The organism is Aeromonas sp. sif2433 (assembly GCF_019218705.1).
Taxonomy (GTDB): Bacteria; Pseudomonadota; Gammaproteobacteria; order Enterobacterales; family Aeromonadaceae; genus Aeromonas; species Aeromonas encheleia.
Genome location: NZ_JAHUXD010000007.1, coordinates 56,253 through 281,341 on the forward strand (window position 1 = coordinate 56,253; position 225,089 = coordinate 281,341).

Consider the following 225,089-nt stretch of genomic DNA (forward strand, 5'->3'; position numbering starts at 1 on the left):
TCAAGCAAGTGGTGGAGGGATCCGTGGTGGTGCTGCGGGAGCTGCAGGAGGCCTCCGAACTGGTGGAGCACCACAGCCAGACCCTGGACACTCATATCCAGGCCTTCAAGCTGGCCTGATGTCGCGATTTGAGTAAACTGGAAGGCCCCGCGAGGGGCCTTTCTTATTCATGTCACGGCAAGGAGCCAGGATGCAGACAGCACAACACTCTTCCCAACTGGAGATCAGCGACGACAAGGGGCGGCTCGACGTGTCGCTGATCCACCAGTTCCTGTCCGAGGAGGCCTACTGGTGCCTCGGCATTCCACGCTCGACCCTGCAGCGCGCCATCAACCACTCCCTCTGCTTCGGCGGTTATCTGGCGGGTCAGCAGGTGGCCTTCGCCCGGGTCATCACCGACAGGGCCACCTTCGGCTACCTGGCGGATGTGTTCGTGCTGCCCGAGCATCGTGGCCAGGGCCACAGCAAGGCGCTGATCGCCGCCATCCTGGCTCACCCCGAGCTGCAGGGGCTGCGCCGCCTGAGCCTGGCCACCTCGGATGCCCAGGGCCTCTATGCCGGCTTTGGCTTCAAGCCACCGCGCACCCCGGCCAGCCTGATGGAAATCTACGATCCCGAGATCTATCGGCGCCCCTGAGCCCCTGCCGCGCCGGCAGCCCATTTTTCCCTGCGGGATCATGCTTCTCACCCCCGGCCTGTGACGGGCCGGCGTGGCAATGGTAGATTGGCTGCCGGCGTTTTCATTCCCTCTGCAGATCCGTTAACCACAAGGACGGCAACCGTGGCCCAGCATTCACCTTCTCTCCCCTCTGCTCTGCCCCCTATTTTGCAAGATCAGGCCCTGCGCCAGTGGCAACGGCTGCTCGATCTGGCCCCCGTTTATGGCGATCTTCCCGCGGTGGAGCAGCAGACCCTGCTGACCCTGCTCGGCCTCTCCGACTTTGTCTCCGACAGCCTCATCAAGCAGCCGGAGCTGCTGGCACAGACCCTCGCCTCCGGAGATCTGGCGTGCGGCGAGCGCTGGCCCGCCTACCAGCCCGAGTTGGCGGTGCTGCTGGCCGAAGTCCATGACGAGGAGGCCCTCAAGCGCGTGCTGCGCCAGTTCAGACGCAGCCGAATGCTGGTGATCGCCTGGCGCGAGCTGCTGGGGCAGGCCGAGGTGGAGGAGAGCTTTATTCATCTGACTAAATTGGCGGATGCCCTCATCTGCGGCGCCCGTGACTGGCTCTACGCCAGACAGTGCGTTGAGCTCGGCACCCCCATGGATGGCAACGGCGATCCCCAGCCGCTGCTGATCCTCGGCATGGGCAAGCTGGGGGGCGGCGAGCTGAACTTCAGCTCAGACATCGACCTCATCTTCACCTTCCCGGAGAACGGCTACACGGTCGGCGGGCGGCGCGAGCTGGCCAATCAGCAGTTCTTCATCAAGCTTGGCCAGCGGCTGATCAACGCCCTGCACCAGCCCACCCAGGATGGTCAGGTGTTCAGGGTCGACATGCGACTGCGCCCGTTCGGCGAGGCGGGGCCGCTGGCCATCTCCTTCGCCGCCATGGAGGATTACTACCAGCACCACGGCCGCAACTGGGAACGCTACGCCATGGTCAAGGCGCGGGTACTCGGCGCCCAGTGTGAGCAGGCCCAGGCCCTCACCGAGCTGCTGCGCCCCTTCGTGTTTCGCCGCTACATCGATTTTGGCGTCATCGACGGCCTGCGCCAGATGAAGGCGATGATCGCCGCCGAGGTGCGCCGCAAGGGGCTGGAGGGCAACATCAAGCTCGGCTCCGGCGGCATCCGCGAGGTGGAGTTCATCGCCCAGGCGCTGCAGCTCATCCGCGGTGGCCGCGAACCCGCCCTGCGGGTACGCCACCTGCCCGAGGCGCTGGCCGCCATCGCCCAGAGCGGGGCACTCGAGGAGACGCGCTGTCAGCGGCTGCTGGAGGCTTACCGCTTCCTGCGCCGGGTCGAGAACATACTGCAGGAGATAGGCGATCAGCAGACCCAGACCCTGCCCACCGAGCAGCGGGATCGGCTGCGGCTGATCACGGCCATGGGCCTTGATGACTGGCAAGCCTTCATGGCCCGGCTGGACGAGGAGATGGCCGCTGTCCACCAGGAGTTCGTCGCCGTGGTGGGGGAAGAGAAGGAGGCCCCGGCCCACCTGGAGCAGCTCTGGCTCGATCTGTGGCGCACCGAGCTCGATGCCGGTGAGCTGGAGCAACTGCTGACCGCCCAGGGGGTCGAGGATCCGGCCCCGCTCTGCGCCGCCCTGCTGCGTTTCAAGGAGGAGTACAGGCGCCGCCAGGTCGGTCCCCAGGGGCGGATCGCCCTGGACTGGCTGATGCCGGAGCTGCTGCGACTGGTGGTGGCGAGCCAGGCGCCGGCCCGGCTGTTCGAGCGGGTCTGCACCCTGCTGACCCGCATCTTCACCCGCAGCGCCTACCTGCAACTGCTGGCGGAGAACCCCGCCGCCCTGCGCCAGCTGGTGCGGCTGTGTGACGCCAGCCACCTGGTGAGCGAGCAGCTCGCCCGCTACCCCATCTTGCTGGACGAGCTGCTCGATCCCCAGCATCTCTACCACCCGACCCCGCTGGATCAGTACAAGCCCCAGCTGCGCCAGTTCCTGCTGCGCATCCCCGAGGAGGACGTGGAGCAGCAGATGGAGGCGCTGCGCCAGTTCAAGCAGGTGCAGCTGCTGCGCATCGTCGCCGCCGACATCGCCGGCGCCCTGCCGTTGATGAAGGTGAGCGATCACCTCACCTGGCTGGCGGAGGCGATCACCGAAGAGGTGGTCAATCAGGCCTGGCTGCAGATGAGCGAACGCTACGGCGTGCCGCCCGAGGTGACGGCGAGCGGCCAGCGCGGCTTCGCGGTGGTGGCCTACGGCAAGCTCGGCGGCATCGAGCTCGGCTACGGCTCGGATCTGGATCTGGTGTTCCTGCACGGCGGCGATCCCAACCGCTACACCGATGGGCCCAAGTCCATCGACAGCCGCCAGTTCTACCTGCGCCTGGCCCAGCGCATCCTGCACCTGTTCAGCACCCGCACCCCGTCCGGCATCCTGTACGATATCGATATGCGGCTGCGTCCCTCCGGCGACGCCGGCCTGCTGGTCTCGTCCCTGGCCGCCTACGAGCAGTACCAGCTGAACGACGCCTGGACCTGGGAGCACCAGGCGCTGGTGCGGGCCCGCCCCATCTACGGCGACGACGCCATCCAGGCCGAGTTTGGCCGGGTGCGCCGCGCCGTGCTCGCCAAGGAGCGAGATCTCCCTACCCTGGCCAGGGAGGTGCGCGAGATGCGCCACAAGATGCGGGATCACCTGCTCAAGGCCGGCGAGGGGGAGTTCGATCTCAAACAGTCCCCGGGCGGCATGGTGGACATAGAGTTTATCGCCCAGTACCTGGTGCTGGCCCATGCCAACGGCGAGCCGGACGCGTTGACCCGCTGGTCCGATAACGTGCGCATCTTCGATGAGTGCGTGCTGGCGGGGGTGCTCAGCCTGGAGCAGGCCGAGGGGTTGAAGCAGGCCTACCTGGAGATCCGCAACCTCGGCCATCGCCTCAACCTGTCGGAGATCTCCCGCAAGGTGGGGGACGACCAGTTACTGACCGAGCGCGGCCATGTGCTGGCCGTCTGGCAACAGCTGCTGGGGGAATGAGTAGCCAGGGAAGTAATGAGAAGGGGCGCCGCGGCGCCCCTTCTGCTTGCATGGCCTGCCCCTATCGTCCACCGGCCAGATCGATGATGGTGCCGGTGGCATAGGAGGCCTCGTCCGACAACAGCCAGGCGATGGCGGCGGCCACCTCGGCCGGCTGGCCACCCCGCTGCAGCGGGATCTGGTTCTTCACCCGCTCCACCCGACCGGGCTCGCCCCCATCGGCATGCATCTCGGTATGGATGAAGCCGGGCCGCACCCCGTTGACCCGGATCCCCTGCGCCGCCACCTCCAGCGACAGGCCTTTGGTCAACACGTCGATGGCCCCCTTGGAGGCGGCATAGTCGACATATTCCCCCGCGGCGCCGAGGCGGGCGGCGGCCGAGGAGACATTGACGATGGCGCTACCCCTGGCCATGCGGCGCACCGCCTCGCGGCAGCAGAGGAAACAGCTGGTCACATTGGTGGTCAGGGTCTTGTTGATGCGCTCGGCACTCATCTCCAGCACCTTCATCTGTGGCTGCAAGATGCCGGCGTTGTTCACCAGATGGGTGATGATACCCAGTCTCGCGTCCATCTCATCGAACAGCCGCACCACCTCGGCCTCGACGCTGACGTCCGCCTGCACGGCGATGCAGGCCACCCCGTGGCGGGCCTGGAGCTCGGCCACCAGCGCCTCGGCCGCCGCCCGCTGCTGCCGGTAGTTGATGCAGAGCCGGTAGCCCTGCCCCGCCAGATGATGGGCCGTCGCCGCCCCTATGCCCCTGCTGCCACCGGTGATCAATGCGTTCCTGTTCATCGCGCCTCCTTGCCCATCGCTGTTGCTGGCCCCCGATACTACCCCATGGCCGGACAACTGCAACGGCCTCCCGGGCCCGGTCGCGCGCCGCTCAAAAAAGACGCCTTTCCCATGAATGGAAAAGCCCGTGGCGCCGGTCTTGTTGAATACGCGTCGTCAATGCCGTCCGGGATGATCCGGTTGCCCAACCGGATCGTAAACAGGATCCGTGAGTCACAGCCTCCGTGAGCGCAATGTCGGAGGTCCGCTCCTCACCAAGATGACGTCACACGGACACTCGACCAAGACTGGCCGGGTGCCGGAATGTCCAAGGAGTAGAAGATGCATGCAACCGGTAACACCATCAGCCGTCTGGCTGGCGCCGCCCTGGCAATGGCGGCCGTTCTCCTGTCTGGCGCGGCGATGGCCGCCAACACGGGGCAACATGGCGAAGATCAGGTCCAGTGTTCGATGGCAAGCAGCTGCAAGGGTCAGAGTGCCTGCGAAGACCAGAGCGTTCGCAGCATGACCCGGGAAGAGTGCAACTCCAAGGGGGGCAAGGTCCGTTAAGCGGATGACGCCGTTCTTGTCATGGCCGGCACCCGCGCAGGGTGCCGGCCTGTTTTTTTATGGCCATTTCCCCCGGGAGCCTGGGCCGCGTTCTCCCTGGTCGGATGAGGGCCGGCCAAACAAAACGGGCCCGATGGGCCCGTTTTCATGAGGATCACCGAGACGGTGAACTTACTTGAACAGCCCCTTGAGCAGCTGATCCGCCACCCCCTTGATCTGCTCATCGTCGGCCTTGTCCCCCAGCAGCTTCTTGAGACCGCGTTCGGCCTCCTTGCGCGCCTTGTCCTCCAGCACCTTGTTGCTGCTGAGCAGCTCCTTCACGTCCAACCGGTAGCTGGGTGCCCGCCAGTGGCCGCCGATGCGCACCGGTATGGTGACGTCGTTGAGCTCATCCACCGCCTTGCCGCCCTGGCCCTTGCTGCTCTCGACGATAGAGGTGAGGAACAGGAAATCGAGGCTCTCGGGCACCAGCGCGCTCTGTCCCTGGCCCTTCACCCGCAGGGCGGGGGCGGAGAGCTGGATGTCATCGCTGCTGGCCACGCCGTTCGCTATCTGGAAGCTGGCGCTGAGGTCGCTGAAGTCGGTCTTGCGCACCTCCTTCACCTGCTCGGCCCGCTGTCCCTTCAGGGTCGCCCTCGCCTCGCGGATCATCTCAGCCAGGTTGATGCCGTGCAGGGCGCCGTCGCTCATCTTGAGGCTGATCTTGCCCTGCATCTGGTTGCGCAACGCCAGTTGCGACAGCCCGGTGCCCTGCACCTGCACGTCGAGATCGCCCTTGCCTTCCAGCAGATCGCTCTGGGCCAGGGTCTGCAGCAGCGGGCGCACATTCACCCCCAGCACCCGCTTGTGGGCCTGATAGCTGACGGGCTGCTGACGGGCATCGATCACCCCGTTGGCGCTCACCCGGCCACCGGCCACCCCGGCGTTGAACTGCTTGAGGTCGAGCCGACCGCCCGCCAGCACCAGCTGCAGGTCGACGGCGCTGAGATCCAGCCCCCGCACCCGCAGGTTGCCCAGTTGCAGCCGGCCGGCCAGATCGATCTGCCTGAGGGCGCTCAGGTCCGGCTCCACCGCCGAGAGCGCCTGATCCACCTTGGCGGGGGCTGCCTTGTCGGCCGCGACCGGGGCAGCCGGAGCCGTCGTTGCAGGAGCAGATGCCGTCTTGGCCGGGGTCGCTTTGCCAAGCCAGGCGTCGAGATCCAGCTTGTCACCCTTGAGATCGAACTCGATCTTCGGCAGGGCCCCGAGCTGCACCACGGACTCGCCGCTCAGCAGTGCCTCATCGGCGCTCACCACCAGCTTGCTCAGGGTGATCCTCTGCTTGTCCAGCTCGGCGCGGGCGAAGCCCGCCAGCTTGAGGTTCATCTGCGGGCGTGGCAGGGCGTCGCCCTTGAGATTGGCCGAGAGCACCGCATCCGACAGCTCTACCAGCTTGAGATTCTTGTCGAGCCGCGCCTTAAGGGTTCCCTCCAGCGCACCGGTCAGGGTCGGTTTGTCCCCTTCCCCCTGGCCGCCGTTCAGGCTCACACTGAGGCTGCTCCACTCCCCCAGCGCCAGTCGATCGGCCTTGAGGGTGAAGCTATCCAGTCGCCGGCCCGGCTCGCTGAGGCTGCCGCTCAGGGTCAGATCCTTGAGCGCGCTGGCCAGCGTATCCCGGGCCGGCTTGAGCTCCCCCTGCCCCTTGAGATCGAAGGCGAGTTGGCCCTGACTCCCCTTGGCGGCCAGGGTCACCGGTACCCACTGCCCCAGGGTCAGCTTGCCCAGGCTGAGATCGAGGCGATCGAGGCGGGAGACGGTGCCCTTGCGATCGTCCCGCACCAGGGCGCTGGCCTGCTCCAGCACCACCCCCTGCAGATCGATCTGCCAGGGCTGGCCGTCACTCGCGGGGGCCGGGCTCTCGCCGCCCTGAGCGGCAGCCTTGTCAGACGGCGCCGCGGCATCCTTGATCAGGCCGCTCAGGTTGGAGCTGCCATCGGCCCTGGTCTGGATGAACAGATGGGCGCCATTCAGGGTCACGGCCCCTATCTCCAGCCGGTGGGAGAGCAGCGGCAGCAAGGCGACCGAGGCGTCCCCCTGCTCGAAGCGGATGAGATCCGGCTCGGCAAAGCCCGCCGGGTTGCGCAGCGCCACCTTCTCGAGGGAGAGGCCGAGGCTGGGCCAGAAACGCCAGCCGATGTCCCCCTCCATCACCAGCTCGCGGCCGGTGTTCTTCCTGACCTGCTCCGCCAGCTGGGGCTTGAACTGGTTGGGGTCAACCAGCGAGATCAGGGCGGCGATGGCCACCACGGCGGCCAGTGCCAACCCCAACAGTATGTAGATGATCTTCTTCACGACGAACTCCTCAATGCAGATCCTGTGGCTGACTATACCATCGGCGGCGCGGTGCAGGCTGTACCGGCCCCAAAACGGGAAACCGGCGAGACAGGGATGGTCGCGCCCGCCAGCCTCCATCATAAAAAAAGGGCCCCGCGGGGCCCAGTATCAGGGGCTGACCGGCAACTGCCGGTAGTCCATCTCACATTGGTCATGGTTGGCGAGGCAACTGCCGGTAGCCCATCTCATAGAGAGTGAAGGCGTAGAGATCCGCACTCTGCTCGATCAACTTGGTCACCGGGGTGCCCGCGCCGTGGCCGGCGTTGGTCTCGATGCGGATGAGCTGGGGATGGAGCCCGCCGTTGTCGGCCTGCAGGGTGGCGGCAAACTTGAAGGAGTGGGCCGGCACCACCCGATCGTCGTGATCCGCCGTGGTCACCAGGGTCGAGGGGTAGCTCACCCCCTCGCGCAGGTTGTGCAGCGGCGAATAGCCCTTCAGGTAGTCGAACATCGCCTCGCTGTCGGCGCTGGTGCCGTAGTCATAGGCCCAGCCCGCCCCGGCGGTGAAGCTGTGGTAGCGCAACATGTCGAGCACCCCCACCGCCGGCAGGGCGACCCGCACCAGATCCGGGCGCTGGGTCATGACGGCGCCCACCAGCAGGCCGCCGTTGGAGCCGCCCCGGATGGCCAGCCTGTCGGTGCTGGTGTAGCCCTCGGCCTTCAAATACTCTGCCGCCGCGATGAAGTCGTCGAACACGTTCTGCTTGTTCTGCCGGGTGCCTGCCAGATGCCAGGCCTGGCCATACTCGCCGCCGCCGCGCAGGTTGGCCACCGCGTAGACGCCCCCCAGATCCAGCCAGTTCGCCACCGAGACGCTGAAGCTCGGGGTCAGGCTCACATCGAAACCACCGTAGCCATAGAGGATGGTGGGGTTGCCGCCATCGAGCCTGAGCCCCTTGCGGTAGCTGATGATGAGCGGCACCCGGGTGCCGTCCTTGCTCTGGTAGAAGCGCTGCTCGGAGACATAGTCCTCCGGCTTGAAGGGCGCCGCCGAGGCGCGATGCAGGCTGATGGCCCCGCTCCCGGGCTCGAACTGGTAGAGGGTCGGCGGCTGGGCGTAGTTCTCGAAGCCGAAGTAGAGCTCGGGATCGCCCCGCTTGCCGTTGAAGCCGCTGACGCTGCCGAGCCCAGGCAACGCTATCTCCCGTACCCGCTTGCCGTCATAGTCGAACTGCTCGACCCGGGCGGTGGCGTCCCGCATGTACTCCGCAAACAGGTAGCCGGCGCCGCTGTGCACCCTCAGCACCTGCGGGCGCTCGGGGATGAGGTCACGCCAGTGGGTCGGGCCGGGCTGGCTGGCATCCACCGTCACCAGCCGGCCGTTGGGTGCCCCCCGGTTGGTCAGCAGGTAGAGCGTGCTGCCCCTGTTATCCACCAGGTTCACATCCGCCTCCAGATCCCCCTGCACCGTCAGCAGCGGGGCGCCGTCCTGGGTCAGATCCTTCACATAGAGCCGGTTGCCTGAGGTGGAGTCCGCCGCCGAGATGAGCAGGTAGCGATCGTCCTCGGTCACCCGTGCCCCCACGTAGCGGTGCTGCTGGGCCGGGATGGCGCCGAACACCAGCCGATCCTCTTCCTGCGCCGTGCCGAGGCGATGGAAGTAGAGCTTGTGCCGATCCGTCCGGGCCGACAGCTCGCTGCCATCGGGCTTGTCATAGCTCGAATAGAAGAAGCCCTCGTCGCCGAGCCAGCTGATGCCGCTGAACTTCACATCCTTAAGGGGCGTCTCCAGCGGCTGCTTGCTCTCCACGTCCATCAGGTGGATCTCGCGCCAGTCGCTGCCGGCCAGCGACAGGGAATAGGCCAGGGTCTTGCCATCCCGGGAGAAGCTCAGCTTATCCAGCGCCGTGGTGCCATCGGGGCTGAGCAGGTTGGGATCGAGGAACACCTCGGCGGGCTTGCCCGCCTGCTGGCGCCACAGCACGTTCTGATTCTGCAGGCCGTCGTTCTTGAAGAAGTAGTGATAGCGCCCCTCGCGAAACGGCGCCCCCTCCTTGGCGTAGTTCCAGGAGGCCGCCAGCTTGGCCTTGATCGCCTCCCGGAACGGAATGCGGGCGAGATAATCCTGAGTCACGGCGTTCTGGGCCCTGACCCAGGCCTCGGTCTCGGGGCTGCGATCGTCCTCCAGCCAGCGATAGGGATCGGCCACGGCCTGACCGAAGTAGTGATCCACTTGCTCGCCCTGGCGGGTGACGGGGTACTGAAGGCGTTCTTTCCCTGACATGACATCCTCTCGGGTTGGGTCCGACTGGCCGCTGCAGGCACTCAGCAGTGACAGGGCCAGCAGGCTGACAATGGATCGCATCGATGCTACTTCCTGCGGTTCGGGTGAGGCGGGCAGGTTAACAAAGAGTGCCGGATGGCCCAACCCCCCAGCGGGTGCTCGGCCCGCCACCATGCCAAAGCCCCTCGTTTCGAGCGGAGTCATATGAATTTTTTCGCTTAGGTTAGCCGCTTTATTTTGTTCGTTATCCGGCACTTGGGTCACAGGATGGCATCACCGACCGACCACAGCGACCCGCTCAGGATAACCCATGCCATACAGCTATCTGTCACATCTGCGCTGCAGCAAGACCGGCGAGATCTTTGATGCCGACCAGCCCCAGCAACTGAGCCGGGTGGGGGCACCGCTGCTGGCCAGCTACGATCTCGAGGCCCTGAAGAAGGCCTGGCATCCGGCCGCCCTGCTGGGGCGCCCCGCCAGCCTGTGGCGCTATCACGAGCTGCTGCCGGTGCGCGACCCCGCCCAGGTGGTGACCCTGGGGGAAGGGCTCACCCCGCTGCTGCCGCTGCCCACCCTGGGCAAGCAGATCGGCATCCCGGATCTCTGGATGAAGGATGAGAGCATCATCCCCACCGGCTCCTTCAAGGCCCGCGGCGCCGCGGTCGGCGTCTCCCGCGCCCGCGAGCTCGGCGTCACCCATTTCGCCATGCCCACCAACGGCAATGCCGGCGCGGCCTGGGCGCTCTACGGCGCCCGTGCCGGCCTGCGCAGCACCATCGTCATGCCCCAGGCGGCCCCCGCCATCACCCGGCTGGAGACGTCGCTGGCCGGGGCCCGCCTCTACCTGGTGGACGGCCTCATCAGCGATGCCGGCCGTCAGGTGGCCCAGGCGGTGGCGGAGCAGTCCCTGTTCGACGCCTCCACCCTGAAGGAGCCCTACCGCATCGAGGGCAAGAAGACCATGGGGCTGGAGATCGCCGAGCAGCTCGGCTGGACGCTGCCGGACGTGATCCTCTACCCCACCGGCGGCGGGGTCGGCCTCATCGGCATCTACAAGGCGCTGCGGGAATTGCAGGAGCTGGGCTGGGTCAAGGGTGACCTGCCCAGGTTGGTGGCGGTGCAGGCGAGCGGCTGCGCCCCCATAGTCCAGGCCTGGCAGCAGGGGGCCAGCGAGTCGAGCTTCTGGCCCGACTCCCAGACCCTGGCCTTCGGCATCAATGTGCCCAAGGCGCTGGGGGATTTTCTGGTGCTCGACGCCCTCTATCGCACCCAGGGCTGCGCCATCGCCGTGGACGACAGAGCCATCCAGGCGGAGATCCGCCAGCTCGCCTCCCAGGAGGGCAGCTTCGTCTGCCCGGAAGGGGCGGCCGCCTTCGCCGCCGCCCGCCAGTTGCGCGAGGCGGGCTGGATCCAGGGGGGCGAGCGGGTGGTGGTGCTCAACACCGGCGCCGGCATCAAGTACCCGGACGCCATCACTGTACTGCCCCAGCGGCTGCGCTCCGACGGGAGGATTCCCGCATGACCTTCGACTGGGCCTTCATCCTCGGCACCCTGCCGGCCTTCGGCAAATCGGTCTGGGTCACCCTGCAGCTCGGCGCCCTCGTCATCCTCACCTCGCTCACGGTGGCCCTGCTCAACCTGACGCTGCTCAGCCTGAACAGGCCGCAGCTCAACGCGGCGATCCGCGCTTATGTGGAACTGGCCCGCAACACCCCGCTGTTGATCCAGCTGTTCTTCCTCTACTTCGGGCTGCCGGCGCTCGGCCTGTCGCTGTCCGGTTTCGCCACCGCGGTGATCGCCATGACCTTCCTCGGCGGCGGCTACCTGACCGAGGCGCTGCGGGCCGGGGTGCAGGCGGTGCCTCAGGGCCAGCTGGAAGCAGGCCAGGCCATCGGCCTCTCCCGCTGGCAGCTGCTGCGCCACGTGCAACTGCCCCAGGCCTGGCTCGCCAGCCTGCCGGCGCTGTTTGCAAACTTCATCTTCCTGCTGAAAGAGACGACCGTGGCCTCCGCGGTGGCGGTGCCGGAGCTGCTCTACACCACCAAGAACTACATCGCCCTCTACTACAAGACCTACGAGATGCTGGCGGTGCTGACCCTGATGTGCGTGCTGATCTTCCTGCCACTGTCCCTCGCCCTGCGTGTGTTGGAGAGGAGGCTGCAACATGGTCAGTTCGGTTACTGAGTCGCTGATGCAGGCGCGGATCCCGATATGGACACTGATCTTTCTGCCGTTGCCATCGTCCACCCTGCACGCATGGGAAAGGAGGGTTCAATATGGTCAGTTCGGTCACTGAGTCGCTGATGCAGGCGCGGATCCCGATGTGGGCACGGATCTTTCTGCCGCTGCCGTCACCGCATGTATTGGAAAGGAGGGATCATGATGGCCACTCCGGTTTCTGAGTTGCTGGGCCAGGCCTTGCCCCTGATGGCGGTGGGCGCGGGCCAGACCCTCGCCATCTCGCTGCTCGCCATCCTGTTTGCCACCCTCGGCGGCCTGGGTTACGGCGTGCTGGCGCAGCAAGGGGACAAACTGACCCAGGGTGTATTGCGGCTGTATCTCGAGCTGTTTCGGGTGGTGCCGGTGCTGGTGTGGCTCTATCTCTTCTTCTTCGGGCTGCCCATCGTCTTCGGCCTCGACATCCCGGCCTTCTGGTGCGCCGTGCTGGTGCTCTCCCTCTGGGGCGCCAGCGAGGTGGGGGAAGTGGTGCGCGGCGGCCTGGGATCCTTGGCCCGTGGTCAGCAGGAGGCCGGGCTGGCGCTCGGGCTCTCCCGCTGGCAGCTCTATCGCCATGTGCTGCTGCCCCAGGCGCTGCAGCGGCTGACGCCGCCGACCATCAACATCCATACCCGCATCATCAAGACCAGCTCGCTGGCGGTGCTGATCGGGGTGGTGGAGGTGATCAAGGTGGGCCAGCAGATCATCGAGCGCACCTACGCCTCGCTGCTCATCTACGGCCTGCTGTTTCTGTTCTTCTTATCGGTCTGCTATCCGCTCTCGCTGGCCTCCCGCCGGCTGGAACAAAAATGGGGTAATGCGGTATGACGCCTCTGCTTGAACTGAGTTCTGTCAGCAAACAATTTGGCCAGCGGCTCGTGCTGGACAGGGTCAGCCTCAGGGTGGCCGCCGGGGAGGTGATCGTCATCCTGGGGCCGAGCGGCTGCGGCAAGAGCACCCTGCTGCGCACCCTCAACGGGCTCGAGCCCATCCAGGGTGGCGAGATCCGCTTCGACGGCCAGCGGCTGGACGCAAGCACCGACTGGCAGCGAGTGCGCCAGCGCATCGGCATGGTGTTCCAGAGCTATCACCTGTTCCCCAACCTGACGGTGCTGGAGAACGTGCTGCTCGGCCCCGTTCGGGTGCAGCAACGGGAGCGGGGGGAGGCCCTGCTGCAGGCGGAGCAGCTGTTGACCCGCATCGGCCTGTGGCAGCGGCGCCACGCCTATCCGCGCGAGCTCTCCGGCGGTCAGCAGCAGCGCATCGCCATAGTTCGGGCCCTGTGCATGAACCCCCAGGTGATGCTGTTTGACGAGGTCACCGCCGCCCTCGATCCCGAGATGGTGCAGGAGGTGCTGGAGGTGATCCGGGATCTCGCCGGCAGCGGCATGACCCTGCTCATCGTCACCCACGAGCTGGCCTTCGCCCGGGCGGTGGCGGATCGCATCCTCTTCATGGAGGAGGGCCAGATCCTGGAGCAGGCCCCTCCCCGCCAGTTCTTCGACAACCCCAGGAGCCCGCGTGCGCGCCAGTTCCTCGCCAAGTTTTCTTATACCGATGTCATCAAACGAAAGGAGTCAGCATGAAAAAAATCACCTCGGTGCTAATGAGCGCCCTGATCGGGCTGGGTATCGCCAGCGGCGCCGCCCAGGCGGCGGACGGTTCCCTCGACAAGATCAAGGCGCGGGACAAGCTGATCGTCGGCGTCTTCACCGACAAGCCGCCCTTCGGCTACGTGGATGAGCAGGGGCGCTACGTGGGCTTCGACACCGATCTCGGCCGCCGTTTCGCCAAGGATCTGCTGGGGGACGAGAACAAGATCGAGTTTGTGGCGGTCGAGCCCGCCAGCCGCATCCCCTTCCTGCAGAGCGACAAGGTGGATCTGATCCTCGCCAACATGACGGTGACCCCGGAGCGGCGCGAGGTGGTGGACTTCACCAACCCGAACCTGCGGGTGGCGGTGCAGGTGCTGGTACCTGAAGGGAGCCCGGCCAAGGGGCTGGACGATCTGGCGAGCAAGACCCTGATCGTCACCACCGGCACCACCGCCGACATCTGGCTGACCCGCAATCACCCGGACTGGAAGCTGCTCAAGTTCGAGAAGAACAGCGAATCCCTGCAAGCCCTGGCCCAGGGCCGGGGCGATGCCTACGCCCAGGACAATCTGGTCTTGTTCAGCTGGGCCAAGGAAAACCCCGGCTACCGGGTGCTGCCCCAGAAGCTGGGCTCGGAAGACCCCATAGCACCGGCGGTGAAGAAGGGCAATGTCGAGCTGCGTGACTGGGTCAACGAGCGCCTCGCCAAGCTGGGGGAAGAGAAGTACCTGCTCAAACTCTACGACCAGTATGTGCGCGACAAGTTGAGCGCCGACACAAATCCCAACGACGTGATAGTGGAAGGAGGCAAGTGGCAGGGCTAAGCCTGCCATGAGGAAGTGCTGAGTGTGAAGTGTGTGGAGTCCAGGTTCCGTTGGTCCGCAAACCGCAAGGTTTGGTTTTCAGGCGTCCCCCTCGGGTGGCGCCTTTTTTTGCCTGTGGGAAAGCGGCGACCCGCGCGCCCGCTCTGTGAGCCGGCTCCCCCTGCACCGGCGTGGCCTGTGCCATCCTGACATGGACAGCAATGAGAGGAGAGCAGCATGTGGATCGAGGCCGAACCCGTCTACGGCGCCCTGGTGTCACTGGCCATCGGCCTCATCATCGGGCTGGAGCGTGGCTGGCAGGTGCGCCAGCTGGGGGACAACCAGCGCATCGCCGGGATGCGAACCTACGGCCTCATCGGCCTGCTCGGCGGTGTCTGCGCCCTGCTGCTGCCGGGCCTCGGCCCCTGGCTGCCGCTGCTCGGCCTGCTGGCGGTGGTGGCAGGCTGCGGCCTCTCGGTCTGGCTGGCCCAGCGCTGGCAGGGGGAGTTTGGCCTCACCAGCTCGGTGGCCATGGTGCTCACCTACCTGCTGGGGCTGATGTCGGTGCTGCTCAGCCCGCGCGAGGCGGTGGCCTGCGCCGTGCTGGCGGCGCTGCTGATGGGGCTCAAGGGCAAGATCCAGCAGGGCATGCTGTTCCTGAGCGAGGCCGAGTTCCACGCCACCCTGCGCTTCCTGCTCATCTCCCTGGTGCTGCTGCCGGTGCTGCCCGACGCCGAGATGGGCCCCCTCAACGCCTTCAACCCCTTCAAGATCTGGCTGATGGTGGTGGTGATCGCCGGCATCTCCTTCTCGGGCCACTTCGCGGTGCGCCTGCTCGGCACCCGCGCCGGGCTGGTGCTCACCAGCATGCTGGCGGGGCTCGCCTCCTCCACCGCCCTCACCCTGCAGTTTGCCCGCCTCAACAAGGCGCAGCCCGGGCTGGAGCGGCTGCTGGCCACCGGCATACTGCTGGCCGGTGCCACCATGTGGCTGCGCTTGCTGGTGCTGGTGCTGCTGATCCACAACGAGCTGGCGCTGCGCCTCGCCCTCCCCCTGCTGCTGCTGGCCGCCACCGTCTACGCCTTCGCCTTCTGGTTCTGGCGCCAGCGCGAGGAGATGAGCGACAGCCCGGTGCAGCCGGAAACCAGCAATCCGCTGGATCTCGCGACCGCCATCAAGTTCGGCCTGCTGCTGGCGCTGATCGGCTTCATGGCCACCCTGCTGCAGAGCAGGGTGGGCGACTCCGGAGTCTATTTGCTCGCGCTGGTCTCCGGCATCACCGACGTAGACGCCATCACGCTCTCCCTCTCCCAGCTCGCCCACAAGGATCTGGCGCTGGAGGTGGCGGCTAGAGGCATCCTGCTGGCCGGCCTGGTCAACTCCCTGGTGAAGGGGCTGCTGGCCCTGGTGATAGGAGGGCGCCGGCTGGGGATGCGGGTCATGCTGCCCTACCTGGTCTCGGCGCTGCTGATCCTGCCCCTGCTCTGAGCGGCCAAACCTGGCCAAGGGCTCCTGACGGCCCCCGCCAACAGGGGTATACTGGCGCCTCTTGGCACAGGAGGAGAGACGAGCATGGCAAGCGATTGGGACAAGGTACTGGCGGGCGGCGCCCTGGACAGCCAGAGCGAGGAGATAGCGAACGACCGCATTCGCGGCCAGGCCCTGCTGGCCAGCCTCAACGCCACCCCGGCGGGGGATCATGAGACGCGCCAGCGCCTGTGCGGCGAGCTGTTCGGCCAGTGCCCTAGCTCCTGCTGGATAAGCTCTCCCTTCATCTGCGAATTCGGCCGCAACATCCATCTGGGCGAGAAGACCTTCTTCAACTTCAACGTCACCATACTGGACGTCGGCGAGGTGCACATCGGCAACAACGTGCTGCTGGCCCCGAACGTGCAGATTTACACCGCCACCCACAGCATGAACCACCTGGAACGCCGCAACTGGACCGCCTACAACAAGCCGGTCCACATCGGCGATGACTGCTGGATCGGGGGCGGCGCCATCATCTGCCCCGGCGTCACCATAGGGCCACGCTCCATCATAGGGGCCGGCGCCGTGGTGACTCGCGACATCCCCGCCGACTCATTGGCCGTGGGCAACCCGGCCAGGGTCATCCGCACCCTGAGCCAGGACGAGCCAAGGGATCCGGAGGCCATTCAATGAACCGACCGAGCGACATCCCCCCACCCGGCTCCCTGGCAGTGGGTAACCCGGCCAAGGTCATCCGCACCCTCAACCCGGATGAGAGCCGGGATCCGGCGCTGCTGTCATGATGCTGCTGGCCCTGCTGCCTCTGATCGGTACCGCCTGGCTCGGCATCCAGGACGCCAACTGGTGGCCGCTGGCCCTGGTCACCACCATGAGCCTGCTCACCGCGCTCGCCTACGCCCACGACAAGCGCCAGGCCATCCGTGGCGGCTGGCGCATCCCGGAATCCCGCCTACACCTGCTGGAGCTGCTCGGCGGCTGGCCCGGCGCCCTGGTCGCCCGTCACTGGCTGCGCCACAAGACCCAGAAGGGCAGCTACCGGCTGGTGTTCTGGTTTATCGTGCTGCTGCACCTCACCCTGTGGGGGCTCTGGGTCGGCCGGCCGCTCTGGCAGGGGATCTGAGCGGGCAACCCCCTGGCAATGCCCGCGCGGGCATTGCCGCCAAGGGATCGCTATGAGACAACAAGACCAGCGGGTTATCCCGCTCAAAGCAAGGAGGCACTTATGACCCTGTGGACAGGCATAGTCCTGATCGTCTTTATCAGCGTGCTGTTCGGCTACCTCGGCAAACGCGCCCGCTACCAGCTGGGGGATGCCCGCATCACGGATCGCCTCGGCAAGCAGGATCTCGTTATCAAGCAGCTACAGGAGCGGGTCGCCAACCTGGAGGCCATCGTGTTGGAGCAGGAGAAGCTCAAGCCATTCAGGGAGCTTTGAGCCGGGCACCCAGTCTCCGTTATCCAGAGAGAAAACAATGAAAATTCGACGATTCAACATCGGGGATGAAGCCGCGTTATTTAAGGTTTTTTTATCGGCAGTGCATGAAGTTGCATCGGCAGACTACACAGCGGAGCAAATTCAGGCATGGGCGCCCGAGGATATTTCCCCGACGCTGTGGGCTGACCATATCAGGACATTACGCCCCTTTGTCGCTGAAATTGATGGTGACATCGCCGGGTATGCTGACGTTCAGCCCAATGGCTATATCGACCACTTTTTCGTGTCTGGCTCTCATGCACGACAAGGGGTCGGCACCCGCTTGATGATGTGCCTTCATGAAGAGGCCAGGTTATTGGGTATTGGCGAACTGACGGCTGATGTGAGCAAGACGGCGGAACCCTTCTTCGCACTACATGGCTTTCATGTGGAGGAGAAAAGGTATCCAGTCCGCCGCAGCGTCGTGATCCCCAATGCATTGATGCGCAAGAAATTGTAGTCCAGGCAGCCAGCCCCATAGCTGGTCGCGGAATGGAAGCTATGGCGCCAGCCACCTGGCAAATGATGCTCTGAACGGACACACCATCAACAACGGCAACCCATGGGTTGCCGTTTTACTATCTCTCCACATAGTGGAATTTATCGCTATCGCGGCAAGAGTGGTGACTGTTGCATCGCCGCTGCCAGCGCCGTCTGGCCCTTGGCCTGCAAAGCATCGACGGCCCCCAGCCGGTCCCCCTCCTCCTTGTTCTGACTCAGCTTGAACTTGCCCACCAGCTGGCTGACCTCGATCTCTATGCCCACCACGGCCTGCACCATGGCCTCGATATAGTCTCTCGGTGCATCCGCCATCTTCCAGGGCGCGGGCTCGGCGGCCTCATGGACCCGGGTCAGGCTCGCCAGCAGGCGGCGCACGAAGCGGGCATCGTCGCGCACCCGGATACGGCCGTGGGCATGGACTACGGCATAGTTCCAGGTCGGCACCTGCTGGTGATGTGCCTGCTTGCTCGGATACCAGCTGGGGGAGACATAGCCGTCGACCGCCTTGAAGATCACCAGCACCTCGTCCCCCTCCTTCACCTCCTGCCAGAGCGGGTTGTTGCGCGCCACATGGGCGCGCAAGATGCCATGTTCCCCCTCCCCGGCATCGAACTCGAACGGCAGGTGATTGGCATCCAGCCCCTGCTCGCCATGGGTGACCAGGGCCCCCAACGGATGGGCTCGAACAAGCTGATGCAGCGCCTCGGGATCGGCGGCGGCGAAGTGGGATGGCAGATACATGCAGGCTCCTTGTGCTGTGGTGGTGCGTCCGTGCAAGGGCACCAGGCTGGATGCCCATTCTCACCCGTTCGAAGGCGACGCGCGATAGCCCAACGAGGAATAAAAAAAGAGGGCCTGGGCCCTCTCTTTCTCATCCAGGTCAGCCGTCAGCTACGCTTGGCCAGCCACTGTTCGGCGGCACCGAGGGCCGCATCCACCAGCTCGCGGGCGACGCCGCCCTTGGCGACCCGCTTGGCCAGGGTCGCCTCCAGCTCCAGATTCGGATAGACATCCTCGCCAACCACCGGGCTGAAGCGCTGGAACTCGGCCAGCGTCAGCTCCTCCAGCGGCTTCTTCACCGCGATGGCGTGGACCACCACCTCACCGACGATATGGTGCGCCTCGCGGAAAGGGATCCCCTTGACCACCAGATAGTCCGCCAGCTCGGTGGCGTTGGCGTAGCCGCCCTGCGCTGCCGCCTTGGTGCGCTCGACGTTCACCTTGAGATCGATCAGCACCAGCGCCGCCATGTCGAGGCAGTCGTGCCAGGTGTCGAGGGCATCGAACAGCCCTTCCTTGTCTTCCTGCATGTCCTTGTTGTAGGCCAGCGGCAGCGCCTTGAGGCTCATCAGCATGCCCATCTGGGCGCCCACCACCCGACCGGTCTTGCCACGGATCAGCTCAAGCGCGTCCGGGTTCTTCTTCTGGGGCATCAGGGAGGAGCCGGAGGTGACCGCATCGGACAGCTCGACGAAGCCCGCCTCGCCGGTGTTGTAGAAGATGAGATCCTCGGCAAAGCGCGACAGGTGAGTCATGGAGAGGGACGCCACATGCATCAGCTCCACCACGTGATCCCGATCCGAGACCGAATCCAGGCTGTTGCGGGTCGCCCCGGCAAAGCCCATGTCCAGCGCCAGCACCTCCCGGTCGATGGCGTAGGCGGTGCCGGCCAGGGCGCCACAGCCGAGCGGGCTGGTGTCGAGCCGTTTCAGTGCATCCTGCAGACGGGAGTGATCCCGCTCCAGCATCTCCACATAGGCCAGCGCCCAGTGGGCGAAGGTGACCGGCTGGGCCCGCTGCAGGTGGGTGTAACCGGGCAGCACCGCGGCCTGATTGGCACGCGCTGAGGCCACCAGCCCCTGTTGCAGGGCGGTGATGGAGCCGAGCAGCAGCTCACCCTGCGCCTTGCACCAGAGCTTGAGATCGGTGGCGACCTGATCGTTGCGCGAGCGGCCGGTGTGCAACTTCTTGCCCAGGGTGCCGACGGCATCGATGAGCTTGCCCTCGACCCAGGAGTGGATGTCTTCGGCATCCGAGCTCAAGATCTGCTGGGGATCCTGCTGCACCGAGGCGAGCAGCACCTCCATCGCCTGCTGCAACTGCGCCTGCTCATCGGCGGTCAAGACGCCCACTTTCACCAGCGCCTTGGCCCAGGCCATGGAGCCCTGGATATCCTGCTCCGCCAGCCGGTAATCGAACCGCAGCGAATCGTTGAACTGCTTGAACCTGCTATCGGCTCCCTGACTGAAGCGTCCACCCCAAAGTGCCATACTGCTCTCCTTGAATGCGTTGCCGGCGGCGCCAGTGCGCCTGCCGAACTTGAAATCTGGCCTTGTTTATCTGCGAGCCTGTTATCTCACAGACGCGGCCGAGGCGCTGCCGCTGTCATCACAACCCGCTGCTTACCCGCCTGTTATAAGTGAGGGGGCCAAGCCCCCTCACCGGTATCAGCGGGTCAAGCCAGGGCTCAACCGTGGGTGTGATCACCACCGATCGCCTGCTGTTGCTCCTTCATGGCGCGGATACGGCTGGCCAGGGTGTAGAGACGGATAAACCCTTCGGCGTGGCTCTGGTCGTACACCTCGTCGGCGCCGAAGGTGGCGAAGTCTTCGGAGTAGAGGCTGTTCGGCGACTTCTTCTGCACCGCGCTGACCTGACCCTTGTACATCTTCAGCACCACTTCACCGTCGAGATCCTCGGCGATGGCGTTGGCGGAGGCGACAATGGCCTTGCACAGCGGGGTGAACCAGCGACCGTCATAGACCAGGTGGGAGAACTCGGCACCCAGCTTCTCGCGCCAGGCGCGGGTCGGTCTGTCCAGCACCAGCTCTTCCACGGCGCGCAGTGCGGCGACCATGACGGTGCCACCCGGGGTCTCGTAGCAGCCACGGGACTTCATGCCCACCATGCGGTTCTCGGTGATGTCGATGCGGCCCACGCCGTGCTTGCCGGCACGCTCGTTCAGGGTGGTCAGGATCTGGTGCGGGGTCAGCGGCTGGTCGTCAACGGCAACCACTTCGCCCTGAGCCACGGTCAGCTTGACGTACTCCGGCTCGTTCGGTGCCTGCTCGGCCGGCACAGTCCACTGCCAGACCGCTTCGGACGGCTCGTTCCAGGTGCTCTCCAGCTCGCCACCCTCGGTGGAGATGTGCCAGGCGTTGGCATCACGGCTGTAGATCTTCTTCAGGGTCGCCTTGCAGGGGATGTCGCGGGCTTCCAGATAGGCCAGCAGATCTTCCCGGGAGCGCATGTCCCACAGACGCCAGGGGGCGATCACCTTCAGCTGCGGGGCCAGGGCCGCCACGGCGCCTTCGAAACGCACCTGATCGTTGCCCTTGCCGGTACAGCCGTGGGAGATGGCGTCGGCGCCTTCCGCCAGGGCCGCTTCCACCATGGCCTTGGCGATGATGGGACGGGCCATGGAGGTGCCCAGCAGGTAGGTACCTTCGTAGACGGCGCCGGTCTTCAGGGTCGGATAGACGTACTCTTTGACGAACTCTTCACGCAAGTCTTTGACGATGCACTTGGTGGCACCGGAGGCGATGGCCTTCTGCTCGATCCCGTCCAGATCGTCACGCTCCTGACCGACGTCGGCGACGAAGGCGATGATCTCCGCATCGTAGTTCTCTTTCAGCCAGGGAATGATGGCCGAGGTATCCAGTCCGCCCGAGTAAGCCAGTACGATCTTGTTGATTCCGCTCATTTACTTCTCTCCATGATGATTCGATAAGGTGTTTGATTCAGGGTCGGTCGCCGGCTTACTTGTGACCCAGCAGGGTCAGCAGCACGGCATTCTGGATATGCATACGGTTTTCTGCCTCATCCATGATGAGGGAGGCTGGTCCGTCCATGACCTCCGAGGTGATCTCCAGCTCCCGGTGCGCCGGCTGGCAATGCAGCACATGCTGGATGCCGGTGCGGTCGAGCAGGGCCTGGTTGATCTGATAAGGCATGAAGATATCTTTTACCTGCTCCATTGGTGTGCTGTCACCCATGGAGACCCAGGTATCGGTGTAAACCACGTCAAAACCTTCGATGGCGCCCACGTCATCGCTGATGTGGATGTGCGAACCGGACTGGGCCGCCAGCGCCTGGGCCTGCAGGAAGATCTGGGTATCAGGGCCGTGGCCCTTGGGGCAGACCAGGGTCACGTCGGTGCCCAGGGTGGCCCCCAGCAGCAGCAGGGAGTGGCTGACGTTGTTGCCATCGCCGAGGTAGGCGAGCTTCACCTTCGAGAGATCCGCATACTGCTCGCTGATGGTCATGAAGTCCGCCAGCCCCTGGCAGGGGTGGTAGAGGTTGCACAGGCTGTTCACCACCGGCACGGAGCCATGTTCGGCCAGTTCGACCAGGGTCTGGTGATCGAACACCCGGGCGACGATGGCATCACACCAGCGCGACAGGTTGGCGGCGAAATCCTTCACCGACTCCCGTTTGCCGAGCGCGCCGTTCTGTTGATCCAGGTAGACGCTGTGGCCACCGAGGCGGGCGATGCCGATGTCGAAGGTGACCCGGGTGCGCAGGGAGGGTTTCTCGAACAGGGTGACCACGCTCTTGCCCGCCAGCGCCTGGCCGTACTTTTTCGGATCCGCCTTGACCGCCTTGCCCAGCGCGATCAGTGCCAGGATCTGGGATTTGTTCAGATCGCTATCTTTCAGAAGATGTTGCATCGGATGTTCCTTTTTCCGGCCAGGGTTAGAGGGTGACTTGGGTGCCGACCGCACCGCCAGCCAGCAGCTTGAGCAGTTGATCCTGGTAGCGCCAGCTGGCGACGCAGACCGGCTTGCCCAGGGTCTCGGCGGCGTGCAGCGCGGCCTTCACCTTGACCGCCATGCCGTCGCTGATCACCCCCTTCTCCATCAGATCCAGCGCGGTCGCCTTGTTCAGCTGCGGCACCAGCTTGCCCTTGCCATCCAGGATGCCGCTCACGTCGGACAACATCACCAGATCGGCGCCGAGCGCCTCGGCAATCGCCGTGGCCGCCTGATCCGCGTTGACGTTCATCAGCTGGCCGGCGGCGGTGATGCCGATGGAGCTCACCACCGGCAGGAAGCCCTGACCGAGGATGCCCTGCACCAGCGCCGGGTTGCCCGGCTGGCAATCACCCACGGCGCCGAGATCCGGGTCGAGCTGGGTCACCTGGCACAGGCCGCCATCGGCCAGACAGAGCCCCACCGCCGGGATGCCGGTGGCAATGGCCTTGGCCATCATCATCTTGTTGGCGGTCCCCGCCAGGGCGCCGGCGATGAAGGGGATCTGCTCGAAGGGGGTGACCCGCAGGCCGTTCTTCTTGGTGGAAGTCAGCCCCAGTCCCTTGAGCAGGTCGTCCACCAGGCAGCCGCCGCCGTGCACCAGCACCAGGGGCCTATGCTGCTCATCCAAGAAGCTTTTGAGGGTGGCGAACAGGGCGGTCAGCGCCTCGTCATTCTCGATCAGCGCCCCACCTAACTTGATTACCAGCGTCTGCTTGTCCATCTTCTCTATCCTTCCTTAAAGCGTTAAATCAGGCCGGTGGCCGGTTCAAAACCAAACTTGATATTTATGCACTGGATGGCCTGGGAGGCGGCGCCCTTGAGCAGGTTGTCGATGGCGCAGACCACCACCAGCATGTTGCCCTGCTGCTGCCAGGCGATGTCGCAATAGGGGGTGCTCGCCACGCCGCGGATGGAGGGCATCTGGCCGGTGAGACGCACCAGCGGCTTGCCCTCATAGGCCTTGAGGAAGGCCTGATCCACCTGGGTCGCCGTCACGCCGTCCGCCAGTTGCACATAGATGGTGGCCAGGATGCCGCGCACATAGTTGCCGAGGTGGGGCTGGAACAGCACCTCCTTGCCCAGGTGGTGGCTGATCTCCGGCTGGTGTCTGTGATTGAAGGTGCCGTAAGGATTCAGGCTCACCTCGCAGAAGCTGGTGTTGATGGCGGCCTTGCGACCGGCCCCGGAGACCCCGGAGACCGCATTGATGATGGGCTGCCACCCCTTGGCAATGAGGCCAGCCTGCTGCAGCGGCTTGAGGGCGCACAGGGAGGCGGTCGGGTAGCAACCGGGCACCGCAATCAGCTGGGCGGCTTTGATGGCATCGGCATTCCACTCAGCCAGACCGTAGGCGGCCTGATCCAGCCACTGCTCGCTCTGGTGGGTGAAGCCGTAGAAGGAGGCGTAGAACTGCTGATCCCTGACCCGGAACGCGCCGGAGAGATCGAACACCGGCAGCCCCTTGGCCAGGAACTTGGGCGCCAGCTCGGCGCTCACCTCGTGGGCGGTGGCCAGCAGCACCAGGTCGGCCTGGGTCAGGATCCGGGTCATGCCGTCATCGTCCAGCGGCAGCAGCGGCTGATCCAGCGCACCGACCCACTGGGGATGGAGGGAAGAGAAACGCTTGTGCGCATCCTGGCTGCCGGCCGACACATAGAGGCCGAACAGCTTGAGTTGTGGATGGTTCTGGACCAGTGCGGCCAGTTCGGCTCCCGCGTAGCCACTGGCACCGACGATAACGGTGTTAAGCATTGTTGAATATTCCAAGTCTGAGTTCGAAGTTCACAGCATGGTGCTGCGGTGCAAGGGGTGAGCTATCGCCCCTTTGATGCAACGAGTGCGGAGGGGCAAATCAGGCGGGTGTGTGTCGTCGGTTATAGATCAGGTGACAGAACATTAACTTTCCCTTACAACTAGAAGCCTTGTCGATGAGTACTCGAAAAGAATATTCATGCACTCACTTTGCATTTGTATTTTCTAACAGAAACATTCCGGGGACGCAAGGAGCAGCTGATGGCCAATCTGGATTTTTTTTCACTTTATAAGAATATTATTGCGATTCCCTCTATCAGCAGCACGGATCCCCGCTGGGATCAGAGCAACGAGGCGGTGATCCGGCTGCTGGCCGACTGGTTCGGCCAGCTCGGCTTCCACTGCGAGGTGACCGCGCTGCCGGAGCTGCCCGGCAAGTTCAACCTGGTGGCCAGCATCGGCCAGGGAGAAGGGGGTCTGCTGCTGGCGGGCCACACCGATACGGTGCCCTTCGATGAGGGGGGCTGGAGCAAGGATCCCTTCAAGGTGACCGAGGAGGGCAACCGCCTGTATGGGCTCGGCACCATCGACATGAAGGGCTTCTTCGCCTTCATCGTCGAGGCGCTGAAAGAGATCGACCTGACCACCCTCAGCAAGCCGCTGCGCATCCTGGCCACCGCCGACGAGGAGACCACCATGGCGGGCGCCCGCGCCATCGCCGCGGCGGCCGAGCTCAAGCCGGACTACGCGGTGATCGGCGAGCCGACCGGGCTGGTGCCCGTGGTGGCCCACAAGGGCCACATGTCCGAGGCGATCCGCATCACAGGCCGGAGCGGCCACAGCTCGGATCCCGCCAACGGGGTCAACGCGCTGGAGATCATGCACCAGGCCATGGGCCAGGTGCTCAGGCTGCAGCAGAGCCTGAAGGAGAAGTACGCCGACCACAGATTCGCGGTGCCGCAGCCCACCCTCAATCTGGGCTACATCCAGGGGGGCGACAGCCCTAACCGCATCTGTGGCTGTTGCGAGCTGCACATCGACATGAGGCCCACCCCGCAGGTGGGGCCGGACGAACTGATGGGCATGCTCAAGGAGGCGCTCGCCCCCATCGAAGTTCATCAGCCGGGCTGCCTGCACCTGCAACACCTGCACGAGCCGATCCCCGCCTACGCCTGCGCCGATGATTCCGTGCTGGTGCGCGAGGCCGAGAAGGCGAGCGGCCACGCCGCCGAATCCGTGAACTATTGCACCGAGGCCCCCTTTATCCAGCAATTGGGATGCCAGACAATAGTGATGGGACCCGGTCATATCGCCCAGGCGCACCAACCGGACGAGTATCTGGATCTGTCGTTCGTCAAGCCGACCACGGCGGTGCTGCAGCACCTGATCCGGCGTTTCTGCCTCTGAATCGAGGGGAATGTAAGTAAGTTACATGACATGGCGCCCAGGGACAGGTGAGGGAAATACATGTTCTGTATCGGCCTGTTATTTGACCTTGCGCAGACAATCCGAGTAGATTGTCCCCCTAAGATGACGGAGCATATGTTGTAATCACACAACAATAAGTGAGGCTGCCTCTCACCCCGGAAGGTAAGGAGGCACCAACAAAATAAGGATGTGGAATGAACGAAAAGTACGCCGCGCTACGCGCCAACGTAGGCATGCTGGGCCAACTGCTGGGCAAGTCCATCAAGGATCATCAGGGACAGGCCTTCCTCGACAAGATCGAGACCATTCGTCAGCTGGCCAAGTCCTCCCGCAAGGGCAACGAGGCAGACCGTGAGTCGCTGCTCGAGACCCTGCGCACCCTCTCCGATGACGAGCTGCTGCCGGTGGCCCGTGCCTTCAGCCAGTTCCTCAACCTGGCCAACGTGGCAGAGCAGTTCCACACCATCTCCCGCCGCAGCGAAGAGCAGGAAAGCACCCCGGATCCGCTGGAGCAGATGTTCGCCAAGCTGAAAGCGTCCAACCTGTCCCAGGAGGCCATCATCCAGGCCGTGCGCGAGCTGGATATCGATCTGGTGCTGACCGCCCACCCGACCGAGGTGACCCGTCGCACCCTGATCCACAAGCACGTGCAGCTCAACGACTGCCTGGAAGCGCTGGAACTGTCCGATCTGCTGCCCCGCGAGCGGGACAAGATCCTCAATCGCATCGAACAGCTGGTCAATCAGGCCTGGCACACCAACGAGATCCGCGAACAGCGCCCGACCCCGGTAGACGAGGCCAAGTGGGGCTTCGCCGTGGTGGAAAACAGCCTCTGGCCCGCCATTCCCGAATTCATGCGCACCCTGGACGAGCGTCTGCAGCAGCACCTTGGCGTGCGCCTGCCGCTGGATGCCGCACCGGTCAAGTTCACCTCCTGGATGGGCGGTGACCGTGACGGCAACCCCTTCGTCACCGCCAAGGTGACCGCCGAGGTGCTGGAGCTGGGCCGCTGGATGGCGGTGAACCTGTTCTACAAAGACATCAAGGAGCTCACCTCCGAGCTCTCCATGTCCGACTGCACCGACGCCCTGCGCGAGCAAGTGGGCGATCACCCCGAGCCCTACCGCGCCCTGGTGCGCGAGCTGCGCGAACAGCTGCGCGAGACCCAGGAATTCCTCACCGCCAAGGTGCAGGGTCAGGTCAGCGAGAGCCGGGATCTGGTCAAGACCACGGCCCAGCTGCGCGAGCCGCTGGAGCTCTGCTACCACTCCCTGCATGCCTGCGGCATGGGCAACATCGCCGACGGCATGCTGCTGGACGTGCTGCGCAAGCTGGCCTGCTTCGGCATCCATCTGGTCAAGCTCGACATCCGTCAGGACGGCGAGCGCCACGGCCAGGTCTTCTCCGAGCTGACCCGTTACCTCGGCATGGGCGACTACGCCGAGTGGAGCGAAGACGACAAGCAGGCCTTCCTGCTCAATGAACTGAACTCCCGCCGCCCGCTGATCCCGACCGACTGGGAGCCGAGCGCCGAGACCCGCGAGACCATAGACACCTGTCGGGTCATCGCCGAGCACGACCCCGATGCGTTCGGCATCTACATCATCTCCATGGCCGGCGCCCCCTCCGACGTGCTGGCGGTGCAACTGCTGCTGAAGGAAGCCGGTTGCAAGTTCCGCATGCCGGTGGCGCCGCTGTTCGAGACCCAGGAAGATCTGATGGCGGGCACCGCCGTGATGGAGCGCCTGCTGTCGGTGGACTGGTATCGCGGCTACATCCAGGGTCGTCAGTACGTGATGATCGGCTACTCGGATTCCGCCAAGGATGCGGGCATGATGGCCGCCGGCTGGGCCCAGTACGCCGCCATGGAATCCCTGGTGGCACTGGCCGAGGCCAACAACCTGCGCCTCACCCTGTTCCACGGCCGTGGTGGCACCGTCGGTCGTGGCGGCGCCCCCGCCCATCAGGCGATCCTGTCCCAACCGCCGGGATCCCTGCGCGGTGGCCTGCGCGTGACCGAACAGGGCGAAATGATCCGCTTCAAGTTCGGCCTGCCCAAGGTCGCCATCCACAGCCTGAATCTCTATACCAGCGCGGTGCTGGAAGGAAACCTGCTGCCGCCGCCCAAGCCGAAAGAGAGCTGGCGCGCCGTGATCGAACAGGTGGCCGAAGCCTCCTGCGAACACTACCGCTCCATAGTGCGCGGCCATCCTGACTTCGTGCCCTACTTCCGCGCCGCCACCCCGGAGATGGAGCTCGGCAAGCTGCCGCTCGGCTCCCGTCCCGCCAAGCGCAAGCCCAACGGTGGTGTCGAGAGCCTGCGCGCCATCCCCTGGATCTTCGCCTGGACCCAGAACCGGCTGATGCTGCCGGCCTGGCTCGGCGCCCACAAGGGGCTGCAGCAGGCCATAGATGACGGCCACAAGAGCGTGCTGGACGAGATGAGCCGCCAGTGGCCCTTCTTCCGCACCCGCCTCGAGATGCTGGAGATGGTGTTCCTCAAGGCCGACCTCTGGCTGGCGGAGTACTACGACACCCGTCTGGTGCCGCAGGAGCTGTGGACCCTCGGCAAGCAGCTGCGTCAGGAGCTCTCCGACTCCATCCAGGTGGTGCTGGAGCTGCGCCCGCAGGGCGACCTGCTCGACGACCAGCCCTGGATCAAGGAGTCCATCAAGCTGCGCAACCCCTACACGGATCCGCTCAACGTGCTGCAGGTCGAACTGCTTGGCCGCTCGCGCAACCACGCCGAGATCCTGCACCCCGAGCTGGATCAGGCGCTGATGGTCACCATCGCTGGTATTGCGGCGGGCATGCGCAACACGGGTTGACAGGCGGGCTATCAAGCTCCCCTTCCTGAGTAAAAGGGCGCCATATTGGCGCCCTTTTAATTTCCACGCATTGCCTCGCCGGATGTCAGCCCTCTCCCTCTCTGTAGGTTCGATTAGCGCAGCGTAATCGGACTAACTACAATGGTTGACTGGTGACCCTTGTCACAGAACTTATTACAGGTAATGACAATTGCAATAACTAAAAATAGAGTATCCGGGGGTTCATGCTGGGCCCTATTTCATAAGGATGTGATATGAAAAAAATTACAATGTTGCTAGCACTTACTTCAATTCTATTAGGTGGTTGTTCAACGACAAAAGACTGGTCTGCGACAGGAGGAAGCAAAGCTGACGGCGTCATTAGACTCTCGTACGAGTTTGGTCAGTTTGAAGTTCCCCAAGTCAATGAGGAACAAGCAATTTCACTGGCAGCTAAAAGATGCGCAGTATGGGGTTATACCCATGCGGAAGCCTTTGGGGGAATTACAAAGCAATGTAATATGACAGACGGTTTCGGTGGTTGCACAAACTGGATGGTAACCAAAGAATATCAATGTACTGGGTCTGCTACCCAATAAACTGCATAGGCTTGAGTGGCAGCATTCCGCTGCCACTATGAGTATTTTCGCTGCCATAATTAGGTATACTTAATTTTAAGCCCTGCATATTGTGATCAAATTTTGCAATAAAAATCACGAAATAAAATAGGCGTATTCAATCAAATAGTCGCGAAATGATCCTGAAAGTTTCCAGAAAAAAGTCTGACCTATTCGTAAACCTTATCTTCATCAACTTGCACCATTTGGCCAGCAGGAGCAGACTATTTGGCCTTGCTTAGGCTCAAGGAATCCTTATGACCCCCGCTATCAACTTGCTGAAGAAGCTCAAGATCCCCCACAAGCTCTACCCCTACGAGTGCGAGGCCCACGATGATTTCGGCAAGCATGCCGCGACTCAGCTCGGCCTGCCGGAGGCCCAGGTGTTCAAGACCCTGATCGCCCATCACGACAAGCAGGCGGTGGTGGCCATAGTGCCGTCATCGGGTCTGTGCAGCCTGAAGCAGCTTGCCAAGGCGGCGGGGCTGAAGAAGGTGGAGATGATGAAGCCGGCGGAGGCCGAGAAGCTGACCGGTTACAAGGTGGGGGGCATCAGCCCGCTGGCCCAGAAGAAGTTGCTGCCCACAGTGCTGGACGACTCCGCCATGGCGTTTGACGAGATCCTGGTGAGCGGCGGCAAGCGCGGCCTCTCGGTCGGAGTGGCGCCGCAAGACATGCTTCGCCTTCTGAAGTGGATCGCCGCGCCCATCGGTGAACACTAAGGGACGAGCACCATGACTGAACAGCAGAATGCATAGAAGAGGCCCCGCATCCGGGGCCTCTTTCGTTTTATCGGTCGGCGGGTTCGAGTCGCGTCATCGAACGCAGGATAGAGCGACCCGACAACCCGCTGCCCGCGTCACTCCCCCTCGGGGTGGCAGGCGGCGGTCAGATCCGAGAGCCGCAGCCGCTGGTGCCCTGCCCCATCGAAGTTGTCATCCTCCAGCCAGCGCTCGAAGCAGCCTTGCAGGGCGGGCCATTCCCCATCGATCACCGAGAACCAGGCGGTATCCCTATTGCGGCCCTTGTCCACCCGCGCCTGACGGAAGGTCCCCTCGTAGCTGAAGCCGAGCCGCAGCGCCGCCTGGCGCGAGGGCCAGTTGAAATCGTTGCACTTCCACTCGTAGCGGCGGTAGCCGAGCGCGAAGGCATTGGCCATCATCAGCGCCATGGCTGCGGTAGAGAGGCGGGTGCGCTGCATGGCCGGCGAGAAGTGCAGCCAGCCCACCTCTATGCTGCCCGCGGCGGGGTCGATGCGCAGGTAGCTGGCAAGCCCGAGCGCCTTGCCGCTCGCCTCGTCGACAATGGCATAGAACTGGGGATCGGCCTTGGCGGCGACCCCTTGCAGCCAGGCCAGCATGGCCGCCTCATCCGCGAAGGGACCGCTGGTGAGATAGGTCCACATGGCCCCATCATCGGCGCCGAACGCCTGCCAGAGCGAGGCGCCGTGGCTCTCAGGGTCCAGCGGCTCCAGCCGGCAGCCCCAACCGCTCATGACCGCCTTGGGGGGAAACTCGGCGCCCGCCCAATCCGCCACCTCGGCCCCCAGGGGTTGATTGAATTCGTTGGTGATGTGAGTCGTCACTCGATTAGCAGCCACAGCTGATCCCCCCCTCTTGCAACACACCGGCCTCGCCGCCGGTGGCGACGGCGAAACCGTCCTGCCGCCACCAGTGCAGGCCACCGATCAGTTCCTTGACCCGAAAGCCCAGCGCCGCCAGTTTATAAGCCCCCTGGGTCGAGCCGTTGCAGCCGATGCCGTCGCAGTAACAGACATAGACCTTGTCTCGCGCCAGCCCGGCCGTGGTGGCAGGACTCATGGTGCTGTGGGGGAAGGAGATGGCCCCCGGGATATGGCCCTTCCCATAGTGATCGAAGGAGCGGGTGTCGATGACGACGATGCCGGGCTCACCGGCCAGCAGATCGACGGCGAGATCGGCCGGATCGGTGCGAAACGCCAGCTGGGCCTCGAAGAAGGCGCTGGCCTCCTGCGGGCTGGCCACCCCGGTGCTCAATACATGACTCATACGGACTCCTGATATAGCGCGACTTCGGTGGTGATCTCGGTTCTCACCGAGTTGGCGATGAAACACTGCTCGTGGGCCTGATGGTGCAGTCGCTCCAGCTCGGCCAGGCCAGGCTGGCGCTCCCCGCCAAACTGCACCCTGGGGCGCAGGGTGACCCTGGTGATCGACTGGCGACCCCGCTCGTCCGGCTCCATGACCCCCCAAGCCTGATCCCGATAGTTTTCCACCAGATAGCGCTCCCTGGCCGCCAGCCAGAGGAAGGTCAGCATGTGGCAGCTGGAGAGCGAGGCGACGAAAGCCTCCTCCGGATCGACGTTCTCCGCCACCGAGAAGGGCAAGGGCACCACATGGGGGGAGGAGGAGGCGGGCACCCTGACGCCGCCGTCAAACTCCCACTCATGGGCCCGACTGTAACGCTGATCGACGAAGGCCTCGCCGGCCCCCCGTTGCCAGCTGATGAGGGCACTGAACTCTGACATCCCGACTCCTTGTGGTGGTTGCACTCCATTCTCTGACCCTCAATGTAGCGTCATAATGGCCTTGCCACGCCGACCAATTTTGCCAATATAGGCAGACCAATTTTGCGGGCACAGTGCCCCACCCGGAGGCCCTCATGACCGCCCTGCCCACCCTGTTTTCCGACCAGCAACAGAACGCTCTGCCGCTCCATGAGCAGCTGGTGCGTACCCTGCGGGAAGCCATCCTGGCCGGTCACCTGCCCCAGCACAGCCGCTTGCCCGCCAGCCGCATGCTGGCCCGGGATCTCGGCATCTCCCGCAGCACGGTGGAGCTGGCCTACGGCCGGCTGGAGGCGGAGGGCTATCTGGTGCGCAGGGTGGGGGCCGGCAGCTTCGTCGCCCTGGCGGTGGTGCGCCCCGCCCCCAGGCCGCCCCAGTCGGCGGCGGGGCTGTCGCGCCGCGGCCAGGAGATGGCGGCGGGCGGGGCCTGCCATAACGCGCCCCAGGTGGGTGACTCCTTCGCCTCCAGCCAGCCGGATCCGCGCCTCTTCCCCCAGGCGCTCTGGGGGCGGCTGATGCAGCAACAGTGGCGCCAGCGCGCCAGCGACTGGATGAACTACGGGGATCCACAGGGCTTGGCTCCCCTTCGCGCCGCCATCAGCAGCTATCTGGTGCAGTCGCGGGGGGTGGTGTGCGAGCCGGATCAGATCCTGATCCTCACCAGCTCCCAGCAGGGCATCTTGCTGGCGACCCAGCTGCTCATCGATGCCGGCGACAGCGTCTGGGTGGAGGATCCCGGCTACCCGGGTGCGCGCACCGCGCTGGAGAGTGCCGGCGCCCGCGTCCATCCGGTGCCGGTGGACGAGGAGGGTCTCAACCCGGCAGGGGAACATCCGCGGCCAAGGCTCATCTACTGCACCCCGGCCCATCAGTATCCCCTCGGCGTGCCCATGAGCCTGCCGCGGCGGATGGCGTTGCTGGCCGAGGCCGAGCGGCACGGGGCCTGGATTTTGGAAGACGATTACGATGGGGAATATCAGTACGATCAGCGCCCGCTGCCCGCCCTGCAGGGGCTGGATGGTCAGGGGCGGGTCCTCTATGTTGGCACCTTCAGCAAGGTGCTGTTTGGTTCCTTGCGCCTCGCCTACCTGGTGCTGCCGCGCCCCCTGATGGAGGCCTTCAGCCGGGCCCGCGCCGCCTTCGACGGTCACAGCAACCAGCTGCAGCAGGCGGTCACCGCAGACTTCATCCGCGCCGGTCACTTCGCCACCCACCTGCGCCAGAGTCGCCTGCTCTACCAGAGCCGGCGGGATCTGCTGCTGAGCGAACTGGCCGAGCACTGCCCCCTGCTCACCCCCATCCACAGCGGCGCCGGGCTGCAGTGCGCCGTGCTGCTGCCGCCGGGCGGCGAGGCCCGCTGGACCGACGCCGCCAACGCCCTGGGGCTGGGCCTGCGCCCCCTCGGCCAGTTCTACCTCGGCGAGCCCAGGCTGGAGGGCTGGCTGCTCGGCTTTGGTTGCCTCGACAACCAGACCCTGCGCAGACTATGTCGCCAACTGGGCGCCCTGCTGCGCAGTTGAGTGCTCAGCCGTGGCTCTCGCGGCACAGGGCCAGCCAGGCCTCGGCGGTGCGGGAGAGGTAGCGCCGGCTCGGCCAAATCACCCCGAGTCGCCAGCTCAGCTCCGGCAGCAGGGGGCGCAACACCAGCCCGTCCGGGGTCAGCCGCCGGCAGATGGGCTCGGGCAGGAAGGCGACCCCCATGCCGCTGCGCACCATGGCGGTGAGAAAATCCCACTGGCTGCTGCGCGCCGCCACCTGGGGCACGAAGCCCGCCTGCTGGCAGGCCTGCTCCAGTCGCTCGCTCAGGGTGAAGGCCTGGGTGTAGAGCAGGAAGGGCTCCTCCTGCAGATCCTCCAGCCTGATCTCGTTGCGCTCGCGCCAGCGCGGCAGATCCGGCAGCACCACCTGGATCGGGTAGCAATCCAGCTCCAGCGCGCTGAGGGCGCCCCCCTCCCTGGTCGGCAACATGGTGATGGCGAGATCCAGCTCCCCCTCCAGCACCGCCTGCTCGATGCGACGGCCGCCATATTCGACGATGGAGAGCTCCACCCTGGGGTAGCGACTGCGGTAGGTGCGGATGAGATCCGCATAGACGTGGCCCACCATGGGCGGGATGCCGAGCGCGAGGCGCCCGTGCTGCAGGCTCTGCAGATCGGCGAGCTCCGCCTCCAGCTGCTGCATCTGGGCCAGGATCAGCTGGCCACGGGCAAACAGCACCTGGCCGCTGTCGGTCAGGGTGAAGCTGTGCCCCTCCCGGTTGAGCAGGGGCTGACCCAGCTCCTCCTCCATGTTGCGGATCATCTTGCTGATGGTGGGCTGGGTGACAAACAGCTTCTCGGAGGCGCGGGTGAAGCTCTGCTCCCGCACCAGTTCGACAAAGTAACGCAGGGCTCGGATATCCATGGGACGCTCGTCGGAGGGTTCGCTAAATAATGCCAATTTGGCATATTTTTCATAATTTAAATTCATTTTTTGCAGGTTTGGCCCGCACTTATACTGTGACCAGGTTCACAAAAAGACGCCCATCATGAAAGCCTTCTGCCTTCGCTGGCTACAAACCCCCTTCCAAATCGCCCTGCTGGCCGCCATCTGGCTGCTGGCCGACACCGCGGTGCGCACCTTCCACCTGCCCCTGCCCGCCAACCTCACCGGCATGTTGCTGTTGCTGGTCTGCATCCTGCTCGGGGTGGTCAAGGCGCAGTGGTTCAGCGCCGGTGCCCGCTGGCTGCTGGCGGAGATGCTGCTGTTCTTCGTGCCCGCCGTGGTGGCCGTGGTCAACTATCAGGATCTGCTGCTGCAGGAGGGGTGGCGCATCATGCTGGTGCTGGTGATAAGCACTGTGCTGGTGCTCGGCACCACGGCCCTGGTGGTGGACAGGGTCTATCGGCTCGAGCTGAAGCTGGCCCGCCGGAGCCGCCGCCATGTCTGATACCCTGCTCGGCCTGCTCTGCTTCGCCCTCACCCTGCTGTTCTACTACGCCAGCAAGTGGCTCTATGGCCGCAAGCGCATACTGCCGCTGATGCCACTGCTGCTGGCGCCGGCCCTGCTGGTGGCGGTGGTGATGCTGTTCCACATCCCCTATCAGGACTACATGGCCGAGTCGCACTGGCTGCTGTGGCTGCTGGGCCCGGCCACCGTCGCCTTCGCGGTGCCGGTCTACGAGAACCGCCAGTTGATGCGCCGCCACTGGCTCTCCCTGTCGGTGGGGGTGCTCGCCTCCGTGCTCATGGCGGTGGGCAGCACTGTGCTGCTGGCGCGCTGGCTGCATCTCTCCGATCTGCTGCAGCGCAGCATGGCCATGAGATCCATCACCACCCCCTTCGCGGTGGAGGCGACCCGCTCGGTCGGCGGCAATGCCGATCTCACCGCCCTGTTCGTGGTGCTGACCGGGGTGATCGGCATGGCGGTCGGCGAGAGCGTGCTGACGGTGCTCGCCATCCGCAGCCGCCTCGGCAAGGGGGCCGGCTTCGGTGCCTCGGCCCACGGCGCGGGCACCGCCAGAGCCTACCAGATGGGCAACGAGGAGGGGGTGGTCTCCAGCATGGTGATGATGATCGCCGGCATGGCGACGGTGCTGCTGGCCCCCCTGCTGGGCAAGCTGTTCTGGTAAGGCATTGCGATCACCCAACGAGAAGAGGCGCCCTTGGGCGCCTCTTCTTTGTTTTATCGACTAGCCCCTCAGAGGCTGGCGCAGATCTGCCACAGATCATACTGGATGGCCGCCGCCGTCACCTCGCGCCCCGCCCCCGGCCCCTGAATGACCAGCGGGTTGGTGCGATAGCTGTCGCTCTCGATGGCGAACACGTTGTCGCAGGGCAGCAGGTTTGCGAACGGATGGTGCGGCTCCAGGGTCTCAAGCCCGACCCGCGCCTTGCCGTCGTGCTCGAAGCGGGCGACGTAGCGCAGCACCTTGCCGACCCGACGTGCCCCCTCGAACGCGCTCTGGATGGGATCATCCAGCTCCTTGAGCCTGTCCATGAACTGATCCGTGCTGACCTTGCGCAGGACCACGGGCACCAGGTTCTCCAGCTCGATGTCGGCGGAGTCGAGCTCGAAGCCCGCCTCCCGCGCCAGGATCAGCAGCTTGCGGCGCACGTCCTGGCCGGAGAGATCCTCGCGGGGATCCGGCTCGGTCAGGCCGTGCTGCCAGGCCTCGTCCACCAGCTCGGAGAAGGGGCGGCTGCCATCGTACTGCTGGAACAGCCAGGAGAGGGTGCCGGAGAAGATGCCGGAGACCCCCTGGATGCGATCGCCGCTCTGGCGCAGCATCTGGATGCTGGACTGGATGGGCAGACCGGCGCCGACGGTGGCGTTGTAGCGCCACTGCACCTGGTGATCGCGGCAAGTCTGCTTGATGCGTTGGTAGAACTCGCTCTCGGCGGCGCCGGCAAACTTGTTGGCGGCGATGATGTGGCAGCCGAGCTGGGCGAAGTCAGGGTAATAGCGGCTCACCGTCTCGCTGGCGGTGAGATCGAGCGCGATCAGGCTGTCGAAGCCATGTTGCTCCAGCTGGCCCAGCAGCTCGGGCCAGATCAGTGGCCTGGGATTGAAGTTATCCCGCACCTTGAGCGGATCCAGCCCCTCCTCGTCCAGCACGCCCCCTTGCGAGTTGAACACCCCGTACAGGGTCAGGGTCAGGTTGAGCTCGTGCTCGAGCCGCGCCTTCTCGCGGCCATAGAGGCTCAGCCAGTGGCCACCGATGTTGCCCTTGCCAAACAGCACCAGGCCGACCCGGGTCGGGCGGCTGAACAGAGCGCCGTGCAGGGCGATGAGCAGCGGCTCCAGCACCACCTGGCGCAGCACCGCCACCAGGCTCAAGCCGTCTCTGGCCACCTGCACGAACTCCAGCGGCTGATCCGCCAGCAGCTGATAGAAGCGGTGACACTGCTCGGCGTTGTCGGTCACCCCGGCGCCGACCAGGGCCACCAGGCTGTAGCCCTCCTTCTGGATGAGGCCGGTGAAGTTGCCCTGCAACTGGAAGTCGCGCAGGATCTCGAACGCCCCTTCTGCTACTTCGAGCGTGTAGGCGAGGCGCAGCACCCGCCGATCCGGCTGGCGCTGCAGGGTGAGCGGGTTGAGGCGGTGGCGGGCCAGATGCGCCTCGATCGTGGCCACCGTCTGCTCATAGCTGGTCTGGGGCAGCACCTTGAGTTCGATCAGCGCTATCTGATCCACCGAGGAGACGATGCGTGCCCCGCCGGAGCGCGGCGCGCGGCGCAGTATGTGGGTACAACCCTCGTCCGGGTTGTAGCTGCAGCGCAGGGTGAGGCGCTGACGGCTGTCGGCCACCGGCTGCAAGGTGCGCGAGTGCAGCACCGGGGAGCCGAGGCGGGCCAGCTCGTTGGCCTCGGCCAGGCTGAGTCGCTCCAGCAGGCGCGCCTCCTTCACCCGGCGCGGATCCGCGCTGTAAACTCCGGCCACGTCGCTCCAGATGGTGGTGGATTCCCCGTCCGCCAGCGCCGCAAGCAGGCTGGCGCTGTAGTCGGAGCCGTTGCGGCCGAGCAGCAGGGAGCGCCCCTCCAGATCCGCGGCGATGAAGCCGGTCACGACGATGCGGCCGGCATGCTCGGCCAGGCGCGCCTTGAGCAGCTCGCTGGAGATGGCGGTATCCACCTTGACCAGGGCACCGTCCTCGGCACGCAGGAAGCTGCGCGCGTCGAGCCAGATGGCGGGCTCGCCGCGGCTGCTGAGCAGGGCGGCCAGCAGGCGCGCCGACCACACCTCGCCGAAGGCGAGCAGGCCGTTGCGGGCGAAGCGATCGAACTGTCCCTCCAGGGTCTTGCCGATGAACTGCACGTCATCGGCCAGCTGCCGGCTCAGGTCGAGCTGCCACTCCCCCTCCAGCAGGCCGTCGATCAGGCTCTGCTGATAGGATTGCAGCGCCGAGATGGCCTCACCGGCGGCCTCGTCCCCCGCCTCGGCCAGCTCCACCAGCTGGATCAGGCGGTTGGTGGTCTTGCCGGCGGCGGAGACCACGACCAGCTCCTGACCGCCGACCTGCTGCTCGACTATGGTGGCGACCCGGCGATAGCAGACCGGATCCGCCAGGCTGCTGCCCCCAAACTTGTGCACATGACGCCGCTTCAACCCTGTCTGTACCGCCACCGCGCTCTCTCCTTGCTGCTGTTCCATTACTTCACCGCCTGTTCCGTTTTATTCTGTCTTTGCTGTCTGCGGCCGGGTCATTGCCCGGCCAACTGCGCCTTGGCAAACGCCTGGGCCAGATCGGCCACCAGATCGTCGCCGTGTTCTATGCCCACCGAGAGGCGCAGCAGCTGGGCGCTGATGCCCGCCGCCTGCTGGGCCGCCGGGGTCATGGCCCTGTGGGTCATGCTGGCCGGATGGGCCACCAGGCTCTCCACCCCGCCGAGGGACTCGGCCACCGAGAACAGGGTCAGTGCCTCGAGGAAGGCGCGCAGCCCCGCCTCGTCGCAGTCGAGCTCAAAACTTAGCATGGCGCCGAAGCCGGACTGTTGACGGCGCGCAATCTCGTGACCCGGATGGCTCGGCAGGCTGGGGTGGTAGATCTGTTTGACCAGCGGCTGCTGCTGCAGGAAGGCGAGGATGCGATCCGTGTTCTCCTGGTGGGTGCGCAGCCTGGGGGCCAGGGTGCGCAACCCGCGCAGGGTGAGGTAGGAATCGAAGGCCCCGCTGGTCAGGCCGAGGCAGTTGGCCCACCACACCAGGGAGTCGGCGAGCGCGGGCTCCTTGGCGATGGCGACGCCCCCCACCACGTCGGAGTGACCGTTGATGTACTTGGTGGTGGAGTGCACCACCACGTCCGCCCCCAGCGCCAGCGGTTGCTGCAACAGCGGGGAGAGGAAGGTGTTGTCCACCACCACCTGGGCGCCCACCTCGTGGGCGGCGGCGGCGATGGCGGCCACATCCACCACCCGCAGCAGCGGGTTGGAGGGGGTCTCGACCCACACCAGCGCCGGCTTCTGCGCCAGCGCCGCGGCCAGGGCGGCGGCATCCCCCTGATCGACGAACTGCACCCGGTAGTGGCCCTTGGCCGCCAGATATTCGAACAGGCGCCAGGTGCCGCCGTAGCAGTCGTGGGGGGCCAGCAGCAGATCACCCGCCTTGAGCAGGGCCGTGGTCACCAGGTGCACGGCGCCCATGCCGGTGCCAGTCACCACGGCGCCCGCCCCCCCTTCCAGCGCCGCCAGCGCGTCCGCCAGGTTGGAGCGGGTCGGGTTACCGGAGCGGGCATAATCGTATTGACGGGGCTCGCCGAAGTCGGCAAAGGTGTAGTTGCTGGAGAGGTAAATGGGCGGCACCACTGCGCCGTGCTGTGTGTCTGTCTCAATCCCGGTGCGTACCGCCAGGGTGGCCTTGTGGGTCATCTCACTCTCCTTGATCTGTCTCTGGACGATGGCCGCCTTGACTCTGCCACACCCGTTCCCGCCATGGCCGGCCCTATCGCCAGCCCATGGTGAACCACCTTACGCCAGCACAAAAAAGCCGTCAACACTTCCAGACGTCTAAATGGCTTTGCCGTTGGATTGCCATTGAATACCTTAAGGGTTAAAATCCGCGCTCACGGCCAAATGAGAACAGGTGAATCATGGGTACAGAGTGGAACGGCGACTACGTCAGCCCCTATGCGGAACACGGTAAGAAGAGCGAACAGGTCAAGAAGATTACCGTCTCGATCCCGCTCAAGGTGCTGAAGGTGTTGACCGATGAGCGCACCCGTCGCCAGGTGAACAACCTGCGTCATGCGACCAACAGCGAGCTGCTCTGTGAGGCCTTCCTGCACGCGTTTACCGGCCAGCCGCTGCCCGGTGACGACGACTTGCGCAAGGACCATCCGGACAGCGTCCCTGCCGAGGCGCGCGCCATCATGGAAGCGCTGGGCAAAGAGATCGAAGATTTCGACGTCGAATAATCCTCTCAGCCTATGCCAAAGAGCGATCTTTCTTCGATGACGCGGCCCCGGGCCGCGTCATTGCCATCTGCCCCACCCCCCTTCAGCCTGCGCCGCTACCAGAGCGACATCAGCAGCCACAGCCACGACTTCGCCCAGCTGGTGATCCCCCTCGACGGCCCCATCGAAATAGAGGTGCAGGGCCAGGGGTGCAGGCTGGAGCCCGGCTTCGCCTGCGTGATAGCCCCCGGCGAGCGGCACGACTTCGCGGCCGATCCGGCGCTCTCCTTCCTGGTGCAGGAGAGCCCCTGGCTGCCGGAAGCGCTCGCGGGCAAGCCCTTCATCACGCTGGACGAGCCCCAGCGCCACTACCTCGCCTTCCTGCACCGGATGGTGGCAGAGGGTCGGCAGGTGGCCGGCATGGAGCAGGTCTGGCTCGGGCTGCTGGCCGAGTCACGGGGCATGGGCCCGGCCATGGCGACCCGCATAGCCCCCCGCATCGCGAGGGTGCAGCGCCATATCGAGGCCCACCTCGCCGAGCCGCTCGACAACGAGCGACTCGCCGGCGTTGCCTGCCTCGGCCAGAGCCAGTTCAAGCACGCCTTTCGCCAGCAGCTCGGCATGAGCGTCTCCCATTACATCCGGGGGCGGCGCATGGCGCTGGCGCGCACCCTGTTGAGCCAGGGCACCCTGCCCATAGGCGACGTCGCCTGCCGGGTCGGTTACCAGAACCAGGGCGCCTTCGCCGAGCGCTTCCTGGCCGAGACCGGGCTGACCCCCTCGGCCTGGCGCCAGCAAAACGGCCGGCTGCCGTAACGCACCGGCTCTGCGCCGAAGACAAGCCGTGGCGAGATCGGGCATGCTGGCGGACATGGACGACACGCGAGGAGAGCAGATGCAGACCATAAGCTGGCAAGAGTTCGAGATGGTGGAGCTGAGGGTGGGCACCCTGGTGCGGGTCGAGCCCTTCCCCGAGGCGCGCAAGCCCGCCTACAAGGTATGGGCCGATTTTGGGCCAGAGCTCGGGGTGCGCAAGAGCAGCGCCCAGATCACGGATCTCTATCAAGCGGAAGAGCTGGTGGGGCGCCAGATAGTCGCGGTGGTGAACTTTCCGCCCAAGCAGATAGGCCCCATCCAATCGGAGTTTCTGCTGACCGGTTTCTACCGGGCCGACGGCGCCGTGGTGATGGCCATCCCGGAGCAGGCGGTGGAGAACGGCGCCAAGCTGGGCTGAGCGCTCAATCAGAACGCAAAGAGGCGACCCAGGGGTCGCCTCTTTTCTTTTTGGCCGCAGCGCTGCTGTTACTTCAGCAGGCTAAAGATCAGCGCCGATACCGCCAGCGACCCGGTCAGCAGGATGAAGCCGTTCACCCAGCCCTGACGGAAGCGGGCCAGTGCCTCCACCCTGTAGATGGCCACCACCGGCATGATGAACAGGATCATGGCGATGACGGGGCCGGAGAGGGTCTCCATCAGGCCGAGGATGCCGGGGTTGAGCACCGCCGCCCCCCAGATGGCGAAGAACATCAGCGCTATGCCGAGCCTGTCCGCCTTCGCAATCGACAGGCCGGTGGGCTTGGCGATCAGGCTCTTGAGGCTCTCCCGCGCCCCCAGGAAGTGGCCGAGGAAGGAGGAGCTGATGGCGATGAAGGCGATGAGCGGCCCCAGGGTGATGATCACCGGGTTATCGGTGATGTTGGCGAGATAGGAGAGCACCGAGACGTTCTGGGCCTTGGCCTCGGCCAGCTGCAGCGGGGAGAGGCTCAACACACAGGAGAAGACGAAGAACAGCACGAAGCCCACCAGCATGACGGTGGTGTTGCGCAGGATCAGGCCGCTCTTGGCCTCCGCCTGCTCGCCATATTCACGGCGCTGCACGTTGGCGAAGCCGGAGATGGCGGCGGCGTGGCTGAAGGCGAAGACGGTCACCGGCAGCGCCAACCAGACGGTGTTGAGGAAGCTGGCGCCGTCGAAGGCGGTCACCTCCGGCCAGTGCCACTGGGGGATCAGGTAGCAGGAGAGCGCCGCCAGGATGGCCGCCAGCGGATAGACCATGAAGGCGAAGGCCCGCAGCATCGCCTTCTCGCCAGCCATCATCACCGCGATCATGGCAAACACCAGCAGCCCGGACAGCATCACCCGGTTCGGGGTCGCCATGCCGAGCTGGTTGACCATGAAGCTCTCCACCGTGTTGGTCAGCCCCACCCCGTAGATGAGCAAGATGGGGAAGATGGAGAGGAAGTAGAGCGCCGAGATGAGGCGGCCAGCCATCTTGCCGAAGTGCTCCTCCGCCACCTCGGTGAAATCGGCCTGGGGACGGGAGGAGGACAACACGAAGCGGGCCAGCCCGCGGTGTGCCAGGAAGGTCATGGGACCGGCCAGCACGGCTACTATGAGCAGGGGCCAGATCCCGCCGAGACCCAGGTTGATGGGCAAGAACAGGATGCCCGCGCCGACGGCGGTGCCAAACAGGCTGATCACCCAGTGGGTGTCATGACGGCGCCAGCTGCTGATGGCGATGGCTGGCTGGGAACCAGACAGCTCCTTGGTAACCTCTGCAGATAAACTCATCGATAATTCACTTATGGTCAGTATTTTAATCTGCACATATTGTGGTTTATCCGAATTTAATTCTCAAAACGCGGCACTGAAACATATCACTACCATTACGGGCTCGGGCCAGTGAGATTGGGAACAGGATCTGGATCACGGAATCCTGTAAAACTACAAATTGTCAATTTTGCGATATATAGAACCAAAATAAGATCCATATCCATTTTTTTATTTTGACCAAACTTGAGTTTGCAGGATTACCTGAAAAATATGCCAATTCTCATGGCGCCCTTGTGATGATCCACTGTTATCTTCGCGATTTGATAGCGGATATCCCTGCTCATCACGGATATAACCAGCGGATCACACCAAACAATCAGGCGACCCCGAGGTCGCCTGATTGCTGATCAGCGGTGATTTTTCAGCCGGCTCAGTGCGCCAGTATCTTGCCCCAGTCGAGATCCGGATCCCCCATCACGATGAAGTCAGGGTTCTCCAGAGACTCCGTTTCGTTGTAGCTCAGCGGCTGCAGGGTCAGGCTGAGGATGCGGCCACCGGCCGCCTCGACGATGCACTGGGCGGCGGCGGTGTCCCACTCGCCGGTGGGGCCGAGCCGCACATAGCAGTCGGCGGCCCCCTCCGCCACCAGGCAGGACTTGAGGGAACTGGAGCCGAGCGGGATCAGCTCGTAGTTGATGGCCGGGTTGAGACGGCGGGTCAGCCTCTCCAGCTTCTGGCGTCGGCTGATGGCCACCACCAGCGCATCCGGCAGGTCGTGTTCATGGTGCATGGCGCTGATGGGATAGATCTCGCCCCCCACCTCCTTGAAGGCGCCGTGGCCACGCACCGCCCAGTAGAGCACGTCGGATTCTGGGGCATAGATGACGCCGAGCACAGGCACGTTGTCCCGCACCAGGGCGATCAGGGTGGCGAAGTCGCCGCTGCCGGCGATGAACTCGCCGGTGCCGTCGAGGGGATCTACCAGCCAGTACTGCCGCCAGTTGGATCGCTGGCTGAAGGGCACATCGGCCGCCTCTTCGGTCAGCACGGGAACATGGGGAGTGAGCGCCGACAGCGCCCCCTTGAGGTAGGCATCGGCAGCAAGATCGGCACTGGTGACCGGGGTCGCATCCTCCTTCAGCTGACGCTCGAACTGACCGCCGTGATAGATTTCGTGAAGGATCCGACCCGCTTCACGGGCGATCTCCTTGACCCCAGGCACCCAGGCCAACAACTCCTGCATCTTGCTACCCTCTGTTTTTATTACCCTTTATGCCCTTATGGGCGCTTCTTCTCCTGCTCCGCCAGCCACTTCTGGGCCAGCAGCAGGGCACTGATGCTGCGCGACTCGGTGAAGTCGGGGCGCGCCAGCAATTCGTCGATGCGGTTGAGCGGCCAGGGGATCACCTCGAGCGGCTCCGGCTCGTCGCCGATGCGCTGCTCGGGGAAGAGATCCCGGGCCAACAAGATATCCATCCGGCTGGAGAAGTAGCCGGGGGCCAGCGACACCTGCTTGAGGGGGATCAGGCTGTGGGCGCCGAAGCCCGCCTCCTCCATCAGCTCCCGGTTGCCCGCCTCTAAGGCGTTCTCACCCGGATCGATCAGCCCCTTGGGGAAGCCGAGCTCGTAAGAGTGAGTGCCCGCCGCGTATTCGCGCACCAGCAGCAGGGTGTGCGCGTCGAACAGCGGCACCACCATGACGGCGCCTCTGTTGCCACCGCGCATCCGCTCGTAGACCCGCTCCTCGCCGTTGGAGAATTTCAGATGCAGGGACTCCACCTTGAACAGGCGGCTCTCGGCCACGATCTCGGCGCTGAGGATGACGGGTTTGCGCTTGTCCTGATCCATCATCTCGGCTTCGAGTCGCTCGGGTTTGCTCTTGTTATGATCCATCGTCGGGCGCTGATTGCCGGTTAAAAAATAGTGCTTCAAGAGTAAACGACTCCCACCCCGAACACCACGGGGCAAGGCGGGGAAAGATGCCGGAAAAATACGTTATAGTGACGCTCCTTTTTCAGCGCCCTGCGTGACACCAAGAGAGCTTCCATGCCGACCCCACTGCCCTGGCACCAGATAGATACCGTTCTGCTCGATATGGATGGCACCCTGATCGATCTCCATTTTGACAGCCACCTCTGGCAGCAGCTGGTGCCACAGCGTTACGCCGAGCGTCTCGGGTTGCCGCTGGCCGAGGCCAAGGCACAAATGGATGCCCACGCTCAGGCGGTCAGCGGCACCCTCGACTGGTACTGCGTGGACTACTGGAGCCGGACCCTGGGGCTGGACATCCGTGCCCTCAAGCAGGAGATCCTGGAGAAGATCCAGTGGCGGCCCAACGCCATCCCCTTCCTGGCCGCCCTGCGCGCGGCGGGCAAGCAGCTGGTGCTGTTCACCAACGCCCACCCCGCCAGCCTCTCGGTCAAGGAGGCGCGGCTCGGCCTGGGCGCGCACCTGGATCTGATGGTCAGCACCCACGAGCTGGGCTGGTCGAAGGAGAGTCAGCAATGCTGGCAGGCGCTGGCCGAGCGGCTGGCGTTCGATCCGGCTCGCACCCTGTTCGTCGATGACAGCGAGCGGATCCTGCGGGCCGCCGCCGACTATGGCATCGGCCATAGACTCGCCATCCAGAACCCGGACAGCCGCCAACCCGAGCAGCAGATCACCGCCTTCCCGGCGATCCGCGACTACGCCAAGCTGCTGCCGCTGGCAGTCTGAATCTGCCGGCGATCACGTAGCAACAAGGGCTGCCCAGGCGGCCCTTGTCATGCTCGCGCCGCTGCCGCCTCAGTCCAGCCACTCCACCAGCTGATACTGCTTCTTGCCACGGCGCAGCAGCAGGTAACGACCAAACAACCGCTCGCCCTGAGTCAACCGCTCATCCTGCCTGAGCGCCCCGTTGAGGCTGATGGCCCCCGCCGCCAGCAGCTCGCGGGCGATGCGGCGGGAGCCGGCCAGGCCGCATGCCACCAGCAGACTGATCAGATCCTGCGCCCCCTCCACCCGACAACTCGGCATGCCATCCTGCGCCAGCTGGGCAAGATCACTCTCCCCCAGGCGGGCCACCTCGCCACAAAACAGCAGCTCGCCGATGCGCCGCGCCGCCGCCAGCGCCCCCTTGCCGTGTACCAGCTCGGTCAGCTCGTCCGCCAGCACCTGCTGCGCCCGCTTGCGCCCCTCCCGCCTGGCGTCTTCCGCCTCCAGCGCCTCGATGGCCGCGAGCGGCATCAGGCTGTAGTAGCGCAGGAAGCGATAGACGTCCTCATCCGCCGTGCCGAGCCAGAACTGATGGAAGGCGTAGGGCGAGGTAAGCGCCGGATCCAGCCAGATAGCGCCCCCCTCGGTCTTGCCGAACTTGGTGCCATCCGCCTTGGTGATGAGCGGCAGCGTCATGCCATAGACCTGGGCCCGGTGCAGGCGGCGGCTGAGATCCATGCCGCCGGTGATGTTGCCCCACTGATCGTTGCCGCCGATCTGCAGGGTGCAGCCGAGCCGCTCGTGCAGCACGGCGAAGTCCTGGGACTGCAGCAGGGCGTAGGCGAACTCGGTGAAGGAGATGCCCTGCTCCGGGCGGGCCAGCCGCTGGCGCACCGATTCCCGCGCCAGCATGGCGTTGACCGAGAAGTGCTTGCCGATGTCGCGCAGGAAATCGAGGGCCGACATCTGCCCCGTCCAGTCGGCGTTGTTGACCAGTCTGGGCGTCGCCAGCCCGTCGCCGGCGGGCAGCAGCGCCTCTATCTGGGCCGACAGGCTGGCGACCCAGCCCCGCACCGTCTCGCCACTGTTGAGGCTGCGCTCGCTCGCCTTGAAGCTGGGATCGCCGATGAGGCCGGTGGCGCCGCCCACCAGCGCCACCGGGGTATGACCGGCGAGCTGGAAGCGGCGCAGCATCAACAGCGGCACCAGATGACCGATGTGCAGGCTGCCGGCGGTGGGATCGAAGCCGCAATAGAGGGTGCGCGGCACGGCCAGATGATCGCGCAGGGCGACGGGGTCGGAATTCTGGGCGACAAGCCCGCGCTGGCTCAGCTCGTCCAGCAGATGGGGGTTGAACATGGGGTCTCCAACGGCAGGGGAAAAGCCGCCATCCTCGCCGTTCGACGTGAGCGCGACCATGTCCCCCAGGGGACAGTTTTGTCACCACCGTGCTAGCATGCCAGCCGAATGGGGCCGCGTGGCCCCCTGCCTCGGAGCCACCCATGACCAGCGCCACCCTCACCACAGATCTGACCGCCGTCGTCGATGCCCTGCACGGCAGCACCTTTGCGGCCACGCTGGTGCGCCTCATCCAGCACCAGGTAGCGTTCGACTGTGCCCTGCTGCTCGGGGTAGGGTCTCGCCCCCTCTATCTCTACGACAATCTGAGCCATCAGCGGGAGCTGCTGTTCGACCGCTATCTCGCCGGCCACTTCGGCCAGGATCCCTTTATGCAGGCGCTGGCGCGCGGGTTAAGTGCCGGGGTCTGGACCCTGGCGGAGCTGTCCAACGGAGCCCTAGATCCGGACTATCGCCGGCGCTTCTATCAGGCCACCGGCTGGCAGGAGGAGGTGGGGCTGATCCTGCCGATACGCGAAGGGCTGACGCTGATGCTGTTCCTGGGCCGACTCGGCCAGCGCCGCGCCCTGCGCCCGAGCGAGCGGGCCAGGCTGGAGGAGCTGTTTCCGCTGATCCACTCCCTCTGCCGCCAGCACTGGCAGCAGCCCCAGCCCCTGCTGGCGGAGAGTGCCGCCAAGAGGGTCGCGACAAGTGCCGCCGGCAGTGAGGCAACTGGGCCGGACGGCGCCACCCTCAAGGCGGCCATTGCCCGGGCGATGGCCAGCGTCGGCGGGGATCTGCTGACCCGCCGGGAGCGGCAGGTCGCCGGCCTGCTGCTGCAGGGGCTGGACACCGAGGCCATCGCCGCCGAGCTCGGCATTGGCAGCGGCACGGTGAAGAATCATCGCAAGCACCTCTACGGCAAGCTGCGGCTCGGCTCCCGGGCCGAGCTGTTCGGCTTCTTTCTGAACCATCTGATCACCACGCCGGGACAGGGCCAGATGCCGGCCCCATAACGACATCACCCCACCGGGGCGGGGTGATGATGGTCAACAGTGACGCTGGCTCAGATCCGGCCCTGATAACGCAGCGGGAAGCGCCCCTGACCATCGGGCTGGCCGAGGAAGGGCAGCCCCTGCTTCATCTGATCCGGCAGCTCTGGGCCCGGCTTGAGTGTGCCCTGGAACAGGTACTGGCGATTGGCCTGCAGCTCCAGCTTGCCCAGCACCTGCACCGCCTCCGAGCCCTGCTTGATCTCGGCCACCAGCCGGGAGTCGAGACAGGTCAGCTTGACCTCGGGATCCCCCAGCTGCAGCTTGCCGGCCGGAGTGTCCGCCTCGGCGCCGTACCAGTGCAGGTTGCCGTAGAGCTCCTCACACCAGGGATTGCCCTGGGCGAACTGATCGACCTTGAGCTGCAGCTGGCCCACCGCCGTCAGGGGGAAGGGTGACCGCATGGGCACCCGCTCCAGCACCCAGGGCGCGGGGGCGTTGAGGGTGATGTCACGGCCGAAGGCCGCACCGTTCCAGCCGATCACCCCCTGCCCGTTGAGGCCAGAGCGATCGCCGAAGCGCAGGGAGAGCTCGGGGGCGAGGCGCAGCAGCGACCAGCCATTGAGATCCCAGCGCAGCTGGGTGAGCGACTCGCTGGCGTATTGCAGGCGGGCCACCTGGCCACTCCAGAGGGTGCCGCTCACCCCTTCCAGCCGCACCTGATTGGCCGGCAGGGGCAGATAACGGACCACCAGGGTGGCGGGCAGCTGCGCCAGCAGGAACCCGAGATAGGTCAGCAGGAACAGGCTGGCAATCAGAACTCTTTGCTTCATTGGAAACGACTCGACGGCAAGGGGTTGACCTTGACCCGCCCCGGCACCAGACCGGGACTGGCCATCAGAAACGGGCCGGCAATCAACACAGCCCGTATCATAGAGGGCGACTCAGTTGCAGGCATCTGACCTTGACCAGGCCCGGTGCCAGATTACCGAGAGAGGCCATCAGAAACGGGCCGGCAATCAGAACAGTCAGCGTCATAGAGGGCGACTCAGCTGCAGGCGTCTGACCTTGACCAGGCCCGGCGCCAGATTCTCACGGGCCACCTCGATGATCTGCACCTGCACCCCGTGCTGATCGGAGAGAGTCGCCAGCCAGAGCAGCAAGTCATCGAAGGGAACCGTATCGATCCACACCTGCAGCTCCTGCCCCTGGGGTTGCAGCCGGGCTATCTTGATCTTCTGGTTGAAGGCGGTGCGGTTCACCACCCCGTCCAGGGTGCCGCTGGTGTCGATCTGGCGGCCGCTGCCGGCCTGCATCGCCAGCACATCCTGCCCCTTCTCCTTCAACCAGGCCAGGGTCTGCTGCTGGTTGATCACCTGCCGCTCACGCTCGGCGATACGGTTGGCCACCGGCTGCCAGATGAGCCAGTAGCAGAGCCCGATCAGGAAGATGCCGCCCCCCACGGCCACCAGCCGCTGCTCGCGGGTGCTGATGCCACGCCACCAGCCTTGCAGTTTGTCCATCATGATGATTTACCCTTGAGTACCAGTGCCCCTTCGACCTTACCCTCGGTGCTGCGCACCTCTCCCTGCTGCACCTCGAAGCGCTTGCCCGCCAGCTCGCGGAAGCGCTCTATCTCGGTGAAACCGGGGGCGGTGACCTGCAACCTCAGCTCGCCACGCGCCGCGTCGAAGCGCAGCACCTCGGGCTTGAGGCCGGGCACCTCGGCGAACACCGGGGCCAGCTCGGTCAGCAGCAGCAAGACCCCATCCTGCGGGGCCTGTCCCATCAGCTTGAGGTGCTGGGCCATCTGGCTGCGGACATTGACGATGCGGGTCTCCCCCGGGAAGATCCGGGTATAGACCTGCCGGATCTCCGCCTTGAGCGCCTTGTCCTGCTCCGCCAGCTGATAGAGATGCACCCCGCGCTGGGTCAGCGCCACCAGCAGCAGCAGCCCCGCCACCACGGCCACCTTGCGCCACTGCAGCCAGTAACGGGAGTATTCGGTCTGGGGTCGATAGGGCCCCTGCAACAGGTTGGCCTGGCAGCCGAGCGCCCCCTTGGCCAGCAGCAGCATGGGCAGCTCGGGATCCGCCGCCTGCCAGTGGGCGGCCGGGATGGCGGGAGCCGGGGTATGGGTGTGGATGGTGACGGGTTCGGCCTGGGCCGCCAGCAGCATGGCCAGCAGCGACTCCTCAGCCACTATGCCCTGGCAGGGGCCCTGGCGCAGCAGCCACTCCTCCCCCAGTTGCAAGGCCGACCAGCCATCGCTGGCAAGCGGCAGCGCCAGCACATCCGGCAGCAGTTGCAGGCTGGTGAGCCCCGCCTGCTGCAGCCAGTCGAGCCAGCCCTGCATCTTCACCTTGTCCACCGCCATCAGGTCCACGTCGTGGCCCTGATGAGCCAGCACAACCAGGTGCAGCGCCTCCACATCTGAGGCGATCTGCTCCTCCAGCAGGTATGGCAGGGCCGCCGCGGCCTGACGGTTGTATTTACCCGGCAGGCTGACCCGCCGGAAGATGAGATCGCTGCCCGGCACCAGGGTCACCACGGGGCGGCCACCGGCCCGCTCGCGCAGCTCCCCCAGTCCATGGGCGGATGCCAGGGTGCCGGAGGCGATGATCTCCTGCTCCTGAGTCGACCAGACCAACCAGTGCACCGGCTGCTGCGCATTGGTCCCCAGACGGATGACCAGACTCTCGCTCACAAATAGTTCTCCTGCCATGCCCGCCGGCATCCTTGTCGATGGGCGGGGCCGCAGCCTAGGGCTGCAGTCCAGATTAGGGACGGGCAGACGGCGGCCTGTGGCCACCGTCTGCCCTGTTATGTCGCATTGTCATTGCCGCCAGGGCACGACGGCCTGCTATTCGGCGCCGTTGTTCAGACGGCGCAGCATCACCAGCTTGTTGTCCTTGCCGCGCTGGAATACCGTCTCCAGCCGGGCCCGTGCATCACCCACCTCGGCCAGCAGGCTGGCCTCGAAGTAATTGCTCTTGATGACCAGTGCGGCGTCGAGTCCAGGAATGGTGCTCGCCTGCACCTGGAGTTGATCCGTCAGCTCCTTCTTCTCCTTCCAGCCCTTCTGGGGACGGCCGCTCAGCGCCTGCCTGGCCTCGTCGATCCCGATCCTGCCCTGATAGAGGCCGACCAGCAGGGCCGCCCGCGCCGGCTTGATGGTGTTGATGTTCACCTCCAGCTTGTCATTGGGCAGGGCGCAGACATAGGGCGCCAGCCTCGCATAGAGCGCGCCGCTCACCCCGCGCACGGCCCGCAACTCATCCGTGCTCAGCAGCCACTGGTTGGCCGTCAGATAAGGGGGGTTGAGCCCCTCGTAATAGGCATCCTCGGCCCCCTGGCTGGACACCAGCTGGGTGTCCTTGTCGGTCCAGTCACGGATGGCATCGGTGAGCTGCACCGCCTCGTACTCGTCGACCTCCAGCTCCGCCAGCAGCGCCCGGAACACCTTGGCCGGGTAAGGCTGCTTCTCCAGATCGTCGCCGTCCTCCCCGTCTTTCTTCGGCACGCTCAGGCTGTTGAGGTTGAAGCAGGATTGGAGATCCCGCACCCGACCGGACAGGGTGCCGTCATCCACCGGGAAGACGCCATCCTCACGGGCCCAGTTCTGACCCAGGTTCACCACGTCTGGGTCGTCCTTGAAGTCCTGGTTGAGCACCTTGATCACCAGCGCCTCGGCCGACATGGCATACCACCAGGCCTGCTTGCCGGTGGTGAGGTTGCTGGTGCGGCGCAGCTCGAGCTGCAGCCGGCCACTCATGTTGCTGGCGATGATCACCATCACCGACAGGATGAGCAGCACCACCAGCAGCGCCATGCCCCCCTGCCGACCGGGGCGGGATCGACGGTTAGCGCCCATTTTCCGCCCTCTGGCCACCGGCCCCGATCAGGAACTGACGGCGAATGGTGCCGTAATCTTCCAGCTCCAGCTCCACCGCCAGCCCATGGGGCAGCAGGTCGCGCTGGGTCCACTCCTCCTTCCAGACCCCGCCGTCATAGAAATAGATCCGCAGCGCCGTCACTCGCGTCAGCACCGGCTGGATGCGCGGCTCTGTGCCGATCGAAGGATCCGGGTAGAGGTAGCTCAACCGCTCCAGGGTCTGATCCTTGAGCCGCCAGCCCACCCGCTGCAGCCCGGAGCGCGGCAGTATGCCGTCCGGGTTGAGCCAGCCGCCGCGAATGAAGGCCATGCCCCAGTCGTCGCTCTGCTGGCCAAAACGGGACGCCGCCAGCAGCACCTTGTTGTTCTCCCCCTCGCTGCGACCGCTGCGGGGCACCATCTGGCTGACATCCCGCTCCAGCAGGCCGAACGCCAGCTGCAGCTCGGCCAGCCGGGTCTCCTTCTTCTTGGCCACCTCGTCGCTGGTGAGTACCCCCTGCAGCACCTGATAGGCGCCCATGCTCAGGCTGGCGAAGATGGCGATGGCCACCAGCATCTCCAACAGGGTGAAGCCAGTCTCGCGTGTCGACCTCAGCGGATGACGATGGCGGTGCCGCCTCATGGCGGCCGAAGCTAAATCTGTCATCGGCTGACGATATGGGTGCCGCATCGTGGCGGCCGAAGTGAAGTCTGTCATCGGCTGATATAGGTCCGCATCATGGCCACCGGGCTCTCGGCCTTGGCCTCGGTGCGCACCTCCACGTCCAGCGCCTTGAAATTGTTGTCGGCGGTGGCGACACCGCGATAGCGCCAGTACCAGGTCTGCCCGGCCATATCTTCTTCCCCTGCCACCCAGCTGTCGCCGGGCCACTTGCTCTCGAGTTTCTGCTGCACCAGCTGGTTTTCCACCACCCAGGTCGCCAGCGTCTTCTCTTCCAGATAGTTGAGGCCGGAGAGATGCTCGCTGGCGGTCTTCATCACCGCCAGCCCGGCGATGGCGAACACCGCCAGCGCCACCATCACCTCCAGCAAGGTCATGCCACGGGCCTTCACTCTTCTTCCTCGACCGCATCTTCCAGCAAGGAGAGGCGACCAAATTCGTCCCCCTTGACGGTGCGCAGATACTTTTCATCGTCATTTTGCTGGCTCAGGCTCAGCACGAAGGGGGTGAGCTCGCCACCGGGGAAGATCAGCACCTGGGGGGTGCGCTCCTCCTCATCTCGTCCCTGCTCGGTCTTCTCGTCCGAGTCGGTCTTCCAGCTGAAGCCCTCCAGCGCTATGGTCAGCGTCATCTCCTCCGGCAGCGTGACCCGGCCGAGGATCTTGTCGTCGGTCAGCGCGCGCCACTTGCGATCCTTGGCCGCACGCGTCATGAACTGCCAGCTGCGCTCCTCGACCCTCAGCCCCACCAGCCGGCCATCCATCACCGAATACTCCTGCGCCTGCTGCAGGGTCGCCATGAAACGGCGCGCCTGCTTGTCCAGCTCGCGATCCCCCTTGGCTCCCCCCATGCTGAGGGTGACGGCGGTGGCCACCAGCCCCATCAGCATGGCGACCAGCAAGACTTCCAGCAGGGTGAAGCCGGATTGACGACGGGTCGACGCCAACCTCACGACAGCCTCGCCAGCAAGATCCGGAGAACGGCGCAGTCAGTCACTTATTGGAAGTCCTTCAGGTTCCAGTTGCCGATGTCATCATCGGTACCGGCCTCGCCATCCAGCCCGGTGCTGAAGATGTCGAGCTTGCCAAACTGGCCCGGGCTCAGCAGCTGGTACTGGTTGCCCCAGGGATCCTGCGGCAGGCGCTTGATGTAACCCCCTTCCCGGTAGCTGCGCGGCTCAGGAGCGGCGGTCGGCTTGTTGACCAGCGCATCCAGCCCCTGCTCCGTGGTCGGGTAGCGGTTGTTGTCCAGCTTGTACATGTCGAGGGCATTCTCCAGCGCGACTATGTCGGAAACCGCCTTCTGCTGATCCGCCTTCTCCTTGTTGCCCATCAGATTGGGCACCACCAGACTGGCCAGGATCCCCAGGATCACGATGACCACCATGACTTCCAGCAGGGTAAAACCGGCTTGACGACGCTTGTGCATTGCTATGACTCCCTAACGAATGAGATGACGTGTGTCATCGGAAAATGATCATGTGATCGTGTTCGGTCCCCGTGGTGGTGACGGCCTTCGCCCTCCCCATCACAGGTTGACCATGTTGTTGAGCTCGAGGATAGGCTGCAGGATCGACATCACGATAAACAGCACCACCCCTGCCATGGAGACCACCAGCATGGGTTCGAACACCCCGAGGGCGATGTTCACCTGGGTTTCGAACTCCCTGTCCTGGTTGTCTGCCGCCCGCTCCAGCATGCTGTCGAGCTCGCCGCTCTGCTCGCCTGAGGCGATCATGTGCAGCATCATGGGCGGAAAAATCTTGGTTTCATTCAGTGCCTTGCGCAGGCTGGTACCCTCGCGCACCCGCTCGGTCGCCTCGCCGATCCGGTTGCGGGCGAAGTCGTTGGAGAGCACCTCGCCGGCGATCTTCATCCCCTCCAGCAGCGGCACCGCGCTGGCGTTGAGGATGCTTAAGGTGCGGGCGAAGCGGGCGGTGTTGAGGCCGCGGCTGACCCGGCCTATCACCGGCAGGCGCAGCAACACCCCGTGCCAGTGGCGGCGCCGGGTCTCGTCGCTGAGCCACCAGCGCCAGACAAAGCCACCGATAAACAGCAGCAGCAGGAACCAGAGCCCGTAGTGCTGCATCAGCTCGCTGGTACCGATGAGGAAGCGGGTGGTCGCCGGCAGCTGCTGGCCCATGTGCTCGAACTGGGCCACCACCTTGGGCACCACGGCGGTGAGCAGTATGGAGATGACCCCCACCGCCACCAGGGTGAGCACTATGGGGTAGATCATCGCCTGCAACAGCTTGGTGCGCATATGCTGGCGCTGCTCGGTGTAATCGGCGAGCCGGTTCAGCACCTTCTCCAGGTGCCCGGACTTCTCCCCGGCCGCTACCATGGAGCGAAACAGCTGATCGAACACATGGGGAAAGGCGCCAAGGGAGTCGGCAAGGGAGTAGCCCTCCACCACCTTGCTGCGCACCGTCGCCACCAGGCTGCGCAGATGAGCCTTCTCGCACTGCTCGGCCACCGCCCGCAGCGCCTCCTCTATGGTGAGGCCGGCTCCCACCAGGGTCGCCAGCTGACGGGTGATCAGCGCCAGCTCGGAGGTGGACGCCCCACGCCGGAACAGCACGAAGCGATTCGCCTCCCGCTTCGCCTTCTCGGTGGTCTCGTTCACCTCGAGCGGGGTCAGCCCCTGCTCGCGCAGCAGCTGGCGTATCTGGCGGGCGGAGTCACCCTCCATCACCCCGGATTTCTGTCTGCCCCGGCCGTCGAGGGCCTTGTATTCAAATGCTGCCAATCCTGTTGCTCTCCTGCGCTGGCGCCGTGATGCTATTCAAATGCCGATGTGCCGGTCAATCTTGCCGGGTCACGCGCAGCACCTCTTCCTGGATTTGGCTCTGCCCCTTGGGCAGCTTGCCTGTGCCGGACGAGATCAATCTTCCCGGGTCACCCGCAATACCTCTTCCAGGCTGGTCTGGCCCAGCAGCACCTTGTCGATGCCATCGCGGCGGATGCTGGGGGTATGGCCCCGGATCAGGCGCTCTATGACCAGCTCGCCGCTGGCACCGTGGATCGCCTCGCGCACTGTGTCATCGATCACCACCAGCTCATGGATACCGGTCCGGCCGCGATAGCCGGTATGGTTGCACTGCTCGCAGCCGACCGGGCGCCACATCAGCTGATCCGGCGCCAGCTCGATGCCCATGGCGAGCCGCTCCTGCTCGGTGATGGGGTGCTGGGTGCGGCAATCCGGGCAGAGGGTGCGCACCAGCCGCTGGGCCAGCACCGCCAATAGCGAGGAGGAGAGCAGGAAGGACTCGATCCCCATGTCCCGCATCCGGGTGATGGCACCGATGGCAGTGTTGGTGTGCAGGGTCGACATCACCAGGTGACCGGTCAGCGACGCCTGCACCGCGATCTGGGCGGTCTCCAGATCGCGGATCTCCCCCACCATCACCACGTCGGGATCCTGACGCAGGATGGCGCGCAGGCCGCGGGCGAAGGTCATGTCGACCTTGCTGTTGACCTGAGTCTGGCCGACCCCCTCCAGGTCATATTCGATGGGATCTTCCACCGTCAAAATGTTGCGGTCCCGCGAGTTGATCTCGGACAGCGCCGCGTAGAGGGTGGTGGACTTGCCCGAGCCGGTCGGGCCTGTCACCAGGATGATGCCGTGGGGCTTGCGGATGAGCTCGCTGATGATCTTGCGATTGGCCAGCGTCATGCCGAGCTGCTTGAGCTCGAGCCGCACGTTGTTCTTGTCGAGCAGACGCAGCACCACCCGCTCGCCATAACTGGAGGGCATGGTCGAGACCCGCACGTCCACCGCCCGGCCGCCGATGCGCAGGGAGATGCGCCCGTCCTGGGGCACCCGCTTCTCGGCGATGTCCATGCGGGACATGACCTTGATGCGCGACACCAGCAGAGAGGCGAGCTTGCGGTGGGGCCGCAGTATCTCCCGCAGCACACCATCGATGCGGAACCGGATGACCAGCACCCGCTCGAAGGTCTCGATGTGGATGTCAGACGCCTCCTCCTTGATCGCCTCGCTCAACATGGCGTTGATGAGACGGATGATGGGGGCATCGTCGTCGGCGTCAAGCAGATCCTCGCTCTGGGGCAACTCCTCCGCCAGGGCGAAGAAGTCCATCTCGTTACCGAGATCCTCCATCAGCTGGCGTGCCTCGGAGGAGTCACGCTGGTAGTGGGCCGTCAGCAGATCTTCGAATTCGTCGCTGCCCAGCTGCTCCACCGAGAAGTTGCATCCCGCCACGCGCCGCACCTCCAGCAGAGTCTGCGGCGCGACGCCCTGACGACAGAACAGCAGGGGGGCGCCCTGCCGCTCGGTCAGGATCACCCCGAAGTTGCGGGCGAAGGCAAACGGCAGCTCGGGCAGCGCCGCCGGCAAGTCGGATCCATCGAGTTGGTAGGCCGCCATCAGGGCTGTCCCTGCACGAAGGGTTGCCCCTGGGCCGGCGCCTGTTGCACCTGGGAATGCGCCCCGGTGGCAGTCGCCTGCTGCTGGGCCTTCATCAGCTCTATCTGTTTTTGCACCTCGGGGGAGAGCATCACGTCCTGGCCATAGGCGGGCAGCACCTGGCGGGCCGGCGAGGTGGCATAGCCCTCCTCGGCCGCCAGGTTCAGCTGCTCGGCGCGGAACAGGGTGTACTTGTTGCTGGAGACGCCGGAGTAGACGTTGGCATCCCGCAAGATGGTCGGTCGGATAAACACCATCAAATTGCGCTTGGCGGTGGTGTTGGAGGTGGAGCGGAACAGGTAACCCAGCACCGGAATGTCCCCCAGCAGCGGGACCTTGGAGACCTGCTCCTTGGTCTGCTCATCCATCAGGCCGCCCAGCACCACGGTTTCGCCACTCTTGACCAGCACCGCGTTCTTGACGGTACGGGTGTCGAAGGTCGGGCCCAGGTTGGCGGTCCCGGCCGCCTGGGCCTGGGCCACGCTGGAGACCTCCTGCTCTATGTTGAGCAAGACGGAGTCCCCTTCGTTGATCTGGGGCGTCACTACCAGCTTGGTCCCCACCGTCTTGCGCTCTATGGTGTTGAACACCTGATCGCTGGTGGTGGAACTCTGGGAGCCACTCTGCACCGGCACTTCCTGGCCGACGTTGAAGGAGGCTTCGTGGTTGTCCATGGTGACTATGCTCGGGGTCGAGAGGATGTCGTTCTTGGTGTTGGTCGACAGCGCCGTCACCAGCATGGCCCAGTCGCCCTTGTAGAAGCCGGCGGCCATGCCGCTGAAGCTGCCAAGCAGGTTCTCGAGCCCCTCGGTGTTGCCGTTGTCCTTGTAGTCCTTGCCCGCGATGATGGCCGGCCCGATCGGCAGACCGGTATTGGTGAACTGGGTGCCGCCGCCGTTGGCATTGGCCCACTGCACCCCGAGGTTCAAGCCGTCGCCGTCCTGGATCTCGACGATGATCGCCTCCACCAGCACCTGGGCACGGCGGATGTCGAGCTTGGCGATGACCTGCTCCAGCTCGGCCATCACGTCAGGCTGGGCGGTGATCACCAGCGCATTGGTGGTCTCGTCGGCGGAGATGGCCAGCTGGCCGCCACCTATGCTGGCGCCGCCGCCGGTGGCAGCCGCCGCTCCACCGCCCTTCTTGTCGGCCGCGATGCTGGAGCTGACCCCCTTGAGCACATCCACCAGATCCTTGGCCTTGCCATATTTCAGGTAGAAGACCCGGGTGTTGCCCTGGCTCTGCAGATCCTTGTCGAGCTGACGCACCATCTGGATGATGCGGGCCCGCGCCTTGGGCTCACCGCTGATCACCACCGAGTTGGTGCGCTCGTCCGCCACCACCTTGGGAGAGAGCAGTATGGAGGCGTTGGCCCCCTGGGTGTTGCCATCCTTGTTGAGGTTGGTCACCAGCCGCACCATCTCGCCCGCCGAGGCATATCTCAGCTTGATGACGTCCATGTCCTGATCCCCCGCCCGGTCTACCCGGCGCACGACCTCGACCAGACGATTCACCACGGCGGCACGGCCGGTGATCAGCAGCACGTTGGAGGGCTCGTAGTGCACCACGTTGCCGCCGCCGGCGTTGTCGTTGAGCTGGCGCAACAGGGGCGCCAGTTCGCGCACCGAGACGTTGCGCACCGGCACCACCCGGGTCACCATCTCGTCACCCACGCCAGGGTTGCTGTCGTCCACCACAGGGATGGAGGAGGTCTTGGCATCCTTGGCGCGCACCACCTTGAGCACTCCGTTGTTCATGGGCACCACGGCGAAGCCATAGACGTCGAGCACGCTCAGGAAGAACTGGTAGTACTGATCCTCATTGAGCAGATCGTAACTGCGGACATTGATCTTGCCGCGCACCGAGGGCTCGATGATGATGGTCTTGTTCAGGTTCTTGCCGACCGTGTTGATGAACTCTTCGATATCGGCATTCTTGAAACTGGCGGCATACTCGGTGGCCCAGGCGGAGCCTGCCATCATCAAGGCCGCCGCAACCGTGGCCAGACGCCAGCCTTTCCCTTTATTTATCATTCTTGGTGCTACTCCAATTCATTATTCTGACAAGCCGACATACACATCGTAGAGCTGTCCTTGCCGTTCGACGGTGACGGTCATTTCCGTGGCGCCAGCCACTTGCTGCATAGCCTGCATGGCCTGTGCGTTATCCCGCAGATCCAGGCCATTGATGCTGACCGCCAGATCGTTGGCGACCAGTCCGAGTTGAGTGAACAGTTCAGGTTTGCTGCCCGGGTTGAGACGATAGCCGACCATGCGGCCATCGACCCGGACCGGGGAGATATTGAGATAATCGGTGATCTTGCCAGGGTTGCTCATCAATTCGCTGCGCACCGAGGAGAGCTGACCAGCCTGGCGCGCCACCTTGGGCAGCGGTTTGCCGTACTCCTCGCCATCCAGCATCAGGGTCTCGTCACGGCCATCGCGGGCGATGATGACCCGATCGGCAAATACCTGCCGGATCTTGGCCTGGGTACCGTCGATGTAATCGCCGATGCCATAGGAGTTTTGCAGGCCGTTGTGGGCGATGATGGCGATGGATTTGGTGGAGTCAGAGCTCGCCAATACCCCGTTGAGCTGGGCGTTGAGCTGGGTCTTGGGGGCATCCGCCGCGACGGCCGCGGCCACATCGGCCGCCTGGGCCTGCTGCGGCGCCTTGCCAAACAGGGAGAGCCGGCTGACATTGCTGAGATCGAGGCGGGAGGCTTCGCCTCCCTGACCGGCCACGACCGATGGCTGCCAGGCGGGATTACGCGAGCTCTGGGTCAGATCGAACAGACGCCAGGTGAGGCCGGCACACTGATGGGCCAACAGCAGCAGCAGCAACCAGAACAGCGGTTGGCTGAAACGGGAGAGTGGCACGCGGTTGCAACGAGCCAGAAGGGTACTGAATAAATCACCCCTGAACGGTAGCGTCATGTTTCTCAAAATATTCTGGCATCCATATCGATTGGCTATTGTGTACGGCAATGGACCCAGAGACAACCGACCGGATGGGATGACGCGGTGAAAATCCAGATCCCGTCACACCCTGTCCCCCTGTTTCTATCCAGGGGCCTGCCTCTGGTATAATCAAGCTCCCCTTTCAGCCATCCCGGAGTCGATTCATGGCGAATCCAGCAGAAAGCACAATCCAGGTCCGTCTCGACAAATGGTTGTGGGCCGCGCGTTTCTACAAGACCCGCAGCCTGGCCCGGGACCAGATAGATGGCGGCAAGGTGCATTATAACGGCCAGCGCAGCAAGCCGGGGAAGATAGTCGAAACCGGCGCCCTCATCCGCTTCTGGCAAGGCCAGGACGAGCGGGAAGTCAGAGTGCTGCAAGTCAGCGAGCAGCGCAAGTCGGCCCCCCTCGCCCAGCAGCTCTATGAAGAGACCGAGGAGAGCCTGAAGAAACGGGCCCAGAACAGCGAGGCGCGGCGTTTCAACAGCCAGTTTGCCCCAAGCCCCGAGCGTCGTCCCGACAAGCAGGAACGGCGCCAGCTGCTCAAGGTCAAACAATATTAGTCCACCTTGATGGCCCTTTTATGACGCCAGGCGGCTAGATAAGTTCCTAACCGCCTGTTTAACAAAATATTTATCAATTTACACCACCGAAGACCCTAGGAATGCATGATGAGTAACCAAGATCTCCTGTATCGCTATCTGTTCGAAGAGTACGAAGTGCGTGGGGAGCTGGTCCAGCTGGACAGCACCTACCGCCACATCGTGGAAGCCCAGAACTACCCGGTGCAGGTGCAAAAGTTGTTGGGTGAACTGCTGGTCGCCACCAGCCTGCTGACCGCCACCCTCAAGTTTGAAGGCTCCATCACGGTGCAGTTGCAAGGGGACGGTCCGGTTCGCCTGGCGGTGATCAACGGCGATCACAACCAGCAGTTGCGTGGCGTCGCCCGCTACGAAGGCGACCTGCCGAGCGATGGCAAGCTGCAGAGCCTGATCGGCAACGGCCAGCTGGTGATCACCATCAGCCCGGAGCAGGGCGAGCGCTATCAGGGCATCATCGCCCTCGAATCCGACACCCTGGCCGGCTGCCTTGAGCAGTACTTCGCCCAGTCCGAGCAACTCGCCACCCGGCTCTGGATCCGCACCGGTCATCATGAGGGGAGCCCCCGCGCCGCCGGCATCCTGCTGCAGGAGCTGCCGGCCCAGAGCGAGGATCACAGCGCCGACTTCGATCATCTGATCCAGCTCACCAGCACCATCAAGGACGCAGAGCTGTTTGGCCTGGAGGCCGAGGAGATCCTCTACCGCCTCTATCACCAGGACAAGGTGCGGGTGTTCGATCCCCAGGCGATCGAGTTCCGCTGCACCTGCTCCCGCGCCCGCTGCGAAGGGGCCCTGCTGCAGATAGAGAAGGAGGAAGCGCTGGCCATGGTGCAGGAGCTCGGCAAGATCGACATGCACTGCGACTATTGCGGCGCAGAGTACCAATTCGATGGGATCGACATCGAAACCCTGTTCAGCAGGGCTCCCGATAATGATGCAAACAAGTTACACTAAATGAAGGCGGGTCAAACCCGCCTTTAACTTAAATAACAAAAAAATACCCTATTTTATAAAGTTTGATGGCGATCGCTAAAATCTACCACCTAGGTGGTAGCATGAAAGCCAGATAGAACCCTACAAACCTCTGAACCCAGGAGAACATAATGACTATCGTGGCAGAACCCACCCTGGCCCAACAATTACAACTAGACCAGTACGGCATCAAAAACAGCCAAGAAATCGTTCGCAACCCCTCCTATGAGCAGCTTTTCGCAGAAGAGACCCGCCCAGACCTGGAAGGATTCGAGCGAGGTGTCGTCACCGAGCTGGGCGCAGTCAATGTCAACACCGGCATCTTTACCGGACGTTCCCCAAAAGATAAATATATCGTCAAGGACGCCACTACCCAGAACACTGTATGGTGGTCTGACCAGGGTAAAAACGATAACAAGGCACTGAGCCCGGAAGTCTGGTCACATCTAAAATCCCTGGTGACCAAACAGCTCTCCGGCAAGCGTCTGTTCGTAGTGGATGGCTACTGTGGCGCCAACCCGGATACCCGCCTGGCGGTACGCATCATCACCGAGGTGGCCTGGCAGGCTCACTTCGTCAAGAACATGTTCATTCGCCCGAGCGAGGAAGAACTCAAGACCTTCAAGCCGGACTTCGTGGTGATGAACGGTGCCAAGTGCACCAACCCGAACTGGCAGGAACAGGGGCTCAACTCCGAGAACTTCGTCGCCTTCAATCTGACCGAGAAGATCCAGCTCATCGGCGGCACCTGGTACGGTGGCGAGATGAAGAAGGGGATGTTCTCCATGATGAACTACTTCCTGCCCCTGCGCGGCATGGCCTCCATGCACTGCTCCGCCAACGTGGGTCAGGACGGCGACGTGGCCATCTTCTTCGGCCTGTCCGGCACCGGCAAGACCACCCTCTCCACCGATCCCAAGCGCCAGCTGATCGGCGATGACGAGCACGGCTGGGACGATGACGGCGTGTTCAACTTCGAAGGCGGCTGCTACGCCAAGACCATCAAGCTCTCCAGGGAAGCCGAACCGGACATCTACAACGCCATCCGTCGCGATGCGTTGCTGGAGAACGTGACCGTGGCCGCCGATGGCACCATCGACTTCAACGACGGCTCCCGCACCGAGAACACCCGGGTCTCCTACCCCATCTATCACATCGAGAACATCGTCAAGCCGGTCTCCAAGGCGGGTCATGCCACCAAGGTGATCTTCCTGACCGCCGATGCCTTCGGGGTGCTGCCCCCGGTCGCCAAGCTGACCAAGGAGCAGACCAAGTATCACTTCCTGTCCGGCTTCACCGCCAAGCTGGCCGGTACCGAGCGCGGCATCACCGAGCCGACCCCGACCTTCTCCTCCTGCTTCGGCGCAGCCTTCCTCAGCCTGCACCCGACCAAGTACGGCCAGGAGCTGGTGAAACGGATAGAAGCCGCCGGCGCCGAGGCCTACCTGGTCAACACCGGCTGGAACGGCACCGGCAAACGGATCTCCATCAAGGATACCCGTGCCATCATCGACGCCATCCTGGATGGCTCCATCGAGAAGGCGCAGACCAAGACCCTGCCGATCTTCAATCTGGAAGTGCCGACCGCACTGCACGATGTGAACCCGGCCATCCTAGACCCGCGCGACACTTACGCCGACCAGGCCGAGTGGGACGCCAAGGCGGTCGATCTGGCCGAGCGTTTCATCAAGAACTTCGAGCGTTTCACCGACACCGAAGAGGGCAAACGCCTGGTCGCCGCGGGCCCGCAGCTGTAACGCCAGCGCCCCTCGGTTACTGTCATCCCATACCGGTCAACCTCGTTGGCCGGTATTTTTTTGACCAATACCCGACCTTTGGCCCCCGCCATGCCTTGCCTTGCCGACGGTTGCGCGTTAGATTCAGCCAACTGTATACAATATACAATTTTGTAACGACGCCCTGTGACCCAAGCATGAACCCACCCTATCAGACCCGCACCCAGATGGTGATGGAGAACCTCCGCGGCCGGATCCTGCGCGGTGAATTTCCCGCCGGCGCCCCGCTGCGCCAGGACGCCATCGCCAAGGAGCTGGCGGTGAGCCGCATTCCGGTGCGGGAGGCGCTGATGCAGTTGGAGGCGCAGGGGCTGGTGAAATTCGAGGCCCATCGCGGCGCCGTGGTCACCATGCTGGAGGCCTCGGCCATCGAGGAGCTCTTTTATTTGCGAGCCCTGCTGGAAGCCGATACCCTGTTCCACGCCGTCGACATGATGACGGAGGAGACCTTCGCCCAGGCGCAAGCCATCCTGGCCCAGTTTGATCAGGCACTCGAATCGGGCACCCAGATAGAACACTGGGCCGAATTGAACCACCGTTTTCACGCCACCCTCTATCAGGCCGCCAATCGCCCCCGGGCACTGGAGCTGATCGCCCAGATCAATCTGAGCTGCGATCGCTATGTGCGCTTCGAGCTGCTGTTTGCTCAGGGCGGCATAGACAAGGCCGAACGCGAACACGCCAAGCTGCTGGAGCTGTGCCGCGCCCGTCGCAAGCACGAGGCCGTGGTACTGCTCAAGCAACACATCGAGGCGGCAGGCCAGTCGGTCAAGCAGATCCTGGCCAACGGCCACCACCAGTGAACACTCACCTCACCACAATCTGGCATTAACGACATGAACCATTTCGAGATTATTGAAACCCGCGTCGCCCAGGTCAGGACCACTCTGGCCACGTTGGAGCTGGACGCCTTCATCGTCCCCCACGACGACGAGCACCTGGGGGAGTACATCCCCGCCTACGCCGAACGTCTGGACTGGATCACGGGTTTCAACGGCTCCGCCGGGCTCGCCATCATCATGGCGCAGCGGGCGGCCCTGTTCATCGACGGTCGTTATACGGTGCAGGCCCGCCTGCAGGCACCGGCCGAGCTGTTTGAGTTTCTTCACCTGAACGAAGATCCCCACGTGCAATGGCTGGCAGAGCAGTTGCCGTCCGGCGCCCGGGTCGGCTTCGACGCCCGGCTGCACAGCCTGGCCTGGTACCAGAATGCCAAGGCGCTACTGAGCGAGCGTGGCATCGCGCTGGTCCGGGTCGAGGAGAATCTCATCGATCTGCACTGGGCCGATCGCCCTGCCCCGACCAAGACCCCGGTCATCCTCTACAGCGAGGAGCTGGCGGGCCAGTCGAGCCAGGCCAAGCGCGAACTGCTGGCAAGCGATCTGCGCAAGCGTGGCCTGGATGCGGTGCTGCTGACCCAGGCCGAGCCCATCAACTGGCTGCTCAACCTGCGTGGCCGCGACGTGGAGCGCCTGCCGGTGGTGCTCGGCTTTGCCGTGCTCTACGCCAACACCAGCATGGATTTCTTCGTCGACACCGACAAGATCGACTGCGTCGCCTTCTCCCGTCACGTGGGGCAGGATGTCTCCGTCTATCCCATCGACAAGCTGGGTGACGTGCTGCAACGCATCGGGGAAGATCAGCAGAAGGTGCTGGCCGATCCAAACACCGCCAACGCCTGGACCCAGCTCACCATGGAAGAGGCGGGCGCCATCCTGGTGGCCGGTCAGGATCCGACCATGCTGCCCAAGGCGTGCAAGAACGAAGTGGAGCTGGCTGGCATGCAGCGCGCCCACCTGCGCGATGGCGTCGCCGTCACCCGCTTCCTCGCCTGGCTGGATCGCCTGATAGCCACCGGCGAGTTCGAGGGGGTGGATGAGGGTACCCTGGCCGATCGGCTGGAAGCCTTCCGCCGCGAGCAGGATCACTATGTGGAGCCGAGCTTCGACACCATCTCAGCGCTCGGCCCCAACGCCGCCATGTGCCATTACCGTCACACCAATGGCGTGCCGCGCGCCTTCGGTCAGGACAGCATCTATCTGGTGGACTCCGGCGCCCAGTATCTGGACGGCACCACCGACATCACCCGCACCCTCAAGGTGGGTGAGGTAACAGATGAGCACAAGGCCATGTTCACCCGGGTGCTGCAGGGTCACATCGCCCTGGATCAGGCCCGCTTCCCCCGCGGCACCGCCGGCATCCAGCTCGATGTGCTGGCCCGCATGCCGCTGTGGCAGGCCGGTTACAACTACGACCACGGCACCGGTCACGGCGTCGGCCACTTCCTGAGCGTGCACGAAGGCCCGCAGCGCATAGCCCCCAAAGGCAGCCTGGTGCCGTTGCAGCCGGGCATGGTGCTCTCCAACGAGCCGGGCTACTACCGGGAGAATGCGTTCGGCATTCGCTGTGAGAACCTGGTGGTGGTGACCGAGCAGGAGCAGATCGGTGAGTTGCCGATGCTCGGCTTCGAGCGGCTGACCTATGTGCCGTTCGATACGCGTCTCATCGATCGCAGCCTGTTGAGCCCGGCCGAGTTCCGCTGGATCAACGACTACCATGTGGAAGTCTTCCGCCGCCTGAGCCCGCTGCTGGACGGCGAGGATCTCGCCTGGCTGGAGCAGGCAACCAGCCTCATCTAATCGCAGACAATCGAGGTTGTCTGATGACACAGGGCCCGAGGGCCCTGTTTTTTTGCCCATGGCTTTGACCTGTATCAACACCCGCTGCGAGCAGGTCGGGACAATGGCAGCCATGAACTCCAATCAACCAGGCACTCGTCGCAGTGCAGGTGCCAGCCAGGCACCCGAGCATCCCAGGCTCAGGCGGGAGCAGTTGACGGTCAGCGCCATGATCCGCCTCTACTGCCACCATCACCACCAGGACAGCGACTGCCGGCACTGCCAGCAGCTGCAGGAATTCGCCCACCAGCGCCTGCGGCGCTGCCGTTATGGTCACGGCCACAAACCGACCTGCGCCAAGTGCGACATCCACTGTTATGCCCCCGCCATGCGCAAGCAGATCCAGCTGATCATGAAGTGGAGCGGCCCTCGCATGCTGTGGCATCACCCCTGGCTCGCCCTGCGCCATCTGCTGGACAGCCGCCGCAAGGCCCCCAGACGCCCCCACGGCAGACCACTGCCACCCTGATCCCTCGGTGCCGTCCGCCAGATCGCTTGCATCGTGCGAACGGGCTCACTACCCTGTGGCTCTTTTGACTGCCGAACGGCAGCGCGCACCGGATCCCAGGAGCCAAGATGCACCAGCCCCCCGTTTTGAGAGTGGCCCGCCACACCGACATGCACGCCATCTGGCAGCTCGATGTCAGCGTCTTCGGGGAGGATGTCTATCCCGGCTTCTTCTTCCGCCAGGCCATGGATCTGTGGCCCGAGCTGCTGCTGGTGGCGGAGCTGGATGGCAGGCTGCTTGGCTATGCCCTGGGCGGCCTGGGGCAGGATAGCTCGCAAGGCTGGCTGCTCTCTCTGGCCGTGCTGCCGGAGGCGCGCGGCTTTGGCCTGGCCGAGCGCATGATGCTGCGGGTCGAGCAGGCGCTGGCAGGGCTGCGGGTCGAGCGGGTCAGGCTGACCGTCGACCCGGTCAATCCGGCCCAGCGCCTCTACTTTCGCCTCGGCTATGTGCAGCTGAGCGAGGAGCGGGACTACTTTGGCCCGGGCGAGGATCGCCTGCTGCTGGAAAAGCGGCTGGGCTGATCCCCGGCCGGGCTGGGACAGTCCCGAAATCACATAATTGGTTACACTTTGCGGGTTTCATGCGCAATCCGGTTGGCGTAAAGTCAGATCCAACAACCAGATTAACCAGATGCCCGCCCAGGAGGCTCATCATGTTGAAACGCATTACTCTCGTTACCCTGCTGGCCGCGACCACCGCCATCACCGGCTGTGCCAACAGCGACGTCTACTCCGGCGACGTCTACACCAAGGATCGCGCCAAACAGGTGCAGACCGTCAGCTACGGCACCATCCTCTCCACCCGCCCGGTCAAGATCCAGGCAGACGAGAACTCCCTGCTCGGCACCCTGGGTGGCGCCGTGGTCGGTGGCCTGCTCGGCAGCACCATAGGCGGGGGCCGGGGCAGTGACATCGCCGCCGCCGGGGGTGCCATCGCCGGTGCCGCCGCAGGCAAGGCCGCCGGTGACAAGCTCAATCAGGTCGACGGGGTCGAACTCGAGATCAAGAAAGAGAACGGCGAATCCATCGTGGTGGTGCAAAAAGCCAGCCCGACCTTCGTACCCGGTGCCCGGGTCCGCATGACCCAGGGCAACGGCAGCATCAACGTAGCCGTGGTGAACTGACCGCCGGCAGCCGTTCGAGCACAAAAAAGGTGAGCCCAGGCTCACCTTTTTGCTATCTGTTTTTTGCTATCTGCCAATGGCCTCAATGGCCCAGATGCAGCCAGGCCGCGATGGCCAGTTGCAGCCCCACGTAATCGGCGCCGTGGAGCAGGGCCGACAGCCGTTCGCCGTCCGCCTCTTGCGCCAGCGAGGCGTGCCGGGCCAGGAGCGGCGGTAGCCAGGATGGCGCCACCGCCAGGGTCGCCGCCGCCTCGCTCAGCAGGGTCACGCCCTGCACAATCCCTGCCAGTGCCTGCTGCCGCTCGACCCCCTCAGACTCCAGCCAGAGCTGCTCATGATGCTGCCAGTGTTGCAGGCCGAGGGTGATGCAGGCCGCGGCGGCGAGGCCGCCGACATCCGGCAAGGGCTGCACAGCCAGGGGCTTGCCGAGCCCCGCCAGCCGGTAGCCCCGCTGCGCCTTGGACTGTGCCCCCAGCCTGACGCCGCCCAGCCCGGCCAGCCGCGCCGCTAGGGCGAACAGGGCGTTCGCCGTGCCGGACTTGAGCTCCAGCTCCAGCTCATCGATCTCGCTGCGCCCCAGGGAGCCGACGATCTCCCCCCGATCCCAGGCCAGTTCGATCTCGGCGCCCTCGAAGGCGATCAGCCAGTAACGGCGCACGAAGTCGGTCCTGAACTGGGCAACCAGCAGGCCCTGGATCGCGTCACGCAGCTCGAGGCTGGGCCAGATCTCCGTGGGGAAGGCGGCCAGGGTCGGCAGTGCGCCGCTCACCGGGGCATTGTATTCGGGTCTGGCGTGCAATCCGCCCACCACCTGGCCCCGACATTTGATGGTTTGTTCAGAAAATTTATCGCTGCGGCGGATACGCAATCCCATGTCGAGTCGACGCAAATCCAGCTCGGACGTATCGAAATAGACATTGCCGAGCTCGACCCGGGAAGACGAGATAATCTCAAGTGAATTCAGAAGGTTGGAGAGGGATTCTTGGATGTCTCTGGCGACGAAAAACTTTATCTCGATCTCAGTTTGCATAGTCATTCCGGGCTGGCAGGCAACTTTGGGGGGCATGATCCGGATCGCGAGGATATAATGCCAGCGATACGTCAGGATTAATTCACGGTTTTATTGATGGCACAGTTCGGTTATCCTGCGCCCCTCATAAAATCGTATCGAGTGTTTTTTCACCGACACAGGTTTGGCCATGCCAGTAAATACTATTTTGGGTCTTTTTGCCAAGTCCCCCATCAAGCCGCTGCAGAAGCATATCGTCAAGGTTCACGTGTGCTGCGAGCAGCTCATTCCCTTCTTTGATGCCGTTGCCGAAGACCGCTGGGAAGATGCCGAGAAGATCCGGCAACAGATCGCCCAGCTGGAAAAAGAAGCGGATATCCTCAAACGCGAAATTCGTCTGAAACTGCCACGCGGCCTGTTTCTGCCGGTCGCTCGTACCGATCTGCTGGAACTGCTGACCCAGCAGGACAAGATTGCCAACCGTGCCAAGGACATCTCCGGCCGCATGCTTGGTCGTCGAATGGAATTCCCCGCCGAGATGCGTGCCGATTTCATGGCCTATCTCAAACGTTGTATCGATGCGACCGCCCAAGCCGAAAAAGCCATCGGAGAACTCGATGAGCTGCTCGAAACCGGCTTTAAAGGACGTGAAGTTGAAATGGTTGCCGAGATGATCCATCAACTGGATCTTATCGAGGACGATACTGACACCATGCAGATCGGACTGCGCCAACAGCTGCAAGCCGTTGAGCAGAAATACAATCCGATCGACGTTATGTTCCTCTACAAGATCCTCGAATGGGTAGGTGACCTGGCTGATCAGGCCGAGCGCGTTGGCGCCCGTCTGGAATTGATGCTGGCTCGTTCGTAATCGACTGACTGGGTAAACACTACTAATGGACATTATCGCAAATTACGGCACCACCCTGGTGCTCGTGGCGGCCTTGTTCGGCTTTTTGATGGCCTGGGGCATAGGTGCGAACGACGTCGCCAATGCCATGGGCACATCGGTCGGCACCAAATCCCTGACCATCCGTCAGGCGATCATCATCGCCATGATCTTCGAGTTTGCCGGTGCCTATCTGGCCGGTGGCGAGGTCACGGCGACGATCCGTAACGGCATCATAGATACCAATGCCTTCACCGATACCCCGGATCTGCTGGTGCTCGGCATGATTGCCTCCCTGCTGGCGGCGGGTCTCTGGTTGATCCTGGCCTCCTATTTCGGCTGGCCCGTCTCCACCACCCACTCCATCATAGGTGCCATCGTCGGCTTTGCCGTGGTGAGCGTCGGTCCGGAAGCGGTGCAATGGAGCAAGTTTGGCGGCATCGTCGGCTCCTGGATCATCACGCCGGCCATCTCCGGCATCATCGCCTACTTCATGTTCATCAGCGTGCAGAAGCTCATCTTCAACACCGATGATCCGCTGGCCAACGCCAAGCGCTACGTGCCGTTCTACATGTTCCTGACCGCGCTGGTCATCTGCCTGGTGACCATCAAGAAGGGACTGACCCACGTCGGTCTGCACCTGAGCGACGGCGAGGGCATCATGCTCTCCATCGCCATCTCGGTGGCACTCGCCATCGCGGGCTGGTTCTACATTCGCGGTCAGCAGTACAACCCGCAGGATGACAACAAGATGCACTTCGCCAACGTGGAGAAGGTCTTCGGCATCCTGATGGTGATCACCGCCTGCGCCATGGCCTTCGCCCACGGCTCCAACGACGTGGCCAACGCCATAGGCCCACTCTCCGCCGTGGTCTCCACAGTGCAGAGCGCCGGCCAGATCAGCGGCAACTCCACCATCGCCTGGTGGATCCTGCCGCTCGGCGGCATAGGTATCGTCATCGGTCTCGCCACCATGGGCGAGAAGGTGATGGCCACCGTCGGCACCGGCATCACTCATCTGACCCCGAGCCGTGGCTTCGCCGCCCAGCTGGCCACCGCCGCCACCGTGGTGATCGCCTCCGGTACCGGTCTGCCCATCTCCACCACCCAGACCCTGGTGGGTGCCGTGATGGGGGTGGGTCTGGCCCGCGGCATCGCCGCCCTGAACCTCGGCGTGCTGCGCAACATCGTGGTCTCCTGGGTCATCACCCTGCCCGCCGGTGCCATCCTTGCCATCGTCATCTTCTACATACTGCAGGCCTGCTTCTCTTAAGGCAGGACGCAGCAAAAAGCCCGGGCCATTGACCCGGGCTTTTTTTTTACGCTCCCTCGCTGCCTCAAACGGCCGATGACGCTGCGCCAATCGCCCCTACAGGGGCGCTTACTCCTCGATAAAGGTCCACTCGTCGCGCACCCGGCTGATGGCATCGAGCCGGCGTTTGGCCAGCTGCTCGCGGATCTCCTCCCCCTTGAAGCCCGCCGCCACTATCTCCTTGACCGGCACCGCCTGGGCCGCGCCGAGCGCCTGCGCCACATAGTCCGGCTCGGCATAGACCCGCTCCTCGAACCCGGTGCGACCGTGGAAGTCGGCGCGGCAGGTGTCCAGCAGCTGGGCGAAACGCTCGGGCCTGCGCCAGGCATCGGCCTTGTCGAACAGCTTGAGCAGGGTCGCCGGCTTGAGTTCGAACGCGATGTGAATATGGGTGTGCAGGTCGCTCACCAGCAGCGCCAGATCGCGGCAGTCGTTCGGCACCCGGAATCGCTCACAGAAATCCCGGATCAGCGGCAGCCCTTTCTGGCCGTGGCCGTGATGGCTGGGCCAGAAGGCGGGCGGGGTCAGCCCCTTGCCAAAGTCGTGACAGAGGGCGGCGAAGCGGACCGGCAGATCCGGAGAGCGCAGACAGGCCTGATCCAGCACCATCAGCGTGTGGATACCGGTGTCGATCTCCGGGTGCCACTTGGCCGGCGCCGGCACACCGAACAGGGCATCCAGCTCGGGGAACAGCGCCTTGAGGGCGCCGCACTCGCGCAATACCTCGAAGAAGACCCGGGGCGTCTGCCCCAGCAGCACTCTCTCCAGCTCCTTCCAGACCCGCTCGGGGGTCAGGTGGGCGAGCTCGCCGGCCTGGGTCATCTCCCGCATCAGAGCCAGGGTCTCGGGGGCCACCATGAAGCCCTGGGCATGGAAGCGGGCGGCGAAGCGCGCCACCCGCAAGATGCGCAGGGGATCCTCGGCAAAGGCCGGTGAGACATGGCGCAACAGCCGCGCCTCCAGATCGGCCATGCCGCCGTAGGGATCGTGCAGTTGCCCGTGCTCATCTTCGGCGATGGCGTTGATGGTGAGATCCCGGCGCAGCAAGTCTTGTTCGAGCGTCACCTCGGGGGAGGCGTGGCACACGAAGCCGGTGTAACCCTGCCCCTGCTTGCGCTCGGTGCGGGCCAGGGCGTACTCCTGCTGGGTCTTGGGGTGGAGAAACACCGGGAAGTCGCGGCCGACCTGGGTGAACCCCAGCGCCAGCATCTGCGCCACAGTGGCCCCCACCACCAGGTGATCCCTGTCGCCCTGCGGCAAGCCCAGCAGGCGATCCCGAACCGCCCCCCCAACCAGATAAGTCTGCACGCGCAATCTCCCTCGATTAACCTGTCTCGATGATACCGCTTTTGCGCGCCGTACACGACGGCCCCCTGCATGCGGTTCACCTCTTTCCCTCGCTAACCCGGCCCCGATCCACGGGGCGCTTTGGGTCGCCGGGTCTGATGACACCCTTATGGTATCCGGGTCTTTGACATCCCTGTGGGGAGGCTTTAACCTGCCGCCATAACAATGGAATGGATCCTTATGTACACACAGTTCTTCGGTCTGTCGGAGCCCCCGTTCTCCATCTCGCCCAACCCCAAATATCTCTACATGAGCGAACGCCATGCAGAGGCCCTCGCCCACCTCAACTACGGGTTGCAGGATGGGGGTGGCTTCGTGCTGCTCACCGGCGAGGTGGGGACTGGCAAAACCACCGTCTCCCGCTGTCTGTTGCAGCAGTTGCCCGCCGAGACCGAGATCGCCTACATCCTCAATCCATCCCTGACCGAGCGGGATCTGCTGGCGGCCATCTGCGACGAGTTCCAGTTGCCCTATGCCCAGGATGCCAGCCTCAAGCTGTTGTTCGATCTCATTCGCGATCACCTGCTGGCCAATCTGGCGGCGGGCAAGCGCAGCGTGGTGCTGGTGGATGAAGCCCAGCACCTGCTGCCCGGCGTGCTGGAGCAGTTGCGGCTGCTCACCAACCTGGAAACCGACGAGAAGAAGCTGCTGCAGGTGGTGCTCATCGGCCAGCCCGAGCTGCAGCAGATCCTGCGCCAGCCCCTGCTGCGCCAGCTAGCCCAGCGCATCACCGCCCGCTATCACCTGCTGCCGCTCTCCAGCCAGGACGTGGACGCCTATGTGCGCTTCCGGCTGCAGGTGGCCGGTTGCGTCCAGCCCATCTTTACCCCCAAGGCGATCCAGACCCTGCATCGCCTCTCCGGCGGCATCCCGCGCCTCATCAACCTCATCTGCGATCGCGCCCTGATCGCCGCCTTCGCCCGAGTCAGCCACAAGATAGTGCATGGCGACATCAGCCTGGCGGCCTATGAGGTGAGCGGCATTCGCGATGAGGGCAGCTGGCAATCCGGCCTCACGGTCGCGCTGGCGGGCGCCCTGCTGGTCGCCGCCGGCTGGTGGGGCTGGCAGCTGTTCGGCGTCTTCCCCGCCAGACCTGTGGTCAAGGTGGAGGTGCCGGTCAAGGTGGACGACACCCCGGAGCAGCAGGAGCAGCTGACCCGCGCCATCAATCAGGCGCTGGAGCCGGACACCGCCATGCAGAATCTCTACAAGGTGTGGGGCTACCAGGCCGAGCTGGAGGAGGCGACCTGCGACGACGCCCCCCGTGCCGGTCTGCGCTGCCAGGAGGGCACTGCCTCGCTGGCGGAGCTGCAGGCGTTGCAGTACCCGGCCCTCATCAGCCTGACCGACGAGACGGGCGGTCTCTATTACGCCACCCTGGTCGGCCTGGGGGCTGACAAGGCCAGCCTGCTCATCGGCAATCAGAGCTGGCTGGTGGACCGGCAGTGGCTGTCCGATGCCTGGGGGGGCAGCTACACCCTGCTGTGGCGCATGCCCAAGGGCGGCGTGACCCTGATCGGCAGCAATGCCAACGCGGCCCAGGTGCAGTGGCTGGACAGCGCGCTCAACCGCGCCATGCAGCAACCGGATCGCAAGGTGAGCCGCTTCGATGCCGAGCTCAAGAACAAGCTACAACAGTTCCAGCGCGAGCAGGGGCTGACCCCGGATGGCATCGCCGGCAGCAACACCCTGCTGCGCCTGAACGTGATGGCCGGTGAGCCCATGCCCAGACTGGAGGATCAGTCCCTGCGCGCCAGCGCACCGGTCGATCTGGATACCGTGGTCGATGAGGCCATGATCACCCTGCCGGAGGAGGCTTCCTGATGTCTACCCTGCTCAAAGCCCTGCGCCGGGCGGATCAGCCCCAGTTCACGCCCCACATGCCGCTCATGGGCCTGCCCGTGAGCCAGGAGGAGGAGCCGAACCGCCGCTGGATCTGGTGGCTGCTGGCCCCGCTGGCCCTGATCATGGGGGCCGGCGCCAACTACGGCTGGCACCTCTACCACCTCAAGCCCCTCGAGCAACAGATCGAGGTGAAGGAGGTGGTGACGCCGCCCTTCGTGCGGGTCGAGCCCAAGCCGATGATCACCCGTCCGTTGCCCCCGCCGCTGCCAGTGCCCGTGGTGCAGCCCAAGCCTGCCGCCGCGGCCCCCGCGACGGCGACCGCCAACAATGGCACCCAGAGCCTGGCCGAGCGCATCATGCTGGCCCTCAACAATACCCCGTTGCAGGAAGAGCCGGCGGCGCCACAGGCCCAAGCCCAGAGCCAGGCCATGCCGCTCAGCGCCCTGGACCCGGCCCTGAAACAGCAGGTACCCCCCCTGACCTATGGCGCCCACAACTTCTCCTCCGACCCGGCCAAACGGGCCGTGGTGCTCAACGGGCGGGAACTGCGCGAGGGCAGCGAGGTCGCCCCCGGCGTGCTGCTGGTCGCCATCGCCCAGGATTACATCATCCTGCAGGTTGGCGGGCAGCATGCCAGCCTCAAGGCGCTGCAAGACTGGCGCGGTTAGCCGAGTCCATCCAACCGGCCAGCCACCCTGGCCGGTCGCTTATTCAAGAGGGAGCCCGAGAGCTCCCCTTTTTAATCAATAACATGAGAACAATGTGAGCAACCCAAGCGACACCACCTTCGCCACCCGGATCCTGGATTGGTACCAGACCCACGGCCGCAAGACCCTGCCCTGGCAGCAGGACAAGACCCCCTATCGGGTCTGGATCTCCGAGATCATGCTGCAACAGACCCAGGTCGCCACCGTCATTCCCTATTACCAGCGCTTCATGGCGCGCTTCCCCGACGTGCTGGCACTGGCCGATGCCCCCATCGACGAGGTGCTGCACCACTGGACCGGGCTCGGCTACTACGCCCGCGCCCGCAACCTGCACAAGGCGGCCCAGCAGATCCGCGATCTGCACGGCGGCCTGTTCCCGGAGCAACTGGAGGAGGTGATGGCCCTGCCCGGCATAGGTCGCTCCACCGCCGGTGCCGTGCTCTCGCTCTCGCTCGGCCAACCCCACGCCATCCTGGACGGCAACGTGAAGCGGGTACTCACCCGCTGGCTGGCGCTGCCGGGCTGGCCCGGCCAGAAGCAGGTGGAAAACGATCTGTGGGAGCTGGCGACCCGCCTCACCCCGCGGCTCGGGGTGGCCCACTACAACCAGGCGATGATGGACATGGGCGCCACCGTCTGCACCCGCAGCAAGCCCGCCTGTGTGCGCTGCCCGGTGCAGGTCGATTGCCAGGGGCTGTCGCAGGGCAATCCCACCGCCTACCCCAACAGCAAGCCGAAGAAGAGCATCCCGGCCCGCGCCGGCATCATGCTGCTCATTCGCCACGGCGATCAGTTGTTGCTGGAGAAGCGCCCCCCCCAGGGGATCTGGGGCGGGCTCTACTGCTTCCCGCAGGTGGAGTCAGAGGCCGAGATCGAAGGACGCTTGCAGGCGCTGGGGATGAGCGGGCACGACTATCGGGAACTGTCTGGCTTTCGTCACACTTTCAGTCACTTCCACCTCGATATCCGGCCCTTGCTGATCGAAATGGCTGCCCCCCCGCCCCCGCTGCTCATGGAAGCGGATTCTCGACTCTGGTATAACTTACGCCATCCTGCCGAGGTGGGGTTGGCGGCCGCCACGGCCCGCCTGCTCGCCTACCCGGACTTACAACCACAGAGGTCAACATGAGCCGTACCGTATTTTGTCAGCGTCTGAAGAAAGAGGGGCCCGGCCTGGATTTCCAGCTCTATCCCGGTGAACTCGGCAAGCGGATCTTTGACAACATCAGCAAGGAAGCCTGGGCCGAATGGCAGAAGAAGCAGGTGATGCTGATCAACGAGAAGAAGCTGAACATGATGAACCTCGAGCATCGTCAGCTGCTGGAAAAAGAGATGGTGAACTACCTGTTTGAAGCGGGTGAAGTGGCCATCGACGGTTACACCCCTCCCAGCCAATAAAGTTGTAGCTGTGAGCAAAGAAGAGCTTGGTCATCCGCGGCCATCCCTCCCCTGGCTCACAGCCAATGAATGACGGACGGCCCCGCCGCCCAGTTTGAGGATCTTATGGGTCGAATTTTTTGGCTGCTGTGCGCTCTGCTGTTTCTCTCTGCCTGCTCCTCTTCCCCCAAACCCAGCGGTGAAGACGAGGAGCTGGTCAACGGCAAGGACATTCGCGGTTTCGAACACATGATCAGTGCACTCTCCCATAACGTGAACGAGATATGGGGGCGCGAGGCGCTGTTCGCGGGCAAGTTTGACTACGTCAAATACACGGATCAGTACAAGAGCCGGGCCCACATTGACTTCGCCAGCGGCCACATCATGGTGGAGACCGTCTCCGGGGTCGAGCCCAGCGCCCACCTGCGCCGTGCCATCATTGAGACGCTGCTGACCCCGGACGATCCGGCGGAAGTGGATCTTTACTCCGACCGGGAGATCCTGCCCGGTGGCGAGCCCTTCCTCTACGGCCAGGTGCTGGACAACCAGGGCCAGCCGATCCGCTCCGACTGGCGCGCCGAGCGCTATGCCGACTATCTGCTCAGCACGGCGATGAAGAAGCGCACCCTCGGGATCCGCACCATCTTCTTCGTCGACATTCCCATGGTGGCGAACCATGAGGACAGGCGCGGCTACAAGTACGCCGGCATCATCCGCGATGCCTCCCGCAAGTACGGCGTCGCCGAGAGCCTGATCTATGCGGTGATCAAGACCGAGAGCAGCTTCAACCCCTATGCGGTCAGCCATGCCAACGCCTATGGCCTGATGCAGGTGATCCCGGCCACCGCCGGACGGGATGTCTATGTGCGGGTCAAGGGCAAGAACGGCCAGCCGACCCGGGAGGATCTGTTCAACCCGGCCTACAACATAGACGTCGGCACCGCCTATCTGCACCTGCTGCAGACCGTCTACCTTGCGGACATCCAGGATCCGCAATCCCGTCGCTATGCGGTGATCTCCGCCTACAACGGCGGCGCCGGCGGGGTGCTCAACACCTTCTCCAGCAACCGCAAGGCCGCCCCTGGCATGATCAATCGGCTCTCCCCCGAGGCGGTCTATCAGGTGCTGACCGAGCAACACCCCAAGGCGGAGGCGCGCCGCTACCTCTACAAGGTCAATCAGGCCGAGAAGGGATTCAAGCGCACCGTCGCCAGCCGGGCGGGTTAGGCTGACAGCATGAAAGAGGGCGCTTGATATCAAGCGCCCTCTTCACGTCTGGCCAGCGGGTGTCGGGATTGGCCTTATTTGGCGATGAAGCCACCCTGGCTCTGCGCCGCCGCGCCCACCTTCTCCAGGCTCTCGACCTCCACCTCGGTCTTGTTCCAGCTGTGGTCAACCTCGCCACGGATACTGATCAGATCGTCCGGGCCCACTTCGGTGCCCCGCCACACCTTCTGATCCACCTCCACTTCCACCTCGCCACTGCTGTCCTTGAACAGGTAATTCTCGCCGCCAAGATGCTTGACCAGCTTGCCTTCCAGGGTGACCCACTGGTCATCCGCCACGTCTTTCAACTGCGCGACGGATACCTTGTTCTGCTCCTGCGGACCTGTGTAGGCCGCCATGGTGTAAGAGGAGACGGACATCAGGGCCAACAGACCTATTACGCTTGCTTTGTTCATTTTCATGCTCCTGTCATTGGGGTATGAGGGCATCTTGCCTCGGATTGCGTGAAACAAACGTGAAGCGTCCCCCATCTGGGGGAGTCGAGTGTGACCGTAATCGATTTAATGGGCATGGCTTGCTGCAGAATTTTATTCGGCTGGATACCGTATGACCTGGCAAAACGGGTCCCCAGCCCGCGTTGTCCCATCGAGGAACAGCCTGCAGGCACCCCTGCTTAGACGCAACGAGAACAACGACATGAAGAAATGGTTTGTCTGTTTATTGGGATTATTCGCGCTGACGGCGCAGGCCGCCGAGAGCCGCCCCGCCTTCTCCCGCATAGTGATGTTCGGCGACAGCCTGTCCGATACCGGCAAGATGTACGACAAGATGCGCGGTTATCTCCCCTCCAGCCCGCCCTACTACCAGGGCCGCTTCTCCAACGGGCCTGTCTGGCTGGAGCAGCTGCCCCAGCAGTTCCCGGGACTGAAGATCGCCAACGAGGCGGAGGGCGGCGCCACCGCGGTGGCCTACAACAAGATCTCCTGGAATCCCAAGTATCAGGTCATCAATAACCTGGACTACGAGATCACCCAGTTCCTGGAGAAGGACAGCTTCAAGCCGGACGATCTGGTGATCCTCTGGGTCGGAGCCAACGACTATCTGGCCTATGGCTGGAACACGGAGCAGGACGCCAAGCGGGTGCGCGACGTCATCAGCGACTCGGCCAACCGCCTGGTGCTGAACGGGGCAAAACAGATCCTGCTGTTCAACCTGCCTGATCTGGGCCAGAACCCCTCGGCCCGCAGCCAGCAGGTGGTGGATGCCGCCAGCCATGTCTCTGCCTACCACAATCAGCTGCTGCTTAACTTGGCGCGCCAGCTGGCCCCCACCGGCCTGGTGAAGCTGTTCGAGATCGACAAGCAGTTCGCCGAGATGCTGAGCGAGCCGCAAAACTTCGGCCTGAGCGACACCGAACATGCCTGCTACGGTGGGAGTTATGTGTGGAAGCCGTTCTCCTCCCGCAGCGCCGGCACCGACAGTCAGCTCTCCGTCTTCAATCCGCAGGAGCGTCTCGCCATCGCCGGCAACCCATTGCTGGCCCAGGCCGTCGCCAACCCGATGGCCAGTCGCAGCGCCAGCGAGCTCAACTGTGAGGGCAAGATGTTCTGGGATCAGGTACACCCGACCACGGTCGTGCACGCCGCCCTGAGCGAGCGGGCGGCCGCCTTCATCGAGCAGGAGTACGAATTCATCGCCCAGTGATGAGGCAAAAGGCCGGCGCGCCGTCGGCCTTCATTCTGCCACCGTCGGGCTGGCAAAACTCAATTCATATGACACCCTCTTCGAATTTGAATCAGGCTCACCCCATCCCCTCTAGCTCCACTATGCTGCACATAGTTATCACAATATGTTTTATATCAGTTGCTTGTGGTTTTAAAAAAACGAACTACGTTTAAACATGTTGCGGCCCGACAGAGGCCCAACCCATGAGGTGAGGCGACACAGGTTCGATCTCTCCCACAGACAAATTGCAGAGGCTTCATATGAACAAAACACTGATTACCTTGCTGGTTTCAGGCCTGCTTGCGGCCAACGCTCAGGCAGCCGGACAAGACGATACCTGGTATGGCGGTGCCAAACTGGGTTGGTCCAACTTCTACGGCGTCGACGAGAGCAACAGCATCTCCACGGAAGACAAGGACGACGATGAAGTGGGCGCCGGTGTCTTCGGGGGTTACCAGATCAACCAGAATCTGGGGATTGAACTGGGTTACGACTACCTCGGCAAGCTCAAGTACAACGGCACCAGAAATTCCGCCGTCTTCAACGACTCCGTTGAGGCGCAACTGGCCCAGTTGACCCTGAAGCTCGGCTTCCCGGTGGCTGAGAACCTGGATCTCTATGGCCGCATCGGTGGCGGCTATGGTTGGACCAGCAGCGACAACCTGGACAGTGACAACGACTTCACCTTCGTCGGTGCACTCGGTGCCGAATACGCCTTCAACCTGGATTGGGCTGCCCGCCTCGAGTACCAGTACAGCTCTCCTTATGGCAGCCGTGACGACACCGGCCTGCGCATGGACAACGGCCTGCTCTCGCTGGCCGCCGTCTACCGCTTCGGTCAGGTAGCGGAAGCGATACCGGTCGCCGCCCCGGCGCCGGCGCCGGAACCCGTAGTGGTCGACAAGCAGTTCACCCTGAGCTCGGATGTGCTGTTTGACTTCAACAAGGCGACCCTCAAGCCGGAAGCCGGTCAGGCGCTGGATACCCTCTACAACGATATCGAAGCGGCCAGACCCAAGGATGGCTCGGCCACCGTCATCGGCTACACCGACCGCCTCGGCTCGGACGCCTATAACCAGAAGCTGTCCGAGCAGCGCGCACAGACCGTCGCCGACTATCTGGTTGGCAAGGGACTGCCCGCCGGCAAGGTCAACGTGGAAGGTCATGGCGAGAGCTCACCGGTCACCGGCGACAGCTGCAGCAGCGGTACCAAGAACGAGCTGATCGTCTGCCTGGCCCCGGATCGCCGGGTTGAGGTCAAGGTGCAGGGGGTCTCCGAGGTTCAGCAATAACCTCGCCCCATCCGCAACAGATAACAAAACGGGAGGCCCAGGCCTCCCGTTTTTCATTCCATCATCCGGCGATCAGGCGCGCTTGCGCAGATCCGCCGCGATCTGATCGAGCAGCTGTTGCCAGCCCTGTCCCAGTTCGTCGACCAGCGGCCCGTAGCCATCATCAGGCAGAATCCGCACCTGCTGGAAGGGCATGTCCCGCAACACAGTGCCCTCTTCCGTCAGCAGCCGCCAGCGACCGCTCAACACGGCACGACCGTCGTGCCGCCCCTGGAAGCGCTCGACCGAGATGGTCAGGACGGGTCCCTTGCGGGCCCCATCCTGCCGTATCACCCAACCCGGCAACCGGCTGGAGAGGCCGTTCAGGGTCAGCTGGTTCAGCTGACCGTCGAGGGAGCCCGCCCAGCGATGGTATTCGGCGAAATGCAGCTCGTTGCCGGCCAGCTGATAGACCAGGCTGGCCTTGTCCAGCTGCCCCGACAGGGCCACGGGACGCAGCACCAGCTGATGCTGCGGCTGTGCCGCCACGGTCGGGGCCGGCTGATTATCCGTGTCGAGCGAGTAGTAATGCAGGCTGGTGGGGGCCGAACCGCAACCCGCCAACAGGCCCAGCAAGGCCAGGCTCATCATCCGTTTCTTCATCATTTTCCTCGCTTGGGCTCAGGATCCTGGGGATGGGCGCGATCGAAGATCAGCGAACTAGGCTGCTCATTCAATGAATGCACCAGGGGTTGCAACTCACCCATCAGCTGATTGAGTGACTGCACCGATTGGCGCAGCTCCTGATTGGTCTGGGAGCCGGCGTCATAGGCCTGCAGGGTCTCCTGCAACTGCTTGAGGCTCTGGTTGAGAGAGACAGGCAACTGCTGGGTCGCACTCTGGCCGGTGAACTGCTCCAGATTGGCGCTCACGGCCTTGATGTGCTTGAGCGTCTTGTCCAGGGTCACCAGGGTGCTGTTGACCTGGGTCAGGGTGGTGCTCATGTCCATATCGACGAACTTGTCGAGGATGAGGTTCACCTTGCGTTCGATCTGATCCAGCCCGGCCTGCTCGGTCGGGAACACCTGATAGCCCGCCAGCTTTATCGGCTGATAGGGGGGGGCATCCGGGTAGAAGTTGAGATCCACCACCTTGCCACCGGTCAGCAGACTGGAGGTCTTGAGGGTCGCCCTCAGCCCCTCCTTGAACTGCTTGCTGAACAGGGCACGCCACTGCTCCTTCTCCGCATTGGCATAGCGATGGGAGAGCCGCTGCACCTCGATCCGCGCCAACACGGGAATCTGGCGATTCTGGAAGATCTGCACGCCCTTGTCGTCGATGAGATAGGGGGCCGAGATGACGGTGCCGACCCGGATGCCGCGATACTGCACCGCCGCACCGGGGTGCAGGCCACCCACGTCACCCTCGAACAGGAAGACGTAGTCGATGAACTGATCCAGGCTACCCGCCAGCACGCTCGCTTCATCCTGGAACAGGACGAACTCATCCTGCTGCTTGACCGGTTCGCCGGGCGTCCAGCCTGGGGGCAGCCCCATGGTGATGCCGCCATCGAGCAGGCTCTCCAGCGAGTCCATCTTGACCTTCATCCCCTCGCTGCTCATGGAGACCTCGAAGCCCGGCGTCAGCCAGAAGCGGGAGTTGCTGCTCACCAGGATGTCGTAGGGGGCATTGATGAAGAGCTGGTACTTCATCTCGCTCTTCTCGGGCAGGAACTTGGCCTCCTCTACCTGGCCTATGGTGAAGCCCTGGTAGCTGATGGGCGAGCCCACCCCCAGTGCCCGTGCATCACGGCTGGTGAGGGAGAGCCGCAGCCCCTTGGCATCCAGCGAGGCCAGCGGCGGTATGTCCAGCATGGCATATTCACCGCGCGCCCTGCCCTTCTTGCCGGGGGAGAGCTCGATGTAGGCGCCGGAGAGCAGGGTGCCGAGGCCGGAGACCCCTTCCCGCCCGACCCTGGGCTTGACCACCCAGAACTGGCTGTCCTTCTTGAGCATGCCGGCCGCGCCGTTAGTCAGACGGGCCTTCAGCACGGCGTGGCTGTAATCCTTGCTGAGCTCTACCGCCTCGATGCGGCCAACTTCCACCTCACGGGAACGGATCACCGTCTTGCCCGCCACTATGCCCTCGGCGGTGGCCACGGTCAGGGTGAAGCTGGGGCCCTGCGAATACCAATGCTGGAACAGCATCCAGGCTCCGATGAACAGGGCCAGCATGGGCACCATCCAGATAGCGGCGGCCGAGCTCAGGAAGTCCGAGCCGGGTTTCCACCTTTTCTTACGCTCACTCACGTTCGCGTTCTCCTTGTTGTAAATCCCAGATCAGGCGGGAATCGAAACTCATGGCGGCCACCATGGTGATCAACACTACCCCGGCAAAGGCGACGGCCGCGGGGCCCGGATAAATGGTCATCAGATTATCGAGCCGGATGAGGCCTGCCAATATGGCCACCACGAAGACGTCGATCATCGACCAGCGCCCCACAAATTCGGTCATGCGATAGAGCTTCAGCTTGCGCAGCGGCGAGTCACCCTGACCGCGCTGCACCATGTAACAGAGCCACAGCAGCGCCAGGATCTTCACCAGCGGCACCACCACGCTGGCGATGAAGATGATGGCGGCTATGGGATAGGAGCCCATGCCCCACAGCAAAACCACCCCGCCCAAAATGGTCGAGGGGCTGTCGTCCCCCAGGAAGACGGTGTCCATGATGGGATAGAGGTTGGCGGGGACATAGAGGATCACCGAGGTGATGAGCAGCGCCCAGGTGCGGTTGAGGCCACCGGGCTTGCGCTGATGCAGACGGTCGCCACAACGGGAGCAGGTGTCGGCATCGGCGTCGCTCAGGGCGCCGCAGATGTGGCAGCCCACCAGCCCGGACTCCATGGCACCGGCCTCGGGATCCAGCTCCCGCGCCTCGGTCGGGCCAAACAACCGCTGCCACAGCCACATCCGATCCAGCGACGAGATCATCTTGATGAGCAGCAGGGTGTAGCCAACGAAGGCCCAGAACGACAGCCCCATCTTGATATCCGCCATGCCCATCAGCTTGACCAGGGAGATGAGCACCCCGATCAGGAAGACATCCACCATCAACCAGGGCTTGATCCGGCACAGCAGGCGGCCGAGGGAGCGCAGGGCATTGCTGTGCATCTCTTTATCTAGGCGCCACAGCACCAGCATGATGGAGCCGACATAGACCAGTGGCAGGCCGATCAGGGTCAGGCTCAGCACGGCCCCCAGAAACAGGTAGCCCTGCGCCACCAGGGTGGTGATGCACTGCAGGAAGGTCATCTCCTGCCCCACCCCGTGGGATGAGAACGACATGAAGGTGAAGGCGTTGGAGAGCCCGAACATGATGAGGGCAGCGAAGCCATAGGCCAGCGGCCTGCGCTCCTGCTGTGGCAGATGCTGGCTCAGGGTATGACCGCAGCGCGGGCAACTGCTCGCCTCCCCCACCGCCAGCGTGGTCGCCGGCACCAGCAAGTCGCACTCTTCGCAGGCCGTCGCGTCGTGGGTATAGGTGATTGGGTGTTGGTGTGAAACCGGATGCAAGATAGGACCCCAGCATGAGGCCGCAAACGGCCAGAGGCGCCAATTATTGCAGCCACCGCCATTAACCACCAGCCCTGTTCATGTACAGAACCTTAAGCGCCGCGAGATACATGCCAATACTGCGCTACGGGGCAAAGGTGGCGTTTGAACCAGTTCGGCCCGGCATCAAGGGCTCAAAGGGGCATATTTATCTGCCGTTTTGCTAAAGTACCCGCACATCCAGCCCTGTTCACCGGCGCTTTCGTGGCGGGGTAGAGAATGACTTTGACAAGCCAGTGGCCATTTAGCACAATCAAACGCCACTTTTTTTCCGCGGGACAATAATTTATGACAACTGAATCCCCAAGCTACTCTACGATTGAGCAAGCCTTCTCCCTTGGGAACGGGCAAGATTCTGCCCTTAACTGGTTGCGCAAGAACCGCAGTCAGGTCGCCATCTTCCTGGTGAGCGGCATCAAGCTGGAAGGGACCATCAGCGGCTTCGATCAGTACAGCGTGCTGCTGACCGATGCCCATGGCAACCAGCAGCTGGTCTACAAGGCCAAGATCTCCACCATCGCCATGCACTCCGGTCGCCCGGCGGTCAGCATCCAGCGGGCTCGCAAGCCACGCGTCTCCATGGCGCCGCGCCCCCATGGCGCCCCGAGTCGCTATGACGACAATCAGGGCGGCAGCAGCGAGCAGTGATGCTTACTCCCTTGCCATCCTGAGCCAGCCCCCTCGCTACGTCAGCCAGTGACGAAGCGCATGTCCACTCTCATGTTTATCGCCTGTCCCGTATGAGAGTGGACTTTTTCCATGCCTTGACCGGGCAATAGCCCCATCCACTCAGTAGCTCAAGCCGACCGGTTCTCCTTCCCTGATCATGCAAACCTGCATCCCTGCGGCCTCACCGGCCTGGGCACCTATGCCCGTATCCTCGAACACCAGACAGCTGCCAGGCTCGACCCCGAGTCGCCGTGCCACCAGCAGGAAGGTGTCCGGATGAGGTTTATGCAGATCCACGTCATCGGCGGTGACCACCACGGGGAAGTAGCGATCCAGTCCGGTGTTGCGCAGCACGGCCTCGGCGTTGGTGCGGGGAGACCCCGTGCCTATCCCCATGGGGATCAGGCCGTGATAGCGCTTGACCAGCTCCAGCATGGCCGGGAAGGGGGTCGCCTTGTGCAGATTGGCCACGTAATGCTCCGTCTTGCAGCGGGTCACGATCAGCGGATCCAGCGCTATTTGCTGCACCTCGGCCACCAGCAGCGCGATCTTGCGGCTGGGCATGCCACCCAGCTCATAGAACCAGTCGGCATCGAACTGGAAGCCAAACTCGCGGGCGCAGTGCTCCCAGGCGGCCAGGTGCAACGGCATGGAGTCCACCAGGGTGCCGTCGAGGTCGAAAACCAGGCCTTGAAATCCGGATAGGGTCATGGTGCAGGATCTGTCTTGTGAAAATGGGCCCCCATTCTAGCCAGAGCCGCACCTCATCGCCATGAGCCAGATGGCGGGAAACGCTTGCTCCCACATTTCTGGCTGGTGGCGGACCCAACCGCTCGCCGTGAGCGGGCTGAGGGCTGCGATAAAGAAGGTAAGCCTGAGGGCTCAGCGATAGGCCAGGGTGCAGGCCCGTCCCTGTGACTTGGCATCATAGAGCGCCCGATCCGCCTGCTCGGTCAGCGTCTGCCAGCCCTTGTCCGATGAGGGGATCAGATAGCTGAAGCCGATGCTGACCGTGAGCGTCGCCGCCACTCGGGAGGCCGGATGCGCGATCTGCAACCGCTCGAGCCCCTGGTGGATCTGCTCCGCCAGCAGCTCCGCCTCCCCCGCCTGCGGGGCGCACAGCAGGATGACGAACTCCTCGCCACCATAGCGGGCCACCAGGTTGGTTCGGCGCCGCTCCGTCTCCTGCAGCAGGGCCGCCACCTGTTGCAGGCATCTATCCCCCTTGCCGTGGCCGAAGTGATCGTTGTAGGACTTGAACTCATCCACGTCGATCATCAGCACCGCCAATACCCCCTGATGGCGGCGAGCCCGCTCCCACTCCCGCTCCATGGTGATGTCCCACTGCCGGCGGTTGGCGATCCCGGTCAGGGGATCTTCCAGCGACAGCAGGGAGAGCCGCCGGTTCGCCTCCTCCAGCTCCCGGTTGGTATCGGCCAGTTGCCGGGTCCGTTCCAACACCCTGAGCTCCAGCTCCCGGTTGAAATGCTCCAGCTTGGCCTGGGTGCGCTGGCGGATCAGCAGTTGGGAGAGCACGGCGGCATACTGCTTGAAGATCTCGCTCTGGTAGGTCTTGAGCGGGCGGCGCCAGAGCAGGTTGTCGGCGGCGATCCAGCCGATCGGGGTGGTGCCGTCCCACAACGACACCATGGCATTCCAGCCGCGCCCCACCACCTGCTTCTCGTAATAGAGCGGGGCATCCTCCAACACCAGCACATAGTCTTTGCGGCGCAGCGCCTCCTGCACGGTGGGATGCTCCGGAATGGGGCTGACAAAGTGATGCTCATCGATGAGCTCACCCGCCTCGTTGGTGCCCCAGGTGCCGTGCATGGTCTTGAACTCCTTGTCGATCAAGAAGATGGCGATACGATCGAACTGCAGTTCCTGCCGTGCCAACGCCACCGCATCGTGCAGCAGCCGCTCCTCGCTGTCACAGCTGGAGAGCTTGACCCCTACCTGGTGCAGCGCCTGCAGCATGCTGAGGAAGGAGTCCTGCAGGGCCTGGCTGCGGACGAGATCGGCCTGGGTATGCCGCCGTTGATCCCGCTCCAGATCGACCTGGCTGGCCAGCCGCCTGCTCTCCAGCTCGGCGGCGAGGTAGTGCATCAGCAGCTGGATGCTCTGCTGCTGGCGCCGCGGCAGGCGATCGAGACGGCGCCGGGTCTCCAGGTAGAGCACGGCCTCCAGCCCCTGGTGACGCTTGAGCGGGAAGCAGGCACGCAGACGGGGAGCTTCCGGCTCGACGCTGTCCCAGACCGCCTTGGTGGGAGCTATCTGCTCCACCAGCAGTTGACCGAGATCGAGGGAACGTTCGATGAAGAGGATTGGGAGATCGAGGGAGACGGGCGAGTCGGCATTCAGGCAGAGCAGCCCCAGCTCGGGCCGGTAGCAGTAGAGCTGGGGCGTGGGTGCCCGCAGCCACAGGTAGATCTGCTCGGCTTCGGTCTTTTCTCTGACCGCCGCCAGCGTCACTTCACAGAGGTGTTCAAAACTGGTGAAGTGCTCCGGATCCCATTCCTGCATGCCTGCTCATCCTTGGTTGTATCCAAGCGAGTATATCGGCAAAGCCAGGCCATTAACTGACCTGGCACTCAAAAGCGCGATCCAGAGCCCAGTTTTACAACAAGTTCAAGGCCTGCATGGCCTCGCGGATGCGGGCACGGGTCGCGTCCGACAGCGGCATCACCGGCAGACGGCACTCCTCGCTGCACAGACCCAGCAGAGAGACGGCGTATTTGGCGCCGGCCGGGCTGGGCTCGAGGAACATGGCCTGATGCAGCGGGATCAACTTGTCCTGCAGCTCGCGCGCCGCCTGCCAGTCACCGGCCAGGGTCAGGTTCTGCACCTCGGCCACCAGCTTGGGGGCCACGTTGGCCGTCACCGAGATGCAACCCTGGCCACCGCCGATGTTGTAGGCCACGGCGGTGGCATCCTCGCCGGAGAGCCAGGCAAATGGCGCCTTGATCAGCTGACGCTCAATCCAGGGGCGGGCCAGATCACCGGTGGCGTCCTTCACCCCGGCGATGCGCGGCAACTCGGCCAGCCGGGCCAGGGTCGCCGGTTGCACGTCGACGATGGCGCGCGGCGGTATGTTGTAGACGATGATCGGCTTGCTGGTGGCGTCATGGACCGCCTTGAAGTGGTGGAACAGCCCTTCCTGGTTGGGGCGATTATAGTAACCGGCCACGTGCAGGGTGGCATCCGCCCCGGCCCGCTCGGCATGCAGGGTATATTCGATGGCCTCGACCGGGTTGTTGGAGCCGGCACCGGCGATGACAGGCACGCGACCCGCCACCTGCTTGACCACCAGCTCCACCACCCGGCAGTGCTCATCGTGGGTCAGGGTCGGGCTCTCCCCCGTGGTGCCGACCGGCACTATGCCGTGCGTCCCCTGCTCTATGTGCCACTCCACCAGACGAGCCAGTGCGGCCTCATCCAGCTTGCCCTGACGAAATGGGGTGATCAGGGCAACTATCGAACCTTGAAACATGGGATTTCCTTCTCCTAAACGTATGGATTGGCCAATAAAAAGCCCCGGTACTGGGGTCGCTACCGGGGCTGGAATCGTCTCAGGGATGAGAGGTTACGCGCGCACGTCAGCAGGCCCGGGGGTCAGGCTTTGTTTATGCTTTCGTTTCGATACACGCAGCCGCATTGCATCATCTCTGGGTAAATAAGGTGTCTTGGCATATTTCGGGAACACGGCATAAATGTCAAGGCGAAAGCGGCCATGTATAATGGCCGCCCAAAATTGCGTGGAGAGACCCAATGAGCCGTCCTATCAGTGCCGTCAGCCAGATGCTGGAACGTAACCAAGCCCTCTTTGTCGGCAAGCGGCTATTGATCTGCGGCGCCCTGGAGGATGACTATCCTCGCCAGCTGGCCGAACTGACCGCTAGCCTGACGGTCTTCACGACGGATTATTGCTACTACCTCAGCCAGCAGGCCACCCTGGGTGACAACATCCTGTTCGATCACCAGCTCGGCGGCGCTCCCCGCTTCGATACCCTGCTGCTGCTGATGCCCAAGGCCAAGGCCGAGGCGCAGTACCTGCTGGCCATGATGACCCCCTTGCTGGAGGCGGGTGCCGATCTGCTGCTGGCGGGCGAGAACAGAGGCGGCATCAACGGGGCCGACAAGCTGCTGGCGCCCTATGGCGACCGGCCCATCAAACGGGACTCCGCCCGCCGCTGCTCCCTCTATCATGCCGAGCTCGGCAAACCGGTCGCCCCGTTCGAGCTGGACGCCTGGTTCAGTCGCTATGAGTGCCGGGCCGGGGCAACGGATCTGACCGTCATGGCCCTGCCCGGGGTGTTCAGCGCCGACGGGCTGGATCTCGGCAGCCAGATGCTGCTGGCCAGCCTGCCCCCCCTGCGGGGCAAGCTGCTCGACTTCGGCTGTGGTGCCGGCGTCATCGGCTCGGTGCTGGCCAAGCGCAATCCCGAGTTGACCGTCAGCATGGTGGACATCAGTGCCCTTGCGCTGGAATCCAGCCGCCGTACCCTGGCCGTCAACGGCCTGCAGGGACAGGTCTATGCCTCCGATGTCTATTCGAATATTGCCGAAAAATTCCAACATATCGTCTCGAACCCCCCCTTCCATGCCGGGCTCAAGACCTTCTATGCCGCCACCGAAACCTTCCTGGCCGAGGCACCGGCCTTCCTGACCGCCAACGGCTCCCTGACCGTAGTCGCCAATGCCTTCCTGCGATACCAACCTATACTGGATACACACTTCAAACGGACCGAGGTGATCGGCAGCGATGCCAAATTCAGGGTGTATCTGAGCAAAGCGTAAATAAGTCTAACTGTTGTAATAAAACCAGTAGAGAGTGCCAGATGGGATCTGATAAGGTATCAGGAAAACGATTTCCACCCCTTTAGGGGTGTTTTTTTGCAGCAAGTTGAAAACCTTTTCAAGCAGGGAGATAGAGAAGATGGCAGGCATATTGACCATGATTCTGGCGGGGGGAGAAGGCACTCGCCTCCAGCCGTTGACCACCACTCGCAGCAAGCCTTCTGTGCCCTTTGGCGGCAGTTATCGCTTGATCGACTTCGTCCTCAACAACTTCGTCAACGCCGACTTCCTGCGCATCTATGTGCTCACCCAGTTCAAGTCCCAGTCCCTCTACCTGCACATGAAGAAGGGCTGGAACATCGTCGGCATCACCGACCGCTTCATCGACCCCATTCCGGCCCAGATGCGGATGGGCAAGCGCTGGTATGACGGCACGGCAGACGCCATCTATCAGAACCTGCGCTTCATCGAGACCTCGGATCCCGAGCATGTCTGCATCTTTGGCTCCGATCACATCTACAAGATGGATGTCAGCCAGATGGTCACCTTCCACAAGCAGAAGGCCGCCGCCATGACGGTGGCGGCGCTGCGGATGCCCATCGCGGAGGCAAGCGCCTTCGGGGTGATCGAGGTGGATCAGGAGGGGAGGATGATCGGCTTCGAAGAGAAGCCCAAGCATCCTAAGCACATCCCCGGGGATCCGAGCCAGGCCCTGGTCTCCATGGGCAACTACATCTTCGAGACCGAGACCCTCTACCGCGAGCTGAAGCGGGATGCCGCCGAGGAGAACTCCAGCCACGACTTCGGCAAGGACATCATCCCCAGCCTCTACCCGCGCACCCCTGTCTATGTCTACGACTACAGCACCAACGTGATTCCGGGCGAGAAGCCCAATGTCTACTGGCGTGACGTGGGCACGCTTGACTCTTACTGGCAGGCGCACATGGACCTGGTCGCCGACGACGCCCCCTTCTCGCTCTACAACCGCAAGTGGCCGCTGCACACCCATTATCCGCCCCTGCCGCCCGCCACCTTCATCGACACCGATGAGTGCAAGGTCAAGATCGCCAACTCCCTGATCGCCGGCGGGTGTTTCATCCAGGGCAGCCAGATCCAGCGCTCCATCCTGGGGTTCAGCTGCAACATAGGGCCCTGCAGCCACATCAGCGAATCCGTGCTATTGGGGGATGTGAAGATAGGTGAGGGCTGCTCAATTCGGCGCGCCATCATCGATAAAAACGTTGAAATTGCACCCGGCACCGTGATCGGTGAGAATCTGGACCATGATCGAGAGAGGTTTACCGTATCCGAAGGCGGTATCGTCGTGGTACCTAAGGGAGCAAGAGTTGGCTATTAACCCACTGAAAATCCTGTTTGTTGCCTCGGAGGTTGAGGGGCTGGTGAAGACCGGGGGCCTGGCGGATGTGGCCAGAGCCCTGCCACTGTATCTGGCCCGGCAGGGCCACGACGTCCGCATCATCCTGCCCTTCTACAAGACACTCAAGCGCCGGGACGAGGCCAAGCTGATCGCCTCGCGCTGGCTGCCGACCCCGTCGGATCGGGCGGATATCAGCTACCGCATCTATCAGCTGGAGCTGGACGGGATCTGTGTCTACCTGCTCGACTGCCCGCAATATTTCGAGCGGCCCCAGCTCTATGCCGAGAACAACCAGGCCTATCCCGACAACGGCGAGCGTTTCGCCTTCCTGGCGGCGGCGGCCCTGCACGCCTGCGAGCAGCTCGACTTCGCCCCCGACATAGTGCACTGCAACGACTGGCATACCGGCCTGCTGCCGCTGTTGCTCAAGACCCGGCACGCCCATAACCCCTTCTTTCAGCACACCCGCTCGGTGATCAGCATCCATAATGCGGCCTTTCAGGGGGTGTTCGATCGCCCGCAGTTCTGGGCCGTGCCCGAGATCACCGACTACGAGCAGCGCATCAGCTACGACTACGGTCACATCAACCTGCTCAAGTGCGGGGTGCTCTATGCCGACAAGATCAATGCGGTCAGCCCCAACTACGCCAGCGAGCTGCTGACCCACCTGGGTGCCCACGGCATGGCCAGCGTGTTCCAGCAGCGGGCGGTCGACCTGCGCGGCATTCTCAACGGCTGCGACTATCAGGATTGGGATCCGGCGTTCGATGAGCTGCTGCCCGCCACCTATGATGGCGACAACCTCGCCGGCAAAGCCGTCTGCAAGCAGACCCTGCAGCAGGAGACCGGCCTGCCCGTCGCCGAGTTGCCCATTTATGGCATGGTGTGCCGCCTGACCGAGCAGAAAGGGGTGCACCTGCTGATCCCGACCCTGGACAAGTTACTGCAACACCAGGTGCAGATGGTGATCGTGGGTTCCGGCGATCCCTCCCTCGCCGCCCAGCTGCAAGCCATAGCCGCGCAACACCCGGACAAGTTCGCCTTCATCAACGCCTATGACGATCGGCTGGCCCACCTGGTGGAGGCCGGTGCCGACTTCTTCCTGATGCCCTCCCTGTTCGAGCCCTGTGGTCTCAACCAGATGTACAGCCTCGCCTATGGCACCCTGCCGCTGGTGCGGGCGGTCGGCGGCTTGAAAGACACAGTGGTGGACTGGGCGGCCGACCCTGCACTGGCCACCGGTTTCTGCTTCAACGATCCCACCGCCAGCACCCTGCTCGATGCCATGCGCCGCAGCCTGCTCCATTACCTGCAAGATCCCGTGCGTTTCGCCCAGGTGCAGCGCAATGCCATGCACACCCGCTTCAACTGGGCGGACTCGGTGACCCAGTACGAACAGATGTACCGGGATGCGCTGGCCTCTGTTCGGCGCTGATTTGCTGAAGTTTTGTGCCCTTAACACGGCTTTACCCGTCAACAGCGAAAAAAGTCACCTTTGGCTGTTGACGCCCCCCCAAAACTCTATAAAATCCCCCACCGCAGTGATGCGAAGGTGGCGGAATTGGTAGACGCGCTAGCTTCAGGTGTTAGTGTCCCACGGATGTGAGGGTTCGAGTCCCTCTCTTCGCACCATACTGCAACATGCTTCATCGGTGGCATGTAAAATAAGATTGATGACCCAATGTGCGAAGGTGGCGGAATTGGTAGACGCGCTAGCTTCAGGTGTTAGTGTCCCACGGATGTGAGGGTTCGAGTCCCTCTCTTCGCACCATGCTTTTATCGGACAGCATGTAAATCCAGACTGATAACCCAAGATGTGCGAAGGTGGCGGAATTGGTAGACGCGCTAGCTTCAGGTGTTAGTGCCCCCCGGGTGTGAGGGTTCGAGTCCCTCTCTTCGCACCATGATTCTGACATGTAAAAACAGAGCGATGCGTTCCAACCGCATTTAAAAATAAGCTGGAGAAAAAAACAGTGTGCGAAGGTGGCGGAATTGGTAGACGCGCTAGCTTCAGGTGTTAGTGTCCCACGGATGTGAGGGTTCGAGTCCCTCTCTTCGCACCATCTATTATGCAAAAGGCCCATCACGCAAGTGATGGGCCTTTTGTTTTTGGCCTCGCCGTGGCTATGCTCTTGCTAGTCCAACACCATCAACAAGGACGCCCGATGATCCTGGATACCGACATTCACAACTTCTATGAGCAGCTGGTGCTCAAGGAGATAGAGAGACAGGGATTGAGTCAGACGCTGAGCCCCCACCAGCTGGCCGATCTCTGCTGCCTGACCCTGAACCAGCTCCCCTCTCACTACATCCGCCACAACGTCGATATGATCTACTTCATGACCGAGGCCCAGCGCACCGAGATGGAGCAGAAGGTCATCGCCTCGCTTCGACTGGCGCACGAAAAAATCCAGGCAGTCCCCTCTCGCTGACTAGAACCAGGACTGCTGCCAGAGCAAGGCCACGACCCCGGTCATGCCGGCGACGGGCAGCAGGATCAGCACCGGCCTCAGTTTGGGTTCCAGCATGACCCAGGCCGCCAGCACAAAGCCCAGACTCCATACCCCGTACGCCTTGTCCTGACCCCAGCCCAGCACAGCCAGCAAGCCCGCCAACAGCAGGCACCTCACTATCCAGATCATGGTGAACATCCCTTTCGCATCATTCGATAACGATTATCATTTGCATTTTAGCATAGTGCTATCGGACTTTTCTATCGGCGTCGGATGTCTCATCGGGGCAAACAGGGCACTCAAAAACGGGTCATGAGATCAACTAATTTGTAAGTTTTTCAATAAAAACTGCATTTTTGCTAAATGTGTTGGGATTTTAGACCCTGAGTTTGTGGTAGATTGCGGCCTCTTTTTGGGTTGCCCCCTCGGGATACAAGTATCCACAGGACGAGAGGGAGCGACCTTGGCGAGCAAGAGTTTAGGAAGTATCTATGCAAAACCAACATAACCACATTCGACTGCCTAACATGCCACAGGTGTTTGCCTGCCTGGCCATTTTCCTGGCCCTGGCCTTCTCCTTCACCAGCGTGCTCGACTTGCCAATCCAGTTGGCACTGTTCATCGCCTGGTTCGTCATCATGGGACTCGGCATCCGGCTCGGCCATGATTACAAATCCCTGGAGCAGGCCGCCGTCGACGGTGTCGCCAAGGGCATGGGCGCCATCCTGATACTGGTCTCCGTCGGTGCCCTGGTCGGCACCTGGATCGCGGGCGGCATAGTCCCCAGCATCATCTACTTCGGGCTCAAGGTGATACACCCGTCCATCTTCCTGCTGGCGACCCTGATCATCTGCTCCCTCACCTCCCTTGCCACCGGCACCTCCTGGGGCTCGGCGGCCACCGCCGGCATCGCCATGATGGGCATAGGCCACAGCCTGGGCGTGCCTGCGCCACTGGTGGCTGGCGCCGTACTCTCCGGCGTCTATTTTGGTGACAAGCTCTCCCCACTCTCCGACTCCGTGGTGCTGGCCTCCACCATGTCCAACGTCGACGTGGTGGAGCACATCAAGGGCATGCTGCCCATCAGCCTATTCTCCTATGTCATCACGGCGGCCATGTTCACCGTGGTCGGCATGCAGTACTCGGGCAACGTCAGCCTGGAGCAGGTCAACCTGGTGATGGAGGCGCTCGACAAGCAGTTCAACATCACCCCGCTGGCCATAGTGCCCGTGATACTGGTGCTGGGTCTGCTGGCCAACCGCAAGCCCGCCTTCCCGGTGATCAGCTTCGGCGCCCTGCTCGGCCTGATCTGGGCCATCGCCTTCCAGGACATGGATCCGGTCAAGGCCATGCACTCCGCCTACAGCCCGTTCGCCATCACCTCGGGGGTCGACTTCATCGACAACATCCTGGGCCGCGGTGGCATGGAGTCCATGCTGGGCTCGGTGGCGGTCATCATCTTCGGGCTGGGCTTCGGCGGCCTGCTAGAGAAGGTCGGTATCCTGGCGGTGATCGCCAGCGCCTTCGAGAAGCGCATCAACAGCGTCGGCAGCCTGACCAGCCACACCATAGCCACCGCCTTCCTGGCCAATGTGTTCGGCTCGGCCATGTATGTGTCGCTGATCCTGACCCCCAAGATCATGGCCAAGAACTACGACCGGCTGGGGCTGGAGCGCAAGAACCTCTCCCGCAACGCCGAGTTCGGTGGCACCCTCACCTGCGGCATGGTGCCCTGGAGCGACAACGGCATCTTCATGGCCGGGGTGCTGGGGGTCGCAACACTGGATTACCTGCCCTACATGTGGCTCAGCTTCACCTGCATCCTGGTGACCATCACCCTCGCCTACCTGGGCAAGGCGGTGAACCGGATCCCGGTGATCGAGGCGGCCAGTTCTCGCTAAGCATTCAAAAACAATGACAAAGGCGCCTGCGGGCGCCTTTTGTTTGGACGGGATTCGAGGTTAAGCTGGCAGCCAACCTCGTCGCTCGTGGCAGGATGCCCAGATGAACTTTACCTTTCGCCAGATCCGCTATTTCGTGGCCGTGGCCGACAGCTTCTCGGTGAGCCGCGCCGCCGCCGAGCTGCACATCTCCCAGTCGGCGGTCACCAGCGCCATCCGCGAGCTGGAGACCGAGCTCGGCGCCGCCCTGTTCGAGCGCAACCCCCGCGGCGTCAGCCTCACCGCCCAGGGCCACCAGTTTCTGCTCCATGCCAGACGCATCCTGGGCGCCATGACGGAGGCGGGCCAGTCCCTCAAGGCGGTGGCACAGCAGGATCAGGGCCAGCTCACCATAGGGGTAACCACGCTGGTAGCCGGTTACTACCTGTCGGAGGCGCTCGGCCGCTTCCGACGCGCCTTCCCGGCGGTGCGCATCGAGGTGAAGGAGGACGAGCAGCCGTTTCTCGAGCATCAGATCGTCAACGGCGAGGTGGATGTGGGGATCCTGATGACCAACCGCACCATCCGTCAGGAGGCGTTCGATACCGAGCTGCTGACCCGCTCGCCGCTGCGGCTCTGGCTCGCCGCCAATCACCCCCTCTGCGCCGAATCGACCCTCTCCCTCAAGGCGCTGAGCGAGGAGCCCATGATCTCCCTCACCGCCGATCAGCTGGATCAGATCATCGGCTCTGGCCTGCGCCGCTACGGCATCCAGCCCCGCATAGTGCTGCGCACCGCCTCGGTGGAGGCGGTGCGCAGCCTGGTGGCCAGCCAGCTCGGCGCCGCCCTGCTGCCGGACTTCGCCTACCGCCCCTGGTCGCTGGAACAGGAGCGGGTCGAGGCCCGCGCCATCAAGGAACCCATCCCCGCCATCGACATCGGCCTGGTATGGCGGCGCGGCTCACACCTGAGTTGGACCGCCCGTGAATTCATCGACATAGTGCGGGATCAGAGCCGGCTGCGGGCCCGCCAGACGGCCTCCCGCTAGGATCATCCCCCGAACATCACGATAATTCAGATTCATCTGCACTCGATATCGATTTAGCAGATACCTGAGCGGTTAAAAATTGAAATTCTCATTACTGCTCGCTTCTCCTACGCTCATGACTGGTTAACAGGATGTTAATGCCATCGTGGCGTCGCCATGGTTCAAGTTGATGCAAGGAGAGCAAGATGAAACTGACCCCCCTGACCCTGGCCCTGATCCCGGCGCTGCTGGCAGGCCAGACCCAGGCCGCCCCGACCGAACTCGGCAAGGGTGAAGGCCAGCTCAACATCGTGGCCTGGGCCGGCTACGTCGAGCGCGGCGAGACCGACAAGAACTACGACTGGGTCACCGGCTTCGAGAAGGAGACCGGCTGCAAGGTCAGCGTCAAGACGGCCGCCACCTCGGACGAGATGGTGGCCCTGATGAACGAGGGGGGCTTCGATCTGGTGACCGCCTCCGGCGACGCCAGCCTGCGCCTCATCGCCGGCGGCAAGGTGCAAGCGCTCAACCTGGCGCTCATCCCGAGCTATGGCAAGATAGATCCTCGCCTGCAGAGCGCCCCCTGGCACACGGTGGAAGGCAAGCACTACGGCGTGCCCTACCAGTGGGGTGGCAACATATTGATGTACAACACCAAGGTGTTCCCCAAGGCGCCCGACTCCTGGAGCCTGGTGTTCGAGGAGCAAACCCTGCCAGACGGCAAGTCCAACAAGGGTCGGGTGCAGGCGTTCGACGGCCCCATCCACATCGCCGATGCCGCCCTCTATCTGATGACCCACCAGCTGGCGCTGGGCATCAAAGACCCCTACGAGCTGAACGAGGATCAGTACAAGGCCTCCCTCGAGCTGCTGCGCAAACAGCGCCAGCTGGTGGGTCGCTACTGGCACGACGCCTTCGTCCAGATCGATGACTTCAAGAACGAGGGGGTGGTCGCCTCGGACTCCTGGCCGTTCCAGGCCAACACCCTGATCGCCGACAAGCAGCCCATCGCCACCACTGTACCCAAGGAAGGGGTCACCGGCTGGGCCGACACCAGCATGGTGCACAGCGAGGCCAAGAACCTGACCTGTGCCTACCAGTGGCTGGAACACTCCCTCAACAACAAGCTGCAGGGGGATCTCGCCTCCTGGTTCGGCTCTGTGCCCGTGGTACCCGCCGCCTGCGAGGGCAACGCCCTGCTGGGGGCCGGGGGCTGCAAGACCAACGGCATCGACAACTTCGATCGGGTGCACTTCTGGCGTACCCCGGTATCCCAGTGCAAGAGCCAGGGTACCTGCGTCCCCTACTACCGCTGGGTGTCTGACTATATCGCCATCCTCGGTGGTCGCTGAGTCCCGCCGAGACAACGCCGTTGTGGGCCGGGTGGAGACCCGGCCCTGTTCGATGACAAGGACGTACCATGACAGCCGTACAATTTGACCGGGTCAGCCGCCACTACGGCGAGGTGAAGGCGGTCGACGACATCTCCTTCCAGATCCCCTCCGGTGAATTCTTTACCCTGCTGGGCCCGAGCGGTTCCGGCAAGACCACCTGCCTGCGGATGATCGCCGGCTTCGAATACCCGAGCGCGGGGGAGATCCGCCTGTTCGGCGAGCCCTGCTCCCGGGTGCCGCCCTACGATCGCAACCTCAACACCGTGTTCCAGGATTACGCCCTCTTCCCCAACATGGACGTGCGCGACAACATCGGCTACGGCCTGATGATCAGGGGCGTGGCCAGGGCGGAGCGCCATCGCAAGGTGGACGAGATGCTGGAGCTGGTACGCCTTCCCGGCGTCGGCAACCGCAGGCCGGGCCAGCTCTCAGGCGGTCAGCGCCAGCGTATCGCCATCGCCCGCGCCCTCATCAATCAGCCGCGCATCCTGCTGCTGGACGAGCCGCTGGGGGCGCTGGATCTCAAGCTGCGCGAGCAGATGCAGCTCGAGCTCAAGGCGCTGCAGCGCCAGCTCGGCATCACCTTCATCTTCGTCACCCACGATCAGCAGGAGGCACTCTCCATGAGCGACCGCATCTGCATCTTCAGCCAGGGCAGGATCGAGCAGATCGCCGCCCCGGACCAGGTCTATGACGCCCCTGCCACCCCCTTCGTCGCCCGCTTCGTCGGCACCGTCAACCTGTTCGAGGGGGAGCAGGCTAGGCGGCTGTGCGGTGACAGTCAGCAGATGATGGTGCGCCCGGAGCGGATCCGGCTGAGCGAGGCCGGTAGCCCCGGCTGGTCCGGCGAGATCCGTGAGGTGGAATACCTGGGTGCCTTCGTGCGCTATAGAGTCGACCTGGGGGAACGGCTCGAGATCATCGTCAATCACCCCAACGAGGGTCAGGCCCGCCTGGCCCGTGGCGCCCAAGTCAGCCTCAGCTGGCCGGAGCAGGCGATCCATCGCCTGAGCACCGCCGAAACGGGGGCTCAATCATGAGCCTCCCCCACAGTGCGAGCCTGACCATGAGCCACGCCACCACCCACACCAGACCCCGCCCGCTGCGGCGCCTCTCCACCCTGCTGTACGGCCGCCCCGGCCTGCTGCTGGGGATACTGCTCGGCCCACCCCTGCTCTGGCTCGGCATCATCTATGTGGGCTCCCTGCTGATGCTGCTCTCCAACGCCTTCTTCGGGCTGGACGAGTTCAGCGGCCAGGTGCGCCACGAGCTGGGGCTGCAAAACTTCGTCGCCCTGCTGCGGGCAGAAAACCTGGACGTCATCGCCCGCACCGCCGGCATGTCGCTTGCCGTAACCCTGGCCTGCGCCCTGCTCGGCTTTCCCATCGCCTACTACATGGCGCGCTACACCAGCGGCAAGACCCGGGCCCTGTTCTATCTCGGCATCATGCTGCCGCTCTGGTCCAGCTACCTGGTGCGGGTCTATGCCTGGAAGCTGATCCTGGCCAAGGAGGGGGTCATCAGCTGGCTGGCGGACAGCCTGGGGCTGGACTGGCTGCTGGATGGCATCCTCTCCCTGCCCATGATCGGCGGCCCCTCCCTGTCGTTCTCGCGGCTCGGCACCTTCATCGTGTTCGTCTACGTCTGGCTGCCCTTCATGATCCTGCCGATCCAGGCAGCGGTGGAGCGGATCCCGCGCTCCCTGATCGAGGCGAGCAGCGATCTCGGTGCCACCCCGGCCCAGACCTTCCGCACCCTGATCCTGCCGCTGGCGCTGCCGGGGGTGGTGGCGGGTTCCATCTTCACCTTCTCCCTGACGCTCGGGGACTACATCATCCCCGGCATCATAGGCAACTCAACCATGTATATAGGGCAGGTGGTCTACATGCAGCAGGGCACGGCGGGCAATCTGCCGTTCGCCGCCGCCTTCTCGCTGGTGCCTATCCTGATCATCGCCATCTACCTCACCATCGCCAAGCGCTTGGGAGCCTTCGATGCGCTCTAATCCCTCTATGAATCAGGATCAAGGTCAGCGCCCCTCCGGCCTGCTCAAGTACGCCGCCATCGGCGGGCTGCTGTTCCTGCATATCCCCATCCTGTTCATCTTCCTCTACGCCTTCACCAGCGAGAGCAAGAGCTACCAGTTTCCGCCACCCGGGCTGACCCTGAAATGGTTCGAGGTGACGCTAAACAGACCCGATGTGTGGCGCGCCATCCAGCTGTCGCTGGAGGTGGCGGGGCTCGCGACCCTGGCGGCCATGGTGCTCGGCACCCTGGCGGCGGGGGCCATAGCCCGCAGCCGTTTCTTCGGCCAGGAGGCGGTGTCGCTGCTGCTGGTGCTGCCCATCGCCCTGCCCGGCATAGTCACCGGCATAGCGCTGCGCTCCGCCTACGGCCTGCTGGAGATCCCGTTCAGCTTCTGGACCATCGTCATCGGCCACGCCACCTTCTGCGTGGTGGTGGTCTACAACAACGCCCTTGCGCGCTTTCGCCGCACCAACCAGTCGCTGATCGAGGCCTCGATGGATCTCGGTGCCGACGGCTTCCAGACCCTGCGTTATGTGATCCTGCCCAATCTCGCCACCGCCCTGCTGGCGGGGGGCATGCTGGCGTTCGCGCTGAGCTTTGACGAGGTGATAGTCACCACTTTCACCGCGGGCCAGCAGACCACGCTGCCCATCTGGATGTATCAGGAGCTGATCCGCCCCCGCGATCGGCCCGTCACCAACGTGGTGGCCCTCATCATAGTGGCCTTCACCACTATCCCCATTCTGCTTGCCTACTACCTCACCCGCGACGGCCAGGACGTCGCCGGCAGTGGCAAATGATGACTCAACGCCTGCGCAAGGATGCAACATGAAGCTCTCTACCCAACTCTTGATCGACGGCCAGTTTGTCACCGGTGACGGCCAGGCCGAGCCCATCCTCAACCCGGCCACCGGTGAGCTGCTCGCCTCGGTGCCCGAAGCCTCGTTCGAGCAGGTCAGCCGGGCGGTGAACGGTGCCCAGCGCGCCTTCGCCCAGTGGAGCCGCACCACCCCGGCCCAGCGCAGCAACCTGCTGCTGCGCCTCGCCGATGCCATAGAGCGCCACGCCGAGGAGTTCGCAGCGCTCGAATCCCTCAACTGCGGCAAGCCCTATCTGGCGGTGCTCAACGACGAGCTGCCGGCGGTGGTGGACTGCTTCCGCTTCTTCGCCGGGGCGGCCCGCTGCCTGCAAGGGCCGCTGGCCGGGGAATACATCGAGGGGCACACCAGCATGATCCGCCGGGATCCCATCGGCGTGGTGGGCAGCATAGCGCCCTGGAACTACCCGCTGATGATGGCCGCCTGGAAGATGGCGCCGGTGCTCGCCGCCGGCAATACCGTGGTGCTCAAGCCCTCGGAGCAGACTCCGCTCACCGCCCTGCGCCTGGCCGAGCTCGCCAGCGAGATCTTCCCCCGCGGCGTCATCAACGTCATCTGTGGCCGGGGCGAGAGCGTGGGGGCACCGCTGGTGGAGCACCCGCTGGTGCGCATGGTGTCGCTCACCGGCGATATCGCCACCGGCCAGAAGATCCTGCAGAGTGCCGCCCGCACCATGAAGCGAACCCACCTGGAGCTGGGGGGTAAGGCGCCTGTCATCATCTTCGACGACGCGGACCTGGAGGCCGTGGTGGCGGGCATCCGTACCTTCGGCTTCTACAACGCAGGACAAGATTGCACCGCCGCCTGCCGCATCTATGCCCAGGGCAAGATCTACGACAAGTTCGTCGCCGCCATGACCGAGGCCGTGGCCTCCATCAAGGTGGGCAGCCAGCGCGAGGAAGGGGTGGAGATGGGGCCGCTCATCTCGGACAGACAGCGCAACAGAGTCGCCAGCTTCGTGGAGCGGGCGGTGAGCAGCGGCCATGTGGAGGTCACGGCCGGCGGCAAGATCCGCCCCGGCAACGGCTTCTTCTTCGAGCCGACCCTGATCGTCGGCGCCCGCCAGGAGGATGAGATAGTGCGGCGCGAGGTGTTCGGCCCCGTGGTCTCGGTGACCCGCTTCAACGACGCCGAGCAGGTGGTACAGTGGGCCAACGACTCGGACTATGGCCTCGCCTCCTCGGTCTGGACCCGGGATCTCGGCCTCGCCAGCAAGGTGGCCAGCCACCTGCAATACGGCTGCACCTGGATCAACACCCACTTCATGCTCTGCTCAGAGATGCCCCACGGCGGCATGAAGATGTCCGGCTACGGCAAGGATCTCTCCCTCTACGCGCTGGAGGATTACACCGTGCCGCGCCACATCATGGTCAAGCTCTGACAAACGACAAGGCTGGCCCCGGGGCCAGCCTTGCTGCATGGATCCGCATTCCTATCCTCACCTCGGCACGACATCCCCCAGACACAACCTCCACTCCTTATGACAGTCGCCATAGCCAGTGATGATCCAGGATCAGCAGGCCGAACAGCAGCATCAGGTGGTAGATGGAGAAGCGGAAGGTACGCATCGCCTGACCGGGCCGCTCCGAGTACTTCAGCAACCAACCATGCCAGCAGAACAACAGGTTCAGCGCCAGGCTGCCGATCAGGTAGAGCAGGCCCGACATGCCGATCAGGTAGGGCAGCAGGCAGATCAGGCTCAGGATCAACAGGTAGAACAGGATCGCCGTCTTGGTGAACTCGATGCCGTGGGTGACCGGCAGCATGGGAATGTTGGCACCGGCATACTCATCGCGCCTGTGGATCGCCAGCGACCAGAAGTGGGGCGGCGTCCAGGCGAAGACGATCATCACCAGCAGCCAGGGCTCGGCCGAGAGCTGCCCTGTGATGCTGGTCCAGCCCAGCAGAGGCGGCATGGCCCCCGCCAGCCCGCCGATGACGATGTTCTGCGGCGTGGCCCGCTTCAGCAACAGGGTGTAAACCACCGCGTAACCAAACAGGCTGGCCAGGGTCAGCCAGGCGGTCAGCGGGTTCACTCCCCAATAGAGCAGGACAAAGCCCAGCAGGGCCAGCCAGAGTGCAAAGGTCATCGCCTGCCGCGACCCGATCCGCCCTCTGGCGACCGGGCGCCAGCGCGTCCTGCGCATCTGGGCGTCGATGCCGCGATCCAGGGTATGGTTCATGGCCGCCGCCGCCGCCGCCAATAACCCGATTCCCACCAGGCCCAGCATCATGCGATCCAGCGAGGCGACCGTCGGCTCGGCCAGCAGCATGCCGACCCAGGCCGTCAGCAGCAGCAAGGCCACCACCCTGGGCTTGGTCAGCTGGTAATAGTCCCGCAGCAGTCGGGGATCGCCCCTCTGGCTCAATGACTTGTCGTTCATGTCTGACTCCTGATCGCCTCGGGCGAGCGCAGCGGTGAGAAGGGGATCCTGGAAAGAGCCCGGCGCGCCAACACGCAGCACACCAGCAGATGGGCCGCCACCAGGTTATGGGCGAGGGCGTTGGCCAGCGGCAGGGCCAGGTGGATGTTAGCGACCCCCAACGCCAGCTGCACCAGCAGCAGGGCCAGCAAGATCCCCCCCAGGGAACGCAGAGGAGCACCCTGGCGTATCAGCCCCAGCGCGAAGCTACCCACCAGCAGAGCCGTGCCCAGCGCGCCAAGGCGATGGGCGATGTGAATGGTCTGGCGTGCCTCCTTGCCCAGCACACCAAACTCGTAGCTGGCATGACCCAGCGGCAGGTGGAAGGCGGCCTGCCAATCCAGCTGCTGCTGCCAGCCCACCTGGCAGACCGGCAGATCAACACAGGCCATGGCGGCATAGTTGGCCGAGGTCCAGCCCCCCAGTGCTATCTGCACCAGCAGCACGCCGCAGGCCAGACTGCCCAGCCAGGGCAGGCACTGTCCGCAGAGGACGGGGCGGCTCTCGCTCGTCAACTCCATCCGGTAGAGCCACAGCAGGGTCAGCAGCGCGAATCCCCCCAGCAGGTGGCTCATCACCACCAGAGGGTGCAGCGACAGCGTCACCGTCCACATGCCCAGCGCCGCCTGTCCGATCACCAGCATGAGCAAGCCGCCGGCGATATGGCGCAGGCGCGGCCGGCTGCGCCAGCTCAGCACGAACAGGGCAACGATGAGGCAGCCCAGAGCCCCGGCAAAATAGCGGTGCACCATCTCGCTGCGCGCCTTGTGGGGCTCCAGCGGACTGTCCGGGTAGAGCATGGCGGCCTGCTCGGCATGGGCCGACCGCGGGATGGCCAGGGAGCCGTAGCAACCGGGCCAGTCCGGGCAGGCTAGTCCGGCATCGGTGAGCCGGGTATAGGCGCCGAGCAGTATGACCAGCATCGCCAGGAGGATGGCGGCCGACACCAGCATCTTCTGCACTCTCATTGCACACCTCGCTGATACTTGAGCAACTGCTGCAGATCCGACAGCACGCCCTTGCCAAACAGCGGCCACTCGGTCGTGCTGGCCGGCACCTCATAGCGCAGTATGGCCAACCCCTGTGGGTCGACCAGCATCAAATTCCCCGCTTGCATCTCGGCTCGGGTCTCGAGTCTGGGCTCGGCGGCCAGTTGCACCAGCGCCAGCTTGTCCAGGTTGCGGCCAAGGGCACTCCGGATCCGCTGCATCAAGACCGGCACCTGCCGGCATTCGGCCTCACAGCGCCCGGCCTCCAGATACACCAGTCGCCATTTGACCTGACTCGAGGGAAGCGGTTGCAACAGATAGATGTCCCGGCTCAGCCACTGCCCCTTGCTGCGGGTACCGGGCTCATACCAGCCCTGGCGCAGGATCAGCGCCGCCAACAACACCGGCAGCAGGATCACCAGCGCAAAGAGGGCAGGCACCTTCCATCTTGACCATCTGTTCATGGGGACAACCTCCTTGTCAGCACCAGCCCGCCCACCAGCATCACCAGCGCCAGTCCGAGCCACTGCAGCGCATACGCCCTGTGCTTCTCCGGCGGCATGACATTCTGTTGGTAGTGATAGAGGAACGGGGAACTCTTCTGATAGAACACGGCATCGACGAGCTGCGAGCCCAGGATCTGGCTCAGGGCATCCACCCTGATGGACTGCAGCCGGTTCGGATAAGGGCCAGCCTCGATATTCTGACCCAGCAAGATGCCACCGGGCCGGATACGCAGCAGGCCATCGAGTTCGAGGGTGGGGGGAATCGCCGGCTGTGGCAGCCGTTGCCGCTCGGCAGGGGCCGGCAGCCAGCCCAGATTGACCAATAGCAGGGGAGAGTGGGCATCGGCACGCACCGGGATGATCACGTCATAGCCGACTTGCTGCTCAACCAGCTGGTTATCCAGCAGCCACACATAGGGCGCGAGCCACGCCACCCGCCCCCGCAGTGGCATCCCATCGAGGCGATCAGGATGACGCCAGTCGAGTTCCGCCAGCGTCAGGGGAACGGCTAACTGCATTGTGGCCACGTGCCCTAGCCAGGCCTCCTTCTCGGCCGCCCGCTGCCATTGCCAGAGGGCCAGCTTGCACAAACAGGCCGACACAACCAGAGTGAATATCAGAACAAACCAGCGCCTGTGATGGAACGGTCGCTGCTTATGCCATGTCGCCATGTCGCGCATCTTGTGGAGGGCCCTAACATGTTGATCAAGATAGTGCTGGTGCTCATGTTGCTGCTCATCATAGGGCAGCTGTTTCACGCCCTCTGGCTGATGCTGAGCACCGGCCAGGCCGGGCAGAAAATGTCGGCCCCACTGGGTCGCCGCGTGCTGTTCTCCCTGCTGGTGGTCGTCATCCTGCTGCTCTCGCTGGCGATGGGCTGGCTGGAGCCCAATCCTCGCCCCTATTAAGCCTCATAGCAGGTAGACAAATACGAAGAGGCAGAGCCAGACCACGTCAACGAAGTGCCAGTACCAGGCGGCGGCCTGGAAGGCGAAGTGACGCTCGGCGGTGAAGTGATCCTTCAGCACTATCCGCAGCCAGATGATCAGCAGGAACACAGTCCCCAGGGTGACATGCAGGCCGTGGAACCCGGTCAGTATGAAGAAGGTATTGCCGTAGATGCCGGAGTCAAACTTCAGGCCCAGCTCCCGGTATGCATGAATGTATTCATAACCTTGCAGCCACAGGAAGCTCAGCCCGAGCAATACGGTGCCGAGCAACATCCACTTGAGTCGACTGCGTTTGCCATTCTCCAATCCCATATGTGCGAACAGCAGGGTGACGGAGGAGCTGAGCAGGATCAGGGTGTTGACGAGGGGGATCCCATGCCAGGGCATGGCCTGGGTCGTGGTGCCTCCCGGGGTCTTGAGCATGGGCCAGTGCGCCGAGAAATCCGGCCACAGCAGCTGGGCCGTCATCGCCTTGTTGCCTGCCCCATCCAGCCAGGGCATGGCGAGCTGGCGGGCATAAAACAGCACCCCGAAAAATGCCAGGAAGAACATCACCTCGGAGAAGATGAACCAGACCATGCCCTGTCGGAAGGAGCGATCCATCTGGGCGCTGTACAACCCTGTCATGGACTCGTGGATGATGTGGCGAAACCAGCCAAACAGCATGTATACCAGCAGGGCAACCCCCGCCGTCATCAGATAGGGGCCCACGCCGGCTTGCTTGCTCGCGATTTCATTGACCAGATGGCCCGCCCCGAAGGCCAGGAGGAACAGCGCCATGGCACCCATGATCGGCCAGCGACTCTGCTCAGGAACATAATAATGCTGGTTCACCTTGGCCATGATTATTTCCTCTGTGCGAGCGCCGGGGCCGGCTTGGACTGAGTGATGTCATAGAGCGAATAGGAGAGCGTGATGGTGTTGATATCTTCGGGCAGGGCCGGATCTATATAGAACTTGAGCGGCATCGACTTGCTCTCCCCCGCCTGCAACTCCTGACGGTTAAAACAGAAACATTCCACCTTCTTCAGATAGGCCGCGGCAGGGCCGGGGGAGACCGAGGGCACCGTCTGACCGATCATGGTGCGGTCGGTCGGATTGAACACCCGATAGTTGACCTGCATCATCTCGCCCGGTCGCACCGATAGCCGCTTCGTCTCCTCGCTGAATTGCCAGGGCATCTGGGTGTCTGCATGGGCCAGAAACTCGACCTGGACAGTGCGTTTGGAGTCGATCACCGCACGCTCGGCCGAGGCTGGCTGGGTGGCTGTCTTGCCATTGAGGCCGGTGATCCGGCAAAAAACGTCATAGAGTGGCACCAAGGCAAAGGCAAAACCGAACATAACGACGATCACCAAAGCCAGTTTCCTGAGCAGGGGGCCGTGATTCACTTGTGTCATATGGCCTCCCTACTGCACTTCTGGTGGGGTCTTGAAACTGTGGTAAGGCGGAGGAGAGGGCAAGGTCCACTCCAGCCCTTCCGCCCCCTCCCACACCTGGGCTGTGGCTGGCTTTCCCCCCCTGATGCATCTGATCACGCCCCAAACGAAGAGCAGTTGCGACAGCCCGAAGGCAAAGCCACCAATACTGATAAACATATTGAAATCAGCAAATTGCAGCGCATAGTCGGGGATCCGGCGGGGCATGCCCGCCAGCCCGACGAAGTGCATGGGGAAGAACAGCATGTTGACCGAGATCAGCGAGCACCAGAAATGCCACTGCCCCAGCCGCTCGTCATACATGTGCCCCGTCCACTTCGGCAGCCAGTAATAAGCCGCGGCCAGGATAGAAAAGACGGCGCCGGTGACCAGCACATAATGGAAATGGGCCACGACAAAATAGGTGTCGTGATATTGGAAATCGGCCGGGATCATGGCCAGCATCAACCCCGAGAAGCCCCCTATGGTGAACAGGGTAATGAAGGCGATGGCAAACAGCATGGGGGTCTCGAACGTCAGGGAACCCCGCCACATGGTGGCAACCCAGTTAAATACCTTCACCCCGGTCGGCACCGCGATCAGCATGGTGGCGTACATGAAGAACAGTTCGGCGACCACCGGCAGCCCAGTCGTAAACATGTGGTGAGCCCAGACCATGAAGGACAGCAACGCTATGCTGCTGGTGGCATAGACCATGGAGCGATAGCCAAACAGTTTCTTACGGGAGAAGGTGGGAATGATGCTGGATACTATGCCAAAGGCCGGCAGTATCATGATGTACACCTCCGGATGGCCAAAGAACCAGAATATGTGCTGGAACATCACCGGATCCCCTCCTCCGGCCGCATCGAAGAAGCTGGTACCAAAATACTTGTCCGTCAGCACCATGGTCACCGCCGCCGCCAGTACCGGCATGACCGCAATGAGCAGGAAGGCCGTGATCAGCCAGGTCCAGACAAACAGCGGCATCTTCATCCAGCCCATGCCCGGCGCCCGCAGATTGAAGATGGTGACGATGACGTTGATGGCCCCCATGATGGATGAGATCCCCATGATATGGATGGCGAAGACGAACAGCGCCGTGCTGTTGCCGCTGTATTTGGTCGACAAGGGGGCATAGAAGGTCCAGCCCGAACTGGGGCCGCCGCCCTCCATGAACAGGCTCGACAGCAGGATCAGGAAGGCAAACGGCAGGATCCAGAAACTCCAGTTGTTCATCCGGGGCAGCGCCATGTCCGGCGCCCCGATCATCATGGGGATCAACCAGTTGGCCAGGCCGGTGAAGGCCGGCATCACGGCACCAAAGACCATGATGAGGCCGTGTACAGTGGTCATCTGATTGAAGAACAGCGGCTCGACCAGTTGCAGCCCAGGCTGGAACAGCTCGGCCCGGATCACCATGGCCATGGTGCCGCCGGTGAAGAACATGGCCAGGGCGAAGAGCAGGTAGAGGGTGCCGATATCTTTGTGGTTCGTGGTATAGAGCCAGCGCCTCAGCCCCGATGCCGGCCGGTGGGAGTGATCTGCGTGCAGGGTATCCGTGATTCCATCACTCATGCCGGCTCCTCACTTGTCATTTTTCAGAAGGGACTGCACATCGGCAGCCTGAATGAGGTCACCGGTATTGTTGCCCCAGGCATTGCGTTCATAGGTCACCACGGCGGCAAGCTCCTGGGCGGTGAGCTGCTTGCCGAAGGGCTGCATCGCAGTCCCGCTCTTGCCATGCAGGACCAGGTTCAGGTGCTGGGCCCGGTTCTCGGCCAGGGTGGTGATCTTGCTGCCCTTCAGCGCGGGGAAGATGCCGGGCAAGCCGGTCCCCGCGGGCTGATGGCAGGCGGCGCAGTGACCCAGGAATACCTTCTCCCCCAGCTCCATGGCCTGTGGCAGGGTCATGGTTTGGCTGGCCAGGTCTTGCTGCTGGGCCTTGGCGGCGGCCTGATCATCTGCAGTCTTGGCAATCCAGCCATCAAACTCTTCGGCCGGTTTTGCCACAACCACTATGGGCATGAAGCCATGATCCTTGCCGCATAGCTCGGCACACTGCCCCCGATAGGTGCCGGGTCTGTCTATCCTGGTCCAGGACTCATTGATGTAGCCCGGGTTGGCATCCTTCTTCACCGCGAAGGCGGGCACCCACCAGGAATGAATGACATCATCCGAGGTCATCAGGAATCTGATTTTCTTGCCGACGGGCAATACCAAGGGGTGGTCGACCTCCAGCAAATAGGTGTCGCTCTTGGGCTGTTCACCCGAGATCTGTTTCTTGCTGGTGGCCAGCAGGGAATAAAACTCCACCGGGTGCTCGAGATATTTGTAATGCCATTTCCATTGAGATCCTGTGATGAGCACGGTCAAGTCGGCCTTGGAGGTATCTTCCATCTTCAACAGGGTCGAGGTGGCCGGGGCGGCCATCGCCACCAATATCAGCACGGGAATGGCGGTCCATAGCAATTCGATGCGGGTGCTCTCATGGAATTGGGCGGCCTTGGCGCCACGGGATTTCCGATGATGGATAATGGACCAGAGCATGGCCCCGAACACGAGCAGCCCGATCAGACAGCAGATATAGAAGATGGTCATGTGCAGGTCATAGACCCGCTGACTGATAGCGGTGGCCCCGCGCGTCATGTTGAATGTTATTTCGCTGGCGGAAACACTGCCGCCAGCGAGACATATCAGCCATGCGCCATGGTTAATTGCATTTTTTCCCACATGGCACTCCCTGTGCACGCTAGAAAAGATGGTGAGCATTAACCGCTGACATAACTAACCATCTGAAAATAATGCATTTATTAAAATCACTTTCACAATCAAGTATTAGTCCATATTCCGAAAAAGCCAAAATGAGGCCGATCAGGATGGACTCATCAGAGCGATTTTCATCGAATCTGATGGTGAGCCGCGCTCTTGAAGAGTGGCAGATAAACAAGGGGCGCATGGCGCCCCTTGTTTATCTATGCTGACTCACCATGACGGGGGCCGTCCCCTCCTGCCTCAGCCCCTGTCCTCGCCCCCGTCCAGCAACCGGGCCACCAGGGTCCTCAGGGACTTGATCAGGGCAGGCTTGCCCGCCAGTTTCAGCGCCCTGGCCAGCTCAGACCAGGGGGCATATTGCCAGATGCTGGCGATCAGCAGCCGGCGTTCGTCGGGCACCAGCTCATCCAGTGCGGTCACCCGGGCAGCCAGCCAGCGTTGCAGGCTGGACTGGCAAAGCTCGAACGGCTTGTGATGATGGGCAAAGCACATCAGCTCCTGGCGCTCAAACTCATCCAGCTCGGCCACATCGGTGACCATATCCCCACTCAGGCACTGCCAGATCAGCTCGGTATCCAGCCCCCTAAGCTCTCCCGCCAGCAGGGTCGGCAGCTGGCGCACGAAGCGCCGTCGCCATTCTGCCAGCTCCGGTTCCAGCGCCGTTTTCAGCGGCTTGAGCAGCAGGGCCGCATGGCTGCCGCTGGCCGCGTCCCGTTGCAGGCCGATGCGTAGCACCCTCAGGCCCGCCTTGCGCCAGAAGGGGAGCAAGTCGGCACTGGCGGAAAAGGCGGAGCCCAGATAGTCGAGCCCCAGTGCGCGGTAATGTGTCTCCAGCTTGCCCAGCAGCAAGGAGCCCAGCCCGTGGCGATGCAGCAGCGGATGGATGGCGATGCGCATCACCCTGGCATAGCTGCGCTCACCCGCCGTGGTGAACCCGGCGTGGGCGAGCAGGGACTGGGGCAACAGGTGACCCCTGGGACGTCGCCGCCCGGCCCAGATATCGCGGGCCAGCGCCGGCGCTATGTTGCCTTCCCGTGCCACCAGCGCGACCCCGAGCAGGCTCTGCTCTTGCTCCAGCAGGTGGATGTCGAGATCCGGGCTCTCCAGCAGAGATCTGAGATCGCTCGGGCTGGTCTGGTAGTGGGCCAGCACCAGCAGGCCGAACACCTGATCGAGCAGCGCCTCATCCTCCGCCAGCTTGTCCTGCCCGATCTGCCGCCAGCCTGGCGCCGTCGGGGGCGGTGGTGGCAGGACTTCGGCGTTGAGGCCGAGCAGGCGGAACACCAGTGGCTCCAGCGGATCGTGCTGGCTCCAGCGAATGGGTTCGGCCAGGCGCAGCTCCTGCCAATCCGGGGTCTGCCGGTCCAGCACCCGCTTGAAGCGCAGATGAAAGCCGCGCCCGGTACCCTCATAGCCGTGCTCCGTGGTTGCGAAGACGATGCGGTTGTGGCGCGCCAGCATGGCCTCCAGCAGCGGGGTCGGGATGGCGGCAGCCTCGTCCACCAGCAGCAGCGCCGGCTGAAGATCGCCCTGTACCAGCCGGTCCGGTGACACATAGCTCAGCCCGGCCAGCCGCTCAGGCGTGCTCGCCAGCGCCTCGGCGGCATGGGCAAACAGGGTCGCGACCGTGGCCTGGGACGGGGCCGTCACCACTATCTGCAGGGCGGGATCCTGACGCAGCAAATCGGCGGCGGCGAGGCCGAGCAGGGCGCTCTTGCCGCGGCCACGATCGGCGCTGAGCACCAGCGGGCGGCCGCGATGACCATGCAACACCTTGTGGATCGCGGGCAGGGCATGAGCCTGATCGGCACTGAGTGGCCGGCCGGGTCCCAGAGGCAGCCAAGGTTCCACCCCGGTCGGCGGACTCAGGGAGAGTGCAGGATCCCCAGCCAGCAACCGCACCAGCCGGGCGATAAAGCCGTGCCCCGCCCGGCCCGCATCCTCCGGCTGGGCCACCAGCCGCAGCCGGTCCGGATCCGGATAAGTGGGCCACTGCGCCCGGGGCGGTGTCAGCAGCAACAGCAGACCGCCGGCGCGCAGCGTGCCAGCCAAGGCGCCGAAGGCATCGGGATGAAAGCCGCTGAATGCGTTTAGCACGAGCGTGTCGCACTCCTGACCCAGCCGCTGCAACGCCTTGGCGGCCGGCAAGGGGGCGTACCGCTCAGGCCCCTCCCCCAGCCAGAAGACAGCCTCCCCGAGCAGGGGCTCGGCCCGGGCGATGCAATCCGCCTCCCCCCCTTCCAGCCAGATCAGACGCCGCTCGCCACCATGGGCGAGCGCCAGGCGCAGGGTGCTCGACTCGACGGGGGTCATGAGGCGCCGTGGTCGCCGGATTTGACGCGGGGCTCGAACATGCGCTCCCCCATCTGATCGATGAAGGTATGCGCCTTCTGCACCATGAAACGCTCGGCATCGGCCGGGCTCGCGAACAGATCGGAGCGGATGAAGCGGTGGGTCAGCAGGGCGCCATCCACCTCCCTGGTGATGCGGCCCGCCAGCCGGTACTGGCCCCCTTCCGCCATGGGCTCGGGGTAGATGAGATAACCGGCGTATTCGGTCGGGGTCACCTCGACAACAGGTGTCGGCTGGCCTTTGAACAGGGTGCTGAGCAGTTTCTTGAGCATGATAGTCTCCTCTCTGATGGGAGCATTGTCCCCAAGGGGTGAATGGCTGGCAAGCGGGTGAGCTTATTCCTAATCGTTATTTGCATTGCGAACAGTTCTCATTTAGATTTCATCTCAATCCAGCATGAGGTCAGAATTATGTACGTGTGTTTGTGCCGCGGCATCACAGATACCCAGATCCGCAAGGCGGTACAGGCAGGCAAGACCGAGTTCCGACAACTGAAACAGTCGCTGGAAGTGGGTGCCCAGTGCGGCAAGTGTGTACGCATGACCATGGAGATCATCGCCGCCGAACTCGACAAGGTGGAATCGGATCAGGAACCGCTCTATTACGAAGTGGCCTGATACCGCGATTTGATTTTCTACGCAGATCCCTCACGGGATCCCCGCACCCTCAGGCGAGCCAATTCGTCAGCCCCCTTATTGTCATCGTTCTGGACTAAGCTCTAGTGATCGACGCCGCAGGCACGAACATAAGGAGTAATGTCGATGAAAGGAGATCCCAAGATCATTGCCCACCTGAACAGGGTGCTGGCCAATGAGCTGGTTGCCATCAACCAATACTTCCTGCATGCCCGTATCTACGATGACTGGGGCCTCAAGGGGCTCGGGCACAAGGAATACCATGAATCCATCGACGAGATGAAACACGCCGACGAGCTGGTCAAGCGGGTGCTGTTTCTCGAGGGGCTGCCCAACTTGCAGGATCTGGGCAAGCTGCGCATCGGCGAAACAGTGGAAGAGATGCTGCGCTGCGATCTTTCCCTGGAGATGGATGCCATCCCCGACCTGAAGGTGGCCATCACCTACGCCGAGTCCGTGCATGACTACGTCAGTCGCGACCTGTTTCAGGATATCCTGGAGGACGAGGAGGAACATGTCGACTGGCTGGAGACCCAGCTCGATCTCATCGATCGCATCGGCCTGGAAAACTATCAGCAATCACAGCTCCACTCGGGCACATCCTGAATAGTTATCGCATGAATAAACGACACCAAAACCCGCTGAGGCGGGTTTTTTCTGCTCCCTGTGCATAGCTTTTCATCACGCTTATACATATGAAAAACAAGGTTATTTTTGTTAAGCAAGTCGCAAAAAACCGATCCTTGCAGGTGCACTATTGGAACCCATTTGGGAGTTCACAATAACAATGCTTTAAAGGACTAAAACATGCACTTCTTGCCCAACAAGGTGACGCTGGCCTGCGCCATCGCCCTCACGATGACCGCCTGCAACGACAACAGCTCCACTACCCCGGCGGATCCCGCCGCCACCAAGGCCGCCCTGATGCAAACCATGGACGATGCCCTGCGCGAGAGCCAGGCGCTGGATCCCTATGGCTTTGCCATCGATGAACAGACCCTCGCCAAACGCAAGGCGCTCGACGGGTCGCTGCTCAAGCGACTGGACGCCATGGACCCGAACGTACTGAGCGAGCGGGATCGGTTGTTCTACGACATGATCCGCTGGGATCTGCAGATCAACCTGGCCGGCTACGAGCTGCCCCAATCCCAAATCCCCATCCATCACTTCCGCAACCGGGTGGTGGATCTGGCCGATGAGGTCGGCACAGCCCCCGCCAACGGCAGGGCCGCCCGCACCGTCGGCAGCGGCTTCGACTATTTCGAGCAGAGCTCGGCAGATAGGGTGGCCCCGGGTGATGCCGCCTGGCGGCGGGATCTCGACCGCACGGCCACGGCACCTGCGCCGGCCACTCAGGCGCGGGCGGCGACGGCCCCCCTGGCCTGGTATCAGGAGCATCTGACCTGGCTCAAGGCCTATGACGCCTATCTGGCCGAGGTGAAGCACCAGTTCGAACTGGGCAGCGCCCAGGGCAACACCCTGCCGGATGAGCTGGTGGACAGGCTGCTGGCCCAGCTGAACAGCAAGCTGGATGGTGAGGCGATCGCCGGCGCCTATCTCGGCTGGCAACAGCTGCCGGGGGAGGCCGACGAGGCGCTGCGCACCGACTACAAGGGGGTGCTGGACAGCATCAACGGCCGCTATCTGGCGCTGCGGGACTATCTGGATTATCGGCATGGCGGTGCCTATGCGGTACGCCTGGGCAGCGGTGAGTGCGACGACGGCTTCTGCGGCATGACCAATGGCCGCGACTGGTACCGCTGGCTGCTGAAGAAACACAGCACCACCAACATGACGCCGGAGGAGGTGCATGAGCTGGGGCTGAGCGAGGTGGATCGGATCTTCGGCGCCATGGTCAAGGTGTGCCATACCGTCGGCAAGTGTGACAGCGAGGAGGTGGCCAAGAGCAAGCAGAACGGCCAAATCTACGCCTTCTTCCGCTACCTCAACGAGCCGGGCTTCTTCTACCAGAATCCGCTGTCGGCCTGGTCTGCCGGCCTCAATCCGGCTAACGCGGCAGGGGCTGCGCTGAGCGAGCCTCAGCAACAGGCGCTGGCCGAGCATGAGCGCGCGCTGCGGGAGTACAACGTCTTCAAGAGCAAGGCGGCGCTGGTGCTGCCGGACTTCTTCGATGCCGAGCGCACCATTCCCAAGCTGGACTACGAGGTGGTGCCCGTCGCCTACGAGGATGCGCCCTACGGCGGGGTCGCCTGGTATCAGGACGGCAACCCCCAGACCGGGCGCAAGGGGCAGTTCTTCCTCAACACCTTCTACCCCTATGGCCTGCAGAGCTGGAACATCAGCACCCTGCTGGCCCACGAGGGCGCGCCGGGCCACCACTTCCAGATCACCATAGCCCAGGAGCTGGCGGCCAAGGATCCCGACTTCCCGCAGTACGTGGCGAACGCCTCCTACACCGCCTATGCGGAAGGCTGGGCGCTCTACACCGAATACCTGGCGGATCACGACATGGGGCTCTATCAGGGCCGTGGCCTCTACGATCCGGCCGTGGGAGATGCCAAGCTGGAGGGCTCGCCTGCGTTCAACAACCAGTTGCAGTACTTCGGCCGCCTCAACGAGGAGATGCTCAGGGCCATGCGGCTGGTGGTGGATACCGGCATTCACTGGTATGGCTGGAGCCACGACAGGGCCGTCGGTTACATGCAGGAGAACTCGGCGCTGGGGGCGGGAGACATCAGCTCAGAAGTGCCGCGCTACATGGCCTACACCGGCCAGGCGACCTCCTACAAGGCGGGCCAGCTGGCGCTGATCCGGATGCGCGAATCCGCCGAGCAGGCCATGGGCGGCCGGTTCGACCTCAAGGCGTTCCACCACCAGGTGCTGGAATACGGCATGTTGCCCATCTCGGTGCTGGAGCGGAAGAATCAGCAGTGGATTGAACAGTCGAAGTGATCACAGTTACGGCGCCCGGCAAGGCAGCGGGCGCCGCTTTCGATTAGGATACAGCCCTACATTCCATCACTATGCTACGGATGATATCCATGGACCAGATTACACGTGAGATGGCGCCCCACAAGCGGGTGGCGCTGGTGGCTCACGACAACATGAAAGCCCCATTGCTGAACTGGGTGCTGCGCCGCAAGGAGGAGCTCAAGCTCCACCACCTCTATGCGACCGGCACCACCGGCACCCTGCTCGGCAAGCAGGCGCAGCTGCCCATCACCTGCCTCTTCTCCGGCCCCATGGGCGGCGATCAGCAGCTCGGTGCCCTCATCGCCGAGGGCAAGATCGACGTGATGATCTTCTTCTGGGATCCCCTCAATGCCGCGGCGCACGATCCGGATGTGAAGGCGCTGTTGCGCCTGGCGGCGGTGTGGAACATCCCGGTCGCCACCAACGAGGCGACCGCAGACTTCATCATGGACAGCCCCCACATGCAGCGGGCCTTCAGCGTGCAGATCCCCGACTACGCCGGTTATTTGAAAGCCAGAACAGAATAAGGGCAGATCCGTCAATCTGCGCCGGTTACTTGAAAGCCAGAGCCGCATAAAAACAGCCAGATAGCAAAGAGCCGGACATTGTCCGGCTCTTTTCATTTGAAGGATGACGGCGACTCAGCGCTGGAGGCTCTTCTGGGCGAACTTGGGCCTGGCGTTCATGATCTGCTCCACCTGCTCGTCGCTCATCTTGCCACGGGAGAGCCCCAACACCTTGTAGGTGAGCAGCGGCCGCGCCGGCAGGGCGATCATCAGGGCGCGGATCTGGTTCTCGTCCTCTTTCTCCCGCACCGGCTTGCCATATGCATAGGTCAGCACCCCGGCATCCATCAGGTTTTTGACGGCGGGCTCGGTGATCGGCAAGTTTATGACGCTTTTACGCTGCAGCACGAACTCGCGCAGCACCGCCTTCTCGTTGAAATCGAGGAAGCCGATCATCTGGGCCAGCAGCCCCTGCTGACGGCGGGACTGCCACTCGTCACAGGCCCACTCCCAGGCGATCAGGAAACCCTGGCTGCAGAAGTAGGAGATGGCGATCAGCATGCCAACCCCGAGCCAGGCGGCGTGCACCGTGGCCCACTGGCTGACGGCCCCCTTCATCAGGCCGGCCGGAAACAGCAAGATGATGCTGCAGCAGAGCAGCAACCAGACCATGAGCCAGTTGAGGCGGTTCAGCTGATAGAAATGTTGGATCCACCGTTTCATCGTTCATCCTTCCCAGAGCATTGTGGACAGTACTCAGCTGATAGCAATCGCTGTGCCAATGCGCAGCTAAGGTGGGCAAGGAAACAGACCGGGCGTTACATCCCCTTACAACTTGTTGATCCCATTATTATTAATTTCCCTTGTGAGACGGCCACCGGGTTGGTAAAAAACCTGCACTGTCATTGGGGAGTAGCAACCCGCCCGTGATCCGGGCAGGGCTCATGTCAACATTCTTGGATCTTTCGGTCCATGGCATGGGCGGCGATAGCATCTATCGCTCTGCAAGACCTTTGGCCTCGATATGCTAGCCAGCCAGGCGAGCCGTATCGGGTCCATCGGTTGTTCTGCTCGCCTGGCGGTTGCCCATCATGCCGATCACCCTGCTGTTGTTCCTGCTCTCCGCCGTCACCATCTATCTCGCCTGCGAATATTTCGTCAACGGCATCGAGTGGACCGGTCATCACCTCAAATTATCCCAGAGCGCCACCGGCTCCCTGCTTGCCGCCCTCGGCACGGCGTTGCCGGAGTGCATCGTCACCCTGAGCGCCCTGCTGATGGGGGATGCCCCTGCTCAGCAACAGATAGGGATAGGTGCCGCCCTCGGCGGTCCGTTGGTGCTCTCCACCCTGGGTTATGCCGCCGTCGGCCTGACCCTGCTGCTCTGCCTTAGCCCTGAGCAGAGGGTCATCGAGGAGGCAGTGCAACGGGAGACAGGCCGGGATCAACCCTGGTTTGCCGGCATCTTCCTGGTGGCGGTGGCGCTCGGCATGGTGACCTTCGACGGCAAGGCCTGGCTGGCGCCGCTGTTCGTGCTGATCTATCTGGTCTATGTGCGGCGTGAGCTGAGGCAGACCGACAGCCATGAGGTCTCGTTGCCGGCCCCCCTCAAGCTGGATCCCGGGGCCAGGATCCCGGCGCCGGGCAAGGTGTTGCTGCAGACCCTGGGGGCGCTGCTGGCGGTGACGCTGGCGGCTCAACTCTTTGTTCATCAGCTGGAGAGCATGGGCGAACTGCTCGGCCTCTCCCCCGCCTTGGCGGCCCTGTTGCTGAGCCCGGTGGCGACCGAGATGCCGGAGCTGATGAACGTGCTGATCTGGGTGCGCCAGGGCAAGAACCGGCTGGCGCTGGCCAACATCTCCGGCGCCATGATGATCCAGGGCACCATTCCCAAGGCGTTCTGCCTGCTGTTCACCCCCTGGCTGCTGGACAGCACCATGCTGGTCTTCTCGCTGGTGACCCTGCTGGCGGTGGTGCTGCTGTGGTGGGGCTTTCGCCGGGGGAGGATGACGGCGGCCAGGCTCGCCTGGGTGGGGCTGGTCTATCTCGCTTCCTGTGGCTGGCTGGGGGTGAGCTGAGGGCACGGCTTGCCCACGAGAAAGGGCAGGATGAGATCCTGCCCTTGTTTATTTTCATGGGGTTATGTCAGCCGGGTTGAGCCCCGGGATCAGAACTGCTGGAACCAGCGCTGGATCTGGGCCGGATCCTTGCTCTGGGTCAGGGAGAGCATCAGCAGGATGCGCGCCTTCTGCGGGTTCAGGGTGCCGGCGGCCACGAAGCCGTACTTGGCGTCATCGATCTCGGCATCCAGGGTGGTGGCGCCGGTCGGCACGCGGGCGGAACGCACCACCCGGATGCCATCCTTGCTCGCCTTGGCCAGGGTATCAAACAGGCTGTGGTAGAGGTTGCCGTTACCTACGCCGGCGCTGACGATGCCGTCAAACTTGGCATCCACCATGGCTTTGGCGGGCAGATCGGTGGCGTTGGCGTAGTTGTAGACGATGCCCACCTGCGGCAGCTTGTCGAGCTTGCTCACGTCGAACGGGGTCTTGCTGGTGTGCAGGCGGGCCGGGCTGCGCTGGTAGTCGATCTTGCCGTTGTGGATGTAACCGAGCGGGCCGAAGTTGGGGGCGGCAAAGGTCTGCACCCCTGTGGTGTTGGTCTTGGTGACGTCACGGGCGTCCAGCACGGTGTCGTTCATGGCCACCATGACGCCACGGCCCTTGGATTCGGGATCGGAGGCGGTGACCACTGCGTTGTACAGATTCAGCGGGCCGTCGGCACTCATGGCGGTGGAGGGGCGCATGGCGCCGACCAGCACCACCGGCTTGTCGCTCTTGACGGTGAGGTTAAGGAAGTAGGCGGTCTCCTCCATGGTGTCGGTGCCGTGGGTGATGACGATGCCATCCACGTCATCCTTGGCCAGCAGTTCATTCACCCGTTTGGCCAGCTTGAGCCACACCTCGTCGTTCATGTCCTGGGAGCCGATCTTGACCACCTGCTCCCCCTGCACCGCGGCGATGTTCTTCATCTCGGGCACGGCGGCGATCAGCGTCTCGATGGCGACCTTGCCAGCCTCGTAGTTGGATTGGGTCGCGGACTGTCCCGCCCCGGCAATGGTGCCGCCCGTCGCCAGGATGTGCACGCTGGGCAGAGCCATGGCCATGGGGGAGAGGGTCATGCCGAGGACGACGGCGAGCAGGGTCTTGCGGATAGGGTGGGTCATGCTGCAATCCTTTTGGGTTAGTTGACTGCAGCATTTTCATCCATTTTGAATCGTTTTTAAGTGATCAATCTCAACAATAAAAACAAGTAAACAGAATATTGGTCTGATTTTTACCCATATAGGGATAAATCACTCCGCACTGAACCCCTTGGCTTCGATCAGCGCGATCAACTCGGCCTTGCCCAGCTCGCTCTCGATGACGGCCTTGCTGCTGCCAAAGTCGACCCGGGCCTGGCTGACGGCGCCTTGGGCCAGCAGGGCCTTCTGCAGACTGGCGGCGCAGCCACCGCAGGACATGCCGGATACTTTGAGTTCTATGGTCATGAGATGTCTCCTCTGTTGATGTGATCTCAGCCTAAAGCTACCGCTAGCGGCAAGGTCAAGCCCCGCTCGTCATCAATAAACATGCCCTGTATTCACCGTCATCCCATCAGTCCCAAGTAGTTCATCAGGGCGGCACCCAGGCTGGTGCTGATCAGCGAGCCCAGGGTGGTGGTGGCGATGACATATTGACGGCGAACACACCGTCATCGGATGCATCGCTAGCCCATCAGCCCGAGGTAGTTCATCAGGGCGGCGCCCAGGCTGGTACTGATCAATGAACCGAGCGTGGTGGTGGCGATGATGTTGGCGGCCAGCACGCTGTCGCCGCCCATGGCGCGGGTCATCACATAGCTGGCGGCCGCCGTCGGCGTGGAGCTGATCAGGAACAGAATGCCGAGCGCCTGGGTGCTGAAACCGAGCGCCCAGGCCCCCACCACCAGTAGCACCGGAATACAGAACAGGCGGTTGGCGGTGGCCCAGCCGGTCAGCGTCGCACCGCCGCGCAGGGCCTTGAGATTGAGGCTGGCGCCGGTGCACAGCAGCGCCAACGGCAGGGTCATGTTGGCAAAGTAGTTGCCGGTGGTGATGACCAGTTGCGGCAATTCGATGCCGAGCAGGCCGACAGGCAGCGCCGAGAGTATGGCAATGATCAGCGGGTTCTTGGCGATCCCCTTCAGGATCGGCCTGATCCCCCGCCCTCCCCCCAGACTGCGGGTCAGGGTGATGACAGCGAGAATGTTGTAAAGCACGGTCACCGCCCCCACCAGCAGCGCCGCGGCCCCTATCCCCTCTGAGCCATAGGCATTCTGCACATAGGCCAGCCCCATGATCCCCATGTTGCCGCGAAAGCTGCCCTGCACGAAGATGCCGCGCTGGCGCGGCTCCGCGATGAAACGGGACGCCAATGCCTCGAGCACCAGGAAGGCGGCGAGCGTGCCCAGCAAGCCGTAGAGGATGAGCCAGGGGCTCGGCATGGTGGAGAAGTCGGTACGCACCATGCTGAGGAACAGCAGGGCCGGCAGGGTGACCTGGAACACCAGCCGCGAGGCGGACTCGACAAAGCTGTCTGGCAACAGGCCGAGGCGCTTGAGCCAGATCCCGAGCAGCAGCACCATGCAGATGGGGCCCGTGATGGAGAGGGAGAAGTGCAGACTTGCCAACAGATCCATGATGCGCGTCCTGTGCGATGCGAGCGGCAGGCCGCCAGCCGGAATGGAGAGGGGAAGAGCCGCCATTCTAACGCCATGGGCTTGTATTCACAGGGGTTAATCACAACAATGTGGGCAATGACCTCGCAGCCCTGATGTGGAAAGCACCCGACCTATGGAAAAGAAACTGACCATCCTCGACATCGCCCGTCTCTGTGGCGTCGGCAAGTCGACCGTCTCCCGGGTGCTCAATCAGGATCCCAAGGTCAAGCCACAGACCCGCGAGCGGGTGGAGCAGGTCATCGCCCTGCACGGCTTCGTGCCGAGCAAGTCGGCCAGGGCCATGCGCAACCAGAGTCAGCAGGTGGTGGGCATCATCGTCTCCCGGCTCGATTCCAGCTCGGAAAACCAGGCGGTGCGCGGCATGCTGGAGACCCTCTACGCCCGCGGCTACGACGCCGTGCTGATGGAGAGCAAGTTCTCCCCCGACAAGGTGAGCGAACACCTGGCCGTGCTGGCGCGGCGCGGGGTGGATGGCATCATCCTGTTTGCCTTCAACGATCTCGACTATGCCGCCATGACACCGCTGCGAGAGAGGTTGGTGCTGGTGGCCCGCGAATACCCCGGTTTCTCCTCGGTCTGCTTCGACGATGGGGGGGCGGTGCGCACCATGCTGACACAGCTGGAAGCACGCGGCGCCCGCGACATCGCCTACCTCGGGGTGGATGCCTCGGATCTCACCACCGGCCAGCGTCGGCTGGATGCCTATCTGGCCTACTGCCGGGAACAGGGTCGCCTACCGCGCTCCGCGCTCGGGGATCTCAGCCTGCAGAGCGGTTATCGGCTGGCGGCCGAGCTGCTCACCCCCACCACCCAGGCGCTGGTCTGCGCCAGCGATACCCTCGCCATGGGCGCGGCCAAATACCTGCAGGAGCAAGGCCGCGGCGAGGTGCTGGTGACCGGCCTTGGCAACAATCCCCTGCTCAGCTTCCTGTTTCCCAACGCCCTCAGCCTGGATCTCGGCTACAAGGGCGCGGGGGAGCAAGCCGCACGCCAGCTGCTCGGTCAGATCGAGCAGGACAGATCGCCGCAAGCCACCATAGCCCCCTGCCAGCTGTTGTGAGCCTCATCACTCGTTGCTGAGCGAAATTCGCACATTCTGTGACTCTCACCACGAAATGGGAACGTTCCCATTTCTGTCGGGAGCGATTGGTAGCATGCTAAATAGGAACTATACCAAGAACACTTGGGCCAGCAGGCTGGCCCTACAGGGTGATGCATACCAAACTCAATAGAGTCACAGAGGGAAGACTCATGTCCAAGATCAACGCACAACATCTGGCCCAGCTTATCGACAAGATCGGCGGCAAGGAGAACATCGCCACCGTAAGCCATTGCCTGACCCGGCTGCGCTTCGTGCTCAATGACCCGGCCAAGGCCGACTCCAAGGCCATCGAGACCATACCGGCGGTGAAGGGAAGCTTCACCCAGGGCGGACAGTTCCAGGTGGTCATCGGCAACGAGGTGGAGCAGTGGTACAAGGCGCTCACCGAGGAGATCGGGGTCAGCGGTGCCAGCAAGGATGCCGCCAAGCAGGCGGCGCGCCACAACATGAACCCGCTGGAGCGTGGCATCTCCCACCTGGCGGAGATCTTCGTGCCGCTGCTGCCCGCCATCATCACCGGCGGTCTGATCCTGGGGTTTCGCAACGTCATCGGCGACATCAAGATGTTCGATGGCAAGACCCTCACCGAGATCAGCCAGTTCTGGGCCCAGGTGCACGCCTTCCTCTGGCTGCTGGGTGAGGCGATCTTCCACTTCCTGCCGGTCGGCGTCTGCTGGTCCGCGGTGAAGAAGATGGGGGGCTCCGAGATCCTGGGGATAGTGCTGGGGATCACGCTCGTCTCTCCGCAACTGATGAATGCCTACGCCATCGGCCAGCAGGTGCCCGAGGTGTGGGACTTCGGTCTGTTCGTCATCGAGAAGGTGGGCTATCAGGCCCAGGTCATTCCGGCCCTGCTGGCGGGGGTGGCGCTCGCCTATATCGAGACCAACCTCAAGCGCATCATCCCGGCCTATCTCTACCTGGTGATAGTGCCCTTCATCTCCCTGCTGCTGGCGGTGATCCTGGCCCACACCCTGATCGGCCCCTTCGGTCGCTGGATTGGTGAGGGCGTCGGCTTCGCCGCCAAGGCCGCCATGACCGGCTCCTTCGCTCCCATAGGCGCGGCCCTGTTCGGCTTCCTCTACGCCCCCCTGGTCATTACCGGCATCCACCACACCACCAACGCGGTGGACTTGCAGCTGATGCAGAGCATGGGCGGCACCCCGATCTGGCCGCTGATCGCACTGTCCAACATCGCCCAGGCGTCTGCGGTGGTGGGCATCATCCTGATCAGCCGCAAGGAGAACGAGCGGGAGATCTCGGTGCCTGCCGCCATCTCAGCCTATCTCGGCGTGACCGAGCCGGCCATGTACGGCATCAACCTCAAGTACAAGTTCCCCATGCTGTGCGCCATGGTGGGCTCGAGCTGCGCGGCCCTCATCTGCGGCTTCGCCGGGGTGATGGCCAATGGCATAGGGGTCGGCGGTCTGCCGGGCATCCTCTCCATCCAGCCGCAGTACTGGGCCATCTATGCCGTCGCCATGCTGGTGGCCATAGTGGTGCCCCTGGCGCTGACCCTGCTGGTCTACAAACGCCAGCAGGCGGCCGGCAAGCTGGAGCTGACTGCCGCCTAAGTGGCTGGCACAGAGGCGGAGCCCAGGCTCCGCCCTTTTTATCGTCCTTTTTCAATCCGTTACCCGTTTCAACAAGATGAGCGACCCGACCATGAAACAGACTCCCTGGTGGCAGAGTGCCGTGATTTACCAGATCTACCCCAAGAGCTTTCAGGATTCCGGCGCCCGCGGCACCGGCGATCTCAAGGGGATCATGGCCCGCCTCGACTACCTCAAGACCTTAGGGATAGATGCCCTCTGGCTGACCCCGGTCTACGTCTCCCCCCAAGTGGACAACGGCTACGATATCGCCGACTACCTGGCGATCGATCCCGCCTACGGCACCATGGCCGATTTCGAGGCGCTGCTGGCGGCCGCCCACGAGCGCGGCATCCGCATAGTGATGGACATAGTGGTCAACCACACCTCCACCGAACACGCCTGGTTCAAATCCGCCATGGGGGATAAACACAGCCCCTATCGCGACTACTACATCTGGCAAGATCCTGTGGCGGGCGGCGTGCCGAACAACTGGCAGTCCAAGTTTGGCGGCAGCGCCTGGGAGCTGGACCCCGCCACCGGCCAGTACTATCTGCATCTGTTTGCCCGCGAGCAGGCGGATCTGAACTGGGAGAATCCGGCGGTGCGGGCCGAGGTGAAGAAGGTCATTCACTTCTGGGCCGACAAGGGGGTCGATGGCTTCCGGTTAGACGTCATCAACCTCATCTCCAAGGATCAGGCCTTCCCGAACGACGACCTGGGCGATGGCCGCCGCTTCTACACCGACGGGCCACGCATTCACGAATTCCTGCAGGATATCAGCCGCGATGTCTTCGCCCCGGTGGGCGCCATGACGGTGGGCGAGATGTCCTCCACCTCGCTGGCGCACTGCCAGCGCTACGGCGCGCTGGATGGCTCCGAGCTCTCCATGGTGTTCAACTTCCATCATCTGAAGGTCGACTACCCAAACGGTGACAAGTGGACCAAGGCCCCCTTCGATTTCCTCGAGCTCAAGCGCATCTTCAACCACTGGCAGAGCGGCATGCACGGCAAGGCCTGGTCGGCCCTGTTCTGGTGCAACCACGATCAGCCGCGCATCGTCTCCCGCTTCGGCGACGAGGGCGAGCACAGAGTGGCGGCCGCCAAGATGCTGGCCAGCACGCTGCACGGCCTGCAGGGCACCCCCTACATCTATCAGGGGGAGGAGATCGGCATGATCAACCCCGGCTATGGCAGCATCCATGACTATCAGGATGTGGAGAGTCGCAACATCTTCGCCATCAAGCAGGGCGAAGGGGTGCCAGAGGCGGAGATCCTCGCCATTCTCGGCGCTAAGTCGCGGGACAACTCCCGCACGCCCATGCAGTGGAGCGCGGCCCCCAACGCCGGGTTCACGACAGGCACCCCCTGGCTCAAGCCTGCCGCCAACTACCCCGAGATCAATGCCGAGGCCGCGCTGGCCGACGCCGACTCGGTGTTCTGGCACTACCGGGATCTGATTGCCCTGCGCAAGGCGCACCCCATCTTCACTCAGGGGGATTATCAGGAGCTGCTGCCGGGCCACGAGCGCCTCTGGGCCTATAGCCGCAGCTGGCATGGCCAACGCCTGCTGGTGGTGAGCAACTTCTACGGCGAGCCAGCGGACTTTGCCCTGCCCGAAGGAATGCAAGCCGGCGAGGGACGCCTGCTGCTTGGCAACTACCCGGACAGCCCGACCCGACTGCAGTCTTGCCGGCTGCGGCCCTATGAATCCCTGATCTGGCTGGTGGAGTAGATGATGACTGAGGCAACGACCATGGTGGCAACCCAGTCGCAGCAGGGCGCTCAGCCAGAGCGTGGCCAGGAGTGGCACAAGATGGTGGCGGGGCAGCCCTATGATGCGGCTGACCCCGAGCTCAAGGCGGCGCGCGAGCGCTGCCGCTGCCTCTATCACAGCTTCAACACCCGTTGGCAGGAGAAACCCGAGCGGGACGCCCTGCTGCGCGAGTTGCTCGGCAGCCGCGGCGCTTCCTGTGCCATCAACCCACCCTTCTTCTGCGACTATGGCGCCAATATCTTTGTGGGGGAGAACTTCTACGCCAACGTCAACTGCACCATCCTCGACGTGTGCGAGGTGCATATCGGCGACAACGTGCTGCTGGCGCCCGGGGTGCAGATATATACCGCCGCTCATCCCGTTGCCGTCTCGCCGCGCATCAAAGGGGTGGAGTTCGGCAAGCCGGTGCGGATCGGCAACAACGTCTGGATCGGCGGCAGCGTCGTCATCTGCCCCGGCGTCACCATAGGCAATAACAGCGTCATCGGCGCCGGCTCAGTGGTGACCAGGGATATTCCGGCCAATGTGGTCGCCGTCGGTAATCCCTGCAAGGTGCTAAGGCCCATGACGGCGGAGGAGCTGGCAGGGATGGGCCCTGCGGAGGCGTAGTGAACCTGTATCGAACGATGACAAAGGCGCCATCAAGGCGCCTTTGTCATTTCCGATAAAGGACCTGATGCAGGCCCCTGCCTCGCTAGGTAAACACGGGGCCAAAGCCAGAGCCCCACAGAACGGCGGTGGTCGCCAGCACGCAGACCAGCAGCACCAATCCGACCGTGACCACAGAGCTGGCATAGATGAACCCCTGCTCCTTGGGAATGTGCATCAGGATAGGGACGCCGACATAGAGCAGGTAGACGGAGTAGCTGAGCCCGATGAGACCGATCATCATGACGAACCAGAGATGGGGGTAGAAGGCCGATAGCCCGACCATGAACAGCGGGGTGGAGGTATAGGCTGCCAGCTCGAGTGTCGTCGTGTAGCTGGGGTCAGAGCCGAAGGTGTGACCCATCCAGTGCGCCAGATAGGCCAAGGCAAACACCCCTATGACCAGCGCCACGTACATGGCCACCGACAGCATGAAGGCGCTGTCCGAGGTCAGGGTGATGGGATCGCCTACACCTATGCTCCAGCCGATATGGACGGCGGAGTAATAGGCGCAGACTGACGGGATAAGGGCCACGATAAGAATATGGGTCAGACTGTTTCTGAAACTGTCGTGCGCCTCGTCTATGGTATGCCATTCGGTGTGAGGATGGGCATACAATCCCCATAAGTGGTTTAATATCATAGCGTTATTCCTTTTCAGCTTGGATTGTGAATCGTCGTATACCGCTCGCGCTCCTCTCTATCATTGTTGCATCGCTCGACGGACCGTCCATTGCAACCGCTACGGCTAGCTTTAAATAAAGCTGCTCCCCTCCCCGGGCGTCAAGGAAGGAACCGGGAACCACAGAAACAGAAAAGCCCGGCGTTGCGGCCGGGCTCTTGAATTGTGCTCTGGGGCTGGACTCGAAGCGGTGACATGCGAAGCAATGGCTCGTCATGCAACGGCAGGCGCCTCTCGAGCCACTCGTCACAACCGTCTTTCATGTCTGCATCGCGGATAAGCAAGAGGGGATGCCATGGCATCCCCTCTTCGCATTATCTGAGCTGAGTCAGATTACTGCTGTACTTCCTGCACGCCGGAGACGCGGACTTCGACGCGACGGTCCGGGGACAGGCAGGAGACCAGCTGATCCTTGGCGGTGATGCCATCGCACTGGGTGCCGGTTACCGGGTCGGCTTCGCCACGACCTTCGATGGAGATCTTGCTGGTGGCCAGACCCTTGCTCACCAGGAAGTCTGCGACGGTGCGGGCACGCGCCTCGGACAGCTGCTGGTTGTAAGCCTCGGAACCGATACGGTCGGTGTAACCGACAACGACGGCGCTGCCATCTTTCGGCTGGAATTCAACGATTTGCTGATACAGACCGTTCAGGGCTTCAACTCCTTCCGGCTTCAGTTCTGCCTTGCCAAAGGCAAACAGCACGTCTGAGTTCAGGGCAAAGTTCTTCTCGACAACCACAGGGGCCGCTTCTGCCACGACGGGTGCAGCAACGGGCTCAACGTAGGAGGTACGGAACGGGTGATACACCGCTTCCAGCGTCGCTACGCTCTGGTTGGATTTGTACTGCTCGCCAGTGGAGGTGGTCAGGTCAGCCACGTCCCACATGTAGCGGTAGCGCGCCTGCAGATCCAGCGCATCGTTCAGCTTGTAGGTCAGACCGATACCGGCCAACGGGGAGACACGGGTGTCACTGTTGTCCAGACCATCGGTGTGGGCCCAGTAGGCACCGGCTTCACCGAACAGGGAGAAATCTTCGCTCAGCGGCAGACGGGCGATACCGGACAGGGTGGCGCCCTGGTTCTCATAGCGCTCGCCATCGGTGCTGCCACGGCCGGCGTACTGGTAACCCAGTTCGGCACCGAAGGTTTCGTTGAAGTTGTAACCCATGAAGAGGTTGGTGGCAGTCGCATCTTCGGTACCATCTTCGACAGCCGCGTTATTCAGGCCGTTGAAGTGGGTGGCACCGATACCGGCACCAAAATAGATGTCGTCGGTAGCGTGAGCTGCAGTGCTTGCCAATGCCAGTGCAATCCAGACAGGAGTCAGTCGTAAGTTCATCGTATAGCCTCATCAATGCTAAATGGTGGGCGTTCAGCCCTTGTTATGTATGGCCGCCATTCTATAGGCGAAATCATGTACAGGACCTTAAGCGCAGAGACTATTTACCACTCATTTTACTGTTTGTTTTTCATGCACTTCTCGGCTTTAACCAGAAAAACGTTTTTACTTAATAGCGGACTTCTTATGCCCTGGGATGTTAGTGATGTATGGTGACTGAGTGAATAGTCATGGGATTATCGAGCTCATGAAAAAAGACCCTTGTCTTGCGACAAAGATCTTTTTGAAATTGGCTCCTCCGACCGGACTTGAACCAGTGGCGCATGGATTAACAGCCTACCGTTCTACCGACTGGAATAAGGAAGAGAAATACCTTGGTACCGGATCATCATCCCGATAGATCTTCCGGGCTCATTTGTCCGACCCGCCCCCCTGGCTCACCAACTCATTTTCCAGCCCCCTCTCGGGATTGCTGCCCCCGGCTTCGCACGTTAAGCTCGCGTATCCACAGGCCCGTACTCGAAGCAACGGCGATGAACCAGCTTATTACCTATATCAAGGCCATCCATCAGCGGCCGGCGCCAGCCACCATCACACGCCAGCGGCATGAGCGATATAGCGAGCAGGACGAGAACGGCACCCTGATCCGGCACCAGCAGACGACCTATTGGTTCGCCAATGGTGTCGTCATCTCTCGCCAGACCGAGCAGGATGATGCGCCTTCCGAGCAGGTTTGCGCCGAATGCTGGATCAGTTATCAGGTCATCACCAGTCCAATTCCCGTCACGCCGCCACGCAAGCTGTTCCACAACCCCTGTCAGGAGGCGTTCTGGCTCAAAATACAGGGCATCACTGCAGCGAGGTGACGGCAGCCCGATAGAAGGACGCAATACCAGGGATAGTCGGAGAGCTTGTTCGGCCAGCGAAGATCCGGCTTTTAAAGACGGTATCAAGAAAAAGAGGGGGTCTGCGATATATCGATAGCGCCCAGCAAACCTGTCTCCAGATCAGCCAGCCGTGAAAAACAGGCAAAGAAAAAGCCCAGCTTTGCAGCTGGGCTTTTGTGTTGGCTCCTCCTACTGGACTTGAACCAGTGACATACGGATTAACAGTCCGCCGTTCTACCGACTGAACTAAGGAGGAATTGTACTTTGGATGCAAGATATCGCTATCTCATCACCCTTAATTGGTGCCCAGAGACGGAATCGAACCGCCGACACGGGGATTTTCAATCCCCTGCTCTACCGACTGAGCTATCTGGGCAAATGGTGCCGGCTACCGGAATCGAACTGGTGACCTACTGATTACAAGTCAGTTGCTCTACCTACTGAGCTAAGCCGGCACACTTTAAACCACTGTGCATGAACACATTTTCACTTCATGGCACCAAAACTTGGTGCCCAGAGACGGAATCGAACCGCCGACACGGGGATTTTCAATCCCCTGCTCTACCGACTGAGCTATCTGGGCGTGGGCGCTATTAAACGGATTTTAGGGCGGGTGGTCAACGGGAAATTTCACTTTCCGTCTCGTTCGTCTCTTTTTTGCGCAGCATCGCCCGTTTTTATCACTTCCGCAGGTGAAGCCACCTCCCGACGGCCCCAGAGTCGAGATTCCTCTCCCTTCAACAGGCGGGTGATGTTCTCGTGATGGCGGATCAGAATGAGGCAGGAGAGCAAGGAGACCGGCAGGGTGTATTCCGGTTTGAGCAGGTAGGTGAAGAGCGGGGTCAGCAGTACGGTGACGATGGAGGCCAGCGACGAATAACCGCTCACCAGCAGCACCAGCAGCCAGGTGGCGATCGCCGCGCCCCCCATGGCAAAACCGATGGGCAGCATGGTACCCAGTGCCGTGGCGACGCCCTTGCCACCCCGGAAGTGAAAGAAGATGGGATACATGTGACCGAGACAGGCCGCCACACCGATGAAGCCGAGGTAGATGGGCTTGATCTGCAGATACCAGGCGAGGTAGACGGGCGCCGTGCCCTTGAGCACATCGAGCAGCAGCACGACCAGCGCCGCCATCCGCCCGCCGAGGCGCAGCACATTGGTCGCCCCCGGGTTGTGGGAGCCATGATCGCGAGGATCCGGCAGCCCCCTGATGCGGGAGACCAGCACGGCACTGGACAGCGAGCCGCCCAGATAGGCCAGAATAATCATCAAAATCGTCAGGGCCGTCATCTTGGTCGTTTTTACCACGATATGAATGGGGTATGATGCGGGCCACATTCTCTGGCTTGGGGTTGCCCAACAGCGTGTCGCCCAAACCGACCGTCAGCAGCAATCTGCTGGCCAGACCTGCATCCCTGCGCTGTTCTCACAGCCCATCAAGAGTAAAGAAGAAGTACTGTCATGGACAAGGTGTTTATTCGCGGACTCGAGGTTTTGACCACCATAGGGGTATATGAGTGGGAGAAAGGCATTTGCCAGAAGCTCTGTTTCGATCTCGAGATGGGCTTTGACAACCGCCCCGCCGCCGCAACCGACGATATCAAGCTGGCATTGGATTATGCCACCCTCTCACGCAAGATCTGTGATCACGCCGCCGGCACCATAGTCGAGCTGGTCGAGACCATGGCCGAGCAGGTCGCCGCCCTGGTGCTGGCCGATGAGCGGGTGCAGTGGGTCAGGGTCGTGCTGACCAAACCGGGCGCCGTGCCCAACGCAGCCGGCGTCGGCGTCGAGATCCTGCGCCACCGCACCCCGGCCGCGAGTGCCCAGTGATGGGCATTCGTACCGATGACGATCAGGGCGGTGACAGCATGACCCGCATCTACATCAGCCTGGGCTCCAACATCGAGCGGGAGCGCCACATCCGGGCCGGGCTCGATGCCCTGCAGGCCGAATTCGGCGAGCTTGAGGTCTCCCAGGTGTTCGAGAGCGAGGCGGTGGGCTTTGCCGGCCGCCCCTTCTACAACCTGGTGGTGGGCGCCGACACCGAGCTGCCGCTGGCGACCCTGTGCCAGCGCCTACGGGCCGTGGAGTTCGCCCATGGCCGCGAGCCGGACGCCAAGAAGTTCGCCCCGCGCACCCTGGATCTGGACCTGCTGCTCTATGGGGATCTGGTCTGTGAGGATCCGGTGGCACTGCCTCGCGGCGAGATCCTCAGCAACGCCTTCGTGCTCTGGCCGCTGGCCGAGCTGGCACCCAGCCTGCGCCATCCCACCGATGGCCGCCCCCTGGGGGAGCTGTGGCACTGCTACGACAAGGCATCGCAGCGACTCAGCCCCATTCCCTTCCACTGGGCGGCGTGCGAATTGCAGCCTCACTGAAGCACAAGGGCACCTCGCGGTGCCCTTGTGCTTATCGGCCATCAGAAAGAGTGATTGGGCCCAAGCCCCGGCGACTGGCAGCATGGCCCTGATACCGGAGACCACAATGCCACTCGATACCATTCACGACTTCAACTGCCAGCTGCTGAGCACTCTGCCCCACCAGCGCTATCAACACGAACCCATCCTGGATTACGCCACCGACGAGCGGGTCAAGGCACGCCTCGGCTGGCAGGCGGAATTCAGCAAGACCCTGTTCCTCAAGTTCAAGGATGGCCGCTTCGCCCTGCTGCTGACCCACAGGGACGGGCGGCTGGATAACAAGGCGGTCAAGGCCAGCCTGGGGGCCAAGCCCTCCATCTGCACACCACAGGAGATGCAGGCGGAGATCGGCTGCCTGCCGGGGGCCGTCTGCCCCTTCCTGCCCCGTGCCGACATCCCGCTGCTGGTGGACTCCGCCCTGCTGGCCCACCACGCCTTCACCTGGACCCCGGGCCACCCGGAGCAGACCTTCCTGCTGGCGACCGAGCACCTGACCACCCTGCTGGCGGCCCTGCCCTGCCAGGTCAGCTACCTGCCCGTGGCGCAGGCCTGATCACTGCTTTTCATCTGACCGAACGGGGCCGCGAGGCCCCGCTCACCCCTGCTCCTTCCTGGCCAGCTGGGCGAAGATCAGCGCCGCCAGCATGGACATCAGGCCGATGCAGAGATAGGTCAGGTGGAAGCCACCCAGCCACTGCTCACTGCCCTCTGCCGGCTGCCCGGCGGAGAATAGCCCGAGCAGGCTGGCGGCGATGGCCACCCCCAGGCTCATGGAGAGCTGCATCACCACCGACAGCAGGCCGTTGCCGCTGCTGGCATGGTCGGCGCTCAAGTCCTGCAGCGTCAGGGTATTCATGGCGGAGAATTGCAGCGAGTTGATGGCGCCGAACACCATCAGCCAGGCCAGCAGCAGCCAGTGCGGCACCTGGTTGTCGATGAGGGAGAAGCTGGCGATCAGCACCCCCAGCGCCAGGGTGTTGACGATCAGGATGCGGCGATAACCCACCTTGGGGATCAGCTTGTTGACCAGGGTCTTGGTCAGCATGGCGCCGATCACCGTGGGGATCATGGTCATGCCCGCCTTGCTCGGCGAGAAGCCCAGCCCCAGCTGCAGGAACAGCGGGGTGAGGAAGGGCATGGCGCCGCTGCCGAGGCGGGCAAACAGGTTGCCCCAGATGCCGATGGCAAAGGTCGAGGTCTGGAACAGCGCCAGGCTGAACAGCGGCTGCTCGGTGTTGGCCGCATAGAGCCAGTAACTCGCCATGGCCGCCAGGCCAAACAGCACCGCAAACAGCGCCCAACCGGTGGAGATGCTGTGCTCACCCAGCCCCTGCAGGCCGACCGAGACCAGCACCATGCCGGCGCTGAACAGCACAAAGCCCTGCCAGTCGAAGCGGGCGGTATGCTGGCGCAGATCCGGCATGAAACTCCAGCTGGCGATGAAACCTATCACCCCCACCGGCAGGTTGATGAGGAACACCCAGTGCCAGCTCGCCACCTCCACCAGCCAGCCCCCCAGCGCCGGGCCGAGCAACGGCCCCAGCAAACCCGGGATGGTGACGAAGGACATCACCCGCAGCAGCTCATGCTTGCTGTAGACCCGCAGCACGGCGAGGCGCCCTATGGGCATCAGCAAAGCTCCCCCCACCCCTTGCAGCACCCGGGCGGCGACCAGCATGGGCAGGCTGTTGGCCGCGGCGCAGGCCAGGGAACCCAGGGTGAACAGCAATATGGCCGCCAGGTAGACGCGGCGGGTGCCGAATCTGTCCGCCAGCCAGCCGGAGGCGGGAATGAGCAGCGCCACCGTCAGCATGTAGGCGATGATCACCGACTGCATCTGCAGCGGGCTCTCCCCCAACGCCGCGGCCATGCTGGGCAGGGCGGTGTTGAGTATGGTGCCATCGAGTGTCTGCATGAAGAAGCCGACCGCGGTCAGCAGGGGCAGCCACTTGCGTTGGGCAGGGGTAACCAGGTGCGAGTGTTCGGGCATGGGCAGCAACCTCTCCTTGTTGTCTTGACCTAAAAAGAGACCCGCACTCGCTTTTTGAAAACGGGGGCGGGTCACATCAGGATATCAGGCATCCGGCTGGCCGAGCATGGCTCTGAGCTGCTCTTCGAGCGTGGGCTCAGGTGCCTTGAGAGTCTCGAGGAACAGGGTCTCGATCCCGGCCTTGTCCCGGCTCTTGACGATAAACACCAGCCTGGACTGGGCCCGCCCTTCCGGCCACTCCCCCAGGGTCTGCAGCGGATAGAGCTGGCCGTGGACGCCGTGGATCACCACCGGCTGACTCTCTCCCTCCAGCAGCAGTATCCCCTTGAGCCGCAGCAGGGCATCGCCGTATTGGGCCTGCACCGCATCGATCGCCGCCAGCAGGCGAGACGGCCTGAGAGGCTCGCCGATGCGCAGGGAGAAGCTCTCGATGTTGCCGTGCTCGAAGTGGGTCGGGGTGGCGGTGCCCACCCTGGCCGCGACCGGCGTCATCCTCGGCTGCAGTGGCGAGGCCAGCCCCTGCTTTGGGGATTCGGTGCGCAGCCAGGCCAGCAGCTGGCGCACATCGCGCCCCGCCGCCTCGTTGTAGGCGCCGAGCTTCTCCAGCACGGTCGGCGACAGCTCGCCATTGCTCACCCGCTGGATCGGCGCCGCCGGGTTGAGCAGTGCCAGTTGGGCTTCCACCCGCGCCAGCACCTCGGCCTCCACCAGGTCGCCCTTGCTCACCACCAGCAGATCCGCCAGCGCCACCTGCTTGACCGCCTCGTACTGCTGGCCGAGCTGCTGCTCGATATGGCCGGCATCCACTACGGTGACTATGCCATCGAAGCGGTAACGCTGGGCGATGAAGCCCTCCTCCTTCAGGGTGAACAGCACGGGGGCCGGATCCGCCAGCCCGGTGGTCTCTATGATGAGCCGCTTGAAGGGTTTGATCTTGCGCTGGATGGCCTTCATAAACAGCCCCTGCAGCGCCTCCACCAGGGAGCCCTGCACCGAGCAGCAGATGCAGCCGGAATCGAGCAGCACCACCTGCTCGTCCACCTGCTGCACCAGATGATGATCCAGCCCCACAGAGCCGAACTCGTTGATCAGCACCGCGCATTCGCCGAGCTCAGGCTGCTTGACCCAGTGGTTGAGCAAGGTGGTCTTGCCGCTGCCGAGGAAGCCGGTCAGCAGGGTGACGGGAATGCGGGTATCTTGCATATCGGTCATGTTAGCGCCTCACCGGTTGGCAAACAGATCGGCGAGCCAGCGGTTTTCGAACCGGCCGCAGGGATCGAGCTCGGCCTTGAGGGCCAGGAAGTCGTGCCAGCGCGGCAGCAGGGCCGGGAAGTCGTAGAGATCCATCGCCAGGTGCTTGCCGAAGTGGGGAATGCCGCCGAGCGGCACCAACAGTTGTTGCAGCTCGCGCATCTGCTCCATGGAGCCATTGACGAAGGTGCCATCCGCCGCCAGATAGACCAGGAAGCCGACCCAGCACACCGACTGGTCATAGGCCGCGCTGAGCCAGGCCTCGGAGGGGCCGGTGCAACGCAGGATAAAGGGGTAATGCAGCACGCCGGGGTTGGCCTGCTGCCAGCGCTGCAGGATCTCCAGCGCCTCGGCCATGCGGTGCAGCGGCACCGCCACCTCGCAGTTGATCTGGGGCGCCGGTATCCCCTTGCAGAGGATCTGGTAGACGTTACCCACCAGATCGGAGGCGTCCTTGAAGCGGCGCACCGTCTCGAAGTGCTCCCCGAGCCGCGCCTCGTCCTTGGTGTCCTTGGCCATCTTCTGCAGGGTGGCATCTATGGTGGCATTCATGCGGGCATCTATGTCCCCCTCCAGCAGCAGCGGCTCGCTGCCCGCGGCGCGGTAACGCTCGACCTCCTCGTCACTGGCCGGATCCACCAGCCAGATGTGGCTCTCGCCGGTCCAGGCGAACCACCAGCTCTTCACGAAGCCGTGCTCGCGGTTGAGCCGCTCGTTGTGCTCCAGCAGGAAGGGGTAGTCGGTGGTGAACTTGGTGCAGCGCATGATGCGGTTTGGCACCGTGCGCAGGGTGACGTCGAGCAGTATGCCGAGCATCCCCATGCCCATCACGAAGGCGCCGAAGCGCGGGTCGGTGCGATCAACCCGGATGAGGTCGCCATTGGCCAGCATGAGGGTCATGGCCTCCACCGCATCGCACAGGGCGGACTGGTGCAGCCCCTGGCCGTGGGTGCCGGTGCTGAGCGCGCCCCCCAGGGTCTGGATGCCGATGACCCCCGGCGAGGCGGGCAGCATCCGCTCCATGGCGATGAGATCCCCATAGACGGTATCGAGCGGCGTCCCCGCCTGATAGGTGACGCTCTCTTCTGTCTTGCTGAGCTGGCCACGCAGATGATGCAAGTCCACCAGCAGCGCCTGGCTGCCCTCGGCATAGACGCTGTGAATGGGTTCGAAGGAGAGCCCTGAGCCGATCAGCCGCAGCTTGCGCTCGGGATGTTCACGCAGCAGGCGTTGCAGCTGGTCGCGGCTGGTCGGGCGCCACACCTGCTCCAGCGCACCGAGGGGGTTGGTCCTGGACCAGTTGAACAGCACCTCTCGATTGCCAATCGCCTTGATGCTGTGAAATGCCTGGAACCTGACCGTCATACCGCGCCTCATCTGACTTCAAAATGAGCGTCAATTCTACCGAAAAGTGAGCCGCAAGGCATGAAAAACAAGCCCCTACAGTCGAGGGGGTGGATAACGAAGGCCTGACCCGTGCAAAGCGGGGATGCTGGCGGCCATCGCAAGGCCCAAGCGCGATCAGCTGGCGAGCGACATGACCCGGCTGGCCGCCTCCGCCCGCAGCATCGCACAAAACTGCCGGAGCGGCACCGGGCGACCGAACAGATAGCCCTGCAGGTAGGTCACCTTGCCCTTGAGATAATTCGCCTGCTGGCGGGTCTCGACCCCTTCGGCGATCAGGGTCAGTCCGAGCCGGCTACCGAGATCGATCACGTTGTCGACTATGTGCTTGGACAGGGATTCGGTGCCGATCCGGCCGATGAAGGATTGATCGATCTTGAGGTAGTCCACATTGAATTGCTGCAGATAGACCAGGCTGGAGTGGCCGGTGCCGAAGTCATCCATGGCCAGCCTGACCCCCATCTCGTTCAGTTGCCTGAACAGCGAGAGGGTATGGGGATCCGCCACCAGCAGCTCACGCTCGGTCAGCTCGAGCACCAGCACCACCTTGCCCGGCTCGAAGCGGGCGAGAAACTCGCGACACTCCCTCAGCAGGATGTAGTCGCGGCAATGGGCCGCGCTGATGTTGAAGCTGATGTGAAAACCTTCGGGCAGACGCCGCTGTTCGGCGGCCAGCCGCTGGCCCACCTCCGCCATGATGAGGCTGGTCATGGGCACGATCAGACCGCTGACCTCCGCCTGGGGAATGAACAGGTCCGGGCGGATCAGGCCCGCGTTCGGATGCTGCCAGCGCATCAGCACCTCGGCCCCCATGATCCGCTCGCCATCGGTCGACACCAGGGGCTGCAGGAAGGGGACAAATTCCCGCGCCTGCAGGGCGCGCGCCAGCTCGTTGGCCGGGGAGCGAGGACGACTCAGCAGCCACCACATGAGCAGGGCAAAGCCGATGCAGATCCCCGTCAGCACCAGCAGTCCAAACCAACGGTGCTGCAACAACCCTTGCCAGCTGGTGGAAAACTTCTGCCCCACGTAAATGGCGAGGGGATAATCCTGCGAGTGCAGCATGACATGGGCCTCGCCGGACAGGGCGGGGGCCTCGCTGAAGAAGTTGCCCTGCTCGTCGAGCCAGTGGCTACCGACGTTCAGCATCAGCTCGAGGGAGGGAATATGAAGGCTCAGGATGAAGCTGAGGTAGTCGCCATCGATCAGCGCCAGGGTGGACGCCTCCCCCTGCACGGCCCGCACCGCCAGGAAGGGGTGACCATTGCGAACGGGGCTGCTGTTGCTCAGCAGCAGCTGCCCCTGGCTGTATTTCTCCGCCGCATAGGGCATCTGATAGGAGCCGAAGAAGGAGGTGCAGTAGATGTTGCCCTCGTGCGCCAGATTGACCGAGCGGATGAAAGACTCCATGGCCGCCTTCTCCCTCAGGTCAAACAGCACGGCTTCGCAGGGCTTGCCCAGCAGCGGCAACGCATTGCGGTTGGCCTCCTTGGCATGCCCCAGCATGTTTTCCAGCATGGTCATGGCGCGATCCGCCGCCTGATTGGACTCCAGCAACAGACCCGCCTGATAACGGTTGTACAACGCCCAGCTGCCGAGCAGCATGGGCAGTGTGAATACCAGCAAGGTGATGGTCAGACGCAGCCAGGGCCGAGCCGTGTCGAACGCGGGGGAATAGGTCATGGGTGGTCCTGCTGCACAAGGACCGCCATGTTAACGATAGAAACTGAACCCAGGCCTAACCGTACAAAAAACAACCACACGAAGATGTTCTGGTGGGCGCCATGAGGCGCCCCTAGGCAAGATCCGCGAGCCTCGGCGCCGCCGACCCGGCTTCCGGCTGCAGCTCGGCGCAGAACTGCGGCAGCGGGATCGGCTGACCGAACAGGTAGCCCTGCAGATAGTCGACCCCCTTGTCGCGCAGATAATCGGCCTGCGCCTCGGTCTCGACCCCTTCCGCCACCAGCGCCAGCCCCAGCCGCGAGCCCAGATCGATGACATTGTCCACTATGTGTTCGGAGAGGGACTCGGTGCCGATCCGGCCGATGAAGGAGCGATCGATCTTGAGATAGTCCACGTGGAACTGCTGCAGATAGAGGAGGCTGGAATGGCCGGTGCCGAAGTCATCGACCGCCAGCTTGACCCCCATCTCGTCCAGCTGCTTGAACAGGGAGAGCGTGTGCGCGTCCGCCACCAGCAGCTCGCGCTCGGTCAGCTCCAGCACCAGCACCACCCGGCCCGGGATGAAGTGCGCGAGGAAGCCGCGGCACTCCTCCAGCAGGGAGAGATCCCGGCAATGGGCCGCACTGATGTTGAGTCCAACATGGAAGCCGTCCGGCAGCTTGTCCTGCCGGGCCGCCAGTTGCACGGCCACCGCCTGGATCAGCTGGCTGGTCATGGGGACTATCACCCCGCACTCCTCGGCCTGGGGAATGAACAGGTCGGGGCGGATCAGACCAGAGCTCGGGTGCTGCCAGCGCATCAGCACCTCGGCCCCCATCACCTTGCCGTCGCCACTGGTCACCAGGGGTTGCAGATAGGGCACGAACTCCCGCGCCCGCAGCGCCCGCTTCAGCTCCCCCTCCATGGAGCGTGGCCGCCCCAGCAGCCACCACACCAGCAGCGAGATGCACAGCGAGAAGCCCAGCAGCATCAGGATGGTCAGGTGCCTGACATGCCACAGCGCCCCCCAGATGGAGGGCAGTTCGAAACCGGCATAGACGGAGAGCGGATAGTGCTCGGACTTGAGCTTGTGCACCGCCAGGGTCGGCAATCTGTGATAGCCCTCCATCAGGTGCCCCTTCTCATCCAGCCAGGCGTTGCCCACATGCAGCTGCACCTCCCCCGAGACCGGGGCACTCAGGGCCAGCATCAGCTTCAGGTATTCGCTGTCGATGGTGCTGAGCACGGCCCCATCCTGCGATTCGGTGCGCACCGCCAGCATGGGGTGATTGGCCCTGACCGGGTTGCCCGACAGCAGGCGCAGGAAGCCCCCGCTGTAGGCACCGACATCGTCCTCCCAGTGCACATCCCCGAACAGCGAGTTGCAGTAGACCCCGTAGTCGTTGATGAGGCTGGCGCTACGGACGAAAGGGGCCAGCGTGACCTCCCTGCGCAACGTCAGCAGCGAGGTTTTGCAGGGGTGCCTGATCAGCGGGAAGATGTTTCTGTTGGCCCCCTCGGCATGATGCAGCATCGCCTCCATCAGGCGTACCGCCTTGGTGGCGGCCAGCTCGGATTGCTTGTCCAGGGTGTGCAGATAGTTGCTGTGCAGCTCCCACAGGCCCACCGAGGTCGGGAGCGCAAACACCAGCAAGGCACATAACAGCCGCCAGCAGGGGCGCGCGGCATCTAATCCCAATAGAAACATTGTCTGACCATCCAGGAATGAGGCGGATAGAACGACCAGCCCCATGACATCGGCACCTTGCCGGCATGAGGCCCAGAGTCGCAGCCAAAAAAGCGGGGCATGATACAGCGGCCGATCCGTTGCGCTCACGAACCAGATCAGTTTTTACTCAATAAAGAGAGAAATGCGTCGAGGGGATGGCGGGGCATGGGGGCGTTCCCCTCCCCCTTATCTCGCCAGCGTCAGGCCGCAGGATCCTGAGGCATCTCATCCTGCTTGGCGCCATGAAAAAGCCCCGACATGGACCGGGGCTTTTTATCAGACTGCGTGCGCCGCGTCGGCGCCCAGCTTTACACCGCTTGCTGCAAGATCACCGCATCGGCCTTCTTGGTATAGGAGGCGATCTCGTTGAAGTTGAGGTAGCGATAGGTGTCGGCCGCGGTGGCATCCAGCGCCTTGGCGTACTGCAGGTACTCCGCCACGGTCGGGATCTTGCCGGTGATGGCGGCAACCGCAGCCAGCTCGGCGGAGGCCAGGTAGACGTTGGCACCCTTGCCCAGACGGTTCGGGAAGTTACGGGTGGAGGTGGAGACCACGGAAGCCCCCTCCGCAACCCGCGCCTGGTTACCCATGCACAGGGAGCAGCCCGGGATCTCGATGCGGGCACCGACCCGGCCGAAGATGCCGTAGTAGCCCTCTTCGGTCAGCTGATCCTTGTCCATCTTGGTGGGCGGGGCTATCCACATACGGGTCGGCAGCTCGCCCTGGTACTTCTCGAGCAGCTTGCCGGCGGCGCGGAAGTGGCCGATGTTGGTCATGCAGGAGCCGATGAACACCTCATCGATCTGGCAGCCAGCCACGTCGCTCAGCAGGCGGGCATCGTCCGGATCGTTCGGCGCACACAGGATGGGCTCCTTGATGGTGGCGAGATCGATCTCGATGATTTCGGCGTACTCGGCATCCTTGTCCGCCTCCATCAGCACCGGATTGGCCAACCACTCCTCCATCCCCCTGATACGGCGGGTGATGGTGCGCACGTCGCCGTAGCCTTCGGACAGCATCCACTTCAGCATGACGATGTTGGACTTGAGGTACTCGATGATCGGTGCCTCATCCAGCTTGATGGTGCAACCGGCGGCGGAGCGCTCGGCGCTGGCATCGGCCAGCTCGAACGCCTGCTCCACCTTCAGGGTCGGCAGCCCCTCGATCTCGAGGATACGGCCGGAGAAGATGTTCTTCTTGCCCGCCTTCTCCACGGTCAGCAGGCCGCGCTGGATGGCGGCATAGGGGATGGCATGGACCAGGTCACGCAGGGTGATGCCCGGTTGCAGCTCGCCCTTGAAGCGCACCAGCACGGATTCCGGCATGTCCAGCGGCATCACGCCGGTGGCGGCGGCGAAGGCCACCAGACCAGAGCCCGCCGGGAAGGAGATCCCGATGGGGAAACGGGTGTGAGAGTCACCACCGGTGCCCACGGTGTCCGGCAGCAGCATGCGGTTCAGCCAGGAGTGGATGACGCCGTCACCGGGACGCAGGGAGACGCCGCCGCGGTTCATGATGAAGTCCGGCAAGGTGTGGTGGGTCTGCACGTCGATGGGCTTCGGATAGGCGGCGGTGTGGCAGAAGGACTGCATGGTCAGATCGGCGGAGAAGCCGAGGCAGGCCAGGTCTTTCAGCTCATCGCGGGTCATCGGGCCAGTGGTGTCCTGGGAACCGACCGTGGTCATGCGGGGCTCGCAGTAGGTGCCGGGACGGATGCCCTGCACGCCGCAGGCCTTGCCCACCATCTTCTGGGCCAGGGTGTAACCCTTGCCGGTGTCGGCCACAGGCACAGGGCGACGGAACACGGTGGAGAACGGCAGCGCCAGCGCCTCGCGCGCCTTGTCGGTCAGACCGCGGCCGATGATCAGCGGGATACGGCCACCGGCGCGCACCTCGTCGATCAGCACCTCGGTCTTGAGGGTGAACTCGGCCAGCACCTCATCGGTGCCGTGGCGGGTGATCTTGCCCTCATAGGGGAAGATGTCGATCACATCGCCCATCTCCAGCTTGGAGACATCCACCTCGATGGGCAGGGCGCCGGCATCTTCCATGGTGTTGAAGAAGATGGGGGCGATCTTGCCGCCGAGGCAGACGCCACCGGCACGCTTGTTCGGCACGAACGGAATGTCGTCGCCCATGAACCAGAGCACCGAGTTGGTGGCGGACTTGCGGGAAGAGCCGGTACCGACCACGTCACCGACGTAGGCCAGCGGGAAGCCGGTCTGCTTGAGCTCTTCGATGGCCTTGACCGGGCCTATCACACCGTCTTTGTCCGGGGTGATGCCGGGGCGGGCGTTTTTCAGCATGGCCAGGGCATGGAGCGGGATGTCGGGACGGGACCAGGCATCCGGCGCCGGAGACAGGTCGTCGGTGTTGGTCTCACCGGTCACCTTGAACACGGTGACGGTGATCTTCTCGGCCAGGGCCGGGCGGTTCAGGAACCACTCGGCATCGGCCCAGGATTGCAGCACCCGTTGGGCATGCGCGTTACCGGCCTTGGCCTTCTCTTCCACGTCGTGGAAGGAGTCGAACATCAGCAGGGTGTGGGAGAGGCCCTTGGCAGCAAGAGGGGCCAGCTCGGCATCATCCAGCAGATCGATCAGCGGCTGGATGTTGTAACCACCCTGCATGGTGCCGAGCAACTCGACGGCTTCGGCCGCGGTCAGGATCGGGGAGTGCGCCTCGCCCTTGGCGACGGCGGTGAGGAAACCGGCCTTCACATAGGCCGCTTCATCAACACCAGGTGGAATTCGGGAGGACAACAGTTCTTTCAGAAAATCTTGTTCACCGGCGGGCGGGTTCTTGAGCAGTTCAACCAGGGCGGCGACTTGCTCTGCATCCAGAGGTTTGGCAACCACGCCCTCGGCGGCACGTTCTGCGACGTGTTTACGGTAGGTTTCAAGCACGACTAATTCCTCTTTGGTCTTTTTTTTGGGGTTCGCCCAAGCTCGCGGCGATCGTCCTTGCGGGACACCCGTAGGGTGCCCCCCACTATATAAGTTTTAACGAGTAAGTAAAATCCAAACCCTGTTCACTTATTCATCAAATCAACATAACCATCTAACCTTGTTCAGGTTTTTTAAAAGTACAAAAAACACACCCGACCAGAGTTAACAAAAAAGCAGCATTTAGCCCTTATTCAAAGGTGGTGCCCAATTGCAGATAGAACATGTCGTGCCCCCCCTCCGCCACGCCATAACCGAGGAAGATGGGGCCGAGGAAGCTCTCCACCCCCACATAGACGGAGCCGGCGGTGTAGGAGGACTCCAGGCTGATGTCCGCGCCCTTGTCCCAGACCCCGCCCTGCTCGAGGGAGCCGCCGAGGAACAGCGGTGCCTTGACCGCGCCGAAGTCGTTGTCCGCCACCCGATAGATGTAGCGCAGACCGCTGAACAGGCTGTAGCGGCCGCTCAGCTGGTAGTGCTGGAAGCCGGACAACCGGAACAGGCCGCCGAGATCCTGCACGAACAACGGTACCTCTTCCTCCGAGGTGGATCCGCCCCCTTCCAGCATCAGGTTGAGGCTGTGTCGCCCCCATGACCAGGGCTTGATCAGCGCCAGGTGATAGTTGATCCCCTCGGTATTTTCGGTCGGCGCATTGGTCGGTTCGACCTTGATGTGGGAGTAGCCGCCCTTGATGTCCCAGTAGATCCCCTCGTAGGGGAAGTAGCGACTGTCGAGGGTATCGTGCTCGAAGCGGACATAGGGTCCCCAGGAGGAGGCATCCGCATCCGCATCGGACAGGTTCTGAATATCGACGCTGCCCACCTTGCCCTCCAGCCCCAGGGACAGCCGGCTCCAGGGCTGACGGTTCCAGCCGACGGAGAGATCCACGCTGGTGAAGCTGTACTCCGAGTCCAGGTAGCTCACGCCGGACGTCTGCACCTCATCCTCCGGGAAGAAGACCCGGCGCTGGGTCTTGTCATAGGCCAGACTCGCCTCGCCGAAGAAGGTCTGGGAGGGCTCGAGCGGGGTGTAGAAGTCGGTCTTGAGGTGCTTGGCCGTGCCCAAGGAAGCCTCGGTCAGCCACTCGGCCCCCCAGTCATTGACGTTGGTCAGGTTGTAGGACATGCCGACGTTGTAGTTGGAGGTGCTCTCGAAATCATCGGAGAAGCCGAGCTGGAAGTTGAGATAACCCGGCCCCCAGTTCTTCTCGCTGGCATTGACCACCAGCACGTTCTCACCGCTCCGCTCCTCCACCTCATAGGTGATGCGATCGAACGACTCCAGCGCATAGAGCCGGCGGATGCCCGCCTCCAGGCTCTCATAGGTCTGCACCTTGTCCGGGCGCACCTTGAGCATGGCGCGCACAGTGTCGTCGGAGAGGCGCGACTTGTTGACGATCTCCACCTTGTCGATGTAGTAGGCCGGCTGACCGCTGCGCTCGGCGCGGCGGCTCAACTTCTGGTTGCGGTAATCGGCATAGCGTTCCGGCGAGAGCGACAGGGCATCGAGCTGGCTAGAGGCACGGTTGGCCACCACCTCCCCGACCCGGATCCCCTCAGGCATGCGGGCAAAATCGGCGATGCCCATGTCGCCGAACTCGGGGCTGAGCAGCACATCCTTGGGCCCCAGCAGGGCCTTCTGCTTGTCGGTACCGACCTGGGTCATGTAGGTGGTGAGCTGATCGATCATCGCCAGCCCCGACTTCAGCGACTCGCGGGTGCGCAGCTTGGCACCTATGTCCACCGCGATGACGATGTCGGCGCCCATGGCCTTGGCCACGTCCACCGGCATGTTGTTGACAGTGCCGCCGTCGGCCAGGATATGCCCCTCCCACTCCACCGGCTTGAGGGCGCCGGGGATGGACATGGAGGCCTGCATCGCCTTGGCGAGGCTGCCGTGATCCAGCACGAAGGGGGTCACGGTTTCCATGTCGGTGGCCATGGCACGGTAGGGAATGGGCAGGTTGTCGAAACTCTTCTGCACCGGCAGGTTGGAGGTCGCGTGACGCAGCAGGCTGGCCATGGACTGGCCCTGGAAGAAGCCGTCCGGCAACTGGACAGAATCACCATTGACGCCGATGTCGGTACGCAGCTGGTATTTCTCGCTCTGCTGCTTCTTGCGCAGGGAGAGTTCATCGCGGCCGACCTTGTCCTGATAGCCCTTGTTCCAGTCGATGGAGAGGGTCATGCGCTCCACCTCCTCGGCGCTGAGCCCCATGGCGTACATGCCCGCCACGTAGGAGCCCATGCTGGTGCCCACCACTATGTCGACCGGTATGCGCTTCTCTTCCAGCACCTTGAGCACCCCGATGTGGGCCGCCCCCTTGGCGCCGCCACCGCTCAGCACCAGCGCGATCCTGGGTCGATCGGACTGGGCCGCCGCCATGAAAGGCAGGGTCGCCAGCAAGAGCAGAAGCAGGTGGGTCCATCCCCGATGAAAGATGCGCATATGATTGTCCATTGATCCAGTGCGAGCCGAGTGAGCCGTGATGCCTACTATAAGATGAGGAACTGTAACCGCAACTGCCTGTGCTGGCGAGATTTCATCAAGATCCCGTCGGCCGGCCGGGAGCATGAGCGGCGCCAATCCAGTCCTGGCCTGATGTGAGCGCAAACGTTAATCGGCAATAAACGCCGGCATCGCCTCAAGGGCGCGGGTCGGCGGCCGCTAATATGGGCTCAACCTTCGGCCCACACTCCCGAGTCACCCCTATGTTTGCAAGCCTGACACTCAAACAGAAAATTCTGGCCACCGTCATCCTGGCCGTGGCGCTCTCCTGCCTGCTGGTGGGCTACTTCAGCCAGCGCTCGGCCCAGCAGCTGATCGAGGCCCGCATGTTCGAGCAGGAGTTGCCGAACCTGACCCAGCGCATCGGCAAGGAGATCGAGAAGGATCTCACCTCGGTCGCCAATGCCGCCAAACAGCTCGCCAACGATCGCTTCGTGCTGGACTGGGTGGCCCGTGGCATGCCCAAGGAGCAGGAGTCCATCCTCGTCGATCAGCTCAAGGACATGACCGCCCAGTACGGCCTGGTCACCGCCTCCTTCGCCGATCGACAGAGCGCCGCCTACTACAACCAGGACGGCTTCCTGCGCAACCTGACCCCGGAGCAGGATGGCTGGTTCTACGGCTACACCAAGAGCCCGCAGGATCTGATGCTCAGCATCTTTCGCGAGAGCAACGGCGAGGTAAAGCTGTTCGTCAACTTCCAGCAACTCGACGGCCGCGGCCTGGCGGGGCTCGCCAAGTCCCTCGACAGCATGGTCAGCATGCTGGCCAACTTCCGCATCGGCGACAGCGGCTTCGTGTTCATGACAGATGGCAGCGGCAAGGTGAAGCTGCACCCGGACGCCGCCCGCATCGACCGCGATACCCTGTCCCAGCTGGCCGGGGCCAGTGCCGCTGGCCTGTTGACCAAGCAGGCATTCGCCGCCACCCACGCCGAGATCGATGGCCAGCCGGTCGTGCTCGCCACCAGCTATATTCCGCTGCTCGACTGGTACCTGGTGGCCCAGGTACCAGAGGCCGAGATCTACGCCGAGCTGGATCGGGCCCGGTTGCACATCCTGCTGGTGAGCCTGGCGATCGCCGTCGGCATGGGGCTGCTCGGCGTGCTGCTGGCGGGCTCGGTCAGCCGTCCGCTCAACGAACTGGCCCGCCTGTTCCGCGAACTCGGCAGTGGTGACGGGGATCTGACCCAGCGCCTCAAGGTGGAGGGACGGGACGAACTCGCCCAGGTCGCCACCGGCTTCAACAACTTCGTGGCCAAGATCCACGGCTCCATCGAACAGGTGGCCAGCAACTCCCGCCAGCTCGCCGCCACCGCCAACGAGGTGGCCAGCAAGGCCCAGCTGACCCAGCACAACTGCACCGCCCAGCGCGATCGCACCGTGCAGGTGGCCACCGCCATCCACGAGATGGGCGCCACCGTCGGCGAGATCGCCGGCAACGCCTCCCTGGCCGCCGACGTGGCCAAGCAGGCCAACGAGCAGGCCGATGCAGGCGCCCTGATGGTGGCCCAGGCACGCCACGGTATCGTCGGCCTCTCCGACGAGATCGAACAGGTATCCGGCGTCATCGAGTCGCTGGCCAACCAGACCGACTCCATCGGCAGCATCCTCGACACCATCCGCAGCATCTCGGAGCAGACCAACCTGCTGGCGCTCAACGCCGCCATCGAGGCCGCCCGCGCCGGTGAGCAGGGCCGTGGCTTCGCCGTGGTGGCCGACGAGGTGCGCAACCTCGCCAGCCGCTCCGCCGCCTCCACCGCCGAGATCCAGGGCATGATCAACCGCCTGCAGGAGCAGAGCGCCCGCGCCGTCAGCGCCATGACTCAGGGCCGTAGCCAGAGTCTGGCGGTGGTGGCCCAGGCCGACGAGGCCGATGCCGCCCTCGGCCAGATCACCGGCCATATCACCCAGATCAGCGACATGAACATCCAGGTCGCCACCGCCACCGAGGAGCAATCCAGCGTGGTCGGCGAGATCAACCGCAACGTGGAAGACATCAACCAGCTGACCATGGAGACCGCCGACATCGCCCACCAGCTGACCGAATCCAGCCGCAGCCTGCAGCAGCTCTCTGGCGAGCTCGACAAGCTGGTCGGCAACTTCCGGCTCTGAGCCTCCCCCACCCTTTCCCCTCATCCAGGGAGCGCAACCGCGCTCCCTTTTTGCGACAACGGCAAGCCATGACGCAGCGCCGCCAACTCAACTCAGGATCCCGGCCGGAATGACGCATAATCAGAGGAGAACCAAGGAGAACGGAAATGGGTAAACTGATGATGGTAATGGTACTGGGGGCGCTGTTGTCGGCCTGCAGCAGCGGGCCGGTGCGAGTGCACGGCGCCGATGTCAGTGTGGATGACACCCGGATCCGGGTCTACGACGGCCATAATGATGGCTATTACGATGATGACTATCACGGCGGCCAACGGGGTCGTTTCTGTCCCCCGGGACAGGCCAAGAAAGGCCGCTGCTAACGCCTTTTTTTATGGCCGTCATCTGCTGGTCGGCCTGCTGCAAGCGCGCGTCCAATACAGGCGCCGCCGGATCTTAGTGCTCCACCCCGGCGATGCAGCCCCATAAGGTTTGCCCGCCTCCCCTCGACTATCACCTGCCTCACCTCCTCGGCACTGGGCCCCACGGCATAGCGCCAGACCGCACAGGATCCCATGCCGGCATCGACCACCATATCAGTCGGGATACGCCTCTCCTCCACTGCCTCGAGTCCCGCTATGGGCCACGCCCTTGATGCTTCTTCCGCTCGGCACCGAGTCAATTCAGGCTCGAACCGATCGCTCGCCGGACGCCCCTCTACAGGATGCAGACAGTTGGCCGGAACGGCTCTCCCTCAACACCATCTCGTGCCGCTCTGGCCGGGCATATCAGCCATTACACCATAGGGTGGCGCCGGCATGTCGCGGCAATGAAACGGCGACGTAAGCAAGAGCGCATCGCTGCTGGTCATGACCTTCTAAATACGCGTTCTGCCCCATACTTGAGGGAACACCGCATGCTCCCTGTTATGCCAGCGGCAAGTCATGACGCAACGCCACCAAGGCACCCCGGTGTCCATGGGGAACGGCAGCATAATCAGGGGAAACCATAGGAGGTTGTTATGGACAAGCGGATTCTGATGGTACTGCTTGGCGCGCTGCTCACCGCCTGCACCAGTGGCCCGATACGGGTACATGGCGCAGATTTCAGTGTGGACGATGCCCATATCCGGGTCACTGACGGCTACTACCGTTACCATGGGGGTCATTACTATCGCTATTACGATGACCACCATCGCCACGATGGCTATTACCGCCGTTATTACGATGACCGCCACCCCGATCGCTATTACTACCGCCATGATGGTCACCACCATCGCCAGGAGGGTTATCGCTCCTTCTGCCCGCCAGGCCAGGCTAAGAAAGGGCGCTGCTGACAGCAGGCTGCCAGGTGACAGACAACAAAAAAGCCGCTCATGGGAGCGGCTTTTTCATCACGGCAGAAAGAAGATTATTTCTTCTTCTTGGCCTTGGCGTTCGGCAGATCGGTGATGGATCCTTCGTACACTTCGGCAGCCAGACCCACGGACTCGTGCAGAGTCGGGTGAGCGTGGATGGTCAGCGCCAGATCTTCGGCGTCGGCACCCATCTCGATGGCCAGACCGATCTCGCCCAGCAGCTCACCACCGTTGGTACCGACGATGGCACCACCGATGACGCGATGGCTGTCCTTGTCGAAGATCAACTTGGTCATGCCGTCGGAGCAATCAGAGGCGATGGCGCGGCCGGAGGCAGCCCAGGGGAAGGTGGCGACTTCGAAGTTCAGGCCCTGTTGCTTGGCTTCCTTCTCGGTCAGACCGACCCAGGCCATCTCTGGCTCGGTGTAGGCGATGGACGGGATCACTTTCGGGTCGAAGTAGTGCTTCTTGCCGGCGATGACTTCGGCCGCCACGTGGCCTTCGTGCACACCCTTGTGCGCCAGCATCGGCTGACCGACGATGTCACCGATGGCGTGGATGTGAGCGACGTTGGTACGCAGCTGCTTGTCCACCTCGATGAAACCGCGCTCGTTGACGGCCACGCCGGCTTTCTCGGCGTCCATCAGCTTGCCGTTCGGCACACGACCGACCGCGACCAGCACGTTGTCGTAGCGAACCGGCTCGGCCGGCGCGTGCTTGCCTTCGTAGGAGACGTAGAGACCGTCTGCACGGGCTTCAACTGCGGTGACCTTGGTCTCCAGCATGATGTTGAATTTCTTGGCAACACGCTTGGTGTAGATCTTGACGATGTCTTTGTCGGCAGCCGGCACCAGCTGATCGGCAAATTCCACCACGTCGATCTCGGAACCCAGGGAGGAGTACACGGTACCCATCTCCAGGCCGATGATGCCGCCACCGATGACCAGCAGCTTGCCCGGAACTGTGGTCAGTTCCAGCGCATCGGTTGAATCCCATACGCGCGGGTCGTCATGGGGGATGAACGGCAGTTTCACCGGACGGGAACCCGCGGCGATGATGGCGTTGTCGAAGGTGACTGTGGTCTTGCCGTCGTCCCCGGTCACTTCCAGCGTGTTCGGGCCGGTGAACTTGCCGAAGCCGTTCACAACCTGGACCTTACGCATCTTGGCCATGCCGGCCAGACCGCCGGTCAGCTGGTTGATGACCTTCTCTTTCCACAGACGGACCTTGGTGATGTCGGTCTGGGGGGCACCGAAGACGATGCCGTGATCGGCCAGCGCCTTGGCTTCTTCGATGACTTTAGCGACGTGCAGCAGCGCCTTGGACGGGATGCAGCCCACGTTCAGGCAGACGCCACCCAGGGTGGAGTAGCGCTCGACGATAACGGTATCCAGACCCAGATCGGCGGCACGGAAAGCAGCGGAATAACCGGCAGGGCCGGCACCCAGTACTACGACCTGAGTTTTGATTTCTTTACTCATCATGACCTCTTTGTCGTTCTATATCCCCGGACAGCACAGTCTTATGCCAAAGAAGGCGGCTGCAGCCGTGAAAAAAACGGGGCAAGTTTATAATTTTGTTAATGAAATGAGAAGTGAAAAGGGCGAGCTCTGTGCTCGCCCTCTCATTTACATTTACAGAACCAGTCGACGAATGTCGGACAGCACACCACTCAGAGTGGTGACGAAGCGAGCACCGTCAGCACCGTCGATGACGCGGTGGTCATAGCTCAGTGCCAGCGGCAGCATCAGACGCGGCACGAACTCCTTGCCGTTCCACTTCGGCTTCATCTCGGACTTGGAAACACCGAGGATGGCCACTTCCGGCGCGTTGACGATCGGGGTAAAGCTGGTACCGCCGATGCCACCCAGGCTGGAGATGGTGAAGCAACCGCCCTGCATGTCGGCAGCGGTCAGCTTGCCAGCACGGGCCTTCTTGGAGATCTCGGCCAGGTCGCGGGACAGCTCATAGATGCCCTTCTTGTTGACGTCGCGAACGACCGGTACTACCAGGCCCCCCGGAGTGTCAACCGCCACACCGATGTGGATGTACTTCTTCATGATCAGCTTGCTGCCGTCTTCGGACAGGGCGCTGCAGAAGCGCGGATGCGCCTCCAGGGCCTTGGCGGCGGCTTTCAGGATGAACACCAGCGGGGTGATCTTCACATCCAGCTTCTGCTTCTCGGCCAGCATGTTCTGCTCTTTGCGGAACGCTTCCAGATCGGTGGTATCGGCTTCGTCGAACTGGGTGACATGAGGGATCATGGCCCAGTTGCGGTGCAGGGCAGGACCGGAGATCTTCTGGATCCGGGTCAGTTCCAGCTCTTCGACCGGGCCGAACTTGCTGAAGTCCACCTTCGGCCATGGCAGCACGTTCATGCCGTTGCCATTGCCGGTACCCGCAGCCGGAGCGGACTCGGCGCGCTTGACGGCATCCTTCACGTAGGCTTGCACGTCTTCTTTGACGATGCGGCCCTTGCGACCGGAGGCCTTCACCTTGGCCAGGTTGACGCCGAACTCACGGGCCAGACGACGCACGGCCGGAGAGGCGTGGACGTAGGCATCGTTGGCAACGAAGTCGGACGAAGCGGCAGCCGGGGCAGCGGCCTGAGCCACCGGGGCGGCAGGTGCAGCGGCAACGGGTGCAGCAGCCTGGGCAACCGGGGCGGCAGCAGGCGCGGCGCCAGCCACTTCGAATACCATGATCAGGGAACCGGTAGAGACCTTGTCACCGGCCTTCACCTTGATTTCCTTGACGATACCGGCGAACGGCGCAGGTACTTCCATGGAGGCCTTGTCACCTTCCACCGCGATCAGGGACTGGTCGGCTTCGACCTTGTCACCCACGGCGACCATGATCTCGGTCACTTCCACTTCGTCACCGCCGATGTCAGGTACGTTGACCTCTTTGGCAGCGGCGGCAACCGGGGCTGCAGCCACGGGAGCGGCTGCCTGAGCCGGGGCGGCCACGGCGGCAGGTGCGGCACCCGCCACTTCGAATACCATCACCAGGGAACCGGTAGAAACCTTGGCGCCGGCGGCAACCTTGATCTCGACCACGCGGCCCGCGAACGGAGCCGGTACTTCCATGGAGGCCTTGTCACCTTCCACGGCGATGATGGACTGGTCGGCTTCGACCATATCGCCCACGGCAACCATGATCTCGGTCACGTCCACTTCGTCGTCACCGATGTCCGGCACGTGCACGTCTTTGCGAGCGGCAGCAACAGGAGCAGCCGGCGCTGCAGCAGCAACCGGGGCGGCAGCCTGAGCCGGCGCGGCGGCAGCCGCACCCTCGGCTTCGAAGATCATGATCTGGGAACCGGTGGCAACCTTGTCGCCCACCTTGATCAGGATCTCTTTGACGATACCCGCGGCCGGAGCCGGGACTTCCATGGAGGCCTTGTCGCCTTCTACCGCGATGATGGACTGATCGAGCTCGACCTTGTCACCCACGGCAACCATGATTTCGGTCACTTCAACTTCATCGGCACCGATATCCGGCACCATAATCTGCTTGGACATTGTGATTTATCCTCTTACGCGTACGTTTATCGCGTTAACCTTGGCAAGAGCAGGTTCCGGCTCGTTGTTGCCGTCCGAACCCTGTGTTTGTCCTCTTACCCTTATGTCGCATTAACCTGGGCAAGGCCCTGTCCGGCACGCAGGTCCGGACAGGGCGCTCAATCCTCTTACGCGTACAGCGGGTTAACCTTGTCGGCATCGATGCCGTATTTAGCAATGGCGTCTGCCACAACCTGCTTGTCGATCTCACCGCGCTTGGCCAGTTCGGTCAGGGCAGCAACGACGACATAGAACTCGTTCACTTCGAAGTGACGACGCAGGTTGGCACGGCTGTCGGAACGGCCATAACCATCGGTACCCAGTACACGGTAGTGCTCGGTCGGCACGAAGGCACGTACCTGCTCGGCGAAGGACTTCATGTAGTCGGTCGCGGCGATGGTGGCATCGCTACCCAGCACGGAGGTGATGTAGGGTACGCGAGCGGTCGAGGTCGGGTGCAGCATGTTCCAGCGATCGGCGTCCTGACCATCACGAGCCAGCTCGTTGAAGGAGGTCACGCTGAACACATCGGAACCCACGCCGTATTCGCTGGCCAGGATCTGGGCGGCGGTACGGACATGACCCAGGATGGAGCCACAACCCAGCAGCTGTACCTTGGCCTTGTTACCGGCCACGGATTCCAGCTTGTAGATACCCTTGCGGATGCCTTCCTCGGCGCCTTCCGGCATGGCCGGCATGGCATAGTTCTCGTTCAGGGTGGTGATGTAGTAGAAGACGTTCTCCGGCTTCTCACCGTACATGCGGCGCAGGCCGTCCTGTACGATCACCGCCACTTCATAGGCGTAGGACGGATCGTAGGAGATGCAGTTCGGGATGGTGCCGGCCAGGATGTGGCTGTGACCATCTTCGTGTTGCAAGCCCTCTCCGTTAAGAGTGGTACGACCGGAGGTCGCGCCCAGCAGGAAGCCACGGGCTTGCTGGTCACCGGCTGCCCACGCCATGTCGCCGATCCGCTGGAAGCCGAACATGGAGTAGTAGATGTAGAACGGGATCATCGGGCAATCGTTGGTGCTGTAAGAGGTCGCAGCAGCCAGCCAGGAGGACATGGCGCCCAGCTCGTTGATACCGTCTTGCAGAACCTGACCCTGCTTGTCTTCCTTGTAGTAGGAGACGATGTCGCGGTCTTGCGGGGTGTATTGCTGACCGTGCGGGCTGTAGATGCCGATCTGGCGGAACAGACCTTCCATCCCGAAGGTACGGGCTTCGTCGGCCAGGATCGGCACGATGCGCTTGCCGATGGACTTGTCTTTCAGCAGCACGTTCAGGGAACGCACGAACGCCATGGTGGTGGAGATCTCGCGCGCCTGCTCGCCCAGCAGCGGGCCGAAGGCATCCAGCGCCGGGATTTCCAGCTTGGTGGTGCTCTCGCGCAGACGGGTCGGTACATAGCCCTTCAGCGCGGCACGGCGAGCGTGCAGGTACTTGTGCTCTTCGGTACCCTCTTCGATCTTCAGGTACGGCAACTCTTCCAGCTGCTCGTCGGTGACCGGCAGGCTGAAACGATCGCGCAGGTGACGCACTGAGCCCAGATCCATCTTCTTGACCTGGTGAGCGATGTTCTTGCCTTCGGCCGCTTCGCCCATGCCATAACCCTTGATGGTCTTGGCCAGGATGACGGTCGGCTTGCCCTTGGTCGCTGCGGCCTTGGAGAAGGCGGCGAACAATTTACGGGGATCGTGACCACCGCGGTTCAGGGCGAAGATCTCCTCGTCGGTCATGTCTTTGACCAGCGCGGCGGTTTCCGGGTAACGGTTGAAGAAGTGCTCACGGACGTAAGCGCCGTCACGGGACTTCATGGTCTGATAGTCGCCGTCCACGGTTTCGTTCATCAGCTGGATCAGCTTGCCGGAAGTGTCTTTCTTCAGCAGCTCATCCCACTTGCGACCCCAGATAACCTTGGTGACATCCCAGCCGGCGCCTGCGAACAGACCTTCCAGCTCGTTGATGACCTTGCCGTTACCCACGACCGGACCGTCCAGACGCTGCAGGTTGCAGTTGACCACGAAGACCAGGTTGTCGAGCTTTTCACGCACGGCAACGGTCAGGGCACCCTTGGCTTCCGGCTCGTCCATCTCGCCGTCACCCAGGAAGGCGTAAACGGTCTGCTCGGAGCAATCCTTGATACCACGGTCGGTCAGGTACTTCAGGAAGCGAGCCTGATAGATGGCGGCGATGGGGCCCAGACCCATGGAGACGGTCGGGAACTGCCAGAAGTCCGGCATCAGTTTCGGGTGCGGATAGGAAGGGATGCCCTTGCCGTCCACTTCCTGACGGAAGTTGTCCAGCTGATCTTCGGTCAGACGACCTTCAGCGAAGGCACGGGCGTAGATGCCCGGGGAGATGTGACCCTGGAAGTAGACCAGATCGCCACCGTCCTTCTCGCTGCGAGCGCGGAAGAAGTGGTTGTAGCAGACTTCGTAGATGGTCGCGGAAGAAGCGAAGGAAGACATGTGACCGCCGAGGTCCAGGTCTTTCTTGGAGGCGCGCAGCACTATCATCATGGCATTCCAGCGGATGATCGCGCGGATGCGACGTTCCATCTCCAGGTCGCCCGGGTAAGCCGGTTCGTCGCTGGCAGGGATGGTATTGATGTAGTCGCGATTCGCCTTTTCAGCCACGTCAACACCGCTGATGCGGGCTTTCTCGGCCAGTTGTTCAAGGATGAACTGAGCGCGTTGGGGACCCTCTTCACGCAGCAGGGATTCCAGAGAGGCAAGCCACTCCAGCGTTTCTATCGGGTCCACATCGTTCTTCAGGATATCAGACATGGCTGGTTCCTATTGTTATTTGCACGGCGGTTAAGATGCGCAAGAATTCGACAATAAAGCCTTGTGGGATTAGTTTTCCTGCTGACGGATCCGACGCATGGATCGCTGGATCCGGCTATCTTCCCTCTGCATATCCAACAAGGTGTCCTCGATAAAGGCCAGGTGCTCATGACAAGCTGCCCTGGCCCGCTCCGGAGCCCCCGACAGGATAGCCTCGATCAGGCTCGCACGATGGCGACGGATCTTGGCTACCACTCCCGGACGGCGATTCAAAATTTCATTATTTCGTAAAATATTCTGTTCGAGCATGGGGCCCATGGCCCGCAACAGGTGCAGCAGCACCACGTTGTGCGATGCCTCGGCAACTGCCAGATAAAACTGGGTGACAGCGGCGGATTCGACCACCAGCGACCCCTGCTGACCCGCCTCTTCGATGGCGGACTGCGCCTGGCGGATCCGCTCAAAATCGGCCTCGGTCCCCCGCAGCGCGGCATAGTAGGCACAGATGCCTTCCAGCGCGTGACGAAACTCCAGCAGATCAAACTGGGCTTCCGGGTGAGTGCTGAGCAATTCGAACAGGGGATCGGCGATCCCCTTGCTCAGGGCATTCTGCACATAGGTGCCGCCGCCCTGGCGACGATACAAGAGTCCTCTCGCTTCCAGGCGCTGGATGGCTTCGCGCAGGGAAGGGCGCGATACCTGAAACTGGATGGCGAGTTCGCGCTCCGGTGGCAGCTTCTGCCCCGGCTGCAAGCTGCCTTCCAGAATCATGCTTTCCAGCTCGGCGACGATGGCGTCGGCCAGCTTGGGCTGAGTAATCTTGATATAGGGCATGGGGCTACTTTGTTAAATTGGTATTACCAATTCTATGATTGGGGCGAAAATTAGCAGAGGGCATAGGAAAAGTCCACCCAAAATATGATCTGCATCAAGATTGAAGGTTGCCACTTTAGGGGTAAAAGACGGGAATTATGATGTGGCTCAAAGAAAATGGTCTGACCAATATTTATGAGCTTCCTCACAGATAACATTTGGCCAACAGCCTGAAAGAATGGCTCACCATAGAGACAAGCCATTGATTTTAAAAATACAAACTAAAGTTTAGCTTTGTCACTTGAAGTTGAGCAGATGGCGATAGTGATCCCATTCGAAACTATCGCCCGGATCCGTCTTGCGACCGGGGGCAATATCGCAATGACCGACAATCCGCTCCGGGGTGATGGCAGGATATTGGCCTGATATGGCTCGGGTGAGCCCCGCTAGCGTCAGGTACTGCGCCTCCTCGTAGGGCAGCTCATCTGTCCCCTCCAGCTCGATGCCGATGGAGAAATCGTTGCACGCCTCCCTGCCCTCCCAGCTCGACACCCCGGCATGCCAGGCGCGGGCACCGAATGGCACATATTGCACCAGCTCACCATCGCGCCGGATCAGGCAATGGGCCGAGACTCGCAGCTGATGGATCTCGGCGAAATAGGGGTGCGCGGCAGGATCCAGTCGCCCCAGGAAGAGGTCATCTATCCAGGGGCCGCCGAACTGACTGGGTGGCAGGCTGATGCCGTGCACCACCAGCAGGGAGATGTCGTCCGGGCTGGCCCGCTCGTTTTGGTGGGGGGATGGCACCCGACGGGCCTGCTCACACCACCCCTCGGCGTCGATGGAAAAAACTGCTATGGGCTGCGTCATCATCTACTCGATCCACAATGGAAATGTGCCCGCGAGCGGGCGGCCGCTCCCATCATAAACCGGGAACAAGCATCTGAATTCATAGGTGAAACTGTGTTAGGCTGAACCATCATTCGCAAGGCACTGGACCCCATATGCACCCGATGGCACGCCGTCTCTGGCTGCTGGCCTGGCTCTCCCTGCTGGGGCTACTGACCCTCTACTTCTACTCAGGTGCTCAGCCGACCGTGACCGCCAGCGGCGATCTGCTGCTCAAGGCCGATGCCAGCGGCCACTATCGTCTGGAGGGTGCCATCAACGGTCAACCGGTGCAACTGCTGCTGGACACGGGTGCCACCCGGGTGACGGTGCCGAGCCAGGTGGCCAACCGCCTCGGCCTGATCGCCACCGGTCGCAGCCGGGTCAACACGGCGGCCGGCGAGATCCAGGTCCATACCAGCCAGATCGAAAGCCTGGCGATGGGTCCACTGACCTTGTACGATTTGTCCGTGTTTATCAATCCGGCGGCCGACGGGGAAGAGATCCTGGTGGGCATGAATGCCCTCGGCCGGCTGGAATTGCGCCAGAAAGACAGGCAGTTGCTTCTCAGACCCTTGCAGGAATAAGGCATGTTACAACAGGACATCAGCCGCGCCGTACGCGCCGCACTACTCGAAGACTTAGGCCAAGCCCTTACCGTACTGGATCAACCGGACGCCAGCGCCGACATCACGGCCCAGCTGATCCCGGCCGATCGCATCTCGACCGCCCGTGTCATCACCCGCGAAGCCGGCGTGTTCTGCGGCCAGCCCTGGGTCGATGAGGTGTTCGCCCAGTTGGGTGGCGAGGTCAAGGTGGAATGGAAAGTCCAGGATGGTGAACAGCTCTCACCGGATCAGGAGCTGTTCCGCCTCCATGGCCCGGCCCGCGTGCTGCTGACCGGCGAGCGCAACGCCTTGAACTTCGTGCAGACTCTCTCCGGCGTCGCGACCCTCACCGCCCGTTATGTTGCCGAGCTGGCAGGCACCGAATGTCGCCTGCTCGACACCCGCAAGACGCTGCCCGGCCTGCGCAACGCCCAGAAATATGCCGTCACCTGTGGCGGTGGCAAGAACCACAGGATCGGTCTGTTTGATGCCTACCTCATCAAGGAGAACCACATCCTCGCCTGTGGCGGCATCAAAGAGGCCATCACCGAGGCGCGCCGCCTCAACCCGGGCAAGCCGGTGGAGGTGGAAGTGGAGTCGCTGGCCGAGCTGGAGCTGGCCCTCAGCGCCGCCGCCGACATCGTGATGCTGGATAATTTCGATGTGACCATAATGCGCGAGGCGGTCACCCTCAATCAGGGCCGCGCCAAGCTGGAGGTGTCCGGCAATGTCACCCTGGAGACGCTCGCCGACTATGCCGCCACCGGCGTCGACTTCATCTCGGTGGGTGCACTGACCAAGCATGTGCGGGCGCTGGATCTGTCGATGCGCTTTGTCTGAATGCGGACGGGAGAGAAACCCTTCGTTTCGCCCTGCCAGATATTACAGGTCTCGAAACTTGCAAAAGGCGCCACAGGCGCCTTTTCTTTATGCAGGATCCCACGGCATAAGGAGTGTGAAGATGGGCCCTCCCGACGATGAAGAAAAGAGCCATTAGAGGCTAATTGATGTTTGATTTTTCTATGATTTTCACTAAATGACAGAAAAGTGGTTAACAAAGGGATAACCTCTGTTGCCAACCCGAAGCGCTCGGATAAGATACTGCCTTGTGGATAGATTTCCACCAGCACTTATCAGGAACCATGGACAAAAGGATATTTGACATGAAAAGACAATCAGGGTTTACGCTTATCGAATTGATGATAGTGGTTGCGATCGTCGCCATTCTGGCCGCCATCGCCCTGCCGGCCTATCAGACCTATACCAAGAAAGCGAAGTTCTCGGAAGTTGTCACTGCAACTGGTGCATTTAAAACCGCGGTAGAAGTCTGTGCACAAAAAGATGGGAGCCTAGCTAACTGTGCTGCCGCAGGGACCAACGGCATTCCAGCAGCAGTCAGTGCCTCTAGCTCCGCTGATAGTTTTGTTCAGTCTGTAGACATTGCACTTAGTGGAACCGCAGCCCAGATCACTGCAACTGGGAAAAACCCTCCATTCGATTCAACTGAGAATACCTATATCTTGGAAGGTAACTATGATGGTGGTCGAGTTATATGGACCAACGCAGCAAGCGGCAGTTTATGCTTGAGCTCTGGCATTTGCTAACGCATGACCTCTAGCCCCAATAGCGGCCTGGCCACCAGCCTGGCCGCCTCTTCCCTCCTCAGTGAGCCGGACTCACAGCGCTTCCTGAGCCAGGCCAGGGCGCAGCGCAAGCCTTTTGTCACCTTCCTGATCGAAAACGATATCCTCGACAGCAAGGCGCTGGCGGATTTCTGCGAGCTGGAATATGGGGTACCTCTGCTGGATCTTGCCGCCTTCGATCTGGCCGAGATCCCGCAGAAATACCTCAATCAGAAGCTGATTGAGAAACACCATGTGCTGCCCATCTACACCCAGGGGCACACCCTCTATATCGCCATGTCGGATCCGACCAATGTGTCGGCACTGGAGGATTTCGGCTTCAGCTTCGGCCTGCACACGGAAGCCTTGCTGGTCGAGGAGAGCAAACTGACCACCGCCATCGGCAAGCTGATGGAGAACGAGCAGGATGCACTCGGCATGGACCATATCGACGAGTCCGAAATCTCGGAACTCGAAGTCTCCGACGAAGGCTCACGGCTTGATGAGGGCGTCAATACGGCGGATGACGATGCCCCCATAGTGAAGTACATCAACAAGATCATGATGGATGCCATCAAACGCGGCGCCTCGGATCTGCACTTCGAACCCTATGAGACCAAGTACCGGATCCGCTTTCGGATCGACGGCATTCTGCATGAAATCGCCACCCCACCGGTCAACCTGGCCAACCGCTTCTCCGCCCGTCTCAAGGTGATGGCGCGGCTCGATATCGCCGAGCGGCGCCTGCCACAGGATGGCCGGATCAAGTTGAGGCTGTCACGCAACAGATCCATGGACATGCGGGTCAACACCCTGCCCACCATGTGGGGTGAAAAGATTGTGATCCGCCTGCTGGACTCCTCGGCGACTCGCCTCAACATAGAGCAACTCGGTTTCGACGACCGGCAAAAGGCCCAATACCTGAAGGCCCTCTCCAAGCCTCAGGGCATGATCCTGGTCACCGGCCCCACCGGCTCCGGCAAGACGGTCTCACTCTATACCGGCCTCAACATTCTCAATACCAACGAGGTCAATATCTCTACCGCCGAGGATCCGGTGGAGATCAACCTGCCCGGCGTCAACCAGGTGCAGATCAACCCCAAGGCCGGACTCACCTTCGCCAGCGCCCTGCGCTCCTTCCTCCGCCAGGATCCGGATATCGTCATGGTGGGGGAGATCCGGGATCTGGAGACCGCCGAGATTGCCATCAAGGCGGCCCAGACCGGTCATCTGGTGCTCTCTACCCTGCACACCAATTCGGCGGCCGAGACCCTGACAAGGATGATGAACATGGGGGTCCCTGCCTTCAACATCGCCTCCTCGGTCACTCTCATCATGGCCCAGCGCCTCGCCCGAAAGCTGTGCGATCACTGCAAGACGCCGGAGGTGGTGCCAGACGCAGAGCTGCTGGAGCTGGGCTTTACCCCCCAGCAGTTGGCCGCCGGATTGCGGCTGTTCAAGCCGGTCGGCTGCAAGGAGTGCTCGGGAGGATACCGAGGCCGCGTCGGCATCTATGAGATCATGCTCATGTCCGACAACATCGCGAAATTGATCATGCAGGGGGCCAACTCCCTGCAAATAGCCGCCATTGCCCAGAAGGAGGGCATGCGTAATCTGCGTATATCAGGTCTCGAGAAGGCACGGTTGGGGGTCACCAGCCTGGCCGAGATCAACCGGATCACCACCAACTGAGCCTAGCGTTTCCAACCCGTTCACCCGGGTGATGCCAACGCGGTGTCCCAGGGGATATTCTTCAAGCCAAGGCGGCCCGGACAGGGAGCAATATCATCCGGCCACCGTCGCCCAATTGCAGGATGCAGTGATGGCAACATTAGCGCAAAAACGTAACCCGCCCAAAAAGGTCTTCTCCTTCCGCTGGCACGGGGTCAATCGCAAGGGGCAGAAGGTCTCTGGCGAGTTGCAGGCCGACAGCATCAGCACCGTCAAGAACGAGCTGCGCAAGCAGGGCGTCAACGTCACCAAGGTCAGCAAGCGGAGCCAGGGGCTGTTTTCCAAGGGTGGCGCCAAGATCAAACCGATGGATATCGCCGTCATCTCCCGCCAGATCACCACCATGCTCTCCGCCGGTGTGCCGCTGGTACAAAGCCTGCAGATCATCGCGCGCGGCCACGAAAAGGCGGCAGTACGCGACCTGATAGGCCAGATCGCCGCCGATGTGGAAACCGGCACCCCCATGTCAGAGGCGCTGCGCCGCCACCCCCGCCACTTCGATACACTCTACTGCGACCTGGTCGAAGCGGGGGAGCAATCCGGTGCGCTGGAGACCATCTACGACCGGATCGCCATCTACCGCGAGAAGAGCGAGGCGCTCAAGTCCAAGATCAAGAAGGCGATGTTCTACCCGGCCATGGTCATCCTGGTGGCCATCATAGTGACCTCCATCCTGCTGCTGTTCGTCATTCCCCAGTTCGAGGAGATCTTCAAGAGCTTCGGTGCCGAACTGCCCATCTTCACCCAGTTCGTCATCGGCATCTCCCGCTTCATGCAGCATTGGTGGTATGCGATCTTTGGCGGCATCGCCCTCGCCATCTTCCTCTACGTGCGCGCCTGGCGCAGCTCCCAGAAGGTGCGGGACAACACGGACAGGTTCATCCTCACCATCCCCATAGTGGGCTCGATCCTGCACAAGGCGGCCATGGCCCGCTTCGCCCGCACCCTCTCCACCACCTTCTCCGCCGGTATCCCGCTGGTCGATGCCCTGGTCTCGGCCGCCGGCGCCTCCGGCAACTATGTCTACCGCACCGCCATCATGGCCATCCGCAACGAGGTCGTGGCCGGCATGCAGATCAACGTCGCCATGCGTACCGTGGACCTGTTCCCCGACATGGTGATCCAGATGGTGATGATCGGGGAAGAGTCCGGCGCCATCGATGACATGCTCTCCAAGGTGGCGGCCATCTTCGAGCAGGAAGTGGACGACATGGTCGATGGCCTCACCAGTCTGCTCGAGCCCCTCATCATGGTGGTGCTGGGGGTGCTGGTCGGTGGCATGGTCGTCGCCATGTACCTGCCGATCTTCAAGCTGGGCTCTGTGATACACTGACGCCCTGCGGCCCTGCCTGCAGACCCGGGTGGCCAACCCCGCCGGCATGAGCCGGCGCGGGTACGACCCTTTATGGCTCTCTTTCCCAACACAAACGGTTGATTATGGCGTCTCTGATCGAACTGGCCCACGGCCTGCCCTGGCTCTACCTCTCCCTGATGTTTCTCTTCTCCCTGATGATCGGCAGCTTCCTCAACGTGGTGATCCATCGCCTGCCCATCATGCTGGAGCGGGAGTGGCACGCCGAATACCGTAGCTACTTCGACAGCGATGCCGAGCCCGCCCACAACACGCCTTACAACCTGATGGTACCGCGCTCCTGCTGCCCTCATTGCGACCATCCCATCACGGCGCTGGAGAACATCCCCCTGCTGAGCTGGCTCTGGCTCAAGGGGCGCTGCCGAGAGTGCCAGGCTCCCATCTCGGTCCGCTATCCGCTGGTCGAATTGCTGACCGCCCTGCTGTCGGTGGCCGTCGCGGCGACCCTGGCCCCGGGCTGGGGCACCCTGGCCGCTCTGGCGCTGACCTGGGTGCTGGTCGCGCTCACCTTCATCGATCTGGACAAGATGCTGCTGCCGGACCAGCTCACCCTGCCACTGCTGTGGGGAGGCCTGCTGTTCAACCTGCTGGGCGGCTTCGTCCCGCTGGGAAATGCGGTGATCGGGGCCATGGCCGGGTATCTGGTGCTGTGGAGCCTCTACTGGGCCTTCAAACTGCTCACCGGCAAGGAGGGGATGGGCTACGGCGACTTCAAACTACTGGCCGCCATCGGCGCCTGGCTGGGCTGGCAGGCCCTGCCCATAGTGCTGCTGCTCTCCTCCCTGATCGGCGCCCTGATCGGCCTCACGCTGATCGCCCTGCACCGACATCATCAAGCCAATCCCATCCCCTTTGGCCCCTATCTCGCCATCGCGGGCTGGATCGCGCTGCTGTGGGGCGATAGCATCACCCGCTGGTATCTGAATACCGTCCTCTAACAAAAAGGCGCCCTGACAATGTATGTGGTAGCTATCACCGGCGGGATCGGCAGCGGCAAGACGACCATCGCCAACCAGTTTGCGGCCCTGGGGATCGAGGTGATCGATGCCGACCTGATCGCCCGCGAGGTGGTGGAGCCTGGCACACCGGCACTGACCGCCATCGCCAGCCATTTTGGTCCCGGCATCCTGGATGAACAGGGGCGGCTGGACAGACGTGTCCTGCGCGAGCGCATCTTCAGCGAGCCGGCGGCCAAAAGTTGGCTCAACGCCCTGCTCCACCCCCTCATTCGCAGCGAGATGCTGCGCCAGTGCGCGGCGGCCAGCTCGCCCTACTGCCTGTTGGTGGTGCCGTTGCTGGTAGAGAACCGGTTGATGAACCTGGCCGATCGAGTACTGGTTATCGACGTGGATGAGGCGACCCAGATCGAACGAACCTGCCGCCGGGACGGGGTGAGTCGCGCCCAGGCGGAGGCCATTCTGGCCGCCCAGGCGAGCCGGGCCGAGCGGCTCGCGGTGGCCGATGATGTGCTGGATAACCAGAGTGGTACAAGTGAGACCATCCTGGCGCGAATTTTGGCGCTGCACGAGACATATCTGGCATTTGCCACTCAACAAGCCCGCCAAGTGTGAGTACACTAGGCCGGTTTATGGCTGGCCAGGATTAGGCATGATTTACGATTTCCCCCTCAACGAAAAAAGCCGGACCTATCTTCGTCTGGAGTCCCTGTTTTCCCAGATCCGCGACAATCTGGAGAGTGACCAGCCTTGGGCACACATCGCCTTCTTCAAGGGGTTGTTCGATCTGCAGGAACTGCTGGAGCGCGGCGATCTGCGTGCTGATCTGATCAAGGATCTGGAGCGGCTCGGTCAGCGACTGAGCCATTGGGCCAGCCTGCCTGAGGTCGATCTCGAGCAGATCCAGCGGATGCAGCAGGAGAGCGCCCAACTCTCCCGCAGCCTGCTCAATTCGCCACGGCCCGGTGCTCGCCTGAAAGAGGATCGCCTGCTCGGCTCCATTCGCCAGCGTTTCTCCATTCCGGGTGGCCTGTGCGCCTTCGATGTGCCACAGCTGCACCACTGGCTGGCGACCCCGGCCGTCGCTCGCCATCAGCAGATGCAACAGTGGCTCAGCGACATCAACCTGCTGATGAACGCCATCTCCCTGCTGCTGCGGCTGTGGCGCGAGTCCGGCCACTTCAGCGACCAGGTTGCCACCAATGGCTTCTTCCAGGACACCGCCGAGGGCGCCGAGCTGATCCGCATCCGCATCCTCGGCAACCACTCCTGCTATCCGACCCTGAGTGGTCACAAGAACCGGTTCGCCCTGCGCTTCCAGCCGACGACGGAGCAGCAGATCGGCGACGTCCCCTTCCAGCTAGCCTGCTGCTAACGGTCAAGGAGCCAATATGGTCACCAAGGTGAAATGTCCGACCTGCCAAACCGAGATAGAGTGGGGCCCGCAGAGCCCGTTTCGTCCCTTCTGCAGCAAGCGCTGCCAGCTGATCGATCTCGGCGAATGGGCCGATGAAGAGAAGCGCATCCCGGGCGAGATCAATCCGGATCTGCTGCCCTACCCGGACGAGGGTGAGCAGTGGCAATGAGCCAGATACCAAAAAGGGCCCGCAGGGCCCTTTTTTAATATCGGCATCCCGGCAAATTACTCCGCCATCGATGCCTGCAACCGCGCCACGATCGGGCCGTTGGCATCCGGGAACCGGTATTCGTGCAAAGCGGCCAGCGGCACCCAGCGGCACTCCTGCCCCTCCTTGCCGAAGGGCTCGCCACTGAAGCGGGTCACCTTCCAGATATCCAGCAACACCTGCTTGTCAGGATAATCGTGGTGCAGCTCCATGAAGGGTGCGCAATCCTGTACCCGGATCCCGATCTCCTCCCACAGCTCCCTGTCCAGCGCGGTCAGCAGGTCTTCTCCCGACTCCACCTTGCCCCCCGGGAACTCCCAGCGATCGCCCTGATGGCGGTCTGAGGAGCGTTTGGCGAGGAAGATCTCGCCCTTCTCATTCTCGATGACGCCGACCGCCACCCAGACCCGTTTCTTCGGTTCCATCTCTGTCCTCAACGTAAGCACGGCAACGCGGCAATCCAGGGGGCCAGCCGACTGGCCTGCTGCGCCTCCTGAGCCGTAAAGATATCCTGCCCCACATGCTCATTCCCACTCGGGGCGGGCTGTGGCCAGGGGCTCACCCCGGGCGGGGTGAAGCAACGATCATGCACCAGGCAGCTTTGGCGCAGATAGCGCCACAAGCAGTCGCGCAGGAACCACTGATCCACATTCGGTGTCTCCATGGTACCCGGTTGATAGGTGGCAAGCAGCGGGGTCAGCGGCGGCAGGATGCCGGCCACGCCGCCCCACATTCCCGCCAGCACCAGATCGGTATGGCTCCACCAGTCACGCATGATATGGAACCAGCGCTCCGATGCAAGCCAGGCATCGACGGCGAGACGTTCCCGGATGTTCAGCACGGAATCCGCATCGCGGATCAGGAAGCGCCCCACCCCGGGATCGTTGGCCACCAGGAAGCGCCAGCACAGGCGCTGGCGCAGAGACTGCCCGGCCGGCTGCACCAGCACCTCGGCACCGTGTTCCTGCAGGCATGCCAGCAAGGCTGCCGGCACGCTCGCATCCACATAGAAACGCACCCGCCAACCCGGATAGAGATAGGCCGCCGCCAGCACGTTGTCGAGCGCCCCGCGCAGATAGCGCCGCTCGCTGCCCCACAGGGAGAAGGCGATGACCTTCTGCCGGTCGGGGCGCTTAGTCAGCCAGGTATCCGGGCCACCTGCGGGCAGCGCCCACCCCTCGGCCGGCTGGCCGCTCGCCTCATCCTTCAGGATCAGTGCACGGGTGCCCGCCTGCGCCGCCTCGGCATGACGCCCAAGCTTGGCGAGGGAGGTGCAAAGGCCATCCTGAGCCAGATATTCCCTCGGCTCACGCCGCGCCAGCTCGGTCAGTCGCAGCAGCGCCCGCTCATATTGGCCGGAGCGCGACAGACAGACACAGAGGTTGCGCAGCACCTCGTTGTCATCGGGTTCGGTCTGATGAGCCAGTTCCAGCACTTGTGCGGCCGAGGCCGGATCGCCAGACAGAAAGAGGTAATAGGCAAACTGCAGTTGCAGGGGAGCGGGCTTGAGGCGTTCCCCGTTCAGTCGTGCCAGCACCAGCTGGACGGCCTCCTGTCGCCTCTCCTGCAGCCAGCTGGCATGGGCCGCTTCGTCCCACCCTGTCGGCGCCTTGCTCATCTTATCTCTCCTTCCTTGGGGGCCCTGAAATGAATGCACCGCCCGGAGGCGGTGCATGAATCACGACAAGGGATCAGGTCAACTGACCGTGACAGTGCTTGTATTTCTTGCCGGAGCCGCAGGGGCAAGGATCGTTGCGACCGACCTTCTGCTCGTCACGCACGAAGGTGACGTGGCCCTCTTCGGGCTGGGCCTCTTCGTCGGCCAGCTGGTTCTCGGCGGCGGCATGGGTATAGGTACGGGGAGCCGCTTCCGCCTGCTGGCGCTGATGCTCTTCCATCGCCTCCACATCGCGCTCCTGCACCTGCACCCGGCTCAGGATGCTGACCACATCGCGCTTGAGGGTTTCCAGCATCTGGGTGAACAGATCGAAGGACTCGCGCTTGTACTCCTGCTTGGGGTTCTTCTGGGCGTAGCCGCGCAGATGAATGCCCTGACGCAGGTGATCCATGGCCGCCAGATGCTCCTTCCAGAGGCCATCCAGGGTCTGCAGCATCACCGCCTTCTCGAAGTTGCGCAGCACCTCGACGCCGACCAGCTCCTGCTTGTGGGCGTAAAGCTTGGTGGCTTCTTCCAGGATGCGCTCGCGCAGCTTCTCTTCATACAGCTTGTCATCTTCCGCCAGCCACTGCTGCAGCGGCAGATCCAGCGAGAAGTCGGACTTCAGGCGCGCTTCCAGGCCCGGCACATCCCACATCTCTTCCAGGGACTGGGGCGGGATGTACTCGTCGATGACGCTGCCATAGACGTCGTCACGGATGACGTGGATGGTGTCGGAGATGTCGTTGGTGTCCAGCAACTCGTTGCGCTGCTCATAGACCACCTTGCGCTGATCGTTGGCCACGTCATCGAATTCGAGCAGGTTCTTGCGGATGTCGAAGTTGCGACCCTCCACCTTGCGCTGGGCGTTCTCGATGGCCTTGGTCACCCAGGGGTGCTCGATGGCCTCGCCCTCTTCCATGCCCAGCTTCTTCATCATGCTGGTGACACGGTCGGAGGCGAAGATCCGCATCAGGGTATCTTCCATGGAGAGATAGAAACGGGAAGAACCCGGGTCACCCTGACGACCGGAACGGCCGCGCAACTGGTTGTCGATACGGCGGGATTCGTGGCGCTCGGTACCTATGATGTGCAAGCCGCCGGCGGCCAGTACTTCATCGTGGCGGATCTGCCAGGCGGCCTTGATCTCGCGGATCTGCTCGTCGGTCGGGTTCTCCAGCGCGGCGATCTCGGCCTGCCAGTTGCCACCCAGCACTATGTCGGTACCACGACCGGCCATGTTGGTGGCGATGGTCACGGCACCAATCTGGCCGGCCTGGGCGACGATCTCCGCTTCCATGGCGTGGAACTTGGCGTTCAGTACCTTGTGCGGGATGTTCTCCTTGTTCAGGATGCCAGACAGCAGCTCGGAGTTCTCGATGGAGACGGTCCCCACCAGCACCGGCTGGCCACGGGAGACGCAACCGCGAATGTCTTCGACGATGGCGGCATACTTTTCCTGGGCGGTCAGGTAGACCAGATCGCCCATGTCCTTGCGCACCATCGGCTGGTTGGTCGGGATGACCACAGTATCCAGACCATAAATCTGTTGGAATTCAAAGGCTTCTGTGTCGGCGGTACCCGTCATCCCCGCCAGCTTGTCATACAGACGGAAGTAGTTCTGGAAGGTGATGGAGGCCAGGGTCTGGTTCTCGTTCTGGATCTTGACCCCTTCCTTCGCCTCGACGGCCTGGTGCAGACCATCGGACCAGCGACGGCCCGGCATGGTACGACCGGTGTGCTCGTCGACGATGACGATCTCGTCCTTCTGCACTATGTAGTCGACGTTGCGCTCAAACAGGGTATGGGCGCGCAGGCCGGCGTTGACGTGGTGCAACAGGCTGATGTTGGTGGCTGAGAACAGGGAGTCATCCTCCGCCAGCAGCCCCTCTTTCTTGAGCAGCTCTTCCACGAAGATCTGGCCGGTTTCGGTCAGCAGCGCCTGACGGTTCTTCTCGTCCACCGTGTAGTGGCCGTCACCGGTATACTCTTCGGAGTCTTCCTTGTCCTGCTTGACCAGCAGCGGGATCAGCTTGTTGACGCGGATGTAGAGCTCGGAGCTGTCTTCGGCCGGGCCGGAGATGATGAGCGGGGTACGGGCTTCATCGATGAGCACGGAATCCACCTCATCCACCAGCGCGTAGTTGAGCGGACGCTGCACGCGCTGCTCCGGCGAGAACGCCATGTTGTCGCGCAGGTAGTCGAAGCCGAATTCGTTGTTGGTACCATAGGTGACGTCGGCGGCGTAGGCGTCGCGCTTCTGGGACGCATCCATGCCGGGCACGTTGCAGTCGACCGTCATGCCGAGGAAGGTGAACAGCGGGCGGTTCGCCTCAGCATCACGCTTGGCCAGATAGTCGTTCACCGTCACCACGTGCACGCCACGACCGCTCAGGGCGTTCAGATAAGCCGGCAGAGTCGCGGTAAGAGTCTTACCTTCGCCGGTCTTCATCTCGGCGATGCGGTTGGAGTTCAGCACCATGCCGCCGATCAGCTGCACGTCGAAGTGACGCATGCCGAACACCCGGCGGGAGGCTTCGCGCACGGTGGCGAACGCTTCCGGCAACAGCTGCTCCAGCGTCTCACCCTGCTCCAGACGCTGACGGTACTCAGCGGTCTTGGCCTGCAGCTCCTGATCGGACAGTGCCTCGAACTGAGGCTCCATCGCATTGATCTGTTTTACAATTTTGCGCAAAGCCTTGAGCGTTCTGTCGTTCCGGCTGCCGATAATCTTGGTGAGCAGTGTGCTAATCATGGGTACCAACTGTTTTGGTTATATTTGAGCGTTCCGTCACTGGAACCTGAAGAAAAAACCTAACCCCGTCTGGCGTTCAGAAAGCGTGCGGGGTTGACCTGACGACCATCTTTCAACACTTCATAATGCAAATGCACCCCGGTCGCGCGACCGGTTCGCCCCATCAGGGCTATCTTCTGGCCCTCATCGACCAGGGTGCCCACATCCACCAACAACTTGGAGTTGTGGGCATAGCGGGTCACCAGACCATTGCCATGGTCAATCTCGACCATGTTGCCAAATTCCGGGTGGCGGCCCGCCCAGCTGACGATCCCCTTGCCGGTCGCCATGATGGGGGTGCCGGGCTTGCCACGGAAATCCACGCCCTTGTGCATCTTGGCGCGACCGTTGAACGGATCGACCCGGCCACCGAAGCCGGAGGAGATCCAGACTCGCTCCTGCTTGACCGGCGAACCGGCAATGAAGCCGGCATCGGTGATATGGTGATTCATGATGAAAGATTCAAGTACCGACAGCTGTTCTTCACGGCTACTGAGCTGGCGGTTGAGGTGCGCCATGGAGTCTTGCAGCTCGTTGAGGCTGACTTCCAGGTCGGCATCATAGGAGGGACCGCCCATCGGGGGCAGCTCCTTGAAATTGAACTCGTCGGGATCGAGATCGGCTTTTTCGGTCAGCCGCTCGCCGAGCGCATTGAGGCGACCCAGTTGCCCCTGCATGGTACCCACCTGGGCGGCCAGCATGGCAAGCTGTTCACGGGCTTCATCGGCCCCTTGCGTGGATTTTTGCTGTTCGGCCTTGGCCAGCGCGATTTCCAGCGCCTCCATCTGCTGGTGCCAGCTCTGCCAGAGCCAACCACCACCCAGTGCCAACAGGGAGAAGAGGATACCGCCGACCCAGGCCAGACGTTGTTTGGGTAAGTGCAACTTGCGGCGCTGCTTACCGTTGAGGATCAGGGTAATGCTCATAGAAATCTGTCTTCTCGGTCAGGTGCGGCCAGGAGCCTGCACGGGCAATAAAACCGGGAGATAATCGGTATTAAAGGATGGAATAAACAAATGACAGGACGTCGGTGCGGAGAGATGACCGACGTCCTGTTGCACAGCTATCAGGCCAGAACCAGACCGTTATCGTAGTAAGCGATGGGCGCTTTCTCGCCCTCACCCTCGAAGGTCACCAGTTCCCAGGCCTCCTGCTTGGCCAGCAAGGCACGCAGCAGTTTGTTGTTCAAGGCGTGGCCGGTCTTGTAGGCACGGAATTCGCCGATGATGCTGCGGTTACACATATAGAGGTCACCGATCGCATCCAGCATCTTGTGCTTGACGAACTCGTCTTCATACCGCAGACCATCTTCGTTCAGCACCCGATAGTCATCCAGCACCACGGCATTCTCCAGGCTTCCGCCCAATGCCAGGTTCTGGGACCGCAGGTACTCGATGTCGCGCATGAAGCCAAAGGTACGGGCACGACTGATCTCTTTCACGAAGGAGCTACCGGAGAAGTCCAGCACGCAACGCTGGTTGCGGCCTTCAAACACCGGATGCTGGAAATCGATCTCGAGATCCATCTTGAAGCCGTTGCGATAGGGGTGGAATTCCGCCCACTTGTCGCCGTCTTCAACCCGGATGCTCTGCTTGATCCGCACGAACTGCTTCGGCGCATTCTGTTCACGGATACCGACTTCTTGCAGCAGGTAGATGAACGGGTGCGCACTGCCATCCATCACCGGGATCTCGGGTGCGTCAACCTCCACATAGAGGTTGTCGATCCCCATCCCGGCCAGGGCGGCAGAGAGGTGTTCGATGGTAGACACGCGTACACCGGCTTCGTTCACCAGAGCGGTACAAAGCACGGTATCACGCACCTGATCGGCGTTGGCTGGCAGTGCTACCACAGGATTCAGATCGGTACGCAAGTAAACGATCCCTGTATTAACAGGCGCCGGACGGAACGTCATTGTGACTTTCCGGCCCGAATGCAGGCCCACACCGGTGGCCTGGACACTCGTTTTCAAGGTTCTTTGTCTAATCATGGGTATATCCGCTTAACAGCTCAAATTCCGGACCAGATGGTCGTTGCCGAGCCATCTTAGCACAATCCTTAAGCAACAAACAAACCAGAGCCATCAGAGGCTTAGTCAGCTTGTTTGCGCAGGAACGCCGGAATATCCAGATAATCCGGTTCGCGACGAGCTTGCGGCTCGGCGTTAACCACCTTGGCCGGAGCCTCTTCCATCACGCGAGACTGCAGTGCTTCGCTGATCAGGGGCTGACGGGCCGGACGCTCTTGGACCATGTTGTTCTTGACCAGCGTGATGTCGGCCTTGCGCTCGGCACCGATACCGGTCGCGACCACGGTCACCCGCAGTTCGTCGTGCATTTCCGGGTCGATTACGGTACCCACCACCACGGTGGCGTTCTCGGAGGCGAAGGCCTTGACCGCGTTACCCACGGTTTCGAACTCTTCGATGGTCATGTCCATGCCGGCGGTGATGTTGACCAGAATGCCACGGGCACCGGCCAGATCCACATCTTCCAGCAGCGGGCTGGAGATGGCCTTCTCGGCGGCTTCTTCGGCACGGTCATCACCGGAGGCAGAACCTGTCCCCATCATGGCAGTACCCATCTCGCGCATCACGGTACGCACGTCCGCGAAGTCGACGTTGATCAAACCCGGGCGGGTGATCAGCTCGGCGATGCCCTGTACCGCACCCAGCAGCACATCGTTGGCCGCCTTGAAGGCGTCCAGCAGGGAGATGCCACGACCCAGCACCTTCAGCAACTTGTCGTTGGGGATGGTGATCAGGGAGTCGACGTTCTTGGACAGCTCCTCGATGCCGTGTGCCGCGAAGCCCATCCGCTTCTTCCCTTCGAAGGAGAACGGCTTGGTCACGACGGCAACGGTCAGGATGCCCATCTCGCGCGCCACTTCGGCCACGATCGGCGCGGCACCGGTACCGGTACCACCACCCATGCCGGCGGCAATGAACACCATGTCTGAACCGGTCAGCAGCTCACGCAGCGCTTCCCTGTCTTCCATGGCAGCGTCACGGCCCACTTCCGGATTGGCTCCGGCACCCAGACCCTTGGTGATGCCACCGCCGATCTGCAAAGTGGTGTTGGCACTGGAGTTGCGCAGCGCCTGGGCGTCGGTGTTGACGGTAATGAACTCAACACCCTCGATGTTTTGACGAACCATGTGCTCGACTGCGTTGCCGCCGCCGCCACCCACACCTATCACCTTGATGACGGCTTCGTCAGTGTGGCTATCCATAAATTCAAACATGTTGTCTCTCCGCTTTATTTGCCTGACTCAGCAAAATCTTTAGAACTCGCCACGCAGCCAGTTGCTGACCCGTTTGACCAGGCCACCTACGCTTGCCTTGGCAGCATATTCTTTGCTCGTACCGGTGGATTGATGGGTCCGGCCGTACTGCAGCAACCCGACCGCGGTCGAGTACACCGGTGCCTGCACGTAATCGCTCAATCCACGTATGTTCATGGGTTCGCCCACCCGGACCTGGCTCTGGAAGATCTGCTCTGCGCACTCCACAATGCCTTCGATCTGGGCCGCGCCACCGGTCAGTACTACCCCGGCCGCCAGCTGATGCTTGACCCCCTGTGCCTTCAACTCGCTCTGCACCCGCACCAGCTCATCATTCACCATGGAGAGCAACTCGGTGTAACGGGGTTCAATCACTTCGGCCAGTGTCTGCCGCTGCAGGCTACGCGCCGGACGGCCGCCGACACTGGGGACTTCAATATTGTCTTCCTTGCTGACCAGGCGGCCGAGGGCGCAACCGTAGCGCACCTTGATCGCTTCTGCGTCCAGCGGCGGTGTGCCGAAGGCGTAGGCGATGTCGCTGGTCACTGTGCTGCCGGCATAGGGGATCACCTTGGTATGGCGCAGGGCACCGCCGGTAAACAGCGACATGTCCATGGTGCCACCCCCGATGTCCACCACGCAGACCCCCAGCTCCTTCTCGTCTTCGGTCAACACGGCATAGCTGGAGGCCAGCGCCGAGAAGATCAGCTGATCCACCCGCAGACCGACCTTCTCAACGCATTTCTCGATGTTGCGAGCCATGTCGTTGTGGCAGGTGATCAGGTGCACCTTGGCCGCCATCCGCACGCCGGACAGGCCGACCGGATTCTTGATCCCTTCCTGATAGTCGATGGCAAACTCCTGGGGCAGCACGTGCAGCACCCGCAGCTCATCGGACAATCGCACCGACTTGGCGGTGTGGATGACGTTGTCCACGTCCTCCTGGGTCACCTCTTCGTCGGAGATGGGCACCATGCCGGTCTCGTTGCGGCAATCGATGTGCTTGCCGGACAAGCCCAGATAAACCGAGCTTATCTGGCAGTCGGCCATCATCTCGGCCTCTTCCACCGCCCGGCGCAGGGACTTGACCACGGAGTCGAGATCATTGACCCCGCCCTTCTCCATCCCGCGAGACGCGTGGCTACCCATGCCGATGACATTGAGCTCGCCATCCGGCAATACTTCTCCAACCAGTACCGCCACTTTGGTCGTGCCGATATCCAGTCCGACAATCAAATTCCTATCTGCGGTGTTGGTCATTCACTTTCTCTTCGTTCTTCTTCCAGCCAACCGCCATTCCGGTGTCGTATCGAAGGTCCACGTAAGCCACTTGCTCACGGGGTTCGATGACCGGGAAGGCATCGATAAACCGCTGCAGGCGAAGCGCGATGTCCGCGCGCCCCACAAACAGCTGAATGTTGCCATCCAGGGTCAGTTCCCAGGCATGGCGAGGGGTCAGATTCACCCCCAACAACTTGTATCCCTTGGCAGCCAGCTGCGCCTCGTACTGGTGACTGGCCTCCAGCACCATGGCGGCCTGATCATCGGGCCCGGACAACTGCATCAGGGGTGTCGTCACCCTGTCCGGTGCACTGAATACCTCACCCTTGGTGTTGACGAAGCGGTTGCCATTCCAGCGTGCCGCCACCGCCTGTTCGGTGAGGTAGACCTTGATCTTGTTCGGCCACTTCTTGCGTACCGAGACCTGGGCTACCCAGGGCAGGGCGTTCAAACGCCCCTGCAATTCGTTCACATCCAGCTCGAAGAAGTTGCGCAGTTCGGCGCCATCCAGCACGGCGGCGCGCAACTCATCGGCCTTCAAATATTCGTGTTGCCCCTGCAGCAACAGCTCGCTCATGGGCAACCGACTGGCATCCGTCAGCCAGTCTTTAACATCCAGCGCAGTCTGGTAGAGCCCCCACATGACCAGGATGAAAAATGCCACCCCGGCGATGAAGCCCCCCTTGGTGCGCCCTTGTGCCCTTGCCTCCACCCGCTCAATCCCCGTTTAACGCGCCATGCCGGCCACTTGCAGACCGGTCCGCCATTATATAGGCCCCGGCTTGGCGGTCAAAATACTCATTGGGCCCTCAGGCACCGGATTTCATGCTATCCACGCTCAATTTCATCTCACCGAGGCGACGCGCCAGGGCACCGACGTTTCCTGCGCCCTGAGTCAGCACCAGATCCCCTTCACCGATCAGCTCCGCCAGCACCACGGGGACATCGTCCGGCGTTGCGACAAAGATGGGTTCCAGGCTGCCGCGGGAGCGGATGGTGCGACACAGGGCGCGGCCATCGGCACCCGGAATAGGCTCCTCACCGGCGGCATAGACCTCCAGCATCACCAGCACGTCCACCTTGGAGAGCACGTCGGCAAAATCTTCATAGAGATCGCGAGTCCGGCTGTAACGGTGTGGCTGGAACACCATGACCAGGCGCTTCTCGGGCCAGCCGGCGCGAGCGGCATTGATGGTCACCTTCACTTCGCTCGGGTGGTGACCGTAGTCATCCACCAGCATGGCCTTGCCACGACCGGTCTCGAACTCGCCATATTGCTGGAAGCGGCGACCCACCCCCTCGAACTTGGAAAGCGCCAGGATGATGGCCTCGTCGCCGATCCCGTCTTCGGTCGCGACCGCGATGGCGGCGGCAGCGTTGAGCGCGTTGTGCACCCCCGGCAGATTGAGGGTCACCTGCAGCTCACCGGCACCAGCGCGACGCACCCGGAAGCGGCTGCGATTGCTGGTCTGCACGAAATCCAGCACCTGCACGTCGGCATCAGCGGACAGACCGTAGGTGATGGTCGGACGGCCGATCTCCGGCAGCAGGCCACGGATCACGGGATCATCCACGCACACCACGGCCAATCCGTAGAACGGCAGGTTGTGCAGGAAGTCGATGAAGGTGGACTTCAGCTTGGAGAAGTCGCCGCCGTAGGTGTCCATGTGATCCGCTTCGATGTTGGTCACTATGGATACCATGGGCTGCAGATGCAGGAAGGAGGCATCGCTCTCGTCCGCTTCGGCGATCAGGTAACGGCTACTGCCCAGGCGTGCATTGGTACCGGCGCTGTTGAGCAGGCCGCCGATGACGAAGGTGGGATCCCGGTCGGCCTCGGCATAGATGCTCGCCACCAGACTGGTGGTGGTGGTCTTGCCATGGGTGCCGGCGACGGCGACGCCGTGACGGAAGCGCATCAGCTCGGCCAGCATCTCGGCACGGCGCACCACCGGGATGCGCAACTCACGGGCGGCCAGCAGCTCGGGGTTGTCCTGCTTGATGGCGGTCGACACCACCACCACGCTCGCCTCGTTCACATGCTCGGCGCTGTGGCCCACGAAGATGTGGGCACCAAGCGAAGCTAGCCGTTCGGTCACCGCATTGCGCGACAGATCGGAGCCGGAGATCTGATACCCCTCGTTGGCAAGCACCTCGGCGATCCCGCCCATACCGGCGCCACCGATGCCGATAAAGTGAATGCGGCGCACGCGGCGCATTTCGGGGATCACGGTACGCAGTTTTGCCAGTTCAACCTTGGTCATAGTTCTCTCTCAGTCTGCCGCAAGCCGTTTGCATTCATCGGCAACCCGCTCGGCGGCATCGGTAATAGCGACGCGACGGGCGGTTTGGGCCATGTTCAATAGGGTTTCCCTGCGCCCGGCGAGCCAGGAGAGACGCGCGGCCAGCGAGGCCGTGGTCAGCTCGGATTGGGGCAGGAACTCGGCCGCACCGCCGTCGACCAGGGTCAGGGCGTTGCGGGTCTGGTGATCGTCCACCGCGTGGGGCAACGGCACGAAGATGGCGGCGACGCCGGCGGCCGCCACCTCGGAGACCGTCAGGGCCCCCGCGCGGCACACCACCAGATCGGCCCAGGCATAGGCGTCGGCCATGTCCTTGATAAATTCACTCACCTCGGCATCGGCCCCCAGCCTAGCGTAAGCCTCCGCTACGGCGTCGCTATTGCCCTTGCCGCACTGATGGCGCACCTGGATGGGCACACCGGCGGCGGCCACGGCGGGGGGCACCTGCTCGTTGAGCACCTTGGCGCCCAAGCTGCCGCCGACGATCAGCAGGCGCAGCGGCTCGGCACTACTGCGCAGCTGCGGATCCGGCAGGGCCACCACTTCCGGGCGTACCGGGTTGCCGACCACGGCGGTGCGACGGCTCGGTGCGAAGGCGCCGGGGAAGGCCATCAGCACCCGCTTGGCGAGCCGCGCCAGCAGCTTGTTGGTCATGCCGGCCGCCGCATTCTGCTCATGCAGCAGCAGGGGAATACCGGACAGCCAGGCCGCGACGCCACCGGGACCGGAGGCGAAGCCCCCCATGCCGAGCACCACATCCGGACGAATGGTCTTCAGTACCTTGCGGGCCTGCAGCACCGACTTGACGATACGATAAGGGGCCGCCAGCAACCGCTTGATGCCGTTGCCACGCACCCCCTGGATGTCGATAAAGGAAATGGGATAACCGTGGGCGGGCACCAGCTCGGCCTCCATCCGGTCGGCTGTGCCGAGCCAGTGAATGGTCCAGCCCTGGGCCTTGAGGCGATCGGCCACCGCCAGCCCGGGGAACACATGGCCCCCGGTACCGCCTGCCATCACCAGTAGCGTCTTGCTCACGAAACCTCCCGCACACGCGCCTGGGCACTGGCCTGGCGCAACTCGAAATCGATACGAATCAACATGCTCACCGCCACCATCATGATGATGAGACTGGAACCGCCGTAACTGACCAGGGGCAGGGTCAGGCCCTTGGTCGGCATCATGCCGCTGGCCGCGCCGACGTTGACGAAGGTCTGGAAGCTGAACCAGATGCCGATGCCGATGGCCAGATAGCCCTCATACAACTTCTCGGCTACCAGCGCCTGATGACCGAGTCGCAAGGCCTTGTACGCCAGCGCGAAGATGAGGAGGAGCGCACCCAGCACGCCCACATACCCCAGCTCTTCCCCCAGGATGGCGAACACGAAGTCGGTGTGCGCCTCCGGCAGGTATTCCATCTTCTGGATGGAGTTGCCGAGCCCCTCGCCAAACCAGCTGCCGCGGCCGAATGCCATCAGCGACTGAGTCAGCTGATAACCGCTGCCGAACGGGTCGGCCCAGGGATCGAGGAAGGAGGTCACCCGCCGCATCCGGTAGGGCTCGGCGATGATCAGGGTCACCACGGCGCTCACCCCGACCAGGATGAGGCCGATGAACTGCACTAGCCGCGCCCCTGCCAGGAACAACATGCCAAGGGAGGTCACGAACATCACCACCACCGAGCCCAGATCCGGCTGGGCCAGCAGCAAGATGGCCACCACGAACAGCACCGCCATGGGCTTCATGAAGCCGATGAAGCGCTCACGCACCTCGTTCTGGCGACGCACCAGATAGCCCGCCAAGTAGACAAACAGCGCCAGCTTGCCAAATTCCGCAGGCTGCAGGTTGAAGGGGCCGAGCGGCAGCCAGCGGATGGAGCCGTTGACGCTGCGGCCCACCAGCAGCACCAGCACCAACATCAGGATGGCAAGCAACAGCATGGGACTGTTGTATTGCTGCCAGCGCGCCATCGGCACCTGCAGCACGAACCAGGAGATGCCGAGCGCCATCACCAGGAACAGGCCGTGACGCTTCACGAACATGAAGGGGTCGTTGTTGATGGCGATCCCCTCCGGAATGGAGGCCGACGCCACTATCACCAGGCCCACCGACATCAGCGCCAGCGCCAGCACCACCAGCTGCCGATCGTAGAGACCGGCGGGGCGCGCCGGTAACAACCAGCGTTGCAGCAGAGCCGCGATGGTGCGCAGGGCATTCATAGGGCCAGCACCAGTTCGGTGAAGCGATCGCCACGGGCTTCGAAGGATTTGAACTGATCCAGGCTGGCGCAGGCCGGCGCCAGCAGCACCCAGTCGCCGGGTCTGGCGTCGGCGGCGGCCTTGGCGACGGCGGCAGCGAGATCGGCGACCCGTTCGGTCTGCTCACCCAGGGCGAGCAGCACCTCGGCGTCCTGGCCGAAGCAGTACAGGTGATCGATCTGGTTGCCGAGCAGCGCCTGCACCGGGCCAAAGTCCTGGCCCTTGCCCTGGCCACCGGCCAGCAGCAGCAGCCGGCCCTTGACCGACTCGCGCACGCCGGCCACGGCCGCCAGGGTCGCCCCCACGTTGGTGGCCTTGGAGTCGTTGATCCAGCGCACCCCGTTTACCTCCCGCACGAAGCGGGCACGGTGGGGCAGGCCCTCGAACCGGCGCAGCACCCGCAGCTGTGGCTCACGGGGGATGCCGACCGCATCGCACAGGGCCATGGCCGCCAGGGCATTGGCCTGGTTGTGGGCACCGACGATCTTCATCTCGTCGACGGCCAGCAGCGGCTCCCCGTGCAGGGTCAACCAGTGGCGGCCGTCCAGCAGGCAGCGGCCGTAGCCGTTGCAATCCAGGCCGAAGCTCTGCCACACCTGACCCACGTCGGGCAGAGTCTGGGCATCGTCCCGGTTGATCAGTATGTGTTGGGAATGCTGATGGATCTCCTGCTTGGCGGCGCGATAGTCGGCCATGCCGGCGTAGCGATCCATATGATCTTCACTGAGGTTTAGCACCACCGAGGCGGCGGCACGCAGGCTGTGGGTGGTCTCCAGCTGGAAGCTGGAGAGCTCCAGCACGCAGAGATCCATCGGCTGCTTGAGCAGCTCCAGCGCCGGGGTGCCGATGTTGCCACCGACCCCGACCTTGAGGCCCGCCTCGGCGATCATCTCGCCGACCAGGGTGGTCACTGTGCTCTTGCCGTTGGAGCCGGTGATGGCGATGACCGGCACCTGGGTCTCGCGCACGAACAGCTCGACATCGCCGATGATGCGCACCCCGAACTCGGCCGCGGCCTGCAGCTCGGGGGTGGCCAGGGCGATGCCCGGGCTCGCCACTATCATGTGGGCCTGCTTGAGCCGATCGGCGTCCAGCCCCTGGACGAGCTCCACCCCGGCCGGCAGTTGATCCCGGCCTGGCGGGTTGGCGCGGGTATCCATCACCAGCGGCGTCACGCCGCGACTCAGGAAGTAGTCGACGCAGGAGAGTCCGGTTTTACCGAGTCCGATGATGATGACCATGGCTTACCTCACCTTCAGGGTGGCGAGGCCGAGCAACACCAGCATGAGGGTGATGATCCAGAAGCGCACTATCACGCGCGGCTCAGGCCAACCCTTCTTCTCATAGTGGTGATGGATCGGGGCCATGCGGAAGATCCGCACGCCGCGCAGCTTGTAGGAGCCCACCTGCAGGATCACCGAGACGGTCTCCATCACGAAGACGCCGCCCATGATCACCAGCAGGAACTCCTGGCGCACCAGCACGGCTATGGTGCCGAGGGCACCGCCCAGCGCCAGCGAGCCGACATCGCCCATGAAGACCTGGGCCGGATAGGTATTGAACCAGAGGAAACCAAGACCCGCGCCGACGATGGCGGTGCAGACGATCACCAGCTCTGAGGTATAGGGCACGTAGGGGATGTGCAGGTAGTTGGCGAAGTTGACGTTGCCGGTCGCCCAGGCGATCAGGGCGAAGCCCCCTGCCACCATCACGGTCGGCATGATGGCCAGACCATCCAGGCCGTCGGTCAGGTTGACCGCGTTGGAGGTACCGACGATGACGAAGTAGGTCAGCACGATGAACATCAGGCCGAGCTGCGGCATCACATCCTTGAGGAAGGGCACCACCAGCTGGGTCTGGCCATCATGGGTGGCCGTGGCGTAGAGGAACACCGCCACCCCCAGCGCGACTGCCGACTGCCAGAAGTACTTCCAGCGGGCGATCAGACCGTCGGTATTCTTGCGCACCACCTTGAGGTAGTCGTCGGCGAAGCCGATGGCACCGTAGGCGCCGAGCACGAACAGCACCAGCCAGACATAGGGGTTGTCGAGGCGGCTCCAGAGCAGCACCGAGATGAAGATGGCGGCGATGATCATCAGGCCGCCCATGGTCGGGGTGCCTTTCTTGCTGAGGTGAGACTCAGGGCCGTCGTTGCGGATCACCTGGCCGAATTTCAGGATCTGCAGACGGCGGATGAGGCGAGGCCCCATCCAGAGCGCCACCGCCAGACCGGTGATGATCGACAGGATGGCGCGAAACGTCAGGTAGGAGAAGACGTTGAAGAAGGTGAAGTGCGGGGTGAGCAGTTCCGCCAGCCAGACTAGCATGTGGCTGACTCCTGACGGTCAGCGACCATCTTGACGATATCTTCCATGCGGGAGCCGCGGGCGCCCTTGACCAGAATCGAAATTTCTTGATGTGTATTTATCATTTGCGCAAGCACTTCAAACAACGACGCCTTGTTATCGAAATGTCGGCCAGCCGCGGCATCTGCGGTGTGGCGACTCTGTTCCCCTACTGTCAGCACGGCGTCAAGACCGCGCTCGCGGGCGTGGCGTCCGACCCGGGCGTGTTGCTCGGCAGACTCCTCACCCAACTCCTTCATGTCACCGAACACCAGCACCTTGTAGCCGCCCATGGCGGTCAGGGCATCGATGCCTGCCAGCACGGACTCCACGCTGGCGTTGTAGGTGTCATCCACCAGGGTGAGACCACCCCAGCGCTGCACGCAGAAGCGGCCCTTGACCGGCGCCATCTGCTCCAGTCCCGCCTTGACGGAAGCGAGCGAGGCACCCAGCGCCAAGCAACCGGCGGTGGCGGCCAGGGCGTTGGCCACGTTGTGGCGGCCGGGAATGGCCAGGGTCAGGCTCACGTCCCCCTGCGGGGTCACCAGCACGCACTCGGCGCAGCCTGACGCATTGAAACGAATGTCGCGGGCATGGAATGGCTGGCTTCGATCCTCGATGGAGAAGGCGCAGTGAATGCCCTTCTCCTGCCACTTTGGCCAGAACTCGTTGTCGGCGTTGACGATAGCCGTCCCCTGCGGGCCCAGACCGACGAAGATCTCGCTCTTGGCGTGGAAGACGCCCTCGAGGGAACCGAATCCCTCCAGATGCGCGGCCGCCACGTTGTTGATGATGGCGGCATCGGGTTTGACCAGGGAGGTGGTCCAGGCGATCTCGCCAGGATGATTCGCCCCCAGCTCCAGCACCGCAAATCTGTGTTGCGGCTCGAGGCGCAGCAGGGTGAGCGGCACCCCCACTTCGTTGTTGAAGTTGCCGGCGGTGGCCAGCACCTCCCCTTCGTGGCGCAGGATGGCGGTCGCCATCTCCTTGACCGTGGTCTTGCCACAGCTGCCGGTGATCGCCAGCACCTTGGGGTTGAGGCGCTCGCGTACCAGCTTGCCGAGCCGCCCCAGCCCCTTGAGGCTGTCGGCGACGATCAGCTGGGGAATGGCCAGCGGCAGCTCGCGCTCCACCAGCAGGGCCGAGGCCCCGGCGGCGACGGCCTGATCGCAGAAGTCGTGGGCATCGAAACGCTCGCCGCGCAGCGCAACAAAGAGTGCGCCCGCACCCAGGGTACGGGTGTCGGTACTGACCGCCGTGATCGCCGCGTCGTCACCAATCAGACGGGCATCGAGCACCTGCGCCAGGTCGGCAAGCCTGAGGGTCATCATGTGAATGACTCCAATAATGTGTGCAAGGCGGCCGCGACGGTTTCCCGGTCGCTGTAGTGCCGCTTGTCGGTTCCAATGATCTGATAATCCTCGTGACCCTTACCGGCCACCAGGATGATGTCCTGTTTGCTCGCCTGACCGATGGCCAGATTGATCGCCTTGACCCTGTCGTGCTCGATCTGCACCGAGTCGGGATCGCGAAGACCCGCCACCATGTCCGCCATGATCTGGGCCGGCTCCTCGGTACGGGGATTGTCGTCGGTCAGGATCACGCGATCCGCATGCAGCTCCGCCATGGCGGCCATCATGGGACGCTTGCCGCGATCCCGGTCGCCACCACAGCCCACCAGACACCAGAGTTGGCCCTCGCAGTGCACCCGCAGGGCCTGCAACGCTTTCTCCAGCGCATCCGGGGTATGGGCATAATCGACCACGGCGAGCGGCGCCTTGCCGCCCCCGAAGCACTCCATGCGGCCGGTCACCGGCTGCAATTGCGGCGCGCTGGCCAGCAGCGCATCGAAGTCGTAACCGAGCACCAGCATGGCACCCATCGCCGCCAGCACATTGCTGACGTTGAAGCGGCCGAGCAAGGGGGCGGATAATACACCATTCCCCCAGCTGGAGTTAATCCTGGTGTGAAAACCTTGTTGGTGAAAATGGGGATCCTGCGCCGTTAACTGTCGCCCAGGATGGTTTTCAATCGGGCCATTCACCCCGAACGCCACGGCCTCGGGATAACGTGCCAGCCATGCCTGCCCCACCTCGTCGTCGGCATTGATGACCGCATTGGCTTCCTCGACCAGCTTGAGCAGCTCTTCCTTGGCGGCGCCATAAGCCTCCATGGTGCCGTGATAGTCCAGATGATCCCGGCTCAGGTTGGTAAACACGGTCGCCGCGAAGGGCAGCGCCGCCACGCGATGCTGCACCAGACCGTGGCTGGAGACCTCCATCGCCACCAAATCCGCCCCCTGCCGTTGCAGGGCCGCCAGATTCGCCTGCACCTGCAGGGCGCTGCCGGTGGTGTTTTCCGCTTCCACCAGCTCACCGAACAGACCGTTGCCGACCGTGCCCATCACCCCGGCCTTGCCCCCCAGCAGGGTGCGCCAGTTCGCCACCAGCAACGCCGTGGTGCTCTTGCCATTGGTGCCGGTGATGCCCACCAGTTGCAGCTGGCGGGCGGGCTGGCCGTAGAAATCACCGGCCAGGCCGGAGAGGCGAGCGGACAATTGGGGGATCCCGAAACAGGGCACCGCCAGGGTTGGCGCCACAAATTCTCCGTCCTCCTCAAACAGGACGGCGGTCGCTCCCTGAGCCACCGCCTGTTCGATGAAGCGTCTGCCATCCATCTGGTGGCCCCGAATGGCCACGAAGAGGCAACCGGGCCCGACCCGCCGGCTGTCCAGCTGGAGGTCGGTGAGGGGGAGCGCCGGGGCAGAGATGCCGAGGGGGCGCAGCAGTTGATCAAGCGCGCGGGACAACATGAGAAGCCTCCAACCGGGCAGGAATACAGGCGCCCGAACGGCGCGACGACAGGGGAAAAGGCCCGCGACCAAGGTCGCGGGCGGGAGCTTGACGCCAATCAGGTGCGTGGCGCGGCATTGGGAGCCTCCACACGGGCGAGTTTGGCGGGCACGGCAGGCGCTAGCCCATCGGGGCGAATGTTGAAGAGCTGCAGCACGCCGCCCATGGCCTCGGCAAAGGGCGGGGTCGCGACGGCACCGCCGTAGTAGGCGCTGCCCTTGGGCTCGTTGATCACCACCACCATGACGAAGCGGGGATTGCTGGCCGGGGCGAAGCCGGCGAACCAGGCCATGTAGTCCTTGCCATAGCCACCGGCGACGGCGACCTTGGCGGTACCACTCTTGCCACCGACCCGGTAACCCGGGATCTGCGCCTTAGGGATGGCGTTGCTGACCACGTATTCCAGCGCCTGCAGCATGGCGGTGGCGTTGTTGTGGTCGATGACCTGCTCACCCTTGGGCGGCTGGGTCACCTTGATGATGGAGAGGGGCACCCGCTTGCCCTTGTTGGCCAGGGTGGCATAGGCGGAGGCCAGCTGCAGCGGGGTGACCCGCAGGCCGTAGCCGAATGACAGGGTCGCCCGCTCGATATCGGACCAGCGGCGACGCTGGGGCAGCATGCCGCTGCTCTCGCCCATCAGACCGCTGCCGGTGTCCATGCCGAAGCCGACCATGCTGAGGGTGTTGATCATCTCCTGGGCGGGCATCCGCAGCGCGATGCGCGACATGCCGATGTTGGAGGAGTAGCGCAGGATGTCGTACAGATTGGTCGCCTTGTGAATACTCACGTCGCGGATCTGCTTGGCACCGATAAACAGGGGGCCGCCCTGGATGGTATCCTTCCAGCTGGTGACACCCGCCTGGAGCGCACTCAACAAAATCAATGGCTTGATGGTCGAACCCGGCTCATAGGTATCGGTCACCACCCGGTTGCGCACCCGGAAGCTCTGGTACTGGCCACGGTTGTTCGGGTTGTAGGAGGGGGTATTGACCATGGCGAGCACCTCGCCGGTCTTCACGTCCAGCATCACCATGGAGCCGGAGGTGGCCTTGTTCTCGTCGGTGGCGCGCTTGAGCGCGCGATAGGCCAGTGCCTGCACCCGCTGATCGATGCTCAGCTGCAGATCGTTGGAGTTCTTGCCCTCCTTGACCAGCCCGAGCCGCTCGATGACCCGGCCCTGACGATCCTTGCGCACCCGCATCTCGCCCGGGGTCGCGGTCAGCCACTCGTTGTAGCTGCGCTCGATCCCCTCGATGCCGCTGCCATCTATGTTGGTCACCCCCACCAGGTGGGAGCTGATCTCGCCGGTCGGATAGAAGCGACGAGCCTCGGGCCGCAGATAGATGCCCCCCAGCTTGAGACCCTTGATGTATTCCGCCACCGCCGGCGTCACCTGCCGCTGCAGGTAAACGAAGCGCTTGCTCGGGTTGGAGATGCGGTGCTTGAGGGTGTTGATGTCGAGCTTGAGCACGGCGGAGAGCGCCAGCCAGGCACGCTCGTTATGGATGGCACCGGACTCGTGCACCGTCTTGGGATCGGCCCAGACCGCCTCGACGGGTACCGACACCGCCAGCTGTTCGCCGTTGCGATCGGTGATCATGCCACGCACCGCCTGGGTGGAGGTGGTACGCAGCGAGCGCATGTCCCCCTCCTGACGCAGGCGGTCCGGGTCTATCACCTGGATCCAGGCCAGCCGCAGGATCAAGCCGGCAAACGCGATGCCGATGAAGAACACCAGCGTGCGAAAGCGCCACGGATAGAGTGACGGGGCTTTGGCCTTGGGTGGGGCCTTGGTGGCGGCCTTGCGTGTCATGGTTGTGTTATTACCTTCTCGGTGGTCACCAGCGGGCGAGCCATCTGCAATTTGTCCATGGCCAGACTCGCCACCCGGGAGTGTTCGGCCAGGGTGCCCTGCTCCAGCAGCAGGTGTCGCCACTCGATGTTGAGCCTATCCTCTTCCGCCATCAGGTCATTTTGCTGGGCGGTCAGGCCGCGGGTCATGTTGGTCACCAGGATCACCGCAAAGGCGGTGAGCAGCACGGCAACGGACAGCACGATCTGCAGCTTGTGCCGCCAGAGATCGCCGATGATCTCCTTGGCCAGATGGACACGCACCTCGCTCATGACTCAGTCCGCCAGCCGCTGGGCGACCCGCAGCACTGAGCTGCGGGATCGGGTATTTTCGGTGACTTCGTGCTCGGAAGGCTTGAGCGCCTTGCCGATCGCTTTCAATTTACGGCCACCGGCCAGCTGCGCCTCGGTCAGCGGGATGCCACGCGGCACCTCGGGTCCCTTCTCATGCTTGCGGATGAAGTGTTTGACCAGCCGGTCCTCCAGCGAATGGAAGCTAATGACGGAGAGGCGCCCCTCGGGAGCCAGTGCCTGCAGCGCGCCGTCCAGTGCGGTCTCGATCTCGTCCAGCTCGCTGTTGATATAGATGCGGATGGCCTGGAAGCTGCGGGTGGCGGCGTGCTTGCCCTTCTCCTTGCTCGGGTTGACCCGGGCGATCATCTCCGCCAGTTGGCGGGTGCGCACATAGGGCTCGGTGACCCGATCGTGGACGATGGCACGAGCAATCTTCTTGGCGAAGCGCTCCTCGCCGAAGGTCTTCAAGACCCAGGCGATGTCGTCCACGTCGGCGCGAGCCAGCCACTGCGCGGCGCTCTGGCCACTGGTCGGATCCATCCGCATGTCGAGCGGACCGTCCTTCATGAAGCTGAAACCGCGCTCGGCATCGTCAAGCTGGGGGGAAGAGACACCGAGATCCAGCAGGAAGCCGTCGACCTTGCCCAGCAGGCCGCGATCGGCCAGATAGGTGGTGATGCCGGAGAAGGGACCGTGCACGATTTCGAAGCGGGGATCCTGGATCTTGGCGGCCTCGGCGATCGCCTGGGGATCCCGGTCGATGGCGATCAGACGGCCGTTTGGGCCGAGCTGCTGGAGAATGAGACGAGAGTGACCACCCCGGCCAAAGGTACCGTCGACGTAGATGCCGTCCGGCTTGATGGCCAGCCCTTCGACGGCTTCGTGCAACAGCACTGTGATGTGTTCAGCGGCTTGGGTCATTTATAAGGAAAAGTCCTGTAGTCGTGGTGAGCTTGCCCAATCGTCCTCGGGCAGGCCCTGGATATCGTCATTGATCTGTTGCTGCCAGCGGGCTTCATCCCACAGCTCAAACTTGTTGAGCTGGCCCACCAGCATAATTTTCTTGTCCAAGCCGGCATGGCTGCGCAGCGGCTGGCTGAGCAGCAGGCGGCCATTGCCGTCCAGCTCGCACTCGGTCGCGTGACCGAGCAACAGGCGTTGCAGGCGGCGCTCCGCCGGATTGGTGCTGGAAAGGGTCTTGAGCTTGCGCTCGATCTCTTCCCATTCATTCAGGGGGTAAAGCAGCAGACAAGGGTGAGCAATGTCGATGGTGCAGACCAGCTGGCCGTCGCTTTCGTCGCGCAGCCAATCTCGGTATTTGGTCGGAATCGCCAATCGCCCTTTGCTGTCCAGGCTGATGGCGTGAGCGCCACGCAACAAATTGCAGTCCCCGAAGGTGAGTTTAAGGAGGCAAACTGCCTGATAAAACCACTTTGATCCACTTTTCTCCACCATGAAGTTTAAGGACGAGCAGGAGGCTTTTCAAGCGAGGATGGCGGGCATGGGGAACATATTGACGCAACACCGAGGCACTACCGATTAAATGAATTGATTTTCCACAAGTTATTTCTGGTAACAACGGCATAATTAATTGGAATCAATAAAAAATAAACAGGGTAAAGCCATGCTGAACGCCGCTTTCTTCCCCGCCACCTAGCCAAGGCGGGCTCTGACAGGGGGCACCGAAGCATCATAATTTCATGATTTTAAAAGCAACATACTCACATCAGGCCCATCGCCAGCAATTACCATCGAATGTACCGGCAATATTTCCTGCGAATAAAAAAGAGCCTCACGATAAATCGCAAGGCTCTTCAGAAAATAGGTCGGAGTCGGCCTGTAAGCCGGGTTCTGTTCCGGGTTGCCCCGGTAGCAATCATTCCTCTAGGCCAGCAATCGCTCACTGGCTCAAGCAACCTACCCGCCCCCAACGCGGGCCGCGCCAATAGGGGCCTATTTGGTCTTGCTTCGGGTGGAGTTTACCGTGCCACGAACTGTTGCCAGTCGCGCGGTGCGCTCTTACCGCACCCTTTCACCCTTACCTGATCCCTTGCGGGCCATCGGCGGTTTGCTCTCTGTTGCACTGGTCGTAGGCTCGCGCCTCCCAGGCGTTACCTGGCACCCTGCCCTATGAAGCCCGGACTTTCCTCCCCTCCGCCCGTCTGTCCCGAGGGACACAACGACGAAGCAGCGATTGCCCAGCCGACTCCGGGCGCGGATTATAGCCTTGTCCGCCACCCCGGGTAAACCGGCAATTGAGTTTCACCGCGATTAATAGTGCTAGAGGTCATCTTGGAAGAACATATTCCTCTTCATCCCACAATCAGGTATCCGCTGAACGGGCGAATCAGCGATGGCCGTTTTCCCCAACCTAGTGGTGCTCGAGACCATATTTGTAGAGTGCATTCTTCTTCACACCGTGGATCTCGGCGGTGAGCGCCGCCGCCTTCTTCAGCGGCAATTCGGCCACCAGCAGCCCCAGGGTACGGAGCGCCTCGGCTGGCAACTCTTCGTCTAGCTTGCTGGCACCGGCCACCACCAGCACGATTTCGCCGCGGCAGCGGTTATCGTCCTGGCCTAGCCAGGTGAGCATCTCGGAGGCGGGCAGACCATGGATGGATTCGAAGGTCTTGGTCAGCTCGCGGCACACCACCACCTGACGCTCCCCCAGGATGCGAGCGATCGCTTCCACCGTATCCTGCACCCGACGCGGCGATTCGTAGAACACCAGGGAGCGGGTATCTTCGATGACGGCCTGCAGCCTGTCGTCGCGCCCCTTGGCCTTGGCCGGCAGGAATCCCTCGAAGGCGAAGCGGTCGGTGGGCAGTCCGGCGGCAGAGAGTGCCGTGATGGCGGCGCAAGGGCCCGGCAGCGGCACCACCTTGACCCCGGCCTCGCGACAGCGGGTGACCAAGTGATAACCGGGGTCGCTGATGAGCGGGGTGCCCGCATCCGACACCAGGGCCACGCTCTTGCCTTCCTTGATCCGGCCGATCAGCACATCGGCCTTCTGCTGCTCGTTGTGATCGTGCAGGGCGAAGGTCGGAACCGAGATCTGGTAGTGGCTGAGCAGGATACCGGTATGACGCGTATCCTCGGCGGCCACCAGATCGACGCTGCGTAAAATGTTCAATGCACGCTGGGTGATATCCGCCAAATTACCGATGGGAGTGGGGACTATATACAGGGTTGGGATGTCACTCATGGGATCTCCGAGTGTCCCGACAATTGTGTCGCCATATTGGCCCGTTTACACTATGGAGAACTTCAACACTGGTCGGGGAATGAACTTGAACCGGGTTACAAAGCAGCTAAGTGTATCACGACTCTTCGGCATCCTACTCGCGGCAGTACTGCTGACCGCCTGTGCGTCGGAGCCCAACCCATCTTCCGGACAGCCAGGCATGCCGTCGGCTTTCTCGGATCTGACCAAAAATGCCCAGTGGTATCTGGAGCAGGTGGATCCCGCCAAACCGGCCGAGGCCTTCAGCTGGCAGGTGATGGCGGCCCGCAGCTACCTGGCGCTGGGCCAGGCCAAACCGGCTGTCGCCCTGTATCAGCAACTGCAGAAACAGGCCAAGAGCCCGGAGCAGCAGGCGCAACTGCAACTGTTGCAGGCACATCTGTTGCTGGCGCAGGGCAACGCCAATCAGGCCTTGATCCTGCTGGAGGGTAAGCCTGAGGTGGCGCTCGATGCCGATACCCAGAAGGATTGGTATCGCCAGCGCGTGGTGCTGCAGCTGGACATCAACAACAAGTTTGGTGCCGCCAAGTCGCTGATCCTGCTGGAGCCCTATCTGGCCCAGAATGAGCTGGCGACCAACCACCAGCAGATCTGGTCCATGCTCAAGAGCATGACCCCCTCCACCCTGCAGGCGCTGGAAGAGGCCCCGGCCCCCGACGTGACCACCGGCTGGCTGCGGCTGGCTGCCCTGGTGAACGAGTTCGGGGCCCAGCCCAGTCAGCTCGCCCGCCAGCTGGCGGGCTGGAAGCAGGCATTCCCTAACCACCCAGCCCAGACCGACATGCCGGCAGGGCTTGGGGATCTGGCCACCGGCGACGTCGGCTCGCTGCAGCAGGTCGCCGTCTTCCTGCCCCTCTCCGGCAACCTGGAGGCCCAGGGGGCGGCCATCCGCAACGGCATGCTGATGTCCTACAAGGAGAACCAGGGTCAATTCACCCTGAACTTCTACGACACCCAGAGCAAGGCGATGGGAGAGCTCTACAAGCAGGCGATCCAGGAGGGGGCCAACATGATCATTGGCCCGCTGCTCAAGGACAGGGTCGCGGAGCTGCTCAAGGCCAACCCGACAGTGCCGGTGCTGGCCCTCAATGAGCTGGACAAGCCGATCGTCAACGACAACACCTACTACTTCTCCCTCTCCGCCGCCGCTGACGCGTCTCAGGCTGCCCAGTACCTCTATGGTCAGGGCTACCGCAAGCCGCTGCTGATCGCGGCGCAAGGCCGGATTGGCTACAGCAGCATCAAGGCGTTCGAGCAGGCTTGGGCCGGCGTGAGCCAGGAGAAGCCCGTGGTCGCCACCTTCGGGGCGCGCAACGAGGTGCAGGGCATGGTCAAGAATGCTCTGAGCGGTCGATCCAGCGCCCGGGCGGGGGAAATCGTCCAGCTCTCCGATGCGGCTCCGCGCAGTATCGATGCGGTCTATGTGGTGGCCAACAGCCTGGAGACCCGGATGATCAAGCCCTACGTGGACATCTCGGTCGAGCCCATGGGCAGCCTGCCGATCTACAGCAGCTCCAGGGGTTATGACAGCGCGGCGACCGAGGTAGCGTCCGAACTCAACGGCATGCACATCTCCGACATGCCGCTGCTGCTGGGTGGCTACGAGAAACAGCGGGAACAGATTGCCCTGCTCTGGCCACAGACCCAGGGTGACCTGCTGCGACTGTTCGCCCTCGGCTACGATGCGGTCAGCCTGGCTGACAACCTGCAGCAGATGCGCAGGGTCAATGCCATGCAGCAGCCTGGCATGAGCGGGCAGCTGAGCGTGGATCCCCAGGGCAACATAGTGCGCATGCTGGATTGGGCCGTCTACCAGAACGGCAAGCTGGTCAGCGATAGCGCCGTGCCCCAGCTCGAGGAGAGCTCCCATGAAGAAGCTACTGGCACAACTGCACCAGCAGTGGTTGAACCTGTTGCCGTCGGCGGCGACGAGCAAGGGACAGCACTTTGAGCGAGTAGCGGAACGCTGGTTGCAGGCCCAGGGCCTGCAACCCGTGACCCGCAACTACCGCTGCCGGGGTGGTGAAATAGATCTGATCATGCGCCAGGGGGATACCCTGGTGTTTGTCGAGGTCAGATTCCGCGCTCACGCCAGCCATGGCGGAGCCGCCGGCTCGGTCACCCGACGCAAACAGCACAAGATCGTGCTGGCCGCGCGCCACTATTTCAAGCAACATGCCATCAACGAGGCCGGCCAGGCCTGCCGATTCGATGTGATCGCGTTCGAGGGCGACCAGCCAGACTGGATCCAAGACGCATTTTAAGAGGACCCCATGACTGATCCCATCAAAGAGAATTACACCGAAAGCATCCAGACCAAGATAGCCGCCGCCGAGGCCCTGCCGGATGCCATCCATACCGCAGCCCAGATGCTGACCATATGCCTGCTCAATGGCCACAAGGTGATGGCATGCGGCAATGGCCCTTCCGCCGCGCTAGCGCAGCTGTTCATCTCCGAGCTGGTGAACTGCTACGAGACCGAGCGCCCCTCCCTGCCCGGGATGGCGCTGACCCCCGACATGGCCACCATCAGCGCCATCGCCACCGATCATGGCTTCGAAGAGGTCTATGCCAAGCAGATCCGTGCACTGGGTCAGCCCGGCGATATCCTGGTGGTCATCACCACCACCGGCAACAGCCGTAGCCTGATCAAGGCAGCGGAGGCGGCCCTCTCCCGCGATATGACGATCATCGTGCTCGGCGGCGGTGACGGTGGCGAGATCGCCGGTCTGCTCGGTCCCAACGATGTGGAGATCCGGGTGCCATCCGCCCGTCGTCCCCGCATTCTGGAAGTGAACCTGTTGACCCTGCACTGCCTCTGTGATCTCATCGACCAGACTCTTTTCCCTCAACAGGAAGATTGAAACCATGAACAAGCATTTTCTCGTACTCGGCCTGCTGGCCGGCGCCCTGCTGCTGCAGGGCTGTGCCGCCCTCGTGGTGGGTGGCGCGGCAGGCACCGCCAAGGCGACGGGCGATCGTCGCACCCTGGGAGCCCAGTGGGACGATCAGACCATAGAGCTGAAGGCAGCCAACCTGCTGGCCGACAACAAGCAGCTGAACAGCGCCAGCAAGATCAGCGTCTACAGCAACAACGGCCGTGTGCTGATCGTCGGTCAGACACCTTCTGACGCCTACAAGCAGGAGGCGGGCAAGATAGTGGGACGGATCGAAGGGGTGCGCCACGTCTACAACGAGCTGCGCCTCGGCAAGCCGGTGAGCATAGGGGTACGCAGCAACGATTCCTGGATCACCTCCAAGGTGCGGGCCGACATGCTGGCGGCCAAGGACTTTGACAGCACCAAGGTCAAGGTGGTGACCGAGAATAGCGAGGTGTTCCTGATTGGCCTGGTGACCCGCAAGGAAGGGGATCAGGCGGTCGAGATCGCCCGCCACGTCAGCGGCGTGAAGCAGGTCATCAAGGCGTTCGAGTTTGCCCAGAACTGAGTGGCTAACAACCCGCAATAAAAAACGCAGCCAACTGGCTGCGTTTTTTATTTAATGACTTTCAGGGTCGGACGTCCGCTTGGGCGCGGTGGTTCCGGCTCAGGCTCTGCCTGTGCCTCGGCCTGCTCCAGCCAGAGATCATAGCCAGGCTCAGGCGGGAACAGGGTTCCCACCCCGTTCTCCCGGGCATGGATGGCCAATATGGCCGCCATGGGGATGTAGACCTGCTGCGACACGCCGCCGAAGCGGGCGCTGAAGCTAACGGCCTCATTGTCCATGTGGAACTGCCCCACGGCCCGTGGCGCTATGTTCAGGACGATCTGGCCATCCTGTACAAACTGCATCGGCACCATTACGTGAGGGACGTTGACGTTGACCACCAGGTGCGGGGTCAATTCGTTATCCAGCAGCCAGTCGAAGAACGCCCGCAACAGATACGGGCGACTGGGGGTCATGGTAGGTTCCATACTCATACGCCGGCACGGATCTCGCGCTCGGCCTCGGTCAGGGAAGCCTGGAAAGATTCACGCTCGAACAGACGTATCATGTAGGCCTTCAGTTCCTTGGCGCCACGACCGGCGAAGTCGATGCCCAGGCTCGGCAGACGCCACAGCAGGGGTGCCATGTAACAGTCGACCAGACCGAACTCTTCGCTCATGAAGTAGGGCATCTCGCCGAAGATCGGGGCGATGGCCAGCAGGTTGTCACGCAGTTCCGCACGGGCGGCATCGGCATCGGTACCCGCCATGATCTTGTCGGCCAGCGAATACCAGTCCAGCTCGATGCGGTGCATCATCAGACGGCTGTTGCCACGGGCCACCGGATAGACCGGCATCAGCGGCGGGTGCGGGAAGCGCTCGTCCAGATATTCCATGATGATGCGCGAGGTGTACAACGCCAGTTCACGATCCACCAGGGTCGGTACAGTGTTGTACGGGTTCAGCTCGGCCAGCTCATCCGGCAGGTTGCTCGGGTCAACCTGGCAGATATCCACGCTAACACCCTTCTCCGCCAGGACAATGCGCACCTGATGGCTGAACATATCGTTGGCACCGGAAAACAGCGTCATTACCGAACGCTTATTGGCAGCTACAGCCATTGAACCCTCCCGTCATTAAAAAGCAGAAACGGCAATGAAGCATTTCGAACCTCATTGCCGTGCGTCATATTACTCTGATCTGGTCGCTTAGTGAACGTCGCGCCAGAATTCCTTCTTCAATAGCACAGTGAAGATGAAGAAGATAACGATGAATCCGAGCACCCAGAAGCCCATGCGTTCGCGCTCCTGCTGTACCGGCTCAGCCGAGTAGACCAAGAAGTTTACCAGATCCAGTACCGTCTGATCATACTCTTCGTTATTCATTTCACCGTTGCCGTCAGATTTGATGCTGACGACTCGCTGCACCGCCTGTCCATCGACCTCGTGGGAGCCAAATTCGGCACGGGGGGTTCCCTGCAGCGGCTCCAGCACATGGGGCATGCCCACGGACGGGAAGACCGCATTGTTCACCCCGAACGGCCGGGTCTCATCCACGTAGAAGGCGCGCAGATAGGTGTAGATCCAGTTCGCCCCACGCACCCGCGCCACCAGGGTCAGATCCGGCGGTGGCGCCCCGAACCAGCGCGCAGCATCCTTCTCGGACATGGCACTCTTCATCAGATCACCGATCTTGGCGCCGGTGAAGACCAGGTTCTCCCGCATCAGCTCCTCCGGAATACCGATATCGGTGGCCACCCGGTTGTAGCGCTGATATTGAGTGGAGTGGCAACCCGCACAGTAGTTCATGAAGGTGGTGGCCCCACGCTGCAGGGACGCCTTGTCGCTCAGGTTGTACTCGGCCTTGTCGAGCGGGAAACCGCTGCCTGACGCCAGCACCAGGCTGGGCAGCAGGGCCAGCACTGCAAAAATAATTCTTTTCATTTGAATGTCACCCTCTCCGGCAGCGGCTTGGTGTTTTCATTCTTGCTGTAGAAGAACAACAGGACGAAGAACCCGAAATACCCCAGTGAGCAGATCTGTGCGAGCAGGGTCAGCGTCGGAGTCGATGGCAAGACGCCAAGCACACCCAGGATGACGAAGCAGACCACGAACTGGGCGATGTTCAGCTTGTGCAGGGTGCTGCGATAGCGCACCGAGCGCACCTTGCAGCGATCCAGCCAAGGCAACAGGAAGAGCACTACGATGGATAGTCCCATCATGATGACCCCCAGCAGCTTGTCAGGCACCGCCCGCAAGATGGCGTAGAAGGGGGTGAAGTACCAGACCGGGGCTATGTGCTCCGGGGTCTTCAGACCATTCGCCACTTCGAAGTTCGGCTTCTCGAGGAAGTAACCCCACATGTCCGGCTTGAAGAAGATAATGGCGCAGAACAGGAACAGGAAGCCCGCCACCCCGATCATGTCCTTGACGGTGAAGTAAGGATGGAACGCCACCGCATCCAGCGGCCAGCCTTTCTCGTCCTTGTGCTTCTTGATGTCGATGCCGTCCGGGTTGTTGGAGCCCACCTCGTGCAGCGCCAGGATATGCATGGCCACCAGCATCACCAGCACCAGCGGCAGCGCGATGACATGCAGCGCGAAGAAGCGGTTCAGGGTCGCGCCAGATATTACATAGTCACCGCGGATCCACAGGGTCAGATCGTCACCTATGACAGGGATGGCACCAAACAGCGAGATGATGACCTGGGCTCCCCAGAATGACATCTGTCCCCAGGGCAGCAGGTAGCCCATGAAGGCCTCCGCCATCAACACCAGGAAGATCAGCATGCCGAAAATCCACAGCAGCTCGCGCGGCTTCTGGTAGGAGCCGTAGATCATGCCGCGGAACATGTGCAGATAGACCACCACGAAGAAGGCCGAGGCGCCGGTGGAGTGCATATAGCGCAGCAACCAGCCGTAATCCACATCCCGCATGATGTATTCCACGGAGGCAAAGGCGCCCTCCGCCGACGGGTTGTAGTTCATGGTCAGCCAGATGCCAGTGATGATCTGGTTGACCAGCACCAACATGGCAAGCGAGCCGAAGAAATACCAGAAGTTCAGGTTCTTGGGGGCCGGGTACTTGGCCATGTGGTCGTTGTACATGGCGGTGAGCGGGAAACGATCGTCGATCCAGCCCATGAGTTTGGCAAACATGGTCAGGCCTCCTTGCCATCGGCACCCACCAGAATGGTGGTGTCGCTAAGATATTGATATGGCGGAATGACCAGATTCAGTGGCGCAGGCACGCCCTGGAACACTCGACCAGCCATGTCGAACTTGGAACCATGGCACGGGCAGAAGAAGCCGGAGGCCACCCCCTGCACCTGCTCGCCGAAGCTGTCAGGCAGGTAGGAAGGCGAACAACCCAGGTGCGTACAGATACCGACGGCGACGAAGATCTCCGGCTTGATGGATCTGTAGCCGTTGTGGGCGTAGTCCGGTTGTTGCGGCTCATCGGAGGCAGGATCGCGCAGCTTGTCATCGTGCGCAGCCAGGGCATCCAGCGTCTGCTTGGTGCGTTTCACCACCCAGACCGGCTTGCCGCGCCACTCGACGCGAATGAGCTGACCCGGCTCCAACTTACTGATATCCACTTCGACCGGGGCCCCTGCCGCTTTGGCTTTGGCGCTCGGGTTCCATGACTTTATAAACGGCACTGCGGTAAAAGCAGCTCCTACTCCACCAACGGCAACCGTTGACCAGGTAAGAAATCTGCGGCGACCGGTATCAACTGGCGCATTGCTCATCCAAAAACTCTCCCATGTGGACTCTGCTCATTCTTATAGTGTCCCCGTTCCCCTCTCTCCCGATGACAACTGCAACGGAAGCCGTATGGCAATTGACACAGAAAGACCATGGAAATTTTAAAGAAAAGATAACAATTTGACAAGAAAGAGAAGCGATGGGTGAAAACAATAAATACACAAATATTTGTCTTTTGTGACCTGTGGTTAGCATTGGCGTAGGGAATATTACCAATAAAAAAAGCCTGGCAGTTGCCAGGCTTTTTTGACACTCGTGAGAGTGCGTACCAAAAGCGAATTAACGCTTGGAGTACTGCGGACGCTTACGAGCTTTGTGCAGACCGACTTTCTTACGCTCAACCTTACGGGCATCACGAGTAACAAAGCCTGCTTTACGCAGTTCGCCGCGCAGGGTCTCATCGTACTGCATCAGAGCACGAGTGATACCGTGGCGGATCGCACCAGCTTGACCGGAGATGCCGCCACCGTTAACGGTGATGTACAGATCCAGTTTCTCGGTCATTTCAACCAGTTCCAGCGGCTGACGAACTACCATGCGGGCAGTCGGACGGCCGAAGTACTGCTCCAGGGAGCGCTGGTTGATGATGATTTTGCCGCTACCCGCTTTCATAAAGACGCGAGCAGTGGAGCTTTTGCGACGGCCGGTACCGTAGTATTGATTTTCTGCCATGTTGCCAGTTCCCGATTAGATATCCAGTACTTGAGGTTGCTGAGCAGCATGAGCGTGCTCGGCGCCTGCGTAAACTTTCAGTTTACGGAACATGGCACGGCCCAGCGGGCCCTTCGGCAGCATACCTTTGACGGCAGCTTCGATAACCATTTCCGGTTTACGCTGAATCAGCTTGTCGAAGCTGATTGACTTGATACCACCCGGGAAACCGGAGTGAGAATGGTAGATTTTATCGGTAAATTTCTTACCGGTAACGTGTACCTTCTCAGCGTTTACAACGATGATGTAATCACCGGTGTCAACGTGCGGAGTGTACTCAGCTTTGTGCTTACCACGCAGACGAGCAGCGATCTCGGTTGCGATACGACCCAGAGTTTTACCTTCTGCGTCCACAATGTACCAGTCACGTTTTACGGTTTCTGGCTTGGCAACGAAAGTTTTCATTAAGTTAAACCCAATTACCTGTTACAGACCCAATTGCTTATGGGGGCTCTCCCACAAACAACAAACGATGGCCTACCTGTACCCCTTCGAATACAAGTAAAGCTTAAAGTGTTGCTGTCTTATCGACAGCTGTAACGTGGGCCGGGCGATTATAAGTGAAGTTGCCTTAAATATCACCTGCTAATTTCACTGCCATGAAGCTAGCAAATGTCGCCCGGCCCTACCTGCCGCAGATGCCCATCCGACTGGCAGGCGCGGTATTGTGACTAAGGAAGGTGCACTCTTGCAAGGTATTCGTGCGATTGCATTTCCTGAAGCCGCGAAAGACAACGCTTGAATTCGAAATTCAGCAGGCCATCCCCGTAGAGTGCTGACATGGGCACCGCCGCCGACAGTATGAGTTTGACGTGCCGCTCATAGAACTCGTCCACCATGGCGATGAAGCGGCGGGCCGCGTCATCCGTGCCGGTGCCCATGGGTTGGACATTGGCCAGCAGCACGGTATGAAACTCCCTTGCCAGTTCGATGTAGTCCCCCTGTGAGCGGGGGGTACAGCAAAGTTGCTCGAACTCCATATAGAGCACCCCTTCCCCCATCCCCAACGTGCTCAGCTGGCGATGATTGACCTCCAGCATGGCCGCACTGACCTGCTCCTGACCGCTCAACTGCCCAAAATAGCGATCGAGGTTGCATTTGGCCTGCTGATCCAGCGGGAAGTGATAAATCTCCGCCTGCTCCAGCGTGCGCAGGCGATAGTCGACGCCACCGTCCACGTTAAGTACCTCGCAATGGCGCTCGATGAGCGCGATGGCGGGTAAAAAACGGGCGCGTTGCAGGCCATTGCGATAAAGCTCCTGCGGCGGGATGTTGGAGGTCGCCACCAGCACCACCCCGTGGCCGAACAGCGCCTGGAACAGGGTGCCCAGCAGCATGGCGTCGGTGATGTCGGAGACAAAGAACTCGTCGAAGCAGATGATATCCGTCTCGCCGGCCAGCTTGCTGGCGATGAGCAGGAGAGGGTCGGCCTGGCCGGTCAAGCCCTTCAGCTCGGCGTGGATCCGGTGCATGAAACGGTGGAAGTGGATGCGCAGTTTACGCTCACCCGGCAGGCTCTCGAAGAAAGTATCCATCAACCAGGTCTTGCCTCGGCCCACACCGCCCCACATATAGAGTCCCAGGACGGGAGTCGGTGGCTTGGTTTTTTGCAGCCATCCCAACAGGCCGCGGGATCTGGTCGGAGTCGGGCTGGCGCACAAATCCTGATAGAGTCGCTCCAGGTGGCTCACGGCCATCGCCTGAGCCGGGTCGGCCAAAAAGCCGGGGCGCTGCAAATCCTGCTGATATTTTTGCTGCGGGGTCATCCTGTAAACCGCCTCCAAGTCCCTGAATGAAGGACAAAATGGTATCACGCTCTCGGGGGGCACGGTATAGTGCCAACGAGGCATAGCGGTCAATCTGGCCGTCTCAACACTCATCGATTTAGCTGTAACAAGGAGCTTCTATGACTCTGTTAAACGGGATCCTGCTGGCGGTAGCCGCTCTGATCATCGGCGTTCTGGTCGGTCGTTTCACGGTCCGCAGCCGGGATGCCGGGCGCCTGGAACAGGAGCTGAAAAAGGCCCATAAGGAACTGGAAAGCTATCAGGGCCAGATCACGACCCACTTTGCCGACAGCGCCGCCCTGATGGAGCAGCTGGCCGAGCAATACCAGACCCTCTATCGCCACATGGCCGAGCAGAGCAAATTCCTGGCCAAGGTCCAGGAGCCGCTGTTCCGTGAATCCCAGGTCGAAGAGGGCAGCGATGCCTCCAGCAACGAGGAGCCGGGCCTGCCGCCGCGCGACTATGCCGGCGCCTCCGGCCTGCTCAAACAACCCAGCTAGTCCCTAGTGGAACTAATTACGCCTTATCGTGGTCAGACCTTGACGATTGCCATGCAACTTTTTCTGGGAGCTGTTTCTCATATGCGTAAATCTCTTTCTGTGTTCAGTGTCTTAGCCCTCAGTGTCGGTATCGCCCTGTCTGCGGCGCCAGCGCAGGCTGCCCTGCCCTTGCTGTCGAACACTCAGGAAATGCCGAGCCTGGCCCCCGTGCTCGAGCAGGTGACCCCTGCCGTGGTCAACATCTCCGTCTCTGGCAAGAAGATCACGCGCCAGCGTCTGCCGGAACAATTCCGTTTCTTCTTCGGCCCCAACATGCCTGACGAGCAGGTGAGCGAGCAGCCCTTCCAGGCGCTGGGCTCAGGCGTCATCATCGATGCCAAGAAGGGCTATGTGATCACCAACGCCCACGTGGTTCACGATGCGGACGAGATCAAGGTCAATCTGAAGGACGGCCGTGAATACGCCGCCAAGAAGATTGGCGAAGACAAGCAGTCCGATATCGCGCTGCTGCAAATCAAGGCCGAGGATCTGGTGCAGATCAAGTTCGCCGACTCCGACGAGCTGCGGGTCGGTGACTATGCGCTGGCCATCGGCAACCCGTTCGGCCTGGGCCAGACAGTCACCTCGGGCATCGTCAGTGCCCTGGGCCGCAGCGGCCTCAACATCGAGAACCTGGAGAACTTCATCCAGACCGATGCGGCCATCAACTCCGGCAACTCGGGCGGCGCCCTGCTCAACCTGCGCGGTGAGCTGATCGGCATCAACACCGCCATCCTGGGGCCGAACGGCGGCAACATCGGCATCGGCTTCGCCATTCCGTCCAACATGGTGCGCGATCTGTCCGATCAGATTGTCAAGTACGGCGAAGTGCGCCGCGGCCAGTTGGGGATCACCGGCACCGAGCTGACCAACGAAATCGCCAAGACCTTCGGTTACAACAAGAAGGACGGCGCCTTCGTCAACCAGGTCATGCCTGACTCCGCCGCCGACAAGGCCGGCATCAAGGCCGGGGACATCATCATCAGCATCGATGGCAAGCCTATCCGCTCGTTCGGTGAGCTGCGCGCCAAGATTGCGACCATGGGGGCCGACAAGCAGGTTGCCCTTGGCCTGATCCGCGATGGCAAGGAGCAGAGCGTCAAGGTCACCCTGAAGAAGGCCGATGACAGCGAGATCCTCGCCAGTGCCCTGCACCCGGCACTGGAAGGCGCCAAGCTCAGCACCACCACAGAGCCGGTCACCGGCGTGGCTGTCTCCGATATCGATCCGCGCTCCCCTGCCGCCGCCTCCGGTCTGCAGAAGGGCGACATCATCATCGGGGTCAACCGCCTGCGCATCAACTCGCTGGGCGAGCTGACCAAGGTGTTGAAGAACAAGCCGGACGTGCTGGCACTGAACATTCAACGCGGCGACTCCTCGCTCTATTTGGTGATCCGTTAAGTCCCTCACACCCGCGGCAACCGCCGCGGGTGATTTTTATCCACCGATAGTGTTATTCTCTGCGCGCAGCATGTACGGACGAGAATGACATGAAAATCCCACCTTTGATCAGTTACTTGGGCAAGTCCGTCGGCTTCGGCCTCACCGTCGCGGCGCTCCTGTTGCTGCTGTTTCCCAATTTTCGAGGTGGTGCCCCCCTGCCGGGCCTCATCACCAATGCCCGCGAGCTGAGCTTCTCCTACGCCGCCCATCGCGCCGGCCCTGCCGTCGTCAACATCTACACCCGCAGCTTCGCCGGCAATCGTGGCGAGAAGGCCGAACTCAGGCCACAGGGACTGGGCTCCGGCGTCATCATGAACCAGCGCGGCCACGTGCTGACCAACTACCACGTCATCGCCGATGCGGACCAGATCATAGTCGCGCTGCAAGATGGCCGGGTATTCAGCGCCGAGCTGATCGGCACCGACAAGCTGACCGATCTGGCGGTGCTCTACATCGAATCGGATAACCTGCCGGTCATCCCTCAGGATCCGGAGCGGCTGCCGGATGTGGGGGACGTGGTGCTCGCCATCGGCAACCCCTACAACGTCGGCCAGACCATCACCCAGGGCATCATCAGCGCCACCGGCCGGATCGGCCTCTCCAGCATGGGGCCGGACAGCAATGGCCGGCAGGATCTGCTGCAGACCGATGCCGCCATCAACGAGGGCAACTCGGGCGGCGCCCTGGTCAACGGCCGTGGCGATCTGGTGGGCATCAACACCGCCGCCTACCACCTCAACGGCAATCAGGAGAGCTACGGCATCAGCTTCGCCATCCCCTACAAGCTGGCCAAGCGCATCATGGACGAGCTGATCGCCAACGGCCGGGTCATTCGTGGCTACCTCGGCGTCTCCAGCGTCGAGATCAACCCCATAGTCGCGCGCATGATGAACCTCGGCGACCTGCAGGGCCTGGTGGTGGAAAGTCTGGATCCCAACGGTCCCGCCACCAAGGCGGGCCTCAAGCGGGGCGACGTGCTGCTCAAGATAAACGGGGAAGCCATCAGCGGCGTGCGGGCCGTGATGGACAGGATCGTCGAGAGCCGCCCCGGTACCAAGCTCCGCATCTCGGTGATCCGCAACGGCAAGCCGCTGGACGTCGAGGTCGTCATCGAGGAAGACGTGCGCTACCAGAACCTGCCGAGCACCAGCGCCGCCTCCGCCAGCTGAGGCGAGACCCGACCACCACAAGGGGCGCATTGGCGCCCCTTGTCATTCCTCCCTCCCTGGTTCCCCCGCATGAGTTCTCCCCCACTCCGTGAGATGACTCACAGTTTCCGCCAACGATCCCACCCTGGTCACCGCCGCGAAAGTGCGGGCCCGATCACATAGAGTCGGCTCCGATAGCCCCCCTTTGCTCCCCTGGCACACAGAAAGGGTCCCTTTCGAGGAGTTCCGGCCCGGGATTTCCATTTCGAATCGGAAAAACACTGCCTCCTCTGCATTTCCCCCCGGGCTTAGGGTAAGGCTATTCCTTCTGCCAGCCTTGGAGAGCAGACATTGACTACCGACACCCATGACACAGCCCTGACCCCGGACAGTCCGCCGCTGCTGCGCAAGACCGACCTGGTCCTGGCCCGCATCCACAGCCTGCTCGGCGAGCAGGGCATCATCCCCAACGAGGTGCAGAAGCAGATGCTCGCCTCCCACATCAAAGCCATGGTGTGGCGCTCTCATAGCGGTGAATCCCTGCCGGAGGTCGACCTCAGCCTGTTCGAGGAGATCTCCCCCCTTTCCCTGCGACTGGCCGAACAGGTCGTCGCCTGGCTGGACAGGCTGGCCCATGAAGAGGCGCACCTCTTGTCCGTCCATTTCGAAGTTGCCAAAGAAAATGAACTCAGCTCAGCTGCTCGACCAGTAACCACAGGAGATATCTAAATGTCAGCCATCAAACTCGTGATTGGAGATCGTCTCGGCAAGGGTCAGAAAGTGGGCGCAGGGGCGGAAGCCGCCGGCGCCAGCGTGACCGTCATCCCCGGCATGGCCGCGGACATGAAGCTCGGTGATGTGATGAACAAGGAGCAGGCGGATCTCGGCATCTCCTTCTGCGGCAGCGGCGGCGCCGGCGCCATCACCGCCCAGACCAAGTACGGCTACAAGTGCCGCTACGGCATGCGCTCCGTCGAGGAGGGCGTCACCGCCATCAACGACGGCTGCGTGGTGCTCGGCTTCGGCTTCATGGACAAGGAAGAGCTGGGCCAGAAGCTGGTCGAAGCCTTCGCCAAGAAACACGGTCGCGCCTGATGAAAGAGGACTTCACCACCCAGGTCATCGTCAACGGCAAGGGGACGACCCGCCAGCAGGCGTTCGCTTCCGCCCTCAGCCAGGTGCAGCACAGCCTGCTCAAGGACAACCCGCGGGTGATGCTGCGGATCGAGCCGGTCGAGGTACGGGTGCTCAAGGCCGAGGAGTCGGTCCGGGTGGAGAAGTTCCTGTTCTTCTTCCTGCCACGCCAGCGCCGCGAGTTCCGCGTCCAGCTGGAGATCACGGTCAAGGTCAGCAGCCTGGACGCCGACAAGGTGACGTTCACCCTGGTGTGATGCCTCGACGGGCACAACCCCACAAAAAGGACATGTTGGATGTTTCTAATCATTCTTTTCAAATCATTGATCATCGGCGGCCTGGTGGGCGTCGGGGTGGGAGCCGGCGCGGCGCGGATGTTCCACGCCCCGACCGTGCAGGGCATGGGCGCCTTCCGCACCCTGGGTGAGCTCAACTCCTGCGAAGGGGATCCCGCCTCCCACTTCTCCTTCGGCCTCGGCTTCTTCTTCAACGCCTGGGCCTCCACAGTGGCGGCCGGTGCCTTCACCCAGGACGTGGATCACCGCATCATCCCGCACTGGGCCACGGCCGCGCTGCTGGTCAAGAACCGGGATCTCGCCACCACCTTGCACGATCCCAAGAAGATGGCCATCGCCGGCGGCATCATAGGTGCCATCGTGGTCGCCTTCCTCAACAGCACCGCCGCCGCGGTTCCCGAGGCCCTGCAGGTCACCGCCGTCAAGGTGCTGGTGCCGGCCGCCAACCTGCTGGTCAACACCGTCATGCCGGTGATCTTCTGGCTGGCCGCCATCGAGGCGGGCAAGAAGTCCGGCTTCTGGGCCACCATCTTCGGCGGTCTGGCGCAGCTCATCATGGGCAACGCCGTGCCGGGTCTGGTGCTCGGCATCCTGATCGGCAAAGGGGTGGAAGAGAGCGGCTGGAACCATGTCACTCGCGTGATGATGGGCGCCATCGTACTGCTGTTCGTGCTGAGCGGATTCTTCCGCGGCTTCGATATGAAACTGATTGAATCCTTCCACATGGGCATTCCCCTGTGGCTGGAGAACGTCCATAACCTGCTTAGCGGCAAATAAGGGGCCACCACATGGATGAGAAACTGAGAAACAACTTCTGGTATGCCGACTGGTCCTTCCCCATCTTCGTCGGCCTGCTCTCGGCCGGCGTCTTCGCAGGGACCCACATGTTCTACCTGTATGGAGTCGGGGCCTTCAACGAGGTGGCCTTCGTCTCCATGCTGAAAGCCGGGATGGACACCGGCGCCTATGGCGCGGTCGCGGCCTTCGGCGCCAGCTTCCTGTTCGCCCGCATCATCGAGGGCTCCCTGGTGGGGATCCTGGATATCGGCGGCGCCATCCAGACCGGGGTCGGACTGGGTGTGCCCGCCCTGTTGCTGGGGGCCGGCATCGTCTACCCGATAGAGAACTTCGGTGCCTCGCTGGTGACCGGCATGGCCATCGGGGTCGCCATCGGCGGCATCATCATCCTGGCGCGCAAGTTCACCATCAACCAGAGCAACTCCACCTACGGGGCGGATGTGATGATGGGTGCGGGCAACAGCTCGGGGCGCTTCCTCGGCCCCCTGATCATCCTCTCCGCCATGGGCGCCTCCATCCCCATCGGGCTGGGCTCTCTGCTGGGTGCGCTGCTGTTCTACGTGTGGGGCAAGCCCATCACCGGCGGCGCCATCCTGGGTGCCATGCTGCTCGGGACCTTCTTCCCGATCGCCCTGGTCTAAGCACAGGCCGCCCTTCAGGGCGGCATTTCAGAGGTCATCAGCATGTATGACATGATCATCAGAGCGGGGCGCCAGGGAAACGGCGAGCTCATCGACATCGCCATCCAGGACGGCAAGATTGCGGCCCTCGGCCAGCTGCCAGCGACGGCCGAGGCGAAGCAAACCCTCACTCTGGCCGGTGCGGTCGGGGTGAGCGCGGGCTGGATCGACGGCCACACCCACTGCTATCCCGCCTCCCCCATCTATCAGGATGAACCGGACAAGGTCGGCGTAGAGTCCGGCGTCACCGCCGTCATCGATGCCGGCAGCACGGGCGCCGACGACGTGGACGCGTTCCAGCGATTGGCGGCCGGTTGCAAGACCCGGGTGCACGCCCTGCTCAACATCTCCCGCATCGGCCTGCTGCGCCAGAACGAGCTGGCCGACAGCCGGGATCTGGATGTCGGGCTGGCGTCTGCCGCCATCGCCCGCCACCCGCGGTTCATCGTCGGCCTCAAGGCCCGCATGAGCGGCAGCGTAGTGGGCGAGAACGGTCTGCAGCCGCTGCGCATGGCCAAGGCGCTGCAACAGGCCCACGGCCAGTTGCCGCTGATGGTGCATGTGGGCAACACCCCGCCCGAGCTGGACGAGATCGTCGCCCTGCTCGGCCAGGGGGATCTGCTGACCCACTGCTTCAACGGCAAGCCGAACCGTATCCTGACCCCGGCCGGCGAGCTGCGGGTCGCGGTGCGCGAGGCGATGCAACGGGGGCTGCAGCTCGACATCGGCCACGGTGGCGCCAGCTTCAGCTTCGAGGTGGCGGAGGCCGCCATCCGTCAGGGGATCCTGCCCCACACCATCAGCTCGGATATCTACTGCAAGAACCGCATCAAGGGGCCGGTGTACAGCCTGGCCCACGTGATGTCCAAGTTTCTCGCCATCGGCATGACGCTGGAGCAGGTGCTCGCCTGCGTCACCAGCCAGGCCGCCGAGGCGCTGCGCCTCCCTGGCAAGGGACGGCTCGAGCTGGGGGCCGATGCCGATCTGACCCTGTTCGAACTGGCCAGCGGCCCGGCCCTGTTTATGGATACCGAAACCCAGTCGCGCAGCGGCGATCTGCAACTGCTTCCCCTCGCCGCCCTGGTGGGCGGTGACCTGGTTCTCACTCAATATGGAAAATCCCACCATGCCTTCTGTGTATGAGAAATATCAGCTCAAACCGGTGATCAACGCCTCCGGGCGCATGACCCTCCTCGGCGTCTCCACCCCGGAGCAGGAGGTGGTCGACGCGGTCAACTTCGGCCTAGGCCACTACTTCGAGGTGAAGGATCTGGTCAACAAGACCGGCGCCTACCTCGCCGGCCTGCTCGGCGTGGAGGATGCGGTGGTGGTCTCCTGCGCCAGTGCCGGCATCGCCCAGTCGGTGGCCGCCGTCATAGTGCGCGGCGATGCCTACCGGCTGGAGCAGCTGCACGCCCATGCCCACGGGGTGCCGAGCGAGATAGTGCTGCCCAAGGGTCACAACGTGAACTTCGGCGCCCCGGTGGGCACCATGGTCAACCTGGGGGGCGGCAAGGTGGTGGAGGCTGGCTATGCCAACGAATGCTCCCCCGCCCAGCTGGCCGCCGCCATCAACCCCAATACCGCCGCCATCCTCTACATCAAGTCTCACCACTGCGTGCAGAAGAGCATTCTGTCGGTGGCCCAGGCCGCCGAGGTGGCCAGAGCCCACCAGCTGCCGCTCATCGTCGATGCGGCCGCGGAAGAAGACTTGCAGCTCTACTACAACCAGGGGGCGGATCTGGTCATCTACAGCGGTGCCAAGGCCATCGAGGGACCCACCAGCGGCCTGGTGCTCGGCAAACGCCAGTATGTGGAGTGGGTCAAGCAGCAGACCAACGGCATAGGCCGCGCCATGAAGGTAGGCAAGGAGGGGATCCTCGGCCTGACCCACGCCATCGAGCGCTATCTGGTCAAGGAGAAGGAGAGTGGCGCCGCCATGGTGGCCAAGATGACCCCCTTCATCGAGCGCCTCAACCAGTTGCCCGGCGTCAGGGCCCAGGTGGTGTGGGACAGTGCCGGGCGCGACATCGCCCGCACCGACATCGCCTTCGACCATGCCCGGCTCGGCATCACCACCCTGCAGCTGGTGGATCGCCTGCAACAGGGCAATCCGGCCATCTACTGCCGCGGCTACAAGGCCAACGAGGGCCACATCGAGATCGACGTGCGCAGCGTCAGCCCGGCCCAGCTCGACCAGATCCATGCCGCCATCGCCCAGTTAACCCAGGAGACCCGCTGATGTCCCTTACACCCAACTACTACCTTGACCGTGTCTGCCTCAACGTGCTGGCCGGCTCCAAGCAAAATGCCGCCGATATCTATGAGGCCGCCGAGGGCCACGTGCTGGTCGGCGTGCTCTCCAAGAACTACCCGGATGTGCCCTCCGCCGTCGCCGACATGGGTGAGTACGCGAAGCTTATCGACAACGCCCTCTCCATCGGCCTGGGCACAGGCGATCCCCGCCAGTCCGCCATGGTGGCCGAGCTGGCCCGCCAGCTGCAGCCCCAGCACGTCAACCAGGTGTTCACCGGGGTCGGTGCCAGCCGGGCGCTGCTCGGTCAGCCTCACACCCTGGTCAACGGTCTCATCTCCCCCACCGGCACCCCCGGCATGGTGAAGATCTCCACCGGCCCGCTGAGCGCCGGCCAGGCCGACGGCATAGTGCCCATCGATACCGCCATCGCCCTGCTCAAGGACATGGGGGGCAGCTCGGTCAAGTTCTTCCCCATGGGCGGCCTCGCCTGCCGTGACGAGTACCAGGCGGTGGCCGAGGCTTGTGCCCGCCACGGTTTCTGGCTGGAGCCCACCGGCGGCATCGATCTCGACAACTTCGAGGAAATAGTCCGCATCGCGCTGGCGGCCGGGGTCGAGAAGGTGATCCCCCACGTCTACAGTTCCATCATCGACGGCGAGAGCGGCCAGACCCGCCCCGAGGATGTGCGCACCCTGCTCGCCATGGTGAAGCGGCTGCTGGCGTGATATGACTGGCACCGGCCCACTTCCCGGCCGGTGCCTGGCTTGAGCATGTCCCGCTTGTTAACATCGATCCTCATCCCGCGACAGGAGTCTCGCTTCCCCATGACCAAGCTGCCCCACCCCAGACTCCATCAGCTGCTGACCCTGCTCCACGCCGAACCGCTGCCACAGGAGGAGCTCGCCCGTCGCCTCAATGTCTCCACCCGCACGGTGCGCACCGATGTGGCGACCCTCAACGAGCTGATTGCCACCCACGGTGGCCATCTGATCCACCAGCGCGGCTGCGGTTACCAGCTCAAGATCTACAATCAGGGGCTGTTTGATGAGTTGCTGGCGGCGCAGGAGCAGGAGAGCAGCCTGCCCCGTACCAGCCGTGAGCGGGTACTGCACCTGCAACTGCTGCTGCTCACCGCCGAACAGGGGATCAAGCTCGATGAGCTGGCGGATACCTGGTATCTGAGCCGGGCGGCGCTGCAGGGGGACATGGCGGAAGTGCGGGAGCGGCTCGCCCATTTCGGGCTCGGCATCGACAGCAAGCCGCGACTCGGCATGCGCATCCAGGGGGAGGAGACGGCGATCCGGGCCTGCCTCACCCAACTGCTCTATCGGGAACAGATCCGCAACCACCCGCTGCAAGGCTTGCTGCCGAACCTCTGCCCCAGCAAGACGCGGGAGGTCATCGGTAATCGCATTCATGCGCAGCTCGGCCATCATCAGCTGCGGCTGGCGGACGAGAGCCTGCAACAGCTCACCATCTACTGCGCCGTCGCCCTGCTGCGGCAGGCGGCAGGCCACGAACTGCTGGCGTTCAGCAGCGAGGACCTCACCGCCCCCCTGGCGGCCGTGGCCCGCGACATCTATGCCGAGCTGCCGACCCTGACGCCGCCGGGCGAGCAGGAGATCATCTGCCTCGCCATCCAGATCCAGGCCCGTCTCATCGCCGATACCCCGCAGCTCAGCCCGACCATGGCCGCCGAGAGCGCCCAGCTGGTCGCACACCTGCTGGACTACATCCACCAGCACTATCCCTATGATCTGCGCCACGACAGCCAGCTGCACTCCGATCTGCTGACCCACATCAGCGCCATGCTGCTGCGGATCAAATACCAGATCGGCAGCCACAATCCGCTGGCGGAACACATCAGGCAATATTATCCCCTCGCCTACGACATCACCCTGGCCGCCATCTCGGAGTGGATCAAGCAGACCCCCTATCACCTGACCCATCACGAGATAGGCTATCTGGTGATCCACATCGGGGTCGGGCTGGAGCGTCACTACGACATCGGCTACAGCCGTCCACCCCAGGCGCTGCTGCTGTGCGACGCGGGCAATGCCACCTTCCGGGTACTGGAGGCGCGCATCAAGCGGGAATACCCCCAGCTGCAGCTGAGCAGCCTGGAGTCGGTGCGGGACTACGAGAGCCTGCCACGGATAGCGCAGGACTTTGTCATCAGCACGGTCAAGGTGAGCGAGAAGAATGTCCCCGTGGTGCAGGTGGCGCCCTTCCCGACCCAGTACCAGCTGGAGCAGCTCGGCAAGCTGGTGCTGATCGATCGCACCCGCCCCTACCTGCTCGACAAGTACTTCGATGCCGAACACTTCATGGTGGTGGATGAACCGCTCAGCCAGGCTGGCCTGTTTGCCCGGATCTGCGATCGGCTGGAGCGGGAGGGTCTGGTGGAGGAGGGGTTCAGGGGATCCCTGCACGAGCGGGAGCGGATCGTCTCCACCATGCTGGGGGATGGCATAGCCCTGCCCCACTCCCTCGGCCTGCTGGCGCGCCGCACCCTGGTCTACACGGTGCTGGCACCTCAGGGCATCGACTGGGGCAATGGCGAGACCGCCACCCTCATCTTCGCGCTGGCCATCGCCAAGGCCGACTATGAGGAGGCGATGGGACTCTACGATCTGTTCCTGGCGCTGATGAATGAAAAAGCCAGCAAGAATCTGCTGGCTTGTCGGGATTTCGCCAGCTTCAAGGCGCTGGCACGCACCGGATCATGACGGGAGAGGAGGCGTGCCTCACTCCTCGTTGAAGCCCGAGGTGAACAGCGCCACCACGGCGGCCAGGGCCTCTTCTTCTTCCGGCCCCTCTACTTGCACCTCGACCTGTTTGCCCTGGGCGGAGTCCAGCATCAGCAGGCCGATCACGCTGTCCGCATCGGCCTCCACGCCGTCCTCGTTGCGCAGCAGCACATGGGCATCGAAACCCTGCACCAGCTCGAACAGCATCATGGCCGGTCTGGCGTGCATTCCCAGCTTGTTTTTGACTTCTACCGAGGCGGAAACAGTCATCTGAGCGTCCTATTGATCTGTCAGGCTTGGGTTGAGCGCTTGTCGAGGGTGCGGTGGCGGATCTGCACGTTCTTGCCGAGCAGGCGGAACGCGCTGGCCAGCCGCTCGGCGATGAACACGGATCTGTGCTGACCGCCGGTACAGCCGATGCCGACCGTCACATAGCTGCGATTGTTACGCTCAAGGTGCGGCAACCAGGTCCCCAGCATGTTCTCGATCTGCTGGATGAACAGCATCACGTCCGGCTGGCCGGACAGGTAGTTGGCCACGGGCTCATCCTGACCGGTGAAGGGCTTGAGCTCGGGGATCCAGTGCGGATTGGGCAGGAAGCGGGCATCGAACACGAAGTCGGCATCCTTGGGGATACCGTACTTGAAGCCGAACGACTCGAACACCAGCACCAGCTCGTTCTCTTTCTTGCCGAGCACCCGGGTCTTGATGAGCTCGCTGAGGTCATGGATGCTGAGACTTGTGGTGTCAATGCGCAGATCGGCGGTGGAGGAGAGCGGCGCCAGCAGGTGGGTCTCCTCACGGATCGCCTCATCCAGTGACAGCTTGTTGCGGGACAATGGGTGCAGCCGGCGGCTCTCGCCGTAGCGCTTGAGCAGGGTGTTGTTGTCGGCATCGAAGAAGAAGCTGGAAAACTCCACCCGCCCCTCGTTGCGTACCTGGGCCAGCAAGTTTTCCAGCCGGTCGGGCTGAGTGGGCAGGTTGCGCACGTCTATGCTGACCGCCAGCTTGTCATACTGGCTCTCGACCGAGACGATCAGCTGGGGCAGCAGATTGACCGGCAGGTTATCCACACAGTAATACCCCAGATCCTCCAGTACCCTCAGGGCCACCGTCTTACCGGAGCCCGAGCGACCGCTTACCACTATTAACTGCATCTTGTCCCCTCACGCCAACATGGCTGTATCATGCCCGGCATCAGGCCGAGGTCATGATCTGGTAGAGTTCTTCGTCGCTGGTCGCCTGGCGCAACTGGCGGCAGACGGCCTTGTCACCCAGCTTGGATGCCATCAGGGAAAGGGTCTTGAGGTGCTGCTTGCACTCGCTTTCCGGCACCAGCAAGGCAAAGAGCAGGTCCACCGGTTGGTTGTCGATAGAATCGAATGGGATGGGTTCGGAGAAGGTCATCAGCACGGCGGTCGGGACGAACGCATCGTCGATCCGGCCGTGAGGAATGGCAATACCGGCACCGATCCCGGTACTGCCCATTTTTTCCCGCGCCAGCAGGCTTTCAAACAGCACCTGACGGGAGGCGCCCAGGCGCTCTGCGGCCAGTTCACTGATGATCTCGAGGGCGCGTTTCTTGCTGGTACAAGGGACCGCACTCTTGGTGCAGTCCCGACTCAGTATGTGTTCAAGTTGCATAGTTATTTTTGATTTAACTTATCTTTGTGCTTGATGATCTGCCGATCCAGTTTATCCAGCAGGGTATCAATCGCAGCATACATGTCGGCATGCTCCGAATTGGCGAACACCTCTCCCCCGCTGACGTGCAGCTTGGCTTCGGCAATCTGGTTCAGTTTTTCGACGCTCAACACCACATGCACGTTGTTGATATGTTCAAAGTGACGCTCGAGTTTGGCAAATTTGCTATTCACATAATCACGCAGAGCTTCGGTAATCTCGACATGGTGTCCGGTCAGGTTAATTTGCATAACGTCTTCCTTTTGTTTGCCTAAACCAGGCGTTTGCGCTGATTGGATGGCGGGATCAACAAGGATTCACGGTACTTTGCGATCGTGCGTCTCGCCACCATAATACCCTGTTCGGCCAGCAAATCCGCGATCTTGCTATCACTAAGCGGTTTGGCAGGGTTCTCTGCCGTCACCAACTTTTTGATCAGGGCGCGAATTGCGGTCGATGAGCACTCTCCTCCTCCCTCCGTATTGACGTGACTGGAGAAAAAAAACTTCAGTTCAAAGATGCCACGGGGCGTGTGCATGTACTTCTGGGTCGTCACCCGTGAGATCGTCGACTCGTGCATCTCCACCGCCTCGGCGATGTCGTTGAGCACCATGGGCTTCATGGCCTCTTCACCGTACTCGAAGAAGCCCTGCTGCTGTTCGACGATGCAGCTGGCGACCTTGAGCAGGGTGTCGTTACGACTCTCCAGACTCTTGATGAACCACTTGGCTTCCTGCAGGTGGGAGCGGATGAACTGGGAGTCCTGACTGGTCTTGGCCTGTCTGGCCATGGCCGCGTAGGTCTCATTGACCCTGATGCGCGGCGCCGAATCCGGATTCAGTTCCACCACCCACTTGTAGCCCTTCTTGACCACGGACACATCCGGGATCACATATTGGGACTCGTTCTGGATGATGCCATTGCCCGGCCTTGGCTCCAGCTGCTGGATCAGATCCAGCACCTCCTTGAGGTCGCTCTCCTTGAGTTTGGTCTTGCGCGCCAGGGTCCGGTAATCGCGGTTGCCGAGCAAGTCCATGTGCTCGTTGATCACTTCCCTCGCCTCATTGAGCCAGGGCAGATCGGGCGAATACTGAGCGAGCTGGATCAGCAGACACTCCTGTACCGAACGGGCGGCAATACCGATCGGATCGAAATGCTGCACCCGCTTGAGCACGGCTTCGACTTCATCCAGTTCGACTTCTACCTCATCGCTGCTGACTGCAGCCTGAATATCCTCGAGAGAAACGGTCAAATAGCCGGATTCGTCGATGGCATCGATGATGGCGAGGGCAATGGCGGCGTCCAGATCGCTGAAGGGGGTCAATCGCATCTGCCACAGCAGATAGTCCTGCAGGCTCTCGGTGGTTTCCCCCTGATAGACGCTGTCCTCCCCATCGTGGATGGGGCCGGCGCTCTGGGCCGTTCCGGCCGAATAGACATCGTCCCAGGTGGTATCCACCGGCAGCTCATCTGGCATCTTGTCCTGAGCCATGGCATCGCTGGAATCGAGTTGACTGGCGTCGACCGCCTCTTCCGGGTTGGTCTCCTGCGTCTCGCTCTCCTCTTGCTCCAGCAAGGGGTTGTTGTCGAGCGCTTGCTGAATTTCCTGCTGGAGTTCCAGCGTGGAGAGCTGGAGCAGACGAATCGCTTGTTGTAATTGTGGCGTCATGGTCAGGGATTGACCGAGACGCAACTGTAATGTCGGCTTCATCTACGTCGGGATATCCTTATGTTCAGCGAGGCAGCCACCTAACAAAAATGAGGGATGCCCCCTTACTATAGACTGAATTGATCGCCCAAATAGACGCGCTTGACCTGCTCATCGGCGAGGATATCGGCCGGAGCGCCCTCGGCAATCATCTTGCCATGGCTGACGATATAGGCTTTTTCACACACATCCAGCGTCTCCCGGACGTTGTGATCGGTGATCAGCACACCGAGGCCCCGCTCTTTCAGGTGCTGGATGATCTTCTTGATGTCTATGACGGAAATAGGATCAACACCTGCAAAGGGCTCATCCAGCAGGATGAATCTCGGCTCTGCCGCCAGGGCGCGGGCGATCTCGACCCGGCGCCGCTCCCCCCCCGACAGGCTCTGCCCCAGGCTGTCGCGGATGTGGGTGATGTTGAACTCTTCCAGCAGCCGCTCGACCTTGTCTTCCCGCTCCTCGCGGCTCAAGCCCTTGCGAGTCTGCATGACCCCCATCAGGTTGTCGAACACCGACAGACGGCGGAAGATCGAGGCCTCCTGCGGCAGATAGCCGATGCCGTTGCGGGCCCGGATATGCATGGGCTGCAGGCTGATATCCTGATCGTCGATGGTGATGAGGCCGGCGTCCCGCTGTACCAGACCCACGATCATGTAGAAGGAGGTGGTCTTGCCGGCACCATTGGGGCCGAGCAGCCCCACGATCTGGCCGGTGCCCACTTCCAGGCTCACGTCGCTGACCACCATGCGGCGCTTGTAGCTCTTCTGCAGGCCGACTGCTTTTAACACTGCCATGGCTTCTGTTTCCTACTTCTTCTGATCGGCGGGCTTGTCGAAGTTTTCTACCTGCTCTGGCAGGAACACCGTCTTGACGCGCTGAGTGGGGCCCTTGCTCTCGGCGATCATCTTCTGCTTGACGATGTCATAGCGGATGAGGTCGCCGGTGACCTGACTGTCTTCCTGTTTGAGCTGGCCGTTGCCGGTGATGGTGACCAGCCGGTTCTTCAGCTCGTAGCGGATGCTGTTGCCGTGGGCGTTGACCGGCTTGCCGTTGTCCAGGATCTGGAAGAAGGTGGCCGGGTTGCCATAGGCGGTCATCACCTCGGCGCCTTTATCGCCGGAGCGGATCACCACCACCTTGTCGGCCTTAATCTTGATGGTGCCCTGAGTGATGATCACATCATCGCTGAAGGTGATGCGATTGTCCTGCATCTCGGCCACTTGCTTGACCGCGTCCACATAGACCTTCTCGGCAAAGTCAGACTCTTTGGCGTTCACCGCACCGCACAACAGCAGGGCGGCGAGGGCCAGATTAACGTTTTTCATTGAAATAAGTGGCATGGCCTTTATCCAGTAATTCGAAATATTTACGATCCAGGTGACCCCTCAGGCCAACCCCCTCGGTCTGGAATTCCTGACCCACTATGCGGATGTGCTGATTGCTTCTCACGTCCTGGGTCACCAGGTCCAGCTCCAGATAGGGGGTGTCCAGGGTGGAGATGAAGGAAGCTGGCAGCAGGCCGTCCAGATGCACCTTGTCGCGCAGGATCACGTTGTCGTCGGTGTTGAGCACCCCGGTTTCGGCCGTGACCTTCCACTCGGCCTCGCCCTGCTCATCGAACATGTAGACCACCGGTTTCTCGAAGGTCGCCTGCTCGAGGATCTGGAAATACTCGGCAAACTCCGACTCCAGCCGCTCGGTCCGCTTGCCCTGTTCGTTGAAGCGGGTCGTGATCAGATTCTTGGCGGTGAAGTCAGGTTGATAGTTCTCCACCTTGGTGACCGGCTCGGGGGCCAGCTCGATCTCGCCAAACTGCCAGGCCCCCAGCGCCACCAGGAACAGCAGGGCAAACAGCAGCGTCTGTCTGTTCATCGTGAGGCCTCGGGCCGGTAGTCGCCCAGCCCTTGCGCCTGCAGGATGAGGTCGCACACCTCGCGTACCGCGCCGACGCCCCCTCCCAGCCGGGTCACCAGATCCGCCTTTGCCAGCACCAGCGGATGGGCATCCGCCACCGCGATGCCGAGGCCGCAGGCCTGCATTACCGGCAGATCTATGGTGTCATCCCCCATGTAGGCCGCCTGCGACGCCTCGAGACCGAGCTTGGTCAACAATGCCTCGAAGTGGGGCAGTTTCTGATCCGCCCCCTGCACCAGGTGCTGCACCCCCAGGCCGCGCATCCGATCGCTGACGATGCGGGAGTTGCGCCCGGTGATGATGGCGATCTCCAGCCCGGCATTGAGCAGGGCACGCATGCCTGCCCCGTCGCGGGTGCAGAATGTCTTCAGTTCTTCGCCGTTATTGCCCATGTAGATGAAGCCATTGGAAAGCACCCCATCCACATCGCACACCAGCAGGCGGATCTGCGCCGCCTTGTCGTACTGGCCGCGCGTCACCGGACCATAGAGGGTCGGTACGTCTTGCATCAAATCACCCCGGCTTTCAGCAGGTCGTGCATGTTGAAGGCACCCAGTGGCCGCCGCTCTTCATCCACCACCAGCAATCCGTTAATCTTCCTGATTTCCATCAGTTTGACGGCCTCGGCCGCCATCATCTCAGGCCCTACGGTAACACAGTTGGCCGTCATTACCTTGGCGATCGGGGTGTGATGGATGTCCACCTGCAGATCCAGGATCCGGCGCAGGTCACCATCGGTGAACAGGCCTGCCAGCAGCCCCTGCGCGTCCACGACCGCCGTCATGCCCAGGCCTTTGCGGCTCACTTCCAACAGCGCCTGGCTGATGGTGGCATCTATCCCCACCTGGGGCAACAGCTCGCCGCGATGCATCAGATCGCCCACCCGCAGCAGCAGTCGCTTGCCGAGCGAACCGCCCGGGTGAGAGAGCGCGAAGTCATCGGCGGTGAAGCCACGGGCCTCCAGCAGGGCCACGGCCAGTGCATCCCCCATCACCAGGGTCGCAGTGGTGCTGGAGGTCGGTGCCAGGCCGAGCGGGCAGGCCTCCTTGTCGACCTTGATGCACAGATGCACATTGGCCTCCTTGGCCATGGTCGAGGCAGGGTTGCCGGTCATGCAGATGAGCGGGATGCCCCGGCGCTTGAGCACCGGCAGCAGGGCCAGGATCTCGTCGCTCTCGCCGGAGTTGGAGATGGCGATGATGAGGTCGCCGGCGGAGATCATCCCCAGATCCCCGTGGCTGGCTTCACCAGGGTGCAGGAAGAACGCCGGCGTGCCGGTGCTGGCCAGGGTCGCGGCGATCTTGTTGCCGACATGGCCAGACTTGCCCATGCCGGTGACCACTATCTTGCCGGCGCAGCGCAGCACCATCTCGCAGGCCCGATCGAAGGTCTCGTCGAGGTACTGGTAGAGGCCATCAATCGCTTGCTTTTCAATGTCCAGCACCGCGCGGGCACTGCGACGAAAATCGAACAGTTCAGACACTTTTTCAGGCTTTACAGACATAAAGACACAGCTCCGGGCCGAAATTTGCTGCGGGATTATAAAAAAGTCTGCCGAGATAAGCGAATCGGATGCGGGACCTCATCCTGCTGATGCAAGTTGTTACATAAAACTGTCGTGCATTTGGGGGGGAAGCACGCTCAATAGTTGTTCCTTGCTGTTGCTTAGACCTAGACTAGCCCATAAAATTCGCTCTTCTTTTATACCGGATGGACAATTGTTTGAACAATGACCTGATCACCATCTCCGATCTGACCTTCAGTCACGGGGATCGGTTGCTGTACGACAGGATCAACCTGACCATTCCCCGTGGCAAGGTCACCGCAGTCATGGGGCCAAGCGGGATCGGCAAGACCACCTTGCTGCGCCTGATCGGTGGCCAGCTGAAACCTGAATCGGGTCATATCCTGTTTGATGGAGAAGACATTCCCACCCTCTCCCGCTCCCGCCTGTATGAAGTCCGCAAACGGATGAGCATGCTGTTCCAGAGCGGTGCCCTGTTCACCGGCATGACCGTCTTCGACAACGTGGCCTTCCCGCTGCGGGAGCACTCCGGCCTGCCGGAGGAGCTGATCCACACCATCGTCATGATGAAGCTGCAGGCCGTCGGGCTGCGTGGCGCGGCCAGACTGATGCCGTCCGAGCTCTCCGGTGGCATGGCCAGGCGCGCCGCACTGGCCAGATCCATCGCGCTGGATCCGGATCTCATCATGTATGACGAGCCCTTCGTCGGTCAGGATCCCATCACCATGGCGGTGCTGGTGAAGCTCATCAAGGAACTCAACAGTGCCCTTGGTATTACCTCCGTCATCGTCACCCACGATGTGAAGGAGGTGCTGAGCATCGCCGATTACGCCTACATCATCGCCAACCGCAAGGTGGTGGCGCACGGCACCCCGGATCAGCTGCGCGAGGAGCACAATCCGGAAGTCGAACAATTCCTGCAAGGATTGCCAGACGGTCCTGTTCCGTTTCATTTTCCGGCAGGCGATCTGCTACAGGATCTGTGATGTTGATAAGCCAAGTAAGCAAGTTGGGTCGGGTTGGGGTGCGTTTCATCAACGCCATCGGCCGCGCCACCATCATGCTGTTTCACGCGCTGGCGGGCCGTCCCCAGCCACGCAAGCACTTCCCCCTGCTGATGCAGCAGCTCTATGTGGTGGGGGTACAATCAGTCGCCATCATCCTGGTGTCGGGTCTGTTCATCGGCATGGTGCTCTCCCTGCAGGGCTATAACGTGCTGAAGGATTTCGGTGCCGAGCAGAGCCTGGGGCCGCTGGTCTCCCTCTCCCTGCTGCGGGAGCTGGGACCGGTCGTCACCGCCCTGCTGTTTGCCGGCCGGGCGGGTTCCGCCCTGACCGCCGAAATCGGCCTGATGAAGGCCACCGAGCAGCTCTCCAGCCTGGAGATGATGGCGGTGGATCCGCTGCGCCGGGTGGTGGCCCCCCGTTTCTGGGCCGGGGTCATCAGCATGCCGCTGCTGGCCTTCATGTTCAGCCTGATCGGCATCTTCGGTGGCAAGCTGGTCGGCGTCGATTGGCTGGGGGTGGACGAGGGCAGCTTCTGGTCTGCCATGCAGGCCTCCGTCGATTGGCAGGATGACATCATGCAAGGGGCTATCAAGAGTCTGATCTTCGCCCTGGTGGTCACCTGGATTGCGCTCTTTAATGGCTATGATGCCAAGCCGACCTCGGCCGGGATCAGTCAGGCGACGACCCGGACCGTGGTCCACTCGTCCCTGGCCGTGCTCGGTCTGGATTTTATACTCACCGCAATCATGTTTGGATAAGGTAAAGATGAAGTTCAGCAAAGTAGAATTCCTGGTCGGCGCCTTCATGCTGGCCGGCATCGCGGCCATTCTGGTATTGGCATTGCAAGTTGCCGGTTTGAGCTTCAAACCGGAAGGAGAAACCTATACCCTGCGCGCCCATTTCGATAATATCGGCGGCCTGAAAGTCCGCTCACCGGTCAAGGTCGGTGGTGTGGTCGTCGGTCGGGTCAGTGACATCGCCCTGGATGCCAAGAGCCTGGTGCCAGTCGTCTCCTTGCAGATGCAGAAGAGCGCCGGCGAGTTTTCCGAGACCAGCACCCTCTCCATCCTGACCTCGGGTCTGCTCGGCGAGCAGTATGTCGGCCTGGCGCCCGGCTTCACCGACGAGGAGATGGGCACCAACATGCTAAAGGATGGTGACATGATCGAAGACACCAAATCGGCCATAGTACTGGAGGATCTGATTGGCAAGTTCCTCTACAGTCAGTCTGCCGACAACAAAGCTGCCAGCAAGTAAGGAGTAACCATGTTCAAGAAAATTGCCCTGCTGCTGGGCCTGATGACCAGCATGCTGTTTGCCGTGACTGCCCAGGCAGGAGCCAGCGCCGCGGATCCCTACGCCCTGGTGGATCAGGCTGCCCAGCAGACCTTCGCCCGCCTCAAGGCAGATCAGTCCCAGGTGAAGAGCAACCCGGACCACCTGCGGGTGATCATCCGCGAAGAGCTGTTGCCTTACGTGGACAACCGCTTCGCCGCCTACAAGGTGCTTGGCAACCAGATCAAGGAGACCACTCCCGCCCAGCGTGATGCCTTCGTCGAGGTGTTCACCGAGTACATGGTGAGCTCCTATGCCGATGCCCTTGCCCACTTCGACAAGCAGACCGTCCAGGTCCAGCCGGGCAAGACACCGACCGACAGCAACATCACCGCCGTCAACGTCAGCGTGAAAGAGACCGGCAAGCCGGACATCTTCCTCGAGTTCAAGCTGCGCAAGAACAACAAGACCGGCGAGTGGAAGGCCTTCGACATGGTCGCCGAAGGCATCAGCCTGCTCTCCGCCAAGCAGAGCGAGCTCGGTGGCCTCATTCGTCAGAATGGCATCGATGCGGTGATCGCCCAGTTGCGCGAACACAACGCCAAGCCGCTGGTCCTCAAGTCATGACCCTGACGGGTGAGCTGCAGGCACCACAGGTCAACGCCTTGTGGCAGCGCCGGGCGGAGTGGTGGCAAGATGATGCGCTCGAGCTGAGCGGCGTCACCACCCTGGACTCCGCCGGGCTGGCCCTGCTGGTCAAGTGGGCCAAGGCCACCCTGGCAAGAGGCGCCACACCACAGCTAGTGGGCGCCTCCCGTGATTTCCATACCTTGGCCAACCTGTACGGGGTGGCCAATTTGTTTCAATCAACCCCGCCCAACACTGAGGACGCATAATGCAAGTCTCTGAAATTGAAGCGATACTCCTTGAGGCCTTGCCATTGTCCGAAGTCCATGTCAAAGGCGACGGCAGTCACTATCAGGTGATAGCCGTCGGCGACATGTTTGACGGTATGAGCCGGGTCAAGAAACAGCAGGCCATCTACGCTCCGCTGATGGACAAGATCGCCAGCAACGCCATCCACGCACTCTCCATCAAGGCGTTTACCGATGCCGAATGGAAGCGCGAACGTAAATTCCTACTGCCCTCCTGATTTGGTATCTAAGTAAATGGACAAATTCAAGATCGATGGTCGTTGCACGCTCAACGGCGAAGTGACCATCTCCGGCGCCAAGAACGCCGCCCTGCCAATCCTGTTCGCCACCCTGCTGTGTGATGAGGAGATCCAACTCTCCAACGTGCCGCGCCTCAAGGACGTGGGCACCACCCTCAAGCTGCTGGAGATGCTGGGTGCCAGCACCAAGGTCAACGGCAATGTGACCGTGTTGACCGGTGCGGTGAACAACCATGTCGCCCCCTACGACCTGGTGAAGACCATGCGCGCCTCCATCCTGGCGCTGGGCCCGCTGGCGGCCCGCTTCGGTGCGGCCGACGTCTCCCTGCCCGGCGGTTGCGCCATCGGGGCCCGTCCGGTCAACCTGCACGTGCACGGCCTGGAGCTGATGGGTGCCAAGATCGCCATCGAGGATGGTTACATCAAGGCCCGGGTCGATGGTCGTCTCAAGGGTGCCCACATCCTGATGGACATGATCTCCGTCACCGGTACCGAGAACCTGATGATGGCCGCCACCCTGGCGGACGGCCGCACCGTGATCGAGAACGCCGCCCGTGAGCCGGAAGTGGTCGATCTGGCCAACTTCCTCAACACCCTCGGCGCCGACATCAAAGGCGCGGGCACCGATACCCTGACCATCGACGGGGTCGAGCGTCTGCACGGCGGCAGCTACAGCGTGCAACCTGACCGTATCGAAACCGGTACCTTCCTGGTGGGTGCAGCTGTCACCGGCGGCAAGATCACCTGCCGCAAGACAGATCCCTCCCTGCTGGAAGCGGTACTGGTCAAGCTGGAAGAGGCCGGCGCCCTGATCGAGAAGGGTGCTGACTGGATCAGCCTGGACATGACAGGTCGTACCCTCAAGCCGGTCACCATCAAGACGGCCCCCTACCCGGCCTTCCCGACCGACATGCAGGCCCAGTTCACCGTGCTGAACGCGGTCGCTAAAGGCACCGGCATGGTCACCGAGACCATCTTCGAGAACCGCTTCATGCACGTGCCTGAACTGGTGCGGATGGGCGCGGACATCGAGCTGCAGGGCAACGTCGCCATCTGCCGTGACACCGAGCAACTCAAGGGTGCCCAGGTGATGGCGACCGATCTGCGCGCCTCCGCCAGCCTGGTTCTCGCCGGCTTCGTGGCCGAGGGCACCACCATAGTCGAGCGTATCTATCACATCGACCGTGGCTATGAAGACATCGAGCACAAGCTGCAGGGTCTGGGTGGTCGCATCGAACGCATCAAGGGCTGATTTATCAGTCCACTAAAAAGGCCCCCTCGCCAACGCGAGGGGGCCTTTTTCATGCCGCCAGTGCAGGAAAGCGAGGGGGATCAGTGACCCGCCAGCTTCATCTGCTCGACCAGTACCGAGCCGGTCTTGAGGCTGGAGCGTTCGTCCTCGTCCGTCCCGACCGCCACCAGGGTGCGGAACATGTCCGCGAGGTTGCCGGCTATGGTGATCTCCTCCACCGGGTAGGCGATCTCGCCGTTCTCCACCCAGAAGCCGGCGGCGCCACGGGAGTAGTCGCCGTTGACTATATTGACCCCCTGCCCCATCAGCTCGGTCACCAGCAAGCCGGTGCCCATCTCCCTGAGCATGCCCTGGAAGTCCTGGCCGGTATTCGAGACCTGCCAGTTGTGGATGCCACCGGCATGGCCGGTGCTGGTCAGCCCCAGCTTGCGCGCCGAGTAGGAGGTGAGCAGCCAACTCATCAGGCGACCGTCACGGATGATATCCATGTCGCGGGTACGCACCCCCTCACCGTCGAACGGGCTGCTGGCCAGCCCCCCCCGCAGGTGGGGGAACTCCTGGATGCGGAGCCAGTCTGGCAGGATCTGCTCGCCCAGCTTGTCCAGCAGGAAGCTCGACTTGCGATAAAGGTTGCCGCCGCTGATGGCCATCACCAGATGGCCCCACAGGCCGGCGGCGGTGTCCGGGTGAAACAGCACCGGGGCGTGGCGGGTGGAGATCTTGCGGGCACCGAGACGGGATACGGTGCGCTCCACCGCCTCGTCGGCGATGCGCTGCGGGCTCCAGAGTCCGGCCAGATCCCGGCTGGAGGAGTAGCCATAGTCCCGCTGCATGTCGCCATCCTGCTCACCGATCAGCACACAGCTCAGCGAGTTGCGTGACGCCGCATAGCCTTTGACGAAGCCGTGGCTGTTGCCGTAGACCTTGACCCCCAGATGACTGGAGAAGCTGCCGCCGTCGGAATGCTTGATGCGGGCATCGCGACCCAGCGCCAGCCGTTCGCACTCGATGGCCAGCTCGATGCCACGCTGGGGATCCAGCTCGATGGGATGGCACAGCTGCAGATCGGGGGCATCCCAGGCCAGCAGCTCGGCATCCGCCAGGCCGGCACAGTCATCCCGCGAGGTGTGGCGGGCGATCTCCATGGCCGCCTCGACGGCGGCACGGATGGCAGACTTGCTCAGATCCGTGGTCGAAGACGACCCCTTGCAGCCATCGCGGTAGACGGCGATGCCGAGCGCCCCATCCTTGTTGAACTCGATGCTTTCCAGCTCACAGCCCCGGGTGTTCACCGACAGCCCGGTCTGCTTGCTGATGGAAACTTCGGCCAGCGAGGCGCCCAGTCCCTTGGCTATCTCCAGTGCCTCGGCGACGACGGCCTCGAGATGGGCTTGATCCTGGCGGATTTGGTCTTGCTGGTCCATAACTCACATCTGTATGAAGGAAGGAAAGGGGCTAAGCATATCAGACCCCTGCGCCCAGCGGGAGAAGCTGGTAACATATCCCCTAACGTGAATGACAGGAATCAGAGACCGATGAGTCAGTATCAAGACGACAACGAATTGGACGATTGGGGTCCCAGCAAGAGCCAGCTCAAGCGCGACGCCGAAGCACTGCAAAAGCTGGGGGCAGAGATCGTCTCCCTGAGCCACAGCGAGCTGGAAAAGATCCCGTTGGATGAAGAGCTGGCCGATGCCATCGAACTGGGCCGCAAACTCAAGCCCAAGAAGGACGAATCCTTCCGCCGCCACCTGCAGTTCATCGGCCGCCTGATGCGCAGCCGGGATATTGAGCCGATCGAACAGGCTCTCTCCATCTTCAAGAACCGCCACTCGACCGTGAATGCCCGTCTGCATCGTCTGGAGCAGTGGCGCGAGCGGCTGATCAACGAAGGGGACAGCGCCCTCAACGAGCTGATGGCCCAGTTCCACGAGCTGGATCGCCAGAAGCTGCGCCAGTTGATCCGCAGTGCCAACAAGGAGCGGGAGCTGAACAAGCCGCCGGTGGCCTTCCGCGAGATGTACCAGTATCTGCGTGGTGAGATCGAAGACCAGCTGTAAGTCATAACTAGGTCCGGGGCAGAATGTCGCCGGCCGAAAACGAAACGGGGCCAATCTGGCCCCGTTTTTTTATGCGATGTGTTCGCGCGTCAGTTGCCCGCCATGCACTGGGTATGAGTCCCCGGCTGCAGATAGGGCATCAGCAAGGGGGCCATCCCCTTAAGCACCTGTACCGGCAGCGCCGAGGTGAAGCGGAACTTGTCGGACTGGCTGCCCGGCACATAGGCGGTCAGGGTGCCGAAGTGATCGTCACCGATGTAGAAGACGAAGGTCGCGGTCCGGTTGCGGGCCAGCGAGCTGGTCACGTTGCCATAGCGGCCGACCGTCTCCAACCGGTTGTCCCCGGTCCCCGTCTTGCCCCCCATCGGCAAGATGGTGCCATCCGGCAGGGCGAAGGCCCCGGCGATGCGCCGCGCCGTACCCCCCTCCACCACCTTGGACAGAGCATTGCGCAAGGCATCCGTCACCTCGACCGGCAGCACCCGAGTTCCTTGGACGTTGGCCGGTTCGAACACGGTGGCGAAGGGCGTGTCCTTGGCAAACGAGAGATACTCGATGCGCTGGGTCGGGGCACGTATACCCCCGTTCTGGATGATCCCCATCAACTCGGCCAGTGCCGCCGGTCTGTCCCCCGAGCTGCCGAGTGCCGTCGCCAACGACGGCACCAGGTGATCGAACGGATAACCCAGCCGCGCCCAGCGCTGATGGATGTCGAGGAAGGCTTCGACCTCCAGCATGGTACGGATGCGGCTATCCCGGGCGCTGCGATGACGGGTCTTGAACAGCCAGCTGTACACTTCCTGACGCTCATCACGGCTGGCCGCGACCGCATCGGCGAAGGTCGCCTTGTCGAACTCCTTGAGGTAGGAGAGCAACCACAGCTCCAGCGGGTGCACCCGCGCAATATAGCCCTGATCCGGTAGCGAATACTTACCAGGTCCATAGCTGGTGTAGAGCTGCTCGATCCGCTTGTCACTCAGTTTGTCCCGCGGTAAGCGCTTCGCCAGGAAGGCGGCGAAGTCCAGCTGCGACGCCTCCGGCATCAGGTAGCGATGCACCGCAGCGAGCCGAACCGCACTGGGCTTGAGACCATCTAGGAAGGTATCGAGCCGCTCATCCGGGGTCTTGCCCTGATACTTGCGCCAGAAGCGCAGCAGATAGGTCTGACCCTCCTTGTCGGCAAACTTGGCGAGGTACTCGGTACGGCGCGGATCCTTGTCATCCTTGAGCAACTGGGCCCGGTTCCCCTCCTTGTAGAGGCTGTAGCGCACTATGTCCCGCATCAGCCGCACGAAGGGCAGGTTGATGGACTCGCGCAGCGCGTCGCGGATCGGCGGGATACGGCCATTGTCTTCCTTGCGGAAGTTGTTGAAGGTGTGCATGCCGCCACCAGTGAAGAAGCCCTCATAGGGGCTGGCGGAGTATTTGCGATCCAGCGCCGCCTCCAGCATCACCGGCAGGCTCTTGTCCTTGGCGACCATCAGGTAAGAGATGGCCCAGCGGCTGATGTTGTCCTGGTTGGACACCTCTATCTTTCGCAGGCTGTCGGCCGGCATGCCCGCATAGCTGTCGTGCAGCTCGGTGACTATCTCCAGGTAGGTAGTCAGCACCCGCAGCTTGGCGGTGGAGCCCAGCTCCAGCTTGCTGCCTTCGTTGATGTCGAACGGCTGATCCGTGTTGTCGGTCTGCACCCGCACCTTCACCCCTTCCGGGGTTTTCTCAAACAGGGTGAAGCTGTACTTCACGTCTCCCGTCTTCTCCGGCGAGAGCAGGCGCTCACCAAACAGGCCGACCTGAGCGGCAACGGCGGGGTCAGCCAGCTGCTGCAGGTAACGAGAAATGTCATTTTGCAGCGGCATGTTGAGCGTGGTGTCTGCCGTCAGATCCATACGATCCAGATCATACAGCTGGACCCCGAGCTGGCGGCTGAGGCGAGTACGCGCCACCTGCAAGCCTTTGTTGTTATTGACCCGGGTGATCGCCGGTGACTGCAGGAAGTCGCGGAAGCCGAGCTTGGCCTTGAGCGCCGATTCCATCAGCGGAGGCGCAATCATCCCCTCCTGGACGAACAGACGCAGATAGCTGTCGGTCAGGGTCGACAGCGCCTCCCGCCCCTGTGCCAAGTAATAGGAAGGACGACGGTGAGCGATCATCAGGGAGACGACCTGACGCAGGGCCAGGCCCTGCTCTGCCAGCGTGGCGTCCTGGTTGCGGGCGGGATCCAGCAGACGATTCACCTCATCCACATTGGCTCCGAACCAGACCCAGAGACCGTCACCCAGGCCATGCACCTCGCCATAGCCGGGGGCAGCAGAAAGCGGCACCGAGTTGAGGTAGGCCCAGGCGACCAGCTTGCGCGCCTCCAGTGTCTCTGGTCCCAGTCGATAGGCCCGCACGCTGGCCGAGGCCATCTGGCGGATCTTCTCGGTCGGAGACAGGGTCAGGCCATCGGGGGAGTGGCGATACTTCTCGACCTGGGTGGCCAGCGTGCTGCCACCGGCGGATTGATCCTGCATGTCCAGCGCCTTGCCCACCTGGGACAGCGCCGCCTTGGCGAAACGAGGCCAGTCTACCGCCGGGTTGGCCAACGGCTGTTCGTTGCTCAGCAGGTCCCGGTTCTCGATGAACAGCAGCGACTGTATGACCAGAGGAGGGATGGAGTTGAAATCCGGGTAGTAGTGGGTCGGATACTTGTACTGATAGAAAGGCTCGGCGCGGCAGTCATGCAGGGTCAGCCCGGCTTGTACCTTCTCGGTGTATGGCACGAAGAAGCCATGGCTAGCGTAGTTGTACAGTGCATCGGAAAAATGCACCTGCTCACTCACCTGATAGCCGCGCTGGATCAGCCGCTCCTGGATCATCGGCAGCATTACATAGCCGAGCCGCTTGTCGAAGGGACCGTCATCGGGGAAGCGGATCTGCTTGCTGAGGCCGGGCTCGAGCTGATAGGTCAGCTTGGCCGCATAGTTGGAAATTTCCTGCGACTGCAGACGAGAGGTCTTCATCTCATAGCCAAGCAAGGCGATCGCAGCAGCCAGGCAAAGCAAAAAGATAAAGCAGAACAACCACCGCCACCAGGGACGACGCTTGCGCTTGTGTTGCCCGTCCGCATGCGGTACGGATGAATCCTGAGATGCCACTTTGTTCAAATCCGTCTGTTTTGATGCGCCCATATCAGCCCCACCATGGTTGCGCAATTTATTGTGTTTCACTCAAGCTTAGTCGTTTCAAGTCAAGGGCTTGAAAACTATTGACCGCTTTGGTGCGATGTTAACAGGGCGATTATGAAAATGGGAGCCGATTGTTGCAGGGCGGAGAGTGATCCGAGCTGATGGACAGAAGTGAAACACCGGCCAGAGGCCGGTGTTTCAAAATCGCGAGGCGGCAATCTTACTTGCTGGAGCTCATGCCTTTCAGCTTGGTGCTCAGTTCCTTGCGTTCCTTGGAAAGCTCGGCGTTCTTGATGATGTGATCATCAACCCGCTCCTCGTAATCGGCGCGCATGTTGGCG

At 62.7% G+C, this 225,089-nt stretch carries 216 protein-coding genes, 8 tRNA genes, 1 other RNA gene and 1 riboswitch (2 of these 226 cut by a window edge); of the genes, 109 read left to right on the plus strand and 116 right to left on the minus strand.

Annotation, left to right across the window (positions count from 1 at the left end; translation table 11 throughout):
- From KW825_RS12185 to glnE, 3 genes are all read left to right on the plus strand, one after another.
- Nucleotides 1-119, plus strand: the end of a protein-coding gene (locus tag KW825_RS12185) for a methyl-accepting chemotaxis protein (RefSeq protein WP_218329363.1). It extends 1,132 nt beyond the left edge of the window; 119 of the gene's 1,251 nt are visible here — the last part of the coding sequence; its start codon lies beyond the left edge, outside the window; the stop codon is at nt 117-119.
- 71 nt (nt 120-190) lie between these two features.
- The gene (locus tag KW825_RS12190) at nt 191-637 is read left to right on the plus strand and encodes a GNAT family N-acetyltransferase (RefSeq protein WP_042653081.1); all 447 of its coding nucleotides are present in this window, start codon (nt 191-193) and stop codon (nt 635-637) included.
- A gap of 144 nt (nt 638-781) precedes the next feature.
- Nucleotides 782-3,658, plus strand: coding sequence for a bifunctional [glutamate--ammonia ligase]-adenylyl-L-tyrosine phosphorylase/[glutamate--ammonia-ligase] adenylyltransferase (gene glnE, locus KW825_RS12195; protein ID WP_218329364.1), 2,877 nt, complete (start codon nt 782-784; stop codon nt 3,656-3,658).
- Between the two features lie 61 nt (nt 3,659-3,719).
- Here the strand turns inward: glnE and KW825_RS12200 are convergent, their stop codons facing one another.
- Nucleotides 3,720-4,454: an SDR family oxidoreductase gene (locus KW825_RS12200; protein ID WP_218329365.1), complete on the minus strand. Its 735-nt coding sequence runs from the start codon at nt 4,452-4,454 to the stop codon at nt 3,720-3,722.
- A 321-nt stretch (nt 4,455-4,775) separates the two neighbouring features.
- Between KW825_RS12200 and KW825_RS12205 the strand changes: the two genes are divergently transcribed.
- Nucleotides 4,776-5,003: a hypothetical protein gene (locus tag KW825_RS12205; RefSeq protein WP_218329366.1), complete on the plus strand. Its 228-nt coding sequence runs from the start codon at nt 4,776-4,778 to the stop codon at nt 5,001-5,003.
- A 171-nt stretch (nt 5,004-5,174) separates the two neighbouring features.
- Here KW825_RS12205 and KW825_RS12210 read toward each other — a convergent pair whose 3' ends face one another.
- Together KW825_RS12210 and KW825_RS12215 are read right to left on the minus strand one after the other, a co-directional pair.
- On the minus strand, nt 5,175-7,334 hold the full coding sequence (locus tag KW825_RS12210) for an AsmA family protein (RefSeq protein ID WP_218329367.1): 2,160 nt from the start codon (nt 7,332-7,334) through the stop codon (nt 5,175-5,177).
- A gap of 193 nt (nt 7,335-7,527) precedes the next feature.
- Nucleotides 7,528-9,681 (minus strand): prolyl oligopeptidase family protein, encoded by a 2,154-nt coding sequence (locus KW825_RS12215; RefSeq protein ID WP_218329368.1) that lies wholly within the window; start codon nt 9,679-9,681, stop codon nt 7,528-7,530.
- Nucleotides 9,682-9,910: 229 nt separating this feature from the next.
- On the opposite strand from KW825_RS12215, the gene KW825_RS12220 reads away from it, so the two are divergent.
- The 10 genes from KW825_RS12220 (at nt 9,911) to KW825_RS12270 (ending at nt 17,640) form a co-directional block, all read left to right on the plus strand.
- Complete coding sequence (locus tag KW825_RS12220; RefSeq protein ID WP_218291614.1) at nt 9,911-11,122, plus strand: threonine synthase; 1,212 nt, start codon at nt 9,911-9,913, stop codon at nt 11,120-11,122.
- The gene (locus KW825_RS12225) at nt 11,119-11,784 is read left to right on the plus strand and encodes an amino acid ABC transporter permease (protein WP_218329369.1); all 666 of its coding nucleotides are present in this window, start codon (nt 11,119-11,121) and stop codon (nt 11,782-11,784) included. The genes KW825_RS12220 and KW825_RS12225 overlap by 4 nt, the downstream gene beginning before the upstream one ends.
- A gap of 198 nt (nt 11,785-11,982) precedes the next feature.
- Nucleotides 11,983-12,645 (plus strand): amino acid ABC transporter permease, encoded by a 663-nt coding sequence (locus KW825_RS12230; RefSeq protein ID WP_218329480.1) that lies wholly within the window; start codon nt 11,983-11,985, stop codon nt 12,643-12,645.
- A complete protein-coding gene (locus KW825_RS12235; RefSeq protein WP_218329370.1) occupies nt 12,642-13,403 on the plus strand; it encodes an amino acid ABC transporter ATP-binding protein in 762 nt (253 codons plus the stop codon). Before KW825_RS12230 ends, KW825_RS12235 begins: the two co-directional genes overlap by 4 nt.
- Nucleotides 13,400-14,236, plus strand: a complete 837-nt coding sequence (locus KW825_RS12240; protein ID WP_218291611.1) for a transporter substrate-binding domain-containing protein — start codon at nt 13,400-13,402, stop codon at nt 14,234-14,236. Before KW825_RS12235 ends, KW825_RS12240 begins: the two co-directional genes overlap by 4 nt.
- Nucleotides 14,237-14,452: 216 nt before the next feature.
- Nucleotides 14,453-15,703: an MgtC/SapB family protein gene (locus tag KW825_RS12245; protein WP_218329371.1), complete on the plus strand. Its 1,251-nt coding sequence runs from the start codon at nt 14,453-14,455 to the stop codon at nt 15,701-15,703.
- A gap of 84 nt (nt 15,704-15,787) precedes the next feature.
- On the plus strand, nt 15,788-16,378 hold the full coding sequence (locus tag KW825_RS12250; RefSeq protein WP_218329372.1) for a sugar O-acetyltransferase: 591 nt from the start codon (nt 15,788-15,790) through the stop codon (nt 16,376-16,378).
- 106 nt (nt 16,379-16,484) lie between these two features.
- A complete protein-coding gene (locus tag KW825_RS12260) occupies nt 16,485-16,826 on the plus strand; it encodes a DUF1294 domain-containing protein (RefSeq protein ID WP_042653093.1) in 342 nt (113 codons plus the stop codon).
- 102 nt (nt 16,827-16,928) lie between these two features.
- Nucleotides 16,929-17,141: a hypothetical protein gene (locus KW825_RS12265; RefSeq protein ID WP_218291607.1), complete on the plus strand. Its 213-nt coding sequence runs from the start codon at nt 16,929-16,931 to the stop codon at nt 17,139-17,141.
- A 37-nt stretch (nt 17,142-17,178) separates the two neighbouring features.
- The gene (locus KW825_RS12270) at nt 17,179-17,640 is read left to right on the plus strand and encodes a GNAT family N-acetyltransferase (RefSeq protein ID WP_218329373.1); all 462 of its coding nucleotides are present in this window, start codon (nt 17,179-17,181) and stop codon (nt 17,638-17,640) included.
- A 146-nt stretch (nt 17,641-17,786) separates the two neighbouring features.
- On the opposite strand, the gene KW825_RS12275 is transcribed toward KW825_RS12270, so the two are convergent.
- The 6 genes from KW825_RS12275 to argC form a co-directional block, all read right to left on the minus strand.
- Nucleotides 17,787-18,422: an FMN-binding negative transcriptional regulator gene (locus tag KW825_RS12275; RefSeq protein ID WP_218329374.1), complete on the minus strand. Its 636-nt coding sequence runs from the start codon at nt 18,420-18,422 to the stop codon at nt 17,787-17,789.
- Between the two features lie 146 nt (nt 18,423-18,568).
- Nucleotides 18,569-19,951: an argininosuccinate lyase gene (gene argH / locus KW825_RS12280; protein WP_218329375.1), complete on the minus strand. Its 1,383-nt coding sequence runs from the start codon at nt 19,949-19,951 to the stop codon at nt 18,569-18,571.
- A 197-nt stretch (nt 19,952-20,148) separates the two neighbouring features.
- Complete coding sequence (locus tag KW825_RS12285) at nt 20,149-21,384, minus strand: argininosuccinate synthase (protein ID WP_042653098.1); 1,236 nt, start codon at nt 21,382-21,384, stop codon at nt 20,149-20,151.
- Nucleotides 21,385-21,439: 55 nt separating this feature from the next.
- Complete coding sequence (locus KW825_RS12290) at nt 21,440-22,351, minus strand: ornithine carbamoyltransferase (protein ID WP_218329376.1); 912 nt, start codon at nt 22,349-22,351, stop codon at nt 21,440-21,442.
- Between the two features lie 25 nt (nt 22,352-22,376).
- Nucleotides 22,377-23,156 carry an acetylglutamate kinase gene (gene argB, locus KW825_RS12295; RefSeq protein ID WP_042653100.1) on the minus strand — a complete coding sequence of 260 codons (780 nt, stop codon included), beginning with the start codon at nt 23,154-23,156 and terminating at the stop codon, nt 22,377-22,379.
- A gap of 23 nt (nt 23,157-23,179) precedes the next feature.
- Nucleotides 23,180-24,187 (minus strand): N-acetyl-gamma-glutamyl-phosphate reductase, encoded by a 1,008-nt coding sequence (argC, locus tag KW825_RS12300; protein ID WP_218329377.1) that lies wholly within the window; start codon nt 24,185-24,187, stop codon nt 23,180-23,182.
- A gap of 261 nt (nt 24,188-24,448) precedes the next feature.
- On the opposite strand from argC, the gene argE reads away from it, so the two are divergent.
- The 4 genes from argE (at nt 24,449) to ybaK (ending at nt 29,761) form a co-directional block, all read left to right on the plus strand.
- A complete protein-coding gene (gene argE / locus KW825_RS12305; RefSeq protein WP_218329378.1) occupies nt 24,449-25,594 on the plus strand; it encodes an acetylornithine deacetylase in 1,146 nt (381 codons plus the stop codon).
- Between the two features lie 215 nt (nt 25,595-25,809).
- A complete protein-coding gene (ppc, locus tag KW825_RS12310) occupies nt 25,810-28,443 on the plus strand; it encodes a phosphoenolpyruvate carboxylase (protein WP_218329379.1) in 2,634 nt (877 codons plus the stop codon).
- A gap of 254 nt (nt 28,444-28,697) precedes the next feature.
- Nucleotides 28,698-29,021 carry a YecR family lipoprotein gene (gene yecR / locus KW825_RS12315; protein ID WP_218329380.1) on the plus strand — a complete coding sequence of 108 codons (324 nt, stop codon included), beginning with the start codon at nt 28,698-28,700 and terminating at the stop codon, nt 29,019-29,021.
- A gap of 275 nt (nt 29,022-29,296) precedes the next feature.
- On the plus strand, nt 29,297-29,761 hold the full coding sequence (gene ybaK / locus KW825_RS12320; protein ID WP_033128898.1) for a Cys-tRNA(Pro) deacylase: 465 nt from the start codon (nt 29,297-29,299) through the stop codon (nt 29,759-29,761).
- Between the two features lie 137 nt (nt 29,762-29,898).
- On the opposite strand, the gene KW825_RS12325 is transcribed toward ybaK, so the two are convergent.
- The 3 genes from KW825_RS12325 to KW825_RS12335 are packed head-to-tail and all read right to left on the minus strand — an operon-like array spanning nt 29,899 to nt 31,545.
- Nucleotides 29,899-30,639 (minus strand): GNAT family N-acetyltransferase, encoded by a 741-nt coding sequence (locus KW825_RS12325; protein ID WP_218329381.1) that lies wholly within the window; start codon nt 30,637-30,639, stop codon nt 29,899-29,901.
- Nucleotides 30,629-31,066 (minus strand): rhodanese-like domain-containing protein, encoded by a 438-nt coding sequence (locus KW825_RS12330; RefSeq protein WP_218329382.1) that lies wholly within the window; start codon nt 31,064-31,066, stop codon nt 30,629-30,631. Before KW825_RS12330 ends, KW825_RS12325 begins: the two co-directional genes overlap by 11 nt.
- Nucleotides 31,063-31,545, minus strand: coding sequence for an OsmC family protein (locus KW825_RS12335; protein ID WP_218329383.1), 483 nt, complete (start codon nt 31,543-31,545; stop codon nt 31,063-31,065). Before KW825_RS12335 ends, KW825_RS12330 begins: the two co-directional genes overlap by 4 nt.
- 134 nt (nt 31,546-31,679) lie before the next feature.
- Between KW825_RS12335 and KW825_RS12340 the strand changes: the two genes are divergently transcribed.
- Nucleotides 31,680-33,104: a PLP-dependent aminotransferase family protein gene (locus KW825_RS12340; RefSeq protein ID WP_218329384.1), complete on the plus strand. Its 1,425-nt coding sequence runs from the start codon at nt 31,680-31,682 to the stop codon at nt 33,102-33,104.
- Nucleotides 33,105-33,108: 4 nt separating this feature from the next.
- Here KW825_RS12340 and KW825_RS12345 read toward each other — a convergent pair whose 3' ends face one another.
- Complete coding sequence (locus KW825_RS12345) at nt 33,109-33,987, minus strand: LysR family transcriptional regulator (protein WP_218329385.1); 879 nt, start codon at nt 33,985-33,987, stop codon at nt 33,109-33,111.
- A 124-nt stretch (nt 33,988-34,111) separates the two neighbouring features.
- Here KW825_RS12345 and KW825_RS12350 point away from each other — a divergent pair, with 124 nt between their 5' ends.
- Both KW825_RS12350 and KW825_RS12355 read left to right on the plus strand, forming a co-directional pair.
- Entirely contained in the window at nt 34,112-34,513 is a 402-nt protein-coding gene (locus tag KW825_RS12350; RefSeq protein ID WP_218291593.1) for a CidA/LrgA family protein, read from the plus strand.
- Nucleotides 34,506-35,195, plus strand: coding sequence for an LrgB family protein (locus KW825_RS12355; protein ID WP_218329386.1), 690 nt, complete (start codon nt 34,506-34,508; stop codon nt 35,193-35,195). Before KW825_RS12350 ends, KW825_RS12355 begins: the two co-directional genes overlap by 8 nt.
- A gap of 68 nt (nt 35,196-35,263) precedes the next feature.
- On the opposite strand, the gene KW825_RS12360 is transcribed toward KW825_RS12355, so the two are convergent.
- Nucleotides 35,264-37,717: a bifunctional aspartate kinase/homoserine dehydrogenase II gene (locus KW825_RS12360; RefSeq protein WP_218329387.1), complete on the minus strand. Its 2,454-nt coding sequence runs from the start codon at nt 37,715-37,717 to the stop codon at nt 35,264-35,266.
- Between the two features lie 50 nt (nt 37,718-37,767).
- On the minus strand, nt 37,768-38,931 hold the full coding sequence (gene metB, locus KW825_RS12365) for a cystathionine gamma-synthase (protein ID WP_218329388.1): 1,164 nt from the start codon (nt 38,929-38,931) through the stop codon (nt 37,768-37,770).
- Between the two features lie 221 nt (nt 38,932-39,152).
- Here metB and metJ point away from each other — a divergent pair, with 221 nt between their 5' ends.
- From metJ to KW825_RS12380, 3 genes are all read left to right on the plus strand, one after another.
- Entirely contained in the window at nt 39,153-39,476 is a 324-nt protein-coding gene (gene metJ, locus KW825_RS12370) for a met regulon transcriptional regulator MetJ (protein WP_033128908.1), read from the plus strand.
- A gap of 36 nt (nt 39,477-39,512) precedes the next feature.
- On the plus strand, nt 39,513-40,271 hold the full coding sequence (locus tag KW825_RS12375; protein WP_218329389.1) for an AraC family transcriptional regulator: 759 nt from the start codon (nt 39,513-39,515) through the stop codon (nt 40,269-40,271).
- Between the two features lie 79 nt (nt 40,272-40,350).
- Nucleotides 40,351-40,689 carry a tRNA-binding protein gene (locus tag KW825_RS12380; protein ID WP_218291589.1) on the plus strand — a complete coding sequence of 113 codons (339 nt, stop codon included), beginning with the start codon at nt 40,351-40,353 and terminating at the stop codon, nt 40,687-40,689.
- Nucleotides 40,690-40,757: 68 nt separating this feature from the next.
- Here the strand turns inward: KW825_RS12380 and KW825_RS12385 are convergent, their stop codons facing one another.
- From KW825_RS12385 to nudE, 3 genes are all read right to left on the minus strand, one after another.
- Entirely contained in the window at nt 40,758-42,026 is a 1,269-nt protein-coding gene (locus tag KW825_RS12385) for an aromatic amino acid transport family protein (protein WP_218329390.1), read from the minus strand.
- Between the two features lie 412 nt (nt 42,027-42,438).
- Complete coding sequence (cysQ, locus tag KW825_RS12390; protein ID WP_218329391.1) at nt 42,439-43,251, minus strand: 3'(2'),5'-bisphosphate nucleotidase CysQ; 813 nt, start codon at nt 43,249-43,251, stop codon at nt 42,439-42,441.
- A gap of 35 nt (nt 43,252-43,286) precedes the next feature.
- Nucleotides 43,287-43,901 carry an ADP compounds hydrolase NudE gene (gene nudE, locus KW825_RS12395; protein ID WP_218291586.1) on the minus strand — a complete coding sequence of 205 codons (615 nt, stop codon included), beginning with the start codon at nt 43,899-43,901 and terminating at the stop codon, nt 43,287-43,289.
- A gap of 153 nt (nt 43,902-44,054) precedes the next feature.
- Here nudE and yrfG point away from each other — a divergent pair, with 153 nt between their 5' ends.
- Nucleotides 44,055-44,723: a GMP/IMP nucleotidase gene (gene yrfG / locus KW825_RS12400; protein ID WP_218329392.1), complete on the plus strand. Its 669-nt coding sequence runs from the start codon at nt 44,055-44,057 to the stop codon at nt 44,721-44,723.
- Between the two features lie 69 nt (nt 44,724-44,792).
- Here yrfG and tyrS read toward each other — a convergent pair whose 3' ends face one another.
- Nucleotides 44,793-46,061 (minus strand): tyrosine--tRNA ligase, encoded by a 1,269-nt coding sequence (gene tyrS, locus KW825_RS12405; RefSeq protein WP_218329393.1) that lies wholly within the window; start codon nt 46,059-46,061, stop codon nt 44,793-44,795.
- Nucleotides 46,062-46,204: 143 nt separating this feature from the next.
- Here tyrS and KW825_RS12410 point away from each other — a divergent pair, with 143 nt between their 5' ends.
- Nucleotides 46,205-47,056, plus strand: a complete 852-nt coding sequence (locus KW825_RS12410; protein ID WP_218329394.1) for a LuxR C-terminal-related transcriptional regulator — start codon at nt 46,205-46,207, stop codon at nt 47,054-47,056.
- 50 nt (nt 47,057-47,106) lie between these two features.
- Here the strand turns inward: KW825_RS12410 and exeN are convergent, their stop codons facing one another.
- From exeN to exeC, 12 genes are all read right to left on the minus strand, one after another.
- Entirely contained in the window at nt 47,107-47,865 is a 759-nt protein-coding gene (gene exeN / locus KW825_RS12415; protein WP_218291582.1) for a type II secretion system protein N, read from the minus strand.
- A gap of 201 nt (nt 47,866-48,066) precedes the next feature.
- The gene (gene exeM, locus KW825_RS12420) at nt 48,067-48,558 is read right to left on the minus strand and encodes a GspM family type II secretion system protein ExeM (RefSeq protein WP_042653123.1); all 492 of its coding nucleotides are present in this window, start codon (nt 48,556-48,558) and stop codon (nt 48,067-48,069) included.
- Nucleotides 48,555-49,739, minus strand: coding sequence for a GspL family type II secretion system protein ExeL (exeL, locus tag KW825_RS12425; protein ID WP_218329395.1), 1,185 nt, complete (start codon nt 49,737-49,739; stop codon nt 48,555-48,557). Before exeL ends, exeM begins: the two co-directional genes overlap by 4 nt.
- Before the next feature lie 156 nt (nt 49,740-49,895).
- Nucleotides 49,896-50,906, minus strand: coding sequence for a GspK family T2SS minor pseudopilin variant ExeK (gene exeK / locus KW825_RS12430; protein ID WP_218329396.1), 1,011 nt, complete (start codon nt 50,904-50,906; stop codon nt 49,896-49,898).
- Nucleotides 50,896-51,549, minus strand: a complete 654-nt coding sequence (exeJ, locus tag KW825_RS12435) for a GspJ family T2SS minor pseudopilin variant ExeJ (protein WP_218329481.1) — start codon at nt 51,547-51,549, stop codon at nt 50,896-50,898. The genes exeK and exeJ overlap by 11 nt, the downstream gene beginning before the upstream one ends.
- A gap of 71 nt (nt 51,550-51,620) precedes the next feature.
- Nucleotides 51,621-51,980 (minus strand): GspI family T2SS minor pseudopilin variant ExeI, encoded by a 360-nt coding sequence (gene exeI, locus KW825_RS12440; protein WP_218329397.1) that lies wholly within the window; start codon nt 51,978-51,980, stop codon nt 51,621-51,623.
- Nucleotides 51,977-52,540 carry a GspH family T2SS minor pseudopilin variant ExeH gene (gene exeH / locus KW825_RS12445; protein ID WP_218329398.1) on the minus strand — a complete coding sequence of 188 codons (564 nt, stop codon included), beginning with the start codon at nt 52,538-52,540 and terminating at the stop codon, nt 51,977-51,979. Before exeH ends, exeI begins: the two co-directional genes overlap by 4 nt.
- 44 nt (nt 52,541-52,584) lie before the next feature.
- On the minus strand, nt 52,585-53,016 hold the full coding sequence (exeG, locus tag KW825_RS12450; protein ID WP_042653128.1) for a GspG family T2SS major pseudopilin variant ExeG: 432 nt from the start codon (nt 53,014-53,016) through the stop codon (nt 52,585-52,587).
- A gap of 99 nt (nt 53,017-53,115) precedes the next feature.
- Nucleotides 53,116-54,336, minus strand: a complete 1,221-nt coding sequence (gene exeF, locus KW825_RS12455) for a GspF family T2SS innner membrane protein variant ExeF (protein ID WP_042653129.1) — start codon at nt 54,334-54,336, stop codon at nt 53,116-53,118.
- Between the two features lie 135 nt (nt 54,337-54,471).
- Complete coding sequence (exeE, locus tag KW825_RS12460) at nt 54,472-55,977, minus strand: GspE family T2SS ATPase variant ExeE (RefSeq protein ID WP_218329399.1); 1,506 nt, start codon at nt 55,975-55,977, stop codon at nt 54,472-54,474.
- Nucleotides 55,977-58,049, minus strand: coding sequence for a GspD family T2SS secretin variant ExeD (gene exeD, locus KW825_RS12465; RefSeq protein WP_218329400.1), 2,073 nt, complete (start codon nt 58,047-58,049; stop codon nt 55,977-55,979). Before exeD ends, exeE begins: the two co-directional genes overlap by 1 nt.
- A gap of 21 nt (nt 58,050-58,070) precedes the next feature.
- Complete coding sequence (gene exeC / locus KW825_RS12470; RefSeq protein WP_277994462.1) at nt 58,071-58,952, minus strand: GspC family type II secretion system variant ExeC; 882 nt, start codon at nt 58,950-58,952, stop codon at nt 58,071-58,073.
- 188 nt (nt 58,953-59,140) lie between these two features.
- On the opposite strand from exeC, the gene hslR reads away from it, so the two are divergent.
- The 8 genes from hslR (at nt 59,141) to KW825_RS12510 (ending at nt 66,655) form a co-directional block, all read left to right on the plus strand.
- On the plus strand, nt 59,141-59,539 hold the full coding sequence (gene hslR, locus KW825_RS12475) for a ribosome-associated heat shock protein Hsp15 (protein WP_042653133.1): 399 nt from the start codon (nt 59,141-59,143) through the stop codon (nt 59,537-59,539).
- A 108-nt stretch (nt 59,540-59,647) separates the two neighbouring features.
- Entirely contained in the window at nt 59,648-60,532 is an 885-nt protein-coding gene (gene hslO, locus KW825_RS12480) for an Hsp33 family molecular chaperone HslO (protein ID WP_042653134.1), read from the plus strand.
- A 149-nt stretch (nt 60,533-60,681) separates the two neighbouring features.
- The gene (pckA, locus tag KW825_RS12485) at nt 60,682-62,307 is read left to right on the plus strand and encodes a phosphoenolpyruvate carboxykinase (ATP) (protein WP_218329401.1); all 1,626 of its coding nucleotides are present in this window, start codon (nt 60,682-60,684) and stop codon (nt 62,305-62,307) included.
- Between the two features lie 176 nt (nt 62,308-62,483).
- The gene (locus KW825_RS12490; protein ID WP_042653136.1) at nt 62,484-63,149 is read left to right on the plus strand and encodes a GntR family transcriptional regulator; all 666 of its coding nucleotides are present in this window, start codon (nt 62,484-62,486) and stop codon (nt 63,147-63,149) included.
- A gap of 33 nt (nt 63,150-63,182) precedes the next feature.
- Nucleotides 63,183-64,985, plus strand: coding sequence for an aminopeptidase P family protein (locus KW825_RS12495; RefSeq protein WP_218329402.1), 1,803 nt, complete (start codon nt 63,183-63,185; stop codon nt 64,983-64,985).
- Between the two features lie 103 nt (nt 64,986-65,088).
- A complete protein-coding gene (locus KW825_RS12500; RefSeq protein WP_218329403.1) occupies nt 65,089-65,493 on the plus strand; it encodes a nitrous oxide-stimulated promoter family protein in 405 nt (134 codons plus the stop codon).
- Between the two features lie 107 nt (nt 65,494-65,600).
- The gene (locus KW825_RS12505; RefSeq protein WP_042653139.1) at nt 65,601-66,053 is read left to right on the plus strand and encodes an N-acetyltransferase; all 453 of its coding nucleotides are present in this window, start codon (nt 65,601-65,603) and stop codon (nt 66,051-66,053) included.
- A 131-nt stretch (nt 66,054-66,184) separates the two neighbouring features.
- A complete protein-coding gene (locus KW825_RS12510; protein ID WP_042653140.1) occupies nt 66,185-66,655 on the plus strand; it encodes a glycine zipper 2TM domain-containing protein in 471 nt (156 codons plus the stop codon).
- 82 nt (nt 66,656-66,737) lie between these two features.
- Here KW825_RS12510 and KW825_RS12515 read toward each other — a convergent pair whose 3' ends face one another.
- Entirely contained in the window at nt 66,738-67,685 is a 948-nt protein-coding gene (locus KW825_RS12515; RefSeq protein ID WP_218329404.1) for an inorganic triphosphatase, read from the minus strand.
- 169 nt (nt 67,686-67,854) lie between these two features.
- Here KW825_RS12515 and KW825_RS12520 point away from each other — a divergent pair, with 169 nt between their 5' ends.
- Together KW825_RS12520 and KW825_RS12525 are read left to right on the plus strand one after the other, a co-directional pair.
- Nucleotides 67,855-68,535 carry a TIGR00153 family protein gene (locus KW825_RS12520; RefSeq protein WP_042653142.1) on the plus strand — a complete coding sequence of 227 codons (681 nt, stop codon included), beginning with the start codon at nt 67,855-67,857 and terminating at the stop codon, nt 68,533-68,535.
- Nucleotides 68,536-68,560: 25 nt separating this feature from the next.
- Nucleotides 68,561-69,826, plus strand: coding sequence for an inorganic phosphate transporter (locus KW825_RS12525; RefSeq protein ID WP_218329405.1), 1,266 nt, complete (start codon nt 68,561-68,563; stop codon nt 69,824-69,826).
- 108 nt (nt 69,827-69,934) lie between these two features.
- Here the strand turns inward: KW825_RS12525 and KW825_RS12530 are convergent, their stop codons facing one another.
- Nucleotides 69,935-71,173, minus strand: a complete 1,239-nt coding sequence (locus tag KW825_RS12530; protein ID WP_218329406.1) for a multifunctional CCA addition/repair protein — start codon at nt 71,171-71,173, stop codon at nt 69,935-69,937.
- A 219-nt stretch (nt 71,174-71,392) separates the two neighbouring features.
- On the opposite strand from KW825_RS12530, the gene KW825_RS12535 reads away from it, so the two are divergent.
- The 5 genes from KW825_RS12535 (at nt 71,393) to mltC (ending at nt 76,368) form a co-directional block, all read left to right on the plus strand.
- Complete coding sequence (locus KW825_RS12535; protein WP_218291570.1) at nt 71,393-73,036, plus strand: ExeA family protein; 1,644 nt, start codon at nt 71,393-71,395, stop codon at nt 73,034-73,036.
- Nucleotides 73,036-73,725 (plus strand): GspB family T2SS assembly factor variant ExeB, encoded by a 690-nt coding sequence (gene exeB, locus KW825_RS12540; protein ID WP_218329407.1) that lies wholly within the window; start codon nt 73,036-73,038, stop codon nt 73,723-73,725. The genes KW825_RS12535 and exeB overlap by 1 nt, the downstream gene beginning before the upstream one ends.
- A gap of 94 nt (nt 73,726-73,819) precedes the next feature.
- Entirely contained in the window at nt 73,820-74,893 is a 1,074-nt protein-coding gene (mutY, locus tag KW825_RS12545; RefSeq protein ID WP_218329408.1) for an A/G-specific adenine glycosylase, read from the plus strand.
- The gene (locus KW825_RS12550; protein ID WP_042653148.1) at nt 74,890-75,162 is read left to right on the plus strand and encodes an oxidative damage protection protein; all 273 of its coding nucleotides are present in this window, start codon (nt 74,890-74,892) and stop codon (nt 75,160-75,162) included. The genes mutY and KW825_RS12550 overlap by 4 nt, the downstream gene beginning before the upstream one ends.
- 105 nt (nt 75,163-75,267) lie before the next feature.
- Nucleotides 75,268-76,368 carry a membrane-bound lytic murein transglycosylase MltC gene (gene mltC, locus KW825_RS12555; RefSeq protein ID WP_218291567.1) on the plus strand — a complete coding sequence of 367 codons (1,101 nt, stop codon included), beginning with the start codon at nt 75,268-75,270 and terminating at the stop codon, nt 76,366-76,368.
- A gap of 74 nt (nt 76,369-76,442) precedes the next feature.
- On the opposite strand, the gene KW825_RS12560 is transcribed toward mltC, so the two are convergent.
- Nucleotides 76,443-76,823 carry a YgiW/YdeI family stress tolerance OB fold protein gene (locus KW825_RS12560; protein WP_042653150.1) on the minus strand — a complete coding sequence of 127 codons (381 nt, stop codon included), beginning with the start codon at nt 76,821-76,823 and terminating at the stop codon, nt 76,443-76,445.
- Between the two features lie 241 nt (nt 76,824-77,064).
- On the opposite strand from KW825_RS12560, the gene KW825_RS12565 reads away from it, so the two are divergent.
- Both KW825_RS12565 and ompA read left to right on the plus strand, forming a co-directional pair.
- On the plus strand, nt 77,065-78,072 hold the full coding sequence (locus KW825_RS12565; RefSeq protein WP_218329409.1) for an SGNH/GDSL hydrolase family protein: 1,008 nt from the start codon (nt 77,065-77,067) through the stop codon (nt 78,070-78,072).
- 281 nt (nt 78,073-78,353) lie between these two features.
- On the plus strand, nt 78,354-79,385 hold the full coding sequence (gene ompA / locus KW825_RS12570; protein ID WP_218329410.1) for a porin OmpA: 1,032 nt from the start codon (nt 78,354-78,356) through the stop codon (nt 79,383-79,385).
- Between the two features lie 72 nt (nt 79,386-79,457).
- Here ompA and KW825_RS12575 read toward each other — a convergent pair whose 3' ends face one another.
- From KW825_RS12575 to KW825_RS12585, 3 genes are read right to left on the minus strand one after another with little or no spacing between them, the layout of a single operon-like run.
- The gene (locus KW825_RS12575) at nt 79,458-80,027 is read right to left on the minus strand and encodes a membrane integrity-associated transporter subunit PqiC (RefSeq protein ID WP_218329411.1); all 570 of its coding nucleotides are present in this window, start codon (nt 80,025-80,027) and stop codon (nt 79,458-79,460) included.
- Nucleotides 80,027-81,673 (minus strand): intermembrane transport protein PqiB, encoded by a 1,647-nt coding sequence (pqiB, locus tag KW825_RS12580; RefSeq protein ID WP_218291562.1) that lies wholly within the window; start codon nt 81,671-81,673, stop codon nt 80,027-80,029. Before pqiB ends, KW825_RS12575 begins: the two co-directional genes overlap by 1 nt.
- Nucleotides 81,666-82,937 carry a paraquat-inducible protein A gene (locus KW825_RS12585; protein ID WP_218329412.1) on the minus strand — a complete coding sequence of 424 codons (1,272 nt, stop codon included), beginning with the start codon at nt 82,935-82,937 and terminating at the stop codon, nt 81,666-81,668. The genes pqiB and KW825_RS12585 overlap by 8 nt, the downstream gene beginning before the upstream one ends.
- Nucleotides 82,938-83,264: 327 nt before the next feature.
- Here KW825_RS12585 and hfq point away from each other — a divergent pair, with 327 nt between their 5' ends.
- Nucleotides 83,265-83,624, plus strand: a complete 360-nt coding sequence (gene hfq, locus KW825_RS12590) for an RNA chaperone Hfq (RefSeq protein ID WP_010675750.1) — start codon at nt 83,265-83,267, stop codon at nt 83,622-83,624.
- Between the two features lie 141 nt (nt 83,625-83,765).
- On the opposite strand, the gene KW825_RS12595 is transcribed toward hfq, so the two are convergent.
- The 3 genes from KW825_RS12595 to dapA all read right to left on the minus strand — a co-directional run bounded on the left by KW825_RS12595 (nt 83,766) and on the right by dapA (nt 87,135).
- Complete coding sequence (locus KW825_RS12595; protein ID WP_218329413.1) at nt 83,766-84,356, minus strand: HAD family phosphatase; 591 nt, start codon at nt 84,354-84,356, stop codon at nt 83,766-83,768.
- Nucleotides 84,357-84,527: 171 nt separating this feature from the next.
- On the minus strand, nt 84,528-86,168 hold the full coding sequence (locus KW825_RS12600; protein WP_218329414.1) for a diguanylate cyclase domain-containing protein: 1,641 nt from the start codon (nt 86,166-86,168) through the stop codon (nt 84,528-84,530).
- A 94-nt stretch (nt 86,169-86,262) separates the two neighbouring features.
- Complete coding sequence (gene dapA / locus KW825_RS12605; RefSeq protein ID WP_218329415.1) at nt 86,263-87,135, minus strand: 4-hydroxy-tetrahydrodipicolinate synthase; 873 nt, start codon at nt 87,133-87,135, stop codon at nt 86,263-86,265.
- 278 nt (nt 87,136-87,413) lie between these two features.
- Here dapA and rsmC point away from each other — a divergent pair, with 278 nt between their 5' ends.
- The 8 genes from rsmC to KW825_RS12645 all read left to right on the plus strand — a co-directional run bounded on the left by rsmC (nt 87,414) and on the right by KW825_RS12645 (nt 92,252).
- Nucleotides 87,414-88,442, plus strand: coding sequence for a 16S rRNA (guanine(1207)-N(2))-methyltransferase RsmC (gene rsmC, locus KW825_RS12610; protein ID WP_218329416.1), 1,029 nt, complete (start codon nt 87,414-87,416; stop codon nt 88,440-88,442).
- A 139-nt stretch (nt 88,443-88,581) separates the two neighbouring features.
- The gene (gene glgC / locus KW825_RS12615) at nt 88,582-89,799 is read left to right on the plus strand and encodes a glucose-1-phosphate adenylyltransferase (RefSeq protein WP_042653160.1); all 1,218 of its coding nucleotides are present in this window, start codon (nt 88,582-88,584) and stop codon (nt 89,797-89,799) included.
- The gene (gene glgA, locus KW825_RS12620) at nt 89,789-91,255 is read left to right on the plus strand and encodes a glycogen synthase GlgA (protein ID WP_218329417.1); all 1,467 of its coding nucleotides are present in this window, start codon (nt 89,789-89,791) and stop codon (nt 91,253-91,255) included. The genes glgC and glgA overlap by 11 nt, the downstream gene beginning before the upstream one ends.
- Nucleotides 91,256-91,366: 111 nt before the next feature.
- A tRNA-Leu gene (locus KW825_RS12625) sits at nt 91,367-91,452 on the plus strand.
- Between the two features lie 53 nt (nt 91,453-91,505).
- Nucleotides 91,506-91,591 (plus strand) — tRNA-Leu (locus KW825_RS12630).
- Between the two features lie 47 nt (nt 91,592-91,638).
- A tRNA-Leu gene (locus KW825_RS12635) sits at nt 91,639-91,724 on the plus strand.
- Nucleotides 91,725-91,797: 73 nt separating this feature from the next.
- Nucleotides 91,798-91,883: transfer RNA gene (locus KW825_RS12640), tRNA-Leu, on the plus strand.
- A gap of 102 nt (nt 91,884-91,985) precedes the next feature.
- Nucleotides 91,986-92,252 carry a late competence development ComFB family protein gene (locus tag KW825_RS12645; RefSeq protein ID WP_218329418.1) on the plus strand — a complete coding sequence of 89 codons (267 nt, stop codon included), beginning with the start codon at nt 91,986-91,988 and terminating at the stop codon, nt 92,250-92,252.
- Here the strand turns inward: KW825_RS12645 and KW825_RS12650 are convergent, their stop codons facing one another.
- Nucleotides 92,253-92,462: a hypothetical protein gene (locus KW825_RS12650; protein WP_218329419.1), complete on the minus strand. Its 210-nt coding sequence runs from the start codon at nt 92,460-92,462 to the stop codon at nt 92,253-92,255.
- Between the two features lie 302 nt (nt 92,463-92,764).
- Between KW825_RS12650 and nhaC the strand changes: the two genes are divergently transcribed.
- The 7 genes from nhaC to KW825_RS12685 all read left to right on the plus strand — a co-directional run bounded on the left by nhaC (nt 92,765) and on the right by KW825_RS12685 (nt 100,861).
- Entirely contained in the window at nt 92,765-94,174 is a 1,410-nt protein-coding gene (gene nhaC, locus KW825_RS12655; RefSeq protein ID WP_218329420.1) for a Na+/H+ antiporter NhaC, read from the plus strand.
- A 103-nt stretch (nt 94,175-94,277) separates the two neighbouring features.
- Nucleotides 94,278-95,201, plus strand: coding sequence for a LysR family transcriptional regulator (locus KW825_RS12660; RefSeq protein WP_033129455.1), 924 nt, complete (start codon nt 94,278-94,280; stop codon nt 95,199-95,201).
- Between the two features lie 185 nt (nt 95,202-95,386).
- On the plus strand, nt 95,387-96,532 hold the full coding sequence (locus KW825_RS12665; protein WP_218329421.1) for an ABC transporter substrate-binding protein: 1,146 nt from the start codon (nt 95,387-95,389) through the stop codon (nt 96,530-96,532).
- A gap of 68 nt (nt 96,533-96,600) precedes the next feature.
- Nucleotides 96,601-97,614 carry an ABC transporter ATP-binding protein gene (locus KW825_RS12670; RefSeq protein ID WP_218329422.1) on the plus strand — a complete coding sequence of 338 codons (1,014 nt, stop codon included), beginning with the start codon at nt 96,601-96,603 and terminating at the stop codon, nt 97,612-97,614.
- A complete protein-coding gene (locus tag KW825_RS12675) occupies nt 97,611-98,579 on the plus strand; it encodes an ABC transporter permease (protein ID WP_052445692.1) in 969 nt (322 codons plus the stop codon). The genes KW825_RS12670 and KW825_RS12675 overlap by 4 nt, the downstream gene beginning before the upstream one ends.
- Entirely contained in the window at nt 98,569-99,402 is an 834-nt protein-coding gene (locus KW825_RS12680) for an ABC transporter permease (protein ID WP_197720908.1), read from the plus strand. The genes KW825_RS12675 and KW825_RS12680 overlap by 11 nt, the downstream gene beginning before the upstream one ends.
- 28 nt (nt 99,403-99,430) lie before the next feature.
- Nucleotides 99,431-100,861: a gamma-aminobutyraldehyde dehydrogenase gene (locus KW825_RS12685; RefSeq protein WP_033129460.1), complete on the plus strand. Its 1,431-nt coding sequence runs from the start codon at nt 99,431-99,433 to the stop codon at nt 100,859-100,861.
- Between the two features lie 97 nt (nt 100,862-100,958).
- Here the strand turns inward: KW825_RS12685 and cyoE are convergent, their stop codons facing one another.
- The 4 genes from cyoE to KW825_RS12705 are packed head-to-tail and all read right to left on the minus strand — an operon-like array spanning nt 100,959 to nt 104,069.
- Nucleotides 100,959-101,864 (minus strand): heme o synthase, encoded by a 906-nt coding sequence (gene cyoE / locus KW825_RS12690; protein ID WP_218329423.1) that lies wholly within the window; start codon nt 101,862-101,864, stop codon nt 100,959-100,961.
- Entirely contained in the window at nt 101,861-102,871 is a 1,011-nt protein-coding gene (locus tag KW825_RS12695; RefSeq protein ID WP_218329424.1) for a heme A synthase, read from the minus strand. The genes cyoE and KW825_RS12695 overlap by 4 nt, the downstream gene beginning before the upstream one ends.
- Nucleotides 102,868-103,356, minus strand: a complete 489-nt coding sequence (locus tag KW825_RS12700) for a hypothetical protein (RefSeq protein WP_218291549.1) — start codon at nt 103,354-103,356, stop codon at nt 102,868-102,870. Before KW825_RS12700 ends, KW825_RS12695 begins: the two co-directional genes overlap by 4 nt.
- A complete protein-coding gene (locus KW825_RS12705; RefSeq protein ID WP_256353847.1) occupies nt 103,353-104,069 on the minus strand; it encodes an SURF1 family protein in 717 nt (238 codons plus the stop codon). The genes KW825_RS12700 and KW825_RS12705 overlap by 4 nt, the downstream gene beginning before the upstream one ends.
- Before the next feature lie 27 nt (nt 104,070-104,096).
- On the opposite strand from KW825_RS12705, the gene KW825_RS12710 reads away from it, so the two are divergent.
- Nucleotides 104,097-104,306, plus strand: a complete 210-nt coding sequence (locus KW825_RS12710) for a DUF2909 family protein (protein WP_218291548.1) — start codon at nt 104,097-104,099, stop codon at nt 104,304-104,306.
- 3 nt (nt 104,307-104,309) lie between these two features.
- Here the strand turns inward: KW825_RS12710 and KW825_RS12715 are convergent, their stop codons facing one another.
- From KW825_RS12715 to KW825_RS12740, 6 genes are all read right to left on the minus strand, one after another.
- Complete coding sequence (locus KW825_RS12715) at nt 104,310-105,191, minus strand: cytochrome c oxidase subunit 3 (RefSeq protein ID WP_218291547.1); 882 nt, start codon at nt 105,189-105,191, stop codon at nt 104,310-104,312.
- Between the two features lie 2 nt (nt 105,192-105,193).
- Nucleotides 105,194-105,748, minus strand: a complete 555-nt coding sequence (locus KW825_RS12720; protein ID WP_218329425.1) for a cytochrome c oxidase assembly protein — start codon at nt 105,746-105,748, stop codon at nt 105,194-105,196.
- Nucleotides 105,749-105,757: 9 nt separating this feature from the next.
- Entirely contained in the window at nt 105,758-107,344 is a 1,587-nt protein-coding gene (gene ctaD / locus KW825_RS12725) for a cytochrome c oxidase subunit I (protein WP_033129467.1), read from the minus strand.
- Between the two features lie 9 nt (nt 107,345-107,353).
- The gene (coxB, locus tag KW825_RS12730) at nt 107,354-108,538 is read right to left on the minus strand and encodes a cytochrome c oxidase subunit II (RefSeq protein ID WP_256353848.1); all 1,185 of its coding nucleotides are present in this window, start codon (nt 108,536-108,538) and stop codon (nt 107,354-107,356) included.
- Between the two features lie 243 nt (nt 108,539-108,781).
- On the minus strand, nt 108,782-110,854 hold the full coding sequence (locus KW825_RS12735; protein WP_218329426.1) for a tRNA(Met) cytidine acetyltransferase TmcA: 2,073 nt from the start codon (nt 110,852-110,854) through the stop codon (nt 108,782-108,784).
- The gene (locus tag KW825_RS12740) at nt 110,851-111,165 is read right to left on the minus strand and encodes an HlyU family transcriptional regulator (protein ID WP_218329427.1); all 315 of its coding nucleotides are present in this window, start codon (nt 111,163-111,165) and stop codon (nt 110,851-110,853) included. The genes KW825_RS12735 and KW825_RS12740 overlap by 4 nt, the downstream gene beginning before the upstream one ends.
- A gap of 138 nt (nt 111,166-111,303) precedes the next feature.
- Between KW825_RS12740 and KW825_RS12745 the strand changes: the two genes are divergently transcribed.
- The 4 genes from KW825_RS12745 (at nt 111,304) to KW825_RS12760 (ending at nt 114,989) form a co-directional block, all read left to right on the plus strand.
- Nucleotides 111,304-111,510: a bacterioferritin-associated ferredoxin gene (locus tag KW825_RS12745; RefSeq protein ID WP_042653176.1), complete on the plus strand. Its 207-nt coding sequence runs from the start codon at nt 111,304-111,306 to the stop codon at nt 111,508-111,510.
- Nucleotides 111,511-111,654: 144 nt separating this feature from the next.
- On the plus strand, nt 111,655-112,134 hold the full coding sequence (gene bfr / locus KW825_RS12750; RefSeq protein WP_042653177.1) for a bacterioferritin: 480 nt from the start codon (nt 111,655-111,657) through the stop codon (nt 112,132-112,134).
- Nucleotides 112,135-112,335: 201 nt separating this feature from the next.
- On the plus strand, nt 112,336-114,441 hold the full coding sequence (locus KW825_RS12755) for a DUF885 family protein (RefSeq protein ID WP_218329428.1): 2,106 nt from the start codon (nt 112,336-112,338) through the stop codon (nt 114,439-114,441).
- Nucleotides 114,442-114,530: 89 nt separating this feature from the next.
- Nucleotides 114,531-114,989: a methylglyoxal synthase gene (locus KW825_RS12760; RefSeq protein ID WP_042653179.1), complete on the plus strand. Its 459-nt coding sequence runs from the start codon at nt 114,531-114,533 to the stop codon at nt 114,987-114,989.
- Between the two features lie 114 nt (nt 114,990-115,103).
- Here KW825_RS12760 and KW825_RS12765 read toward each other — a convergent pair whose 3' ends face one another.
- Nucleotides 115,104-115,691, minus strand: a complete 588-nt coding sequence (locus tag KW825_RS12765) for a superinfection exclusion B family protein (RefSeq protein WP_033129473.1) — start codon at nt 115,689-115,691, stop codon at nt 115,104-115,106.
- Between the two features lie 170 nt (nt 115,692-115,861).
- A riboswitch (yybP-ykoY riboswitch) is annotated at nt 115,862-115,970 on the plus strand.
- Between the two features lie 89 nt (nt 115,971-116,059).
- Between KW825_RS12765 and KW825_RS12770 the strand changes: the two genes are divergently transcribed.
- Nucleotides 116,060-117,046, plus strand: coding sequence for a sodium:calcium antiporter (locus tag KW825_RS12770; protein WP_218329429.1), 987 nt, complete (start codon nt 116,060-116,062; stop codon nt 117,044-117,046).
- An 89-nt stretch (nt 117,047-117,135) separates the two neighbouring features.
- Here KW825_RS12770 and ansB read toward each other — a convergent pair whose 3' ends face one another.
- From ansB to KW825_RS12785, 3 genes are all read right to left on the minus strand, one after another.
- The gene (ansB, locus tag KW825_RS12775; protein WP_218329430.1) at nt 117,136-118,194 is read right to left on the minus strand and encodes an L-asparaginase 2; all 1,059 of its coding nucleotides are present in this window, start codon (nt 118,192-118,194) and stop codon (nt 117,136-117,138) included.
- A 129-nt stretch (nt 118,195-118,323) separates the two neighbouring features.
- Complete coding sequence (locus KW825_RS12780) at nt 118,324-118,518, minus strand: heavy-metal-associated domain-containing protein (RefSeq protein WP_218329431.1); 195 nt, start codon at nt 118,516-118,518, stop codon at nt 118,324-118,326.
- A 218-nt stretch (nt 118,519-118,736) separates the two neighbouring features.
- Entirely contained in the window at nt 118,737-119,687 is a 951-nt protein-coding gene (locus KW825_RS12785) for an AEC family transporter (protein ID WP_218329432.1), read from the minus strand.
- 154 nt (nt 119,688-119,841) lie between these two features.
- Here KW825_RS12785 and treR point away from each other — a divergent pair, with 154 nt between their 5' ends.
- From treR to KW825_RS12805, 4 genes are all read left to right on the plus strand, one after another.
- Nucleotides 119,842-120,789: a trehalose operon repressor TreR gene (treR, locus tag KW825_RS12790; protein ID WP_218329433.1), complete on the plus strand. Its 948-nt coding sequence runs from the start codon at nt 119,842-119,844 to the stop codon at nt 120,787-120,789.
- 191 nt (nt 120,790-120,980) lie between these two features.
- Complete coding sequence (gene treB, locus KW825_RS12795) at nt 120,981-122,405, plus strand: PTS trehalose transporter subunit IIBC (RefSeq protein WP_218291538.1); 1,425 nt, start codon at nt 120,981-120,983, stop codon at nt 122,403-122,405.
- Between the two features lie 91 nt (nt 122,406-122,496).
- The gene (gene treC, locus KW825_RS12800) at nt 122,497-124,158 is read left to right on the plus strand and encodes an alpha,alpha-phosphotrehalase (RefSeq protein WP_218329434.1); all 1,662 of its coding nucleotides are present in this window, start codon (nt 122,497-122,499) and stop codon (nt 124,156-124,158) included.
- Between the two features lie 3 nt (nt 124,159-124,161).
- A complete protein-coding gene (locus KW825_RS12805; protein ID WP_218329435.1) occupies nt 124,162-124,809 on the plus strand; it encodes a sugar O-acetyltransferase in 648 nt (215 codons plus the stop codon).
- An 85-nt stretch (nt 124,810-124,894) separates the two neighbouring features.
- Here the strand turns inward: KW825_RS12805 and KW825_RS12810 are convergent, their stop codons facing one another.
- Entirely contained in the window at nt 124,895-125,491 is a 597-nt protein-coding gene (locus tag KW825_RS12810) for a Yip1 family protein (protein WP_218329436.1), read from the minus strand.
- Nucleotides 125,492-125,863: 372 nt separating this feature from the next.
- Nucleotides 125,864-126,868, minus strand: coding sequence for an OmpA family protein (locus tag KW825_RS12815; protein ID WP_042653189.1), 1,005 nt, complete (start codon nt 126,866-126,868; stop codon nt 125,864-125,866).
- 533 nt (nt 126,869-127,401) lie between these two features.
- Here KW825_RS12815 and KW825_RS12820 point away from each other — a divergent pair.
- Complete coding sequence (locus tag KW825_RS12820) at nt 127,402-127,734, plus strand: hypothetical protein (RefSeq protein WP_218329437.1); 333 nt, start codon at nt 127,402-127,404, stop codon at nt 127,732-127,734.
- 201 nt (nt 127,735-127,935) lie between these two features.
- Here KW825_RS12820 and KW825_RS12825 read toward each other — a convergent pair.
- From KW825_RS12825 to plsY, 5 genes are all read right to left on the minus strand, one after another.
- Nucleotides 127,936-128,011: transfer RNA gene (locus tag KW825_RS12825), tRNA-Asn, on the minus strand.
- 44 nt (nt 128,012-128,055) lie between these two features.
- A tRNA-Phe gene (locus KW825_RS12830) sits at nt 128,056-128,131 on the minus strand.
- Between the two features lie 3 nt (nt 128,132-128,134).
- Nucleotides 128,135-128,210 (minus strand) — tRNA-Thr (locus KW825_RS12835).
- A 52-nt stretch (nt 128,211-128,262) separates the two neighbouring features.
- Nucleotides 128,263-128,338 (minus strand) — tRNA-Phe (locus KW825_RS12840).
- Nucleotides 128,339-128,385: 47 nt separating this feature from the next.
- Nucleotides 128,386-129,048: a glycerol-3-phosphate 1-O-acyltransferase PlsY gene (plsY, locus tag KW825_RS12845; protein WP_042641224.1), complete on the minus strand. Its 663-nt coding sequence runs from the start codon at nt 129,046-129,048 to the stop codon at nt 128,386-128,388.
- A 171-nt stretch (nt 129,049-129,219) separates the two neighbouring features.
- On the opposite strand from plsY, the gene folB reads away from it, so the two are divergent.
- The 3 genes from folB (at nt 129,220) to KW825_RS12860 (ending at nt 130,734) form a co-directional block, all read left to right on the plus strand.
- Nucleotides 129,220-129,591 (plus strand): dihydroneopterin aldolase, encoded by a 372-nt coding sequence (folB, locus tag KW825_RS12850; protein WP_218329438.1) that lies wholly within the window; start codon nt 129,220-129,222, stop codon nt 129,589-129,591.
- Nucleotides 129,592-129,629: 38 nt separating this feature from the next.
- Nucleotides 129,630-130,139, plus strand: coding sequence for a 2-amino-4-hydroxy-6-hydroxymethyldihydropteridine diphosphokinase (gene folK / locus KW825_RS12855; RefSeq protein ID WP_218329484.1), 510 nt, complete (start codon nt 129,630-129,632; stop codon nt 130,137-130,139).
- 106 nt (nt 130,140-130,245) lie between these two features.
- Nucleotides 130,246-130,734, plus strand: coding sequence for a YbaK/EbsC family protein (locus tag KW825_RS12860; protein ID WP_042641447.1), 489 nt, complete (start codon nt 130,246-130,248; stop codon nt 130,732-130,734).
- A 42-nt stretch (nt 130,735-130,776) separates the two neighbouring features.
- Here KW825_RS12860 and mdtD read toward each other — a convergent pair whose 3' ends face one another.
- From mdtD to KW825_RS12895, 7 genes are all read right to left on the minus strand, one after another.
- Nucleotides 130,777-132,171 carry a multidrug transporter subunit MdtD gene (gene mdtD, locus KW825_RS12865; protein WP_218329439.1) on the minus strand — a complete coding sequence of 465 codons (1,395 nt, stop codon included), beginning with the start codon at nt 132,169-132,171 and terminating at the stop codon, nt 130,777-130,779.
- An 84-nt stretch (nt 132,172-132,255) separates the two neighbouring features.
- Nucleotides 132,256-133,383: a GTP-binding protein gene (locus tag KW825_RS12870; RefSeq protein ID WP_218329440.1), complete on the minus strand. Its 1,128-nt coding sequence runs from the start codon at nt 133,381-133,383 to the stop codon at nt 132,256-132,258.
- 9 nt (nt 133,384-133,392) lie between these two features.
- A complete protein-coding gene (locus tag KW825_RS12875) occupies nt 133,393-134,787 on the minus strand; it encodes a D-arabinono-1,4-lactone oxidase (protein ID WP_218329441.1) in 1,395 nt (464 codons plus the stop codon).
- A 156-nt stretch (nt 134,788-134,943) separates the two neighbouring features.
- Complete coding sequence (locus tag KW825_RS12880) at nt 134,944-136,509, minus strand: EAL domain-containing protein (protein ID WP_042653194.1); 1,566 nt, start codon at nt 136,507-136,509, stop codon at nt 134,944-134,946.
- A gap of 112 nt (nt 136,510-136,621) precedes the next feature.
- Nucleotides 136,622-138,196: an EAL domain-containing protein gene (locus tag KW825_RS12885; RefSeq protein ID WP_042653195.1), complete on the minus strand. Its 1,575-nt coding sequence runs from the start codon at nt 138,194-138,196 to the stop codon at nt 136,622-136,624.
- A gap of 329 nt (nt 138,197-138,525) precedes the next feature.
- Nucleotides 138,526-141,123 carry a bifunctional aconitate hydratase 2/2-methylisocitrate dehydratase gene (gene acnB, locus KW825_RS12890; RefSeq protein WP_218329442.1) on the minus strand — a complete coding sequence of 866 codons (2,598 nt, stop codon included), beginning with the start codon at nt 141,121-141,123 and terminating at the stop codon, nt 138,526-138,528.
- Between the two features lie 229 nt (nt 141,124-141,352).
- The gene (locus tag KW825_RS12895) at nt 141,353-143,611 is read right to left on the minus strand and encodes a patatin-like phospholipase family protein (protein WP_042641235.1); all 2,259 of its coding nucleotides are present in this window, start codon (nt 143,609-143,611) and stop codon (nt 141,353-141,355) included.
- 263 nt (nt 143,612-143,874) lie between these two features.
- Between KW825_RS12895 and KW825_RS12900 the strand changes: the two genes are divergently transcribed.
- The 3 genes from KW825_RS12900 to KW825_RS12910 all read left to right on the plus strand — a co-directional run bounded on the left by KW825_RS12900 (nt 143,875) and on the right by KW825_RS12910 (nt 147,097).
- Entirely contained in the window at nt 143,875-145,785 is a 1,911-nt protein-coding gene (locus KW825_RS12900) for a methyl-accepting chemotaxis protein (protein ID WP_042653197.1), read from the plus strand.
- A 146-nt stretch (nt 145,786-145,931) separates the two neighbouring features.
- Nucleotides 145,932-146,144: a hypothetical protein gene (locus tag KW825_RS12905; RefSeq protein WP_163154529.1), complete on the plus strand. Its 213-nt coding sequence runs from the start codon at nt 145,932-145,934 to the stop codon at nt 146,142-146,144.
- A 638-nt stretch (nt 146,145-146,782) separates the two neighbouring features.
- Nucleotides 146,783-147,097 carry a hypothetical protein gene (locus tag KW825_RS12910; RefSeq protein ID WP_084228324.1) on the plus strand — a complete coding sequence of 105 codons (315 nt, stop codon included), beginning with the start codon at nt 146,783-146,785 and terminating at the stop codon, nt 147,095-147,097.
- Between the two features lie 74 nt (nt 147,098-147,171).
- Here KW825_RS12910 and lpdA read toward each other — a convergent pair whose 3' ends face one another.
- The 5 genes from lpdA to ampD form a co-directional block, all read right to left on the minus strand.
- Nucleotides 147,172-148,599: a dihydrolipoyl dehydrogenase gene (gene lpdA, locus KW825_RS12915; protein WP_042653200.1), complete on the minus strand. Its 1,428-nt coding sequence runs from the start codon at nt 148,597-148,599 to the stop codon at nt 147,172-147,174.
- Between the two features lie 153 nt (nt 148,600-148,752).
- Nucleotides 148,753-150,642: a pyruvate dehydrogenase complex dihydrolipoyllysine-residue acetyltransferase gene (gene aceF / locus KW825_RS12920; RefSeq protein WP_218291526.1), complete on the minus strand. Its 1,890-nt coding sequence runs from the start codon at nt 150,640-150,642 to the stop codon at nt 148,753-148,755.
- A gap of 167 nt (nt 150,643-150,809) precedes the next feature.
- On the minus strand, nt 150,810-153,470 hold the full coding sequence (gene aceE / locus KW825_RS12925; protein WP_218329443.1) for a pyruvate dehydrogenase (acetyl-transferring), homodimeric type: 2,661 nt from the start codon (nt 153,468-153,470) through the stop codon (nt 150,810-150,812).
- A 69-nt stretch (nt 153,471-153,539) separates the two neighbouring features.
- On the minus strand, nt 153,540-154,304 hold the full coding sequence (gene pdhR / locus KW825_RS12930) for a pyruvate dehydrogenase complex transcriptional repressor PdhR (RefSeq protein WP_218291524.1): 765 nt from the start codon (nt 154,302-154,304) through the stop codon (nt 153,540-153,542).
- A 276-nt stretch (nt 154,305-154,580) separates the two neighbouring features.
- Nucleotides 154,581-155,153 carry a 1,6-anhydro-N-acetylmuramyl-L-alanine amidase AmpD gene (gene ampD, locus KW825_RS12935; protein ID WP_218329444.1) on the minus strand — a complete coding sequence of 191 codons (573 nt, stop codon included), beginning with the start codon at nt 155,151-155,153 and terminating at the stop codon, nt 154,581-154,583.
- Nucleotides 155,154-155,287: 134 nt separating this feature from the next.
- Here ampD and KW825_RS12940 point away from each other — a divergent pair, with 134 nt between their 5' ends.
- The 9 genes from KW825_RS12940 (at nt 155,288) to yacG (ending at nt 163,046) form a co-directional block, all read left to right on the plus strand.
- The gene (locus tag KW825_RS12940; protein WP_042653204.1) at nt 155,288-155,758 is read left to right on the plus strand and encodes a TIGR02281 family clan AA aspartic protease; all 471 of its coding nucleotides are present in this window, start codon (nt 155,288-155,290) and stop codon (nt 155,756-155,758) included.
- Between the two features lie 3 nt (nt 155,759-155,761).
- Nucleotides 155,762-156,619 (plus strand): carboxylating nicotinate-nucleotide diphosphorylase, encoded by an 858-nt coding sequence (nadC, locus tag KW825_RS12945; protein WP_218329445.1) that lies wholly within the window; start codon nt 155,762-155,764, stop codon nt 156,617-156,619.
- A 323-nt stretch (nt 156,620-156,942) separates the two neighbouring features.
- Nucleotides 156,943-157,383: a prepilin-type N-terminal cleavage/methylation domain-containing protein gene (locus KW825_RS12950; RefSeq protein ID WP_218329446.1), complete on the plus strand. Its 441-nt coding sequence runs from the start codon at nt 156,943-156,945 to the stop codon at nt 157,381-157,383.
- Between the two features lie 3 nt (nt 157,384-157,386).
- On the plus strand, nt 157,387-159,093 hold the full coding sequence (gene tapB, locus KW825_RS12955) for a PilB family type IVa pilus assembly ATPase TapB (RefSeq protein WP_218329447.1): 1,707 nt from the start codon (nt 157,387-157,389) through the stop codon (nt 159,091-159,093).
- Between the two features lie 130 nt (nt 159,094-159,223).
- Entirely contained in the window at nt 159,224-160,465 is a 1,242-nt protein-coding gene (locus tag KW825_RS12960; protein WP_218329448.1) for a type II secretion system F family protein, read from the plus strand.
- 104 nt (nt 160,466-160,569) lie between these two features.
- Nucleotides 160,570-161,442, plus strand: coding sequence for an A24 family peptidase (locus KW825_RS12965; protein WP_218329449.1), 873 nt, complete (start codon nt 160,570-160,572; stop codon nt 161,440-161,442).
- An 18-nt stretch (nt 161,443-161,460) separates the two neighbouring features.
- Complete coding sequence (gene coaE, locus KW825_RS12970) at nt 161,461-162,075, plus strand: dephospho-CoA kinase (protein ID WP_218329450.1); 615 nt, start codon at nt 161,461-161,463, stop codon at nt 162,073-162,075.
- 37 nt (nt 162,076-162,112) lie between these two features.
- Complete coding sequence (gene zapD, locus KW825_RS12975) at nt 162,113-162,835, plus strand: cell division protein ZapD (protein ID WP_218329451.1); 723 nt, start codon at nt 162,113-162,115, stop codon at nt 162,833-162,835.
- Between the two features lie 16 nt (nt 162,836-162,851).
- Nucleotides 162,852-163,046: a DNA gyrase inhibitor YacG gene (yacG, locus tag KW825_RS12980; RefSeq protein ID WP_218291518.1), complete on the plus strand. Its 195-nt coding sequence runs from the start codon at nt 162,852-162,854 to the stop codon at nt 163,044-163,046.
- Nucleotides 163,047-163,102: 56 nt separating this feature from the next.
- On the opposite strand, the gene mutT is transcribed toward yacG, so the two are convergent.
- The 21 genes from mutT to rsmI all read right to left on the minus strand — a co-directional run bounded on the left by mutT (nt 163,103) and on the right by rsmI (nt 187,207).
- On the minus strand, nt 163,103-163,510 hold the full coding sequence (gene mutT / locus KW825_RS12985; RefSeq protein ID WP_218329452.1) for an 8-oxo-dGTP diphosphatase MutT: 408 nt from the start codon (nt 163,508-163,510) through the stop codon (nt 163,103-163,105).
- An 8-nt stretch (nt 163,511-163,518) separates the two neighbouring features.
- A complete protein-coding gene (locus KW825_RS12990; protein ID WP_218329453.1) occupies nt 163,519-164,703 on the minus strand; it encodes a tetratricopeptide repeat protein in 1,185 nt (394 codons plus the stop codon).
- 73 nt (nt 164,704-164,776) lie between these two features.
- Nucleotides 164,777-167,497 carry a preprotein translocase subunit SecA gene (gene secA, locus KW825_RS12995; RefSeq protein WP_042653215.1) on the minus strand — a complete coding sequence of 907 codons (2,721 nt, stop codon included), beginning with the start codon at nt 167,495-167,497 and terminating at the stop codon, nt 164,777-164,779.
- Between the two features lie 59 nt (nt 167,498-167,556).
- Entirely contained in the window at nt 167,557-168,462 is a 906-nt protein-coding gene (locus tag KW825_RS13000) for a M23 family metallopeptidase (RefSeq protein WP_042653216.1), read from the minus strand.
- A 140-nt stretch (nt 168,463-168,602) separates the two neighbouring features.
- Nucleotides 168,603-169,526: a UDP-3-O-acyl-N-acetylglucosamine deacetylase gene (lpxC, locus tag KW825_RS13005; RefSeq protein WP_042653217.1), complete on the minus strand. Its 924-nt coding sequence runs from the start codon at nt 169,524-169,526 to the stop codon at nt 168,603-168,605.
- A 101-nt stretch (nt 169,527-169,627) separates the two neighbouring features.
- Nucleotides 169,628-170,779: a cell division protein FtsZ gene (gene ftsZ / locus KW825_RS13010; RefSeq protein ID WP_042653218.1), complete on the minus strand. Its 1,152-nt coding sequence runs from the start codon at nt 170,777-170,779 to the stop codon at nt 169,628-169,630.
- A 39-nt stretch (nt 170,780-170,818) separates the two neighbouring features.
- On the minus strand, nt 170,819-172,078 hold the full coding sequence (gene ftsA, locus KW825_RS13015; protein ID WP_042653219.1) for a cell division protein FtsA: 1,260 nt from the start codon (nt 172,076-172,078) through the stop codon (nt 170,819-170,821).
- Nucleotides 172,059-172,811 carry a cell division protein FtsQ/DivIB gene (locus KW825_RS13020; RefSeq protein ID WP_218329454.1) on the minus strand — a complete coding sequence of 251 codons (753 nt, stop codon included), beginning with the start codon at nt 172,809-172,811 and terminating at the stop codon, nt 172,059-172,061. The genes ftsA and KW825_RS13020 overlap by 20 nt, the downstream gene beginning before the upstream one ends.
- Nucleotides 172,812-172,908: 97 nt before the next feature.
- Nucleotides 172,909-174,363 (minus strand): UDP-N-acetylmuramate--L-alanine ligase, encoded by a 1,455-nt coding sequence (gene murC / locus KW825_RS13025; RefSeq protein ID WP_218329455.1) that lies wholly within the window; start codon nt 174,361-174,363, stop codon nt 172,909-172,911.
- Between the two features lie 9 nt (nt 174,364-174,372).
- Nucleotides 174,373-175,440 carry an undecaprenyldiphospho-muramoylpentapeptide beta-N-acetylglucosaminyltransferase gene (murG, locus tag KW825_RS13030; protein ID WP_218329456.1) on the minus strand — a complete coding sequence of 356 codons (1,068 nt, stop codon included), beginning with the start codon at nt 175,438-175,440 and terminating at the stop codon, nt 174,373-174,375.
- Complete coding sequence (gene ftsW / locus KW825_RS13035; RefSeq protein WP_042653223.1) at nt 175,437-176,621, minus strand: cell division protein FtsW; 1,185 nt, start codon at nt 176,619-176,621, stop codon at nt 175,437-175,439. Before ftsW ends, murG begins: the two co-directional genes overlap by 4 nt.
- Complete coding sequence (murD, locus tag KW825_RS13040) at nt 176,618-177,901, minus strand: UDP-N-acetylmuramoyl-L-alanine--D-glutamate ligase (protein WP_218329457.1); 1,284 nt, start codon at nt 177,899-177,901, stop codon at nt 176,618-176,620. Before murD ends, ftsW begins: the two co-directional genes overlap by 4 nt.
- A gap of 3 nt (nt 177,902-177,904) precedes the next feature.
- A complete protein-coding gene (gene mraY / locus KW825_RS13045) occupies nt 177,905-178,987 on the minus strand; it encodes a phospho-N-acetylmuramoyl-pentapeptide-transferase (RefSeq protein WP_218329458.1) in 1,083 nt (360 codons plus the stop codon).
- Complete coding sequence (gene murF, locus KW825_RS13050; protein ID WP_218329459.1) at nt 178,981-180,336, minus strand: UDP-N-acetylmuramoyl-tripeptide--D-alanyl-D-alanine ligase; 1,356 nt, start codon at nt 180,334-180,336, stop codon at nt 178,981-178,983. The genes mraY and murF overlap by 7 nt, the downstream gene beginning before the upstream one ends.
- Nucleotides 180,333-181,817 carry a UDP-N-acetylmuramoyl-L-alanyl-D-glutamate--2,6-diaminopimelate ligase gene (murE, locus tag KW825_RS13055; protein WP_218329460.1) on the minus strand — a complete coding sequence of 495 codons (1,485 nt, stop codon included), beginning with the start codon at nt 181,815-181,817 and terminating at the stop codon, nt 180,333-180,335. The genes murF and murE overlap by 4 nt, the downstream gene beginning before the upstream one ends.
- A gap of 98 nt (nt 181,818-181,915) precedes the next feature.
- Entirely contained in the window at nt 181,916-183,670 is a 1,755-nt protein-coding gene (locus tag KW825_RS13060) for a penicillin-binding transpeptidase domain-containing protein (RefSeq protein WP_218329461.1), read from the minus strand.
- Nucleotides 183,667-183,981, minus strand: a complete 315-nt coding sequence (ftsL, locus tag KW825_RS13065; RefSeq protein ID WP_042653229.1) for a cell division protein FtsL — start codon at nt 183,979-183,981, stop codon at nt 183,667-183,669. Before ftsL ends, KW825_RS13060 begins: the two co-directional genes overlap by 4 nt.
- A 3-nt stretch (nt 183,982-183,984) precedes the next feature.
- Nucleotides 183,985-184,923, minus strand: a complete 939-nt coding sequence (gene rsmH / locus KW825_RS13070; RefSeq protein WP_218329462.1) for a 16S rRNA (cytosine(1402)-N(4))-methyltransferase RsmH — start codon at nt 184,921-184,923, stop codon at nt 183,985-183,987.
- Complete coding sequence (gene mraZ, locus KW825_RS13075; protein WP_042653231.1) at nt 184,924-185,382, minus strand: division/cell wall cluster transcriptional repressor MraZ; 459 nt, start codon at nt 185,380-185,382, stop codon at nt 184,924-184,926.
- A 444-nt stretch (nt 185,383-185,826) separates the two neighbouring features.
- Nucleotides 185,827-186,212: RNase P RNA component class A (gene rnpB / locus KW825_RS13080), an RNA gene on the minus strand.
- A 161-nt stretch (nt 186,213-186,373) separates the two neighbouring features.
- The gene (gene rsmI / locus KW825_RS13085; RefSeq protein ID WP_042653266.1) at nt 186,374-187,207 is read right to left on the minus strand and encodes a 16S rRNA (cytidine(1402)-2'-O)-methyltransferase; all 834 of its coding nucleotides are present in this window, start codon (nt 187,205-187,207) and stop codon (nt 186,374-186,376) included.
- Between the two features lie 199 nt (nt 187,208-187,406).
- Between rsmI and KW825_RS13090 the strand changes: the two genes are divergently transcribed.
- From KW825_RS13090 to dolP, 4 genes are read left to right on the plus strand one after another with little or no spacing between them, the layout of a single operon-like run.
- A complete protein-coding gene (locus tag KW825_RS13090; RefSeq protein ID WP_256353849.1) occupies nt 187,407-189,197 on the plus strand; it encodes a penicillin-binding protein activator in 1,791 nt (596 codons plus the stop codon).
- Nucleotides 189,115-189,510 carry a YraN family protein gene (locus tag KW825_RS13095; protein WP_218329464.1) on the plus strand — a complete coding sequence of 132 codons (396 nt, stop codon included), beginning with the start codon at nt 189,115-189,117 and terminating at the stop codon, nt 189,508-189,510. Before KW825_RS13090 ends, KW825_RS13095 begins: the two co-directional genes overlap by 83 nt.
- A 9-nt stretch (nt 189,511-189,519) precedes the next feature.
- Entirely contained in the window at nt 189,520-190,110 is a 591-nt protein-coding gene (locus KW825_RS13100) for an SIS domain-containing protein (RefSeq protein ID WP_042653268.1), read from the plus strand.
- Nucleotides 190,111-190,114: 4 nt separating this feature from the next.
- Nucleotides 190,115-190,693, plus strand: coding sequence for a division/outer membrane stress-associated lipid-binding lipoprotein (gene dolP / locus KW825_RS13105; protein ID WP_218329465.1), 579 nt, complete (start codon nt 190,115-190,117; stop codon nt 190,691-190,693).
- A 47-nt stretch (nt 190,694-190,740) separates the two neighbouring features.
- On the opposite strand, the gene KW825_RS13110 is transcribed toward dolP, so the two are convergent.
- The 8 genes from KW825_RS13110 to zapE form a co-directional block, all read right to left on the minus strand.
- Nucleotides 190,741-191,166: a ClpXP protease specificity-enhancing factor gene (locus KW825_RS13110; protein WP_042653270.1), complete on the minus strand. Its 426-nt coding sequence runs from the start codon at nt 191,164-191,166 to the stop codon at nt 190,741-190,743.
- Nucleotides 191,163-191,792, minus strand: coding sequence for a stringent starvation protein SspA (gene sspA / locus KW825_RS13115; protein ID WP_042653271.1), 630 nt, complete (start codon nt 191,790-191,792; stop codon nt 191,163-191,165). The genes KW825_RS13110 and sspA overlap by 4 nt, the downstream gene beginning before the upstream one ends.
- Before the next feature lie 87 nt (nt 191,793-191,879).
- Entirely contained in the window at nt 191,880-192,614 is a 735-nt protein-coding gene (locus tag KW825_RS13120; protein WP_218329466.1) for a cytochrome c1, read from the minus strand.
- Nucleotides 192,611-193,828 carry a cytochrome bc complex cytochrome b subunit gene (locus KW825_RS13125; RefSeq protein WP_042653273.1) on the minus strand — a complete coding sequence of 406 codons (1,218 nt, stop codon included), beginning with the start codon at nt 193,826-193,828 and terminating at the stop codon, nt 192,611-192,613. Before KW825_RS13125 ends, KW825_RS13120 begins: the two co-directional genes overlap by 4 nt.
- Before the next feature lie 2 nt (nt 193,829-193,830).
- The gene (petA, locus tag KW825_RS13130; protein WP_218329467.1) at nt 193,831-194,421 is read right to left on the minus strand and encodes a ubiquinol-cytochrome c reductase iron-sulfur subunit; all 591 of its coding nucleotides are present in this window, start codon (nt 194,419-194,421) and stop codon (nt 193,831-193,833) included.
- 295 nt (nt 194,422-194,716) lie between these two features.
- Nucleotides 194,717-195,109: a 30S ribosomal protein S9 gene (gene rpsI / locus KW825_RS13135; protein ID WP_042653275.1), complete on the minus strand. Its 393-nt coding sequence runs from the start codon at nt 195,107-195,109 to the stop codon at nt 194,717-194,719.
- A 15-nt stretch (nt 195,110-195,124) separates the two neighbouring features.
- Nucleotides 195,125-195,553 carry a 50S ribosomal protein L13 gene (rplM, locus tag KW825_RS13140; RefSeq protein ID WP_042653276.1) on the minus strand — a complete coding sequence of 143 codons (429 nt, stop codon included), beginning with the start codon at nt 195,551-195,553 and terminating at the stop codon, nt 195,125-195,127.
- Nucleotides 195,554-195,819: 266 nt separating this feature from the next.
- Entirely contained in the window at nt 195,820-196,914 is a 1,095-nt protein-coding gene (gene zapE / locus KW825_RS13145) for a cell division protein ZapE (RefSeq protein ID WP_218329468.1), read from the minus strand.
- 140 nt (nt 196,915-197,054) lie between these two features.
- Here zapE and KW825_RS13150 point away from each other — a divergent pair, with 140 nt between their 5' ends.
- The 12 genes from KW825_RS13150 (at nt 197,055) to KW825_RS13205 (ending at nt 207,959) form a co-directional block, all read left to right on the plus strand.
- Nucleotides 197,055-197,435 (plus strand): YhcB family protein, encoded by a 381-nt coding sequence (locus tag KW825_RS13150; protein ID WP_218329469.1) that lies wholly within the window; start codon nt 197,055-197,057, stop codon nt 197,433-197,435.
- An 81-nt stretch (nt 197,436-197,516) separates the two neighbouring features.
- Entirely contained in the window at nt 197,517-198,875 is a 1,359-nt protein-coding gene (locus KW825_RS13155; RefSeq protein ID WP_042653279.1) for a Do family serine endopeptidase, read from the plus strand.
- A gap of 89 nt (nt 198,876-198,964) precedes the next feature.
- Nucleotides 198,965-200,086, plus strand: coding sequence for an outer membrane-stress sensor serine endopeptidase DegS (gene degS / locus KW825_RS13160; protein ID WP_042653280.1), 1,122 nt, complete (start codon nt 198,965-198,967; stop codon nt 200,084-200,086).
- 330 nt (nt 200,087-200,416) lie between these two features.
- Nucleotides 200,417-200,794 (plus strand): PRD domain-containing protein, encoded by a 378-nt coding sequence (locus KW825_RS13165; RefSeq protein WP_218329470.1) that lies wholly within the window; start codon nt 200,417-200,419, stop codon nt 200,792-200,794.
- A complete protein-coding gene (locus tag KW825_RS13170) occupies nt 200,795-201,160 on the plus strand; it encodes an SFCGS family glycine-rich protein (RefSeq protein ID WP_042653282.1) in 366 nt (121 codons plus the stop codon).
- Nucleotides 201,160-201,456: a DUF4312 family protein gene (locus KW825_RS13175; RefSeq protein ID WP_033132301.1), complete on the plus strand. Its 297-nt coding sequence runs from the start codon at nt 201,160-201,162 to the stop codon at nt 201,454-201,456. Before KW825_RS13170 ends, KW825_RS13175 begins: the two co-directional genes overlap by 1 nt.
- A 39-nt stretch (nt 201,457-201,495) precedes the next feature.
- On the plus strand, nt 201,496-202,272 hold the full coding sequence (locus KW825_RS13180; RefSeq protein ID WP_033132300.1) for a DUF4311 domain-containing protein: 777 nt from the start codon (nt 201,496-201,498) through the stop codon (nt 202,270-202,272).
- Between the two features lie 11 nt (nt 202,273-202,283).
- Nucleotides 202,284-202,934 (plus strand): DUF4310 family protein, encoded by a 651-nt coding sequence (locus KW825_RS13185; protein ID WP_033132299.1) that lies wholly within the window; start codon nt 202,284-202,286, stop codon nt 202,932-202,934.
- A gap of 42 nt (nt 202,935-202,976) precedes the next feature.
- The gene (locus tag KW825_RS13190) at nt 202,977-204,116 is read left to right on the plus strand and encodes an amidohydrolase/deacetylase family metallohydrolase (RefSeq protein ID WP_218329471.1); all 1,140 of its coding nucleotides are present in this window, start codon (nt 202,977-202,979) and stop codon (nt 204,114-204,116) included.
- Entirely contained in the window at nt 204,100-205,215 is a 1,116-nt protein-coding gene (locus tag KW825_RS13195; protein ID WP_218291501.1) for a DgaE family pyridoxal phosphate-dependent ammonia lyase, read from the plus strand. The genes KW825_RS13190 and KW825_RS13195 overlap by 17 nt, the downstream gene beginning before the upstream one ends.
- Nucleotides 205,215-205,955 (plus strand): KDGP aldolase family protein, encoded by a 741-nt coding sequence (locus KW825_RS13200; protein WP_218329472.1) that lies wholly within the window; start codon nt 205,215-205,217, stop codon nt 205,953-205,955. Before KW825_RS13195 ends, KW825_RS13200 begins: the two co-directional genes overlap by 1 nt.
- 99 nt (nt 205,956-206,054) lie before the next feature.
- The gene (locus KW825_RS13205) at nt 206,055-207,959 is read left to right on the plus strand and encodes a transcription antiterminator (RefSeq protein WP_218329473.1); all 1,905 of its coding nucleotides are present in this window, start codon (nt 206,055-206,057) and stop codon (nt 207,957-207,959) included.
- A gap of 18 nt (nt 207,960-207,977) precedes the next feature.
- On the opposite strand, the gene npr is transcribed toward KW825_RS13205, so the two are convergent.
- The 10 genes from npr to KW825_RS13255 all read right to left on the minus strand — a co-directional run bounded on the left by npr (nt 207,978) and on the right by KW825_RS13255 (nt 214,789).
- Nucleotides 207,978-208,250, minus strand: a complete 273-nt coding sequence (npr, locus tag KW825_RS13210; RefSeq protein ID WP_042653289.1) for a PTS phosphocarrier protein NPr — start codon at nt 208,248-208,250, stop codon at nt 207,978-207,980.
- A 20-nt stretch (nt 208,251-208,270) separates the two neighbouring features.
- A complete protein-coding gene (gene rapZ / locus KW825_RS13215; RefSeq protein ID WP_042653290.1) occupies nt 208,271-209,137 on the minus strand; it encodes an RNase adapter RapZ in 867 nt (288 codons plus the stop codon).
- 40 nt (nt 209,138-209,177) lie between these two features.
- Nucleotides 209,178-209,624 carry a PTS IIA-like nitrogen regulatory protein PtsN gene (gene ptsN / locus KW825_RS13220; protein WP_042653291.1) on the minus strand — a complete coding sequence of 149 codons (447 nt, stop codon included), beginning with the start codon at nt 209,622-209,624 and terminating at the stop codon, nt 209,178-209,180.
- A 2-nt stretch (nt 209,625-209,626) separates the two neighbouring features.
- Nucleotides 209,627-209,914, minus strand: a complete 288-nt coding sequence (gene hpf, locus KW825_RS13225) for a ribosome hibernation promoting factor (protein WP_042653292.1) — start codon at nt 209,912-209,914, stop codon at nt 209,627-209,629.
- Nucleotides 209,915-209,934: 20 nt separating this feature from the next.
- Nucleotides 209,935-211,374, minus strand: coding sequence for an RNA polymerase factor sigma-54 (locus KW825_RS13230; RefSeq protein ID WP_218291498.1), 1,440 nt, complete (start codon nt 211,372-211,374; stop codon nt 209,935-209,937).
- Between the two features lie 65 nt (nt 211,375-211,439).
- Nucleotides 211,440-212,165 carry an LPS export ABC transporter ATP-binding protein gene (gene lptB, locus KW825_RS13235; protein ID WP_218291497.1) on the minus strand — a complete coding sequence of 242 codons (726 nt, stop codon included), beginning with the start codon at nt 212,163-212,165 and terminating at the stop codon, nt 211,440-211,442.
- A gap of 12 nt (nt 212,166-212,177) precedes the next feature.
- Nucleotides 212,178-212,696: a lipopolysaccharide transport periplasmic protein LptA gene (lptA, locus tag KW825_RS13240; RefSeq protein ID WP_218329474.1), complete on the minus strand. Its 519-nt coding sequence runs from the start codon at nt 212,694-212,696 to the stop codon at nt 212,178-212,180.
- Complete coding sequence (gene lptC, locus KW825_RS13245; protein ID WP_042653296.1) at nt 212,683-213,243, minus strand: LPS export ABC transporter periplasmic protein LptC; 561 nt, start codon at nt 213,241-213,243, stop codon at nt 212,683-212,685. The genes lptA and lptC overlap by 14 nt, the downstream gene beginning before the upstream one ends.
- On the minus strand, nt 213,240-213,794 hold the full coding sequence (gene kdsC / locus KW825_RS13250) for a 3-deoxy-manno-octulosonate-8-phosphatase KdsC (RefSeq protein ID WP_218329475.1): 555 nt from the start codon (nt 213,792-213,794) through the stop codon (nt 213,240-213,242). The genes lptC and kdsC overlap by 4 nt, the downstream gene beginning before the upstream one ends.
- The gene (locus KW825_RS13255; RefSeq protein WP_218329476.1) at nt 213,794-214,789 is read right to left on the minus strand and encodes a KpsF/GutQ family sugar-phosphate isomerase; all 996 of its coding nucleotides are present in this window, start codon (nt 214,787-214,789) and stop codon (nt 213,794-213,796) included. The genes kdsC and KW825_RS13255 overlap by 1 nt, the downstream gene beginning before the upstream one ends.
- A gap of 206 nt (nt 214,790-214,995) precedes the next feature.
- Between KW825_RS13255 and mlaF the strand changes: the two genes are divergently transcribed.
- The 7 genes from mlaF to murA are packed head-to-tail and all read left to right on the plus strand — an operon-like array spanning nt 214,996 to nt 219,518.
- Nucleotides 214,996-215,796, plus strand: coding sequence for a phospholipid ABC transporter ATP-binding protein MlaF (gene mlaF, locus KW825_RS13260; protein ID WP_218291495.1), 801 nt, complete (start codon nt 214,996-214,998; stop codon nt 215,794-215,796).
- Nucleotides 215,796-216,575: a lipid asymmetry maintenance ABC transporter permease subunit MlaE gene (gene mlaE / locus KW825_RS13265; RefSeq protein ID WP_042653300.1), complete on the plus strand. Its 780-nt coding sequence runs from the start codon at nt 215,796-215,798 to the stop codon at nt 216,573-216,575. The genes mlaF and mlaE overlap by 1 nt, the downstream gene beginning before the upstream one ends.
- A gap of 7 nt (nt 216,576-216,582) precedes the next feature.
- Nucleotides 216,583-217,074, plus strand: coding sequence for an outer membrane lipid asymmetry maintenance protein MlaD (gene mlaD / locus KW825_RS13270; RefSeq protein WP_042653301.1), 492 nt, complete (start codon nt 216,583-216,585; stop codon nt 217,072-217,074).
- Nucleotides 217,075-217,083: 9 nt separating this feature from the next.
- Nucleotides 217,084-217,719: a phospholipid-binding protein MlaC gene (gene mlaC / locus KW825_RS13275; protein ID WP_042653302.1), complete on the plus strand. Its 636-nt coding sequence runs from the start codon at nt 217,084-217,086 to the stop codon at nt 217,717-217,719.
- On the plus strand, nt 217,716-217,988 hold the full coding sequence (locus tag KW825_RS13280; protein ID WP_218291494.1) for a lipid asymmetry maintenance protein MlaB: 273 nt from the start codon (nt 217,716-217,718) through the stop codon (nt 217,986-217,988). The genes mlaC and KW825_RS13280 overlap by 4 nt, the downstream gene beginning before the upstream one ends.
- Entirely contained in the window at nt 217,988-218,245 is a 258-nt protein-coding gene (gene ibaG / locus KW825_RS13285; RefSeq protein WP_005306001.1) for a BolA family iron metabolism protein IbaG, read from the plus strand. The genes KW825_RS13280 and ibaG overlap by 1 nt, the downstream gene beginning before the upstream one ends.
- Nucleotides 218,246-218,261: 16 nt before the next feature.
- Nucleotides 218,262-219,518 carry a UDP-N-acetylglucosamine 1-carboxyvinyltransferase gene (gene murA / locus KW825_RS13290; protein WP_042653304.1) on the plus strand — a complete coding sequence of 419 codons (1,257 nt, stop codon included), beginning with the start codon at nt 218,262-218,264 and terminating at the stop codon, nt 219,516-219,518.
- 80 nt (nt 219,519-219,598) lie between these two features.
- Here murA and pmbA read toward each other — a convergent pair whose 3' ends face one another.
- A complete protein-coding gene (pmbA, locus tag KW825_RS13295) occupies nt 219,599-220,942 on the minus strand; it encodes a metalloprotease PmbA (protein WP_218329477.1) in 1,344 nt (447 codons plus the stop codon).
- A 111-nt stretch (nt 220,943-221,053) separates the two neighbouring features.
- On the opposite strand from pmbA, the gene yjgA reads away from it, so the two are divergent.
- Nucleotides 221,054-221,578, plus strand: coding sequence for a ribosome biogenesis factor YjgA (yjgA, locus tag KW825_RS13300; protein ID WP_042653306.1), 525 nt, complete (start codon nt 221,054-221,056; stop codon nt 221,576-221,578).
- An 89-nt stretch (nt 221,579-221,667) separates the two neighbouring features.
- On the opposite strand, the gene KW825_RS13305 is transcribed toward yjgA, so the two are convergent.
- Nucleotides 221,668-224,751, minus strand: coding sequence for a transglycosylase domain-containing protein (locus KW825_RS13305; RefSeq protein WP_218329478.1), 3,084 nt, complete (start codon nt 224,749-224,751; stop codon nt 221,668-221,670).
- Nucleotides 224,752-224,968: 217 nt separating this feature from the next.
- Nucleotides 224,969-225,089, minus strand: partial view of a PTS system regulator TmaR gene (tmaR, locus tag KW825_RS13310; RefSeq protein ID WP_033132275.1) — the final stretch only. Its footprint extends 197 nt past the window's final position; 121 of the gene's 318 nt are visible here — the last part of the coding sequence; its start codon lies off the right edge, out of view — the gene reads right to left on this strand; its stop codon occupies nt 224,969-224,971.

What these genes read in the sequence shown, in the direction of transcription:
- KW825_RS12190 (WP_042653081.1), top strand. Translation starts at nt 191, where the DNA reads ATGCAGACAGCACAACACTCTTCCCAACTGGAGATCAGCGACGACAAG.
- KW825_RS12200 (WP_218329365.1), bottom strand. Translation starts at nt 4,454, where the DNA reads ATGAACAGGAACGCATTGATCACCGGTGGCAGCAGGGGCATAGGGGCG.
- KW825_RS12205 (WP_218329366.1), top strand. Translation starts at nt 4,776, where the DNA reads ATGCATGCAACCGGTAACACCATCAGCCGTCTGGCTGGCGCCGCCCTG.
- KW825_RS12215 (WP_218329368.1), bottom strand. Translation starts at nt 9,681, where the DNA reads ATGCGATCCATTGTCAGCCTGCTGGCCCTGTCACTGCTGAGTGCCTGC.
- KW825_RS12220 (WP_218291614.1), top strand. Translation starts at nt 9,911, where the DNA reads ATGCCATACAGCTATCTGTCACATCTGCGCTGCAGCAAGACCGGCGAG.
- KW825_RS12225 (WP_218329369.1), top strand. Translation starts at nt 11,119, where the DNA reads ATGACCTTCGACTGGGCCTTCATCCTCGGCACCCTGCCGGCCTTCGGC.
- KW825_RS12230 (WP_218329480.1), top strand. Translation starts at nt 11,983, where the DNA reads ATGGCCACTCCGGTTTCTGAGTTGCTGGGCCAGGCCTTGCCCCTGATG.
- KW825_RS12235 (WP_218329370.1), top strand. Translation starts at nt 12,642, where the DNA reads ATGACGCCTCTGCTTGAACTGAGTTCTGTCAGCAAACAATTTGGCCAG.
- KW825_RS12240 (WP_218291611.1), top strand. Translation starts at nt 13,400, where the DNA reads ATGAAAAAAATCACCTCGGTGCTAATGAGCGCCCTGATCGGGCTGGGT.
- KW825_RS12245 (WP_218329371.1), top strand. Translation starts at nt 14,453, where the DNA reads ATGTGGATCGAGGCCGAACCCGTCTACGGCGCCCTGGTGTCACTGGCC.
- KW825_RS12250 (WP_218329372.1), top strand. Translation starts at nt 15,788, where the DNA reads ATGGCAAGCGATTGGGACAAGGTACTGGCGGGCGGCGCCCTGGACAGC.
- KW825_RS12260 (WP_042653093.1), top strand. Translation starts at nt 16,485, where the DNA reads ATGATGCTGCTGGCCCTGCTGCCTCTGATCGGTACCGCCTGGCTCGGC.
- KW825_RS12265 (WP_218291607.1), top strand. Translation starts at nt 16,929, where the DNA reads ATGACCCTGTGGACAGGCATAGTCCTGATCGTCTTTATCAGCGTGCTG.
- KW825_RS12270 (WP_218329373.1), top strand. Translation starts at nt 17,179, where the DNA reads ATGAAAATTCGACGATTCAACATCGGGGATGAAGCCGCGTTATTTAAG.
- KW825_RS12275 (WP_218329374.1), bottom strand. Translation starts at nt 18,422, where the DNA reads ATGTATCTGCCATCCCACTTCGCCGCCGCCGATCCCGAGGCGCTGCAT.
- argH (WP_218329375.1), bottom strand. Translation starts at nt 19,951, where the DNA reads ATGGCACTTTGGGGTGGACGCTTCAGTCAGGGAGCCGATAGCAGGTTC.
- KW825_RS12285 (WP_042653098.1), bottom strand. Translation starts at nt 21,384, where the DNA reads ATGAGCGGAATCAACAAGATCGTACTGGCTTACTCGGGCGGACTGGAT.
- KW825_RS12290 (WP_218329376.1), bottom strand. Translation starts at nt 22,351, where the DNA reads ATGCAACATCTTCTGAAAGATAGCGATCTGAACAAATCCCAGATCCTG.
- argB (WP_042653100.1), bottom strand. Translation starts at nt 23,156, where the DNA reads ATGGACAAGCAGACGCTGGTAATCAAGTTAGGTGGGGCGCTGATCGAG.
- argC (WP_218329377.1), bottom strand. Translation starts at nt 24,187, where the DNA reads ATGCTTAACACCGTTATCGTCGGTGCCAGTGGCTACGCGGGAGCCGAA.
- argE (WP_218329378.1), top strand. Translation starts at nt 24,449, where the DNA reads ATGGCCAATCTGGATTTTTTTTCACTTTATAAGAATATTATTGCGATT.
- ppc (WP_218329379.1), top strand. Translation starts at nt 25,810, where the DNA reads ATGAACGAAAAGTACGCCGCGCTACGCGCCAACGTAGGCATGCTGGGC.
- yecR (WP_218329380.1), top strand. Translation starts at nt 28,698, where the DNA reads ATGAAAAAAATTACAATGTTGCTAGCACTTACTTCAATTCTATTAGGT.
- ybaK (WP_033128898.1), top strand. Translation starts at nt 29,297, where the DNA reads ATGACCCCCGCTATCAACTTGCTGAAGAAGCTCAAGATCCCCCACAAG.
- KW825_RS12330 (WP_218329382.1), bottom strand. Translation starts at nt 31,066, where the DNA reads ATGAGTCATGTATTGAGCACCGGGGTGGCCAGCCCGCAGGAGGCCAGC.
- KW825_RS12335 (WP_218329383.1), bottom strand. Translation starts at nt 31,545, where the DNA reads ATGTCAGAGTTCAGTGCCCTCATCAGCTGGCAACGGGGGGCCGGCGAG.
- KW825_RS12340 (WP_218329384.1), top strand. Translation starts at nt 31,680, where the DNA reads ATGACCGCCCTGCCCACCCTGTTTTCCGACCAGCAACAGAACGCTCTG.
- KW825_RS12345 (WP_218329385.1), bottom strand. Translation starts at nt 33,987, where the DNA reads ATGGATATCCGAGCCCTGCGTTACTTTGTCGAACTGGTGCGGGAGCAG.
- KW825_RS12350 (WP_218291593.1), top strand. Translation starts at nt 34,112, where the DNA reads ATGAAAGCCTTCTGCCTTCGCTGGCTACAAACCCCCTTCCAAATCGCC.
- KW825_RS12355 (WP_218329386.1), top strand. Translation starts at nt 34,506, where the DNA reads ATGTCTGATACCCTGCTCGGCCTGCTCTGCTTCGCCCTCACCCTGCTG.
- KW825_RS12360 (WP_218329387.1), bottom strand. Translation starts at nt 37,717, where the DNA reads ATGGAACAGCAGCAAGGAGAGAGCGCGGTGGCGGTACAGACAGGGTTG.
- metB (WP_218329388.1), bottom strand. Translation starts at nt 38,931, where the DNA reads ATGACCCACAAGGCCACCCTGGCGGTACGCACCGGGATTGAGACAGAC.
- metJ (WP_033128908.1), top strand. Translation starts at nt 39,153, where the DNA reads ATGGGTACAGAGTGGAACGGCGACTACGTCAGCCCCTATGCGGAACAC.
- KW825_RS12375 (WP_218329389.1), top strand. Translation starts at nt 39,513, where the DNA reads ATGACGCGGCCCCGGGCCGCGTCATTGCCATCTGCCCCACCCCCCTTC.
- KW825_RS12380 (WP_218291589.1), top strand. Translation starts at nt 40,351, where the DNA reads ATGCAGACCATAAGCTGGCAAGAGTTCGAGATGGTGGAGCTGAGGGTG.
- KW825_RS12385 (WP_218329390.1), bottom strand. Translation starts at nt 42,026, where the DNA reads ATGAGTTTATCTGCAGAGGTTACCAAGGAGCTGTCTGGTTCCCAGCCA.
- cysQ (WP_218329391.1), bottom strand. Translation starts at nt 43,251, where the DNA reads ATGCAGGAGTTGTTGGCCTGGGTGCCTGGGGTCAAGGAGATCGCCCGT.
- nudE (WP_218291586.1), bottom strand. Translation starts at nt 43,901, where the DNA reads ATGGATCATAACAAGAGCAAACCCGAGCGACTCGAAGCCGAGATGATG.
- yrfG (WP_218329392.1), top strand. Translation starts at nt 44,055, where the DNA reads ATGCCGACCCCACTGCCCTGGCACCAGATAGATACCGTTCTGCTCGAT.
- tyrS (WP_218329393.1), bottom strand. Translation starts at nt 46,061, where the DNA reads ATGTTCAACCCCCATCTGCTGGACGAGCTGAGCCAGCGCGGGCTTGTC.
- KW825_RS12410 (WP_218329394.1), top strand. Translation starts at nt 46,205, where the DNA reads ATGACCAGCGCCACCCTCACCACAGATCTGACCGCCGTCGTCGATGCC.
- exeN (WP_218291582.1), bottom strand. Translation starts at nt 47,865, where the DNA reads ATGAAGCAAAGAGTTCTGATTGCCAGCCTGTTCCTGCTGACCTATCTC.
- exeM (WP_042653123.1), bottom strand. Translation starts at nt 48,558, where the DNA reads ATGATGGACAAACTGCAAGGCTGGTGGCGTGGCATCAGCACCCGCGAG.
- exeK (WP_218329396.1), bottom strand. Translation starts at nt 50,906, where the DNA reads ATGGGCGCTAACCGTCGATCCCGCCCCGGTCGGCAGGGGGGCATGGCG.
- exeJ (WP_218329481.1), bottom strand. Translation starts at nt 51,549, where the DNA reads ATGAGGCGGCACCGCCATCGTCATCCGCTGAGGTCGACACGCGAGACT.
- exeG (WP_042653128.1), bottom strand. Translation starts at nt 53,016, where the DNA reads ATGCACAAGCGTCGTCAAGCCGGTTTTACCCTGCTGGAAGTCATGGTG.
- exeE (WP_218329399.1), bottom strand. Translation starts at nt 55,977, where the DNA reads ATGGCGGCCTACCAACTCGATGGATCCGACTTGCCGGCGGCGCTGCCC.
- exeD (WP_218329400.1), bottom strand. Translation starts at nt 58,049, where the DNA reads ATGATAAATAAAGGGAAAGGCTGGCGTCTGGCCACGGTTGCGGCGGCC.
- exeC (WP_277994462.1), bottom strand. Translation starts at nt 58,952, where the DNA reads ATGACGCTACCGTTCAGGGGTGATTTATTCAGTACCCTTCTGGCTCGT.
- hslR (WP_042653133.1), top strand. Translation starts at nt 59,141, where the DNA reads ATGGCGAATCCAGCAGAAAGCACAATCCAGGTCCGTCTCGACAAATGG.
- hslO (WP_042653134.1), top strand. Translation starts at nt 59,648, where the DNA reads ATGAGTAACCAAGATCTCCTGTATCGCTATCTGTTCGAAGAGTACGAA.
- pckA (WP_218329401.1), top strand. Translation starts at nt 60,682, where the DNA reads ATGACTATCGTGGCAGAACCCACCCTGGCCCAACAATTACAACTAGAC.
- KW825_RS12490 (WP_042653136.1), top strand. Translation starts at nt 62,484, where the DNA reads ATGAACCCACCCTATCAGACCCGCACCCAGATGGTGATGGAGAACCTC.
- KW825_RS12495 (WP_218329402.1), top strand. Translation starts at nt 63,183, where the DNA reads ATGAACCATTTCGAGATTATTGAAACCCGCGTCGCCCAGGTCAGGACC.
- KW825_RS12500 (WP_218329403.1), top strand. Translation starts at nt 65,089, where the DNA reads ATGGCAGCCATGAACTCCAATCAACCAGGCACTCGTCGCAGTGCAGGT.
- KW825_RS12505 (WP_042653139.1), top strand. Translation starts at nt 65,601, where the DNA reads ATGCACCAGCCCCCCGTTTTGAGAGTGGCCCGCCACACCGACATGCAC.
- KW825_RS12510 (WP_042653140.1), top strand. Translation starts at nt 66,185, where the DNA reads ATGTTGAAACGCATTACTCTCGTTACCCTGCTGGCCGCGACCACCGCC.
- KW825_RS12515 (WP_218329404.1), bottom strand. Translation starts at nt 67,685, where the DNA reads ATGCAAACTGAGATCGAGATAAAGTTTTTCGTCGCCAGAGACATCCAA.
- KW825_RS12520 (WP_042653142.1), top strand. Translation starts at nt 67,855, where the DNA reads ATGCCAGTAAATACTATTTTGGGTCTTTTTGCCAAGTCCCCCATCAAG.
- KW825_RS12525 (WP_218329405.1), top strand. Translation starts at nt 68,561, where the DNA reads ATGGACATTATCGCAAATTACGGCACCACCCTGGTGCTCGTGGCGGCC.
- KW825_RS12535 (WP_218291570.1), top strand. Translation starts at nt 71,393, where the DNA reads ATGTACACACAGTTCTTCGGTCTGTCGGAGCCCCCGTTCTCCATCTCG.
- exeB (WP_218329407.1), top strand. Translation starts at nt 73,036, where the DNA reads ATGTCTACCCTGCTCAAAGCCCTGCGCCGGGCGGATCAGCCCCAGTTC.
- KW825_RS12550 (WP_042653148.1), top strand. Translation starts at nt 74,890, where the DNA reads ATGAGCCGTACCGTATTTTGTCAGCGTCTGAAGAAAGAGGGGCCCGGC.
- mltC (WP_218291567.1), top strand. Translation starts at nt 75,268, where the DNA reads ATGGGTCGAATTTTTTGGCTGCTGTGCGCTCTGCTGTTTCTCTCTGCC.
- KW825_RS12560 (WP_042653150.1), bottom strand. Translation starts at nt 76,823, where the DNA reads ATGAACAAAGCAAGCGTAATAGGTCTGTTGGCCCTGATGTCCGTCTCC.
- KW825_RS12565 (WP_218329409.1), top strand. Translation starts at nt 77,065, where the DNA reads ATGAAGAAATGGTTTGTCTGTTTATTGGGATTATTCGCGCTGACGGCG.
- ompA (WP_218329410.1), top strand. Translation starts at nt 78,354, where the DNA reads ATGAACAAAACACTGATTACCTTGCTGGTTTCAGGCCTGCTTGCGGCC.
- KW825_RS12575 (WP_218329411.1), bottom strand. Translation starts at nt 80,027, where the DNA reads ATGAAGAAACGGATGATGAGCCTGGCCTTGCTGGGCCTGTTGGCGGGT.
- hfq (WP_010675750.1), top strand. Translation starts at nt 83,265, where the DNA reads ATGACAACTGAATCCCCAAGCTACTCTACGATTGAGCAAGCCTTCTCC.
- KW825_RS12595 (WP_218329413.1), bottom strand. Translation starts at nt 84,356, where the DNA reads ATGACCCTATCCGGATTTCAAGGCCTGGTTTTCGACCTCGACGGCACC.
- KW825_RS12600 (WP_218329414.1), bottom strand. Translation starts at nt 86,168, where the DNA reads ATGCAGGAATGGGATCCGGAGCACTTCACCAGTTTTGAACACCTCTGT.
- dapA (WP_218329415.1), bottom strand. Translation starts at nt 87,135, where the DNA reads ATGTTTCAAGGTTCGATAGTTGCCCTGATCACCCCATTTCGTCAGGGC.
- rsmC (WP_218329416.1), top strand. Translation starts at nt 87,414, where the DNA reads ATGAGCCGTCCTATCAGTGCCGTCAGCCAGATGCTGGAACGTAACCAA.
- glgC (WP_042653160.1), top strand. Translation starts at nt 88,582, where the DNA reads ATGGCAGGCATATTGACCATGATTCTGGCGGGGGGAGAAGGCACTCGC.
- KW825_RS12645 (WP_218329418.1), top strand. Translation starts at nt 91,986, where the DNA reads ATGATCCTGGATACCGACATTCACAACTTCTATGAGCAGCTGGTGCTC.
- KW825_RS12650 (WP_218329419.1), bottom strand. Translation starts at nt 92,462, where the DNA reads ATGATCTGGATAGTGAGGTGCCTGCTGTTGGCGGGCTTGCTGGCTGTG.
- nhaC (WP_218329420.1), top strand. Translation starts at nt 92,765, where the DNA reads ATGCAAAACCAACATAACCACATTCGACTGCCTAACATGCCACAGGTG.
- KW825_RS12660 (WP_033129455.1), top strand. Translation starts at nt 94,278, where the DNA reads ATGAACTTTACCTTTCGCCAGATCCGCTATTTCGTGGCCGTGGCCGAC.
- KW825_RS12665 (WP_218329421.1), top strand. Translation starts at nt 95,387, where the DNA reads ATGAAACTGACCCCCCTGACCCTGGCCCTGATCCCGGCGCTGCTGGCA.
- KW825_RS12670 (WP_218329422.1), top strand. Translation starts at nt 96,601, where the DNA reads ATGACAGCCGTACAATTTGACCGGGTCAGCCGCCACTACGGCGAGGTG.
- KW825_RS12675 (WP_052445692.1), top strand. Translation starts at nt 97,611, where the DNA reads ATGAGCCTCCCCCACAGTGCGAGCCTGACCATGAGCCACGCCACCACC.
- KW825_RS12680 (WP_197720908.1), top strand. Translation starts at nt 98,569, where the DNA reads ATGCGCTCTAATCCCTCTATGAATCAGGATCAAGGTCAGCGCCCCTCC.
- KW825_RS12685 (WP_033129460.1), top strand. Translation starts at nt 99,431, where the DNA reads ATGAAGCTCTCTACCCAACTCTTGATCGACGGCCAGTTTGTCACCGGT.
- cyoE (WP_218329423.1), bottom strand. Translation starts at nt 101,864, where the DNA reads ATGAACGACAAGTCATTGAGCCAGAGGGGCGATCCCCGACTGCTGCGG.
- KW825_RS12695 (WP_218329424.1), bottom strand. Translation starts at nt 102,871, where the DNA reads ATGAGAGTGCAGAAGATGCTGGTGTCGGCCGCCATCCTCCTGGCGATG.
- KW825_RS12700 (WP_218291549.1), bottom strand. Translation starts at nt 103,356, where the DNA reads ATGAACAGATGGTCAAGATGGAAGGTGCCTGCCCTCTTTGCGCTGGTG.
- KW825_RS12705 (WP_256353847.1), bottom strand. Translation starts at nt 104,069, where the DNA reads ATGGCGACATGGCATAAGCAGCGACCGTTCCATCACAGGCGCTGGTTT.
- KW825_RS12710 (WP_218291548.1), top strand. Translation starts at nt 104,097, where the DNA reads ATGTTGATCAAGATAGTGCTGGTGCTCATGTTGCTGCTCATCATAGGG.
- KW825_RS12715 (WP_218291547.1), bottom strand. Translation starts at nt 105,191, where the DNA reads ATGGCCAAGGTGAACCAGCATTATTATGTTCCTGAGCAGAGTCGCTGG.
- KW825_RS12720 (WP_218329425.1), bottom strand. Translation starts at nt 105,748, where the DNA reads ATGACACAAGTGAATCACGGCCCCCTGCTCAGGAAACTGGCTTTGGTG.
- ctaD (WP_033129467.1), bottom strand. Translation starts at nt 107,344, where the DNA reads ATGAGTGATGGAATCACGGATACCCTGCACGCAGATCACTCCCACCGG.
- coxB (WP_256353848.1), bottom strand. Translation starts at nt 108,538, where the DNA reads ATGCTCACCATCTTTTCTAGCGTGCACAGGGAGTGCCATGTGGGAAAA.
- KW825_RS12735 (WP_218329426.1), bottom strand. Translation starts at nt 110,854, where the DNA reads ATGACCCCCGTCGAGTCGAGCACCCTGCGCCTGGCGCTCGCCCATGGT.
- KW825_RS12740 (WP_218329427.1), bottom strand. Translation starts at nt 111,165, where the DNA reads ATGCTCAAGAAACTGCTCAGCACCCTGTTCAAAGGCCAGCCGACACCT.
- KW825_RS12745 (WP_042653176.1), top strand. Translation starts at nt 111,304, where the DNA reads ATGTACGTGTGTTTGTGCCGCGGCATCACAGATACCCAGATCCGCAAG.
- bfr (WP_042653177.1), top strand. Translation starts at nt 111,655, where the DNA reads ATGAAAGGAGATCCCAAGATCATTGCCCACCTGAACAGGGTGCTGGCC.
- KW825_RS12755 (WP_218329428.1), top strand. Translation starts at nt 112,336, where the DNA reads ATGCACTTCTTGCCCAACAAGGTGACGCTGGCCTGCGCCATCGCCCTC.
- KW825_RS12760 (WP_042653179.1), top strand. Translation starts at nt 114,531, where the DNA reads ATGGACCAGATTACACGTGAGATGGCGCCCCACAAGCGGGTGGCGCTG.
- KW825_RS12765 (WP_033129473.1), bottom strand. Translation starts at nt 115,691, where the DNA reads ATGAAACGGTGGATCCAACATTTCTATCAGCTGAACCGCCTCAACTGG.
- KW825_RS12770 (WP_218329429.1), top strand. Translation starts at nt 116,060, where the DNA reads ATGCCGATCACCCTGCTGTTGTTCCTGCTCTCCGCCGTCACCATCTAT.
- ansB (WP_218329430.1), bottom strand. Translation starts at nt 118,194, where the DNA reads ATGACCCACCCTATCCGCAAGACCCTGCTCGCCGTCGTCCTCGGCATG.
- KW825_RS12780 (WP_218329431.1), bottom strand. Translation starts at nt 118,518, where the DNA reads ATGACCATAGAACTCAAAGTATCCGGCATGTCCTGCGGTGGCTGCGCC.
- KW825_RS12785 (WP_218329432.1), bottom strand. Translation starts at nt 119,687, where the DNA reads ATGGATCTGTTGGCAAGTCTGCACTTCTCCCTCTCCATCACGGGCCCC.
- treR (WP_218329433.1), top strand. Translation starts at nt 119,842, where the DNA reads ATGGAAAAGAAACTGACCATCCTCGACATCGCCCGTCTCTGTGGCGTC.
- treB (WP_218291538.1), top strand. Translation starts at nt 120,981, where the DNA reads ATGTCCAAGATCAACGCACAACATCTGGCCCAGCTTATCGACAAGATC.
- treC (WP_218329434.1), top strand. Translation starts at nt 122,497, where the DNA reads ATGAAACAGACTCCCTGGTGGCAGAGTGCCGTGATTTACCAGATCTAC.
- KW825_RS12805 (WP_218329435.1), top strand. Translation starts at nt 124,162, where the DNA reads ATGACTGAGGCAACGACCATGGTGGCAACCCAGTCGCAGCAGGGCGCT.
- KW825_RS12810 (WP_218329436.1), bottom strand. Translation starts at nt 125,491, where the DNA reads ATGATATTAAACCACTTATGGGGATTGTATGCCCATCCTCACACCGAA.
- KW825_RS12815 (WP_042653189.1), bottom strand. Translation starts at nt 126,868, where the DNA reads ATGAACTTACGACTGACTCCTGTCTGGATTGCACTGGCATTGGCAAGC.
- KW825_RS12820 (WP_218329437.1), top strand. Translation starts at nt 127,402, where the DNA reads ATGAACCAGCTTATTACCTATATCAAGGCCATCCATCAGCGGCCGGCG.
- plsY (WP_042641224.1), bottom strand. Translation starts at nt 129,048, where the DNA reads ATGACGGCCCTGACGATTTTGATGATTATTCTGGCCTATCTGGGCGGC.
- folB (WP_218329438.1), top strand. Translation starts at nt 129,220, where the DNA reads ATGGACAAGGTGTTTATTCGCGGACTCGAGGTTTTGACCACCATAGGG.
- folK (WP_218329484.1), top strand. Translation starts at nt 129,630, where the DNA reads ATGACCCGCATCTACATCAGCCTGGGCTCCAACATCGAGCGGGAGCGC.
- KW825_RS12860 (WP_042641447.1), top strand. Translation starts at nt 130,246, where the DNA reads ATGCCACTCGATACCATTCACGACTTCAACTGCCAGCTGCTGAGCACT.
- mdtD (WP_218329439.1), bottom strand. Translation starts at nt 132,171, where the DNA reads ATGCCCGAACACTCGCACCTGGTTACCCCTGCCCAACGCAAGTGGCTG.
- KW825_RS12870 (WP_218329440.1), bottom strand. Translation starts at nt 133,383, where the DNA reads ATGACCGATATGCAAGATACCCGCATTCCCGTCACCCTGCTGACCGGC.
- KW825_RS12875 (WP_218329441.1), bottom strand. Translation starts at nt 134,787, where the DNA reads ATGACGGTCAGGTTCCAGGCATTTCACAGCATCAAGGCGATTGGCAAT.
- KW825_RS12880 (WP_042653194.1), bottom strand. Translation starts at nt 136,509, where the DNA reads ATGACCTATTCCCCCGCGTTCGACACGGCTCGGCCCTGGCTGCGTCTG.
- KW825_RS12885 (WP_042653195.1), bottom strand. Translation starts at nt 138,196, where the DNA reads ATGTTTCTATTGGGATTAGATGCCGCGCGCCCCTGCTGGCGGCTGTTA.
- KW825_RS12895 (WP_042641235.1), bottom strand. Translation starts at nt 143,611, where the DNA reads ATGCGCATCTTTCATCGGGGATGGACCCACCTGCTTCTGCTCTTGCTG.
- KW825_RS12900 (WP_042653197.1), top strand. Translation starts at nt 143,875, where the DNA reads ATGTTTGCAAGCCTGACACTCAAACAGAAAATTCTGGCCACCGTCATC.
- KW825_RS12905 (WP_163154529.1), top strand. Translation starts at nt 145,932, where the DNA reads ATGGGTAAACTGATGATGGTAATGGTACTGGGGGCGCTGTTGTCGGCC.
- KW825_RS12910 (WP_084228324.1), top strand. Translation starts at nt 146,783, where the DNA reads ATGGACAAGCGGATTCTGATGGTACTGCTTGGCGCGCTGCTCACCGCC.
- lpdA (WP_042653200.1), bottom strand. Translation starts at nt 148,599, where the DNA reads ATGAGTAAAGAAATCAAAACTCAGGTCGTAGTACTGGGTGCCGGCCCT.
- aceF (WP_218291526.1), bottom strand. Translation starts at nt 150,642, where the DNA reads ATGTCCAAGCAGATTATGGTGCCGGATATCGGTGCCGATGAAGTTGAA.
- aceE (WP_218329443.1), bottom strand. Translation starts at nt 153,470, where the DNA reads ATGTCTGATATCCTGAAGAACGATGTGGACCCGATAGAAACGCTGGAG.
- pdhR (WP_218291524.1), bottom strand. Translation starts at nt 154,304, where the DNA reads ATGCCCTATATCAAGATTACTCAGCCCAAGCTGGCCGACGCCATCGTC.
- ampD (WP_218329444.1), bottom strand. Translation starts at nt 155,153, where the DNA reads ATGACGCAGCCCATAGCAGTTTTTTCCATCGACGCCGAGGGGTGGTGT.
- KW825_RS12940 (WP_042653204.1), top strand. Translation starts at nt 155,288, where the DNA reads ATGCACCCGATGGCACGCCGTCTCTGGCTGCTGGCCTGGCTCTCCCTG.
- nadC (WP_218329445.1), top strand. Translation starts at nt 155,762, where the DNA reads ATGTTACAACAGGACATCAGCCGCGCCGTACGCGCCGCACTACTCGAA.
- KW825_RS12950 (WP_218329446.1), top strand. Translation starts at nt 156,943, where the DNA reads ATGAAAAGACAATCAGGGTTTACGCTTATCGAATTGATGATAGTGGTT.
- tapB (WP_218329447.1), top strand. Translation starts at nt 157,387, where the DNA reads ATGACCTCTAGCCCCAATAGCGGCCTGGCCACCAGCCTGGCCGCCTCT.
- KW825_RS12960 (WP_218329448.1), top strand. Translation starts at nt 159,224, where the DNA reads ATGGCAACATTAGCGCAAAAACGTAACCCGCCCAAAAAGGTCTTCTCC.
- KW825_RS12965 (WP_218329449.1), top strand. Translation starts at nt 160,570, where the DNA reads ATGGCGTCTCTGATCGAACTGGCCCACGGCCTGCCCTGGCTCTACCTC.
- coaE (WP_218329450.1), top strand. Translation starts at nt 161,461, where the DNA reads ATGTATGTGGTAGCTATCACCGGCGGGATCGGCAGCGGCAAGACGACC.
- zapD (WP_218329451.1), top strand. Translation starts at nt 162,113, where the DNA reads ATGATTTACGATTTCCCCCTCAACGAAAAAAGCCGGACCTATCTTCGT.
- yacG (WP_218291518.1), top strand. Translation starts at nt 162,852, where the DNA reads ATGGTCACCAAGGTGAAATGTCCGACCTGCCAAACCGAGATAGAGTGG.
- mutT (WP_218329452.1), bottom strand. Translation starts at nt 163,510, where the DNA reads ATGGAACCGAAGAAACGGGTCTGGGTGGCGGTCGGCGTCATCGAGAAT.
- KW825_RS12990 (WP_218329453.1), bottom strand. Translation starts at nt 164,703, where the DNA reads ATGAGCAAGGCGCCGACAGGGTGGGACGAAGCGGCCCATGCCAGCTGG.
- secA (WP_042653215.1), bottom strand. Translation starts at nt 167,497, where the DNA reads ATGATTAGCACACTGCTCACCAAGATTATCGGCAGCCGGAACGACAGA.
- KW825_RS13000 (WP_042653216.1), bottom strand. Translation starts at nt 168,462, where the DNA reads ATGAGCATTACCCTGATCCTCAACGGTAAGCAGCGCCGCAAGTTGCAC.
- lpxC (WP_042653217.1), bottom strand. Translation starts at nt 169,526, where the DNA reads ATGATTAGACAAAGAACCTTGAAAACGAGTGTCCAGGCCACCGGTGTG.
- ftsZ (WP_042653218.1), bottom strand. Translation starts at nt 170,779, where the DNA reads ATGTTTGAATTTATGGATAGCCACACTGACGAAGCCGTCATCAAGGTG.
- ftsA (WP_042653219.1), bottom strand. Translation starts at nt 172,078, where the DNA reads ATGACCAACACCGCAGATAGGAATTTGATTGTCGGACTGGATATCGGC.
- murC (WP_218329455.1), bottom strand. Translation starts at nt 174,363, where the DNA reads ATGACCAAGGTTGAACTGGCAAAACTGCGTACCGTGATCCCCGAAATG.
- ftsW (WP_042653223.1), bottom strand. Translation starts at nt 176,621, where the DNA reads ATGAATGCCCTGCGCACCATCGCGGCTCTGCTGCAACGCTGGTTGTTA.
- murD (WP_218329457.1), bottom strand. Translation starts at nt 177,901, where the DNA reads ATGGTCATCATCATCGGACTCGGTAAAACCGGACTCTCCTGCGTCGAC.
- mraY (WP_218329458.1), bottom strand. Translation starts at nt 178,987, where the DNA reads ATGCTAGTCTGGCTGGCGGAACTGCTCACCCCGCACTTCACCTTCTTC.
- murF (WP_218329459.1), bottom strand. Translation starts at nt 180,336, where the DNA reads ATGATGACCCTCAGGCTTGCCGACCTGGCGCAGGTGCTCGATGCCCGT.
- murE (WP_218329460.1), bottom strand. Translation starts at nt 181,817, where the DNA reads ATGTTGTCCCGCGCGCTTGATCAACTGCTGCGCCCCCTCGGCATCTCT.
- KW825_RS13060 (WP_218329461.1), bottom strand. Translation starts at nt 183,670, where the DNA reads ATGACACGCAAGGCCGCCACCAAGGCCCCACCCAAGGCCAAAGCCCCG.
- ftsL (WP_042653229.1), bottom strand. Translation starts at nt 183,981, where the DNA reads ATGAGCGAGGTGCGTGTCCATCTGGCCAAGGAGATCATCGGCGATCTC.
- rsmH (WP_218329462.1), bottom strand. Translation starts at nt 184,923, where the DNA reads ATGACCCAAGCCGCTGAACACATCACAGTGCTGTTGCACGAAGCCGTC.
- rsmI (WP_042653266.1), bottom strand. Translation starts at nt 187,207, where the DNA reads ATGAGTGACATCCCAACCCTGTATATAGTCCCCACTCCCATCGGTAAT.
- KW825_RS13090 (WP_256353849.1), top strand. Translation starts at nt 187,407, where the DNA reads ATGCCGTCGGCTTTCTCGGATCTGACCAAAAATGCCCAGTGGTATCTG.
- KW825_RS13095 (WP_218329464.1), top strand. Translation starts at nt 189,115, where the DNA reads ATGAAGAAGCTACTGGCACAACTGCACCAGCAGTGGTTGAACCTGTTG.
- KW825_RS13100 (WP_042653268.1), top strand. Translation starts at nt 189,520, where the DNA reads ATGACTGATCCCATCAAAGAGAATTACACCGAAAGCATCCAGACCAAG.
- dolP (WP_218329465.1), top strand. Translation starts at nt 190,115, where the DNA reads ATGAACAAGCATTTTCTCGTACTCGGCCTGCTGGCCGGCGCCCTGCTG.
- KW825_RS13110 (WP_042653270.1), bottom strand. Translation starts at nt 191,166, where the DNA reads ATGAGTATGGAACCTACCATGACCCCCAGTCGCCCGTATCTGTTGCGG.
- sspA (WP_042653271.1), bottom strand. Translation starts at nt 191,792, where the DNA reads ATGGCTGTAGCTGCCAATAAGCGTTCGGTAATGACGCTGTTTTCCGGT.
- KW825_RS13120 (WP_218329466.1), bottom strand. Translation starts at nt 192,614, where the DNA reads ATGAAAAGAATTATTTTTGCAGTGCTGGCCCTGCTGCCCAGCCTGGTG.
- KW825_RS13125 (WP_042653273.1), bottom strand. Translation starts at nt 193,828, where the DNA reads ATGTTTGCCAAACTCATGGGCTGGATCGACGATCGTTTCCCGCTCACC.
- petA (WP_218329467.1), bottom strand. Translation starts at nt 194,421, where the DNA reads ATGAGCAATGCGCCAGTTGATACCGGTCGCCGCAGATTTCTTACCTGG.
- rpsI (WP_042653275.1), bottom strand. Translation starts at nt 195,109, where the DNA reads ATGGCAGAAAATCAATACTACGGTACCGGCCGTCGCAAAAGCTCCACT.
- rplM (WP_042653276.1), bottom strand. Translation starts at nt 195,553, where the DNA reads ATGAAAACTTTCGTTGCCAAGCCAGAAACCGTAAAACGTGACTGGTAC.
- zapE (WP_218329468.1), bottom strand. Translation starts at nt 196,914, where the DNA reads ATGACCCCGCAGCAAAAATATCAGCAGGATTTGCAGCGCCCCGGCTTT.
- KW825_RS13150 (WP_218329469.1), top strand. Translation starts at nt 197,055, where the DNA reads ATGACTCTGTTAAACGGGATCCTGCTGGCGGTAGCCGCTCTGATCATC.
- KW825_RS13155 (WP_042653279.1), top strand. Translation starts at nt 197,517, where the DNA reads ATGCGTAAATCTCTTTCTGTGTTCAGTGTCTTAGCCCTCAGTGTCGGT.
- degS (WP_042653280.1), top strand. Translation starts at nt 198,965, where the DNA reads ATGAAAATCCCACCTTTGATCAGTTACTTGGGCAAGTCCGTCGGCTTC.
- KW825_RS13170 (WP_042653282.1), top strand. Translation starts at nt 200,795, where the DNA reads ATGTCAGCCATCAAACTCGTGATTGGAGATCGTCTCGGCAAGGGTCAG.
- KW825_RS13175 (WP_033132301.1), top strand. Translation starts at nt 201,160, where the DNA reads ATGAAAGAGGACTTCACCACCCAGGTCATCGTCAACGGCAAGGGGACG.
- KW825_RS13180 (WP_033132300.1), top strand. Translation starts at nt 201,496, where the DNA reads ATGTTTCTAATCATTCTTTTCAAATCATTGATCATCGGCGGCCTGGTG.
- KW825_RS13185 (WP_033132299.1), top strand. Translation starts at nt 202,284, where the DNA reads ATGGATGAGAAACTGAGAAACAACTTCTGGTATGCCGACTGGTCCTTC.
- KW825_RS13190 (WP_218329471.1), top strand. Translation starts at nt 202,977, where the DNA reads ATGTATGACATGATCATCAGAGCGGGGCGCCAGGGAAACGGCGAGCTC.
- KW825_RS13195 (WP_218291501.1), top strand. Translation starts at nt 204,100, where the DNA reads ATGCCTTCTGTGTATGAGAAATATCAGCTCAAACCGGTGATCAACGCC.
- KW825_RS13200 (WP_218329472.1), top strand. Translation starts at nt 205,215, where the DNA reads ATGTCCCTTACACCCAACTACTACCTTGACCGTGTCTGCCTCAACGTG.
- KW825_RS13205 (WP_218329473.1), top strand. Translation starts at nt 206,055, where the DNA reads ATGACCAAGCTGCCCCACCCCAGACTCCATCAGCTGCTGACCCTGCTC.
- npr (WP_042653289.1), bottom strand. Translation starts at nt 208,250, where the DNA reads ATGACTGTTTCCGCCTCGGTAGAAGTCAAAAACAAGCTGGGAATGCAC.
- rapZ (WP_042653290.1), bottom strand. Translation starts at nt 209,137, where the DNA reads ATGCAGTTAATAGTGGTAAGCGGTCGCTCGGGCTCCGGTAAGACGGTG.
- ptsN (WP_042653291.1), bottom strand. Translation starts at nt 209,624, where the DNA reads ATGCAACTTGAACACATACTGAGTCGGGACTGCACCAAGAGTGCGGTC.
- hpf (WP_042653292.1), bottom strand. Translation starts at nt 209,914, where the DNA reads ATGCAAATTAACCTGACCGGACACCATGTCGAGATTACCGAAGCTCTG.
- KW825_RS13230 (WP_218291498.1), bottom strand. Translation starts at nt 211,374, where the DNA reads ATGAAGCCGACATTACAGTTGCGTCTCGGTCAATCCCTGACCATGACG.
- lptB (WP_218291497.1), bottom strand. Translation starts at nt 212,165, where the DNA reads ATGGCAGTGTTAAAAGCAGTCGGCCTGCAGAAGAGCTACAAGCGCCGC.
- lptA (WP_218329474.1), bottom strand. Translation starts at nt 212,696, where the DNA reads ATGAAAAACGTTAATCTGGCCCTCGCCGCCCTGCTGTTGTGCGGTGCG.
- lptC (WP_042653296.1), bottom strand. Translation starts at nt 213,243, where the DNA reads ATGAACAGACAGACGCTGCTGTTTGCCCTGCTGTTCCTGGTGGCGCTG.
- kdsC (WP_218329475.1), bottom strand. Translation starts at nt 213,794, where the DNA reads ATGCAAGACGTACCGACCCTCTATGGTCCGGTGACGCGCGGCCAGTAC.
- KW825_RS13255 (WP_218329476.1), bottom strand. Translation starts at nt 214,789, where the DNA reads ATGTCTGTAAAGCCTGAAAAAGTGTCTGAACTGTTCGATTTTCGTCGC.
- mlaF (WP_218291495.1), top strand. Translation starts at nt 214,996, where the DNA reads ATGGACAATTGTTTGAACAATGACCTGATCACCATCTCCGATCTGACC.
- mlaE (WP_042653300.1), top strand. Translation starts at nt 215,796, where the DNA reads ATGTTGATAAGCCAAGTAAGCAAGTTGGGTCGGGTTGGGGTGCGTTTC.
- mlaD (WP_042653301.1), top strand. Translation starts at nt 216,583, where the DNA reads ATGAAGTTCAGCAAAGTAGAATTCCTGGTCGGCGCCTTCATGCTGGCC.
- mlaC (WP_042653302.1), top strand. Translation starts at nt 217,084, where the DNA reads ATGTTCAAGAAAATTGCCCTGCTGCTGGGCCTGATGACCAGCATGCTG.
- KW825_RS13280 (WP_218291494.1), top strand. Translation starts at nt 217,716, where the DNA reads ATGACCCTGACGGGTGAGCTGCAGGCACCACAGGTCAACGCCTTGTGG.
- ibaG (WP_005306001.1), top strand. Translation starts at nt 217,988, where the DNA reads ATGCAAGTCTCTGAAATTGAAGCGATACTCCTTGAGGCCTTGCCATTG.
- murA (WP_042653304.1), top strand. Translation starts at nt 218,262, where the DNA reads ATGGACAAATTCAAGATCGATGGTCGTTGCACGCTCAACGGCGAAGTG.
- pmbA (WP_218329477.1), bottom strand. Translation starts at nt 220,942, where the DNA reads ATGGACCAGCAAGACCAAATCCGCCAGGATCAAGCCCATCTCGAGGCC.
- yjgA (WP_042653306.1), top strand. Translation starts at nt 221,054, where the DNA reads ATGAGTCAGTATCAAGACGACAACGAATTGGACGATTGGGGTCCCAGC.
- KW825_RS13305 (WP_218329478.1), bottom strand. Translation starts at nt 224,751, where the DNA reads ATGGGCGCATCAAAACAGACGGATTTGAACAAAGTGGCATCTCAGGAT.